Source organism: Micromonospora cremea (genome assembly GCF_900143515.1).
GTDB classification, from domain to species: domain Bacteria; phylum Actinomycetota; class Actinomycetes; order Mycobacteriales; family Micromonosporaceae; genus Micromonospora; species Micromonospora cremea.
Genome location: NZ_FSQT01000002.1, coordinates 56,567 through 287,252 on the forward strand (window position 1 = coordinate 56,567; position 230,686 = coordinate 287,252).

A 230,686-nucleotide genomic window follows, 5' to 3' on the forward strand; every position below is an offset into this window, starting at 1 on the left:
CCCGAGCCGGCCTTCGCGCCGGGTCTGACCGCCCAGGTCGAGTTGACCGTCACCGACGCGGACACCGCCCAGGCGGTCGGTTCCGGGGACGTACCGGTGCTCGGCACACCCCGGGTGCTCGCGCTGGCCGAGGCGGCCACCGTCGCGGCGACCGCGACCACGATGCCGTCCGGGTCGACCACCGTGGGGACCCGGGTCGAGCTGGAGCACCTGGCGCCGACCGTGGTCGGCCGGACGGTCCGGGCCAAGGCCCTGCTGGCGGCCGTCGACGGTCGCCGGCTGTCGTTCGAGGTCACCGTGACCGACGGCGACGAGACGGTGGCCCGGGGTCGGGTGGACCGCATCCTGGTGGACCGGCAACGCTTCGTCGACCGCGCCGGGCGGACGTCATGACCGGCGGATTCGTCGAGGTCGCCGACCGGGTGCACGTGCTGCGCGAGCCGCTGCTGCGGGTCAACGTCACCCTGGTCGTCGGCGACGACCAGGCGCTGCTGGTGGACACCCTCTCCTCGGCGGCCCAGGCCACCCAGCTGGCCGCCGCCGTCCGGGCGGTCACCGACCGTCCGCTGACGCTGGTCAACACCCACCACCACTACGACCACTGCTTCGGCAACGCCGTCCTGGCCGGCGACCCGCCCCGCCCGGTGTACGCGCACGCGCTGGCCGCCGCGGCCCTGCGCGAGGAGCCGGAGCGGCTGCGCCGGGAGGCGTACGACGAGGTGCGCGAGGAGCACCCGGCGCTCGCCGCCGAGCTGGCCGACACGCCGCTGCTCGCCCCGACGCACACCGTGCACACCGAGACGGCACTCGACCTGGGCGGCCGGCGGGTGCTGCTGCGTCACCCCGGGCGGGGGCACACCGACGCCGATCTGGTGGTGCACGTACCCGACGCGGACGTGCTGGTCGCCGGGGACCTGGTGGAGCAGAGCGGCCCGCCCGCCTTCGAGGACTCGTACCCCCTGCAGTGGCCGGACGCGGTCGCCGACCTGCTCCGGCTGACCGCCGTGGGCACGGTGGTGGTGCCGGGCCACGGCGACCCGGTGGACGTGGAGTTCGTCCGCGCCCAGCACGCCGAGCTGGCGAAGCTGGCCTGGCTGATCCGCGCCGGGCACACCGGCGGGGCGCCGCCGGAACGGGTCGCCGCCGAGGCGCCCTTCGGCGCCCGCGCCGCCCTTATCGCCGCCCGCCGCGGCTACAAAGAACTCGACGGCACCCCCTGAACCCCTGCCCTCTCCCCCTGCCCCCTCCCTCACCTCGCCGATCTTGCACTTGCTGCCCGGGCAGAAGGCGCAAAGCGGGCGAAGCGTCGACCGAAAGCGCAAGATCGACGCGGGAGGGTGCGGGAGGGTGGTCAGTCTTTGAAGCGGCGCTGGACGTCGGCGCGGGTGGGCATGGCGGTGGCGCCGCCCGGTGACTCGCAGACCAGGCCGGCCACCCGCAGCGCGAACGCCACCCGCCCGACCCAGCCCGCCGGGTCGGCCGGCTCGCCGTCGAGGAGCAGGTCGGCGATCAACGCGGCCATCACCGAGTCGCCGGCGCCGGTGGCGTCGACCGCGTTGACCCGGGGGGCCGGCACCCGGACCGGGTCGGCGTCGGCGGCGGCCAGCACCGCGCCGGCCGCGCCGAGCGTCACCACGACCGTCGCGGCGCCCAGCTCGCGCAGGTACGCGGCCACCCCCTCGACCGGCTCACCCGGGTAGAGCACCTCGGCGTCGGCGGTGCTCAGCTTGACCAGGTGCGCGCCGGCTGCGAACTCGGCCACCACCTCGCGCAGCCCCGCCAGCGCGCCCGGCCCGCCCAGGAGCCGGGGGCGCACGTTCGGGTCGAAGACCCGCAGGCCGGTGGCGAGCGCCCAGGCACGCCGGGCGGCCGCCAGCGTGCGGGGTTGGAGCAGCACGACGGAACCGCAGTAGAGCACGTCGGCCCCCTCCAGCAGCGCCAGCTCCAGATCGTCGGCGGCGAGCAGGCCGTAGGAGGGCGGCTCGCCGTAGAAGCGGAAGTCGGGTTCCGGGCCGGCGAAGGTGACCACCGCGAGGGTGGTCGGCGCCGGCACCGTGACCGCGCCGGCCAGCCCCACATCGGCCGCGGTCAGGAAGGCGCGAATCCGCCCGGCCAGCACGTCGTCGCCGAGTGAACCGACGAACTGCGCCGCGCCGCCGAGCCGGGCCACGCCGACGGCGACGTTGAGCGGCCCGCCGCCGATCGCCTGCCGGTAGACCCGCTCGCCGTCCCGCTCGGTGTCGAGCAGATCGACGAGCGCCTCGCCGAGCACCACCGCGTATCCCATGCCGGTCCCTTCGTCGTCGCCAGCCGCCCACCGCCCACCTCGGCAATCGGCGTGGCACCAGGCTGGCACAACGCACGGCCCGGTGGGCCCCGAAGAGCACGGGTCCGACCGACCGGACACGGGCGAGAGGGCCGGCGCGCTACCCCGCCCGGTGGATCGGCCCGCCGAGTGCCGTCAGGGGACGACCGGTCCCGCCCCAGCGGCCCGCGACGATCTGCGCGGCCACGCTCACCGCGGTCTCCTCCGGGGTACGCCCACCGAGATCCAGCCCGATCGGCGAGGCGAGCCGGGCGAGCTGCTCCGCGCTCAGCCCCGCCTCGCGCAGCAGCTTCTGCCGCTCGTCGTGGGTGCGCCGCGACCCCATCGCGCCGACGTACGCCAGCCGGTGGCGCAGCGCCAACGCCAGCAGCGGCACGTCGAACTTCGGGTCGTGGGTCAGCACGCAGACCACCGTCCGCCCGTCGACACGGCCGGCGTCCAGCTCCGCCCCCAGGTAGCGGTGCGGCCACTGCACCACCACCTCGTCCGCCTCGGGGAAACGCCGAGCGGTGGCGAAGACCGGGCGGGCGTCGCAGACGGTCACCCGGTAGCCGAGGAACGCGCCGATCCGGGCCACCGCGGCGGCGAAGTCGATCGCCCCGAAGACGATCATCCGGGGCGGGGTGGCGTACGCGGCCACGAAGAGGCTCAGGCCGCTGCCCCGGCGCTGCCCGTGGTAGCCGTACCGGAGCACGCCGCTGTGCCCGGCGGCGAGCAGCCCGAGGGCGTCGGCCGTTGCGGCGGCGTCCAGCCGGTCAGCGCCGAGCGAGCCGGTCACCCGCTGCCCGGTCAGCACCAGCCGCCGGCCCAGTCGTCCCGCCGGGTCGACCGGCACCGCGCCGGGCGGATCGCCGGCGTCGGCCGCCACGCAGGTGACCACCGCCACCGGCTGGCCGGCCCGGCGCGCCGCGTCGACCGCGTCCAACTCCACGAGACGGTCGCCGTCGATCCGCTCCACGAACACGTCGAGCACCCCGCCGCAGGTCAGGCCCGCGGTGTACGCGGCGTCGTCGCTGACTCCGTAGCGGGTCAGCTCGGGGGCGCCGGTGTCGAGCACGCGGCGGGCCCGTTCGTAGAGGTCGGCCTCGACGCAGCCGCCGGAGACGCTGCCGGTCACCGCGCCGTCGGCCGTGACCAGCATGCTGGCGCCCGGCGGCTGTGGCGCGGACCGCCACGTGGCCACGACGGTGGCCAGGGCGACCGCCTCGCCGGCGCGGCAGCGGCGGTGCACCTCGTCGAACACGTCCGGCACGCGCTGCCCCGTTACGTCGTGAAAGGAGGAAAACATTCTTATGTGAAGGATATGGTCGATTTCGTCATGAGGGGGTGTGAGTCGGTGAAGTCCTACCAGGCACTACGAACGGCGCCGACCCCGGACCACGCGGTGGTCCGGGGTCCCGGCGAGGTGGCGGTCCACCTGCAGGTCAACGGCGAAAGCCGGACGACAGCCATCGAGCCGCGGGTCAGCCTGCTCGACGCCCTCCGCGACCGGCTCGAGCTGACCGGCACCAAGAAGGGCTGCAACCAGGGCGCCTGCGGCGCGTGCACCGTGTGGGTGGACGGGCGCCGGGTGCTGTCCTGCCTGACCCTGGCGATCACCTGCGAGAACCGCGAGGTGACCACGATCGAGGGACTGTCCGACGGGGACACGCTGCACCCCATGCAGCAGGCGTTCCTGGACTGCGACGCGTTGCAGTGCGGCTACTGCACCCCCGGGCAGATCATGTCCGCGGTGGCGCTGCTCGCCGAGGGGCACGCCGGCGACGACACCGAGATCCGGGAGTGGATGAGCGGCAACATCTGCCGCTGCGCCGCGTACCCGCACATCCGCGCGGCCGTCCGCCGCGTCCGCGACCAGGGGGAGCCGGGCGATGCGTCCCGTTAGCTACTCCCGCGCCACCGACGTCGCCACCGCGATCGGCGCGGTGAGCGCCGACCCGGAGAGCACCTTCCTGGCCGGTGGCACCACCCAGGTCGACCTGCTGCGCATCTACGTCGAACAGCCGCAGCGCCTGGTCGACATCAACGACCTGCCGCTGAACCGGATCGAGGAGCTGCCCGGCGGCGGGTTGCGACTCGGTGGGCTGGCCCGGATGAGCGACGTGGCCGGGGAGCCGGAGCTGGTCCGGCGCTACCCGATGGTCGCCGAGGCGCTGCTGCTCGGCGCCTCCCCGCAGCTGCGCAACATGGCCACCATCGCCGGCAACCTCATGCAGCGGGTGCGGTGCAGCTACTTCCGGGACGTCGCGGCCGGCTGCAACAAACGGGCACCGGGCACCGGATGCAGCGCGCTCGACGGAATCAACCGGGGGCACGCGGTGCTCGGCACCAGCGACTGCTGCATCGCCACCCACCCCTCGGACCTCGGCGTGGCCCTGGTCGCACTCGACGCGGTGGTTCAGACCGAAGGCCCGGCCGGGCAGCGGAGCATCCCGATCGACGACTTCTTCCTGCTCCCCGGGCAGACGCCGGAACGGGAGCACCCGCTGACGCACGGCGAACTGGTGACCGGCATCGACCTGCCTCCGACGCCGGCCGCGGCCACCTCCCGCTACATCAAGATCCGCGACCGCGAGTCGTACGAGTTCGCGCTCGCCTCCGTCGCGGTGGCCATGTCGGTTGCCGGCGGTCGGATCACCGAGATCCGGCTGGCCCTGGGCGGGGTGGCCACCAAACCGTGGCGGGCCCGGCAGGCCGAGCGGCTGCTCGACGGCGCACCAGCGACCACCGAGTCGTTCACCCGCGCCGCCGAGGCGGAGCTGGCGCCAGCGGTGCCGCACGGAATGAACGCCTTCAAGGTCGAGCTGGCCCGGCGAACCATGGTCCGGGCCCTGGAGAGCATGGCGCAGCGGGAGGGAACGACATGAGCCCGGCGATCGGCGCGACCCTCAACCGGGTGGACGGCCGATTCAAGGTACGCGGCGAGTCGCGTTATTCGGCCGAGGTCCCGGTGCCCAACCTGGCGCACGCGGTGGTGGTGAACGCGAAGATCGCCAGCGGCCGGATCATCGCGATCGACACCAGCCAGGCCGAGCGGGCCGACGGTGTGCTCGCCGTGCTCACCCACCGCAACCTGGCCCGGGTCGCCACCGTGCCGAAGCTGCTCCCGTCGCTGGCCGGGCTGGCCGCACCGGGGCAGACCTTCTTCCCGATGCAGGACGAGACGATCCACTACGCCGGCCAGCCGGTCGCCATCGTGGTCGCCGACACCATCGAACGCGCCGACCACGCCGGCACCCTCATCCGCTTCGAGTACGCCGCCACGCCCGCCACCACCCTGCTGGACCAGGCCCGGGACCAGGCGTACGTGCCCGAGCGGATCTTTGGCGGGCTGCTGCCCGGGCACGCGTCCCGGGGTGACGTGGCCAAGGCGCTAACCGACGCGGACGTGTGCGTGGACGCCACCTACCGCTTCGCGCCCAACCACCACAACCCGATCGAGCCGTCGGCCAGCACCGCGGTCTGGGAGGACCTCGACCGGCTGACCGTCTACGACTCGACCCAGGGGCCGAACTCCGTCCAGTTCACCCTTGCCGAGCTGCTCGGCCTGCCACCCATCTCGATCCGGGTGGTCAGCCATGCCGTGGGCGGCAGCTTCGGTTCCAAGGCGATGGTCTGGCACCACCCGGCGTTGGCCGCGCTGTCCGCCCGGCACGTGGGCCGGCCGGTGCGACTGGTACTCACCCGGGAGCAGATGTTCACCTCCTGCGGGCACCGCGAGGAGCAGGAGCAGCGGATCACTCTCGCCGCGCGGGCGGACGGCCGGATCACCGCGCTACGCCACCACAAGCTCTCGCTCACCTCTCCGTTCGACGACTGGGCGGAGCCGTCGTTGCAGAGCCCGTCGGTGGCCTACACCAGCCCGAACTATGAGGGGATCTACCACCTGGTCCGGGGGAACACCATCACACCGACCTTCACCCGGGCCCCCGGCGAGGCGACCGGGATGTTCGCGCTGGAGTGCGCGATGGACGAGCTGGCCGAGCGGATCGGCGTTGATCCGCTGGAGCTGCGACTGCGCAACTACTCGGCGACCGACCCGGAGAGCGGCAAACCGTGGTCGAGCAGCGGGTTGACGGAGTGCTACCAGCGGGCCGCCGAGCTGTTCGGCTGGCACGACCGCCCGCTGCCCCGATCCCGGCGGGAGGGGAACTGGTTGATCGGCACCGGCATGGCCAGCGCTCTCTACCCGGTGACCCAGCCGGTGAACCCGCAGCGGGCCCGGGCTCGGCTCTACAACGACGGCACCGCGGTGGTCGAGGCCGGCGTCTCGGAGTTCGGCACGGGGGTCTTCACCGCGATGACCCAGGTCGCCGCGGACGGGCTGGGCATTCCGGTGGAGCGGGTGCGGTTCGTGGGCGGCAGCAGCGACCTGCCGAACGTCACCGCCGCGGTGGGTTCCGCCGGCACCAGCGCGGTGGGCTCAGCCGTACACCTGGCGACGACCCAGCTACGCGACGAGCTGATCCGACGGGCGGTGGCCGACGACCACTCGCCGCTGCGCGGCGCGGACCCGGCCGCCGTGCAGGTCCGCGACGGCAAGATGGTGCTGCGCGACCGGCCCGACGTCGGCGAGACGTACGCCGACCTGATGCATCGCACCTTCGTGCCGGACGTGGAGGTGCTCGGCACCTGGAACCCGCCGCCGCAGGACGCCGGGTACGGGGTGCACACCTTCGGCGCGCAGATGGCCGAGGTGGCGGTGGACGCCGACCTCGGCGTGGTCCGGGTACGCCGGATGGTCGGCGTGTTCGCGCCGGGCCGGGTGCTCAACCGCAAGACCGCGCACAGCCAGCTCATGGGCGGGATGCTCTGGGGGCTGGGCCAGGCGCTGCTGGAGGCCACCCGGATGGACCCACGGCTTGGCCGCTGGGCCAACGCCAGCCTCGGCGACTACCTGGTGCCGGTCAACGCGGACGCGCCGGACGTGGTGGTGGACACCATCGAGGTGCGCGACGAGGCGGTGAACCCGCTCGGCATGAAGGGCGTCGGGGAGATCGGTGTGGTGGGCGTGGCGGCCGCGATCGCCAACGCCGTGTACGACGCCACCGGGCGCCGGCAGTACGAGCTGCCGATCACCCTGGAGAAGCTCCTCTGAGGATCGCCCGCCAGGCGATCTGAGGCATCGAGGATGGCCTATTGCGTTGCGGCCGGGCGGCATGGTGGGATGACGCGTACCGGGCGGTGCGAGGGCTGCCGCGCCGCCGGTTGCCGGGTTCGTTGACGCGAGGGCGCCGGTCCACGACAGGGACCGTTGACGGCGCGTGTCCACCGGCCGATTCCCGCCGGGGCACGCACCGTGATCATCGCTTCCGCTCGTTGGAGCGGGGCGACCAGGCCACATCCCACCCGATTGCGGCGGGGCGGCTCAGGCGGCGCGCCTCGCGAGTCAGGAGAACCCGTGAACCGTTCCCGTACGGCCGCGTTGCTCACCGCGGCCGTGACCCTCACCCTGGGCGCCGTCGCCCTGGCGTCCAGCCCGGAGCCGGCCGCCGCGCACGGCGCGGCGATGACCCCCGGCAGCCGCACTTTCCTGTGCTGGCAGGACGGACTGAGCCAGACCGGCGAGATCAGGCCGAACAACCCCGCGTGCTCCGCCGCCGTGGCGCAGAGTGGCGCGAACTCGCTCTACAACTGGTTCAGCGTGCTGCGCTCCGACGCCGGCGGCCGGACGGTCGGCTTCATCCCGGACGGGCAGTTGTGCAGCGGCGGCAACCCCGGCTACCGGGGCTACGACCTGCCCCGTACCGACTGGCCGCTGACCCACCTGACCGCCGGGGCGCGGCTGGACTTCCGGTACAGCAACTGGGCACACCACCCGGGCACGTTCTACTTCTACGTCACCAAGAACAGTTGGAGCCCGACCCGGGCGCTGGCGTGGGGAGACCTGGAGGAGCAGCCGTTCCTGACGGTGACCAACCCACCGCAGCGTGGCGGGGTCGGCACCAACGAGGGGCACTACTACTTCAGCGGCAACCTGCCGTCGGGCAAGAGTGGCAGACACATCATCTACTCCCGCTGGGAGCGCTCGGACTCGCAGGAGAACTTCTTCGGCTGCTCCGACGTGACCTTCGACGGCGGCAACGGCGAGGTGACCGGTGTGGGTCCGGGCGGCATCCCGCCGCCGAACCCGACGACTCCCCCGCCCAACCCGACGACTCCCCCGCCGAACCCGGACCCGACCACCCCGCCTCCGCACGGCGGTGACTGCATGGCCGTCTACAAGGTCGTCAGCGCGTGGCAGGGCGGCTTCCATGGCGAAGTCATGATCATGAACCACGGCAGTACGCCGTTCAACGGCTGGAACGCCACCCAGACCTCGTCCGGCTCGTCGGTGACGGCCACCAACGTCGCACACAACGGCACGGTCGCACCGGAGGGCACCACGACCTTCGGCTTCCTGGCCAGCACGACGGGCACCAACGCACTCCCCACGGTCACCTGAGCCCGCCGCTGACCCAGCGGACCCGGGCCGCTGGCGCGGACCGGGAACCCGGGTGTCAAGAAGGGCCCCCTGCCACGCGAAATGCGATAACAGGGGGCCCTCCTTACCCGGTCAGCGGACCATGGAGCCGACTACCGGCTTGGTGAGCAGGGCGGACTGGTTGCGCTGGATGCCCGGGTCGAGGGTCTTGGCCACGAAGATGGCGTGCCAGATGCAGAAGATCAGCACGGTCCACACCTTGCGGGAGTGGTCGGCCTCCTCCCGCTTGTGCTCGTCGAGCAACCGCAGCGCGTACGACAAGTCGAGCAGGTCGCCGGCGCCCGAGGTGCTCAGCACGTGTCGGGCCCACTCGTACATCTCGCCGCGCAGCCAGACCCGGGTGGGGGTCGGGAAGCCCAGCTTCTTGCGGTTGACGATGGCCGGCGGGACGACGCCCTGCAACGCCTGGCGCATCGCGTACTTCGTGGCGTCGGAGCGCGGCGGCAGCTTGAGGTCGACCGGGATCTTCGCCGCGACGTCGAACACCGCGCGGTCGAGGAACGGCACCCGCACCTCCAGCGAGTGGGCCATCGAGATCCGGTCGGCCTTGACCAGGATGTCCCCGCGCAGCCAGGTGTAGAGGTCGACGTACTGCATCTTGGTGACGTCGTCCAGTTCCGTGCACTCCGCGTAGATCGGGGCGGTCACGTCGGTGTAGCGCACCGAGGGGTCGTAACGGCGCAGCAGGTGCTGCTTCTCCTCCTCGGTGAACATCCGGGCGTTGCCGTAGTAGCGCTCCTCGATCGGGGTGGTGCCGCGCTCCAGGAAGCTCTTGCCCTTGACCCCCTGCGGGATCGCCTTGGAGACCGCGCGCAGCCCCTTCTGCACCCCGCCGGGCAGGCCGTTCACGCCGCTGAGCGACAGTGGCTCCCGGTAGATGGTGTAGCCGCCGAAGAACTCGTCGGCCCCCTCACCGGAGAGCACCACCGTGACGTGCTCGGCGGCCTTCTTCGCCACGAAGTAGAGCGGCACCAGCGCCGGGTCGGCCACCGGGTCGTCCAGGTGCCAGACGATCTTCGGCAGCGCGTCGATCATGTCCTGCGGACCGATCTTGGTGGGGATCGTGGTGACGTCCAGGTGCCGGGCCGAATCCTGGGCGACGTCGATCTCCGAGTATCCCGGCACGTCGAAGCCGACGGTGAAGGTGAGGATGTTCGGGTTGAACTCCCGGGCCAGCGCGACCACCGCGGTGGAGTCGATGCCGCTGGACAGGAACGAGCCGACCGGCACGTCGGAGCGCATGTGCATGCGCACGCTCTCCCGCAACGTCTCCCGGATCTCGTGGTACAGCTTCTGCTCGTCGTCGACCGCCGCCGGCCGGAACACCGGCCGATACCACCGGCGTACGTCGATCCGCCCGCCCGGGGTCCAGGTCAGGTACTCCCCGGAGCCGATCCGGTTGATGCCCTTGTGCAGGGTGCCGGGCTCGGGGACGTACTGCAGGGTCAGGTAGTGGCTGAGGTTGGCCGTGTCGACGCCCGCGTCGCCCTGGTAGCTGCTGTGCGCGAACGGCAGCAGCGCCTTCTTCTCCGAGGCCAGGTAGAGCCCGTCGGCGGTCTCCAGGTAGTGCATTGGCTTGATGCCGAAGTAGTCGCGGGCACCGAACGCGCGCCGCTCCTGCCGGTCCCAGATGACGAAGGCGAACATGCCGCGCAACCGGGTGAGCACCTGCTCGCCCCAGAAGTGGTAGCCGGCGACGATCACCTCGCCGTCACCGGCGGTGGCGAACTGGGCGCCGAAGTCCCGGATCAGCTCGTCGCGCAGCTCGATGTAGTTGTAGATCTCACCGTTGAAGGTGAGCAGGTAACGGCCGTTCGCGTAGGGCAGCGGCTCGTGGCTCGACGCGACGTCGATGATGGCGAGCCGCTTGTGGGCGAACACTCCGTCCGCGTACCGGCCGGAGGCGTCGCCGACCACCTCGACCCCTGTCTCGTCGGGGCCGCGGTGGTGCAGGCATTCCAACGCTCCGGCGATGTGGTCGCGGTGCGCGGCGGCGTTGCCGTTCGCGCTGAAGAAGGCCAGGAGTCCGCACATGGTGGTCATCTTCCCACGCGCGCCGTGGGCCCGTCGCAGCCGTCCGTCGATCCGGAGCGCTCCCGGCCGGCGCCAGCGTGAACCGGGCGCGCGGTACCGTCGGGACCAGCAATGACACGGAGGGAGCGGCGCAATGACCGAGGGACGCACCGACGGTACGCCGACGGACGGTACGGAATCGCACGATCCGGACTTCCCGGAGGCGTTCCTGTCCTTCATGCGGCAGGGCTGGCGGGACAGCGCGCTTCCGGTGGCGCCCCGGCCGGAGGCCCCCGACTACGCCAAGCGGCGGGCCGCGCTCTCGGCGGCCTTCCCCGGCGAGACGCTGGTGATCCCGACCGGCCCCGAGAAGGTCCGGGCCAACGACACCGCCTACCCGTTCCGGCCGGGCAGTGACTTCGCCTACCTGACCGGCGACCACGACCCGGACAGCGTGCTGGTGCTTCGCCCGAACGGCTCCGGGCACGACGCCACGCTGTACATGCGGCCCCGCTCGTCGCGGGAGACCGACGAGTTCTTCCGCAGCCGGCACGGCGAGCTGTGGGTGGGCCGGCGGCACACGCTCAGCGAGAAGTCCACCGAGCTGGGCCTGCCCACCGCCGACCTGACCGGCCTGGAGGCGACGCTGGCCGACCTGTCGCCGGGGCGGACCCGGGTGCTGCGCGGGTTCGACGCCGAGGTGGACGCGGCGGTCCGCCCGTACGACGGGGTCCGCGCCGAGGGGCAGCCGCCCCGCGACCGGGAGCTGGCGATCGCCATCTCGGAGCAGAAGCTCGTCAAGGACGAGTGGGAGATCGGCCAGCTCCGGGACGCGATCGACGCCACGGTGCGGGGCTTCGAGGACGTGGCCCGGATCCTGCCGGCCGACCGCGCCGTCTCCGAGCGCCTGCTGGAGGGGATCTTCGCGCTGCGGGCCCGGCACGACGGCAACGACGTCGGGTACGGCTCGATCGTCGGCGCCGGCGAGCACGCCACGATCCTGCACTGGGTGCACAACCACGGCGCCACCCGGCCGGGTGAGCTGCTGCTGATGGACATGGGTGTCGAGGGCCGCAACCTGTACACCGCCGACGTGACCCGGGTGCTGCCGGTGAGCGGCCGGTTCACCGCCCTGCAACGCCAGGTCTACGACATCGTGTACGCCTCGCAGCAGGCTGGCATCGAGGCCATCCGGCCCGGGGTGAAGTTCAAGGACGTCCACCTGACCTGCATGCGGGTGCTCGCTGAGGGCCTGGCGGAGCTGGGCCTGCTGCCGGTGAGCGTGGACGAGGCGATGGACGAGAAGTCCTCGGTCTACCGGCGGTGGACGCTGCACGGCTTCGGCCACATGCTCGGCATCGACGTGCACGACTGCTCGAACGCCCGCAAGGAGACGTACCGCGACGGCACGCTGGGCGAGGGCTACGTGCTCACCGTCGAGCCGGGGCTGTACTTCCAGCCGGAGGATGAGCTGGTCCCCGCCGAGCTGCGCGGCGTCGGCGTACGGATCGAGGACGACGTGCTGGTCACCGCGACCGGCGCGGTGAACCTGTCGGCCGGCCTGCCGCGCACCGCCGACGAGGTGGAGACCTGGCTGGCCGAGCAGCGCGAGGCGGGTCCGCGGCTGCCGGGCTGACCCCACACGTACGACCACGGGCGGGCCCCGCCGCCGACGTCTGCGACGCATCTCGTCGTTACGACGCCGGCGGTGGGGCCCGTCGACGTCGTGGCCTGATCTCGCTCGTCCACGATCCGGTCGGGGGTGAACCCGAACTGCTCCACGCCGGACGTGCCCGGCCGGCGGTCGTTCGGCCCGAGTGGGACCCGAGGCGGGCTTTCGGGTGTCCCGCCATCCGGAGAGTGCCGCGGGCGGATCGTGCCCGGCCATCACCGTTGAAGCTCTGCGCCATCGTCGCGCCCTTTCCGCCACCGGCCCCCGGCTGGCGGCGTCCGGGGGCTTTCCGCCATCGGCCGCGTTCTCAGCACCGCTCATGCCGAGCGGGCTGACCGTTCCCACTCTGCGTCATGCACGCCGAATGCGGGGTTTCTTCGGATACGCCCGCATAGTGAGGAACTCTCCCATACGGTGTTGTTCAGCAGCTACAACCGATTTGTAGCGAAGGCCGCCTCGCCACGGCGAAGCGACCTTGTCTGGGTACAAGGAGAGGGCAGAGAACTCCGATGTCCAACCACCTTCGCAAGAACGATGACGCGACTGGCGAGAACAACTCGCCGTTCCGCCGGCGCCGGCTCTGGCTCGTCACGGGCGTTGCGGGCCTCGCCGGAGCGGTCGGCCTCACGGGCGTGGCGTACGCCACCACCGGGGTGACCGGCCCGCACCGACTAACCGACGTCAAGTGGTCGACCTCCCAGCTGGTCAGCGACGACGGCAAGGACGAGGCCAAGGACGACAAGGGCAAGGACGAGCACAAGGACGACAAGGGCAGGGACAAGGACGACCGCGATGAGGTGCGGGAGGTGGAGTGCGACGACGATGACCTCGTCGAGGCCCTCGAGCTGGCCAACCGTGATGACGGCGGGACGCTGAAGCTGGCCAAGGACTGCACCTACGAACTCGACGAGCACGACAAGAAGTCCGAGGCGGGCCTGCCGACGATCAAGCAGGAAGTCACCATCGAGGGCAACGGCGCGACGATCAAGCGCGAAGCCGAGGAGGGTTTCCGGATCTTCCGCGTCGCCGACGGGGGTGACCTGACCCTGAAGGACGTCACGGTCCGCAACGGTGCGGCCGGCGAAGACCGCAAGGACGACAAGGACAAGGACAAGCACGACAAGGACAAGCAGCCGCCGAAGCAGTGGGTACCCGGCAACCAGTCCGGGACTGGCGGCGGCGAACCTGCCCCGGCGCCCGCCCCGGCGAAGCCGGCAGCCGACACCGCGGCGAAGCCCGCAGCCGCCACCGCGGCGAAGCCGGCAGCCGACACCGCGGCGAAGCCGGCAGCCGACACCGCGGCGAAGCCCGCGACCGCCACCGAAGCGAAGCCCGCGACCGCCACCGAAGCGAAGCCGGCAACCGCCACCGAAGCGAAGCCGGCAACCGCCCCGGCGCCGAAGCCGGCAACCGCCCCGGCGCCGAAGCCGGCCGAGAACGGCTGGCGCGGCGAGGAGTCCGGCAAGGACAAGGACAAGGACAAGGACAAGCACGACGAGGACCGCAAGGACGACAAGGAGCACGAGGGCGACGGCGGTGGCCTGCTGGTCGAACGCGGCGGCGAGGCCCGCCTGGTGAACGCCAAGTTCGTCCTCAACAGCGCCGAGAACAACGGCGGCGCGGTCGCCAACTTCGGCCGGGTCACGGCCGAGGGCAGCACCTTCGACAACAACCACGCCGGAGAGGACGGCGGTGCCATCTTCAACGCCGGAATCCTCGACGTCACGGGCTCGCACGACGGCAAGGGCCCGGAGTCCCGCATCAGCAACAACACCGCGGGCAAGGACGGCGGCGGCATCGCCAACGGCCACAGCGACAAGAAGAAGGACGACCACGACAAGAAGAAGGACGAGCACGGCAACGCGAACCTCACCAGCGGCGGCCGCCACGACGACGACCGCCACGACGACCGCGACGACGACAAGGCCGGCACCGTCACGATCGAGAAGACCCTCATCGAGGGCAACACCGCCAAGAAGAACGGCGGCGGCCTGTCCAGCAACGATGGCTTCGTCGAGGTCAGCTGGACGTTCATCAAGAACAACACCGCTGGCGAGAACGGTGGCGGCATCGCCGCCGTCGACACCGTCCTGAAGGTCAAGAACAGCAACGTCGAGAAGAACAAGGCCCACAAGGACGGCGGCGGCATCTACAACGTCAGCAGTGACGAGGACAAGAAGCGCAACTCCGTCCTGTGGAACGGCAAGGACGAGGACAGGGACGAGGAGGACCGAGCCTCCGCCACCGTCACCGACAGTGAGGTCCTCGAGAACAGCGCGGGCCGCTTCGGTGGCGGCATCTTCAACGGCAAGCCGTTCGAGGACAAGGACAAGGACTGGCACAACGGCGGCAGCATGGCCGGCCCGGCCGCCTGGGAGGCTTCTTCCTGGTCGAAGGACAAGGACCACGAGGACCACGAGGACCGCAAGGACCTCGGCGCCAGCCTGGCCCTGCGCGACACCAAGATCAAGGAGAACTTCGCCGGCAAGAACGGCGGCGGCATCTACAACAACGAAGGCAAGGTGACCCTGACCAACACCAAGGTCACTAAGAACAAGGCCGACAACGGCAACGACCACGACAACGGCCACGACAAGGGCCACGACAAGGGCAACGACAGGGACAAGGACCACAAGGGGATCGCCGGCGGCATCTTCAACAACGATGGCAAGGTCAAGCTCGACGACGACTCCACCATCACCGACAACGACCCCACCAACTGCGCCAACACCGTCGAAGACTGCTTCAACTGAGCATTGCGACAGCGAAACAGCGACGGAAAAGGTCGGCCCCCTGCCACCGGAGGTGGCAGGGGGCCGACCCGTGCGAGCTAGCGCTGCACGAACACCGCCACGCTCCGCGCCGGCACGGTGAAGGTGCCGGTCGTCGCGTCGAACGACGCGGTGCGCAGCACCGGATCCGCCGACGTGCGCAGCACCGGGTGCAGTGACACGTCCGCACCACGCAGACCGGTCAGTGTCTGCTTCGCCGCCGCCGGCGTGCTGTTGAACACGACGGTGATCGACTTCCACGTCCCGCCCAGCCCGCGGTTGTCCAGGGTCATCGTCAGCACGCCCGGCGTCTCCTGCGCACCGGACAGCGGGAACGCCACCCGCTGCTGCACCTGCTCGGCGGTGCTCAGCCCGAACACCGGCGAGGACGCGCGGATGCGCAGCAGCTCGGCGTACCGGGCATCGGTGGTGTTGATCGCCGCGCAGTCCGGCACCAGCGCGGGGTCGGCCAGCAGCGGCTTCGCGTACGGCCATTTGTCCTCGTTGTCCTGCGCCGGCGGCAGGCCGGCGCCGAACCCGTTGCCACGCTCGCAGCCCCAACGGATCTGGTTGAACCAGTCACCGGAGTTGTACGAGTTGCGGTCCAGCGACTTCGACCGCAGCCGCTCGGTGCCGGCGGTGACGAACCCGGTGCCCTGACCCAGCAGCACCGTGCCCAGCGCCAGCACGTGCATCCGAGCGCGGTCCATTGCGGCGGTGGCCTGCGGCAGCTTGTACGCCAGCGCGTCGTACAGAATCTCGTTGTCGTGCGCGTCGACGTAGGTGACCGCCTCCCCGGGCGCGGCGGTGTAGCCGGCCGGCGAGCCGTTGTAGTCCACCTGCGCGCCGGTGACCTGCCGCCCGGCGGAGTCGGTGAACCGGTATCCGCGCAGGTTGCCGGTGAGCCCCACCTTGATCAGGTCGTGGGCGTGCAGCAGCCGGGCCTTCTGCTCGGCCGGCGACCCGTTGACCGGATCACCGTTCGGGTCGGTGTAGAGCCCGGAGGCGAAGCCCTGCGCCCGAGGGTTGGCGTCGAACGGCCCGCCGCCGCGCACCGCGTCGCGCAGCCGGTCGTTGAAGGTGCCGATGCCGGTGCCGGCCATGTTGGCCTGGGTGGCCTGCACGAACCGGGCGTCGTTGGCGACCTCGCCGAAGTTCCAGCCCTCGCCGTAGAGCAGGATCGACCTGCCGTCCACCCCGTCGCGGGCCACGGTCAGCCGGTCCAGCGCCTGGCGCACGGCCAGGATGTTCGCCTTCGGGTGGTGACCCATCAGGTCGAACCGGAAACCGTCCACCTTGTACTGCCGGGCCCAGGTGACCAGGGAGTCGACCACCAGCTTGCCCATCATGGCGTGCTCCGGGGCGGTGTTGGCGCAGCAGGTGGAGTTGGCCACCGTGCCGTCCGCCAGCAGCCGCTGGTAGTAGCCGGGCACCACCTGGTCGAGCACCGACTTCGCGTCGGCGCCGGCCGCCGAGGTGTGGTTGTAGACCACGTCCATGACCACCCGCAGGCCGGCGTCGTTCACCCCGGCAACCATCCGCCGGAACTCGGTGGTCCGCGCCGCCCCGGCCGGGTCGACCGCGTAGCCACCCTCCGGCACGGTGTAGTGCAGCGGGTCGTAACCCCAGTTGTAGCCGTCGGCCTCGGCGACCGCCGCCACGCACTTCTGCTGCTCCTCGGAATCCGGTGGCAGCGCCGCCAGGTCACAGGACGGCTGGCGCTGGTCGGCCCGCTTCTCGGGGATGGTCGCGAAGTCGAACGCCGGCAGCAGGTGCAGGTGCGTGACGCCGGCGTCGCCGAGCGCCCTGAGGTGGGTCATACCGGCGGTCTTCGGATCGGTGAAGGCGAGGAACGTGCCCCGCCGCTCGGCCGGCACGGTGTCGTCGGCGATGGAGAAGTCCCGCACCGACAGCTCGGAGACCTGCGCCTTCGCCGCCGGCACCGGGGCCGGCTTGCGCAGCGTCCGCCAGCCCGCCGGGGCCAGCGCCGGATCGTTCAGGTCGACCAGCTGGCTGTGCGTGGAGTCCGCCGCCAGGGCCACCGAGTACGGGTCGGTCACCGAGGCGGTGACCATCCGCTGCGCCGCCGGCTGCCACGCCTGCACCTGGTACCGGTAGTACTTCCCGGTCCAGGCGTGGCTACCGCGTGCCGACCAGACGCCGGTGCGGTCGTCGCGGCGCATCGGCACCGTCGTCGGCTGCGCGGTGGGCGAGTCGAAGAGTTGCAGCGCCACCGTCCGGGCGGTCGGCGCCCACAGCGCCAGGCTCGGCGTACGGCCGGCGAAGGCCGGCCCCAGGGTGACCTGGGTGGCGCGGGAGTACACGTCGTCGAGCACGCCGGGGATCTGCACGCCGGTGGCGGCCAGCAGGGCCCCCTCGGCGTCGCGCTCGGTGACGAGCAACTGCCCGCGCAGCGCCGCCGGCACCTTGGCCAGGTCACCCCGGTCCAGGCTGAAGCCGCGGTACGACCACAGGTGCGGGAACGCGGCGCGCTGGGCCTCGGTGAGCCCGTTGCGCTGCGCCCGCAGCGGCAGCGTGGTGTACGTCCCGGTCAGCTCCCCGTCGGCCACACCCACGCCGCCCGCCGGGGCGGTGACCAGCGCGTACGTCCTGCCGTCGGTCGGCCCGGTCTGCCACGCCACGGTGGACCGGTCGATCCAGTGCGCCTTCTGCTTGGTGATGTCGATGTCCCGGCCGGCGCCGGTCGCGGTGGAGGGCAGCAGCCGGCCCGGTGTGGCGGCGAGCAACCACACCTCCCGGCCCGCGCTGGCGAAATCGAGCCGCTGATCGTCGGGCAGGTCCTTGGTGTCGCCCTGGTGGATGATGTAGTTCAGCCCGGTCGCCCCGGCCGCCAGCGGCACCCGGAACACCGCCCCGAACGCGTCGATGGAGGTCGGCTCGAACGGGGCGGACCACTCGGTCGGGTTGGCGGCGCCGTCCCACAGGTGCAGGCCCCAGCCGGCGTAATTGCCGTCGGCCCTCCGGTAGTGGATCACCGCGGTGCCGTCCTCGACCGGCGGGTCCGGTTCACCGGTGGCCGCCTGCCGGGTCGGATAGACGGCCGGATCACCCTGCTTGAGCCAGACCTCGCCGGTCCGCGTGACGTCGATGCTGCGGTCCGCGCCGACATCCTTGGTGCCGTTCCTGTCGACGACCAGGAAGCTCACCGACGTCGCGCCGGGCTTGAGCTTGACCCAGGCGAACCGGCCGTAGGAATCCTCCCCCGCGAACGGCTGCCCCTTCGGCCACTCGGTGACGTACGCCGGGTCGATGTCACCCCAGGCGTACAACCCCCAGTCGTCGTACCCGCCGGCGGGACGTTGGTAGTGCACCACCGCCCACTCCCGGGACCCGCCCCGCTCCGGCGTGCCCACGATCGCGGTGGACCGGGCGGTCGCGGTGCGGCCCCGCCCGTCGCGGACCACCGCCTTGTACTCCACCGGCGTCCCACCGGCCAGCCCGGTCAGGTCGTGCTGCACGGTGTACGGCGCGTGGTCGGCGCTGCCCAGCAGCGTCCACCGACCGCCGGCGACGCGGGCCGCCACGGTGACGGTGGCCAGCGGGTCACCGCTCACCTGCGCAGTGACCGCGGCCCGGGTGGCCGCCGGCGCGTCCGGCGCGGGGGCGGTGATGGTGATGGTCGGATTGCCGGCGGGCTGCGCGACGGGCGTGCCGCCCCGGTGCACCACCGCCGACAGCGGCGGCACCGTCAGGGTCAGCTTGCCGTCGGCACCAGCGGTGGCGGTGCTGGTCGAACCGTAGATGCCGGTGAAGGTGGCGCCGACCGACCAGGTGGCCACGCTGACAGTCTGCGCGGTGTCGGCGTTGTTCACCGCCACCACGTACTCCGTGCGGTCGGCGGCGGCGATCCGGGAGGCGGCGAAGACGCCCGGGCCGTCGGCGGCGTACCGGGTGACCTGCACGCCGTCGCGCAGCGCCGGATGCGCCTGGCGCAGCCTGCCCAGCTCGGCGATGGTCCGGTACAGCGGGTGGGTGGGGTCGAACTGGTCACTGGCGTGGGTGCGGTCCGTGCCGAGCAGGTCGTCGTCGAGGTAGTCGGCGACCTTCGAGGCGAACATGTCCTGCCGGGCGTCCTTGTCCCCGCCGGGGCCGGTGAAGCCCTGCTCGTCGCCGGAATAGATCACCGGCTGGCCCCGGGTGAGGAACATCAGCTGGTGCGCGAGCTGGTCGCGGCGCAGGTGGGTGGCCGGGTCGGCGCCCCCGCCAGCGATGAACGAGCCGATCCGGCCCATGTCGTGGTTGCCGAGGAAGGTGGTGAGCCGGCCCGCGTCGGTGTCCCGGGCGGCGTAGAGGTCGTCGCGGGCGTACACGTCGGCGAGCGCCTTCGCCGAGCCGGCGCCGGCGGTGTAGCCCCGCGCGGCCTCCTGGAACGCGAAGTCGAGGGTGGCTGGCAGGCCACCCTGCCGGACGTAGCTGGAGCTGACCTCCGGATCGGCGCTGTACACCTCGCCGAACATGAAGAAGTCCTTCTTGCCCGCCTTCTCGGCGGCCCGCTCGATGCCCTGGCTGAACTGCGGCCAGAAGTCCATGTTGACGTGCTTGACGGTGTCCAGCCGGAAGCCGTCGACGCCGATCGCGCCGATCCAGTCCCCGTACGCCTTGGTCAGGCCCTGGACCACCTCGGGGCGCTCGGTCCAGAGGTCGTCGAGACCGAAGAAGTCGCCGTACTCGCTGTTCTCGCCGGCGAAGGTGGAGTCACCCCGGTTGTGGTACATGGTGGCGTCGTTCAGCCAGGCCGGGACCTTGACCGTGGCGTCCTTCGGCTCGGCGAACGTCGGGGTGTACGGGAACGACGCCTGGTTCACCCGGGGGAAGGCGCGGGTGCCGTCGGCGTAGTTGCGGTCCTCGAACGCCCGCCCCTGCGCGTCGGTGTACGGCGAGGTCGCCTTGTCCACGTAGGCGTACTTGTCCTCGGCGTACTTGATGACGTCGGCGGTGTGGTTGACGATCACATCGAGGTAGATCTTGATGCCGCGCTGGTGGGCGAGCTTGACCAGCCGCTTCATCTCCTCGTTGGTGCCGAAGTGCGGGTCGACCTGGGTGAAGTCGGTGATCCAGTAGCCGTGGTAGCCGGCCGAGATGTCGTCGCCGGCGCCCTGCACCGGCCGGTTCTTGAAGATCGGGGCGAGCCAGATGGCCGTGGTGCCCATCCCCTGGATGTAGTCCAGCTTGTCGATGACGCCCTTCAGGTCGCCGCCGTGGTAGAAGCCCTTGTCGGTCGGGTCGAGCCCGGTACGCAGCCGGTCACCGGCGAGGTCGCCCCGGTCGTTACGGGGATCGCCGTTGGCGAACCGGTCCGGCAGGACGAAGTAGAACTGCTCGGCGCGGGCGCTGTCGCTGCCCGCCTTCAGCAGCGCCTCGGCGGTGGGCTCGTCGCGCCACTGGGCCGCGCCGGCGACAGCGAGGGGGTCGGCGCCGGACGGCCGGGGGTCCGCAGCGGCGGGACGCACCGCGACCGGACTGCCGACAAGGGTGAGGGTGAGCAGGGAGACGAGGGCGAGCAGGGCGGTACGCGGTGTCGGCGGGGGTTTCATCGACGGCCTTCCTCTGGTCGTGATTGGCCGCACGCTAACCCTTGCCGAAACAATCTGCAATACCTTGCAAACAAAGTCGTAACAGAGCAACCGCCTTGCGAAAGCATCGCGCACCAACCGTGCGTCCACCGACGACCGTCCAAGTCAGAACCCAGTGCAGCGCACCCCGTCGACCGTGCACCCTTGCGGCGTGGTCAACGCCCGCTCCAGATGGAACCGCAACGTCGCCGACCCGCCGGCCGGCACGTCCACCCCACTGGCGTACGTGAAGCCGCCGCCGGTCTGCCGCACCGTCCCCTGTGGCACGCCCTCCACCCAGGCGGTCACGAACCGCCCACCGCCGAAGTCCAACCGCACCGTCCAGCCCCGGTCCTCGACGGCCCGGTTGACGATCAGCACCTCGCCGATGAAACCCCCGTCGAAGCTCTGCACGACCCGGTACCGCCCACTCACCACGGGAACGCTCTGCATTGGCCCTGTCGCCGGCCTGCTCGTCGCCGGCCCGCCCGTCCGGCCGGCCGTCGACGGCCGCGACCCGGCCGACGCGCTCGGCGACAGTCCACTCGCGCGCGGGGACAGCCCCGGCCGCAACGGCGGCGCCGACGATCCCGGGGGCGTCGGCGTCGAGACGGTGGGCGGGACCGGACCCTGCGGCAGCGACAGCGCCGGTGGCAGCGCCGATGCCTCATCCGACGCCGGACTACATCCCCGATACGCGCCCAGCGCCATGAAGAGCAGGACCACCATCACCACGACGCCGGCGAACACCACGATCCAGGGCGACGACGCGACAGCGGCCGGACCACGGGACCGACGCATGCCGGACATGAACCTCCCTCAGCCGGCCGTCCGGGCAGCGTAGCCACCGGCGGCCAGACCCGGAAGCTCCGGCGGCGGCACCGCACGGCCCGCCGAACCGGGCACCAGGTCAACCGAGCTGGCAGTCGACTCCGTTGACCGTGCACCGGTCCGGCCACTCCCCCGATACGTCCCGGCCGAGCCGCAGCCGCAGCCGCAGCGTCCAGGTGTCACCCGAGGCCAGCGAACGGGTGCCACGCAGCACGAAATCGCCGTCCCCGCCCGCCCACACCGAAACCCCCGAGTCGCCGCTGACCCGCAGCCCCCGCACATCGTCGCCGAACGCCAGCTCCACCCGCCAGTCCAGCGCCCCACCCGACGCGTTCGTGACCGACAGCACCGCCTCGGTCCCGTCCCACCCATCCGTTCCGCCCTGGTACCGGGCCGTGACCGTCCCGTCCGCCGGACCCAGCGGCACCACCGGCGCCGCCGGGGCGCTCGTCCGGCCCGGAGCCGGCGAGCTGGTGCTGACCCGCGGCGACGGCATCCGGCTGCTGCTCGACGGCCGCGGCGACGGCGTGCGCCGCTCCGCCCCGGTCGGAGTCGCCGTCGCCGTGGCCGACGCGGCGGCCGGCACGGTCGGCAGGAACACCGGCGGCGCAGCCTGCGACGTGGCCTCCCGCTCCCGGGTACGGAACGACAGCAGCGCGACCACCAACAACACCACCAGCGCGCAGACGCCGAGCAGCACCACGATCCACGGCACCGACGCCAGCACCCGGGCCGCCCGCGCACCCTCCGCACCGTCCGGCCGCACCGCCATCAGGTCCCCCCTCGTCCCCCGCCAACGCGCCAGCGTAGCCAGCACCGGCCAGACCGGAAACCGGGCGGGCACGGATCCGGCCGACCAGCCGGCCCGGAGCGGAAAACGGCTCGGTCGCGCCGGTTGATCAGGCCGTCCGGACAACCGTGCAGATGACCGGCCCCTCACCGGTGGTGCGCAGCAGGTAGCTGTACCGCTCCCCCGGCACCGCGTGCCCCCGACTGTCCAGGAACTCCCACTCCACCGCCACCATCGTCAGCAGCGCGGACATCGGCCGCACATCCTCGATCCGGGCGTGCGCCGCCACCAGCTCCCGGTCCTGGTAGTCGGGTGCGGCGCCCACGAAGGACAGCGCCACCGCCGCCGGCGAGTTGAACGAGAAGCTGTAGGTGTCGGCCACCACCAACCCGGGCAGGGCGTAGCAGCTGGCGATGGCCGGCAGGTCGCCGGAAGTCAACGCCGCGCCGTACCGGTCGAAGAAGTCGGTCAGCGCGTCGAGATCGGTGGAGGCGTTCACCGCCCAGCAATTGCCGGTCAGCGGGCAGGTCAAACCTCAGCGCGGAGGAACCTGGACCTCAATCTCCGCACCCAGCCGGGCGTCGGCGGCCAACCCCAGGTCGTCCCCACTCCAGAACCGCCCCGGGTCGTACCAGTTCGGACGCCGGCCAGCCGGCAGCAGCCCCATCGCCTCGTAGGTCACCGCCACCACCTCGGCGCAGTACGCCGTCTCCAACGCCCGGTCCCGGGCCGCCGGCGACCCACCCGTCGACGGGGCCGGAGTCGACGGCGGCACGGGCCGACCGGGTCGCGGCAGCGCCGGCACCCGACCACGCACCCACCGCCAGGCCAACTGCGCGGTGGACGGAAACGGCGTGCCGTCCAGCCGCGCGATCGTCCGCAACACCGCCCGTTCCATCTCCCCGTCCGCCGGTGGATCGAGCTGCCGTAGCCAGGCCCGCTGGCCGTACCGGTTGGCCCAGACGCCGACCGCGTCACGCAGGTCGTGCAGCTGCACACCGCGCTGGTGGGTGCCGGACCACAGATCCGGCAGCGACCTGCCCAGCTCCGCGTGCCACATCAGCGGCGGCATGTCGTCCAGCACCACCGCCATACCCACATGGTTGACCGGACTGTTGGTGGTGAACTGGATCGCCCGGTCCGGCACGCTGCGACCCCGGAACACCCACACGTCGCCGGTGCGGGTCAACTCGACGGCCTCGTCCAGGCTGATGCTCATGAGGGTCTAGCCTAGGCCGATGCGGCAACGAATGCGGTGGTGGAAGGTCCTCGGGCTGGCCGGCCTCGCCGGGGTCGCGGCCTCCGGTGTGGTCATCGCGCGGGCCGAACGACGTCGGCGCGCGTACACGCCGGAGGAGATCCGGCAGCGGCTGCTCGAACGGCACGCCCAGGCGAGCGACGCCGGGAAACCCGCCGACCCGGCCTGACACCCGCCTCGACGCTCCCCGTGGACGGTCAACGGGCAGCTGAGCAGATCCATGATCGATATCATCCGGTCATGACGACGCCCGTCGCTCAGCGACCCTTTGTCCTGTCCTCCCCCGCCGCGCCGGTCGAGCGGCACGGCAGCGTCGACCTGCACCTGCCCGCCGTCGCCGGTCTCGCACCCGCCGTCGTGGTGGTACACGGCGCCCCGCTGCCGCCGGATGTTCCCGACCCCCGCGACTGGCTGCTCTACCGCGGCTACGGCGCGCTGCTCGCCGAGAGCGGTCTGGTCGCCGCGCTGATCAGCTACCAGGTCGCCGAACTGTCGGCGCTACCCGCCACGGCCGACGACATCGCCGGGATGGTCGAGCAGGTCCGCGCCGAACCCCGGGTCGACCCCGACCGGGTGGTGCTCTGGTTCTTCTCCGGCGGGGGCCTGCTGTCGGCCGACTGGTTGCGCGCGGCGCCGCCGTGGCTACGCGGGATCGCGCTGACCTACCCGCTGCTCACCCCGCTTCCCGGCTGGCAGGTCGACGCAAGGTTCCTGCCCGTCGACGCCCTCGGCTCCGGTGCGGGCGTCCCGCTGGTGCTGACCAGGGCGGGGCGGGACATACCGCCGATCCTCGCCGGCATCGAGGAGTTCCTCGCGGCGGCGACGACCCATGACCGGCCGGTACGGGTCATCGAGGTGCCCGACGGGCAGCACTCCTTCGACATCCTCGACCACACGCCGCAGTCCGAGGCGGCCGTCCTGGCCGCCCGAGACGCGGTCCTGGATCTCCTCGACGCCACCTGATCCACACGCCAACGCGGTTGCGTGCCCCACGCCGATGGTCAAGATCGGCGCAACTTCCGGGAAAGTGCTGCCTCCCGAGGCGTCGAGGCCACGGTTTCCCAGAAGGTGCGCAGATCTTGCATGCGGCACCCCAGAGCAACCTCGGCTCGGCCGCTGAGGGGTTGATCGACTCCGTATTGCCGACATCGGGGCATCCCTGCCGAGGACCCGCCGACATCGCCGACACCGAGTCGATCAACTTGACGAGGCGGGTCCCGGACGAGATCGCCATTCAACGTGATACCTCAGAGTCATATTGATCTGCGCAACTTCGGGGAAAGGTGTGGCCTCGGCGCGTCGGGAGGCAGCATTTCCCGGAAACTGCGCGGATCTTGACGTCGGTGGGTTCAGGATCCGGCGGCCTGAATGTCCGGTTCGGGATCGGTGCCGTTGGGCGCGGTGTCCGTTGCTGGGGTCGGTGTGGCGTGGTCGGGGCCACCCGTGGGGTGGAATCGGGGGCCGCCCGGGGTGGTTATACCTGGCAGATCACCGTGGCCCCCGGCCCGGTGCGGTAGCGGTCGGGAACACCGGCCAGGGCGCCGCGGTTAGATCCCCGGTAGCCGCCGGCCGTGGGACACCGGCCAGGGCGCCGTGGTTACATCCCCCGTAGCCGCCGGCCGTGGAACACCCGGTTGGCCGCGACGGTTACATCCCCCGGACACCCGTGCAGGCCCCTGGTGCCGCCGGGCAGATCCCCTCCGAACTTCTTTCCTCCTTGTTTTTCCCGTGCGACGCACGTCCCCGTTTTTGTGTGTGTCGTGCGTACCCCTGATGCAGAGGAGCACGCCGTTATGCGTACCGATCTGATTCGTAAGACTGCTCTGACCGCTGCTGGGCTCGCGTTCACCGGTGGTGCTATCGCCGGGCCGGTGACCGCCGCGTACGCCGCGTCGGACGCCAAGCCGGCCACGCAGACCCAGTCGGAGCGTAAGCCGTCGGGTGAGCGTCAGCTGGGTGTGCGGTACGAGGCGCAGCCGAACTTCTACTACTGCGGTCCGGCCGCGACGCGTAACGCCCTGTCGGTGCAGGGTAAGGACATCAGCGTGGACGCGATGGCCAAGGAGATGGGCACCACCGAGGCCGGCACCGACTCGATCAACGACATCACCCCGGTGCTGAACAAGGAGACCGGCAAGAAGCACGCCTACCACTCGGTGGAGATCTCCAGCCAGAGTGCTGACGGTAAGCAGACCGACAAGCTGCGCGGCGACATCGTGCGCACCGTGGATGACGGTCGGGCCGTGGTGGCGAACATCGCCGGCACCACCACCGACACCGACGGCGCCGCGCACTCCTTCGAGGGCGGGCACTACATCAGCGTCGTGGGCTACCGCGACAACGGCAACGTCGTGAAGATCGCCGACTCGGCCGATCCGAACACCGCCTCCTACGAGGTCACCGTCGAGCACCTCGCCGACTGGATCGCCACCCGCGGCTACGCCACCAGCTGACCCCCAACACCAAACCGACAAGGGCCGGACCCCCACCAGGGGTCCGGCCCTTTCGTCACGTCCGGGTCAGTCTTATTCGCTGCCCGCGCGGACCGGCTCGGCGTCCGGGGTCGGTTCGGCCGTCTCGAACCGGTGGGCACGTCGGCGCAGCCACCACGTGCTGGCGAGGCCGGCGAGCACCGCGAGGACCAGCCCGGCCCAGGAGATGTCCTTGAGCCAGTGCTCGGCCGCGCGGCCCACGGTGAACAGCAGGTAGGTGGTGCCGAACGCCCAGACCAGCCCGCCGGCCGCGTTGGCCAGCAGGAACCGCCGGTACGGCACGTGCAGTGCCCCGGCGAGCGGGCCGGCCAGGATCCGCAGTAGTGCCACGAACCGGCCGAAGAAGACTGCCCAGACGCCGTACCGGGCGAAGCTCTGCTCGGCGCGGGCGAGCTGCGCCGGGCCGAGATGTCGGGGGAAGCGCCGGCCCAGCCGGGCCAGCAGTGGGCGGCCACCCCGGCGGCCCACCGCGTACCCGACGGAGTCGCCGATGATCGCGCCGGTGGCAGCGGCGGTGGCGACCCACTCCGGTTCCACCACGCCGGTGGCGGCGAGCAGGGCGGAGCTGACCAGAACGATCTCGCCGGGCAGTGGGACGCCCATGCTCTCCACGCCGATCACACCGGCGACGAGCAGGTAGACCGCGATCGGCGGCAGCGACACGAGCCAGTGCTGAACGTCGAACACCGTCGACCCCTTCCTCGTCCGGCCTCGAACCCTACCTGCGGCTGGCCGGCCGGATCTGCCCCTGCGGCGTGACTCCCGGTCACGTGGCTGGCCGTACGTTCGCTGGCGCGTCCTAGGAGGCTGGGGATGGGGCGCGGCCCGGACCCGTCGGGTTGCGTAACTAGCAAGACGGACGTACGGTTTTGTTGAGAGCGGAATCACCGGTAAGTGTCACCTAACCTCGGCGGCACCTCGGCCGGTGCGACACACTGCTCAGGACTACTCACGGTCGCTGGTGTGAAGGAGTACGACGTGGCGAGCCTCGACACCTTCGGTGCGAAGACCCAGCTACGCGTCGGAGACGCGAGCTACGAGATTTTCAAGATCGACAAGGTGGACGGCCACGACCGGCTGCCGTACAGCCTGAAGATCCTGCTGGAGAACCTGCTGCGGACCGAGGACGGCGCGAACATCACCGCCGACCACATCCGCCAGCTCGGCGGGTGGGACTCCACCGCCGCCCCGAGCGTGGAAATCCAGTTCACCCCCGCGCGGGTGCTGATGCAGGACTTCACCGGCGTGCCCTGCGTGGTCGACCTGGCCACCATGCGCGAGGCGGTGCGCGACCTGGGCGGCGACGCCACCAAGGTCAACCCCCTCGCCCCGGCCGAGCTGGTCATCGACCACTCCGTCATCGCCGACCTGTTCGGCCGCGCGGACGCCTTCGAGCGCAACGTCGAGCTGGAGTACGAGCGCAACAAGGAGCGCTACCAGTTCCTGCGCTGGGGCCAGACCGCGTTCAACGAGTTCAAGGTCGTCCCGCCGGGCACCGGCATCGTGCACCAGGTCAACATCGAGTACCTGGCCCGCACCATCATGGAGCGCAACGGCCAGGCGTACCCCGACACGGTGGTCGGCACCGACTCGCACACCACGATGGTCAACGGCCTGGGCGTGCTGGGCTGGGGCGTCGGCGGCATCGAGGCCGAGGCCGCGATGCTCGGCCAGCCGGTCAGCATGCTGATCCCCCGCGTGGTGGGCTTCAAGCTGCACGGCGAGATGCCGGCCGGCACCACCGCCACCGACCTGGTGCTGACCATCACCGAGATGCTGCGCAAGCACGGCGTGGTCGGCAAGTTCGTCGAGTTCTACGGCCCCGGCGTGAGCGCGGTGCCGCTGGCCAACCGGGCCACCATCGGCAACATGTCCCCGGAGTACGGCTCCACCGTGGCGATCTTCCCGATCGACGCCGAGACGGTCCGCTACCTGAAGCTGACCGGCCGGGACGACGCGCAGGTCGCGCTCGTCGAGGCGTACGCCAAGGAGCAGGGCCTCTGGCACGACCCGGACGCGGAGCCGGAGTACTCCGAGCGCCTGGAGCTCGACCTGAGCACCATCGAGCCGTCGCTGGCCGGCCCGAAGCGCCCGCAGGACCGGGTGCCGCTGGGCAGTGCCAAGACGCTGTTCCGCTCGGCGCTGACCGACTACGTCGCCGACGACTCCGCCGGCGAGCGCGACCTCAAGCCGGGCGTGCCCCGCGAGGAACTGCCGCGCGGTGCCAACGGCCCGGCCGACGAGGCCAGCGCCGAGTCGTTCCCGGCCAGCGACCCGCCGGCCAACGAGTTCAGCGACCCGGCCGACGAGCCGCGCGACCTGGAGACGGCGGCGGTCGGCTCCGGCGGTCGGGCCACCGACCCGATCCGGGTCACCGGCGCCGACGGCGTCGAGTACGAGCTGGACCACGGTGCCGTGGTGATCGCCGCGATCACCTCCTGCACCAACACCTCCAACCCGCAGGTGATGATCGGCGCCGCGCTGCTGGCTCGCAACGCGGTGGAGAAGGGCCTGACCCGCAAGCCGTGGGTCAAGACCACGCTGGCGCCCGGCTCCAAGGTCGTCATGGACTACTACGAGCGCGCCGGCCTCACCCCGTACCTGGACAAGCTCGGCTTCAACCTGGTCGGCTACGGCTGCACCACCTGCATCGGCAACTCCGGCCCGCTGCCGGAGGAGGTGTCCGCCGCGGTCAACGAGAAGGACCTCGCCGTCGTCTCGGTACTGTCCGGCAACCGGAACTTCGAGGGCCGGATCAACCCGGACGTCAAGATGAACTACCTGGCGTCCCCGCCGCTGGTGGTCGCGTACGCGCTGGCCGGCACGATGGACATCGACCTGGCCAACGAGCCGATCGGCGAGGACAACGAGGGCAACCCCGTCTTCCTGCGCGAGATCTGGCCGAACAGCGCCGAGATCCAGGACGTCATCGCCCAGGCGATCGGCGCCACCGGGTTCAGCGCCGCGTACGCCGACGTCTTCGCCGGCGACGAGCGGTGGCAGTCGCTGCCCACCCCGACCGGCGACACTTTCGCCTGGGCGGACGACTCCACCTACGTGCGCAAGCCCCCGTACTTCGAGGGCATGCAGCAGGAGCCGAGCCCGGTGACCGACATCGCCGACGCCCGGGTGCTGGCCAAGCTGGGTGATTCGGTGACCACCGACCACATCTCGCCGGCCGGCTCGATCAAGGCCGACTCCCCGGCCGGTCAGTACCTGGCCGAGCACGGCGTGCCGCGGCACGAGTTCAACTCATACGGCTCGCGCCGGGGCAACCACGAGGTGATGATCCGGGGCACCTTCGCCAACATCCGGCTGCGCAACCAGCTGGTCCCCGGGGTGGAGGGCGGCTTCACCGTCAACCACCTCACCGGCGAGCAGTCCTCGATCTACGACGCCTCCATGGCCTACCAGGAGGCCGGCATCCCGCTGGTCATCCTGGCCGGCAAGGAGTACGGCTCGGGCTCGTCGCGGGACTGGGCGGCCAAGGGCACCATGCTGCTGGGCGTCCGGGCGGTCATCGCCGAGTCCTACGAGCGGATCCACCGCTCCAACCTGATCGGCATGGGCGTGCTGCCGCTGCAGTTCCCGGTGGACACCACCGCCGAGTCGCTCGGCCTCACCGGCACCGAGACGTTCACCTTCACCGGGGTGACCGCGCTCAACGATGGCGAGACCCCGCGCACGGTGAAGGTCACCACCGACACCGGCGTCGAGTTCGACGCGGTGGTCCGGATCGACACCCCGGGCGAGGCGGACTACTACCGGCACGGCGGCATCCTGCAGTACGTGCTGCGCCGCATGATCGCCAACTGACGCACCGACGTCACCAGGGCCCCTGATCGCCGCGAGCGGTCAGGGGCCCTGCCGCGTTCGGAGCCCCACGCCAGCGCGACGGGCTACGGGGCGAGCTCCACGGCCCGGCTCAACAGGGCGCGTCGCTCCGCGGCGGAGCCCACCGCCTCGGCGGCCCGCCGGAACAGGGTGGCGGCGCGCAGCCGGTCGCCCTGCCGAGCCACCAGGTCGGCCTCGACAGCAACGGCGTGCGGGTAGCCGTCCAGCCCGCCCCCGGCGCGGGCCGCGTCGAGCAACGCCAACCCGGCGGCCGGACCGTACGCGTAGCCGTGCGCGACCGCGCGGTTGAGCGCCACCACCGGCGAGGGTCGGATGCCGCTCAACGCGTCGTAGGCCCGTGCGATCGCCGGCCAGTCGGTGGCCTCGGCGGACGCGGCGGTGGCGTGGCAGGCGGCGATCCGGGCCTGCCACGCGTACGGCCCGTCGTGGCGTGCCCGGGCCAGTGCGGCGAGCCCCTCCGCGATCGCGCTGTTGTCCCACCGGCGGCGGTCCTGCCGGTCGAGCGTGAGCAGCGCACCGGCAGCGTCGCGACGGGCGTCCCGGCGGGAGTGCTGGAACAGGAACAGCGCCAGCATTGCGGCGACCTCGGACTGCTCCGGCATCAGCCGGTCGAGCAGCCGGGCCAGCCGGACCGCCTCGTCGGCGAAGGCCGGTTCGCCGTCGGCGACGTAGCCCCGGGTGAAAAGCAGGTACAGCACGGCGAGCACGCCGGGCAGCCGCTCGGTCAGCGCCGGCCCGCTCGGCACCCCGTACGGGATGCCCGCCTGCGCGATGCGGGTCCGGGCCCGGGTCAGCCGTCGGGTCATCGTCGACTCGCTGACCAGGAGGAGCCGGGCGATGGCGGCGGTGGGCACACCGCAGACGGTGCGCAGCGTCAACGCCACCCGGGCCTCGATCGCGAGCGCCGGGTGGCAGCACGTGAAGATCAGTCGCAGCCGGTCGTCCACCACGTCCTCCCCCACGCCGAGGCTGGGCTCCGCGTCGGCCGGCGTGAGCACCGCCAGGTCGTGCAGCTTGCGGCGCTCCACGGCGGCCCGGCGCAGCACGTCGATCGCCCGGTTGCGGGCCACCGTCATCAGCCAGCCGCCCGGGTTCGCCGGCACGCCGTCGCCGGGCCAGCGCTCCAGGGCGACGGTCAACGCCTCCTGGGCGCAGTCCTCGGCCAGCGCCCAGTCCCCGGTCACCCGGATCAGGGTCGCGACGATCCGTGCGTACGCCTCGGCGCCGGCGGCCGCGACGGCCTCCGCCGCCGCAGCCGCCGGTGTGCCGGTCACCCGGTCGGCGCTCGCGTGCCACGCACCGTCCGGTGTTTCGGTACGGGTCACCCGGTCAGGCGGGCAGGCCCGCGAACGGGCGCAGTTCCAGCCGTCCGTGCCGGGCCATCGGGTGGGCCCGCGCCACCTCGATCGCCTCGTCGAGGTCGGCGCAGTCGAGCAGGTCGAATCCCACGATCACCTCCGTGGTCTCGGCGAACGGCCCGTCGGAGACGAGCAGCTCCCCGCCGCGCACGCGAACGGTGGTGGCCGCGGTGGTGGGCGCCAACGCGTCGCCCTCGAGGCGGCGGCCACGGGCGTCGTTCTCGGCCACCCACGCGTGGATGTCGGGTACGTCGGTCGGGTCGGTGTCCGGCTCGGTGTCGGTGCAGACGAACATCATGTACTTCATCTGGGCGCTCCCTGGTGTGTCCGGGTATCGCCAGCATGACGATCGGCCGCGGCCGTTCCGGACACCGGGTGCCGGAAAATCTCCCCGCGTCGGTCAGTTCGCGCTGGCGGCGCGGCGGCGGGCCTCCCGGGTCTTCATGGCGTGCTCCATCAGCGTGACGAGCACCTCCTTGCTGGACTCGCGCTGGCGGGCGTCGCAGAGCAGCACCGGCACGCCCGGGTCGAGGTTCAGCGCGGACTGCACCTCGTCGAGCCGGTACTGCCGGGCCCCCTCGAAGCAGTTGACCGCGACCACGAACGGGGTGCCCCGGCCCTCGAAGTAGTCGATCGACGGGAAGCAGTCGGCCAGCCGGCGGGTGTCCGCCAGCACCACCGCGCCGATCGCGCCCAGCGCCAGCTCGTCCCAGACGAACCAGAACCGGTCCTGCCCCGGCGTGCCGAACAGGTAGAGCACCAGGTCGTCACTGATGGTGATCCGGCCGAAGTCCATCGCCACGGTGGTGGTGGTCTTCTCCTCCACCCCGGACAGGTCGTCGATGCCGACCCCGGACTCGGTCAGCACCTCCTCGGTGCGCAACGGCCGGGTCTCGCTCACCGCGCCGACCATGGTGGTCTTGCCCACGCCGAAGCCACCGGCGACCAGGATCTTGATCGCGGTGGGCAGTGGGGTCGCTCCCGCCGGCCGGTCAGAGTGCCCGTAGTCCATTGATTACCGCCTCGAAGATGCTGTTGTCGGGAAGACCGGCCGTGGTCTGTGGCCCGCGGACCTGTACCAGGCTGCGGGCCGCCAGGTCGCCGAGGAGCACCCGGATGGTGCCCACCGGCAGGTCGAGATGGGCGGCGATCTCGGCGACGGACTGTATTCGTTGGCACAGTCCGACGATCGCCAGGTGCTCCGGACCGAGGCCGACCTCCGGTGTGACGTCGGCTCGGGTCGCGGTGACCAGGGAGATCAGGTCGAACGTGCCGGTGACCGGGCGGGCCCGCCCGCGCGTCATCGCGTACGGGCGGACCACCGGGCCCGCATGGTCATCCACCCACTGCTGGTCCGCGGCTTCTCCCTGCACCGTCATGGCCGCTACTTCTCGCCGGCCGGCTGGTCGGCGCCGCGGGATGGGGAGGCGACGTACTTGCCGACGCGGGTGACGAGCATCGCCATCTCGTACGCGATCAGGCCGACATCGGCGTCCTCGCTGGCCAGCACCGCCAGGCAGGCGTTGCGCCCGGCCGCGGTGACGAACAGGAACGACGACTGCATCTCGATGATGGTCTGCTGCACCTGCCCGCCACCGAAGCGCTTGCCGGCGCCCCGGGCCAGGCTCTGGATGCCGGCAGCCATCGCCGCGAGGTGCTCGCCGTCGTCCCGGCTCAGCCCCTGCGAGGAGGCCATCAACAGCCCGTCGGTGGAGAGCGCGACCGCATGCTCGGCCTGCTTCACCCGACCAACAAGATCATCCAGCAACCACGTCAGGTCGGCACTCGAAGCCGTCTTCTGGGCCACTCGTCGTCCTCTTCTCCCCCGGCTGTTTTCGCCGTACTCGTCTGGGGCTGACCATCACGCCGCGCGGAAACCCGCATCACCGGCGCCCGGTCAGGTAGTGCGCGGGTCCTCGTCGGTCGGGTCGGGCGTCGCCGCCGGCGGGGCGCCGGACGTGCCGCCGATCAGTCGTGCCGCGTCGGTCCGACCTCGCCGCGTGCCGCTCTGGTAGGAACTCATCATCCGGCGCACCTGCTCCGGCGGGCGCGCCACGTCCTCCTCGTCGGTCTCCGTCGCCGCAGGGTCGTCGCGCAGCTCGGGCACGATGCTCGCCTGTCGGACCCGCACCGGCAGGCCCGAGTCCGTCCGGTCCGTCTCGGCCCGGGCGGGCAGCGGCCCGCCGTCCGCGCTCGGCTCGCCGACGCCGGCGCTGTCCGTTGGTCCGACGCGGTCGACCGAGGGCAGGCCGGTGGGCATCGTCGGGCCGTCCAGGGCCGGCTGACCGAGGGCGCGCCGGGCCCTGCTGGGCAGCTCCGACGACCCGGCGGCCGGCGTCGTCCGCTGGCGGGTGGGCAGGGAGGAGGCGTCCACATCGGTCCCATCGGTCTGCGCCGTCAGACTGGTGGCATCGGTCGACACCGGCATGCCGGCCGGGACCGGCGCCGGGGCGGCCGGGGTCACCGGGTCCGGTACGTCGGGCGCCGTCGTACCCGCTGCTGCCGGTGGTGCGGCCAGCGCGAGGGTGGCCGGGCGACCGCCGTCGGCGGCGCCCACGGGGCCGACGGTCGGCGACGCGGCCAGCGGAATGGCCGGTGACCCGGCCCGCATCGCGCCGGAGTCCTCCGGGGACGCGCCGTTCTCGGTGACCAGCTCCAGCGGGATCAGCACGACAGCGGTGGTGCCGCCGTACGCCGACTCCTTGAGCCGCACCCGCACGCCGTGCCGCTCGGTCAGCCGGCTCACCACGTAGAGGCCGAGGCGGGCGGCGTTGGCGAGGTTCAGCTCGGACCGGTCCACGATCCGGTGGTTCGCCGCGGTTAGGTCCTCCTCGCTCATGCCGAGGCCCCGGTCCTCGATCTCGATGGCGAAACCGTTGGCGACCAGTTGGCCACGAACCTCCACCGTGGTGTGCGGCGGGGAGAACGACAGGCCGTTCTCGATCAGCTCGGCGAGCAGGTGGATGATGTCGCCGACCGCGCGGCCCGCCAGCGAGACCGGCCCGAGCGGCAGCACGTTGACCCGCGTGTAGTCCTCCACCTCGGCCACCGCGCCGCGCACCACGTCGACCATCGGCACGTTGCGCCGCCAGGCGCGGCCCGGGGTGGAGCCGGAGAGCACGATCAGGTTTTCCGCGTTGCGCCGCATCCGGGTGGCCAGGTGGTCGACCCGGAACAGGTCCTCCAGCTCCTCCGCGTCCTGTTCGCGCCGCTCCATCGCGTCCAGCAGGGTGAGCTGGCGGTGCACCAGCGCCTGGGTACGTCGGGCCAGGCTGAGGAAGACCTCGCGGACGTTGCGGCGCAGGTCGGCCTGCTCGACGGCGGTGCGCAGGGCGGTCTCCTGGACCGCGTTGAACGCCTTGCCGACCTGGCCGATCTCGTCGGTGCCGAACTCCAGGGGTGGCGCCTCGGTGGCCACGTCGACCTCCTCGCCGCGACCGAGCCGCTCGACCACGCTGGGCAGCCGCTCGTTGGCCAGGCGGAAGGCGGCGCTACGCAGCCGTTCCAGCTGCCGTACCAGGGCGCGGGCGGTGGTGATGGACACGACGATCGAGGCGATGACGGCGAGCAGACCGAGGCCGGTGGCCAGCGCCAACCGGACGACGACGCCGATGGCGACCGGGGTCGCCCGGTCGACCACGCCGTCGCCACCGGCCAGCACGACCTCACTGATCTCGGTCAGCGCCGGAGCGGTGGTGTCGGTCCACTCCGTCGCGTTCACGGCCGGCCGGCCGGCACCACCGGCGTGCATGACCTGGGTCTCCAGGGCGGTCAGCTGGTTGAAGGTGGCGCCCGTCGACATCGTCTCGTAGCGGCGCTGGTCGGTGGCGGGGAGCCGGACCAGTGCCGAGGTGGCGACGAACTGTCGGGCGCCGACGATCCGGGTGAACTCCGCCCGCTCGGCCGTAGTGATGCGCCCGGCGGCCAGCACGCCGGCCAGCAGCGCGTCCTCCTGGGACAGCAGCTCCCGGGACCGGTTGAGGCCGATCAGCGCGGCGGTGTCCTCGGCGACCTGCTCGTCGTCGAGGTTGCCGAGCGCGTCGTAGACCCGGTAGATCGACTCGATCACCCCGGTGAAGGTCGCGAAGGTCTCGGCCCGGTCGATGCTCCGGCCGTCGACCGCCGTACGGGTCTTGTCCAGGTCGTTCAGCCCGGTGATGAGAGCCTTGATCCGCTGGTGGAGGGTGTCGCTGCCCAGCGCGCTGACCTGCCAGTTCTCGGTGGACTTCGTAAACTTCGCCGCCAGCTGGTCGGTGCGCTGCCGCGTCTGGGCCAGCGTGGCGCGCTGCTCGTCGTCGGGTCGACCGAGGTAGGTCAGCGACGTCCGACGCTCCAACTGCAACTGCAACAGCAGCGGCTCGGTGGGATCGAAGACCTTCGTGTCCAGGGTCTGCACGCCGAGCAGGTTGACCCCGTCCCGGACGGTGACCCAGGCCGTGAAGCCCCAGAGCGCCACGAGTGAGACGAGCAGAGCAACGACCTTGGTACGCAGATTCGTACTGCGGGAACCCATTACACCGTCCCTGGCGCGACCTGTGTGATTGATCAGCAGAAGTGCGGAGTGAACGCATCGACCCCGGCGCACGCTAGCAGCGTCCGGGGTCGCGCTCAAGCGCCGCTGATCATGGGACAGCCGTACGTGGCCGGAGTGGCGCCCTGTCCATGTCGTTGACCAGGTCGGATCTGGTCAGGGCCAACTGCCGGACCGCGAGAATGGCCGCACGGACGATCAGCACGGGTGTGTAGAGATCTTTGTCATGCCACAATGGAGGATGGTCGTGGTCATCGTCTGTCTCGGTCAGGTGACGCAACCCGCGACCGATCGCCTCTCGTACGCCCGGCCCGGCTGGTCGATGGACCCCCAGCAGGACGTGCAGGGCGTACGCGGTCTCCTCCACGGTGCCGGTCCAGCGTCCCCACGTCCCGTCCGTCCGTTGGGTGGCGACCACCCAGTCAACGGCGCGGTCCACCGCCGATCCGGCGATCCCGGCCGGGGCGTACCGGTCGAGGGCTGCCACGACGCACGAGGTGGCGTAGTAGGGCGAAGCGTGCCAGCGGTCCACCCAGGAGCCGTCGGGCTGCTGCTCGTCGCCCAGCCACCCGGCCAGCGCCGCCGCACGGCCGCCGTAGCGGCTCGCGGCCGCCGACGTGTGACGGGCGTGCCAGCCGAGCGCCTCCAGCACGTGCGCGTTCGTGGTGACCGACCGCCCGTCCTCCCCCCGCCAGGTGCAGAAGTGGCTGCCGAGGTCGAAGTGGAGCAGGCTCGCCGGATCCACCGGGTGACCGAGGCGGGCGAGAGCGTAGAGAGCGACCGAGGTGGTGTCCGCGTCGGCCGGTAGTCCTGGCCCGGTCGGCGTGCCCTGCGGCCCGAGCGCGGCGGTCAACTCGGCGATGAGCTTCGGCACGGGCCGGATCGGCACCCCCGCTCGGGCCAGGCTGCTCAGCGCCCAGGCCCGCTCGAACACCGTGATCGGCGTACAGCAGGGCACCGGTCCGTCGAGGAGGCCGACAGCCGCCCTCAGGTAGGCCAGCGCCTCCGGGTCCGTGCCGGGGGTCGCCGGGTCGCCGATCCAGGCGGCGGTGGCCGCCGGCGAGGCACCCACGGCCCCGGCGATCGGGGACACGCCGTCGTGCCGACGCGCGACCGGTCCGAGCACCTCGAAGGCGTGCAGCAGCTTCTGCGGCACCGGACGTCCGGCGCCCACCAGCGCGTGTACCGCGTCGAGCCGCCGTCGGTCCACGCCGGGCAGGGCGCGGACCCCGTCGACGATGCCCCGACCGGGGCGTGCGGCAAAGAAGGTGAGGTGGTCGTTGATCCGCTGCACCAGGGCCGCCACGATGAGGTCGGACGCCGGTGTGTCCGGGAGCGGCGTGCCCCTTCCGAGCCAGTCGGCGAGCACGCCCAGCCCGCGGCTCGCCGCGGCGGCCAGCTCGGGCCGAGAGGATCCCTGGGTGCCCCGCAGTGTGCCGAGCAGCGCCTCCACCGCGCTCACCGTCGGCACCACCGCGTAGCCGCCGGCGCCACCCCACCCGCCATCGGAACGCTGTTCGTCCAGCAGGTACCGCAGCCGCCGGTCGTGCCCGGTGAGCCACGGCGCGTCCGCGACGACCCGGCCGGTCTCGTACACCGACGGGGTGACCCGGCCCGCCGGCTCGAGCACCATGGCGGCGAGCAACTCCCGGGCCGATGCGGCCATGTCGGACTCGTTGCCGGCATCGGCGGCGGCCGGTGAGGTGGTCACAGCACGCCCCAGAAGTCGGTCGACCGGTAGAAGCCGGTGCTGAAGCCGATCTGGCGGGCGAGGTAGTCGGCCTGCACCGGGCAGCTTGCGCGCAGCGGGTCGAGCAGCTCGCGGGCGTACGCCACCAGGCCGGTGATCTGGCGCTCGATGTCGGCCCGCTCCGGCACCAACATCAGCGCGTTGAGGTCCCCCCACCGCTGGTCGCGTTCGTAGGTCGCGAGGTCGTTGACGAGTCGGAGGATCCGCTGCACCTGGTCACTGGCCGCGACGAGCGCGTCGAGGTGGGCCAGCGTCGCGGGATCGCCGGAGTGGATCCAGTGCACGACGTTGACCACTGTGCAGGCCAGGTTCGCCGCGTTGGCCAGGTACTCGTCCAGGGTGGGCAGCACGCCGGTGCTGGCGGTCTGCTTCCAGTCCCACTCCCGCGCCATGGCGTCGAGCATCGTCCGCAACTCGTTCCGCCATACCGCCCCGTGGGTCGCGTACGCCGGCACGGCGGCCAGTTCGTCGTGCAATTCGGCGAGAAAGCGGCCGAGAGAGTCGTCCTCCGCCGGTTTCCCGCCCTCGGCCACGGCGAGGCAGCCCGCCGTCAACCGGTCGATCTCGTCACGGGTACGCGCCTCGTGGTCGACGAGCCAGTCGACCGCGAAGCCCCACAGCACGGCCCGGTTCGTGACGCGCAACTGGGCGAGGTCACACCAGGGCGCCCCGAATGCGATCGCCATCGCGACGTTGCCGAACAGCGCCGGGTCGAACGGTCGCGCCGGGAAGAGATCGGGGTACGCCGCAGCGCGTTCGGCCAGGTCACGTTGGCCCTTCGCGGCGAGGGCGCAGATCCGGCCCTGCTCCGCGGCCAGCGCCATCTGGTCGCTACCGGTATCCGGCAGCGACGCGAGCTCAGCGGTCATGCGGAGACACTCCGTACCGGCTGCAGGGTCACCTCGACACGCTGGAGGGGCCGCAGCGCGGCCGCCACCTTGATACCGGGCAGAGCCTGCCGCTCCAGGCGGAACCGGAACCGGCTCAGGAGGGTGGCCACGATCAGCATGGCCTCCAGATAGAACAGGTGCATGCCGATGCACTGGTGTGGGCCGCCGCCGAACGGGAAATGCGCGTACCGGTGCCGGTTGCGGACCTGCTCGGGGTCGAAGCGGTCGGGGTCGAAGACCTCGGGCCGGTCCCAGAACGCGGACATCCGGTGGGTGATCAGCGGGCTGACCACGAGAGTGGCGCCGGCCTCGATGCGTACGCCGCCGATCACGTCGGCTTCCAGGGCGCGGCGCGGGAAGAGCCAGCCGATCGGATAGAGCCGCAGCAGTTCGTCGAGCACCTGTCGGGTGTAACGCAGCTCGCGCAGGTGCTCGCGCCGGACCGGAGCGTCGCCGACCACCCGGTCGATCTCCTCGTACAGTCGCTCGGCGATCTGTTCGTCCTGCGCGATGTGCGGCCAGAGCCAGGTCAGCACGCTGATCGTGGTCTCGGTGGTGGTGGCGACCATGGAGACGGTGTCGTCACGGACCTGCCGCTCGTCGAGCCGACCGCCAGCCTCCGTGCGGCCCCGCCACAGCGTGGCGATGATGTCGTCGCCATCGGTCTCGGCCGTTCCCCGGGCGGCGCGGACGATCGGGAGCACAGTGTCGTCGATGAGTTGAACTGCCTGACGGAACGCGCGGTCGCCGGGCATCGGCATGGCCAACGGCGCCCACGGCACCAACAGCCGCGGCATCACCGACCAGGCGATCGCGTCCTGCGCCTCCATGATGCGCATCGCCTGCGGCACCGAGATCTTGTCGGCGAAGAAGACCCGCATGATCGCCGAGCAGACGATCCGAGCCTGCACGGTGCCCATGTCGACGGGCTGGCCGGCGCGGGCCGGCTCATCCAGTTCGTCGACCACTTCCTCGATCGCCTCGGCCAGCCGGTCCACCAGCGAGTCGACCCGCCGAGCGGTGAACAGCGGCTGGAGCACGTGGCGGCTGTTCTTCCAGTAATCGCCGTCACTGAGAATGCCGTCGCCGAACAACCGCTTCAGCGGGCGCCACTGGAGACCGTCGCCGGCACGGACGTAGTTGTCGGACTTCTCGCGCAGTACCCGCTGCAGGTGCTCCGGTCGGGTGATCAGGTAGGGCCGGAACGCACCGAGGCTGAGCTTCACCACCTCGCCCTGCGACCGCTCGCCCAACTCGACCAGGGTGCGGGCCGGATCGCGGAACAGATTGGGCACCACATGACGCAGCGGGACCGAGCCCGCCCGTCGCGGCTGAACCGGCACTGTCGGAGGTGCTGCCACGGGAACTGTCACTCCCTTGTGGATACTCGGTGTCGCGGAACGACTATGCGGAGTTAGGTATTCGTGGAGCATGCCACCGCTCGGTCGCCTTCCTCTAGGCGCAGTACGTGAAATTTTCACGCGCAAGGATCGCGCCCCCGCAGGATTCGGTCGGCGGGAAGTGCGCAGACCACAGATCCCGCAGGTAGCGGTGGTCGCGACCACCAGCCGGCATCCGAGGCGCTCGATAGTGACGAATATCACTCGCTACCTGTGGTGCGGGCCCGCCCAGGGACGCGCCGACTCGGCCCGGAACCCCGTCACTCGTCACCCGCACCATGCGCGCCGACCCGGCGGAACGACCGAATCCGGGCGACACCCGGCACCCTGTGCCAGGCTCTTGTCATGGACGACAAGACCATCCTGAACCGGATCTCCGAACTGGTCGACGAGGAACACAAGCTGCGTGCGGCGGCTCAGGCCCACGAGTCGGGCACCGAGGGCGAGGCCAGCCAGCGGCTGCGCGACCTGGAGGAGTCCCTCGACCAGTGCTGGGACCTGCTGCGCCGTCGGCGGGCGGCCCGGCAGACCCACGGCGACCCGGATTCCCAGGGCGAACGCCCCAAGCCCGAGGTGGAGCGCTACCTGCAATGACCGACGCGGGGGTCGGGCGGCCGGTGGGGCCGCCCGACCGGCCCGGTCAGCGAACGCCCGCCTCGCGCAGCAGCTCCCCGGTCAGCGCGCCGGGATCGGCCCGCTCGGCGGCCAGCCCCCGGGCCACGAACCAGGTGCCGACCACCCGCACGTCGCGGGCCAGGAACTCGGGCCCCTGCGGGTTCGCCACCACGTCGACCACCTGCGGCAGGTCGATCACGACCAGCCGACCGTTGTGCACGAGCAGGTTGTACGGCGACAGGTCGCCGTGCGCGTAGCCGGCCCGGGCCAGCACCCGTAGCGCCTCCACCAGTTGGCCCCACAGGTCACGCAGTTCGGCCGGGTCGGGCCGCAGCTGGGCCAGCCGGGGCGCGGCCAGCCCCGACTCGGCGTCGCCGACGAACTCCAGCATCAACTCGGTGCCCCGCAGCTGCACCGGATACGGCACGGCGATCCGGTCGTGGCCGGCGCCGATCTCCCAGAGCCGGGTCAGGGCGGCGAACTCGGCCGCGGCCCACTGCCCGGCGATCATCTGCCGGCCGAACGCCGTCCGGCCGGCCATCGCGCGGTTCTCGCGGGACCGGCGTACCCGCCGGCCCTCCAGGTAGCCGGCGTCCCGGTGGAACAGCCGGTGCTCAGGATCCCGGTAGCGCTTGACCGCCAGCAGGCAGGACCGGTCCGTGTCGGGCACCGCCCGGCGGACCAGGTGCACGTCCGCCTCCTTGCCGGTCTTCAGCACACCCAGCTCAGTGTCCTTGGCGGCCAGCTCGGTGACCAGCCAGTCCGGGTACGGCTGCGGGCCGTGCACGGCGTCGTCCCAGGACGACCAGCGGTCGCCGGTGTCCGGGTCAGGTTCGCCGTCGGGGTCGGCGGGCGGCTCGGTGGGCCGCCCGCGCTTCAGAAACTGCGGTTCGTCGTCGTCGAAGCGACTTTTGCCGCGGGTCCGGCGCTCCAGCGCCGGAAGGTCGTGATCGCGCACTGTGGTGAGGTTCCCTTGGTCGAGGCTGATGAAGGCAGCTGGAAGCGACCTGCGAAGACGGCCATGACCGACCCCCTCTCCTCGACCGGGTGTACGCCCGGGTGCACGATGCGCCGACCATGTTCGCCGTCGCCCGGCAGCCGGTCAACCGAATTACCGAAACGCCGCCACGGGCGGCCCGAGCCCGAGCGGCGGCACGCGCGCGGGGCGCCCCTCAGCCGCCGAGCACGGTGGCGACCGCGGCGATCAGCCCGTCCACCGATCGGCTCGGCGCGAACCGGGTGTCCGACCAGGTACGCCCCCGGTGCAGCCAGACGCTGGGCAGCCCAACCGCGGCAGCGCCGCCGATGTCCGCCTCCGGGCTGTCGCCGACGACCCAGGCGCCGCGCAGCGGCATCCGGACCCGCTGCGCGGCGAGCGCGAAGATCCGCGGGTTCGGCTTGCTGACCCCGGCCTCCTCGGAGATCACCCAGTCGGCCACGTAGCGGTCCAGGCCGGTCTGGCGGATCTTCGCTTCCTCCACGCGTACCGTGCCGTTGCAGACGACCACCGGCACCCAGCCGGCGTCGTCGGCGATCCGCAGGGCGCAGGCGGTCAGCGGATCGAGCCGGGTCTGCGCCACCACCCCGTCGTGCAGCTCCTCCACCAGGTCGATCGAGGGGATGCGCAGCTCGTAGCGGTCCCGGATGGCGTCCGCCAGGTCCCAGCGGTCGGTCAACCCGTCGGCGTCGATCGAGATCAGCCAGTCGATGTCGGTGGGGGGCGCGCCGATGCCGTCCAGGAAGCGCTCACCCCAGCGGCGGAACGGCCCGGCCCGATCCAGCAGGGTGTTGTCCAGGTCCAGCAGGAGCAGTGGCACTCGGGCACCCTACGGGACCGACGTGTCCGCCAACAGGTCCGGCGGGTGCCGACCTGACGGGGGGCTCAGCCGGACATCGACGCCCGCTGGCCGCCCTGGTCCGGCAGCCGATCGGCGAGCATCGAGTGGGCCGCCCGGGTGGCGGCGAGCGCGGCCGGGTCCAAGGTCGCCACCAGCACCGCCGTGCCCTCGTCGGCGCCCCGGGCCAGCACCCGCCCCTGCGGGTCGTAGATCGCCGCGCCACCGTTGAAGCACCACGGGTCGGCGCCCCCGACGGCGTTGGCGAAGACCACGAACATGGTGTTGTCCAGGGCACGGGCGGCGTAGTACAGGTCCCGGCGGTGCTCGGAGCCGGCCAGGTAGCCGCTGGGGCAGAGGTAACCGTGCGCGCCGTCGAGAGCGGCGGCGCGGCCGTGCTCGGGGAAGCAGCCGTCGTAGCAGATGCCCAGCCCGAGCCGCCAGTCCTCGACGAGCAGCGTGGCACCCCGCCCACCGGGGCTGAACAGGTCGCGTTCGCCGCCCCACAGCTGCTGCTTGTCGTACCCGATGCGGACCGCGCCGGCCCGGTCGACCACCAGCGCGGCGATGGTCCGCCGGCCGTCCGGGTGCCGGGCCGCGGCGCCGACCACCACGGTGACGCCGGCCTCGCGCGCTGCCGCGCGCAGCGGATCGAGCCGGGGGTCGGCGACCGCCCCGGCCGGGTCGGCCGTCACGTCGGTGCCCGCCGGGTCCGCGGCGAGGGTCGGCGGGTGGTACGCGCAGAGGTACAGCTCCGGCAGGACGGCTACCCGTGCGCCCTGCCCACCGGCCCGGCGGACCAGGTCGGCGGCGGCGACCGCGTTGCCGGCGACGTCGCCGGGTGTCGGCGTCGCCTGGACGGTGGCCACGGTCAGGGGTGCGGCGGGGGTGCGGGGCGGGGTCACGGGGCGATGGTAGCGGTGCCGGCTCGGGCGATATACCAAGCCGTACGTACGGTTTGCGTGACGCGGGGTGACCTGCGACGATCGACGCGTGCCCAGAGTAAGCCAGGACCAGCTCGACGCGCGCCGGCAGGAGATCCTCGCCGCCGCGCGGTCTTGTTTCGCCCGGCACGGTTACGAGGGGGCGACCGTACGCCGCCTCGAGGAGGCCACCCGACTCTCCCGGGGTGCCATCTTCCACCACTTCCGGGACAAGGACTCGCTCTTCCTCGCCGTCGCCGAGGACGACGCCGCGGCGATGGTCGAGACGGTGGCCCGCAACGGTCTGGTGCAGGTTATGCGCGACCTGCTGGCCGGCGCCGTCTCCCCCGACACCACCGGCTGGCTCGGCAGCCAGCTGGAGGTCTCCCGCCGGCTGCGCACCGACCCGGCGTTCGCCCGGCGCTGGGCGGAGCGGTCCGCGGCGATCGCCGAGGCAACCCGGGACCGGCTGGCCCGTCAGCGTGACGCCGGGGTGCTGCGCGAGGACGTGTCGATCGACGTGCTGGCCCAGTTCCTGGAGCTGGCGTACGACGGCCTGGTGCTGCACCTGGCGATGGGTCGACCGGCCGGCGACCTGGGTCCCGTGCTCGACCTGGTCGAGGAGGCGGTCCGCCGCCGCTGAGCGGTCCCACCGCCGCTGAACGTCCTACCCGGACACCGGGCTGCCGACCGTGGCGGCGCTGCTCCACAATGAGGCCGCCGACACCTCCGGCGACAGGGAGCAGCCGATGATCGTCTACGCCGCGTCGGGCGACACCTGGGGCATCCCCGGCCCGACCTTCCTCCGGCTCTACCTCGTGGCGACCGCCGTGACGGTGGCGCTCGCGGTGTTCTACCGCGTCCGCCTCGCTGCCGGATCGGTGGACGCCCCGACCGGTCCGCTCGGCCCGCAGCAGGTCGCGTACCTCAACGGTGGCCCCCGGCTCGCCGTGCACGCCGCTCTCGGCGGGTTGCGCGGCAGCGGCGCGATCGGCGTGGGCCCGGACCGCCGCCTGCTCACCACCGGCCCGACGCCGTCCGGGCTGACACCACTGGACCAGGCCATCCACTGGGCCGCCCACCAGCGGGCCCGGACCGCGGACCTGCCGCAGGACCGGCGTGTCCGCGAGGCGCTCGACCAGCTCCAGGCCGGTCTCGAGCAGCGCGGCCTGCTGCGGAGCAAGGCGCAGTACGACACCGCCCGCCGCTGGGCGGGGTTCGTGTTCGTCCTGCTGGGTCTCGGCGTGTTCCGGCTGGTCTCCGGCCTGTTCAACGACCGCCCGGTGGGTTACCTGATGCTCGTCCTGATCCCGGTCCTCGTCGCCGCCCTGCTGCTACGCCTGGTGCCCCAGCGCACCCGCGCCGGTCGGGCCGCGTTGCGCGACGTGCGCCGCCAGCACACCCACCTGGCCCCCGCCTCGTCCCCCGCCTTCGCCACCTATGGCGCGGCGGGCGCGGCGATGGGCGTGGCGTTGTACGGCACCGTGTCGCTGTGGGCCCTCGACCCGAGCTTCGCCGAGCAGGCCGAGATCCAGCGCCAGGCGGCGCCCGGCAGCGGCTGGTCGGGCTCCAGCGGCGGTGCGTCGGGCGACGGCGGGGGCAGCTCGTGCAGTGGCGGAAGCTCGTGCGGTGGTGGCGGTGGATGCGGCGGCGGCGGAGGGTGCGGCGGATGACCGGCCCGTACGGCGTGGGCATCGGCTGGCGCCCGGAGATCGCCGGCTTCGTGGCCGACTTGCCCGGCCTGCGCTTCGTCGAGGTGGTGGCCGAGTCGGTGCCGGCGACCGGGCCGCTCCCGCCGGGCCTGACGCAGTTGCGCGAACGCGCGGTGACCGTCGTACCGCACGGGGTGCGGCTCTCCCTCGGCGGCGCCGAGCCGGTCGACCCGGCCCGGGTCGCCCACCTGGCCGCGGTGGCGCAGCGGGTCGACGCCCCGCTGGTCAGCGAGCACATCGCCTTCGTCCGGGCCGGCGGCCTGGAGGCCGGGCACCTGCTGCCGCTGCCGCGCAGCCGGGAGGCGGTCGACGCGGTCTGCGCCAACGTCGCCCGGGCACAGGCCGACCTGCCGGTGCCCATCGCGCTGGAACCGATCGCCGCCCTGGTCGACTGGCCCGACGACGAGCTGGACGAGGCGGACTTCCTCACCGAGATCCTGGACCGGACCGGGGCACTGCTGCTGCTGGACGTGGCGAACGTGCACGCCAACGCCCGCAACCGGGGCACCGACCCGCTCGCGCTACTGGACCGGCTGCCCCTGGACCGGGTCGGATACGTGCACGTGGCCGGGGGCGCGGAGCACGGCGGCTTCTACCACGACACGCACACCGACCCGGTGCCACCGGCGGTGCTGGAGCTGGTCGGCGCGCTCTGCGCCCGGCGGCGACCGCCGGCGCTGCTGCTCGAGCGCGACGGCGACTACCCGCCGGCGGACCAGCTCCGCGCCGAGCTGGACGCCCTGGCCGCTGCCGCGAGCTTCCCGACCGTGACATGACCGGCGCGTCGAGGCCCACCGGCGACGGACCGCTCGACGCCGGCGACCGGACCACCGGCGGGCTCGCCCAACGGCAGGCGGAGCTGGTCGCTGCGCTGGTCGCCGGAGGGCCGCCGCCGGCCGGGTTCGCACCGGCGCCGTTGGCCGCCACCCGGGCGGCGCTGCTGCGCAAGCGGGCCGGCGAGGTGGCCCGGCACTGGCCTCTGCTCGCCGCCGGTCTCGGCGCCGGCTGGCCGTCGACCTTCGCCGGCTGGGCCGCCAACCGCCCCACCGTCGGGTCGCTGCGCGACGGCTGGGACCTGGCCCGGGCACTCCGCGAACGGGGCGCGCTGCCCCCGGCCGGCGCGGAGGAGCTGGCCGCCCGGGAGGCGGGCCTGCGCTACGACGGGCGCGGGGCGCCGCGGCCGCGTCGGCTGCCGGCGGTGGCCCGCGCCGGCGGCGCCGTCGCGGTGCAGATCGCCGGCCGGGTATGCCTGCTGCGCCCCGCCCCGCGTCCACCGGCGGCGCAGCCCGCTGGTGGCGACGGCGTACCGGATGCGGCAGGATCGGCGGCATGGATCTCGGACTGACCGACCGGGTGTACGTCCTCACCGGCGCCTCCCGTGGCCTGGGTTACGCGACGGCGCAGTGCCTGGTCGCCGACGGAGCCCGGGTGGTGCTCGCGGCCCGGGACGCCGACGCGGTGGCCGCCGCCGCCGAACGGCTGGGCGGGCCGGAGCGGGCGGTCGGCCTGGCCGCGGACCTCGCCGACCCGCAGACCCCCGGGCAGCTCATCAAGACGGCCCGCGAGCACTTCGGTCGACTCGACGGCGCACTGATCTCGGTCGGCGGCCCGCCCGCGGGCAACGCCGCGTCGATCAGCGACGAGCAGTGGCGAGACTCCTTCGAGACGGTCTTCCTGGGCACCGTGCGCGCGGTACGCACGATCGCCGGCGCGCTGCCCGAGGGCGGCGCGATCGGGCTGGTGCTCTCCACCTCGGCCCGCGGCCCGGTGCCCGGCCTCGGCATCTCCAACGGCCTGCGGCCCGGTCTGGTCGGTGTCGCCAAGGACATCGCCGACGACTACGGCCCGCGCGGCGTGCGGGTGGTCGGCCTGCTGCCCGGCCGGATCCTGACCGACCGCAACCGGCAGCTGTTCGCCGCCACCGGTGACCCGGAGCGGGCCCGCGTCGAGGCGGAGGCCGCCATCCCGCTGCGGCGTATCGGCGACCCGGCCGAGTTCGGTCGCGTGGCCGCGTTCGTGCTCTCCCCCGCCGCGAGCTACCTGACCGGCCTCACCGTGCCGGTCGACGGTGGCGCGCTGCGCGGGCTGTGACACCCGATCCGGTCCGGCGAGCCAGCAATCCGACCGGGCACCCCCGACCGACCCTGGCGGAGCTGGCCGCCGCCGCGGACCGGACCATCCCCGACGTTCTCGCGCCGGGGTTGGCGGTGCTCTTCGTCGGCATCAATCCCGGCCTCTGGTCGGCCGCCACCGGCTGGCACTTCGCCCGACCCGGCAACCGGTTCTGGCCCGCGCTGCACCGGGGAGGATTCACCCCTCGCCTGCTGCACCCGAGCGAGCAGGACGAGCTGCCCGCCCTCGGCCTCGGCATCACCAACATGGCCGCCCGGGCCAGCGCCCGCGCCGACGAGCTGACCACCGAGGAGCTTCTCGACGGGGCCCGACTGCTCACCGCCACGGTCGCCCGGTACCGGCCGCGCTGGGTGGCGGTGGTGGGTGTGACGGCGTACCGGATCGGGTTCGGCCGGCCGAAGGCCACCTTCGGGCCGCAGCCGGAGTCGCTGGCCGGGGCGCGGCTGTGGGTACTGCCCAACCCGAGCGGGCTGAACGCGCACTTCACGCCGGCGACCCTGGGCGCCGCGTTCGCCGAGTTGCGCCTGGCGACCGGCCTGCCGGACCGCCGCCCGGGCTGACCCGGTGCGCCGCCCGGTTGGTCAGTTCGCCACAGCGGGCGGCAGCGCCTCGTCGGCGACGTAGGTGCCCAACGGCATGATCACCGGCTCGGGCCCGGTCGCGTCGACGTACGGGGTGGGCGAGTCGGCGACCGCGAACTGGGTCCGGTACAGCTCGGCGTAGAGCCCGCCGACCGCGACCAGCTCCTCGTGCCGCCCACGCTCGACGATCCGTCCGCCGTCCAGGACCAGGATCTGGTCGGCGTCGCGGACGGTGGAGAGCCGGTGCGCGATCACCAGTGCGGTCCGCCCGGCCAGCGCCACCGACAGCGCCCGCTGCACCGCCGCCTCGCTCTCCGAATCCAGGTGCGCCGTCGCCTCGTCGAGGATCACGATCGACGGGGCCTTGAGCAGCAGCCGGGCGATCGCGATGCGCTGCTTCTCGCCGCCGGAGAACCGGTAGCCGCGCTCCCCCACGGTGGTGTCCAGCCCATCGGGCAGCGACCGGACCAGGTCGGCGACCTGGGCGCCGGCCAGCGCGGCCCAGATCTCGTCGTCGGTGGCGTCCGGCTTGGCGTAGCGCAGGTTCTCGGCGATCGTCTCGTGGAACAGGTGCGAATCCTGGGTGACGACACCGATCTCGTCGCGCAGGGAGGCGAGCGTCGCGTCGCGCACGTCGACCCCGCCGACCAGCACCTGCCCGTCGGTGACGTCGTAGATCCGGGAAATCAGCATGGACAGCGTCGACTTGCCGGCGCCGGATGGGCCGACCAGGGCGATCATCTGCCCCGGCTCGACGCTGAACGAGACACCCTTGAGCACCGGCTCGTTGACGGTGCGGTCGAGCGTGGCGACCTCCTCCAGCGAGGCGAGGGAGATCTCGGCGGCGCTCGGGTAGCGGAACCGCACGTCACGGAAGTCGACCCGGCCGGTGCCCCGGGGCACCGGCACCGCGTCGGGCTTCTCCACGATGCCCGGCTTCAGGTCGAGTACCTCGAAGACCCGGTCGAAGGAGACCAGCGCGCTCATCACGTCCACCCGGACGTTGGAGAGCGCGGTGAGCGGGCCGTACAGGCGGGTGAGCAGCAGCGCGAGGGTCACCACGGTGCCCGCGCTGACACCGCCGGTCACCGCGAGCCAGCCGCCGAGCCCGTAGGTGAGCGCCTGGGCCAGCGAGGCGACCAGCAGCATCGCCACGAAGAACGTCCGCGAGTACATGGCGGACTGGATGCCGATGTCGCGCACCCGCTCGGCCCGGCCGGCGAACCGGCGGGCCTCGATCTCGGGCTGGCCGAAGAGCTTCACCAGCAGCGCGCCGGCCACCCCGAACCGCTCGGTCATGGTCGCGTTCATCTTGGCGTCGAGGTTGTATGCCTCGCGGGTGATGTCGGCCAGCCTCCGGCCGACCCGGCGGGCCGGAATGATGAAGATCGGCAGCAGCACCAGCGAGAGCGCGGTGATCTGCCAGGAGAGGGTGAACATCACCGCGGCGGTGAGCACCAGCTGGATGACGTTGCTGACCACCCCGGACAGGGTGGAGGTGAACGCCCGCTGGGCGCCGAGCACGTCGTTGTTGAGCCGGCTGACCAGGGCGCCGGTCTGGGTGCGGGTGAAGAACTGCAACGGCATCCGCTGCACGTGGTCGTAGACCCGGGTGCGCAGGTTGAGGATGATGCCCTCGCCGATCCGGGCGGAATACCAGCGCTGGGCCAGCGAGAGCAGCGCGTCGGCGACCGCCAGCGCGGCGATGAACAAGGCCAGCTTGACCACCAGCCGGCCGGCCTCGGTGCCGCCCCGGTTGATCGCGTTGATCACGTCGCCGGCGAGCACCGGAGTGGCCACGCCGATGATGGCGGCCAGCACCACGGTGGCCAGGAAGACCACGATGTCGCGCCGGTAGGGCTGGGCGAAGGCGACGATCCGCCGGGCCACCCCGTGCTTCAGCCGGTGGGTGGAGACCTCGTCCCGGTTACGCATCGACCGGAGCATGCTCCATCCCGCCATGCCACCGCCGGACATCGGGTTGGACACCACTCACCTCCGGGTCGTCGGGCGGACCGTATCGTCAGGTCAATTCTCCCGACGACTGTGACAACCTCGGTCGTAACCCGGATCTTCCCGTACGGTCCTTACTATTCTCCCTGGCCGGCGAGGTCGCGCAGCCGGCGGGTCTGTGCCTCCCGCTCGGCGCGCTGCTGGTCGGCGTGCGACCGCCCGGCCGCCCCGGCGAGCAACGCCTTGATCTCCACCACCGCGTCGCGGGCGCCGGCGAGCAGGCCGGCGGTCAGGTCGCGGACCGCGCCGTCCAGCTCAGTGGGCGGCACGACCAGGGTGGCCAGCCCGATGCGGTCCGCCTCGGCGGCGTCCAGCCGACGCCCGGTCGCGCAGATCTCCAGCGCACGGGCATAGCCGACCAGCTCGACGAGCCGCTTGGTGCCGGCCAGGTCGGGCACCAGACCGAGGGTCACCTCGGCCATCGACAGCTTCGCGTCGGTGGCCAGGACCCGCAGGTCACAGGCGAGCGCGAGCTGAAACCCGGCACCGATCGCGTGACCGTGCACGGCCGCGACAGAGATGACATCCGGCCGGTGCAGCCACGTGAAGCCGGCCTGGAACTCGGCGATCCGGTCCGCGCATTCCTGCTCGGGCAGCGTGGCCAGCTCGGCGAAGGACCCCGGTCCGGAAGCGCCGGCCACGGAGAGGTCGAGACCGGCGGAGAACGCACGCCCCTCGCCCCGGACCACCACCACCCGCACGTCACCGGGCAGGTCGCGGGAGAAGTCGCTCATCGCCCGCCACATCGCGGGAGTCTGAGCGTTGAGCACGTCGGGCCGGCACAACGTCACCGTGGCAACCGGCCCGTCGCAGGTCAGCCGAACCCCGGTCGCCTCGGCGGTCACCGGGCGGCCCGGGGAGCGGCGGTGATGGACGACGCTGGGGGGCGGGTCACGCCTTCTTGCGGCGCCGGGCACCGCCGCGCTGGCGCAGCTGCACCCCGGACTCGGTGAGCACTCGGTGGATGAACCCGTAGGAACGGCCGGTCGAGGCCGCCAGCGCGCGGATGCTCTCCCCCGAGGTGTACCGCTTTACCAGGTCCTTGGCGAGCGTCTGACGCTCGGCTCCGATGATCCGGCGACCCTTCTCAGTGCTGGTGGCTGTGCCAGTGGCTGCCATGCTGTGTCCTCACGTCCCAGACTGTGCGGTTCGGATACGGTCCCACCTATTAGACCGTCTCGAACGATCATGCGCCAGATATCAACTCTTCGCCAACCGACACGCTATGCAATGTCAGCTTCCCGATAGAGTGATCCTGGCGATCGGTCCCGCCGCACCGGCCGGGCGTACCACCATCGCCGTCCGGCGATGTCCGTCGACGACCCGTACCCTGCGGTCGTGATCGACCTGTTGGGCAGCGCGGCCGGGGCGGCCGTCGTCTTCGCCGCCACTGACATCGACGACATCGTCATCCTGACGCTGTTCTTCGTCACCGCCCGCCGCACCGGCCGACCGCGGGTCCGGCAGATCGTGGCCGGGCAGTACCTCGGCATCGGGGCCCTGGCGCTGGCCAGCGTGGTGGTCGCCGCCGGCCTGCTGGTGGTGCCCGACCCGTGGACCGGGCTGCTCGGGCTGCTGCCGATCGCGCTCGGGGTCCGCGCCCTCGTCCAGCACGACGGTGACGAGGAACCGGTCGTGGTGGCCTCCACGCTCGGGGTGGCCGGGGTGACGATCGCGAACGGCGCCGACAACGTGGCCGTCTACGTACCCGTGTTCCGGGCCCTCGGCCCCGCCGACAGCGCGGTCTTCCTGCTGGTCTTCGTGCTGCTCATCGCGCTGTGGTGCGCCGCCGCGGCCTGGCTGGGCGGGCACCCCCGGATCGTCCGGCTGGTCGAGCGCGCCGGCCACTGGCTGGTGCCGGCGATCTTCGTCGGCATCGGGCTGGTGATCCTGGTCAGCTCCGGCGTGCTCGGCCGGCTGATCGACCTGCTCGGCTGAGGGAGGCCCGGGTGTAAGGAAGGGCCCCTTCTTATCGCGAGGCGATGAGAAGGGGCCCTTCCTGACGTGCGGCGGCCGGGAGCGGTCAGGCCAGCTCGACCAACTCGAGCAGGTCGTCGCTCCAGGCGTCCTCGTCGCCGTCCGGCAGCAGGATGGCGCGGTCCGGCTTGAGCGCCAGCACCGCGCCCGGGTCGTGGGTGACCAGCACGATCGCGCCCGGGTAGTTGGCGATCGCGTCGAGCACCTGCTCCCGGCTGACCGGGTCGAGGTTGTTCGTCGGCTCGTCGAGCAGCAGCACGTTGGCGCCGGAACAAACCAGGGTGGACAGGGCCAGCCGGGTCTTCTCGCCGCCGGAGAGCACCCCGGCCGGCTTGTTCACGTCGTCGCCGGAGAAGAGGAACGCGCCGAGAATCTTGCGCAGGTCGGTGTCGGACTGCTCGACGGCGGCGGCGCGCATGTTCTCCAGCACCGTCCGCTCCACGTCCAGCGTCTCGTGCTCCTGGGCGTAGTAGCCCAGCCGCAGCCCGTGCCCGGCGTGCACCTCACCGGTGTCCGGCGTCAGCAGGCCGCCGAGCATCCGCAGCAGCGTCGTCTTGCCGGCGCCGTTGAGCCCCAGGATGGCCACCCGGGAGCCACGGTCCACCGCCACGTTGACGTCGGTGAAGATCTCCAGCGAGCCGTACGACTTGGACAGGCCGGTCGCGGTGAGCGGGGTCTTGCCGCAGGGCGCCGGGTTGGGGAAGCGCACCTTGGCCACCCGGTCGGCGACCCGCACCTCCTCCAGGCCGGAGATCAGCTTTTCCGCCCGGCGGGCCATGTTCTGCGCGGCGACGGTCTTGGTGGCCTTGGCCCGCATCTTGTCGGCCTGCGCCATCAGGGCGCCGGCCTTCTTCTCCGCGTTGGCCCGCTCCCGGCGGCGGCGGCGCTCGTCGGTCTCGCGCGCCTCCAGGTACGCCTTCCAGCCCAGGTTGTACACGTCGACCACGGACCGGGTGGCGTCGAGGAACCAGACCTTGTTGACCACCGACTCCAGCAGCGCGCCGTCGTGGGAGATCACGATCAGGCCGCCCTTGTGGTTCGCGAGGAAGCCACGCAGCCAGGTGATCGAGTCCGCGTCGAGGTGGTTGGTGGGCTCGTCGAGCAGCAGGATGCCGCCACCGTTCTCGCCGGCGTCCCGGAACAGGATCCGGGCCAGCTCGATGCGCCGTCGCTGACCGCCGGAGAGGGTGCCGATGGTCTGCGCCAGCGCGCGGTCCGGCAGGCCGAGGTTGGCGCAGATCCGCGCGGCCTCGGCCTCGGCGGCGTACCCACCCAGGGCGGCGAACTGGTCCTCCAGCGCGCCGTAACGGCGGACCAGCTTCTCGTTGGCGTCCTCGGCGAGCTGGGCCTCGATCTCCTGCATCTGGGACATCAGCACGTCCAGGCCGCGCGCGGAGAGCACCCGGTCGCGCCCGGTGACCTCCAGGTCGCCGGTGCGTGGGTCCTGCGGCAGGTAGCCGATGGCGCTGCGCTGGTCGATCTGCCCGGCGTACGGCTGCCCCTCGCCGGCGAGCACCTTCAGGGTGGTGGTCTTGCCGGCGCCGTTGCGACCGACCAGGCCGATCCGATCACCGGGCTGCACTCGCAGGGTGGTGTCGGACAGCAGGATCCGGGAGCCGGCACGCAGCTCCAGGCCGGTGGCAGTGATCATTTCTTCGGGCTCGCTCTCGGGGTCTCAAAGGCTGACTCGGGGCACGCGAAACGGCCGGCGGGCTCGGTGGCCCGACGGCGCGGGGCGGTTCAGCCTTCGCAGCGCAGCACCCAACCAGTGTACCGGGCGCTCCTGGGCGCCCCTCCCGGATTACCGGCCAAGATCATCGGGTACCGGAACGGTTGTCCGGACCCGGTCCGGCACTCAGGCGACACAGCGACATCCAGACGACAGTGACGGACATACGGCGATCGGGGTCACCATGGAACTCAACGAGCGGGCCGAGCTCGACACCTCGCAGGTCAACGACCTGGGCCGCGGCGGCGGGTCAGGCGGCGGCATCGGCATCCCGCTGCCCGGTGGCGGTGGTCGGGGCGGGCTGATCGGCATCGTGGTGGCCGTGCTGGTCGCCCTGCTCGGCGGCGGGTTCGGCCTGAACGCGATGACCAACGGCGACGACGGCGGCGGGCAGGCCGGCGGCACCGACCTGGAGCAGCAGTGCTCCCGGGACAACGCCCAGCGCTTCGACGACGTGCGCTGCCGCAACCTGCTCTACGTCAACAGCATTCAGGGCTACTGGCAGCAGGAGTACCCGAACCTGGGCAACGGGCGGTACGAGTCCACCGACACGAACTACTTCCAGTCCGCGGTGAACACCGGCTGCGGCCAGGCCGACTCCGGCGTCGGCCCGTTCTACTGCCCGGCCGACCGGCAGGTGTACATCGACCTGAGCTTCTACAACGAGCTGGCCTCCCGGTTCGGCGCCAAGGGCGAGTTCGCCGCGCCGTACGTGCTCGCCCACGAGTACGGCCACCACATCCAGAACCTGCTCGGCACCAACGAGCGGGCCGGCCAGGGCGAGCAGAGCGGCCCCCGGTCCGCCTCCGTACGGCTCGAGCTGCAGGCCGACTGCTATGCCGGCGCCTGGGCGAAGCACGCGACCGAGAGCAAGGACAAGTCCGGCCAGGAGCCGCTGTTCACCTCGGTCACCCCGAGCGACATCAGCGAGGCGGTGGAGACCGCCGAGGCCATCGGTGACGACACCATCCAGCAGCGCTCCGGCGGGCGGATCAACCCCGACCAGTTCACCCACGGCACCTCCGAGCAGCGGCAGCGCTGGTTCCGGCAGGGCTACGACCGCGGCGACCCGAAGGTCTGCGACACCTTCGGCACCGACCAGCTCTGAGGCAGCACCGACGAGGGCGTCCCGACGGCCGGCATCGACCGTCGGGGCGCCCGTGGCGTGCTCGGACCGCCGACGGTGCCGCTACGCGGGCCGCCCCGGCAACACCCGTCAGGCGCCGGCGCGGTGCCCCTGCAAGGGTTTCCCCGCGGCACTCGTCAGTCGGCGGGGGCGGGATCGCGGACCAGGACGCGGACCGCCCGGGCGGCGGTCACCGCGGCGACCAGCACAGCGTGTCGCGGCTCGGGCACGTCGAGCAGCCGGTCGGCCCGCAGGGCGGCGAGCGGGGCGAGACGCCGGTCGGCGAGGATGCCGTCCACCGTGCGCCGGTCACCTCCGGTCACCACAGCGTCGAGCGTGCCGGCCTGCGGCAGCAGCAGGCGTACCGCCAGCTCGACCGCCTCGCCGAGGGCGGCTTTCGCCTGGTTGTCACGCCGACGGGCGAAGCGGTGCTGGGACCAGCCACCCGCGGCGGTACGGCCCTGCACGTAACGGCTGTCCACCTTGGAGACCACCAGGTCCTCCCCCGCGGCCACGCCGACCGCCACCGCGCTCTTGCGCGCCAGCAGCAGGCCGATGCGGCGTGGCGCGACGGCGGCGGCGAGGAATCCGGGCAGGTCGCCGTCCGCGGGCAGGGCGTCGGCGGCACCGGGCGGGGCGGCCAGGTCGTCGGCGGCACCGGGTGGGGCGTGCAACTCCGCGGTGGCGCCGTCGGGGCCGGTGAGCAGCAGTCCGTAGTCCTCGGTGGTCACGGCCGGCTGGCCGTGCCGCTCGGCGAAGCCCTCGACCCAGCGGCCGAGACGGGCGGGATCGACCTCCACCCAGCGGCCACCACCGGCAGCGGGTCGGCTCGACATCCCCCAAACCTACGACACCACCCCCACCCAACCCGCGACCGCCCACCCACGCCCGGCCCCACCCCGGCCCCACCCCGGGCCCACCCCGGCTCCACCCGGTGATCATGAAGTTAGCGTCATCGGTGTCGGCGTGTCGTGACGACGCTAACCTCATGATCACCGGGGGTGGCGGGGGCGGGCGGTGGGGCGCGCGGGGTCAGGTGGCCAGGAGGGTGGTCAGGGCCAGGGCGGCGATGATGGCGCTGGAGGTTAGGGCGGTGGCCCGCCGACCCCGAGGGCCGGTGAGGACCCGGCCGACCAACGTGCCGCCGCCGGCGATGAGCAGCTGCCAGCTGGCCGAGGCCACGAACGCACCGAGCACGAACAGCACCGCCGACGATCGGGTGGGATCGGCGGCGTCACCCCGACCGAGCACCAACGCGGCGAAGTAGACCACCGTCGCCGGATTGAGCAGCGTCAGCGCGAGAATGCCGACGAACGCCCGCAGCGGGGTGTCCAGCCCGCGACGGGTCCGGGCAGCGGTGACCGGGGCGGGCCGCAGCGCACGCCAGGCGCCATGTGCGGCGAGCGCGAGCAGCACCGCGGCGGCCGCCACCCGCAGCGGACCGGCCACCGGTGCGACCACGCCGGCCACCGCCGCGCCGGCGAGGGCGGCGACGGCCGCGTACAGGCCGTCGGCGGTGGCGACGCCGAGCGCGCCGGCCGCCCCGACCCGGAACGAGGTACGGGCGGTGAGCCCCAGGATGAGCACCGCGATCGCGCCGACCGGGATGGCGACGCCGTAGCCGGCGACAAGACCGGCGAGGAACGCCCCGGTCACGGCCGTCGGTGCCGGATCGAGGCGCGACCGCGGAGCGCGCGCTGTCGACGCTCGGCAATGGCCGCGCCGACAGGAAGCTGCATCCGGTACGCCTCGATCATGCGCTCATCCTGCGTGGCCACTCCACCCCACGCCACCGCATTTCCGCCGCAACCACCGCAGCACCGCACCACCGCACCACCACACCACCGCACCACCGCACCACCGCACCACCGCACCACCGCACCACCGCACCACCGCACCACCGCACCACCGCACCACCGCACCACCGCACCCGGGTCATGATCGTGCTCGATCCTGGATCGAGTGGCCTCCAAGCGGCAGTTGGGCACTAAACCCAGGATCGAGCACGATCATGGCCGACTCGGGCCGGCGGTAGCAGGCAGCAGGCAGCGCAGCGCAGGACGTGGTTGTGCTGGAACGGGTCGAGCGCGGCACCCGTGACGGGTGCCGCGCTCGATGCTGTCGACCGGGGTCGACTCAGACGTTGAAGCCGAGGGAACGGAGCTGGTCCCGACCCTCGTCGGTGATCTTGTCTGGCCCCCACGGCGGGAGCCACACCCAGTTGATCCGGATGTCGTTGACCAGGCCGCCGCCGGGGCCGGTGGTCAGCGCCTGCCGGGCCTGGTCCTCGATCACGTCGGTCAGCGGGCAGGCCGCCGAGGTGAGCGTCATGTCCAGGGTCGCGACGTTCTCGTCGTCGACGTGCACCCCGTACACCAGGCCCAGGTCGACCACGTTGATGCCGAGTTCCGGGTCGACGACGTCCTTCATCGCCTCCTCGATATCGGCGATCATGGCCTTGCTGGCGCCGGCCGCCGGGGTGGCGGCGTCGCCGGCACCCGGCGTCACGGCACCGTCGGTCGTCGCGGCCTCGTCGGTCGTCGCGGCGTCGGTCTGCGGCGTCGCGGTGGCGTCACCGGCCTCCGGTGTCGCTGCGGTAGCGGTGTTCTCGCTCATGCCTTCACCTCCGGGCTCACGCCCACACCGGCGCGTGCCGCGGCGTCCTTGAACGCCATCCACGGCAGCAGCGCGCACTTGACTCGAGCGGGGTAGCGGGCCACGCCCACGAAAGCCACCCCGTCACCGAGAACGTCCTCGTCCGGCGTGACCTGGCCACGGCCGGACATCAACTCGACGAACGCCTCGTGTACCGCGAACGCCTCCCCCGCGCCCCGACCGCGCAGCAGCTCGTGCAGCACGCTCGCCGACGCCTGGCTGATCGAGCAGCCCATCCCGTCGTACGAGATGTCGTGCAGCACGGCGCCGTCGGTGGCCACCCGGACGGTGACCTCGTCGCCGCAGGTCGGGTTGACGTGGTGCGCCTCCGCGACCCGGTCGGCCGAGTCGTCGGCGTCGCGCAGGCCACGCCCGTGCGGGTGCTTGTAGTGATCCAGGATGATCTCCTGGTAGAGCTGGTCGAGTTGCATCAGTCGAACACCTTCCGCACCTGCTCCAGACCGGCCACCAGAGCGTCGATCTCCTCGGTGGTGGTGTAGAGGTAGAACGAGGCCCGGGTCATCGCCGGGACACCGAACCGGCTGCACACCGGCTTCGCACAGTGGTGGCCCACCCGCACCTGCACGCCGAGCGAGTCGAGCACCTGACCCACGTCGTGCGGGTGTACGTCACCCAGCGCGAACGAGATGGTGCCGCCCCGGCCCACCGGCACGGTCGGGCCGAAGATCCGCAGGTCGCGCACCGAGCCGAGGGCCTCCAGCGCGTACGCCGTCAGCTCCTTCTCGTGCCACTGGATGGCCGGCATCCCGATCCCGGTGAGGTAGTCCACCGCCGCGCCGAGCGCGATCGCCTCGGCGATCGGCGGGGTGCCGGCCTCGAACCGGGCCGGCGGAGCGGCGAACGTCGACCGGGCCATGGTGACCGTCTCGATCATCGAGCCGCCGCCGAAGACCGGCGGCATGGCCGCCAGCAGCTCGCCCCGGCCCCAGAGCACACCGATGCCGGTCGGGCCGCACATCTTGTGACCGGTGAAGACGATGTAGTCGGCGTCCAGGTCGACCACGTCGACGGGCAGGTGCGGCACCGACTGTGAGCAGTCCAGCAGCAGCAGCGCGCCCACCTCACGGACCCGCGCGGTGATCCGGGAGGTGGCGTTGATCGTGCCGAGGATGTTCGACATGTGCACCAGCGAGACGATCTTCGTCCGCTCGTTGACCAGGTCGTCCAGGCCGGACTCGTCGAGCCGGCCGCTATCGGTGACCGGGAACCAGCGCAGGGTCGCGCCGGTCCGCTCGCAGAGCAGCTGCCACGGGACGATGTTCGAGTGGTGCTCCATCTCGGAGATCACCACCTCGTCGCCCGGACCCAGCCGGAACCGCGGGTCAGCGTCGGGGCGCAACGAGGCGTTGGAGAAGGCGTACGCCACGATGTTGATCGCCTCGGTGGAGTTCTTGGTGAACACCACCTCGTCGGGGCTCGACGCGTTGAGGAACGCGGCGACCTTGGCCCGCGCCCCCTCGTACGCCTCGGTGGCCTCGGTGCCCAGGGTGTGCACCGAGCGCGACACGTTGGCGTTGTGCCGCGCGTAGTGCTCCCCGAGCACGTCGAGCACCTGCCGGGGCTTGTGCGAGGTGTTGGCGCTGTCGAGGTAGACCAGCGGGTGCCCGTTGATCTCCCGGTTCAGGATCGGGAAGTCGGCGCGCACCCGGGCTACGTCGAAACGCGGCACGTCGTCGTACTGCGGCATCCCGGGCGGGATCGCGATGCTGGTCATCTCGGCAGCGCCTCTCCCGCTCAGGCCCGGGCCGTGCCGGCCCCGGCGGCGTACCGCTCGTAGCCCTCGGCCTCGAGCTTGTCGGCCAGCTCCGGGCCGCCCTGCTCGACGATCCGGCCCGCCACGAAGACGTGCACGAAGTCCGGCTTGATGTAGCGCAGGATCCGGGTGTAGTGGGTGATCAGCAGCACGCCGGTGTCGCCGTTGTCGCGGACCCGGTTGACGCCCTCGCTGACGACCCGCAGCGCGTCCACGTCGAGGCCGGAGTCGGTCTCGTCGAGGATCGCGATCTTCGGCTTGAGCAGCTCCAGCTGGACGATCTCGTGCCGCTTCTTCTCACCGCCGGAGAAGCCCTCGTTGACGTTGCGCTGGGCGAACGCCGGGTCCATCTGGAGCCGCTCCATCGCCCCGCGCAGCTCGCCGCCCCAGGTGCGCAGCTTGGGTGCCTCGCCGTCGATGGCGGTCTTCGCGGTGCGCAGGAAGTTCGCCACCGAGACGCCGGGCACCTCGACCGGGTACTGCATGGCCAGGAAGAGGCCGGCGCGGGCCCGCTCGTCGACGGTCATGGCGAGCACGTCCTCGCCGTCGAGGGTCACCGAGCCGCCGGTGATCTCGTACTTGGGGTGGCCGGCGATCGAGTACGCCAGGGTGGACTTGCCGGAGCCGTTCGGGCCCATGATCGCGTGGGTCTCACCGGAGCGGACGGTCAGGTCGACGCCCGACAGGATCGGCTTGAGCTCACCCTCGGGCAGCTTGACCGACACCTTCAGGTCGCGAATCTCCAGGGTGCTCATTATCGGGTCACTCCATTACTCGGCGTCAGGCTGAGGTAGATGTCGCCGTCGCGGACTTCGACGGGGTAGACGGGTACGGGTTCGGTGGCCGGCAACCCGGAGGGCTGCCCGGTGCGCAGGTCGAAGCGCGAGCCGTGCAGCCAGCACTCGAGCGTGCAGCCGTCGACCTCACCCTCGGAGAGGGCGACCGAGGCGTGCGAGCACTCGTCGTAGGCGGCGTAGAACTGGCCGTCCTCGCCGTGCACCAGCGCGATCGGGGTGCCGTCGACGTCCGCGCTGATCGCGGTGCCCTTCGGCACGTCCTCGGTGGAGCAGATCCGGATCATCAGGCGCCGGCCTTGGTCAGCCGGGCCTCGATCGCGTCGCCGAGGCGCTCGCGCAGCGACTCCACCGGGATCTTGTTGATCAGCTCGGCGAAGAAGCCGCGGACCACCAGGCGGCGGGCCTCGCCCTCCGGGATGCCCCGGGCCATCAGGTAGAACAGCTGCTCGTCGTCGAAGCGGCCGGTCGCGCTGGCGTGGCCGGCGCCGGCGATCTCGCCGGTCTCGATCTCCAGATTGGGTACGGAGTCCGCCCGCGCGCCGTCGGTGAGCAGCAGGTTCCGGTTGATCTCGTACGTGTCGGTGCCGGTCGCCTCGGCCCGGATCAGCACGTCGCCCACCCAGACGGTGTGCGCGTCCTCGCCCTGCAGGGCGCCCCGGTAACCGACGTAGCTGCGGCAGTCCGGCACGCTGTGGTCCACCAGCTGCCGGTGCTCGAGATGCTGGCCGGAGTCGGCGAAGTAGACGCCGTACAGCTCGGCCTCGCCGCCGCGGCCGGTGTACTCCACCGAGGTGTACTGCCGGACCAGGTCACCGCCGAGGCTGACCTGGACGTGCGTCACCCGGGCGTCCCGGCCCAGCTTGATCTTGAGGTGCTGCGCCTGCACCGCGTCGTCGGCCCAGTCCGCGACGGTAACCAGGGTCAGCTTCGCCCCGTCGGCCACGGACACCTCGACGTTGTCGGCCAGGGTCGCCGAGCCCACGTGCTCCAGCACCAGCGTCATCTCGGCGAACCGGCCCACCTCGACGAAGGTGTGCCCGAAGGCCAGGCCCTCGGCGCTGTCACCGACCACCCGCAGGCTCACCGGCGCACCCACCACGACGTCGCTGGCCACCCTGAGCAGCAGCGCCTCACCGGCGCCGCCGTAGGCGAGCGCGCTGACCCGGTCGACCGGGGTGAGCACGCTGCCCACGCGCGGGTCGTCGGTGCCGATCCGCTCGACGGCCACGCCTTCGGGCAGGTCGCCGTACTCGTGCCGGACCGTGCCGGTGGCGGCCTGTGGCTCACCGGCGAGGCCGCGCAGCCGCTTGAGCGGGGTGAAACGCCACTCCTCCTCCAGGCCGGTGAGGGCCGGGAAGTCGGCGACGTCGTACGAGCGCAGCGCCTGCGACTTGGTGCTGGGCGGCGCGGAAGCCTGGGTAGTCATTTCTTCCTTGGTCTGTTCTACGACGACGGTGTCTGGTGCTCGGTCGGCGGGGCGGGCGGCGTCAGCCGACCGCGCCCTCCATCTGGAGTTCGATCAGCCGGTTCAGCTCCAGGGCGTACTCCATCGGGAGCTCCTTGGCGATCGGCTCGATGAAGCCGCGCACGATCATGGCCATCGCCTCGTCCTCGCTCAGGCCCCGGCTCATCAGGTAGAAGAGCTGGTCGTCACTGATCTTGGAGACGGTCGCCTCGTGCCCCATCGACACGTCGTCCTCGCGGATGTCGACGTACGGGTAGGTGTCCGAGCGGGAGATCGTGTCGACCAGCAGCGCGTCGCACTTGACCGTGCTCCGGCTGTGGTGCGAACCCTCCAGCACCTGCACCAGACCCCGGTACGAGGTGCGGCCGCCGCCCCGGGCGATCGACTTCGACACGATGGTCGAGGAGGTGTGCGGCGCGGCGTGCACCATCTTGGCACCGGCGTCCTGGTGCTGGCCCTCGCCGGCCATGGCCACCGAGAGCACCTCGCCCTTGGCGTGCTCGCCGGTCATGTAGACCGCCGGGTACTTCATGGTCACCTTGGAGCCGATGTTGCCGTCGACCCACTCCATGGTCGCGCCCTCGTGGCACACGGCGCGCTTGGTGACCAGGTTGTAGACGTTGTTCGACCAGTTCTGGATGGTCGTGTAGCGGCAGCGCGCGTTCTTCTTGACGATGATCTCCACGACCGCGCTGTGCAGCGAGTCGGAGGAGTAGAGCGGCGCGGTGCAGCCCTCGACGTAGTGCACGTACGCACCCTCGTCGACGATGATCAGCGTCCGCTCGAACTGGCCCATGTTCTCCGTGTTGATCCGGAAGTAGGCCTGCAGCGGGATCTCCACGTGCACACCCTTCGGCACGTAGATGAACGAGCCACCGGACCACACGGAGGTGTTCAGCGCGGCGAACTTGTTGTCGCCGACCGGGATCACCGTGCCGAAGTACTCCTTGAAGACATCCTCGTGCTCACGCAGCGCGGTGTCGGTGTCCAGGAAGAGGACGCCCTGCTCCTCAAGGTCCTCACGGATCTTGTGGTAGACGACCTCGGACTCGTACTGCGCCGCGACGCCGGCGACCAACCGCTGCTTCTCCGCCTCCGGGATGCCCAGCCGGTCGTAGGTGTTCTTGATGTCCTCGGGCAGGTCCTCCCAGCTGGTGGCCTGCTTCTCGGTGGACCGCACGAAGTACTTGATGTTGTCGAAGTCGATCCCGGTGAGGTCGGCGCCCCAGGCCGGCATCGGCTTGCGGCCGAACAGCCGAAGGCCCTTCAGGCGCAGGTCGAGCATCCAGGCCGGCTCGTTCTTCTTCGCCGAGATGTCCCGCACCACCGCCTCGTTGATGCCGCGCTGGGCGACCGCCCCGGCGGCGTCCGGGTCGGACCAGCCGTACTCGTAGCGACCCAGGGCGGCGAGCTGCTCTTCCTGGGTCAGGGGCTGGACGATCTGCTCGGTCATCTATCTGTCCTCACAGTGGTGACGGGAATACCGGATTGGGCGCGGCCCGGCTGGGTCGGAATGTGCGTGGTGCACACCCCGTCGCCGTGCGCGATGGTGGCCAGGCGCTGCACGTGGGTGCCGACCAGACGGGAGATCACCGCGGTCTCGGCCTCGCACAGCTGGGGAAACTCGGCGGCCACGTGCGCCACCGGGCAGTGGTGCTGGCAGAGCTGACCGCCGGAGGCGATCGTGGTCGCGTTGGCAGCGTAACCCTCTGCGGTGAGCGCTCCGGCGAGTGCCTCCGCCCGCGCGAGCGGGTCGTCGCCGGCGTCCTCCATGGCGGCCCGACAGCGGGACTCGAGGGCGGCCACCTGCTCGGTGGCGAACGCCTCGACCGCGTCCGAGCCGCCGCTGCGGGCGATCCAGCGCAACGCGGCGGTGGCCATGTTGTCGTAGTGATGGGTGCCACAGCGGACCCGGCCCGCCTCGGTCAGCAGGAAGACCTTGGCCGGGCGCCCCCGCCCGCGGCTGCCCTGCACGGTCTGCTCGCGGGCGAAGACGTCACCCTCGGCGAGCATCGCGTCCAGGTGCCGCCGGATCGCGGCGGGGCTGAGTCCGAGCGCCACGCCGAGCTGCGCGGCGGTGGTGGCACCCCGCTCCAGCAGCAGCTGGGTGACCCGGTCCCGGGTGGAGACCTCGGTCGGCGCGGCGCCGCCGAGCGCGGCTGACGTGGTCACGACCGGCGCGGACGGGCTCGCACCGACAGCCGGATCGGCCGTCGGCTGCTGCCCGGAGAGCGCCGCCACGTTTTTCACAACGCCAACGTTACGTAATTACCCCGAGGGCCGCAAACCCGGGCCCCGGTGATCCGAACCACCGACCCGGCGGAGTCGGACGAACCTCGATCACTACGGTGCGTAGGATTTGCGCCGTGAACCGATACGTCCGTCCGGTCTCCGGCACCCTGCTGCGCCGCCTCGCGCTCACCTCGATCATCGCGAACGTGGGCATCGTCGTCACCGGCGGGGCCGTCCGGTTGACCGCCTCGGGCCTCGGCTGCCCGACCTGGCCCCGGTGCACCGACGCGTCGTACGTCACCACGTCGGAGATGGGCCCGCACGGGGTGATCGAGTTCGGCAACCGGATGCTGACCTTCGCGGTGGGCCTGATCGCGCTGGCCACCGTGCTGGCCGTGCTTGCGCACCGGCCACGCCGGCCGGGGCTGCTGGCGCTGGCCGTCGCGGTCTTCCTGGGCATCCCCGCCCAGGCGGTGATCGGTGGCTTCACCGTGCTCACCAACCTCAACCCGTGGGTGGTCGGGCTGCACTTCCTCGCCTCGATGGCGGTGATCGCCGCCGCGTACGCCCTCTGGCGGCGGATCGCCGAGCCGGACGGGCCGACGGTGGCCGTGGTGCCGGCACCGCTGCGCGCCCTCGCCCGCGTCACCACGGGCGTCGGCGTCGCGGTGCTGGTCATCGGCACCTGGGTCACCGGCAGCGGCCCCCACGCCGGCGACCACGGCGCGGCCCGCAACGGACTGGACCCGGAGACGATCTCCCAGGTGCACGCCGACGGCGTCTTCCTCCTGGTCGGCCTCTCGGTGGCGTTGATCTTCGCGTTCCGCGCGGCCGACGCACGGCGGGCGACCCGGGCCGCCGTCGTCCTGCTCGCGGTGGAGCTGGGTCAGGGCGTCATCGGCTTCGTGCAGTACTTCACCCACGTGCCGGCTGTCCTGGTCGGCGCGCACATGCTCGGCTCCTGCCTGGTGCTGCTGGCCACCCTCTCGGTGCAGTGGTCCACCCGCGAACGCCGCCCGGTCGCACCCGCACCCCGGGCCGTCACCCCCGCCGACGCCGAAGCCGTCCCGGCCACCGCCTGACACCGCACGGGCGACGCCCCAAGCCCACGCCCCACGCCCCAGGCCCCAGGCCCCAGGCCCCAGGCCTCAGGCCCCAGGCCTCAGGCCCACCACGCGATCCCGCCGCCCTGGGCCCCATCATTCGCGCTCTGCTCTGCTTCAACGACTGCAACACCCGCCGACCGGATACCGGACGCCGGGTGTTGCGTGGAGTGAAGCAGAGCAAAGGATGGCGACCACCCTCGGCCGGTCACGTCCGTCCGGCCCGAGATCCACGCGACATCAGGGAAAGTGCGGCGTCGTGGCGCTCTGAGGCAGCACCTGCACTGATATCGCGCGGATCTTGAGAGGCGCTGGACGCCATGAGGAGGGGTCAGCCGAGGCGGGCCAGGTGGGTGGCGATCGCGTCGGCGAGGCGGTCGGGGGCAGCCTCGGCGTGACCGAGGAACAGCGAGGGCTCGGTCAGCTCCAACTCGACTAGGACCGGGTCGCCGTCCGGGCCGGGGATCAGGTCGACCCGGGCGTAGAGCAGCTGCCGCGTGCCGCCGGGCACCGTGGCCAGCGTCCGTTCCGCCACATCCAGCTGGTCCGGGCGGGCGGTTCGGGCGGTGATCTCCTCGGCCTTGTAGAGCCCGTCCGGGCCGAAGTCCGGCCCGGTCAGCATCGGGCCCTTGCGGATCGCGTGGCTGAACGAGAGCCCGTCCGGGCCGGCCAGGAAGAGCAGCGCCGTCTCGCCCTCGGTGTCGACCGCCGTCAGGTACGGCTGGACCATCGCCACCCGACGGGCGTCGGTGAGCCGGCGTACGTGTGCCCCGGCGAGGTCCCGGTGCTCCGGGTCGGCCAGGTCGTACCGGCCGGTGTCCTGGCTGCCCGCGCTGACCGCCGGCTTGATCACGTACTCGCCGGTGTCGGCCGGCGGCTGCCAGCTCTCCCCCGGCTCGACCCAGGACGTCGGCACGGTCGGCACACCGGCCGCGCTCAGCTCGGCGAGGTACCGCTTGTCGGTGTTCCAGCGCACCACCTCGGCCGGGTTGACCAGCGCCGGTACCGAGGAGGCCCAGGCGACGAACTCGTCGCGGCGCAGCGCGTAGTCCCACGGCGAGCGGAGCACGACGAGGTCGTAGGAGGACCAGTCGACGTCGGGGTCGTCCCAGACGACCGCGTCGGCGGCGATCCCCCGGGCGGCGAGCGGGGCGAGGACCAGCCGGTCGTCCGGGTCGAGGTCGATGATTTCGGTGCAGGTCACGAGAGCGACCCGGGGTTCCCCCCGGGTCGGCTGGTGGTGGTTGGTCAATTCAGGTGTCTATCTCAGCGGGCCATCGTGCGCCGGGCCATCGACCGCCAGAGGTCGTTGCTCGGGCGCATCTGGTCCATCAGTTCACGCTCCCAGGCGTTCTCGACGGTGACTCCCGCCTTGGCGCACGCTTCCCGCGCGGTGACGGTGTCGTCGGCGAACTGGTCGCCCCACTCACCGTCGGAACCCACGAGGACGATTCGCGCGCCACGCTTGCCGACGTACTCGATGACCGCCTTCGCTCCGCCGTGTCCGGCGGCGAACGCCCTGAGACCCGCGACCAGGCCGTGGGGCGCCTGCTCGGCGGAGGTCTGCTCGGCCGTCAGCGTCGTATCGGAACCATCTGCCATGACGCGAAGCCTAAGCAGAGTTGCACTTGGTTGGGCGAGAACCATGAAGCTTTTGTGATGCCAATTACCTACAGGTTTAAGGAAGGCCAAAGGTTGACTGTCCGGTTTTATCCGGACTTTCCGCTCCAAAACACGTGGGTAATTCGGGACCCACTCACCGCAGGTTGAGCCGATCCGGCTCATGCCGAAAGTTACGCTGATGTGACGTTAAACCCGGACAACTCATCCATGACCGTGATTAGTCAAAGGATGCCACCCCGCCTACGGGCGGAACCCGCGTCGTGCAGGGGGTCAGATCAGCGCGTCGACCGCGACGGCCACGAAGACGATGGTCAGGTACATCGTCGACCAGTGGAACAGCCGCATCGGCTTGACCGCCTCGCCGCGCTTCGCCCGCCCGCAGAGCCGGTGCGCCTCGACCAGGAAGACGGCACCCACCACCAGGGTCGGTACCCCGTAGATCGCGCTGAGCCCCAGCGGCCAGACCGCGAGCGAGGTGAGCACGGTGAGCCAGGCGAAGATCAGGATCTCGGCGTTCACCCGGCGGGTGGAGGCCACCACCGGCAGCATCGGGATCCCGGCCCGGGCGTAGTCGTCCTTGTACTTCATGGCGAGGGGGTAGAAGTGCGGCATCTGCCAGAAGAAGACCACCGCGAACAGGCCCCAGGCGGCCGGCGCCAGCGAGCCGGTCACCGCCGCCCACCCGATCAGCACCGGCGCGGCCCCGCAGGCCCCGCCCCAGAAGGTGTTCGTCGGGGTGGAGCGCTTGAGCCACAGGGTGTAGACGAGGTCGTAGTAGGCGATCGCGGCGAGGGTCAGCCCAGCGGCCAGCAGGTTGGTGAACGCCGCCATCAGGACGACCGAGACCGCCGCCAGCACCAGACCGAAGACCAGCGCGCTCCGCGGCGACACGGTGTGCGCCGGCAGCGGCCGACGCTTGGTACGCCGCATCAACTGGTCGATGTCCCGGTCGATGTAGCAGTTGAGCACGCTGGCCGCGCCCGCGGCGAGTGAGCCGCCGACCAGCACCACGGCCATCAGCCACAGCGACGGCAGACCACCGTCGGCGAGCATCATCGCCGGGACGGTGGTGACCAGCAGCAGCTCCACGATCCGCGGCTTGGTGAGCGCCACGTACGCCGAGAGGACCGCTCGCACGTCCCGCCGCGCCACCGGACCCTCGACCGCCCGCGCCGGGGGCCGCCCGGCAGGGTTGCTCGCGGGGCGCTCGGTGATCATGCTCACGGATTGCCACCTTCCGGCATCGGCACGGGGAGATCGGATCTGCAGGACCCGCTCGGGGTCCGCATACCGACCCACACACTACGCGTTGTCGTTTTGGCTGCCCGGCCGACCCGACAACGGTGCGGGCCGTCACACCACCGGGTTGAACGACGCGACGCGCCGTCACGTACCGCACACCATGCAGAGATCCCCGGGCGGACGTTTATGCCCGCTCGATAGGGTCACCAGTGAGGGTTCCGCCCATCTGCCTAGGAGCACAACCATCGTGGCTGCCAACCGACCCGAGCACTCCGCACTCAACTGGTCCGACCTCGACCGCCGGGCCGTCGACACCGTCCGCGTGCTGGCCATGGATGCCGTGGAGAAATCCGGCAACGGCCACCCGGGCACCGCGATGAGCCTGGCGCCCGCGGCCTACCTGCTCTTCAACCGGGTCATGCGGCACAACCCGGCCGACCCGAACTGGCCCGGCCGGGACCGGTTCGTGCTCTCCGCCGGGCACTCCAGCCTGACCCTCTACATCCAGTTGTTCCTCTCCGGCTATCCGATGAGCCTTACCGACCTGCAGTCGCTGCGGCAGTGGGGCTCGCTCACCCCGGGTCACCCCGAGCACGGGCACACCCCGGGCGTGGAGACCACCACCGGTCCGCTCGGCCAGGGTCTGGGCAACGCGGTCGGCATGGCCATGGCGGCCCGCCGTGAGCGCGGCCTGTTCGACCCGGAGACCGATCCCGGCGCGTCCGTCTTCGACCACGACATCTGGTGCATCGTCTCCGACGGTGACATCGAGGAGGGCATCAGCCACGAGGCCAGCGCCCTCGCCGGGCACCAGCAGCTGGGCAACCTCACGGTGATCTACGACGACAACGAGATCTCGATCGAGGACGACACCCGGATCGCCAAGAGCGAGGACGTGGCCGCCCGCTACGAGGCGTACGGCTGGCACGTGCAGACCGTCGACTGGCGCCGCGGCGACGCCGACCAGGGCGACTACCACGAGGACGCCGAGGCGCTCTACCAGGCGCTGCTGGCCGCCAAGGCGGAGACCGGGCGTCCCTCCTTCATCGCGCTGCGCACGATCATCGGCTGGCCCGCGCCCAACAAGCAGAACACCGGCAAGATCCACGGTTCGGCGCTCGGCGCCGACGAGGTGAAGGCCACCAAGCGGATCCTCGGCTTCGACCCGGACAAGAGCTTCGACGTCGACGAGGAGGTGCTCACCCACGCCCGCACGGTGATGGGCCGGGGCTCCGCCGCGCAGCAGGAGTGGACCACCGCGTTTGACGCCTGGAAGGCGGCCAACCCGGAGCGCACTGCGCTCTACGAGCGGATGGCCGGCCGGGTGCTGCCCGAGGGCTGGGCCGACGCGCTGCCCACGTTCCCCGCCGACGCCAAGGGCCTGGCCACCCGGGCCGCCTCCGGCAAGGTGCTGGAGGCGCTCGCGCCGGTGCTGCCGGACCTGTGGGGCGGCTCGGCCGACCTGGCCGAGAGCAACAACACCACCATGAAGGGCGAGCCGTCCTTCATTCCGGCCGGGCACGCCACCAAGGACTTCCCGGGCCACGAGTACGGCCGCACGCTGCACTTCGGCATCCGCGAGCACGCCATGGGGGCGATCCTCAACGGCATCGCCCTGCACGGCGGCACCCGCCCGTACGGCGGAACCTTCCTGGTGTTCAGCGACTACATGCGCCCGTCGGTGCGGCTGGCCGCGCTGATGAAGCTGCCGGTGACGTACGTCTGGACCCACGACTCGATCGGCCTGGGCGAGGACGGCCCGACGCACCAGCCGGTGGAGCAGCTGACCGCGCTACGCGCCATCCCGGGCCTGGACGTGGTCCGCCCGGCCGACGCCAACGAGACCGCGTGGGCGTGGCGCCAGGCGCTGGAGCACACCGACCGGCCGACCGCGCTGGCGCTGAGCCGCCAGGCGCTGCCGACCCTGGACCGCGACGTCCTGGGCGCCGCGGACGGGGTGGCCAAGGGCGGTTACGTGCTGGCCGAGGCGTCCAGCGGCAAGCCGCAGGTCATCATCATCGGCACCGGCTCGGAGGTGCAGCTCTGCCTGACCGCCCGGGAGCGCCTGGAGGCCGACGGCACGCCCACCCGGGTGGTTTCGATGCCCTGCCAGGAGTGGTTCTACGAGCAGGACGAGGCGTACCGGGAGTCGGTGCTCCCGCGCGGGGTAAAGGCACGGGTGAGCGTGGAGGCGGGCATCGCGATGTCCTGGCGCGGCGTGGTCGGCGACCTCGGCGAGAGCGTCAGCCTGGAGCACTACGGGGCGAGCGCCCCGCACACCGTGCTCTTCGAGCAGTTCGGGTTCACCCCCGACCGGATCATGGCGGCGGCACACGCCTCGCTGGCCCGGGTGGGCGACATCACCGGTTTCACGACCGGCAACTGAGGGGAGCGTGGACGGCATGACGGACAGGCTGAGTGAGCTCACCGCCGCGGGTGTGGCGGTGTGGCTGGACGATCTTTCCCGGGTACGACTGAGCTCTGGTGGGCTGGACCAGCTCCGCCGGGAGAAGCACGTGGCCGGGGTGACCACCAACCCGACGATCTTCGCGAAGGCGCTGAGCGACGCCGACGAGTACAACTGGCAACTGCGCGACCTCGCCATGCGGGGGGTGGACGTCGAAGAGGCGGTGCGCATGCTCACCACGTACGACGTGCGGTGGGCCTGCGACGTGATGCGCCCCTCGTTCGACTCCAGCGCCTGCGTCGACGGCCGGGTCTCCATCGAGGTGGACCCGCGGCTGGCGCACGAGAGCGACCGGACGGTCGCCGAGGCCAAGGCGCTGTGGTGGCTGGTTGACCGGCCCAACCTTTTCATCAAGATCCCGGCCACCGAGGCGGGCCTGCCGGCGATCACCGCCACGCTGGCCGAGGGGATCAGCGTCAACGTGACCCTGATCTTCGGGCTGGACCGCTACTCAGCGGTGATGGAGGCGTTCCTGGCCGGCCTGGAGCAGGCCAAGGCGAACGGGCACGACCTGTCCACCATCGGGTCGGTGGCGTCCTTCTTCGTCTCCCGCGTCGACTCCGAGGTCGACAAGCGGCTCGAGAAGATCGGCTCCGAGCCGGCGAAGGCGCTGAAGGGCAAGGCGGCCATCGCCAACGCCCAGCTGGCGTACGAGCGCTACGGCGAGGTGTTCTCCTCCGACCGCTGGCAGGTGCTCGCCGACGCCGGCGCGCACCCCCAGCGGCCGCTGTGGGCCTCCACCTCGACGAAGAACCCGGACTACCGGGACGTCATCTACGTCGAGGAGCTGATCGCCCCCGGCACGGTCAACACCATGCCGGAAGCGGTCATCCACGCGTACGCCGACCACGGTGAGACCCGCGGCGACACCATCGCCGGCACCTACGACGCGGCCCGCAAGGTCTTCGCCGACCTGGAGTCGGTCGGGGTGGACATGGCCGACGTGATCGCGACCCTGGAGCGCGAGGGCGTGGAGAAGTTCGCGACCAGCTGGCAGGAGCTGATCGACGGCGTCCGCAAGTCGCTGGAGGCGGCAGCCTCCGGCAAGGGTTCCCCGAACGAGGCCGCCAAGGGCAACGCGAAGGCCGCCCAGCAGGCTGGTGGTAACGCATGAGCGAGCCGAGCGAGCGAAACAGCAAGCTCAGCGTCCGGGAGTCTCGTGCCGCCGCCGCGCGAAGCGGGGTGGCGGCATGAGCGACCTGTTGGGCGGGCCGGTGGAGGCAGCCGCCGGGCTCGCCGTGTACGGCGCGGACGCCGTCGACAAGTCCGCACCGGCCTCAACCCGGGACGCGCTGGTCAGGGCCGAGGTCCCGGGCCGGCTGGCAGCCAAGGACGCGAGCCTGTGGGGGCCGGACGCCGAGGCCGAGGCGAAGATCCGGCTCGGCTGGGTGGACACCCACCGGCGTAGCCGGGAGCTGCTGGTGCAGCTGGCCGAGTTGACCGCGGAGCTGGGTGACCTGGATCACGTGGTGCTCGCCGGCATGGGCGGCTCGTCGCTGGCCCCGGAGGTGATCGCCCGCACCATGGGCCGGCCGCTGACGGTGCTGGACACGACCGACCCGGGCCAGGTCCGGGCGGCGCTGGGTGACCGGCTGGAGCGCACCGTGGTGGTGGTGGCCAGCAAGTCCGGTTCGACGGTGGAGACCGACAGCCACCGACGGGCCTACTGGCAGGCGTTCCTGGACGCCGGGATGACCGAGGCGGAGGCCGGTCGGCACTTCGTCATCGTCACTGACCCCGGCTCGCCGCTGGAGGCCACCGCCACCGAGATGGGCGCGTTCACCGTGCTGGCCGACCCGAACGTGGGCGGCCGGTACTCGGCGCTGACCGCGTTCGGGCTGGTGCCCTCGGCGCTGGCCGGGGTCGAGGTGGCGGAGCTGATCGACCAGGCCGACGAGCTGGTCGCCTCGCTCGCCGGGGATCGGGACAATCCGGCGCTCGCGCTGGGCGCCGCGCTGGGCGCCGCCGCCACGTTGGCCCGGGACAAGGTCGCACTGGTCTCCGACGGCACCGGCATCGAGGGGTTCGGCGACTGGGCCGAGCAGTTGATCGCCGAGTCGACCGGCAAGGCCGGGGTGGGCATCCTGCCGGTGGTGGTGGAGTCCCCGCGGAGCCCCGGCGCCACCGGCCCGGACGTGTTGACCGTCAGCTACGGCGGCGCACTGGCGCCCGGCGACACGCCGGGCGGCGGCGCCAGCCCGGACGTGGCGGTCAACGGTCCACTCGGCGCGCAGTTCCTGGCCTGGGAGTACGCCACCGCGGTGGCCGGGGTGGTGCTCGGCATCGACCCGTTCAACCAGCCGAACGTCACTGAGTCCAAGGAGAACACCAACAAGATCCTGGCCTCGGGCCTGCCGGCGGAGACGCCGTCGTTCACCGAGGGCGCGATCGAGGTGTACGCGCCGCAGGGCGCCCCCGGTGACCTGACCGGCGTGCTGCGCTGGCTGCTCGACGCGCTGGGCGACGACGGCTACGTGGCGGTGATGGCGTACCTGGACCGCTTCGCCGACGCGGACACGGCCCGGCTACGTACGCTGCTGGCCGAAGCTGGCGGCCGGCCGGTCACCTTCGGTTGGGGGCCACGGTTCCTGCACTCCACCGGCCAGTACCACAAGGGCGGCCCGCAGGTGGGCAGCTTCCTCCAGGTGACCGGCGCGGTCGCCGAGGACCTGCCGGTGCCGGGCAAGCCGTACACCTTCGGCGAGTTGCAGGCGGCGCAGGCTGCCGGCGACCGGCAGGCGCTGGCCGGCCGGGAGCGGCCGCTCCTGCGGCTGCACCTGACTGACCGGGCCGCCGGCGTCGCCCAACTACTTGACGCGGCCGGTGAGCTGCGGGCGTGAGGATGGACGACGTGACACAAGCGGAGCGAAAAAGCGGCGTGAACCCGCTGCGCGACCCGCAGGACCGCCGGTTGCCCCGGATCCCCGAGCCGTGCGCTCTGGTGATCTTCGGGGTGACCGGCGACCTGGCCCGCAAGAAGCTGCTCCCCGCGGTCTACGACCTGGCCAACCGGGGGCTGCTCCCGCCCGGTTTCGTGGTGCTCGGCTTCGCCCGCCGCGACTGGGGTGACGGCGACTTCGAGACGCTGGCCTGCGAGGCGGCGCGCAAGCACGCGCGTACCCCGTGGCGGGACGAGGTCTGGGCGCGGCTGGCCGGCAACATCAAGTTCGTCGGCGGGTCGTTCGACGACGACGCCGCCTTCGACCAGCTCGCCACGACGCTGGACGAGCTGCGGCAGAGCCACGGCATCACCGGCAACGCGGCGTTCTACTTCTCCATCCCCCCGGCCGCGTTCCCCGTCGTGCTCAAGCAGCTGGCCCGCACCGGGATGGCCGACAACGAGAAGTCCGGCGGCTGGCGCCGGGTGGTGGTGGAGAAGCCGTTCGGCAACGACCTGCCCTCGGCGAAGGCGCTCAACGACCTGGTCGATGACGTCTTCACCCGCCAGGACGTCTTCCGGATCGACCACTACCTGGGCAAGGAGACGGTCCAGAACATCCTCGCCCTGCGGTTCGCCAACAACCTGTTCGAGCCGCTGTGGAACTCCAAGTACGTCGACTCGGTGCAGATCACCATGGCCGAGGACGTCGGCATCGGCAGCCGCGCGGGCTTCTACGACACCGTCGGCACCGCCCGCGACGTGCTCCAGAACCACCTGCTCCAGCTCCTGGCCCTGGTGGCGATGGAGGAGCCGACCAGCTTCGACGCCGACGAGATCCGGACCGAGAAGCTGAAGGTGCTCAAGGCGATCACCCTGCCCAAGGACGTGGCCCGGGACACCGTACGCGGCCAGTACCTGCCGGGGTGGGTCGGCGGCGAGCGCGCGGTCGGCTACCTGGAGGAGCAGGGCGTACCTGCCGACTCCACCACCGAGACGTACGTGGCGGTGCGGCTGGGCATCCAGAACCGCCGCTGGGCCGAGGTGCCGTTCTACATCCGGGCTGGCAAGCGGCTGCCCCGGCGGGTCACCGAGGTCGCCATCATCTTCAAGAAGGCGCCGCACCTGCCGTTCAACGACGCCGACATGGAGTCGCTGGGCAACAACCAGCTGGTCATCCGGGTGCAGCCGGACGAGGGCGTGGTGCTCAAGTTCGGCTCGAAGGTGCCGGGCACCACGATGGAGGTCCGCGACATCGCGATGGACTTCCAGTACGGCGAGGCGTTCACCGAGTCCAGCCCGGAGGCGTACGAGCGGTTGGTGCTGGACGTGCTGATCGGCGACCGCACGCTCTTCCCGGACGCGGCGGAGGTCGAGCAGAGCTGGCAGGTGATCGACCCGCTGGAGCATGCCTGGGCGGGCACCACGCCGGAGCCGTACCGCGCCGGCGAGTGGGGGCCGCGGGCAGCCGACGAGATGCTGGCCCGCGAGGGCCGCGCGTGGCGGCGCGCGTGAGCGAGCGAACCAGCGAGCGCAGCGAGCGAACCAGGAGGCTCCAGTGATCGGGCTGTGGGACACCACCGGCAACGAGGTGGTCAAGGCGCTCGCCGCCGAGCGGCGCAGCGCCGGCGGGGTGGCCAGCGGCATGGCGCTCACCCTCATCGTGGTGGTGGACGAGAAGCGGGTCCGGGAGGCGGAGGCGGCGGCGACGATCGCGGCGGCCGCCCACCCGTGCCGGCTGCTGGTGGTGGTCCGCTCCGAGATCGAGCGGGACCGCAACCGGCTGGACGCGGAGATCGTGGTCGGTGGCCGGCTCGGCCCGTGCGAGGCGGTGGTCACCCGGATGTACGGGCGGCTGTCCCTGCACGCCGAGTCGGTCGTGATGCCGCTGCTGGTCCCGGACGTGCCGGTGGTCACCTGGTGGCACGGCGAGCCGCCGGCCGAGATCGCCACCGACTTCCTCGGCGTGGTCGCGGACCGGCGGATCACCGACACGGCGCAGGCCGTCGACCCGGTGGAGGCGCTGCGGCAGCGGGCCCGGGACTACGCCCCGGGCGACACCGACCTGGCGTGGACCCGGATCACCCCGTGGCGGACCCTGGTCGCCGGGGCGTTCGACACCACCGAGGCGCGGGTCACCGAGGCGACCATCGTCGCGCCGCCCAGTGACCCGACGGCGGCGCTGATGGCCGGTTGGCTGTGCAGCCGGCTCGACATCCCCCCACGCCGGGTGGACAGCAACGAGTTCCCGCGGATGCGTGAGGTGCAGCTGACCTGCGCCAACGGCGACAATCTGACGTTGACCCGCGAGGACAGCGTGGCGGTGTTCCGGCGGACCGGCCAGGACGACCGGGCCCTGCCGCTGGTGCGTCGGCCGCTCGGTGACGAGCTGGCCGAGGAGCTGCGCCGGCTGGACGCCGACCAGGTGTACGCGGAGGCGTTGGGCGCGACCGCCGGGCTGCGCGGGCTGGAGCAGCGTCCCCCGCAGCGGGTGCACGTCTGGAAGGATCCGGCCACCGCTCAGCGCGCCGAGGCCGGGGTCACGGCGCACGCCGGCACGAGCGGCGAGCGCTGATACCGCCGGCCGGGGCACCACTTCGGGGCAGGGTCGGGTGATCCCGGGTTCTCGCCCCGGGACCTCCGGGGCACCCCGCCCCGCCACATCCGGGCACCGGGCCCGGGCACGACGCGACAGCGACCGTTCCGCGGTCGGGAAACGAAGGCACAACCGATGAGTGAGGCGACTGTCGCCGTCCACGCCGACGCCGACCTGCTGGCGCAGGCCGTGGCGGCCCGGCTGCTGGTGAAGCTGCTCGACGCCCAGGCCGACCGGGGCGAGGCCTCGGTGGTGCTCACCGGTGGGCGGATCGCCGCGGCCGTGTACCGGGCGGTGGCACACCTGCCGGCCCGCGACGCGGTGGACTGGTCCCGGGTCGACGTGTGGTGGGGCGACGAGCGGTTCCTGCCCGCCGGCGACCCGGAGCGCAACGAGACCCAGGCCCGGTCCGCGCTGCTGGACGTGGTGCCGCTGAACCCGGACCGGGTGCACCCGATGCCCGCCTCCGACGGTCCGGCCGGAAACGACCCCGAGGCGGCTGCCGCCGCGTACGCCGAGGAACTGGCGCGCGCCGCCCGCCCCGGGCACGCCGCGCTGCCGCACTTCGACGTGCTGATGCTGGGCGTCGGGGAGGACGGGCACGTCGCCTCGGTCTTTCCCGAGCACCCGGTGCACTACGAGAGCCGGCCGGTGAGTGCGGTGCGGGGCAGCCCCAAGCCGCCGCCGGTGCGGACCACGCTCACCCTGCCGGCGATCAACACGGCCGAGGAGGTCTGGCTGGTGGCTGGCGGCGCGGACAAGGCGCGGGCGGTCGGCATGGCGCTGGCCGGGGCCGGGCCGGTGCAGTTGCCGGCCGCCGGGGTGCACGGCGTGGACCGTACCCGCTGGCTGCTGGACCGCGCGGCGGCAGCCGACGTACCGGCCCGGCTGCGCAGCCTGCGCTGAGCGCCCCGCGCTGAAGCGGCGCAACCCGCGAAAAAAGGGGCCCCTCGTCAACGCACGGCGTTGACGAGGGGCCCTTCTAACATTCGCCCCGGCGGCGGCGCAGCGCGGCGAGAGCCTCGGCGAGCAGCGCCTCCCCCTCCTCGGCGGTACGCCGCTCCTTCACGTACGCCAGATGGCTCTTGTACGGCTCGGCGCGGGCCCTCCCGGGCGGGTTCTGCGCGTCCTGCCCGGCGGGCAGGCCGCAGCGGGGACAGTCCCACAGCGGCGGCGCCACGGCGTCCGCGGCGATCCGGATGCTGGTCCGGTGGTCGTTACGGCACCAGTAGGTGACGTCCTGTCGGGGGGCTGGAGGGTGTCGCTCGTCCGGACGGACGGGTGCGGACCCGATCCGGGCGCCGCGGATGACGTTGCCACTCGGCACGGCTGCTCGCTCCTGTCGTCGGAGGGACCCGCCGTCTTCGGGGGTGGGCGGCGGGCGACGCGGTGCAGCGGAGAAAAGCCTGCGCGCGGCCCGTCTGGTGACGGACCGCGCGCAGATTGTACGACTTACGGGCCTGCTCAGGCGCCGCTGTTCATCTGGAGGCGGAGCCAGAGCCCCAGCCCGACGATCGCGGCGAACCAGACGACACTCACCAGAACGGTGTAGCGGTCCAGATTCTTCTCCGCCACCGAGGAGCCGGCGAGGCTGGAGCTGACGCCACCGCCGAACATGCTCGACAGACCGCCGCCCTTGCCGCGGTGCAGCAGGATCAGCAGGGTGAGCAGGACGCTCGTGATGATCAGCAACACGATCAACGTGTATGCGAACCAGATCGGCATGGCTGGGGTCAGTCCTCTCGTAGCGATCCTCGCCCGATCTGATCGGGCACGGCGGCACCGACCGGCGGACGGGCGGGGTCAAGGATACCGAGCGATCAGCGGGCGATGTGCTCCGGGAACCGGCAGATCTGCGCGAATTCCTCCGCGTCCAGGCTGGCGCCCCCCACCAGGCCCCCGTCCACGTCCGCTTGGGCCATGATCGTGGCGACGTTGGACGCCTTGACCGAGCCGCCGTAGAGGACCCGGACCTGGTCGGCGGTGTCCTGGCCGAAGCGCGCCGCCAGCCGCTGGCGGACCGCCCCGCAGACCTCCTGGGCATCGTCCGGCGTCGCGGTCTTGCCGGTACCGATCGCCCAGACCGGCTCGTACGCGACGACCACCTGCCGTACCTGCTCGGGGGTGAGCCCCGCGAGGCCCCCGTCGAGCTGGTCGGCGCAGTGCGCCACGTGCATGCCCTGCTCCCGGACGTCCAGCCCCTCCCCCACGCAGAGGATCGGGGTCAGACCGTGCGTCAGCGCCGCCTTCACCTTGGCGTTGACCAGCGCGTCGTCCTCGTGGTGGTAGGCCCGCCGCTCGGAGTGCCCCACCACCACGTACGAGCAGCCGAGCTTGGCCAGCATCGGGCCCGAGATCTCGCCGGTGTACGCGCCCGAGGCGTGCGGCGAGAGGTCCTGCCCGCCGTAACCGATCAGCAGCTTGTCCCCGTCCACCGCCGTCTGCACGGTGCGCAGGTCGGTGAAGGGCGGCAGGACGACCGTCTCCACCTCGGTGAGCTGCTTCTCGGTGAGGCTCGCGGCCAGCTTCTGCACCAGCAGGTTGGCCTCGAGGTGGTTGAGGTTCATCTTCCAGTTGCCGGCCATCAGTGGCCGGCGGGCGCTGCTCGCCATTCAGTTCTCCAAGGCCGCGATGCCGGGGAGGGTCTTGCCCTCGAGGTATTCCAAAGAGGCGCCGCCGCCGGTGGAGATGTGACCGAAACTGGATTCATCCAGCCCGAGGGCACGGACCGCCGCTGCGGAGTCGCCGCCACCGACGACGCTGAACGCGTCGGCCTTGGTGATCGCCTCGGCGATCCCCCGGGTGCCGGCCGCGAACGCCGCCATCTCGAACACGCCCATCGGGCCGTTCCAGAAGACCGTCTTCGCCTGGGACAGCGCGGCGGCGAAGCCGGCCACCGTCTCCGGGCCGATGTCCAGACCGAGCCGGTGGCTCGGAATGCCGTCGACACGGACCGTGTCGTGCGCGGCGTCCGGCGCGAACGCGTCCGCCACCACCACGTCGACCGGGAGCATGATCTTGCCCCCGGACCGCTCCATCAGGTTGCGGCAGGTCTCGACCATGTCCTTCTCCAGCAGCGAGGTGCCCACCTCGAGGCCCTGGGCCTTCAGGAAGGTGAAGCACATCCCGCCGCCGATGAGCAGCCGGTCGACCGTCGGCAGCAGGGCCTCGATCACCGCCAGCTTGTCGGAGACCTTGGACCCTCCGAGCACCACCACGTACGGCCGCGCGGGGTCGCTGGTGAGCGTGGAGAGCACCTCGACCTCGCGCAGCACCAGCCGGCCGGCCACGTGCGGCAGCCGGGCCGGCACGTCGTACACGCTGGCGTGCTTGCGGTGCACGGCGCCGAACGCGTCGTCGACGTACGCGTCGCCGAACGCGGCGAGCTGGTCGGCGAAGGCGCCCCGCTCGGCGTCGTCCTTGCTGGTCTCACCCGCGTTGAAGCGCAGGTTCTCCAGCAGGGCGACCTGGCCGTCGGCCAGGTCCGCGACGGTGGAGCGCGCGGAGTCGCCGACCGTGTCGGTGGCGAAGTGCACCGGCGCACCGAGCAGCTCACCGAGCCGCCCGGCGACCGGGCGGAGGCTGAACTGCGGGTCCGGCGTGCCCTTCGGGCGACCCAGGTGCGAGCAGACGACCACCTTGGCGCCGGCCTCGACCAGCGCACCCAGCGTCGGCAGCACCGCGCGGATCCGGCCGTCATCCGTGATGTCACCGGTCTGCTTGTCGAGCGGGACGTTCAGGTCGGCGCGCACCAGCACGCGCCGACCCGACACCCCCTCGGCGAGCAGATCGTCGAGGGTACGGATGCTCACAGCGACGAACCCACCAGCTTGACCAGGTCGACCAGGCGGTTGGAGTAGCCCCACTCGTTGTCGTACCAGCCGACGACCTTGACCTGGTTGCCGACGACCTTGGTCAGCGGCGCGTCGAAGATGCACGACGCCGGGTCGGTGACGATGTCGGTGGAGACGATCGGGTCCTCGTTGTAGACCAGGATGCCCTTGAGCGGGCCGTCCGCGGCGGCCTTCAGCGCGGCGTTGACCTCGTCGACGGTGGTCTCGCGACCCACGTTGACGGTGAGGTCGGTGACCGAGCCGGTCGGGATCGGCACCCGCAGGGCGTACCCGTCGAGCTTGCCCTTGAGCTCCGGCAGCACCAGGCCGATCGCCTTGGCGGCGCCGGTGGAGGTCGGAACGATGTTCAGCGCGGCGGCCCGGGCCCGGCGGAGGTCCTTGTGCGGGGCGTCCTGGAGGTTCTGGTCCTGGGTGTACGCGTGGATCGTCGTCATCAGGCCGTGCTGGATGCCGAACGTGTCGTGCAGGACCTTCGCCATCGGCGCGAGGCAGTTGGTGGTGCACGAAGCGTTGGAGATGATGGTGTGCTTCGCCGGGTCGTAGGTGTCGTGGTTGACGCCCATGACGACCGTGACGTCCTCGTTCTTCGCCGGGGCGGAGATGATGACCTTCTTGGCCCCGCCGTCGACGTGCGCCTTGGCCTTGGCGCCGTCGGTGAAGAAGCCGGTCGACTCGATGACGACGTCGGCGCCGACCTCACCCCACGGCAGCGACGCCGGGTCCTTCTCGGCGTACGCCTTGATGGTCCTGCCACCGACGGTGATCTCGTCGGCGGTGGCCTTGACCTCGTACGGCAGGCGACCCAGGATGCTGTCGTACTTGAGCAGGTGGGCGAGCGTGGCGTTGTCGGTCAGGTCGTTCACCGCCACGACCTCGATGTCGGCGTCGGACGCCAGCACTGCCCGGAAGAAGTTACGGCCGATCCGGCCGAAGCCGTTGATGCCAACCCGGATGGTCACAGGTCCCATCTCCTCGCGTTCTGGTCCGCCGGCTTCAGACAACGGGCCGGCGGAGTGGTGTGCGCCGACCGTTGGAGCCGGCCGTTGACGGTTCATCTCGGCACCCCGCCGCGGTCTGAGGACCTGACCGCCCGAGGCGGTGGGCACGACGAGGAGTGCCTGTGTCGGCCCCCTTGCCGTACGCAGCGACCTTATCCGAGCGTGCGCGGCCACGCTGCGCCGGGTCGTGTTCCCGGGCGCACCGTGCGGCCCCACCGTCCTATCAGACCACGAGCATGTCGGGCGTGACGGCTGCTTCGGTATCCGGGATGCCGAGGTCCCGGGCCCGCTTGTCGGCCAGCGCCAGCAACCGGCGGATCCGCCCGGCGATGGCGTCCTTGGTCAGCGGAGGCTCAGCCAGCGCGCCCAGCTCCTCCAGCGACGCCTGCCGGTGCTCCAGGCGCAGCCGACCAGCGTCGGTCAGGTGGTTGGGCGCCTCGTCGGCGAGGATCTCCAGCGCCCGGGTCACCCGGGCGGCGGCGGCCACCGCGGCGCGCGCCGAGCGGCGCAGGTTGGCGTCGTCGAAGTTGGCCAGCCGGTTGGCGGTGGCCCGCACCTCGCGTCGGACCCGACGCTCCTCCCAGGCCAGCACGCTGGAGTGCGCGCCGATCCGGGTGAGCAGCGCGGCGATGGCGTCACCGTCCTTGACCACCACCCGGTCCACCCCGCGCACCTCGCGGTTCTTGGCGGTGATGCCGATCCGACGGGCCGCGCCGACCAGCGCCAGCGCCGACTCCGGCCCGGGACAGGTGATCTCCAGGGCGCTGGACCGGCCGGGCTCGGTGAGCGAGCCGTGCGCCATGAACGCGCCCCGCCAGGCGGAGACCGCGCAGCAGACGTTCGCCGCCACCACATGCGGGGGCAGCCCGCGCACCGGCCGGCCGCGTACGTCCAGCAGGCCGGTCTGCCGGGCCAGGGCCTCGCCGTCCTTGACCACCCGGACGATGAAGTGGCTGCCCTTGCGCAGGCCGCCGGAGGCCAGCACGTGGATTTCGCTGGGGTACCCGTAGACCTCAGCGATCTCCCGGCGCAGCCGGCGGGCGACCGCCCCGGTGTCCAGCTCCGCCTCCACCACCACACGACCGGAGACGATGTGCAGCCCCCCGGCGAAGCGCAGCAGCGCCGCCATCTCCGCCCGCCGACAGCAGGGCTTGGGCACGTCGACCCGACTCAGCTCGTCCTTGACCGCAGCCGTCATCGCCATTGTGCGTCCCCTCACGGACCGGTTCCGGCGTGTCGCCGGAGATTACGTACGTGTCTAACGATCGGCACCCAGGACAGGCACCAGCGCGGCGCCCAGGGCAGCCGGATCATGGCGGGGAGTGCCGTCGATGACGGCGACGGGGGCGAGGACCAGGCGGGCACCCAGCGATTCTGCCGCACGTTCGACCGGTTCGGGGTCACCCACCGCCTTGGCGTCAGCCAGCACAAGATCCACCTTGAGCTCGGGAAGGTACCAGTGCAGCGCCGCGAGGTGGTCGGCGACGGAGAGCCCGAGGGTCTCCTTTTCCGCGGCGAGGTTCAGGGTGACCAGTCGCCGGGCCGGGCTGGACACGATCGCGTCGGCCAGCTGCGGCACCAGCAGGTGCGGCAGCACGCTGGTGTACCAGCTGCCCGGCCCGAAGATCAGCCAGTCCGCCGCGCCGATCGCGGCCAGCGCCTCCGCGCAGGCCGCCGGGGCGGTCGGGCTGAGCCGCAGCGACTCGACCCGCCCGGTGGTGACCGCCACCTGATGCTGGCCGCGCACGGTGCGCACCTCGTCCGGGGCGGCCGGGTCGGCACCCCGCACCCGGGCCTCGATGCCCACCGGTTCGCGGGACATGGGCAGCACCCGGCCGACCGCGCCGAGCATCGCGCCGGCGTGCTCCAACGCGGCGACGGGGTCACCGAGCAGCTCCATCAGGCCGCAGAGCACCAGGTTCCCGACCGCGTGCCCGGCCAGCCCGTCGGCCCCGGCCGCCGCCTTGCCGGCACCGCCGTCCGGCCCGCCCGTCGCCCGGGCCGCGGACCCCGGTGCGTCCGCCGGCGCGGCGGCGAAGCGGTGCTGGAACAGCCCGGCGCTACGGCGCGTGGCGGGATGGTCGCCGGCCAGCGCGACCAGCGCCTGCCGCAGGTCACCGGGGGGCAGGCCACCCCGCTCGGCGCGCAGCCGGCCGCTGGAGCCGCCGTCGTCGCCCACCGTGACCACCGCGGTGATGTCCAGGTCCAGTTCGGGAGCGCAGTGGCGCAGCGCGCGCAGCGAGGCGGAGAGGCCGTGCCCGCCGCCGAACGCCACCACCCGGCGGGCCGTCATTCCCGCCCCAGGTCGCGGTGCTGGGGGTTGGCCGCCAACCCGGACTGGCGCAACCGGCCGGCCAGTTCCTCGGCGATGGCCACGCTGCGGTGCTTGCCGCCGGTGCAGCCCACGGCGACCGTCAGGTACCGCTTGCCCTCCCGCTCGAAGCCGGCGGTGGTGGCGTTGACCAGGTCGGCGTACGAGGCGACGAAGGCGTCGGCGCCCTCCTGGCCCAGCACGTACGCGCTGACCGCCTCCTCCCGCCCGGTGTGCTCGCGCAGCTCGGGCACCCAGTACGGGTTGGGCAGGAACCGGGCGTCCAGCACGAAGTCGGCATCCGGCGGCAGGCCGTACTTGAAGCCGAACGACAGCACGGTGACCCGCAGCCGGCGGGCATCCTCGCCGCCGAACAGCTCCTCGATGCGCCGGCGGAGCTGGTTGACGTTCAGGTGGCTGGTGTCGATGATCACATCGGCCTGGTCGCGGGCCTCCTCGAGCAGCCCACGCTCCACGGCGATGCCGTCGGCCAGCCGCCCGTCGCCCTGCAACGGGTGCGAACGCCGGACGCTCTCGAACCGCCGGATCAGCACCTCGTCGTCGGCGTCGACGAAGACCACCCGGGGTGAGAAGCCGCGCTCCTTGAGCTCGCGGATCGCCCCGACCAGGTCCGTGGAGAAGGCGCGCGAGCGCACGTCCAGCACCATCGCGGTACGCCGGGCCGCGCCGCCGGCCTTGAACGCCAGCTCGGCCATGTCGAGCATCAGCGCCTGCGGCAGGTTGTCCACCACGTAGTACCCGACGTTCTCCAACGCCCGCGCCACCGTGCTGCGGCCGCCGCCGGAGAGCCCGGTGACCACCACGAGCGTGGTCTCCGACTCGGCCGTCGGCTCGCCGTCGACGGCCGCCGGGACGTCGATCCGGTCGCTGGCTCTGTGCGCCTCGCTCACCCGTACCCCCAAGCCGTGGCGCCGCGGCCGCCCTCGGCCGCGATTGGTCAATCAGCGACTCTATCCCGCCGCCCGGCCGAGGTCGGGCACCCGTCGCCGGTCGGCCCGCCCCGGGCCTGACCAACCGGTCCCGGCGCGGCCGAACGCGCCGCCCGCGCTCCGGCCTCGGGTGCGCCGGGCGTGCCCTGTCGGGGTGGGCTCGTAGACTCCGCGAATGGCTTCCCCCACCGACCTGCGTACCGAGGGCGCGCTGCCGGTGCTGCGCCGGGTGTTCGGCTACGACGCCTTCCGCGGCTTCCAGCAGGAGGTGATCGACCACGTGGTGGCCGGCGGTGACGCCCTGGTGCTGATGCCCACCGGTGGCGGAAAGTCGCTGTGCTACCAGATCCCGGCCCTGGTCCGCGAGGGCGTCGCGGTCGTCGTGTCCCCGCTGATCGCCCTGATGCAGGACCAGGTGGACGCGCTCACCGCGGTCGGCGTCCGGGCCGGCTTCCTCAACTCGACCCAGACGCTCGACGCCCGGCGCCGGGTCGAGGCGGCCTTCCTCGCCGGCGAGCTGGATCTGCTCTACCTGGCCCCGGAGGCGCTCGGCGTGCGGTCCACCCTCGGCCTGCTCGACCGGGGCCGGATCGGGCTGTTCGCCATCGACGAGGCGCACTGCGTGTCCCAGTGGGGGCACGACTTCCGCCCCGACTACCTGGCGCTGTCGATGCTGCATGAGCGGTGGCCGGACGTTCCCCGGATCGCGCTGACCGCCACCGCGACCAGCGCCACCCGCACCGAGATCGCCAGCCGGCTCAAGCTCGACGACGCCCGGCACTTCGTGGCCAGCTTCGACCGGCCCAACATCCAGTACCGGATCGTGCCCAAGCGCGAGCCGCGCAAGCAGTTGCTGGCCCTGCTGCGCGATGAGCACCCCGGCGACGCCGGGATCGTCTACTGCCTGTCCCGCGCCTCGGTGGACAAGACGGCCGAGTTCCTCACCGCCAACGGGATCGCCGCGCTGCCGTACCACGCCGGCCTGGACGCGGCCACCCGCGCCGCCAACCAGCAGCGCTTCCTGCGCGAAGACGGCCTGGTCATGGTGGCGACCATCGCCTTCGGCATGGGGATCGACAAGCCCGACGTCCGGTTCGTCGCGCACCTCGACCTGCCCAAGTCGGTCGAGGGCTACTACCAGGAGACGGGCCGCGCCGGCCGGGACGGCCTGCCGTCCACGGCATGGCTGGCGTACGGGCTCCAGGACGTGGTCCAACAGCGCAAGATGATCGAGACGTCCGACGGCGACCTCGCCCACCGCCGCAACCTCGCCGCGCACCTGGACGCGATGCTCGCGCTCTGCGAGACGGTGCGCTGCCGGCGCGTCCAGCTGCTCGAATACTTCGGCGAGCCGGCGACGGCTGCCTGCGGCAACTGCGACACCTGCCTCACCCCGCCGGAGTCCTGGGACGGCACCGTCGCCGCGCAGAAGTTGCTCTCCACCGTCTTCCGCCTCGACCGCGAGCGCAACCAGCGGTTCGGCGCCGGGCACTGCATCGACATCCTGCTCGGCAAGCAGACCGACAAGATCAGCCAGTACGGTCACGACTCGCTCACCGTCTTCGGCGTCGGCGCCGACCTGAGCGAGGCCGAGTGGCGGGGTGTGGTCCGGCAGTTGCTCGCCGAGGGGCTGCTCGCCGTGGAGGGCGACTACGGCACGCTGGCGCTGACCGAGGCGAGCGCCGAGGTGCTGGGGCGCCGCCGCACCGTGACGATGCGCCGTGAGCCGGAGAAGCCGGCGTCGAGCCGGTCGGCGAAGCCGCGCGGCGCGGCCACCGTGGTCGCGGAGCTGGACCCGGCCGCCACGGCGGTCTTCGAGCGACTGCGCGGCTGGCGGGCGGCCACCGCCAAGGAGCAGGGCGTCCCGGCGTACGTGATCTTCCACGACGCCACGCTGCGGCAGATCGCGAGCGACGCGCCCGGCTCGCTGGCTGAGCTGTCCCGGGTCAGCGGGGTCGGCGAGAATAAGCTCGCCAAGTACGGCGAGCAGATCCTGACGGTCCTCGCCGCCGACACCGCCCCGGCATGACCGACCGGCGTGGTCGCACCGCCGACCGTGTGTTGGGCATGACGAAAGGGCCGGGCCCCTGGTTGGGGGTCCGGCCCTTGTCGTTTGGTGCTGGTGTCAGCTGGTGGCGTAGCCGCGGGTGGCGATCCAGTCGGCGAGGTGCTCGACGGTGACCTCGTAGGAGGCGGTGTTCGGATCGGCCGAGTCGGCGATCTTCACGACGTTGCCGTTGTCGCGGTAACCCACGACGCTGATGTAGTGCCCGCCCTCGAAGGAGTGCACAGCGCCGTCGGTGTCGCTGGTGGTGCCGGCGATGTTCGCCACCACGGCCCGACCGTCATCCACGGTGCGCACGATGTCCGCGCGCAGCGCGTGGGTCTGCTTGCCGTCAGCGTTCGGGCTGGAGATCTCCACGCTGTGGTAGGCGTCCTTACCGGTTTCCTTGTTCAGCACCGGGGTGATGTCGTTGATCGAGTTGGTGCCGGCCTCGGTGGTGCCCATCTCCTTGGCCATGGCGTCCACGCTGATGTCCTTGCCCTGCACGGACAGGGCGTTACGGGTCGCGGCCGGACCGCAGTAGTAGAAGTTCGGCTGCGCCTCGTAACGCACACCCAGCTGACGCTCACCCGCGGGCTTACGCTCGGTCTGGGTCTGGGTGGTGGGCTTGGCGTCCGACGCGGCGTACGCGGCGGTCACCGGACCAGCGATAACGCCACCGGTGAACGCGAGCCCAGCAGCGGTCAGCGCGGTCTTACGAATCAGATCGGTACGCATGATGGCGTGCTCCTCTGCATCGGGGGTACGCGCGACACACACAACAACGGGGGGTGTGCGCCGCACGCGAAAAACAGGGGGGAAAGTCTGAAAGGGATCTGCCCGGCGGCTCAAGGGGGCCTGCTCGGGGTGTCCAGCCGGATGTAACCGTGGCGGCCCGGCCGGTGTTCCCAACCGGCTGCCGGATGCTCGGCGGCTGCGGCTACGGGGGGATGTAACCGCAGTGGCCTGGCCGGTGTTCCCGGCGGCTGCCGCACCGGGCCGGGGGAGGCCGCGGTGATCTGCCAGGTATAACCACCCCGGCCGGCCCCCGATTCCACGGTCAGAGTGCCCCCGACCATGGGACGACGACCCCGAAATCGGACACCCCGGCACTCACGAACCGGACATTCAAGCCCTCCGGACCCTGAACCCACCGGGTTAGCCGCGCCCGCCATCCCTGGCCGACGTCGGCTGAGAGTCCGCGGTGGGTCCGTCACGGGCCGACACCCGCACCGAAGAGCGGTATACCTCTGAGTCATATCTATGACTCAGAGGTATACCGCTTCATGCCAACTGTCCCGCCGGCTCGGGACGCGGTCCTGAACCTCCCGGGCGCCGCCTGATCCACACGCCCGCGTCCGTTCGCGTGCGCCCGGTGCGCGGTGTGTGCCGTCCGCGGCCGCAGGTAAAGATCTGCGCGACTTTAGGGGAAGGTGCCTGGGGCGCGTCGGCCAAGCGGCAACTTCCCGCTGGGCGCGGACCTTGGGCTGAGCACGATCATCGACGCAACGGACGTCCCGCGGCGAACGGCGGGCGTTGCGCGCTCTGAGGCCCGGATCAGGGCGTGCCGGGATCAGGGCGTGGTTGTACCGGATGGCGAGGGTACGGCCGGCGGGCTCACGAACTCGGCGTGGCCTCGGCGCCCTCGTCGGCCCTCGTCGTGCCCTTGCTGAGGGCGGCCAGGATCGACTCGGCGGTGCGCCGGCCCACCCCGGGCACCTCGGTGATCTCCTCGACGGTGGCGGCGGAGAGCCGCTTGAGCGAGCCGAAGTGCCGCAGCAGGGCCTTGCGCCGCACCTCGCCCAAGCCGGGCACGTGGTCCAGCGCCGACTCGGTCATCCGCTTGGAGCGGCGCTGCCGGTGGAAGGTGATGGCGAACCGGTGCGCCTCGTCGCGTACCCGTTGCAGCAGGTAGAGCCCTTCCGAGGTGCGCGGCAGGATGACCGGGAATTCGTCGTCGGGGAGCCAGACCTCCTCCAGCCGCTTGGCCAGCCCGCACAGCGCCACGTCGTCGATACCGAGCTCGGCGAGGGCCTGGGCGGCCGCCGCGACCTGCGGCGCGCCGCCGTCGACGACCACCAGCTGCGGTGGGTACGCGAACTTGCGCGGCCGGCCGGTGGTCGGATCGACCAGGATGCCGACCTGCGGCTCGTCGGGGTCACCAAGACCACCCGGGGCGGCCGGATCGTCGGCCGGCTCGACCCCCACCTCGCCCGTCTCGGCCCGCGCGTCTAGGTAGCGGGCGAAGCGACGGCGCAGCACCTCGGACATCGCGGAGAGGTCGTCGGTCGCGCCCCGGACGATGAAACGCCGGTACTCGCTCTTGCGGGGCAACCCGTCCTCGAAGACCACCATGCTGGCCACCACGTCGGTGCCCTGGATCTGGGAGATGTCGAAGCACTCGATGCGCAGTGGCGAGGTGCGCATGCCCAGCGCCTCGCTGATCTCGTCCAGCGCCTTGCCCCGGGTGGTCAGGTCACCGGACCGCTTGAGCTTGTGCCGGGCCAGCGCGTCCTTGGCGTTGCGCTCCACCGTCTCCATCAGCGAGCGCTTGTCGCCACGCTGCGGCACCCGCAGCGACACCCGGCTGCCACGGTGGGTGGAGAGCCAGTCGGCCAGCGCGTCGGCGTCCGCCGGTAGCTCGGGCACCAGCAGCTCGCGGGGCACGTCGGCCTCACCGTGCTCGCCGCCGTACACCTGGGTGCAGAAGTGGTGCACCAGGTCGCCGGTGGTCAGCTCCTCAGTTTTCTCCACCACCCAACCGCGCTGGCCGCGGACCCGGCCGTCGCGGACGTGGAAGACCTGCACGGCCGCCTCGAGCGGGTCGTCGGCGAACGCGACCACGTCGGCGTCGGTGCCGTCGCCCAACACCACGGTCTGCTTCTCCATCGCCCTGCGCAGCGCGGCCACGTCGTCGCGCAGCCGGGCGGCCCGCTCGAACTCCAGCTGCTCGCTCGCCTCGGTCATCTCGCGTTCGATCTTGCGGACCATGGTGTCGGTGCGCCCGGCCATGAAGTCGCAGAAGCCGTCGACGATGGCCCGGTGCTCGTCGGCGGAGACGCTGCCGACGCAGGGCGCCGAGCACTTGCCGATGTAGCCGAGGAGGCAGGGCCGACCGACCTGGCCAGCCCGCTTGAACACCCCGGCGGAGCACGTCCGGGCCGGGAACACCCGCAGCAGCAGGTCGAGGGTCTCCCGGATCGCCCAGGCGTGCGAGTACGGCCCGAAGTAGCGCACGCCCTTGCGCTTCGCGCCGCGCATCACCTGGAGCCGCGGGTACTCCTCATCGAGGGTGACGGCCAGATAGGGGTACGACTTGTCGTCGCGGTAGCGGACATTGAACCGGGGGTCGTACTGCTTGATCTCGGTGAACTCCTGCTGGAGCGCCTCGACCTCGGTGCCGACGGTGATCCAGTCCACCGACTCGGCGGTGGTGACCATCTGCCGGGTGCGTTCGTGCAGGTTCCAGATGTCGCCGAAGTAGGAGTTGAGCCGGCTGCGCAGGTTCCTCGCCTTGCCGACGTAGATCACCCGGCCGGTGCCGTCGCGGAAGCGGTAGACCCCCGGGGACTCCGGGATGGTGCCGGGTGCGGGACGGTAGGTCGAGGGGTCAGCCACGCCAGCAAGCCTAGTCCGCGGCACCGACACGCCGCCGGAAGCACTAGATCGACTCGGGCTCCCGGGAAGTCGGGCCGGCGACGGGTGCCGGACACGCCGGCGTCCGGAAGGCGAGTCGATCTAGCGTCGGTATCCGGGTGGGGCGCGGCTGTCAGGCCAGGGAGATCTGGTCGCCGGTGACCTTGATGCCCTTCGCCGGCAGCGGCTTGGTGGCCGGACCGGCCTTCACCGAGCCGTCCTCGATCGAGTACTTGCTGCCGTGGCAGGTGCAGTTGATGGTGCCGCCGTCGACGTTCGTCACCGGGCAGTTCTGGTGCGTACAGATCGGGCTGAAGCCCTTGAACTGTCCGGCGGTGGGCTGGGTGATGACCACGCCCTCGGCGGCGAGGACCTTGCCGCCGCCGACCGGGATGTCCGCGGTGGTGGCCAACGACTGGGCGCCCTGCCGGTCGCCGCCGCCGGCGTCGCCGGTGCTGGGCACCGCCGGGCCGCCGCTGGTGGGGGCGGCGCCGTCGCCACTGCCGGAGTCGTCACTGCCGCAGGCGGCCAGCACGACGGCCGCGCCGACCGCCCCGACACCGGTGAGCAGGGTCCGACGGGTCTGTGTACCCGGACCGGTCAGCGCCTGATCGTCACTCATGCCTCGCCTCTTTCTTGGCCGCTGCGCCGGTCAAGAGCCGGCCACACCTCTCCACACGGGCAACTGTGCCGGATGGTTCACGGCGGCACCCGTCCGACCCGGGAAATGGGACGGGGCGGGCCGGACCGCGTCTCGCGCGCCGCAGTCGGCGCGCGAGACGGGTCTGACCCGCCCCGCAGGCATCGGGGTCAGCGCGCGCCGGCCGCCGCCACCTTACGGCTCGCCCGCGTCTTGGTGACCCCGTTGGCCTTGGCGGCCCGGGTGGTGGCGGCCGCCGCGCCCTTGGCCTCGCCGTCGAGCTTGAGCACCTGGCGCAGGAACTGACCGGTGTGACTCTCGGACACCTCGGCGACCTCCTCAGGGGTGCCGGTGGCGAGCACCATGCCGCCCCGGTGGCCGCCCTCCGGGCCCATGTCGATCAGCCAGTCGGCCGTCTTGATCACGTCGAGGTTGTGCTCGATGGTGATCACCGTGTTGCCCTTGTCGACCAGCCCCTCCAGCACCATCAGCAGCTTGCGGATGTCCTCGAAGTGCAGGCCGGTGGTCGGCTCGTCGAGCACGTAGACCGTCCGCCCCGTGGAGCGCTTCTGCAGCTCGGAGGCGAGCTTGACCCGCTGAGCCTCACCACCGGAGAGGGTCGGCGCGGGCTGGCCGAGGCGGACGTAGCCGAGGCCGACGTCGACCAGCGTCTTGAGGTGACGGTGGATGGCCGGGATGGCCGAGAAGAACTCGGCGGCCTCCTCGATCGGCATCTCCAGCACGTCCGAGACGGTCTTGCCCTTGTAGTGCACCTCAAGGGTCTCCCGGTTGTACCGGGCGCCCTTGCAGACCTCGCACGGGACGTACACGTCGGGCAGGAAGTTCATCTCGATCTTGATGGTGCCGTCGCCGGAGCACGCCTCGCAGCGCCCGCCCTTGACGTTGAACGAGAACCTGCCCGGACCGTACCCGCGCACCTTGGCTTCGGTGGTCTCGGCGAAGAGCTTGCGGACGTGGTCCCAGACCCCGGTGTAGGTGGCCGGGTTGGAGCGCGGCGTCCGGCCGATCGGCGACTGGTCCACGCCGACGACCTTGTCCACGTGCTCCAGGCCGCCGACCCGGGTGTGCCGGCCGGGCACCAGCCGGGCGCCGTTGATCTGATTGGCCAGCACCGCGTACAGGATGTCGTTGACCAGCGTCGACTTGCCCGAGCCACTGACCCCGGTGACCGCGATCAGCTGACCCAGCGGGAAGGAGACGGTCAGGTTGCGCAGGTTGTGCTCGCGCGCGCCGTGCACCACCAGCTCCCGGTCCTTGGTCTGCGGGCGGCGCTTCTGCGGCGTCGGGATCGACCGGCGGCCGGACAGGTACGCCCCGGTGACCGACTCCGGGTTCTCCAGCAGCGCCGGCACCGAGCCGCTGTGCACGATCTTGCCGCCGTGCTCACCGGCGCCGGGCCCGATGTCGACGATCCAGTCGGCGGTGCGGATGGTGTCCTCGTCGTGCTCCACCACGATCAGCGTGTTGCCCAGGCCCCGCAGCCGGATCAGGGTCTCGATCAGCCGGTGGTTGTCGCGCTGGTGCAGCCCGATCGACGGCTCGTCGAGCACGTACAGCACGCCCACCAGCCCGGAGCCAATCTGGGTGGCCAGCCGGATGCGCTGCGCCTCGCCGCCGGAGAGGGTGCCGGCGGGCCGGTCCAGGGAGAGGTAGTCCAGGCCGACGTCGAGCAGGAACCGCAGCCGGGCGTTGATCTCCTTGAGCACCCGCTCGGCGATCATCTTCTGCCGGTCGGTGAGCTCGATGCCCGCGAGCAGGTCGGCGCACTCCCCCACGGACAGGTTGCAGACCTCGGCGATGCTCTTGCCGGCCAGCGTGACCGCGAGCACCTCGGGCTTGAGCCGGGCGCCGCCGCACGCCGCGCACGGCACGTCGCGCATGTAGCCCTCGTACTTGTCGCGGGACCACTCGGACTCGGTGTCGGAGTGCCGGCGCTCGATCCACTGCACCACACCCTCGAAGCCGGTGTAGTAGGAGCGCTCGCGGCCGTACTTGTTGCGGTAGCGCACGTGCACCTGGTCGTCGGAGCCGTGCAGGATCGTCTTCTGCGCCCGCGCCGGCAGCGCCCGCCACGGGGTGTCGACGTCGAAGTGCTGAGCCTCGCCGAGCGCCTCCAGCAGGCGCAGGAAGTATTCCAGGTTGTGGCCGGTGGACCAGGGCTGGATGGCGCCCTCGCGCAGGGTGCGCTCCGGGTCGGGCACCAGCAGCTCCGGGTCGACCTCCTTCTTGGTGCCCAGGCCGGTGCACTCCGGGCAGGCGCCGTACGGCGCGTTGAAGGAGAAGACCCGGGGCTCGAGGTCCTCGATGGCGAGCGGGTGGTCGTTGGGGCAGGCCAGGTGCTCGGAGTAGCGACGCTCCCGCTCCGGGTCGTCCTCCGGGAGGTCGACGAAGTCGAGCAGCACCAGGCCGCTGGACAGGCCCAGGGCGGCCTCGACCGAGTCGGTCAGTCGCTGCTTGGCGCTCGGCTTGACGGTGAGCCGGTCGATCACCACCTCGATGGTGTGCTTCTCCTGCTTCTTGAGCTTCGGCGGCTCGGTCAGCGGGTGGACCACGCCGTCGACCCGGGCCCGGGCGTAGCCCTTGGCCTGCAGCTCGGAGAAGAGGTCGACGTACTCGCCCTTGCGGCCGCGGATGACCGGGGCGAGCACCATGAACTTGGTGCCCTCGGCCATGGCGAGGACCCGGTCGACGATCTGCTGGGGGCTCTGGCGGGAGATCCGCTCGCCGCAGACCGGGCAGTGCGGCTCGCCGATGCGGGCGAAGAGCAGCCGCAGGTAGTCGTAGACCTCGGTGATGGTGCCGACGGTCGAACGCGGGTTGCGCGAGGTCGACTTCTGGTCGATCGAGACGGCCGGGCTCAACCCCTCGATGAAGTCGACGTCGGGCTTGTCCATCTGGCCGAGGAACTGCCGCGCGTACGACGAGAGCGACTCGACGTAGCGCCGCTGCCCCTCGGCGAAGATCGTGTCGAAGGCCAGGCTCGACTTGCCCGACCCGGACAGCCCGGTGAACACGATGAGTGCGTCCCGGGGCAGGTCGAGACTGACGTCACGCAGGTTGTGCTCGCGCGCGCCACGGATGATCAGTCGGTCGGCCACGGTCCGTGTACTCCCGGGTGAAGACGAAGCGAAGGATGTGTCCCGCTCTGGGATGATCTGAGCGGTCGTGCGGGCGCGGAAAACACGCCTCGGCAACTCTAGCCCCGAGGTATGACACTTTCCCCCGCCCGCACATTCCCCCAGCTCAGCCCGGTCGGCCGGGCCGGTCGGAAGCCCCCGGTCAGTAGCCTCCGGGCGTCGGTGGCCGGGTCGCACGGCGCCGGGCGGAACGCCACCCGCCACGCCGCTCCGCGGCCAGCCGCGCCTCGCGCCGCCGGCTCTCCTGGGCCACCTCCCCCTGCAGCCGCCGCCAGCTCTCCCAGCGGCGGGTGGAGAGCTCACCGGTGCGCAGCGCGTCGCGGACCGCGCAGGCGGGCTCGCCGTCGTGCCCGCAGTCGGCGTACCGACAGCCCTCGGCCAGCCCGGCGATGTCGGCGAACGCACGGTCGAGCCCGACCACGCCGTCCAGCAGGCCGACCGCCCGCACGCCGGGCGTGTCGATCACCGCGCCGCCGCCGGGGATCGGCACCAGCGCCCGCCAGGTGGTGGTGTGCCGGCCCTTGCCGTCGACCCGCCGGATCGCCTGGGTCGGCATCATCACCGCGCCGGCCAGCGCGTTGACCAGGCTCGACTTGCCGGCGCCGGACGGCCCGAGCAGGCCGAGCGTGCGGCCGGGCGCCACCTCGGCGCGCAGCGGTTCCAGGCCGAGGCCGCGCTCGGCGCTGACCGGCAGCACCGGCACACCGGGGGCGACCGCGGCCAGCTGGCGGGCCAGCGCGTCCGGGTCGGCCGCGAGGTCGGCCTTGGTCAGCACGACCAGCGGCCGGGCCCCGGACTCGTGGGCCAGGGAGAGCAGCCGCTCGATCCGGCCGACGTCGGGCTCCGGGTGCACCGGCTCCACCACAGCGGCGGCGTCGAGGTTGGCGGCCAGCACCTGGCCGCTGGCGTCCTTGCCCGCGGTACGGCGGATCAGCGCGGCCCGCCGGGGCAGCACCGCCTCCACCGTGGTGCGGCGGTCCGGCCAGTGCGTGAGCAGCACCCAGTCGCCCGCACAGGGCAGCGTGGAGGGGTCCCGAACGGCGACGGCCAGCACCGCCCCACCCAGGCTGGCCCGGACCGGGCCGGCCGCGGTGAGCACCGTGCAGACCCCCCGGTCCACCCGGGCCACCCGCCCCGGGTGGTGGTCGCCTCGTCGCGCGGCGTACGCCGCCCGCTCGGCGTCCCAGCCGAGGGCGGTCAGATCGATCGTCATGGCATCCTCATCGGTGTCGAAGCTGGTGATGGCGGAACACGTGCCACGTCCGGCATGATCACCACCTCCGTCCGACGTCCCGGTGCCGCGCATGCCGCTGACGGTAGGTTGCGCGCCGACGCGCCGAAAGCGATTTCCCCGGCGACGCCGCGACGGCGGACCGCTAGGGTCGACGCGTGACCACCGATCCGCTGCTGCTGATGGGCGAGGTGGACGACGCCACCCGTCGACTCCTGCGTACCGCGGCCTCCTTCGACAACGCCGACCTGGCGGCCGCGTCCCTGCTTCCGGGCTGGGCGCGCGGCCACGTGCTGGCGCACCTGGCGCGCAACGCCGACGGCTTCGTCAACCTGCTCACCGCGGCCCGCACCGGCGAGCCGCTGCCGATGTACGCCTCGCCAGAGGCCCGCACGGCGGACATCGAGGCCGGCGCCGGCCGGCCACCGGCCGAGCATCTGGACGACCTGCGGCGTACCGCGGACCGGTTCACCGAGGCGGTCGCGGCCATGCCGGTCGAGGCGTGGGCGGCGACGGTGCAGACCCGCCGGGGCCCGTGGCCCGCGGCGCTGCTCGTCTGGGGCCGGTTGCGCGAGATGGAGGTGCACCACCTCGACCTGGCCGCCGACTACCGGCCCGCCGACTGGTCGGAGGCGTTCGCCCACCGGCTGCTGCGCGAGGTGGCCGCGCACCACGGCGACCGGCCGGACCCGCCGTCGATGGTGTTGCGCTTCGACGGCAGCCGACACGAGCTGGTGATCGGGGAGCGCGCGGGCGCACCGGTCATCGCCGGTCCGGCCGCCGACCTCGCCGCCTGGCTGATCGGCCGTGACGGCGGTGGCTCGCTCGCCATCACTCCCGACGGCCCCCTGCCTACTCCACCGGAATGGATATAGACACCTCATGACATACAGCGGAGACGTCACCCCCGGCGACGCGCCAGCGGTGCGGGAGCTGAGCGGGCTCACCATCAGCAAGCTGTCGGTGGGCCCGATGGACAACAACGCCTACCTGTTGCGCTGCACGGCCACCGGCGAGCAGGTGCTGATCGACGCCGCCAACGAGGCGCCCCGCCTGCTGGACCTGATCGGCGACGGCGGGCTGACCGCCGTGGTGACCACCCACCAGCACATGGACCACTGGGTGGCGCTGGAGGAGGTCATCGCCAAGACCGGCGCCCGCCCGCTGGTGCACGCCGACGACGCGGCCGGGTTGCCGATCGAGGCGGAGCGGCTCGCGGACGGCGACACCGTGCCGGTCGGCGACTGCGCGCTGGAGGTCATCCACATCAAGGGGCACACCCCGGGTTCGATCGCGCTGCTCTACCGCGACCCGGCCGGCACCCCGCACCTCTTCACCGGTGACAGTCTCTTTCCCGGCGGGGTAGGTAACACCGACAAGGATCCGGAGCGCTTCGCCGCGCTGATCGACGACGTCGAGCGCAAGCTGTTCGACCGGCTGCCGGACGAGACCTGGTTCTATCCCGGTCACGGCAAGGACAGCACGCTCGGCGCGGAGCGCCCCGCCCTGCCCCAGTGGCGCGCGCGGGGCTGGTGAGCCGAGCGGGGCCGGCCCCCCGGCCGGCCCCGCACCACCCACCCGCGCGTGCGGGCGCACCCCCGCGCCGGCCGTCGGGCCGACCCGGTCAGGGCGTCGGCGTCCCGGTGACCGCCCGCAGCCGGCGCCGGGTGCCCAGCAGGACCACGGCGGCGAGCACCACCCCGACCCCCATGGTGACCAGCAGCGGGCTGGATCCTCCCGGCAGCAGCCCGGCCAGCGAGCGGGACGCGGTGCCCAGCGCCAGGTAGAGACCGGCCCAGGCCGTCGCGCCGAGCGCCGCGAAGCCGAGGAACCGCCGGTACGACATCCGCAGCCCGCCGGCGGCCAGCGGCAGCAGCGCGTTGAACACCGGCAGGAACGGCGCGACCACCACCATCCGGCCCCCACCGCGACGCAGGATTCCCTCCGCGGCCGCCCAGCGTTCCTCGCCGATCCAGTCGCCGATCCGACTGCGCCGCAGCCGATCCCCGTACCGGCGGCCGACGAGGAAGCTCAACGACCAACCGGCCAGGCAGCCGACCAGCACCGCGGTGAAGGTGGCGAGCCCGGTGGCCGGGCGGCCCACCCCGACGGCGGCGAGGATCGCCACGTCACCGGGGATCAGGACGCCCAGCAGCGGTACGGCGTCGAAGAGCATGACCAGCCCGAGCGTGCCCATCAGCAGCAGGATGGGGAGTTCTCCGACCTGAGCCAGCCATTGCGTCATGCCTCGTACGCTATGGCTCCCGCACCACCGTGGACATCAGGTCGCATCCCCCACCGACCCCTGGTATCCGTATCGGGGTCGCCCCTGAGGCCGCCCCCGGCCTCAGGCGGGTCGCAGCACCTGCACGCGGCGTAGCGACGAGTCGACCGAGGGTTCGGTGGTGGGCACCGGATAGTCGGCCAGCACCGTCAGACGGTCCGTCGGCAGGTGCCCCCGGCCGGGGTCGCCGACGAGCACCTCGGCGCCGCCGGCGGCGGCCCGTTGGAGGAACGGCAGCATCCGGTCGGCCATCGTGCGGCTGTAGAAGACGTCCCCGGCGACGACCAGGTCCGCCCCCACGTCGGCGCTGTCGAGCAGGTCGTCCCCGGTGGCGTCGACGGCCACCCGGTTGGCCCGCGCGTTGAGGACGACGGAGGCCACGGCGTACGGGTCGATGTCGTTGGCGACCACCTGTGCGGCGCCGGCCAGCGCGGCGGCGATGGCCACCAGCCCCGACCCGGCGGCGAGGTCGAGCACCCGCCGGCCGGCGACCAGATCCGGGTGGTCGAGCAGGTGGCGGGCCAGGGCCTGGCCTCCGGCCCAGGCGGAGGCCCAGTACGGCGGCGGCAGGGCGTGCCCGACGGCCGCCTCCATCCGGGCCCACCAGACGATCGCGTCCTCGGCCAGGTGCAGCCGCACCTCCGGGACGAAGGGAGTGGGCACCAGCCGGAGCCGGTCCAGCCCCCCGCCGGGCGCGTCGATCTCGCGCTCCAGCTCGGACAGCGCGGTGGCTGCGGCTCCCCTCATCGGCGCAAGCATGCCGCAGTGGAGGATGATCGGGGCACGTTTCACGTGCCGGCGCGCAGAGTTCACCCGACTTCGCTCCAACACCTACGGCACTTCGGCCGGCGGATTGGCGTTTCTCCCGTTACTGTCGGACAGGTACGGGCGATCATCGGCCACAGGCCGAGGGTCAGCCGCTTTGAACAGGGAGAGATGCATGGCAACCGGCACGGTTAAGTGGTTCAACTCGGAAAAGGGCTTTGGCTTCATCGAGCAGGACGGTGGAGGGCCGGACGTGTTCGTCCACTACTCCGCCATCGCCTCGAGCGGCTACCGGGAGCTCAACGAGGGCCAGAAGGTCGAGTTCGAGGTGACCCAGGGGCAGAAGGGTCCGCAGGCGGACAACGTCCGCCCGATGTAGCTCCGTGCCGGTAGCGGCGGCCGGTCTCCGGCCGCCGCTGCAGCGCACTCAAGACGCCGCCGGGGCGGCGGGCAGGTCCCGCCGCCGCCGGAGCGGCCCGATCAACAGAATCATCGGGGTGAGCGCCAACCAGGCGGTCATCACCCCGATCGCTGTCCCGACGCCGTAGCGCGCGCCGAGGGCACCGGCCAGCACGGCCGCCAGCGGGATGGTGCCGTAGTTGAGCAGCTGCATGCTCACGGTCACCCGGCCGAGCAGGTGGTGCGGGGTGTACGTCTGCCGGAAGCTGCCCTTGACCACGTTGCCGATCGCCACTCCGAGGCCGATCAGGATCCCGCCGAGGGCCGGCCAGATCAGCCCCACGCCGGGCGTGGCCAGCGGGATGAGCAGCGCGGGTGGCCCGGTGAGGGCCGCCCCGAGCAGCATGGCCCGCGCGGTGCCGCAATGCCGGGCCAGCGTGGTGGCCAGCAGCGCGCCGACGATCCCGCCGGCGCTCATCACCGCGACCAAAACGCCCACCAGGCCGGGCGCGAGCCGCAGCTCGCGGACCAGGAACACCACCAGGACGGCCTGGTAGCCGATCAGCCCGATGTTGCTGGCGGCGCCGAAGCCCGTGAGCACCCGCAGGTACGGGTCACGGACGACGAAGCGCAGCCCCTCGGCGATGTCCCGACGCAGCGACCGGGACCGGTCCGTCCGGGGGGTACGCGGTTCGACGGTGCGGATCCGCAGCAGGCAGGCCGCGGAGAGCAGGAACGTGAGCGCGTCCAGCAGCAGCGCGGCGACCGCCCCGGTGACCTGGGCGATCAGGCCCGCGAGGCCGGGCCCGACGATGTAGCTCGCGGTCTGGGTGGCCTGCAACTTCGCGTTGCCCTCCGGCAGCTGCTCGGCGCGGAGCAGCACCGGCAGGTACACCTGGTCGGCGGTCTCGAAGAAGACCCGCGCGGTGCCGGCGCCGAGCGCGACCAGCAGCAGGTGCCAGACGGTGAGCCGGTCCAGTGCGGCGGCCAGCGGCACGCTGAGGAAGGCCACCGCGCAGAGCAGGTCGCAGGCGACCATCACCGGCCGGCGCGGCAGCCGGTCGACCCATGCGCCGGCCGGAAGGCCGATCAGCAGCCACGGCAGCCAGGCCGCGGCGGTGAGCACCGCCACCTGGAAGGTGCCGGCGTCGAGCACGGCCACCGCCACCAGCGGCAGCGCGACCGTGGTGACGTTGCTGCCGACGCTGCTGACCGCCTGGCCGGCCCAGAGCAGCCGGAAGTCCCGGTGCCGCAGCAGCCCGCCGGCCGGCCGGACCGGGCTCGGGTCGGTGTGTGTGGCCGTGGTCACGGCCGGGCCGGGACGCCGTGGACGAACACGAAGACCGGCTGGCGCTCGCGCCCGTCGTCGGGCACCTCCCGGTCGCCCCAGCGGGCCAGCAGGTCGATGATCTCTTGACCCAGCTCGGCCAGCTCGTCCGGCGTGAGGTGCAGCCAGCGGTCGGTGGAGAACGGCCCGTCGTCCCAGGCGGCCTGCGCCGCCTCGTCGGCGGCGTGCCAGGCACGGGCCAGGGCGACGTGCCGGTCCAGGTTGAGCGAGGTGGCGGCGTCCGCGACCGCCCGGGCCGCGGGGTCGGCGTCGAAGTCGGTGTTGGACCAGCGCACCCCCCGGGTGACCAGCCGCCACCACCGCTCGCGCCGGTCGCGGGCCAGCTCGGGGGCCTCGGTGACCAGCTCACCGGAGGCGAGCACCTTGAGGTGGTGGCTGACGTTCGCGGGGGCCTGGTCGGTGCGCTCGGCGAGCATGCCGACGGTCGAGGGCCCGTGCACCTTGAGCACGTCCATCAATCGGCGGCGCAGCGGGTGGGCCATGGCGGCCAGCACCCGCGAGTCGGTGACCTGGCGTACGTCGGGGCTCTCCATGCCACCCAGCCTGTCATCCGCAACGACAGTTACGCAACATCTATTGCGTAACTGTCGTTGCGGATCAGGGGCGGCCAGGCCGGCGGCTCACGCGACCAGCCGGCGAGCCAACTCGTCGGCGACCTGCTTGGCCAGGGTGGGCGGGATGGCGGCAGCGATCTTCTCCGGGGTCAGCCCGGCCAGCACGCCCTGGATGATCGCCGGCTCGTCGGTGAAGTCCCGGCCCGACAACGCCGTCAGCGCGGTCTGCAGGGCGCTCACCTGCGCACCGAGTGACCTCAGCGTCGGGTGCGCCGACACGAAGTTCGGCACGGTCGCGTCCTCACCCATCGCCATCCGGGTGTAGATCTGCCCGACCGGGTTGCGGCCGTCGAGCACGGTCAGGTTCCTGTGGATGGTGGCCAGCCAGGCGTGTTCTTCGGGGGTCATGTCGTTGTCCTCCAGGAGTCCGATGGAGCTGAGATAGCGGCGGAACAACGGCCGCTGATCGCGACCGGCCTTGATGGCGTCACGGAAGAAGCTGAAGTGGGTGTGCCAGCGGTGCGAACTGTCGCCGCTGCTGCGCTTGCCGAGCCGGTCCCACCGCCGCACGGCGGTTCCGTCGGGGCTGTAGATGATCTCCCGGATGTCCCGGGTGTCGGCCGCGTTCGCGACGCACTGCCCCACGCACCAGAGCGAGAAGCTGCGCAGGGTGTGCGTCCGGCCGCCGGAGCGGACCTCGAAGCCGCCGACGTCCAACGCGGCCGCGTCCAGGGTCAGACCGGCCCGGTCCCGGGGTGACTCCACCACGGAGTAGTCGTTGGTGACCACCCGGTCGGATCCGCAGTGGTAGCCGCCCCGGTGCGCCGGATCGCCGACGATGCCGACCTCCGCCGGCTCCAGATCATCGGGCCCGGGTGCGTTGTCGAGGTGGGTCAGCACCAGGGTACGCACGGCCAACAGGTTCGCCGGGGCCCGGGTCATGGGGTCCCCCTTTCCGATGGGCGGGGGGCCGGGCACGACGTCACACCGCGTACGCGGTGCGGGGTTACGGACGAGCCCGGCCTACTGGTGCACAGCGCCGGGCGTTGACCCAACGATAGCCCGTCCCAACGGCTAACCCCCAGCTCAGAGGGGATCTGTTCACCGTCGAGATCGTCAGGAGCCAGAGTGGACGATCGGTAACCACAGCGCCGAGGGGTACGTGGGATCGTGCAGAACCTGCCGCCACCCTGCACGCAGAGTCACAGCCGTACCGAGGGGTTCACCGGTGCCGGGGTTGCGCGCCCAGCGGGGATGGGCGCCACCGGCGACCTGCACCCGCAGCCGGTGCCCGGCGGCGAACCGGTACGCCGTCGGCCAGAGCGGCACCGGGACCCGGTGCACTCCGGACGGATCAGCCGGGAACCGCCCGGGCGCGACCCGGACCAGCCCGTCGCACACGTTCCACGAGCGACCACGGCGGTCCACATCGCACAGTCGGACGAAGACGTCCAGGTACGCCAGTTCACTGCGGACGTGGATCGCGGCGTGCACCGGACCGATCACCTCGATCGGCCGGCTCAGCGGGACGCTGGTGTACGTCAGCACGTCCGGGCGGGCCTCGACGCTCCGGTTGTTCACCGGGCCGGCCCGCTGCGCCACCAGCAGTGGCCCGCCCAGCGACGGGGTGGGGTCGGCCGGGTCGTACCGGAACTCGTCCGCCGGCGAGGGGACCGGCGGGCGCACCGCCAGCTCGCCACCCGGATGCAGGTGCCAGGCGGTGTCGACCGCCGGCGGCGGCCAGTCCGGCAGGTCCCGCCAGCCACCGCCGGCGCCGCCCACGTACAGGCGCACCGGCGCGGACCCGGACCGCCCGGCACGGCGGGCTCGTTCGCCCGCCCGGGCCGGCCCGGTCAGGTGCTCGTCGAGCCAGGCCAACCCCTCCCGCAGGGCGGCCACGAACAGGCCGGGGCTGCCGTGCGTCCAGGGGCCGATCACCAGGCGCGGACGGGCACCGGCGGCGCGCAGGGTGGCGTGGTCGTCGAGCTGGGCGGGCAGGAAGATGTCGTGCCAGCCGGTGACCATGATCACCGGTGCCCGCACCCGGGCCACCCGGTCGGCGAAGACCCGGGTCCGCCAGTACGCGGCGTCCGGGGTGTGGTGGCGCAGCCACTCCTGGAAGAACGGGATCGTCACCCCGGTGGCCACCCGGTCCGCTCCGGTCAACGGCAGGTGCTCCAGCGCGGCGGCCAGCCGGGGCTGCCCGCGCTTGAGCTCCCGCTGCCGGGCCAGCCACGGCACCGTCTGCGCGTGCAGCAGTTCCGCCCAGGTCAGCACGCTGTCCAGGGCGAACGACTCCCCCGCGTACGTCGAATCCCGGGTGGCCGAGGCGGTCACCACCGCGACCATCGCGCGCAGGTCGTCGCCGGCGTCGGCGGCCAGCGCCCACTGCGCGAAGCCCTGGTAGCTGACCCCGAACATGCCGAGCGCGCCGGACCACCACGGCTGGCGGCGCAGCCAGTCCAGGGTGTCCATCCCGTCGTCGCGCTCGTGCACCAGCGGAGCGAACGTCCCACCGGAGCCGCCGGTGCCCCGGCAGGACTGGATCACGGCGTGCCGCCCGCGGGCGGCGAGCAGTCGTCCGAGCAGCCGCAGCGGCCCGCCGCGCCCGTACGGGGTGCGGATCAGAACGGTGGGCGCGTCCCGGACGCCCGGGGCGTAATGGTCGGTGCGCAGCACCACGCCGTCGCGGACCCGGAGCGGGATGTCGCGGGTGACCCGCACCGGGCCGGGGCGGGTCGCGGGAAGCCGCAGCGCGGCGCCGGCGAGGCGGGCGACGAGCCGGTCCGGCACCGGTCAGCCCGTCGCGCCGCGGCTCGACTCGGGCCGGGCGGCGCGGACCTCGTCACGGTGCGCCCGCAGCGAATCGCTCATCCGCGCCATGAATCGGTGCACCACCTCCAGCTCGTCCTCGCCGAACTCGGCCATCACCGAGTCGGTGCGGGCGCCCAGCGGCTGGAAGAACTCCATGGCCAGGGCGGCCCCCCGGTCGGCGTAGTGCAGCAGCACCTTGCGCCGGTCGACGGTGTCCCGGTCCCGGCGGATGTGGCCGGCTCGTTCCAGCCGGTCGATCAGGGCGGTGACCGAGCCGGAGGAGATGTTGAGCTGCTCACCGAGGCGGCCGGGGGTGATCGGGTCACCGAGGATCTCGGCGTCCATCACCGCGAGCAGCGCGTTCAGGTCGGTCGGGTTGAGCCCGTGCAGGTTGGCGAAGGCGTGGCCGACCTGTTGGGCGTCCGCCGCGTACCGCCGCAGGTTGTTGGTGATCTCCGCGACCAGCTTCTCCCGGCGCGTGTCGCGCCGCCGGTACATGCCGTGAGTCACCACCGCGCGCCACTTCTTCCCGTCGTCGATCCCTCGGGTTGCAGCATAGAACAGCCCTCGATAATCTCGTCTATCAAGATACTCTCCGATCGAGAGGCTCCGAGGTCACCTGATGTCCGCCTTCACCAGAGTCGCCCGCGGCCGGTTGGCCGCCTGGCTCACCGTGGCCGCCGCGATCGTCGTCGGCGCGGCCGTCTTCGGGTTGCCCCGGCCGGACAACCCGGCGCCGGTCTCCGCCACCGGCCTGTCCGTGCAGTGGCAGTCGACCCAGGTGCAGCGGTTGCAGGACCAGCTGCCGTCCAGCGAGGTCCAGCCGGCCATCGTGGTGGTCAGCCGCGGTGACGGCGGCGCGCTGAGCGAGGCCGACCGGGCGGCCGTCGCCACCCGCTCCGGCGACCTGGGCCGGTTCGCGGTGGGCGGGCGGGTCAGCCCGGACCAGGTCTCCCCGGACGGCACGGTGGCGCTCGTCGTCGTGCCGGTCAGCACCGCCGGCGGACAGGACGAGGTCACCGAGACGGTCGCCCTGCTGCGCGCCGCGCTGGCCAACCTGCCCGAGGGGCTCACCGTCGAGGTGACCGGGGCGCCCGCCTTCACCGCCGACCTCTCCTCGGTCTTCGAGGGCGCCGACGTCACCCTGCTCGCGGTGACCGCCGCCGTGGTCGCGCTGCTGCTGCTGATCACCTACCGCAGCCCGTTCCTGTGGATCGTGCCGCTGGTCGTGGTCGCGGCGACCGAGCAGCTCACCCTGCGCGCGGTGGACACGATCGTGCCGGCCGTCGGCATCAACCTCCAGCAGGGCCAGGTCACCGGCATCGCCAGCGTGCTGGTCTTCGGCGCCACCACCGACTACGCGCTGCTGCTGATCGCCCGCTACCGGGAGGAGTTGCGCCGCGAAAAGGACCGGTTCGCGGCGATGCGGGCCGCGCTGCGGCGAACGGCCGAGCCCATCCTGGCCAGCGGCGGCACCGTGGTGCTCGGCGTGCTCACCCTGCTGCTCAGTGAGCAGGAGACCAACCGGGCGCTGGCCGTGGCCTGCGCCACCGGGGTGCTCTTCGCGATGCTCTCGGCGCTGCTCGTCCTCCCCGCCGTGCTGGTGCTCTTCGGCCGCGGCCTGTTCTGGCCGTTCGTCCCCCGGGTCGGTGGCCCGGTGCGCGAGGGCCGGCTCTGGGGCCGGCTCGGCGCCGTCGTGGAACGCCGCCCGGTGCCGGTCGCGGTGCTGGCCACGCTGCTGCTCGCCGGCCTGGCGCTGGGCGGGCTCGGGATCCGCACCGGCCTGTCCGAGACCGAGCAGTTCCGGGCCGAGCCGGAGGCGGTGACTGGCGCGCAGACCCTGGCCCGGACGTTCCCCGCCGGCACCACCCAGCCGGTGGCCGTGCTCACCACCCCGACGGCGGTGCGGGCGGTCACCGACGTCGCCGCCGCCGTTCCCGGGGTCGCCTCGGCCCGCCCCGGCGATGCCGGCCAGGACGTCGCCCAGGTCGACGTGGTGCTGGCCGCCGAACCCGGCACCACCGCCTCCGACCGCACGATCGAGGCGCTGCGCGACGCGGTCGCCGCGGTCCCCGGCTCCGCGCCTCCCGCGGTTGCGGGCGCCGACGCGCCGTCCGGGGCGATCGTCGGGGGCAGCGTGGCCGCCACGTACGACTCCGAGGAGGCCAACGACAAAGACCTGCGCCTGATCCTGCCGATCATCCTGCTGCTGGTCGGCGCGGTGCTCGTGCTGCTGCTGCGTGGCCTGCTCGCACCGGTGCTGCTCGTGCTCACCGTGATCGCGTCGTTCTTCGCCAGCCTCGGCGCGGCCTGGCGGCTCTTCGACCACGTGCTGGGCTTTCCGGCACTGGACAGCGGTGTGCTGCTGCTCGCCTTCGTGTTCCTGGTGGCGCTCGGCGTGGACTACAACATCTTCCTGGTCACCCGGGCCCGGGAGGACGCCCGCAGCGCGGGCACGCGCGACGGGATGCTCTCCGCGCTGCGGGTCACCGGCGGGGTGATCACGAGCGCCGGGGTGCTGCTCGCCGCGGTCTTCGCGGTCCTCGGCGTGCTGCCGCTGATCACGCTGACCCAGATCGGCATCATCGTCTGCATCGGCGTCCTGCTGGACACCCTGCTGGTCCGCACGGTCCTGGTGCCGGCGCTGGCGTTCGTGCTCGGCGACCGCTTCTGGTGGCCCGGCCGGATCGCGAGCGAGGGCCCGGCGGACACCCCGGTGCCGCCCGAGCCGGTCGCCGCCCGCAACTGACCGGTCGGCCCGCTCAGTACCCCAGACAGACGCACTCGGTCATCAGCGCGCGCACGTTGCGCACGTAGGACGGGTTGGGGATCGTCAGCGGCTCGCCCTCCTGCGCCACCGCCCCGTGCCCGAAGTTGTACGCGGCGATCACCGCGTTGAGCAGGCAGGAGTTCAGCTCGGAGCTGCACAGGCCGGCCTCGAGCCGGAAGTCGGACTCGAAGTACATCTCGCCGATGTACCGGGTCAGCCAGGCCAGGTAGTTCGCGCCCAGGTACGCGTTGTCCTGGTAGTCGTCGATGTCGTAGCTCTGCTCGAACCGCTGGTTCATCCAGGTCGCGGTGTCCGGCATCACCTGCATCAGCCCGACGCCGCCGTCGCAGGCGTAGATGTTGGACTGCCAGCCGCTCTCCTGCCAGGCGGTGGCCTTGACCAGGTTGAGCGGGATTTTGATGCTCGGCGCGGAGGTCGGCCAGTAGATGCGGGCGGCCGCGTCGGCCAGTGCCGCCTTCGCCTCGGCCCGGGTCGCCTGGGTGCCCTTGTAGCTGGGCTTGCAGGAGGTCGGTGCCGGCTTCGGCGGTGCCGGCGGGACCTTGGTCTCGGTGGGCGGCTTCGCCACCGGGCGCGGCTTCGTCGCCGGACCGGACGTGCGGGTCGGCTTCTTCGTCGGCTTGGGGGTGGGGGACGCGCTGCGGCTCGGCGCGGCACCCATCGACTCCACCCCGCTCACCGACGGGCCCGGCTCCGCGGCGGCCTCGTCGACCGGGGCGTCGGTCGGCGCCTCGGTGACCGCGACCGGCGCGGCCTCGCCCTGCGGGCGCTCCCCCCGGTCGGCGCAGCCGACCACCGTGCCCGCCAACAGGAGCCCGGCGAGCACCACGGCGCCCACCCGACCGGTCCGTCCACGCATGCCGTTACTCCCCCGTGTGACCGTCGCCGCACATTAGCAAGGTTCGACCGGGCGGCGAGGCCCCTGCGACGGCGGCCGGACCGGGTCCTCCGGCTGCTCCCGCTCCCCCATCGCCCGGTCCCTGGTGGCCCAGGCGACCATGAACACCACCGTCCAGAGCACCCCGAGCAGCACCGCCGCCGCGGTCCCGCTCGCCGTGTCCAACCCGAGGTAGAGCCGCGCGCCGCCGACCCCGAGCACCCCTGCGGCGGCGGCCGTCCAGGCGGCCACCGCCACCGGCCAGCGGGCGCTGCGGGACACCAGCCAGGCCAGGGTGCAGAAGCTCGCCGCGACCACCGCGTTCTGGGTCGGGAACGGGACCGCCTCGCCGCCGCCCGGGCCGGCTCCCGGCGACCCGGTCAGCTCGGCCACCACGGCCAGGACCAGCAGCGGCACGAACGCGCCCACCGTGCCCACCACGCTGAGCAGGTCCGCCCGCCAGGGCCGGTTCCGCCACGCCAGCACCGCTGCCACCACCGCCACCAGAACGATCAGCACCCACCCGCGCACCACGGACACCACGGCCAGGGTGGCGTCGGCGGCGTCCGGGGTCCGCCGGGCGGCGAACCAGCCGCCGATCGCCCCGTCCAGCGCGGCCAGCCCGCTGTTGCGCACCACCACGGCGAGCAGGCCGGCGATGGCGAGCCCGGCGGCGAAGAGCAGCAGCAGCCCCGCGGCGAGGTTGAGCAGCAGCGTCCAGGCCGGCCCGATCCGCATGGCCACCAGGAAGAACAGCACCCCGTAGCGGGCGCTGAGCCAGCGCACCGGCGGCAGCGCGCCGGCCCGGGAGAGCAGCGCCCGGGCCGGATCGGGGTTACGGCCCAGCCACCGCCCGGCGAGCACCACCCCCAACAGGCCGGCCAGCAGCACCAGCGCCGCGCCGGTGGCCCGGCCGAGCAACCGGGAGACCGTGTCGTACGACTCACCGGCGACGTGACCGAGCAGCACCGAACCGCCCACCCAGGTCACCACGCCGGCCAGGTTCCACGGCGCGAACCGCCGGTACGGCATGCCGGCCGCGCCGGCCAGCCGGGGCACCAGGGTGCGGGCGAAGGCCACCCAACGGGCGGCGAACACGCCCCGCCCGCCGAGCCGGGCGAGCATGGCGTCGGCCCGGGCCCACCGCTCGGGCCCGACCCGGTGGCCCAGCCCGGCACGCAGCCGCGAGCCGTACCGCCGGCCGGCGCGGAACGCCAGCGCGTCACCGAGGACCGCGGCGGCGATCATCGCGAGCAACGCCGGGCCCAGCCGCAAGGTACCGTTGTAGGTGAGGAAGCCGACGAGCAGCAGGGTAGCCTCACCCGGCACGAGCAGGCCGAAGATCACCGCGGTCTCGCCCGCCACGATCAGCGCGGCGACCAGGTAGATCCACAGGGTGGGCAAACCCTGCACCATGGTCAGCAGATCGTGCACTCAGGCCCCCGGGACACGGGAGCCAGCATGCCAGCCGGGGGAACGACCCGGACAGCAGTTTCACCAGAGATCAGGGGCACCTGGGGGTGACCCCGACGCAGCCTGCGCGAGCGCAGGCGGAAGGATAGAGGGTATGCAGCTTCGCACCGACCTCCGCAACGTCGCCATCATCGCTCACGTCGACCACGGCAAGACCACCCTGGTCGACGCCATGTTGCGGCAGGCCGGCGCGTACGGCGCCCGCGGTGAGACGACCGAGCGGGTGATGGACTCGGGGGACTTGGAACGGGAGAAGGGCATCACCATCCTGGCCAAGAACACCGGTGTGCGCTACCTGCCGGCGGATGGCTCCGACCCGGTCACCATCAACATCATCGACACCCCCGGCCACGCCGACTTCGGTGGTGAGGTGGAGCGCGGCCTGACCATGGTCGACGGAGTGGTGCTGCTGGTCGACGCCAGCGAGGGCCCGCTCCCGCAGACCCGCTTCGTGCTGCGCAAGGCGCTCCGCGCACGGCTGCCGATCATCCTGGTGATCAACAAGGTGGACCGCCCCGACGCCCGGATCAAGGAGGTCGTGGACGACACCTACGAGCTCTTCCTCGACCTGGACGCCGACGAGGAGCAGATCGACTTCCCGATCGTCTACGCCTGCGCCCGCGACGGCATCGCCTCGCTGACCCAGCCCGCGGACGGCTCCGTGCCGGACGACAGCACCTCGCTGGAGCCGCTGTTCCGCACCCTGCTGGACACCATCCCGCCGCCCGCGTACGAGGACGGCGCGCCGCTGCAGGCGCACGTCACCAACCTCGACGCCTCGCCGTTCCTCGGCCGGCTGGCGCTGTGCCGGGTCCGCCAGGGCACGATCACCAAGGGTCAGACGGTGGCCTGGTGCCGCACCGACGGCAGCACCCAGCGGGTCCGCATCTCCGAGATGCTGATGACCGAGGGCCTGGAGCGCAAGCCGGCCGAGTCAGCCGGTCCGGGCGACATCATCGCGGTCGCCGGCATCTCCGAGATCATGATCGGTGAGACGCTGGCCGACGCGGAGAACCCCGTGCCGCTGCCGCTGATCACCGTCGACGAGCCGGCCATCTCGATGACCATCGGCACCAACACCTCGCCGCTGGTCGGCCGGGTCAAGGGCTCCAAGGTCACCGCGCGGATGGTCAAGGACCGGCTCGACAAGGAGCTGGTCGGCAACGTGTCCCTGCGGGTGCTGCCGACCGAACGGCCGGACGCCTGGGAGGTGCAGGGCCGCGGCGAGCTGGCGCTGGCCATCCTGGTCGAGCAGATGCGCCGGGAGAGCTACGAGCTGACCGTCGGCAAGCCGCAGGTCGTCACCCGCGAGATCGACGGCAAGACCTGCGAGCCGGTCGAGCGGCTGACCATCGACGCGCCGGAGGAGTACCTCGGCGCGATCACCCAGCTCCTCGCGACCCGCAAGGGCCGCATGGAGCAGCTGGTCAACCACGGCACCGGCTGGATCCGGATGGAGTGGCTGGTCCCGGCCCGCGGCCTGATCGGCTTCCGCACCGAGTTCCTGACCGACACCCGGGGCACCGGCATCCTGCACCACGTCTTCGAGTCCTACGAGCCGTGGTTCGGCGAGCTGCGTACCCGTAACAACGGCTCCCTGGTCGCCGACCGGTCCGGCGCGGTCACCGCCTTCGCGATGATCAACCTGCAGGAGCGCGGCCAGCTCTTCGTCGATCCGACCACCGAGGTGTACGAGGGCATGATCGTCGGCGAGAACTCCCGCTCCGACGACATGGACGTCAACATCACCAAGGAGAAGAAGCTCACCAACATGCGGGCGTCGACCTCCGACGAGACCGAGAAGCTGATCCCGCCGCGCAAGCTGTCGCTGGAGCAGGCGCTCGAGTTCTGCCGCGAGGACGAGTGCGTCGAGGTCACCCCGACCGCGGTGCGCATCCGCAAGGTCGTACTCGACCAGCAGCTGCGTGGGCGGGCCGCCGCCCGCCGCAAGCACGCCGGCTGATCCCACCAGCACCCGGCACCGGGCGCGTCGACCGCTTGCGGTCGGCGCGCCCGTCCGCTCTCCGGCGGGGTACGCGGGCCTGCCCGGTCCGCCCGCCGGTGATCCGCTACGGTCACCGGCATGACCTGGGATGATCTCGACGCCCACCTGGACCGGGTGCCCGGCACCGTCTCGGCGTACGTGGGCCGTCTCGACGCGCCGCCGACCTGGACCCGCCATGCCGACGCCACCCACTACGCCGCCAGCACCATGAAGGCGGCGGTCCTCGCCGCGCTGCACCGCGCCGCCGAGGCCGGCACGCTGGAGCTGGACGCCCCGGTCCCGGTGGTCAACCAGTTCGACTCGGCCCAGCCCGGCGCGCCCCGGTTCTCCTGCGCGCAGCACTACGACAACGACGACGCGGTCTGGGACCGGGTGGGCGGCACGGCGCCGCTGCGCTGGCTCGCCGACCGGATGATCGTGCGGTCCAGCAACCTGGCCACCAACCTGGTCCTCGGCCACGTCGGACTGCCCGCGGTGGCCCAGGTGTGGGCGCTGGCCGGAGCCCGGCACAGCGTCACGGGCCGCGGCATCGAGGACTTCGCCGCCCGCGAGGCCGGCATCACCAACCTGGTCACCGCCCACGACCTGGCCGCCCTGCTCGGCGCGCTGGCCACCGGGTCCGCCAGCCCCGGCCAGCTCGCCTCGCCGGCCGGCTGTGCCGCCATGCTGGACGTGCTGCTCGCCCAGGAGCACCGCGAGGACCTGGCCGCCGGCCTGCCCGAGGGCACCCGGATCGCGCACAAGAACGGTTGGGTACGCGGCGTGCGTCACGGCGCCGGAGTGGTCCTGCCCGACGACGCCCCGCCCTACGTGATCGCCGTCTGCACCACCACCGACCTGGCCGACGGCGGCGCCAGCGGGGACGAGGACGAGGACGACGCCTGCCGGCTGATCGCCCACGTCTCGGCGCAGGTCTGGGCCGCCCGCCACCAGCTCTGACCGGGCTCCGACGCCGGGCCGGCGCCCTCACTCCAGCAGGTGCTCCCGCAGCGCCGTGAGGGTCTCGTCGGTCAGCCCGAGCCCGTCGCGCAGGTAGCCGTCGAACGAGCCGTGCACCCGACGCACCTCCTGGTAGCCGGCGTCGAGGTACTCGGGGCGGACCTCCAGCACCGGAAGCACCGCGTCGACGTCCAGCTCGGGCTGGCGGCGGCGCATCGCCTCGACGATCACCGCGCGCAGGCTGTCGGTGAGGGCGTTGTTGCGCAGGTACTCGGCGCGGATCGCGGCCTCGTCCACGCCGAGCACGGTCAGCAGGATGACGGTGAGCCAACCGGTCCGATCCTTGCCGGCGGAGCAGTGGTAGACCAGCGGCAGGTTCTCCGGTGCGGCGGCCAACCGGACGGCCTCGGCGAACCCGACCCGCGCCGACTCGCCCGTGACGAACCACCGGTAGATCTCCGCCATCGCCCCCGCCGTGCCCTGCCGGGCCAGCTCGGCGTACGCGTCCAGGTCGTGGCCGAGCAGCACCGCCGAGACGTACGTGAAGACCGGGTGCTCCGGGTCGTGCACCGGCAGGTGCACCACCCGCGGCTCGCCCACCAGCCGGTCCGTCGGGGCCACCGCGATCTCCGAGCCGTCGCGCAGGTCGACCACGCAGGCCAGGCCGAGTTTCGTGAGCACCGGCAGGTCCTCGTCGGTGAGCCGGCCCAGCGCCGGAGTCCGGATCAGCCGCGCGGGGCGCACCCGCCGGCCGCCGGCACCGACGAGGCCGCCCAGGTCACGCGCGTTCGGCGCGCCCACCATCTCCCAGTCCCGCCCGGTCATCCGGTCTCCCCTCCCGCCGCGCGCACCGTATAGGGTGCCCCACTTGACATCCTCCGCCGCCTTCAAGGGCGGGGGTTCCCTCGGTCACCCGAGGGGGTTCCTGTCTCACTGGGCCGCGCCTTCGCCGCTTGCGCGGGTCGGGTCTTATCGTCCCTCCACAGGCGTTTTACCTCTCCGCCAGCCCGGCGGCGAGGATGTTGCGGGCGGCGTTGACGTCCCGGTCGTGCGCGGCGTCGCAGCCGGGGCACGTCCAGGCGCGGACGCCGAGAGCGATGGCGGTGTTGATCCGACCGCACGCCGAGCAGGTCTTCGTGCTCGGCGTGCCAGCGGTCGACGGCGATCACGGTCCGCCCGTACCAGGCGGCCTTGTACTCGATCATGCTGCACAGTTGTGTCCACGCCGCGTCGGAAATGGCGCGGGCCAGGCTGTGGTTGCGCAGCATGTTGCGCACGCTGAGGTCTTCGATCACGACCGTTTGGTTCTCGCGGACGAGTCGAGTCGACAGCTTGTGCAGGTGATCGCGCCGCCGGTCGGCGATGCGGGAGTGGATCCGGGCCACCGCAAGCCGGGCTTTGGCCCGATTCGCGGAGTCCTTGGCCTTACGGGACAGCGTGCGTTGGGCTTTGGCCAGCTTGCGCCGGTCGGCGCGCTCGTGCCGCGGGTTGGTGATCTTCTCGCCGGTGGACAAGGTGAGCAGACTGGTGATACCCGCATCTATCCCCACCGCCGATTCCAGCGACGGCAAGGACTTGACGGTGGAGTCCTTCATCAGCAGGGACACGAACCAGCGGTCGGCCGCGTCGCGGGACACCGTGACCGTGGACGGCTGCGCGTTTGCCGGCAGAGGCCGAGACCACACGATGGACAGCGGCGCGTCCATCTTCGCCAGGGTCAGCTGGCCGTCGCGCCAGCGGAACGCCGAGCGGGTGTACTCCGCCGACGCCCGGGACGTGCGCTTGGTCTTAAACCGCGGGTAGCGCGAGCGCTTGTCCCAGAACGCCGCGAACCCGGCTTGCAGGTGCCGCAGCGTCTGCTGCAAGGGCACGGAGCTGACCTCGTTGAGGTAGGCCAGCTCGTCCGTGCGTTTCCATTCGGTGAGCCACGCCGAGGATTGCACGTAGGTGCTGCGTTGCCGGTCGACGGCCCATGCGCGGGTGCGCGCGTCGAGGGCTAGGTTGTATACCTTGCGGACGCAGCCGAATGTGCGGTTGAGCTGTTCGGCTTGCACGGGGGTCGGATAGAAGCGGTACTTGTACGCTCGCTTCACCACCTCACCCATGCCTCACATCTCAGTAGTTGACTATGTAAGACGACTATCGAAGGGAGGGAGCGGCGTTTCCTCCCTTCGCCTGAAGGCTGAGGTGTCCACGCCGCGATCCTGATGACGATCTCGGCGGTACGCACCCACCGGGTTTCCGCCCCCTTACACACCCCGTTCGTCACCGCGCTGCGTCGTACCACCACGGTGGACACTCTGGTCGTCGAGCTCGTCGACACCGACGGCCGGTCCGGCTTCGGCGAGGCGCCACAGGTCTGGCAAGTCACCGGCGCGTCGGTCGGCGGCGCCCAGGCGTGCGTGCGGGAGCTGCTCGGGCCGCTGCTCACCGGGCGTGACCCGGACGACCTGGTGGCCCGCTGCGCCGAGGTGCAGCGGGCGGTGGTCGGCAACGAGGCGGCGAAGGCCGCGGTCGACGTCGCCCTGCACGACCTGGCCGCCCGGCGGTTGGGCGTACCCCTGGTGCGGTTGCTCGGCGGCACCACGCTGCGGGTGCCCACGGACGTCACGCTGGCCGCGGGCGACGCGGCGGACCTGGCGGCGGCCGCGCGGCAGCGGCAGGCCGACGGCTTCGGCGTGCTCAAGCTCAAGGTCGGCACCGACGCGGCCGGCGACCTGGACCGGGTCCGGGCGGTTCGCTCGGCCGTCGGTGCCGGGGTTCGCATCCGGCTCGACGCCAACCAGGGCTGGACGCCCCGGGAGGCGGTGCGGATCATTCGCGGCATCGAGGACGCCGGGCTCGACGTGGAGCTGGTGGAGCAGCCGGTGGCCCGCTGGGACCTGGACGGGCTGGCGTGGGTCAGCGACCGGGTGTCCGTGCCGATCCTGGCCGACGAGGCGGTCTTCGGGGTCCGTGACCTGGTGGAGGTGATCCGTCGACGGGCCGCCGACCTGGTCAACGTCAAGCTGGCCAAGTGCGGCGGGCTGCAACCGGCGCGCACCCTGCTGGAGCTGGCCGCAGCGCACGGGCTCGGCACGGTGGTCGGGTCGATGATGGAGACCCAGGTCGGCATCGGGGCGGCGGCGAGCCTGGTCGGCGCGTACGGCACCACCGCCGTCGCCGACCTGGACGCCGCCTGGTGGCTGGCCTGGACACCGGTGCGCGGCGGGCTCCACTACGAGGGGGCCACCGTGGTGCTGCCGGACGCTCCCGGCCTGGGCATCTCGGGCCTGGCTGAAGTAAAGATGCAGCCCCGCAGTTGATGATCGTTGGTTTCTTTCATAGGGTTCGAGGGACAGCGGACACGAGCTGGGGGTTGACGTGGAGCTGGAGCCGGGCCGCGAGGCCGTCGTCCGGGTCGCGGTGGCGACGCTGTGGACCTCCCCCGAGGCGGTCCGCCCGGTGGATCAACCGGCGCTGACCGCGCGCGCCGACATCCCGACCTGGATCTCCGGACTGGACACCGACCAACAGGTCGGCGACTGCGTGCTGAGCCAGCTGCTGCTGGGCGAGCGGGTGCTCGTCAGCGAGCTGCGCCCGGACGGCTGGGCGCGGGTGGTCGCCGTCGAGCAACCGGCCGCCAAGCTGGACCCGCGCGGCTACCCGGGCTGGTTGCCCGCCGACCAGCTGGCCCCCGTCGACCCGGCCGTCACCGGCCGCCCCCTGGTGGTGGACGCCACGGTCACCGGGCTGCGCGCCACACCGAACGGGCCGGTGGTGCTGCCCGGCGTGGTCGTCGGCACCCGACTCGTGCCGGCCGGCCCGGCGCGCGACGGCTGGCAGCCGGTGCACGTCCCCGGCCAGGCCGCGCCGCTCTGGCTGCCCGACGGTCAGCTCAGCTCCGCGCCGGCCGAGCCGCCCAACGCCGCCGACGCGCTCGTGGTGGCGCAGCGGCTGCTGCACGTGGTCTACGTCTGGGGTGGGCTCTCCGCGTACGGCATCGACTGCTCGGGGCTGGTGCACCTGGCCTGGCGTCGCTTCGGGGTGCTGCTGCCCCGCGACGCCGACGACCAGGCTCAGGCGACCACCCCACTGCCGCTGGGTGACGAGCGCCCCGGCGACCTCTATTTCTTCGCCCGCCCCGGCCGGAAGATCCACCACATCGGCATCGTCACCGCCGTCCCCGGCGACCACGAGAACCGGCGGATGCTGCACGCCTGCTACCGACGGCGGCGGGTGGTGGAGGAGCCGCTGCCGGCCGAGCGGACCGCCACCCTGGTCGGCGCGCACCGGGTCTGACCGGCCGGACGCGTCCCGGTACCCCGGCCGGGCGCGTCCCCGCACCCGGCCGGCGGCGGGTCAGCGTCGAGCCTCGGCCAGCTCGCGGCGTCGGTCCCGGGCGGACTTCATCAGGCTGGCGACCGTGGCGATCAGCAGGGTGCCGAGGATGACCAGCAGCGAGAGCCAGATCGGGATGTGCGGTGCCCACCCCACGTGCTCGCCGCCGTTGATGAACGGCAGGTTGTTGTCGGCCAGCGCCTCCAGCACCAGCTTGACGCCGATGAAGCCGAGCACCACGGCCAGCCCGTAGCTCAGGTAGATCAGCCGGTCCAGCAGGCCGCCGAGCAGGAAGTAGAGCTGCCGCAGGCCCATCAACGCGAAGACGTTCGCGGTGAAGACCAGGTACGGCTCCTGGGTGATGCCGAAGATCGCCGGGATCGAGTCCAGAGCGAAGATCAGGTCGGTGGTGCCGATCGCGATCATCACGATCAGCATCGGGGTGAACAGCCGCCGGCCGTTCTCGTGGGTGGTCAGCTTCGCGTCGTCGTAGTTCTTCGAGATCGGCAGCGCCTTGCGGCTCCACCGGATCAGCAGGTTCTCCGAGAACTCGTCCTCGTCCGGCTCACCCTGCCGGGCCAGGTTGACCGCCGTGTAGATCAGGAAGGCGCCGAAGATGTAGAAGACCCAGGAGAACTGCGAGATCAGCGCGGCGCCGGCGGCGATGAATCCACCACGCATCACCAGTGCCAGCACTATGCCGACCAGCAGCACCTTCTGCTGGTACTGCCGGGGCACCCCGAAGCGGGCCATGATGATCACGAAGACGAAGAGATTGTCCACCGAGAGGCTGTACTCGGTGAGCCAGCCGGTGTAGAACTGCCCGGCCGCGCTCGCCCCGGAGGTCAGCCAGAGACCGGCGCCGAAGATCAGGGCAAGGCCGACGTAGAAGGCGACCCAGAGGCTCGACTCGCGCACACTCGGCTCGTGCGGGCGCCGACCGATGATCAACAGGTCGACGAGCAGGACCGCAGTCAGTGCGACGAGCGTTACCGCCCACACCAATCCGGACACGTCCAACGTTCATTCCTCCGGCAGACACGCGGCGTCGGGCACACCGTACGCCCCCGGAAGGGCCGGTGTGCCGCTGACGCTCACTCTGGTGACTGTCGGAGGTCTCTTCCGCCACCTCCCGCGAGCGGGACGGCGACCGACGGGGCCGGGTCGGGGGCCGCCGACGTTCCGGCGATCGACCGTGCTGACGACTCCGTCGCGAGGGAATACTCCCCTCCTCGGTGACCATTCTCCCCCACCACGCCGTGTGATCGCACCCTGGGCAACCGGTGTCGCCGCCCACCCGCCAGCCGGGAATACCATCCGACACAGCCCCTCGGGGTGTCCTAGGAGGCTAGTGCGTGCCCGGTGCGACGAGCGGGTCGGCGAGCGACCAGCCGGCGGCGAGCAGGGCGTCGCAGGCCGCCACCGCACGAACCAGCCGATCGGCGTGCGGTCCGGCCAGCTCCACCACCGGCACCCCGCATCCGGCCAGCTCGGTGCGGAACCGCTCGGTCATCCAGCCCCGCAGGTGTTCGCCGTCGCGCAGCCCGTCGTCGGTGAACGGCACGTCCCGGTGGTCGGTCAGCAGATACAGTGCCGGCCGGCGTGCCGCAGCCAGGACCTCCGGGGACGCGCTGCCGAGGTAGCGTTCCTCCCAGATGGCGGTGGCCCGCGCGTCCGTGTCGCAGAACAGCAGCGGCCCGGACGATCGGGCCGCCGCGTCCTCGGCCGCCTGCTGCTCACGGACCACGGTGCGGAAGTCGTCCCGGTCCCAGCTGACGTCGAAGACGCTCGCCCCGGGCGAACGTTCGCGGAGCCGGGCCAGCTTGCGGGCGGTCAACTCCCGGCCGTACTCCGGCACCCAGCCGGTGCGGTAGTGCGCCGCCAGCGCCGCGGCCATCGTGGTGGTGCCCGTCGATTCGGCGCCGACCACCACCACTCGCCGAACGAACCAGGCGCGCACCGGTGGGGTCAGCCACTGCCAGTGACCCGCCGGGTCCGCGCGCACCGCGGTGCCGGAGACCGGCACGGTCCGCCGGTCCGGATCCACCGACACGGGTACGGCGTCGAAGCGCCGGGCCAGCTCCGCGCCGTACGCCTCGGAGGTGAAGACCGCGTCCACCGCCTCCGGCCCGACCGCCGCACGGAACACCGCGCAGTGCGCGTCCCAGACCGCCGGGTCGGCGTAGTCCACCGGGTGGTCGTCGTACCGGCCGACGAACTGGACCCACGGGGTGTGCGCGTGCGCCTCCCGCAGCCAGTCCAGCCGTGCCTCGAGCGGGATGGACTCGCGACGTGCGGGCGCCACCACGACGGTGACCGTGGCGCAGCGGGCGGCGGCCGCCGCGATCAGCGCGTGGTGCCCGGCGTGCGGCGGATAGAACTTCCCCACCACCATCCCGTGCCCGAACTCCGCAGTCGACGCCCGCCTCGGCGTCGGCGCCGACGGGTGGCCCGCTGCCCGCCCGGTCACGCGGTGACCGCGGCCGGCCCGGACGGGACCGGAGTCGGCCCGGCGGCCCGGCGCAGGTCGGCCCGCCAGGCGCGCAACCCCAGCACGCAGAGGGCGAGGAAGACCAGGTACAGGACGGCGGTCAGGTGCAGCCCCTTGTACGCGTAGAGCGGGATGTAGATCAGGTCGGCGGCGATCCAGAGCCACCAGCTCTCCACCCGCTTGCGGGTCTGCCCGTACGTGGCCAGCAGGGACAGCGCCGTGGTCAGCGCGTCCGGCAGCGGCACCGTGGAGTCGGTGGCCCGGTCCAGCAGCGCCCAGAGCGCCCCGGTGAGCAGCACCCCGACGACGGCCAGCGCCAGCCACTCCCGTCGCCCGGTCCGGCTCACCGTGAGCCGGGTCCGCCGCTCGCCACCGAACAGCCAGTGCCACCAGCCGTAGCAGCCCAGCGCGACGTAGACGATCTGGAGCCCGGCGTCGGCGTACAGGCCGGCGGTCCAGAACAGCAGCATGAGCAGCAGCACGTTGGCGATGCCGATCGGCCAGTTCGCGATCCGCTGCCGGGCCACCAACCAGACGTTCAGCACGCCGGTGGCGAACCCCAGCAGCTCCGCCCAGGTGGTGCCGGTGCCGGCCACCTGGAACGCGGTGCCGGTGAGCCAGTCGATCATCACGGGGCCACCCTAGGGTCTGTCACCGGCACCTGAACAGACCCCGCGGCACCGCCCGGTCGACCCGCCGTGGGAGGCTCTCGGACATGGTGCTTGAGGTCGCGCTGATCGACGTACTGCCCGGACACGAGGACGCGTTCGCCGCCGCGTACGCCCAGGGCCACCCGGTCCTCGCCGGGACGCCCGGCTGCCGGTCCGTGCGGATGACCCGGGGGATCGAGTCCCCGAGCCGGTTCGTGCTGCTGGTCGAGTGGGACTCGGTCGAGGCGCACGAGGAGAACTTCCGGGCCACCGAACGGTTCACGCAGTGGCGCGACCTGATCGGGCCGCACTTCGCCGGGCCGCCCGTGGTCGAGCACTTTCTCGACGTACCGGCCTGAGCCGAGCTGTCGTACCCCGCGGTTAGCGTGCCCACCGCACGCGCCGGCCGCCGGTCCCGACGGGCTCGGGGGCGCCGGGCCCGGTGGCCGCGCCGTGCCCTCATTCGCCCACGCGGCGAGCCAGCGCGGTGACCATCTCCTCCGGTGACAGGGCGGCGGCCAGCAGCGCCTCGGTCATCCGCTCGTACCGGTCGACGTCGAGCGCCGTGGCCAGGCGGACGTCGGTGGTCAACGCCTCCAGCATCACCGTGCGCGGATCCGCCGGGTCGGGAAAGGCATAGCAGGAGTACGGGGTGAGCGGGTGCAGCCCGTCGCCGGCCACCCCGCCCGGCACCAGCCGCACCGTCACGTGGGCCAGCCCGCTGACGGCGGCCAGGTGCCGCAGCTGCTCACGCCAGACCGGGACCGGCAGGTCACCCGGGTCGCAGGCCGCCTCGGCCAGCACCGCCGTGTAGCGCGGCGGGTCCGCCCGGCGCAGCACCTCCTGCCGCAGCGCCCGGGCCCGCACCTCGGCCTCCACGTCGACCTCCGGTGCGAGCAGGGCGCCGGCGGCGACCCGCAACCGGGCGTACGCCGGCGTCTGGAGCAGCCCCGGCACGACCGCCGGCTGGTACTCGACGATCTGGGCGGCACCCGCCTCCAGCTCGGCGGAGGTGCGCTGCCGCTCGCTCATCTCGCCGAGCGTCTTCCACCAGCCGCGACTCGTGGCCGCGTCCCGGGCGATCACGATCAGCGCGTCCCGGGCCGGCGCCGGCACCTCGTAGACGTCGAGCAGGTCCAGGACGTCGGCGAGGTCCGGACGGCTCTGGCCCAGCTCGATACGGGACAGCTTCGACGTCGAGGCCCAGCCCAGCCGGTCGCAGACCTGTTCCAGGGTCAGCGCCTCGCGCCGGCGCAACTGGCGCAGCTCGGCGCCGAGCCGCACACGTCGAATGACAGGACTTGTTGGCAACGGCATCCCCGCCTCCCCATCGAGGGAGAGTACGCAGGACGATCACCCAGTGCAATAACACGCTCGCGCACCGCAACCGCCGGATCATTCCGGTGGACCGGTCGGACCGGCCCGTACCTGCGTTTCCGCCCTGCCGACGGCGGGCGCCGTCCGGCCGAGTTCCGTGTCGGCCCGGCTCGTGCCGCCGCGCGGTCAGGGGCGGTAGGTGCCGAAGCTCCAGACATAGCCGGCCAGGTCGCGGGCGGCGTAGTCGCGGGAGCCGTAGTCGGTGTCGAACGGCTCGCGGATGATCTCGGCGCCGGCCGCGCGGGCCCGGGCGCAGTGGGCGTCGACGTCCGGCACGGCCACGTAGACCGACCAGTCGTCGTCGGCCGGGCGGGGCACCGCACCGGATCGACCACCCAGCATGATCATGCCGGTGTCGAGGACGAGCTCGGCGTGCGCGATCGTGCCGTCCGGCGCCTCGTGCGACGCGTGCACCTGGAAGCCGAAGGCCGAGCAGAGCCAGTCCATGGCGGAGCGGGGATCGGGGTACCGGAGGATCGGGTAGACGGTTCGCATGCCCCACAGTCTGCGCTCCGGGGCCCGGGTCGGGATTGGACGAATGTGACCTCGCCCGGCCAGGCTGCGCGGTGTCAGCCGACCGCCGGCGACCGGGCGGCGAACAGCGCGGCCGGGGTGGCCCCGGCGAACTGGTGGAAGTCCCGGATCAGGTGGGACTGGTCGTAGTAGCCGCAGCGCGCCGCCACCTCGGCCCAGTCGGCGGCCGGGCCCGCACCGGCCGCCGGCTGCGTGGCGCCGGCCGGCGGCCCGAGCGTGGCGGCGACGTCGGTCAGCGTGGCGTACGCCTGCTGGAAGCGCAGCAGCCGGGCGGCTGTCTTCGGGGGCAGGCCGACCTCCTGCCGGAACCGGGACGCCAGGTGCCGGCGGCTCCACCCCAGCTCGTCGGCGAGCGTCCCGATCCCGCCCCGCCCGCCGCTGGCGACCAGCCACCGCCACGCCCAGTCGAGCCGGGCGTCCACCGGCGGCCCGGCTGCCAGCCGGGCGGCGAGCGCCGCGTCGAGCAGCGCGAAACGCTCCGGCCAGTCGCCGGCGTCGGCCAGCCGGCATCGCAGCCGACCCAGCCAGCCGCCCGGGAGCTGCCCGACGCCCACCGCCCGGTTGGTCAGCTCGCCCAACGGCAGACCGAGGATGCGGCGGGCGGTCAGCGGCGCGAGCAGCAGCTCGACGCCCTCCCCCACGCCCACCGTGCGGGTGGTGCACCAGCCGTCGAAGGTGCCGGCCACGAACGAGTCGACCCGTTCGACGCCCCGCTCGGCGCTGCGCGGGTCGGTCACGTCCAGTGGGGCACCCCAGCCCAGGATCAGCACCACGAAGGCGCCGGCCGTCTCCCGACGGACCAGCGGCAGGTCCGCCCGCTCCCGGTAGCCGACGTACCGGTCGACGAACGGGCGCAGCCGGACCTCGGGCAGCCCGAGGACCACCTCGTCGAGCGGTGCCGACGCCGTCAACCCCGACCGCCCTCCCCCGCGCCCCGGCCGGTCACGCCCGAGCGGCCGCGCGGGTCGTGACCGCCGGAGCGGTCGTCACTTCACGCCGGCGGCGTCCATGCCGCGCAGCTCCTTCTTCAGGTCGGCGACCTCGTCGCGGATCCGGGCCGCCAGCTCGAACTGCAGCTCGCGTGCGGCGGCCAGCATCTGGTCGTTGAGCTCCTGGATGAGCTGGGCGAGGTCGGCGCGGGCCATCCCCTCGCGAGAGGGGGTGGTGGCGGTGGCCCGACTCCGGCTGCGGGTCTCCTTGACCGGCGCCTTGCCCCGGGAGAGCTGGCGCACCGCGCCCCCGACCCGGGTGTTCTCGGTGTCCTCCGCCTCGCGGTAGATGTCGTCCAGGATGTCGTGGATCTTCTTGCGCAGTGGCTCCGGGCTGATCCCGTGCGCCTCGTTGTGCGCGATCTGCTTGGCCCGGCGCCGATCGGTCTCGTCGATCGCGGCCGCCATCGACGGGGTGATCTTGTCGGCGTACATGTGCACCTGGCCGGAGACGTTACGGGCGGCCCGGCCGATGGTCTGGATCAGTGACCGACCGCTGCGCAGGAAGCCCTCCTTGTCGGCGTCGAGGATCGCCACCAGCGACACCTCGGGCAGGTCCAGACCCTCACGGAGCAGGTTGATGCCGACCAGCACGTCGTACTCGCCCTTGCGCAGCTCGCGCAGCAGCTCCACCCGGCGCAGCGTGTCGACCTCCGAGTGCAGGTAGCGCACCCGGATGCCGTTTTCCAGCAGGTAGTCCGACAGGTCCTCGGCCATCTTCTTGGTCAGCGTGGTGACCAGCACCCGCTCGTCCCGCTCGGTGCGCAGCTTGATCTCGTGCATCAGGTCGTCGATCTGGCCCTTGGTCGGCTTGATCACGACCTCCGGGTCGATCAGCCCGGTGGGGCGGATGACCTGCTCGACGAACTCGCCCTGGGCCTGCTCCAGCTCCCACGGGCCCGGGGTCGCCGAGAGGTAGACCGTCTGGCCGACCCGCTCCAGGAACTCGTCGAAGCGCAGCGGCCGGTTGTCGGCCGCGCTGGGCAGCCGGAAACCGTGGTCGATGAGCATCCGCTTACGCGAGGCGTCGCCCTCGTACATGCTGCCGATCTGCGGGATCGTCACGTGCGACTCGTCGATGACGGTGAGGAAGTCGTCCGGGAAGTAGTCGAGCAGGCAGTGCGGCGGGCTGCCGGGCAGCCGCCCGTCCATGTGCATCGAGTAGTTCTCGATGCCGGAGCAGAAGCCCACCTGCCGCATCATCTCGATGTCGTAGGTGGTGCGCATCCGCAGCCGCTGCGCTTCCAGCAGCTTGCCCTGCCGCTCCAGCTCGGCCAGCCGCTCGGCCAGCTCCACCTCGATGTCGCGGATGGCCCGCTCCATCCGCTCGGGGCCGGCGGCGTAGTGCGTGGCCGGGAAGATCACCAGCTGGTCGACCTCGCGGACCACGTCACCGGTCAACGGGTTGAGGTAGTAGAGCTTCTCCACCTCGTCGCCGAACATCTCGACGCGGACGGCCAGCTCCTCGTACGCCGGAATGATCTCCAGCGTGTCGCCGCGGACCCGGAAGGTGCCCCGCTGGAAGGCCATGTCGTTGCGGGTGTACTGGATGTCGACCAGCCGGCGCAGCAGCTTGTCGCGGTCGAGCTCCTGACCCACCTCGACCCGGACCGCCCGGTCGAGGTACTCCTCCGGGGTGCCCAGGCCGTAGATCGCCGACACGGTCGCCACCACGATCACGTCGCGGCGGGTGAGCAGCGACATCGTCGCCGAGTGCCGCAGCCGCTCGACCTCCTCGTTGATCGAGGAGTCCTTCTCGATGTAGGTGTCGGTCTGCGGGATGTACGCCTCGGGCTGGTAGTAGTCGTAGTACGAGACGAAGTATTCGACCGCGTTGTGCGGCAGCAGCTCGCTGAACTCCTTGGCCAGCTGCGCGCAGAGCGTCTTGTTGGGGGCGAGCACCAGGGTCGGGCGCTGGAGCCGCTCGATCAGCCACGCGGTGGTGGCGCTCTTGCCGGTGCCGGTCGCGCCGAGCAGCACCGTGTTGCGGTCGCCACGCCGAACACGACGCTCAAGATCGTCGATGGCGGCGGGCTGGTCGCCGGCCGGCTGGAAATCACTGACGACCTGGAAGCGGCTGTCGAGCCGGGGAATGTCAAGCGCCATGACCTCAACGGTACGCCGGAGGTCCGACAGGAACGGCCGTCACGACGGGCACGTGATTAGCTTCAATATTCCCATTGTGTGGCGCATGTCACCGACGCTAGGCTCTCGCTGTAGGCCGCTCGCGGCGGCCGACCGGGCCGGTGGCCCAGGCCGTCATCACGGCCGGCCGCCCCCGGCACAGCGGTCGCAGCACCCGGCGCGTCCGGCGTGCGCACCCGTGTGGTCGCGCTCGAAGCGCAGACCGGCCGCCGCGAGCGCCCCTGCTCGTTCCGGTGATGCCACCATCCCCGCTCGTCACCCCGGCACCGTCCGGCCCGTTTCACATCCGTGGACACCTCTCCTGACCCGACGCGCGACACCGGCGGCACCTCCCTGCCCGCCGGCGCCGCCGCCGACCCGCCTGCCGACACCACCGGCCCGTCCCGCGCCGGCCGCCGTCGCCGGACGATGCTCCTGCTGCTGGGCCTGACCGCGGTCACGTCCGCGACCGCGCTGGTCATCGGGCTGTTGAGCTGGGCGCCCGACCCGCCCGAGCAGGCCCGGCCGCTGACCGTCGCGGAGGGCGATCGGCTGGCCGCGATGCGGGTCACCAACCTGCGGGACCTGCGCGCCGGGGTCCGCGTGACGGTCGGCACCGGCGCCGCCCGTACCGAACTCGTGGGCTGGGTGGACTGGTCGCGACCGCTGCTCTACCTCGACGTCGGTGGGCCGGGCGCGGGCGCCGAGCGGGGCCTGTTGCAGAGCGCCGGGCCGTTGCTGGTGATCCGGCCGGACCCGTCGGCGGTGCCCGCTCCCGCCGCCCCGCCACTGGTGCCGCCGGCGGACCGCTGGCGGCTGCACCACCCGGCGCCCGGCGCGGGCCTGGCGCCGGTGCTCGACCTGCTCCTCGGCCTCGCCGCCGACCGCCCGGACCCGGCTCAGGCGCTGCGGGACGGTGGTGCCCGCTGGGTGGCCCGGGACACCGTCGCCAGCGGCCCGGTGGACGTCCTCCAGGCGCCGTTGCCGGGCGGCACACGCGCCAGCGGCGACCCGGCGCCGGGCAGCGCGACGTCCGGCGGTGACGCGGACGAGCAGCCCCGCTACTGGCTCGACCAGGACGGCCGGTTGCACAAGCTGGTCGCCCGGCTGCCCGGCGTCGGCCCGGTCACGGTGCTCCTCAACCGGGCGGACCGGCCGACGCTGCGGCCGGTCGACGCGCTCGGTGGCCGGCCCGGACTGCCCCGCGCGCTGACCGACGCCGAGCGGGACCGGCTCAGCCGCCTGCCGGCCCGGCTGCGCGCGCAGGGCGGGGCCGCGCTGACGCTGACCGCGCCGGTGGGCACGGACACCAACCTTCGGGGCGCCGGCTGGGTGAGCTGGACCGCGCGCACCGCGTACCTGGCGGTGGCCGATCTGGGCGTACCGGATCGCCGGACCCTGCTGCGCCGGGACACCGCCGGCCTGGCCCGGGCGGACGTACCGGCCGCGGCCGGCGGCGGTGGCACCGCGGAGACGCCGGGTCGGCCGCCGCTGCCGCCCCCCGCCGCCGCGTGGCGGTTCACCCGGTCCGGTACGGACGACCTCAACCTGCTGGTCGGCGCGGCGATGGCCGCCGCCGGGTCGGCCGGGCAGCGGGGCGCGGCCGTGCGGGTACGCGAGGACGTCGCCGCCGGGCGGACCGTGGACGTCGTCGAGCTGCGCACGGTGGACGCCCTGCTGCGCTACTGGATCGACCGGAACGGGTCGCTGCGCCGGCTGGAGCTGCGCACCGCCCCCGGCGCGTGGGCGCAGCTCGACCTCAACCCCGCCTCGGTGCCCCGGCTGGCTCCGGCGCCCCGCTCGGCGGCCACCACCTGACCCACCGTGGCACTCAGGGCCGCCAGCCGGACTGCGCGGCCCACTGCTCGGCCCGCTGGTACTCCTCGTCGAACCACGGGTCGCGGGCCGTACCGGAGCCGCCGACGACCGGCGCCGAGTCGACCAAATCCCGCTTGAGCAGGAGGTACGCGGCCCGCTGGTCCGGGTCGGCGCGCAGGTGGTCGCGCATCAGCAGCGCGTACCGCCAGCCCGGCGATCCGGCCGCCCGCACGTGCAGGCGCACCGGGCGGGCCGGGTCCGCGCTGCCGTGCAGCCGCTTCTGCCACCGGCCGCTGCCGGCCGGACGCGGATCGTCCCACCACTGCCCCGGCACCCGCGGGAACCCGGCGTTCGCCAACCGGTCGGCCAGCGTCCCATCGGCGTCGGCGAGACTGGGCACGGCCACCTGCACGTCCATGACGTCCTCGGCGGCGGCGCCGGGCACCGCGGTCGCGCCGACGTGGTCGATCCGCAGGTCGGCCGGGGCGAGCGCGTGCCGGATCCGGGCGGCCAGCCGTGCGTACTGCTCGGGCCAGGTCGGGTCGGCCTCGATAAGGTCGCCCCGGCCCGGCGGAACCACCCGCCGCTCACGCAGGTTGCGCTCGTAGGGCAGCAGCCGCTGTTGCCAGAGCGTGTCGACCTCGGCGTGCAGCTCCGCGAGGCTTCCGTCGTTGGTCAGCACCACGTCCGCCACCGCGCGGCGGCGGGCGTCGTCGGCCTGCGCGGCGATCCGCCGCTCGGCCTCCGCACGGTCCATCCCCCGGTCGCGCGCCAGCCGTTCCAGTCGGGTCGGCACGGCCGTCTGCACCACGACCACCAGGTGGTACGTGGGCGCAAGGCCCACCTCCACCAGCAGCGGTACGTCGTTGACGACGATCGCGTCGGGTGCCGCCGCGGCGACCAGCTCGGCGGTGCGGGCCCGGACCCGCGGGTGGGTGATCGCCTCCAGCCGCCGGCGGGCGGTCTCGTCGGCGAACACCACCGCGCCGAGTGCGGCGCGGTCCAGTGCGCCCTCGGCGTCCAGCACCCGCTCGGAGAAGGCGGCGACGATCTCGGCCAGCCCCTCGGTGCCCGGCGCGACGACCTCCCGGGCCACCCGGTCGGCGTCGATGAGCACCGCGCCCCGCTCTACCAGCCGCGCGGCCACCGCGCTCTTGCCCGACCCGATCCCACCGGTCAATCCCACCCTCAGCACCGGACCAGTCAACCGGATCGCGAGCCGCGCCGCCAAACCGGTCCGCGGCGTTGGTGGTGCCGGTGAGATCGTGCTCGATCCTGGATGTAGTGGTCACCTGGCCCCCGGAGGCCCCTCTTTCCAGGATCGAGCACGATCTTGCGGGTCCGGCGAGCCGGCGGCGGCGCGGGGCCTGGCGGCATGGCGGCCTGCCGGGGGTACGGCGAGGGCCCCGCCCCCACGATCCGAAGATCGCGGGGACGGGGCCCGTCGTCGTTCAGCGGGTCACTTACCGCCGGCGAGCTTCTCCCGCAGAGCGGCGAGCGCCTCGTCGGTGGCCAGGGTGCCGGCCGGCTCCTCGGCCTGCCGGCTCGGGGCCGGGCTGGTCGAGGAGGTCGTGCCACCACCGGCGGCCGGGACGGCCGGAGTCGGGTTGGCAGCGGCCTCGGCGTCGGCGGCCCGGGAGGTCTGCACCTGCTTGGTGTGGGCCTCCCAGCGCAGACGGGCCTCGGCGTACTGGTTCTCCCAGGTCTCGCGCTGCTTGTCGTACCCCTCGAGCCACTCGCCCGTCTCCGGGTCGAAGCCCTCCGGGTAGATGTAGTTGCCCTCGGCGTCGTACGTCGCGGCCATGCCGTAGAGGGTCGGGTCGAAGTGCTCCTCGCCCTCGACGAAGCCCTCGTTGGCCTGCTTGAGCGACAGCGAGATCCGGCGGCGCTCCAGGTCGATGTCGATGACCTTGACCATGACCTCGGAGCCGACCTGGACGACCTGCTCCGGGATCTCCACGTGGCGCTCGGCCAGCTCGGAGATGTGGACCAGGCCCTCGATGCCGTCGTCCACCCGGACGAACGCACCGAACGGCACCAGCTTGGTGACCTTACCCGGCACGATCTGCTGGATCGCGTGGGTGCGGGCGAACTGCCGCCACGGGTCCTCCTGCGTCGCCTTCAGCGACAGCGAGACCCGCTCGCGGTCCAGGTCGACGTCCAAGACCTCGACCTCGACCTCCTGGCCCACCTCGACGACCTCGGACGGGTGGTCGATGTGCTTCCAGGACAGCTCGGAGACGTGCACCAGACCGTCGACGCCGCCGAGGTCCACGAACGCGCCGAAGTTGACGATCGAGGACACGACGCCCTTGCGGACCTGGCCCTTCTGCAGCTTGTTGAGGAACTCGGTGCGCACCTCGGACTGCGTCTGCTCCAGCCAGGCCCGGCGGGACAGAACCACGTTGTTGCGGTTCTTGTCCAGCTCGATGATCTTGGCCTCGAGCTCCCGCCCGACGTACGGCTGCAGGTCGCGCACGCGCCGCATCTCGACCAGGGACGCGGGCAGGAAGCCACGCAGCCCGATGTCGAGGATGAGGCCACCCTTGACCACCTCGATGACCGAGCCGCGGACGACACCGTCCTCGTCCTTGATCTTCTCGATCGTGCCCCAGGCCCGCTCGTACTGCGCCCGCTTCTTGGAGAGGATCAGACGACCCTCCTTGTCCTCCTTCTGGAGGACCAGGGCCTCGATGTGGTCACCAACCGTCACAACCTCGGCGGGGTCCACGTCGTGCTTGATCGACAACTCCCGAGAGGGGATGACACCCTCGGTCTTGTAGCCGATGTCGAGCAGGACCTCGTCCCGATCGACCTTGACGACGGTGCCTTCGACAATGTCGCCGTCGTTGAAGTACTTGATGGTCTCGTCGATCGCGGCGAGGAAAGCCTCCTCGGAACCGAGATCGTCGTGGGTGACCCGGGTGGCGCTCGAGGGGGCCTCGATGCTGCTCGTCATGTGGGCGGTTGCTCCGGTCGGATGGGTTGTCACAGCAGGCTGGTGTCGCGGTGACCTGTTCGCGCCAGCGGATCCGTCGCCGGGCACACCGAACGATCGCCTAGTGAGATCATGATGTGGCTCCGTCGACCGCGCACCTGCTCCCTGCCGAGGCAACGCGATCCGCGAGCGCATCGTCTAGCCTACCGTGCGCATTACCACAGCGTGCAAGCCCTCCCGGCTTCTCGCCGTGTGATGACCTGCGAAAGCCGAACAATCGCCCGGAAACCGCCCCTGCTGTCTCGTCGGTCACACCAGCCACAACGGCACCAAGCGGGCGGGGTACCCGGCCGGCGACGGGACCGTGCCGGCGGGTCGGCCGGCCCACCACCCTGGACGGCCGCGCCGGGGCCTAGCGTGAGCGGGTGGATGACGACAGCCGGGTGACCCGGCGCCGGGTGGGTGACGCCGAGGCCCGGCGGGCCAACCGCGGCTGGTGGGACACCGACGCCGACGACTACCAGGCCGAGCACGGCGCGTTCCTCGGCGACGTGGACTTCGTCTGGTGCCCCGAGGGACTGCGCGAGGCCGACGCCCGACTGCTCGGTGACCTGCCCGGACGCCGGGTGCTGGAGGTGGGCTGCGGCGCCGCGGCCGCCGCCCGCTGGCTGGCCACCCAGGGCGCCCGGCCGGTCGCCTTCGACCTGTCCGCCGGCATGCTGCGGCACGCCGCGGAGGCCGCCGACCGCACCGGGGTACGCGTACCGCTGGTGCAGGCCGACGCGCTCGCCCTGCCGTTCGCCGACCGGTCGTTCGACCTCGCCTGCACCGCCTTCGGCGCGATCCCGTTCGTGGACGACTCGGCGGCCCTGCTCGCCGAGGTGTACCGGGTGCTGCGCCCCGGCGGCCGGTGGGTCTTCTCGGTGACCCACCCGATGCGGTGGATCTTCCTCGACGACCCGGGCGAGAGCGGGCTGACCGCCGTGCACTCGTACTTCGACCGCTCCCCCTACGTGGAGCAGGACGAATCCGGCGTGGCCACCTACGTTGAGCAGCACCGGACCCTCGGCGACCGGATCCGGGAGCTGGTCGGGGCCGGGTTCCGGCTACTGGACCTGGTGGAGCCCGAGTGGCCGGCGGGGCACGAGGGCATCTGGGGACAGTGGAGCCCGCTGCGCGGGCGACTCTTCCCCGGCACCGCCATCTTCGTCACCGAGAAGCCCGCCGACTGAGCGTCGCAGTCGCGGTGCAGCCTGCGCCGCATCGATCGGCGGTAGTCTCGCCCCATGAGCGCGGAGCCCATCGCGACACCACCTGGCCCCTGGTGTCCGGACCCGATGCGGCAGCAGCGTGCCGACTACACGCTCGCGGACCTGCGCACCCTGCCGGACGACGCCCCCCGCGTCGAACTCGTCGACGGGGTCATCCAGGTGACACCCTCCCCCACCCTGGGCCATCAGGACATCTCCCTTCTGCTGAGCCGCTGGCTGCTGCAGCACGCGCCCGGCGACCTGCGGGTCACTCAGGCCGTTGGTGTCGGGCTCAGCTCCAACACCAGCCGACAGCCGGATGTCCTGTTGCGCCGCGCCGACGTGCCATCCGACCGGTCCATGCTTCGGCCGTCGGATGTCGTACTCGCCGTGGAGATCGTTTCGCCCGGCACCCGACGGGTCGACCGGTTTGCCACGCGCGGCGAGTACGCCGCCGCCGGCATCCCGTTCTACTGGCGGATCGAGCAGGACCCGGTGCACGTCTACGCGTACCGGATCGGCGACCGGGTGGGGCCTGGCGGGGAGCGGCAGTACGAACAGGTCACCGACGGGGCAAACGTGATCGAGTTGACCGAGCCCTTTGAGATCAAGCTGCCGATCGCCGAGATCACGCCGTAGCCCGCCCGGGCCGGCCGGTCGTTTCGCCCCGGCGGTGCCGGGTAGCCGGAACGTATGGCCGAGCAGAGGGATTTCCGTGAAGGCGACCACGTCTCCTGGGCCAGTCACAGCGGCCGGGCGTACGGCGTGATCAAGGAGAAGCTGATTGATCGGACGCACGTACGCGGGCACGCGGTGAACGCGACCGAGGACGAGCCGCAGTACCGCATCCGCAACGACGACTCGGGCCGGGACGTGGCCCACCGCCCGGAGGTGCTGCGCCATGAGCGGAGCTGACGACGGCCGGGACACCTACCGGGAGTTCACCGAGGCGGTCAACATGAAGCCCGGCGAGCTGTCGTCCTGGCTGGAGAGCGACGAGTCGAAGCAGGTCGGCTGGCACAAGGGCGGTAGCTCCGGCGGCGGCGAGTCGGTCGGGCACGAGTCCGGTCGAAAGATCATCGACCTGTTGCGCCGCAAGCGCGGCGACCTGTCGGAGGGCGACTACAAGCACATGCGCAAGGTGGTCGGCTACGTCCGCCGGCACATGGCCCAGCGCCCCTCCGGCAACGTCCGGGACACCAAGTGGCGCTGGTCGCTCATGAACTGGGGCCACGACCCCCTCAAGGGTCCACTTCCGCCCCCGGGCGGCCCGTCCCGGCGGGCCCTCGATCGGCACGGCACACCGCCGAAGGAGCGCCGGGGACCCGGACGCTGACCCACCACTCCGACGCCACCATGCTGGCAACAGCGCGGACCACGGAAGCGTCAGTGGTCGGCGCTGTTCCAGTCCCGACCCTCGCCGACCGACACCTCCAGCGGCACCGACAGCGGGTACGCCTCACCCATCTCCCGCCGGACCAGCGCCTCCAGCGCCTCGCGCTCACCCGGCGCGACCTCGAAGACCAACTCGTCGTGCACCTGCAACAGCATCCGGGAGCGCAGCCCGACCTCGCCCAGCGCCGTGTCGACGTGCAGCATCGCCAGCTTGATGATGTCGGCCGCCGAGCCCTGGATCGGGGCGTTGAGCGCCATCCGCTCGGCGATGTCGCGGCGCTGCCGGTTGTCACTGCCCAGATCCGGCAGGTAGCGACGCCGGCCCAGGATGGTCGAGGTGTAGCCGTCCTGGCGGGCCCGGGCAACCACCTGGTGCAGGTAGTCACGCACCCCGCCGAACCCGGCGAAGTAGTTCTCCATCAGCCCGCGTGCCTCTTCGGTGCCGATGCTGAGCTGCTGGGACAGCCCAAACGCGCTCAGCCCGTACGCCAGGCCGTAGTTCATCGCCTTGATCTTGCGGCGCTGGTCCGGGGTGACCTCGTCGACCGGCACTCCGAAGACCGACGAGGCGGTCACCGCGTGGAAGTCGGCGCCGGAGTTGAACGCCTCGATCAGCGCGTCGTCCGAGGACAGGTGCGCCATGATGCGCATCTCGATCTGGCTGTAGTCGGCGGTCAGCAGGCACTCGTAGCCCTCGCCCACCACGAACGCCCGGCGGATCCGCCGGCCCTCCTCAGTGCGGATCGGGATGTTCTGCAGGTTGGGCTCGGTGGAGGAGAGCCGCCCGGTGGCCGCCACCGTCTGGTTGAAGGTGGTGTGGATCCGGCCGTCGTCGGAGACCGACTTGAGCAGACCGTCGACGGTCGACTTGAGCTTGGCCACGTCCCGGTGGCGCAGCAGGTGGGCCAGCACCGGGTGCGGATTCTGCGCGTAGAGCCACTGCAGAGCGTCCGCGTCGGTGGTGTAACCGGTCTTGATCTTCTTGGTCTTGGGCAGGCCCAGCTCGGTGAAGAGGATCTCCTGCAACTGCTTGGGCGAGCCGAGGTTGAACTCCCGGCCCACCGCCTCGTACGCGCCCTGCGCGGCGGCCTTCACCTCGGCGGCGAAGTGCGCCTCCAGCTCCGACAGGTAGTGCGTGTCGGCGGCGATGCCGGTGCTCTCCATGGCGGCCAGCACCCGCATCAGCGGCAGCTCCACCCCGGCCATCAGCCGGGCGGACTGCTCACCGTCGCGGGACAGCTCGGCGTCGATCGCGTCGGCCAGGTCGAGGGTGGCGCGGGCCTGGAGCATGAGGTTCTGCTCGGCCACGCCCTCGTCGCCCAGCCCGTCGAGGGTGAGCTGGCCGGTCTCCGGCGCGTCCACCCGCAGCTCGCGGTGCAGGTAGCGCAGCGCCAGGTCGCTGAGGTCGTAGGACCGCTGGTCGGGGCGGGCCAGGTACGCGGCGATCTGGGTGTCCCGGACGATGCCGGCCAGCTCCCAGCCGTGCGCGCCGCAGGCCAGCACGGCCGGCTTGCTGTCGTGCAACACCTTGGGCCGCTGCGCGTCGGCCAGCCAGCCGGCCAGCGCACTCTCGTCGGCCGGGTCGAGCCCCGCCGGGTCGACCCAGGCCGCCGCGCCGCCGGCGGTGGCCAGCGCCAGGCCGGCGACGGAGGCGCTGTGCCGGCGGTTGGGGCCGGTGTCGAGCTTGACCGCCATCCCGACCGGGGTGCCGGTCGGGGCGTGCGCGGCCAGCCAGCCGGCCAGCGCGCCGGGCGCGGTGAGCACCTCGCCGGTGAGGTCGAAGCCGGACTCGGCCTCCGGCTCGACCGACTCCAGGTACTGGTAGAGCCGGTCGCGCAGGATGCGGAACTCCAGGGTGTCGAAGACCTGGTGCACCGCCTCCCGGTCCCACCCGGCCCACCGGGTGTCCTCCGGGCGCAGCGGCAGCTCCAGGTCGGAGACAAGGCAGTTGATCTCGTAGTTGCGGATCACGTCGGCGAGCCGCTCGCGCAGGCTGTCGCCGGCCTTGCCCTTGATCTCGTCCGCGCGGGCGATCACGCCATCCACCCCGCCGTACGTGGTGATCCACTTGGCCGCCGTCTTCGGGCCGACGCCCGGAACGCCGGGCAGGTTGTCGCTGGTCTCGCCGACCAGCGCGGCCAGGTCGCGGTAGCGCTCCGGACCGACGCCGTACTTCGCCTCGATCGCCGCCGGGTCCATCCGGGCCAGGTCGGAGACGCCCTTGCGCGGGTAGAGCACCGTTACCTGGTCGCCGACCAACTGGAAGGCGTCCCGGTCACCGGTGCTGATCAGCACCGTCATGCCCTGGTCACGGGCCTGGCAGGCAAGCGTGGCGATGACGTCGTCGGCCTCGTAGCCCTCCATCTCCACCACCGGGATCTGCAGCGCGGCCAGGACCTCCTTGACCAGGCTGACCTGGCCCTTGAAGTCGGTCGGGGTCTCGCTGCGGCCGGCCTTGTACTCCGCGTACTTCTCCGTGCGGAAGGAGCGGCGGGAAACGTCGAAGGCGACGACGATGTGCGTGGGCTGCTCGTCACGCAGCACGTTGATCAGCATCGAGGTGAAGCCGTAGACCGCGTTGGTGGGCTGGCCCGTCGTGGTGGAGAAGTTTTCCACCGGCAGGGCGAAGAACGCCCGGTATGCCAGGGAGTGTCCGTCGACGAGGAGCAGGCGCGGCGTCGTAGCTGTCACGGCAGCGACTCTAGTCCGTCGCACCGACATCCCCGGGCGGCGGCACCGCGCGTCCGACAGCGGAACGGACGGCCGGCCCAAAAGCCGACGGCCGGCCACCCCGCGAGGGATGGCCGGCCGCCGGTCGGGATGGCTCAGGCCACGCCGAGGTACGCCTCCTTGACCGACGGATCGTGCAGCAGGTCCTGACCGGACCCCTCCTTCACGATCTGACCGGTCTCCAGCACGTAGCCGCGGTGCGCCCGGGAGAGCGCCTGCTGGGCGTTCTGCTCCACCAGCAGGATCGTGGTGCCCTGCTGGTTGATCTCCGTGATGATGTCGAAGATCTGCCGGATCACCAACGGGGCCAGACCCATCGACGGCTCGTCGAGCAGCAGCAGCTTCGGCCGGCTCATCAGCGCCCGGCCGACCGCGAGCATCTGCTGCTCGCCGCCGGAGAGCGTGCCGCCGGCCTGCTTGCGCCGCTCGGCCAGCCGCGGGAAGAGGGTCAGCACCCGGTCCAGGTCGGCGGCGATGCCGGCGGAGTCCCGCCGGGTGTACGCCCCCATGTCCAGGTTCTCCATGACCGTCATGCCCGGGAAGATCTGCCGCCCCTCCGGCGACTGACACAGCCCCCGGACCACCCGCAGGTCGGCCCGGAGCTTGCTGATGTCCTCGCCATTGAACGTGATCTTTCCGGTGGCGAGCGACCGGGTCCCGGAGATGGCCCGCATGGTGGTGGTCTTACCGGCGCCGTTCGCGCCGATCAGGGCCACCACCTCGCCCTCGTTCACGGTGAGGCTGATGCCGTGCAGCGCCTCGATCCGGCCGTAGGCAACGGCGACGTTCTCGAGCTCAAGCAGCGTCATCGGCGGGCTCCCCCAGGTATGCGGCGATCACCTTCGGATCGCGGCTGACCTCCGCGGGCGCGCCCTCGGCGATCTTGCGGCCGAACTCCAGCACCACGATCCGGTCGGTGACCCCCATGACCAGCCGCATGTCGTGCTCGATGAGCAGGACGGTCAGGCCCATGTCACGGATCCTGCGGATCAGGTTGAGGAGATCCTCCTTCTCCGCCGGGTTGAAGCCGGCGGCCGGCTCGTCCAGGCAGATCAGCTTCGGCTCGGTGGCCAGCGCCCGGGCGATCTCCAATCGGCGCTGGTAGCCGTACGGCAGGTTGCGCGCCTCGTCGTTGGCCCGGTCGGCGATCCCGACGAACCGCAGCAGCTCGAGCGCCTTGGACTCGGCCGCCCGCTCCTCGAGGATGTGCCGGGACAGACCGAAGATCTTCGCGGCCGACAGGCGCACCTGCTGCCAGGTCCGGACGATCCCGGACTCGGCGGTGACCTGCGGCAGCTCCTCCGGCTTGGGCCGAACCCGGTAGAGCCGGAACAGCGCCCCGGGCACGCTCGTCTTGTGCCGGGAGTCCGTGCCGACCATGACGTTCTCCAGCGCCGTCATCTCCGGGAAGAGACGGATGTTCTGGAACGTCCGGGAGATGCCCAACTGGCTGATCTGGTGCGGCTTGCGGCCGGTCACCTTCTGGCCGCGGAACCGGACCGCCCCGGAGGTCGGCTTGTACACCCCGGTCATCACGTTGAAGCTGGTGGTCTTGCCGGCACCGTTCGGCCCGATGAGGCCGAGGATCTCGCCCTCGTAGATCTGGAAATTGATCTTGTCGAGGGCGACCACGCCGCCGAAGCGGAGCGTGACGTCGTCGACTTCGAGCAGTACCGACCGCGGTCCCGGCTGAGTCGGGATCTTCGGCGCCGCGGTGCTGGTGGTCTGGTCAGACATGAGCTGGTGCCTCCTCTGCCTCCGCCGCGCGGTCCTTCAACTCGCGGGCACGCCGCCGGCTCGGGACGAGGCCCTGCGGACGCAGGATCATCACGAGCACCATGGCCAGACCGAAGACCAGCCACCGGTAGTCGGCGAAGTCGCGGAACCGCTCCGGCAGGTACGCCAGCAGCACCGCGCCGAGCGAGACGCCGATCATGTTGCCGGAGCCACCGACCACCACCATGGCGACGAAGAGGATGGACAGGTTCGCGTTGAACTGGGTCGGGTCGATGAACGCGTTCCGGCTGCCGAACAGGAAGCCCGACAGGCCGCCGAGCGCCGCACCGATGGCGAACGCCCAGAGCTTGAACTTGAACGGGTACACACCCATCACCGCGGCGGCGTCCTCGTCCTCCCGAACGGCCAGCCACGCCCGGCCGACCCGGCTGTGCTCCAGCCGGCGAACCAGGAACACCATGATCAGCACGAAGGTGATCGCCAACCAGTACCAGGGCTTCGCGTCGATCAGGCCGAAGTACTTGTTGTCCGCTGCCGGCGCACCCTCTGGGCCGGGGATGGCCGAGATGCCCACCGGGCCGTTGGTCAGCCCGGTGGCGTTGCGGGCCACGATCCGGATGATCTCGCCGAAGCCCAGCGTCACGATGGCCAGGTAGTCACCGCGCAGCCGCAGCGTCGGCCAGCCCAGCAGCACCCCGGAGATCATCGTCAGCACGATCGCGATGAACAGGCAGATCGCCCAGGTCACCGCCCAGGTGGGCGGCAGGTTGAACTCCTGCTGGATCCACTTCACCACCGGCGAGTTCACCGAACCGAACAGCGCCACGCTGTACGCCCCGATGGCGAAGAAGCCGATGTAACCCAGGTCGAGCAGGCCGGCGAGGCCGACCACCACGTTCAGGCCGATCGCGACCAGCACGTAGATGGCGCAGACGAAGAGCACACCCGCCCAGTTGTTACCGCCGTCGATCGAGTCGGTACGCAACCAGGTCAGGCCCGGAATGCCGAGCAGCGGCAGGTAGTAGAGGAACGCCACGAAAGCGGCCAGCCCGAGGGCCTGCTGCCACTTCGTCAGCGCCCGCCAGCGGTCGCCGACACTGGTCAGCAGGCTCACCCGGCGGCGATCAGCGGAGCGAATCTTGTCGATCATGCGCGGGCCCTCCCGAGCGACTCGCCCAACAGACCGGTCGGCCGGAACATCAGCACCACGATCAGCACCACGAAGGCGATGACGTCCTCCCAGTTGGAGGCGAACAGCGTGGCGCCGTAGACCTCGACGATGCCGAGGAAGAGGCCACCCAGCAGCGCGCCGCGCAGGTTACCGATGCCGCCCAGGACCGCGGCGGTGAACGCCTTGAGGCCGAGCACGAAGCCGATGCTGTTCTGGGTGAAGCCGAACCGCATGCTCCACAACAGAGCGGCGGCACCGGCCATGATCCCACCGAGCACGAAGATCAGCATGATCACGCGCTCCTGGTTGACGCCCATCAGCGCGGCGGTCTCCGGGTTCTGGGCAACCGCCCGCACACCGCGGCCGTACCGGGTGCGGTTGATGAACCAGTCCAGCAGCGCCATCATCGCCACGGCCGCGACGAAGACGATCACCTGGATGTTCGTGATCGCCGTGTTGCCGATGGTGAACAGGGTCTCCTGCTGGATGATCGTCGGCATACCGACGATCTGCCGGGGCCGGCCGAACGCCGCCGGCAGCACTCCACCGAGCAGCTTGGGCAGCACCTGCCCGAAGAGCTCCACGAAGACCAGCGACAGACCGATCGCGGTGATCAGGAAGATCAGCGGCGGCGCGTTCTTACGCCGCAAAGGCCGGTACGCGATCCGCTCGAGCGCCAGAGCCGTACCGCCCGAGGCGGCCGCCGCGACGAGCAGGCCGAGCACCAGGAACAGGATCGCCTGGCCGACGGGCGGGTTATTTTCCACCCCGAGCTGGTTCCAGAGGATCAGCACCGCGAAGGTACCGACCATGAACACCTCGGAGTGGGCAAAGTTGATCAGACGAAGGACGCCATAGACGAGGGTGTAGCCGAGGGCGATCAGGGCGTAGATGGCGCCCTTGGACAGGCCATCGACCGTGTGCTGGCCGAGATGGCCGATCAGTTCATCGAAATGCACCGGGGGTCTCCTTGAATCGAGTGCGGCCGGGGTGAGACACCCCGGCCGCACTCCAGTGCCTGGGCGTCAGCTGAGCTTGAGCTCCTGCAGCGCCTCGATCGCGGTGCCCTTGATCTGGTAGGCCCAGATGACGACCTTCGTCGGGTCGACGTCACCCTTGGCATCGAACTTGATGTACTTCGACACGCCCTGCTTGTCGTACGCCTTGACGTACGCCAGGATCTCCGCCCGGGTCTTCTTGCCGTCCTTGAAGGCGTCCAGGTAGATCTTCGCGCCGTCGAAGCCCTCCGCACCGTAGGAGCCCGGCGGGATGCCGTACTCCTTCTGGTAGTCGGCGGAGAAGGTGCCACCGGCCTTGTCGGCCGGGAGGCACGGGCAGGTGATGATGGCGCCCTCGGCGCCACCGGAGGCACCGGCCGGGAAGGCCGGGTCGTAGAGACCGTCCGGGCCGACGAACTTGGCCTGGACACCGGCGGCGCGCATCTGCTTCACCAGCGGCGCGGCCTCACGGGTGTAACCGCCGTAGAAGACGGTGTCCGCCTGCGCAGACTTGATCTTGGAGATGGTGGCGTCGAACTGCGCCTGCCGCTCCTGGATCTTGTCCTTGTTCACCACCAGCGGGCCGAGCTGCTTGCCCAGCTCCTCGGTGATGCCCGCGCCGTACGCGCTGGCGTCATCGATCAGGAAGACCTTCTGCGCGTTCTGCGTCTTCAGGTAGCTCGCCACCGCGCCGGCCTGCGTGCCGTCGTTGCCGACGACCCGGAAGAAGGACGTGTTGCCCTTCTGGGTCAGGTCGGTACGGGTCGCCGACGGGCTGACCATCGCCAGGCCCGCGGCCTGGTAGATCGGCATCGTCGCGTCCGACTCACCGGAGAAGTGACCACCGATGACACCGAGGAACGAGTTGTCACCCGCGATCTGGTTCGCGAACGGGGTCGCCACCGCGGGGTCACCCTGGGTGTCGAACTCCTGCATGGTGACCTTGCAGTTCGGGTTCGCCTCGTTGAACTGCTTCAGGGCGAGCTTCGCGCCGTTCAGCGACGGGATCACCAGACCCGCGTTGTCACCCGTGAACGCGCCGAAGATCGCGATCTTGCCACCGCAGTCACCGGACGCGGTCCCACCCTCGTTGCCACCGGAATCCTGGCAACCAGCCGCGACCACCAGGGTCGCGGCGAGCGCAACGGTACCCAGCGCCCGTACATAGCTTCGCCTCACGGCTTCCTGACCTCCTCCAGATGCGGACGCGGCTGACCCGAAGCGACGGCGACAGCAGCAAACCCGCAATTCCACCCACCCCGCAGGGACTCCCCCTGCGTAACGGCTCGTGATGGCGGAGCGTACCGACACCGCACACCGTCCCGGAAGGCCTGAACGGGGGGTCTGCGAAACCGTTACGAAGACGTGCGCAATCCTGTCGATGTCCGTAACAGGTGAATCCGTCGGTCGGTCCTTAACCCCGCGCCCGGTCGAAGCCCACCCGCGCCGGCCCGGACGAGCACGCCCCGCACGAAAGGCCACCTGACCTGCGGAAACGACTCGGCCCACCCCAGCCGGGACCGGACCGCCGGCAGTCAGGAGCCGGGTGCACCCGCCCACCAGAGACCGGCCCGCGAGCCGTCGTCCGCCACCAACCACCACCGGTCACCCACCGCCACCAGCGCCACGTCCCGATCGGCCCCCGCCGGCACATCGAGCGGCATCGCGGCCTCCCGCCACGACCCACCCCGATCCGCCGAGACCCACACCGAGTGCCGCGCACCGTCGGCGACGGCGACGACCAGCCGGTCCCCGGCGACGACCAGCGACGTCACCCCCGGCACCCCCGACCCGGCCCGGCGCCCGAACGCCCCGGCGGCCACCCAGCCCGTCGCCTCCTGCCGCCACGCGCCGAACGTCGACCCGCGCAGCCCGACCGCCACCGGCACCCCGCCGACCAGCACCACGCGCTGCAACTCCTCGTACTCCGGACCGCCCGGCAGCACGGTGCGCCGCCACGACCGCCCGTCCGGCGACGACCACACCGCCGGATCGCGGTCGATCCGGCCCGCCGGCAGCAGGCCACCCACCGCCAGCCAGCCCGGCGGCGCCGCCACCGCGTCGAACGCCCAGGTCACCCCGACCGCATCGCTGGCCAGCTCCGGTGCGCCCTCCACCAGCGCGAACTCCGCCGCCGGCGGCGACGACACCCAGGAGGCGGCGCCCGCCGAGCGGTTGCCGACGATCAGCCAGCCCGGCGCTCCGGCCGCCAACCGGGAGACGTTCACCGCCGTCGGCCCGCCGTACGTCTCGAACGACGCCTGCACCTCGACCAGCGCGCCGTCCGGCAGCTGCCGCCAGGTGCTGATCCGCGGATAGCCGTGCGCCCCGCCGACCTTGGCGCCGATCACCGCCGCCTTCCCGTCGCGGCAGGCCACCGACGACAGCACGTTCTGCCGCCCGTAGAAGGAATCCGCACGCACCGGCACGACCGTCCAGGTCGCACCGTCCACGCTGGTCCAGGCCGCCGGACGGGTGCCGCCACTGGTGTCGGCGACACCACCGACCAGGAACCACCGGCCCGCGCAGGCCGCCCCGTCGCGCAGCAGCAGGCGGCCCGCGCCACCCGGCGGCGCCGGCAGCGTCAGCGGCTGCCACGCCGGCCGGAGCGCCGGCTCGGCGGCGGCCGTCGACCCGGCGCCGGTCGAGGCGCCGCCGGTCGGCTCGGCGGAACCGTCGCAGCCGGAGACCAGCAGCGCGAAGAGGCCGAACACCGCGATCACCCGTCGGACGGTCACGGGTCGATGCTATTCCCCGGAGGCGCCGCGCGGTGGCCCCCGATCCCGGGCGTGCCCCAAACCGAGACGTCCGCCGCCACCGAAAAACGGAGACGATCAGACGGTCGGCTGCGTCACTTCGCCGCCGGCGGTCTCGGCGAGGATCCGCTCGGCGACCTCCTTCATGGTCATCCGGTGGTCCATCGCCGTGCGCTGGATCCACTTGAACGCCTGCGGCTCGGTCATCCCGTACGTGGTCATCAGCGCGCCCTTGGCGCGTTCCACCGTCTTACGGATCTCCAGGCGGTCGGTCAGGCCCGCCACCTCCGCCTCCAGCGCGGCGACCTCCGAGTAACGCGACAGCGCGATCTCCACCGCCGGGACCAGGTCGCTCTTCTGGAAGGGCTTCACCAGGTACGCCATCGCGCCGGCCGCCCGCGCCCGTTCCACCAGGTCACGCTGGCTGAACGCGGTAAGGATGATCACCGGGGCGATCCGGGCGCCGGCGATGCGCTCGGCGGCGGCCAGCCCATCCATGATCGGCATTTTGATGTCGAGGATGACCAGGTCGGGCTTCAACTCCTCGGCGAGGCGGACGGCGGTCTCGCCGTCGCCGGCCTCCCCCACCACCTCGTAGCCCTCTTCGACCAGCATCTCGGCCAGGTCGAGCCGGATCAGCGCCTCGTCCTCGGCGATCAGCACCCGCCTGCGCTCGGCATCCGTCGGCGTCTCGGCCACCAGCCCTACCCCCACCATCGTTCCTGCACGGCTACCACCCATGCTCCCGCAGAAGCGTAGTCGGGTACAGTAAGCGGCACTCGCCGGGATGGTGGAACGGCATACACGGAAGTCTCAAACACTTCTGCCCGAAAGGGCTTGCGGGTTCGAATCCCGCTCCCGGCACTCTGTCATACACCTGTTCGACCATGTGGGCGTGCATCCACCGCAGATGCGGGCACGAGCCCGCGCCCTCCGCGCTCACGGACACGACATCCGCTCGGTAGCCCGCACGCTTTCCCTGCCGTACACCACGGTCTGGCACTGGTGCGTCGATCGACCCGAGCCAGCGACGTTCGGCCCAGCCCTACGGTGCTTCCGTTGCTCGCCAGATGTCGACACTCCGACCGACTCCGCCGCCTACGCCTACCTGCTCGGCGTCTATCTCGCCGGTGGACACCTGGTGACGACCGATCGGGTGCCGGTACTGCGCGTCTACTGTTCCGACGCGTGGCCCGACCTCATCGACGCCGTTGCCGCGGCGATGAAAGCAGTCCTCGCCAACAAGGTCCAGCACATCCAGAAGCAGGGCTGCGTCGCGGTGCAGAGCACCGACAGGCACTGGCCCTGCCTGCTCCCGCAGCACGGGCCGGGCAAGAAGCACGAGCGGCCGATCGTCCTCGCCGACTGGCAGCGGCCGATCATCGAGAGCGATCCCGGCCACTTCCTGCGCGGCCTGTTCCACTCGGACGGCTGTCGGTTGGCCAATCGAGTGACGGTGCGGGGCAAGGAGTATGTCTACCCGCGCTACATGTTCTCGAACAGGTCGACCGACATCATGTCGTTGTGCCAGTGGGCGCTGGACCTGCTCGGCATCTCTTGGCGAATGAACCTGTCGTGGTCGCTGTCGGTGGCGCGGCGTGACGCCGTCGCCGCGCTGGACCGGCACGTCAGCCCGAAGTCCTGACCTGCCCTCCGCGACCTGAGCTGAGCCGACCGGGCGGTCAGCCGAGGATGGCGAGCGCCTGGGCGAGGTCGGCGCGCAGGTCCTCGGGGTCCTCCAGCCCGACCGAGAGCCGCAGCAGCGCGGCGGCGGGCTTCGCGTCGCCCTCGACCGGCCGGTGGGTGAGCGAGGCGGGGTGCTGGATCAGGGTGTCCACGCCGCCGAGGGACACCGCGTGGGTGATCAGCCGGCAGGCCCCGGCGACGGCGGCCGCGGCGGGTGCGCCGCCGCGTACCTCGAAGGCCAGCAGGCTGCCGGGTCCGGCCATCTGCCGGCCGACCAGCGCCGCCGGGTCGTGCACCGACGGGTGGTGCACGCGGTGTACGGCCGGGTGGTCGGCGAGCCAGCCGGCGAGCTTCTCGGCGGTGGCCTGCTGGGCGCGGACGCGCAGCGGCAGGGTCTGCAGGCCGCGGTGCAGCAGGTAGCCGCCGAGCGGGTGCAGGATCGCGCCGGTGACCGCGCGGACCTGGCGCAGTCGGACGGCCCAGTCGGCGTCGCAGGCGACGACGCCCGCGAGGACGTCGCCGTGCCCGCCGATGCTCTTGGTGGCGCTGTGCAGCACGAGGGCGGCGCCGTGCCGGGCCGGCTGTTGCAGCACGGGGGTGGCGACGGTGTTGTCGACCAGCAGCGGGACGTCGCCGGCGGCGGTGGCGATGGCGGCGATGTCGACCAGGTCGAGGGTGGGGTTGGCCGGCGTCTCGACGATGACCAGCGCGGTGTCCGGGCGGATGGCGGCGGCGACCTCGTCGGGACGGGCCCAGCTGACGGTGGTACCGAGCAGGCCGGTGGCGAGCACGTGGTCGGTGCCGCCGTACAGCGGTCGGACGGCGACGATGTGGCGGTGGCCGTCCCGGGCGGCGGCGAGCAGGGTGGCGGTGAGCGCGGCCATGCCGCTGGCGAAGGCGACGGCCTGGGCGGTGCCTTCCAGCTCGGCGAGGGCGGTCTCGAAGCGGGCCACGGTCGGGTTCCACAGCCGTTGGTAGACGGCGCTGCCCTCGGCGGGAAGGAGGCCGCCGGTGGCGAGCTGCTCGTAGGCGTCCCCACCGGCGTCGACCGAGGGCAGCGGGTTGGTGGTGGACAGGTCGATCGGCGGTACGTGGACGCCGAGCGCCCGCAGGTCGTCGCGGCCGGCGTGTACGGCTGTCGTGTCCACCATCGTCATGCCGGTAGCGTCGAACATCCGCCGCGAACAGGGCAATGGCTTGGAAGATAATTCTGTCCCTGGCGCTGGCTTCGCTGAAGGATTCGGGCGAGGATGGCGCAATGCCCCCTGATCCGAACGATGTGCGGCCGTACCCGGCCCTGGACGAGGTGGACCGCGCGATCCTGACCGAGCTGGCCGCGGACGGCCGGTTGCCGAACAACGCCCTCGCCGAGCGGGTGGGGGTGGCGCCCTCCACCTGCCTGACCCGCACCCGCGCGCTGCGCGAGCGCGGCGCGATCCGTGGCTTCCACGCCGAGGTTGACCCGGCCGCGCTCGGCCTGCCGTTGCAGGCGCTGGTGTCGGTCCGGCTGACGGCGCACGAGCGGGCCGCGGTGGACGCGTTCCGGGCCCGGTCGGTGCGGCTGCCCGGGGTGGTGTCGGTGTTCCACGTCGCCGGCGCGGAGGACTACGTGCTGCACGTGCGGGCCGCGTCCGGGGACGCGCTGCGCGACTTCGTGCTGGACCACCTCGCCGTCGATCCGGTGGTGCAGCACACCCAGACCAGCCTGATCTTCGAACAGGCCCGCGGGATGGGCTGAGCAGCGCCGGGACTGCGAGCGGTCCGATCGAATGCCGGCCAAGCGGAACAAAAGCGTCCGGTGACGGGTTGGCCAAGCGTGTGATCACCGTACCGTTGTCTGTTCTTGATCTTGCTCCGGTCGCCAAGGGCACCACCGCCGGCGCGGCGCTGCAGGCCACCACCGAGCTGGCCCGGCGCACCGAGGAGCTGGGCTATCACCGTTTCTGGGTGGCCGAGCACCACAACATGCCGGCGATCGCCAGCTCCGCTCCCGCCGTGCTGCTCGCCCACCTGGCCGCGAACACCTCGACGATCCGGCTCGGGTCGGGCGGGGTGATGCTGCCCAACCACGCGCCGCTGGTGGTGGCCGAGCAGTTCGGCACCCTGGAGGCGTTGCACCCCGGCCGGATCGACCTGGGCATCGGCCGCGCGCCGGGCACCGACCAGGTGACCGCGCTGGCGCTGCGCCGCACCATGGAGGGGCTGTCGGCCGAGGGCTTCCCCCGTGAGCTGGCCGACCTGATGAACTACTTCAGCGGGGAGCGCCCCGGGCAGATCATCGCCACCCCGGGGCGGGGTGAGCAGCCGGCCGTGTGGCTTCTCGGCTCCAGCGGTTTCAGCGCCCAACTGGCCGGCCTGCTCGGCCTGCCGTTCTCCTTCGCGCACCACTTCAGCTCGGCGAACACCCTGCCGGCGCTGGCGCTGTACCGGCAGAATTTCCGGCCGTCGCAGTGGCTGGACAAGCCGTACGCGATGGTGGCGGTCAACGCGGTCTGCGCGGAGACCGACGAGCGGGCCGAGTGGCTGGCCGGACCGAGCGCGCTGTCGTTCCTGAAGCTGCGCTCCGGCCGGCCGGAGCCCCTCTCCACGCCCGAGGAGGCGGCGGCGTACCCGTACAACGAGATCGAGCGCGAGTTCGTGGAGCAGCGCCGCGACGGTCAGGCGATGGGTTCGCCGGAGACGGTGCGCCGGCAGTTGACCGATCTGGTGGAGCGGACCGCCGCGGACGAGCTGATGCTGACCACGCTGGTCTACGACGTGCAGGACCGGGTGCGCTCGTACGAGCTGATCGCCGAACAGGTGGCGGGCGGCCTGCACCGGGCGGCGTGAAACACGATCTTCACGTCACCGTCACCCTGGCGACCCGGACGGTGCCTAACGTAGGTTCCGGTGGTGGTACGGCATCCCCGGTCGGGACGGGTCGGGAATGCCGCGGTGTGGCGCACCGGGCCGGAGCTGAGCGGATTCCGCGGCTACGGCCCGGTGCCTGCCACCCACGTCGACCTTGAAGACCTCCAGCCCCGGGTCGAGGTCGCCCACACTCGACTCTTGCCCCGGCGAACGATGCCTGATCAACTCGTCCGGGTGAGCGCCCCACACATGGATCCCGACGAGTTCCGCCGCGCCGGCCACGCCGTCATCGACTGGATCGCCGACTACTGGGCCACGCTGGAGCAGCGTCCGGTGGCTCCGGCCGACCCGCCGGGCACGGTGGCCGCCGCCCTGCCGGCCTCCCCGCCCACCGCCTGCGAGCCGGTTGAGGCGGTCCTCGCCGACCTGGACGCGATCGTCGTACCGGGGCTCACCCACTGGCAGCACCCGGGCTTCTTCGGCTACTTCCCGGCCAACACGTCCGGTCCGAGCCTGCTCGGCGACCTGGTCAGCTCCGGGCTCGGCGTGCAGGGCATGCTCTGGGCCAGCAGCCCGGCCTGCACCGAGCTGGAGACCGTGATGATGGACTGGCTGGCCCAGTTGCTGGACCTGCCGCAGCGGTTCCGCTCGAGCGGCAGCGGCGGCGGAGTGATCCAGGACTCGGCCTCCTCGGCGACCCTGGTGGCCACCCTGGCCGCCCTGCACCGGGCCAGTGGAGGCCGCTGGCGCGACGCCGGCATCGACCGGCGCTACCGCGCGTACACCTCCGTGCACGGGCACTCCTCCATCGAGAAGGCCGTGCGGATCACCGGGCTGGGCAGCGACGGGGTCCGCCCGATCGAGGCGGACCCGGAGACCCTGGCGCTACGGCCGGCCGCGCTGCGCGCCGCGATCGAGGCCGACCTGGCCGCCGGGGAGATCCCCGCCATCGTGGTCGCCACCATCGGCACCACCTCCACCACCGCCATCGACCCGCTGCCGGAGATCGGGGCGATCTGCGCCGAGTACGGGATCTGGCTGCACGTGGACGCCGCGTACGCCGGCGCCGCCGCCGTCTGCCCGGAGTTGCGCTGGTCGCACGCCGGCCTGGAGTACGCCGATTCGTACTGCTTCGACCCGCACAAGTGGCTGCTCACCGGCTTCGACTGCGACGCGTTCTGGGTGGCCGACCGCGGCGAGCTGGTCGAGGCGCTGACCGTACTGCCGGAGTTCCTGCGCAACGCGGCCAGCGAGTCCGGTGCGGTGATCGACTATCGGGACTGGCAGGTGCCGCTGGGCCGCCGGTTCCGGGCCCTGAAGCTGTGGTTCGTGCTGCGCTGGTACGGCGCCGAGGGGCTGCGCGCCCACATCCGCTCCGGGGTGGCGCTGGCCGCCCGGTTCGCCGACCGGGTCCGCGCCGACGGCCGGTTCGAGCTGGCGGCGGCGCACCCGTTCTCGCTGGTCTGCTTCCGGCTGCACGCCGACGACGACACCAACGCCGAGTTGCTGGCCCGGGTGAACGGCACCGGGCGGGTGCACCTGACGCACACCCGGGTGGCCGGCCGGTACACGCTGCGGCTGGCGGTCGGCTCGCCACAGACCGCCGAACGGCACGTCGACGAGGCGTGGGAACTGCTGACCGCCGCCGCCGACAACCTGCTCCGCCCGTGAAAGGAAGGGCCCTCATCAACGCCCCGTGTAGAGGAAGGTTCCCTTCCTGACAGGTTGCTTCGCTCAGCGGGCGGCTGGCGTACCCGTGCCGGCGAGCTCGGCCGGGACGGCGCCGACGGCCGCCGGGGCGGGAGGAACGTCGGCGGCGGGGGCGCTCGCCGCGAGGGCGGGCACGGCGGTGGCGCGGGCTTGGCGGGTACGGCGCAGGGCCCGCACGGCCAGCACCAGCGCGGCCAGCCAGCCGGCGGCCAGCAGGGCGTAGACCGCGGGGCGGACCGGGCCGTCCAGCTCGGCGGAGCGGATCAGGGTGCGGGCGTTGGTCAGCACGATCACGCCACCGACCGCCGCGCCGAGCAGTTGGGCCGGCACGATGCGCACCAGCCAGGCGGCCAGCGGTGCGGCGATGAGCCCGCCGATGAGCAGCGCGGCGACGGTGGGCAGCAGGAACCCCTCGCTGCCCAGCCCGATCAGGAAGCCGACGCTGGCCGCGCCGGCCACCACGAACTCGGCGGTGTCCACCGAGCCGATCACCTTGCGCGGCTCCAGGCGGCCGGACACCAGCAGCGCCGGAGTGGCCACCGGGCCCCAACCGCCGCCACCGGTGGCGTCGACGAAGCCGGCGACCAGGCCGAGCGGGCTGAGGAAGCGCCCCCTCAGCCGCCCACCGGCCCGGTCGGTACGCAGCGGCCGGGCGAAGCGGACCAACAGGTACGCGCCGAGCGTGAACAGGATGCCGGCCATCCACGGCGCGGCCGACTCGGTGGAGATCGAGCTGAGCAGGGTGGCGCCGGCGAACGCGCCGATCGCGCCGGGCAGCGCGATGCGGGTCACCACCCGCCAGTCGACGTTGCCGAACCGCCAGTGCGCCACCCCGGCGGCGAGCGTGGTGCCGATCTCGGCCAGGTGCACCGAGGCCGACGCGGCGGCCGGGGCGACCCCGGCGACCAGCAGCAGGGTGGACGACGTCAGCCCGTACGCCATGCCGAGTGAGCCGTCGATCAGCTGCGCGGCGAGCCCGACCAGAGCGAGGAGCAGCAGCTTGCGCACGAGCGCCCCCTGACTTTTCGGCATCTCCTATCGACTTGGTCGACAATGCGGCACGGGGCGGGCCGGGTCAAGTGCCCGATCGGTGGATGGGACGCCGGCGGTCAGATCCAGGCGCGCGGATCGGCGGCCAGCTCGGTGACCCGGGCGGGCAGCGCGTTCGCGGCCACGTCGCCGACGCTGACCAGCTCCAGGATCTCGCGCTCGCTGGCTCGCAGCGCGATCCAGACCTCCTGCAGCGCGCGGGCCGGGCCGTGATAGCCGAGCGTCTCCGGACGCTGCCCGCGTACGTGCGCGAGCGGCCCGTCGATCACCCGGATCACCTCCGCGAGGGAGATCTCCTCGGCCGGACGGGCCAGCCAGTAGCCGCCCTCCGGACCCCGCTGGGCGTGCACGATGCCGCCCCGGCGCAGCTGGAGCAGGATGCTCTCCAGGAACTTCGGCGGAATCTCCTGGGCACGGGCGATCTGGTCGGCCGTGACCGGCCGGCCCCGCCCGGGGCCGCTGGCCTTTGCGGCGAGCTCGGCGGCCGCGCGAAGGGCGTAGTCGACCCGAGCGGAGAGACGCATGTCGGCAAGGTTAGCCCGCTGGTCAGCCGGCTGGACGGGCGGCCCTCGGCCGATCGGCCACGCATCGACGAAAAGCCGGCCTGCTCATGTCTCGTCCGGGAGGCATTCGAGGACGGGTGAAGTGCGTCATGATCCGCCGCACGGTGGGCCCCGAAAAGCTGTTCCGAGGCGTCCTTATGCTGGGCGGGGAGTACGGCTGTCGGACCTTTGCGCGGGCTCCATCAGCACATTGATGAACACCCGGGTCCGACTCGGGGGGAAGGCACACGATGACCGATATCGCGACCCGCACCTGGGATGGCATGACCATCCCGGTCGCCGGCACCTATCGTCTCGATCAGGCGCACAAGCGGATCGGTTTCCTGTCGCGGCACATGATGGTGAGCCCGGTGCGGGGTGAATTCGCCGAGGCGACCGCGCAGATCTTCGTGGCGGAGGACCCACTGCTCTCCTCGGTGACCGCCACCATCGAGACCGCGAGCATCACCACCGGCAGCATCGACCGGGACACGCACCTGAAGAGTGCCGATTTCCTCGACGTGGAGCGCTATCCCACGCTTGAATATCGAAGCACGGGTATCAGTCGGCAGGGCAGCGAGGACCCGATCTTCTACTGGGCCCGCTTGCGAAAGCATCGACTCGCCGGACGAGGCAGAAGTCACAATCTCCCACCGCAGTCGGACCCGGCACCCGGACGATTCGTGCTCACCGGCGAGTTGACGGTGAAGGGCATCACCCGGGTGGTCGACCTTCGGGTGAATTTCGGCGGCGCTCGGCGCGATCCGTACGGACAGAACATCTTCGGATTCAGCGCGACGGCGGAAATCAACCGCGAGGACTACGGCCTGCTCTGGAATGTCGCGCTGGAAAGTGGCGGAGTTCTGGTCGGAAAGACCGTCCAGATCGAGATCGCCGGCGAGGGCATCCACCAACCCTGATCCGCCCGGCGCTCATCGATGCGACTGCGCCCGGCGGGACGGCCGCCCCCGCCGGACGCAGCCTGTGCTCAGAGGTGCGTGCCTGGCGGGGATGACGGCAGCCTCAGGCGCCGACGCGGCGCAGCAGGCCCTCCTGCACGGCGCTGGCGATCTGCCGGCCGTCGGTGGTGAACATCCGGCCGGTGGCCAACCCCCGGGCGCCGGACGCCGACGGGCTCCAGCAGTCGTAGAGGAACCACTCGTCGGCCCGGAACGGCCGGTGGAACCAGAGCGCGTGATCGAGGCTCGCGCCGACCACCCCGCCCGGCCCCCACACCTCGCCGTGCACGGAGAGCACCGAGTCCAGCAGGGTGAGGTCCGAGGCGTAGGTGAGCGCGCAGGCGTGCAGCAGCGGATCGTCCGGCAGCTTGCCGTCGATGCGCATCCAGACCCGCTGGTGCGGGTCGGCGGGACGGTCGCCGGGACGGACCCAGCCCGGCTCGCCGACGTAGCGCACGTCGATCGGGCGCGGAATCTGACCCCAGATGCCCAGCCGCTCCGGGTAGCGGGACAGCCGGTCGGTCATCGTCGGCACGTCCTGCGGGGCGGGCACGTCCGGCGGGGCCGGCGCCTGGTGGTCCAGCCCCTCCTCGGCCCGATGGAACGACGCCGACATGAAGAAGATCGGCTTGTCGTGCTGGAGCGCGACCGCGCGGCGGACCGAGAAGGACCGGCCGTCGCGGATGTTCTCCACCTGGTACTCGATCGGTTCGACCGGGTCGCCGGGGCGGACGAAGTAGCCGTGCAGGGAGTGCACGAACCGCTCCGGGTCGACCGTGCGGCCGGCGGCGACCAGCGCCTGGCCGGCGACCTGGCCGCCGTACACCCGCTGCGGGCCGACCGGGGGGCTCATGCCCCGAAAGGTCATCTCCCCGGTCGGGTCGAGGTCCAGGACCTCCAACAGCTGGTCCACCGCGGCCTGGCCGACCGCGACCCGGCCGTCGCTCACTGCAGCGCCCGTGCCGACGCCGCGTCGACGAGCGACCCGAGCTGGTGGACGCGCAGCGTGTTGGTCGAGCCGGGGGTGCCGGGCGGGCTGCCTGCCACGATCACCACGTAGTCGCCCGGGTTGGCCCGGTTGAGCCCGAGCAGCGCCTGGTCGACCTGGCGGAACATGTCGTCGGTGTGCTCGACGAACGGCATCAGGAAGGTCTCCACGCCCCAGGTCAGGGCGAGCTGGCTGCGCACCTCGGGGACCGGGGTGAAGGCCAGCAACGGAAGATCGCAGTGCAGCCGGGACAGCCGCCGGACGGTGTCACCGGTCTGCGAGAAGGCGACGAGCGCCTTGGCGTTGATGGCCCGGGCGATCGACGAGGCGGCGACGGTGAGCGCGCCGCCGTGCGTACGGGGGTCGTGCTGCAACCGGGGCACCCCGATCGAGCCGGCCTCGGTGGTCGTCACGATCTTGGCCATGGTGCTGACGGTCAGCACCGGGTACTTGCCGACGCTGGTCTCGCCGGAGAGCATCACCGCGTCCGCGCCGTCGAGCACCGCGTTGGCCACGTCGGAGGCCTCCGCCCGGGTGGGGCGGGAATTCTCGATCATGGAGTCGAGCATCTGGGTGGCCACGATGACCGGCTTGGCGTTCTCCCGGCACAGCTGCACGGCCCGCTTCTGCACCAGCGGGACCTCATCCAGCGGCATCTCGACGCCGAGGTCGCCGCGGGCCACCATGACACCGTCGAAGGCCAGCACGATGGCCTCCAGGTGGTCCACCGCCTCCGGCTTCTCCACCTTGGCCAGCACCGGGCGGAACACGCCCTCCTCGGCCATGATGCCGTGCACGAGCTTGATGTCCTCGGCCGAGCGGACGAACGAGAGGGCGACCAGGTCGACCCCGAGCCCCAGGGAGAAGCGCAGGTCCTCGGCGTCCTTCTCCGACATGGCGGGCACGCTGACCGCCACGTTGGGCAGCGAGATGCCCTTGTTGTTGGAGACCGGCCCGCCCTCGGTGACCAGGCAGCGGATGTCGTTGCCGGTGACGTCGGTGACCTCGACGGCGACGCGGCCGTCGTCGATCAGCAGCCGGTCACCGGGCTTCACCTCCTGCGGCAGCTTGCGATAGGTGCAGGAGACCCGCTCCTTGGTGCCGATGATGTCGTCGCCGGTGATCACGACCGAGTCGCCGGTGCGCCACTCGTGCGGGCCGTCGGCGAACTTGCCGAGCCGGATCTTGGGACCCTGGAGGTCGGCGAGGATGGCCACCGGCTTGCCGGCCGCCTCGGACGCCTCCCGGACCAGTCGGTAGACCGCCTCGTGGTCAGCGTGGCTGCCGTGGCTGAAGTTCAGCCTCGCCACGTTCATGCCGGCCTCGACGAGACCCCGGATGCGCTCCGGGGACGAGGTGGCGGGACCAAGAGTGCAGACGATCTTCGCGCGGCGTGTCACGCCCATCAGGCTAGTCTCTCCTTCGAGTCGGACTCGGGGCCGACCCCTTGCAGGCAGCGGAACAATTGTCCAACGACGCGCGGTGCGCGTCGGGCCGGCGGGCGGAACCGCACCGGGAACGTTGTGGCGACGGGCAACGGCGACCGCGCGCCGGGAATCGTACGCCTCCGCTGGCACGCACCGTCCGGGTGCTCCCGGCGGCGGCTCACCCGGAGCCCTCCGACGGCGGCAGGGTGGGCACGGCGGTGAGCAGGTCACGGGGGTCGTAGCGCCGCTTGGCCCGGCGCAGCCGCGCCCAGTTCGCGCCGTAGGCCAGCCGGACGCGGTCGGTCTCCTGCGGGGCGAGCAGGTTCGGGTAGCCACCGGGCAGGGCGTGCGGGGCGAGCGCCGCCGAGATGCGCTCGGCCCAGTCCCGGTGCGGCCCGACCACTCCACCCGGCGCCCACACGGCGATCACCTCTGTCAACAGGTGATCGGCGCGCAGGCCGAACGCCGTGTCGGCGAGCCGTACCCGGCTGGCCGCGCCGTGGAAGTGGTGCAGGGCCAGCGCGGAGAACGGCGAGCTGACCTGCCGGGCGGCGTCGACCAGCGCGTCCACCGCGTCGTCGGTGAGCGCGGGCAACCAGTGGGTTCGCAGCAGGTAGTGGTTGCCGTCGACCATCCCGCCGTCGAACATCCGCAGCGCGTCCGCGTACGCCAGTGGGCCGACCTGGTCGACCAGCGGGTGCCCAGCGCCCGCAGCCGGTCCACCCACGGTCGCCCGGCGTCCAGGTCCGGGCCGCTGTAGAACGGGCAGACGAAGATCACCGGCTCGCCGGCGGGGCCGGGCAGGAAGCCGGCCATCACGGTCAGCTCGTCACGATAGCCGCCGATGCACCGGCCGGTCAGCTTTCGGTCTTGGCCAGCGGAAACTCCAACGACCCGGCCGGGCAGAGGAACGTCAGCACGTCCACCCGGTAGAGCCCGGCCTGCACCGCCGGGTCGGCCTCCAGCACGCTGCGTACGTCGTCGACGCTGCCGGTGCGGGCCAGCCCGAAGCCGATCGGCGGGTCCGGATTGCGGGCCGGCCCGTCCACCGAGCCGGCGACCAGGATGATGCCCCGTTGCTGCAACGCCTGCATGTGCTCGGTGTGCTCGGCCTGCAACCGCTGCACGGTCTCGTTGGACAGGGCCCGTCCGGCTGCGCCGGGATAGATCACGATGCACTCGTAGGTGTCGAGCGCGAAGTCGACCTGCGGCACTCCCGCCATGGGCGCTCCCTCCGCCGTCGCGCCGGGTACGCACCAGCCCGGCTGCCCGAGCCGACGTCGCCGGCACGCGCCCAGCGTCGCACGCCGACGGGGGTCATACCGCTCGCTCCGCCCAACTGCCCCCGGCTGGTCTCCGCGGGCCGGATGTCAGGAAGGGCACCTTGCTAACGCCTGGTGTTGTACAAGGGGCCCTTCCTGACGGTGAGCTTCAGGGGCCGAGGTGGGCGTAGCCGGCCCAGGTGTCGGGGCGGTCGGGCAGGGCGGCGCGGAGCCGGCGGACCGACCGGTGCAGGGCGACCGCCGCCCGGTCCGGTGCGATCCCGCCGGGCACCGCGAGGCCGGCGTACAGGTCGGCGCAGAGCCGTACGGTCAGCGCGTCCGAGATGGACCAGAGCGCGCCGATGACGTGCCGGAACCCGGCGAGCTGGAACGCGGTGCCGAGGGTGAGCGCCTCGTCGGGCAGGGCCGCCCCGCCGCGCACGGTCTCGCAGGCGGACAGGACCGCCAGCGCGCCCGGCCGGCCGGCGGGGCGCCACAGGTCGCGGACGTGCAGCGGGCCGCTGGCCAGCGCGAGGTGCCCCCAGGCCGGGGCGCGCAGGTCCTGCGTGCCGTGGCAGGACAGGTGGGCGACCGGCTGGTCGGGCAGCGCGGCGAGCACGGCCGCCGGGGTGGCCGCCGGGCCGAGGAGCGAGCGGACCCGCGGCAGGTGCTGGCGGACGATCTCCTCCTCCTGCGCGACGCCGGGCAGGTCGGCCAGGCCGGGGGTCTGCGGCATGCCGACGAGCAGCGCCGAATCGACCGGCTCGGCCCGGGCCGGCACGCCGCGCCGGGCGCGCGCCAGCGCCCGCAGCGACGCGGTGTACGACGGCACCACCCGGTCCAGCACCCCGTCGCCGCCGTCGAGCGGGCCGGCCGCGTGCACCGGCAGCAGGGTGAGCAGCCCGGTCGGGCACCACCACAGCCGTGGCCAGTCCACGCCGGCGGCCGGTACGGCGCCGGACGAGGCGGTCGGCGCCGAGGCGGGCGCGGCGGCGTCGAGCACGGGTGCGGCGACGACCCGCCACAGCCAGTCCAGCGCCTGGCCGACCTCGGTCCGGGCCGCCAGCCGGCGGCGCTGCGCCGCGGGCTCCGGGCCGACCGGCCCCGCCGCCCCGGTGAGCACCGCGATCGCGGTCAGGAAGCCCGCCGTCCGGGTGACCAGCTCGGCCAGGGTCAGCCCGGGCAGCGGGACCACGGTGACCTGGCCGTCGGCGACCACCAGCGCGTCGCAGCGCCGCGCGGCCACGTTGACCAACACCACCGGGCCACCGACCGCGGCCCGGGCCAGGGCGGCGAACGGTGGCGGGCGGAGGAAGTCGGCGAAACCGGGCCGGGCGCGGATCTCCGCGAGCAGCTCACGACGGCGCATGGCGAGGTCGTACCGCTGCTCGGCACGGCCGCCCGGACCGGCGGGCGCGAGCGCGGTGAATCCGTCGAGGGCGGCCTGGAGGTCGGCGAGCCGGTCCGCCAGCCGGGGCGACTGCGCGCGCAGTGCGGCCAGGTCGGCGCCCGCGTCGTGGGCCCGGGTCAGCAGGACGCCGCGGCCGTACTCGAGCAGCTCGACGGCGCGTTCCGGGCGGTCGACGGCGATGGCGACGGCCGCCGCGTCACTGGCCAACCCGGGGAACAGCCCGAGCAGACGGGCCTGGTCGTCGGTGTCCATGCCGTGCCAGGCCACCAGGTCGATCAGCTCGATCGCGGTGGCGTACCCGTCGAGCGCGGCCGGCAGGTCGCCGGCCGCGGCGGCGTGCTTCGCGTACCGACTCGCCGCCCTCGCCCGAAGCAGCGACGGCGCGGACTCCACCGCGGCGGCGGCGCGCAAGGCGGCGGTCGCCTCGGCCAGCGCGACGGGGGTGGCGACCGCCTCCAGGGCGGTGGCCAGGTTGCTCAGGCACATGGTGCGGGCGGGATGCTCGGCGGGCAGCGCGTCGACCGCCGCCCGGTTGGCCACCAGCATGGCGGCCGCGTCCGCCTCGTCGCGGAAGGCCCGGTAGCGCAGCAGCAGCGCGCTGCCGAGGTTGGTGTGGATCCGGTGCCGCTGCGCGCCGACCAACGGCTGGCTCTCGCCCAGCCACTGGAGGAGCCGGACCGCCTCGTTCAGCCCCGCCGGGTCGTCGTGCAGACGGTGCCGCAGCAGGTGGGCCAGGGCGAGGGTGGCGTGCGTCTGCACGTACTCGGTTGGCTCGGCTTCCCGTTCGGCCAGTTCGGCCGCCTCGCGCAGCGCGGTCACCGCGGCGTCGGCGTCCCGCGCGGCGCCGGCCCTGATCTGGTCGGCGGGCTGGCCGCCGGCGGGCAGCGCACCGTCCAGGGCAAGCTCCACCCGACGGTTCAACGCGGCGCCGTAGTTGTGCAGCGCCGGCAGCCGGTCCGGGTGCCCGGGCGGCGCGGTCCCGGTCGCCTGCGCCAGCACCTCAATCGCCTCGGTCAGGGTGGCCAGGTCCTGGGTCGAGGTGAACAGGGCCTGCAACACCAGGCCCAGGTTCGAGCGGTACGTGGGCAGCGCGGCGGCGTCCGGTGCGGCGGCGGCGACCGCGGCCCGCAGCGCCACGGCGGCCGCTTCCAGCAGCGCCGGCTCCCCCGCCAGGTCGGACAACTCGCGCAGGGTATTGCCCAGATTGTTGAGCACCTGATGGCGCAGCGGATCGGCGCGGGGCAGCAGTGACTCCGCCTCGGCCAGCGCGTCCCGGGCGGCCCGCAGTGCGCTCACCCCGCCCAGGTCGGCGTGCCCCCGGCCCAGCGCGTACCCGAGTTCGGCGAGCCAGCGGGCCCGGTCGGCCGGTTCCCCGGCGGCGTCGACGCCCTCGCGCAGCAGCCGCACCGCCTCGGTGATGTCGCCGATCCGACGCCGCCGCTCGTACCGGGTCACCAGCAGGCGGCCGACCGCGTGCCGCATCTCGTCCGGGTCCAGCCCACCGTGCGCCGACCGGGATCCGGCCGCCGCCCGGTACGCCTCGATCGCCGCGTCGAGGTCGGCCGGGACGCCGTCGGTCTCGTGCCGCTCCGCGAGCAGGGTCGCCAGGCTGGTCCGTGCCACGCCGGTCAGCTCCGGTTCGAGACCGCCGAACCCGGTCAACGCCGACCGGTACGCCTCGATCGCGGCATCCCGGTCGGCCGTCGCCCGGTCGCGCAGGAACCGTTCGGCGAGCGCCGTGCCGTGCAGCGCGGCGACCCGCGGGTCGCCAGCGGCTCGGGCGGCGGCGAACGAGTCGACCGCGTCGTCGAGGTCGGCTGGCCGACCCCGCAGACGCCACCGGTCGCGCAGCCGCTGCCCGAGGTTGGCCAGCGCCACGGCGCGCACCGAGGCGCCGCTGCCGGTGACTCGGGCCGCGTCCCGGAGCAGCATGATCGCTTCGTCCAGGTCCGCCGGCGCGCCGTCGATCTCGTACCGGTCGCCGAGCACGTTGCCGAGGTTGAACAGCCGGACCGCACGTTCCGGATCGCCGGCCGAGGTGGACTCCAGGCTCTCCCGGTGCGCCTCGATCGCGGAGGTCAGGGCGCTCCGCCGGCCGAGGTGCTGGAACTGCTCGCGGTGCACCCTGCCGAGGGCGGACAGGTAGTGCAGCCGCTCCGGCTCGCCGGCGGGCGTGCCGTCCACCGCCCGTCGCAGCAGAGCCGCCGCCCGGTCGACTCCCCGGTAGTCACGGTTGTTCTCCGCGGCGGCCATCAGCATGACGGCCTCGAGGAACAACGCGCCGGCCTCGCCGTCGGCCAGGCCGCTCGTACGCCCACCGGGAGCGGAGCCGGGGCCCCGGTCGGAACCGGTGGGGGCGGACGCCGGGCCACCGGGACCCCGTGGACCGGGGACCCGGCCGGAGTCCGGTGGTGGTCGGTGCGTGTGCAGCATGGCCAGCAGTGACGGCGGCACCCGTTCCGGGGCGAAGCGCAGCAGGAACTCGGTGAGCGCGACCGCCTGGCCGAGGTCGTCGGCGTCCTCGCCCGGCGGCAGCAGCTGATATCGGTACCAGTGCAAACAGGCGAGGAGGAAGAAACCCTCCGCGACCGGCTCCGGCAGCGGCCCGTGCGCGGGCGTGGCGGTCACGAACTCGATGACCGCCTCGGCGTCCCGGATCGCACCGGAGTCGAGCACCGCGCGGTGGTCCGTCGTGGCGCCGAAGCGGTCCAGCCGCTCCCGCAGCCGACCCACCGGGTCGGACCTGAACCGTCGCCACATCGTGCCTCCCCCGACCGGCCGCACCGACTGGGATCAGGCGTAGCAGATCGGACACGGCACGCGCCAGCGGCACGAGGGCCGCAAACCGGATCTGCCGGCAGCCACCGTGTCCGCGCCCACAGTCGGCGTGCCGGCGCGCCGGGGATAAGGCGTCGCGATTCGGGGGATCATCAGTTCGGTGGCGGGCTGCTCTCATCCCCGCCGCGACGACACGATTGGGGAACCGCGTATGGCGACCGACGTCAGCAAGCAACCCGCGAAGGCTTCCGGCAGCTACCGGATCGGCGGCGACCTCGCCGTCGACCGTCTCGGCTACGGGGCGATGCAGCTCACCGGGCCGGGCATCTGGGGTGACCCGAAGGACCCCGCCGAGGCGGTCCGGGTGCTGCGCCGGGCAATCGAGCTGGGCGTGACGTTCATCGACACCGCCGACTCGTACGGCCCGTTCGTCTCCGAGCTGTTGATCCGCGAGGCCCTGCACCCGTACGCCGACGACCTGGTCGTCGCGACGAAGGCTGGCCTCACCCGGGCCGGGCCGGGCGACTGGCGCCCGGTGGGCCGCCCGGAGTACCTGCGCCAGCAGTGTGAACTGAGCCTGCGCCACCTCGGCCTGGACACGATTCCGCTCTACCAGCTGCACCGGATCGACCCGCAGGTGCCGCTCGCCGACCAACTGGGCGAGCTGGCGCTGTTGCAGCAGGAGGGCAAGATCCGGCACATCGGGCTGTCCGAGGTGACCGTCTCGCAGATCGAGGAGTCCCGCGCGATCACCTCGATCGTCTCCGTGCAGAACCTGTACAACATCGCCAACCGCAGCGCCGAGGACGTGCTGGAGTACTGCGAGCGCAACGACCTCGCGTTCATCCCGTGGTTCCCGATCGCCACCGGTGAGCTGGCGCGCCCGGGCGGGCCGCTGGACACGATCGCCGCCGCGCACAGCGCGTCGCCCGCGCAGCTCGCGCTGGCCTGGCTGCTGCGCCGGTCGCCGGTGATGCTGCCGATCCCCGGCACGTCCTCGGTGGCGCACCTGGAGGAGAACGTGGCCGCCGCGGAGGTGCAGCTCACCGACGACGAGTTCGAGGCGCTGGCCAAGGCGGCCTGACCCCGTCCATCGCGCGGAGCGCGGGTGGTCCGGGCCCGGACCACCCGCGCGGGCCGATCAGAGGGCGAGGCAGTTGGGTCGCACCGGGCCGTCGACGAGGGCGCCACGCACGATGGTGTACGCGGTGCCGTCGAGCACCAGTCCGAGGTGCCCGACAACCCGCAGGGGGCAGTACGCCTGGATCAGCACGTTGGTCGCACCGTCGTTGACGGCGGCGTTGCCGGTCGGCCGGACCAGCTCGTCCTGCAGGGTGCGGATGGTCGTGTAGCGCACCGCGCCCGGGGTGTCGTCGCCGGCGTTGAGGTCGGCGAGGAACGCGGAGCCGATGGTCATCTGCTGGCAGGCCACGATGCCGGCGCAGCTGCCCAGACCCAGGAACGCCAGGATGTTCGCCACGTAGGTGCCGTACTGCGGCGAGCCCAGGCTGACGTACCGGCCGACGGTGGCGGTGCCGCCGAGCCGCTTGAGGTAGTAGCGGGCGACGAGGCCGCCCTCGGAGTGGGCGACCACGTCCACCGTTGCCGCGCCGGTGCTGGCGCGCACCTGGTTGACGTACCCGGCGAACGCGCGGGCGGAGGTGGGGATGTCCCCGAGGCCCAGCCCGGGCAGCTGGTAGATGAAGGTCCGGTAGCCGTCGCCGCGTAGCCGGGCGGCGATCGGCTCGTACGCGACGGCGACTCCACTGAGCCCGCCGACCACGATGACCGGGGCGGCCGCCGCGGCGACGGCCACCGGGGCGGCCGCGGGGGCGGCGGGGGCGGCCGGGGCGGCGGTCGCCGTGGCGGTGGACGCGAGCAGGGCGGCGGTGGCGAGGGACAGGACGAGGACGGTCTTTCGGAGCAGCATGGCTGCACCTCCGGGGGGGTGGCACCCGGCGAACCGGGCAGGTGGGTGGGGGTGTCCGGTCGACCGTGCGACGATGATGCGCGCAACAATTTGGAAACGTCAATGACTGGTTACGCGCCGGTAACCCGTTGTTCCGACGGGGGCGCAAACCGGCATATCGGTGTCCCTCCACATCGGACGCCGACCCGGCGGCACGCACCCCGCCCCGGGACGCCGGATGGCATGCTGTGGCCGTGGCCGCCGATGAACCTCCCGAGCGCCAGCTGCGGGTGATGCCGTGGTGGCTGGTCCTGGTCGGCCTGCTGGTCGCCGCCGCCCTCGGCTGGCTGGTGCTGGACCTGCTGCTCACCGAGGCCGACCGGGCCAGCCAGCCGGACACCCGCGCCACGCTGCGCATCGACGCGATCCGCACCGGCCTGACCGTGGTCGCCGGCACCGGCGGCGGCCTGGCGCTCCTGCTCGCCGCCCGCCGGCAGTGGATCGCCGAACGCGCGCAGCGGCACCAGGAGAGCGTCGCCGCCCGGGACCAGGCGCACCGCGACCGGGTGCAGGCGCACGCCGAGTCGGTGGCCGAGGCCGCACAGCGGCACCAGGAGCGGCAGTCCGGGGCGGCCGAGCACGACGCGGCCGAGCGCCGGTTGACCGAGCTGTACACCCGGGCGGTCGAGCTGCTCGGCAACGACAGCGCGGCGGTACGCCTCGGCGGGGTGCACGCGCTGGAGCGTCTCGGTCAGGACAATCCGGTCCAGCGCGCCACGATCGTGGCGGTGCTCTGCGCGTACCTGCGGATGCCGGCGCCGGACGACGAGCCGCGCGAGACGGAGGTCCGGCGCAGCGCGCAGCGGGTGCTCACCCGGCACCTGCGCGCCGCCGATCCGGCCTACTGGCCGGACGTCGCGCTGGACCTGGCCGGGGCCCGGTTGCTCGACTTCGACGCCGCCGGCTGCACGCTGATCGACGCGGACTTCACCGGGGCGGTGTTCACCGGCGCCACCAGCTTCGCCGGCACGACCGCCCGGGGGCGGCTCAGCCTCGGGGTGGTCTTCGGCGACGTGGTCTTCGACGATCTCGTCGCCGACGCGGAGGTCGTGCTGGACGACGCCCGCGTCGGCGGGGAGGCGAGCCTCGACCGGGTGGAGTTCGGCGGCGGGCTGTCCTGCCGGCGGGCGACCTTCGACGGCCCGGTGTCCTTCCGCCGGGCTAGCTTCGGTCAGCCGGCCAGCTTCGACGCGACCCGATTCGGCGAGGGGGCCACCTTCCGGGAGGCCACCTTCCTCGGCGGCCTGTCGATGGAGCACACCGAGTTCGCCGGGCACGCCGGTTTCCGCTCGGCCCGGTTCGCGGACATGGCGCTGTTCCGCTGGACGGTGTTCGGCCGGGACGCGATGTTCGAGCAGGCCCGGTTCGAGGGGGCGGCGAACTTCGGGCGGGCCCGGTTCCACGGTCCGGCCAGCTTCGACGGCGCGTGGCTCAGCCAGCCACCGCAGGTCGACCAGGCGCGAGCGACGGTCGACGGCGGTCACGCCTGGCCCGCCGGCACCACCGTCCAGCGACTCGACGACGAGTGGCTGCTGCTGGTCGACCGCTGACCGGCTGGGCGGGCCTCAGCGCGGAACGGACGGCGGGCGCAGCCCGTCCAGGGCGACGCCGAGCACCCGGTCGCGCTGCTCGGGTGACGGGAACTGGGCCATCGTGAGGCCGCTGATCAGCCGCACCACGTCGTCGAAGCCGATGTCGTCGCGGACCACGCCGGCCGCCTGGGCGCGGCTCATCAGCGGCTCACCGGCGGCGTAGATCTCCGTCCGGCAGCTCCGGAAGATCTCGGAGTCGTGCAGCAACTGCTCGGCGAGCGCCCGCTTGGTGGCGACGTACGCGACGAAGCGGTGCAACCAGGCGACGAGGGCGTCCCACGGAGGCAGCTCGGCCAGGTCCTCGGCGGAGCGGCTCAGGGCCCGCACCTCCTCGACGTAGACGGCCTCGAAGAGGTGCCGCCGGCTCGGGAAGTTGCGGTAGAGCGTGCCGATGCCCACCCCGGCCCGCCGGGCCACGTCCTCCAGGGAGGCGGCGGCGCCGTGCTCGGCGAACGCCTCGCGGGCGGCGGCGATGAGGGCGTCGTAGTTGCGCCGCGCATCGGCCCGCTTCGGCCGCCGGGCGAAGACCTCGGGCGCCTGCCCCGCGCTGGTCATGACGTGCGTCACCTCACCTTGGTTGCATCCGGAGGCAAGCCTCCGCTAGCTTAGTGGAGGCACCCCTCCGGAATCCCGGAGGCCTGCCTCCGGTTAGCTTACCTCGGGACTCGCCCGATCCGCCTGGCCACCCGATCGCCCGGGCCCGACAACCCGCCCCGCCTCCGCACGGCGGGTGACAAATCTCCTTCCGTACCGCAATCAGGGAGTTTTCTCTCGTGGCAGTGACCTCCCGACGCAGCTCGCGTCGGCTCACCTTCACCGTGCTCGCGGCCGGCGCCGGGTTCTTCGCGATGCTCCAGTCGCTGATCACCCCGGTGCTGCCGACCATCCAGCAGGACCTGCACACCTCGCAGAACACCGTGACCTGGGTACTGACCGCGTACCTGCTCTCCGCGTCGATCTTCACGCCGATCCTCGGCCGGGTCGGGGACATGGTCGGCAAGGAGCGGATGCTGGTCGTCTCGCTCGCCGCACTCGCCCTCGGCTGCCTGCTGGCCGCCATCGCGCCGAACATCGCCGTCCTCATCATCGCCCGGGTCGTGCAGGGCATCGGCGGCGCGGTCTTCCCGCTGTCGTTCGGCATCATCCGCGACGAGTTCCCCGCCGCGCGGGTCTCCGGCGCCGTCGCCGCCATCTCGGCGATCGTCGCCGCCGGCGGTGGCCTCGGCGTCGTGCTGGCCGGCCCGATCGTCACCACGCTCGACTACCGGTGGCTGTTCTGGATCCCGATGGTCGTGGTCGGGCTGACCGCCCTCGCCGCGTACCTCTTCGTGCCCGAGTCGCCGGTACGTACCCCCGGACGCATCGACTGGCGGGCCACCCTGCTGCTCTCCGGCTGGCTCGTCGCGCTGCTGCTGCCGATCAGCCAGGGCGTGGCCTGGGGCTGGACCTCCGGCCGAGTGCTCGGCCTGCTGGCGCTCGCCGTGGTGCTGCTGGTCGGCTGGCTGGTCGCCGAGGTGCGCTCCGCCAACCCGCTGATCGACATGCGGATGATGCGCCTGCCCGGCGTCTGGACCACCAACCTGGTCGCCCTGCTCTACGGCGCGTCGATGTTCTCCGTGTACGCGTTCCTCCCGCAGTTCGTGCAGACCCCCACCGCCGCCGGTTACGGATTCGGCGCCAGCATCAGCCAGGCAGGCCTGCTCATGCTCCCGATGCTGGTCGCGATGTTCGTCGCGGGCCTGGTCGCCGGCCGGCTCCAGTCCGTCTTCAGCGCCAAGGCACAGCTCGCCACCGGCGCCGCGTTCAACGTGGCCGCCTCCGCGATGCTGGCCGCCGCGCACGACACCCGCTGGGAGGTCGCGCTCGCCGGCGGCCTGGTCGGCCTCGGCATCGGTCTGGCCTTCGCCTCCATGGCGAACCTGATCGTGGGCAGCGTGCCCGCCAGCCAGACCGGCGTGGCCACCGGCATGAACGCCAACATCCGCACCATCGGCGGCGCGATCGGCGCCGCCGTGGTCAGCGGCGTGATCACCGCCCACCCGCAGGCCAACGGACTGCCCCGGGAGGCCGGCTTCACCACCGGATTTCTCGTCCTCACCGCGATCGCCCTGGCGGCCGCGCTCGCGGCCCTGGCCGTCCCGTCCGCCCGGCGGGCGTCGGCCGGTCGCCGGCCGTCCACCGCGACGATCGTCGAGTCGGAGCTAGCCGGCGAGTTCGCCACCATGCCGTCGACCCGCTGAACACCACCGGAGCCCGGGGCGGTCCGCCGTCCCGGGCTCCGGTGTTTCCGTCAGATCCGGGAGTACGCTGGCCGCTTCCGCCCGTTCCCGTCCACAGGATGAGCACATGCCCACGTCCGAGTTGCTGACCGCCGACCGCATCGACGAGATCGACGCCCTGGGATCCACGAGCCCGGACCCGGCCGCGCTGGTCGCCGAGCTGGTGGGTGCCGTCGACGAGGGGCGGGTCGCCGACCCCGACGACACCGGGTACGCGCTACTGGTCGCCGCGGACATCCTGGTGCAGGCGGGCGACCTGGCCGACGCGCTCGCGCTGACCACCCGCGCCATCGCCGAACAGCCGGAGGACGACGCATACGCCCGATCGATGCGCGGCGGCCTGCTGCTGCGCCTCGGTCGCGAGGACGAGGGGATGGCCGAGCTGACCGTCCTGCGCCCGCTGCTGGAGACCGACCCCGACGCCACGTACCTGATCGACGACCTGGCGGAGGCCGGCCACACCGAGACGGCGCTGGAATGGCTCACCGGGGCACTCGACGCGATCATGGAACGGACCCGCACCGAGCAGCACGAGTCCGAGGACGCGCAGGACGAGGCCGCCGCCATGATCTACGGGCTGGCCCAGCGGCGGCACGACCTCCGCGAGGAGATGGGCCTGCCGCACGACGACTACGACAACCTCGCCGACCGGCTGCTCGCCGCGAGCAACCACGCGCTCGACGCGCTGGACGACGGCCCGGCGACGCTGCTCTTCTGGCCGCGGGCGGAGTTCGACGCGCTGCTGGTGCGCTGGCCCGCGCTGATTGACAGCTACCCCGCCACCTGGGACGAGCACCGCGCCCAGATCGAACGCGCGCTCGCCGAAGCCTCCGGGCTGGGCGGCGCCGACCTGGGTGTCGTCGCCGGCTCCGTCGCCGGGTTGGCGGCCTTCGCCGAACGCGAGGGCAGCGACCCCACCGACGAGGAAACCCACGACGAGTACGCCGACTCGCTCACCGGGCCCGACCTCAGGTCCTGGCCACCCGGCCGCAACGACGCCTGCTGGTGCGGGTCGGGCGCCAAATACAAGAAGTGCTGCCTGCCGCGCTCGCGCGGCTGACCACTTCATCCGCCTGCGCGGGCCAGCCACGGACCTGTGATCAGTTTCCCAGCGCTCGGACCTTGGCGATCGTCTCCTGGACGTGCTGCTTGGCCGGGTCGCCGCCCTGCGACGCCTGAGCCAGGGCCTGGCGGTACGAATCGATCATGCCGATCAGCGGGCCGGCAGCCACGCCCTCCAACGCACCGGCGACGAGCGCCCGCGCCTCGGCCGCGTCCTGCGCTGCCGCCGCGGTCTTGGCCTTCGCCTCGTCCAGCTTCTGCGACGCCGCCGCCAACCTCGCGATGATCTGTGCTGCGCTCACGCACACCTCCCCCGTGGTCGACCATCGCCTCCACCACCGCACCGGCGGAGACCACATGGGAGCGTACGAGATCCGCGCACTCGGCACGACCGCCCCCCGGACACCACGATTTCAGCGAAGCCGAGTGGATCACGCCCGGAACAAGCCAGGCTAGGCCGGGCCGGGCTCAGCGCAGGCCGCGGACCAGCAGCAGGTAGCCGCAGTAGGCGACCGGGACCAGCAGGAAGCAGATCAGGAACCCGAGCGGCAGGTAGCGCGGCGGGGTGCCGGCGACCATCGCGGGCCGACCCCATTGGCCGAGCACCAGGTACCCCCCGAAGAACGCCAACGCGGGCAGCCCGGCGCAGATCCACGCGCCGAGGGTGAACCCGTCGACCAGGCCGACCCCGGAGGCGAGCACCAGGGCCAGCATGGCCACCCCGGCGGCGGCTCCACACCCGGCGTAGACGGCCACCGCGCGGGCCAGCGGTGACCAGGTGGGCAGCAGCGCCGGCCGCTGGGCCAGCAGCTCCGCCTGCTGCCCGTGCCGGTCCGCCTCGTCGGCCATCCGCCGGGCCAGCTCCAACTCCACCGCCGGATCGACCGCCGCCGCGCGCTGCGCCGGCACCCCGGCGCCCGCCGGGCTCACCGCCGTCGGCAGCGCCAGGCGCGCCTCCCCCGCCGGCAGCCCGGGGTACGCCCCGACATCCGCCCGCCCCGGCGCGCCGGCTGCGCCGGCGGGACCCCCGTCCCCCGGTCCGGGCACGACGGACGGACCGGACCCGGCAGCGGGGTCACCGCCCGACCCGGGCCCCTGCGGGCCGGGCCAGGCAGGGCCGGCGCTCGATCCCGGTGCCGTGCCCGACTGCGCGGGTGGCGGGACAGCGGCCGGCTGGTCGACGCCGATGGCGTGGCCGAGCTGGTCGAGGCGGTGCCCCTGGGCGGTCAGCCGCTGGTGCAGGTAGTCGACGGCGGCGTGCAGATCGCGGCGGCGCTCGGACTCGACCGCGGCGTCCCGCTCGCCGGCGCGGCGCTGCTCGGCGAGCTGGCGGGCCAACGCCGCGTACTCCTCGAAGGACACCGTCACCGCTCCTCGTCCGGCTCGTGCCCGTCGCGGGCGAACGGCACGATCAGCCGGGTGCGGTGGTCGTGCCGGTCGACCAGCAGCGCCCGGTCGGCGCGGGGCGTGTAGGCGAGGTCGTGCACCCCGAGGTGCAGGGCCAGATCGGCCCCGGGCACGTTGAGCGCGACAAGGCAGGCGACGTCGTCGCGGTTCTGCGTGCCGCCGAGGTCGTCGGCGAGCCGGCGCAGGCCGCGCCACCAGCCGAGCAGGTGCACCCCCTGAGCGGGGCCCCGCCGCAGCAGGGTGCGCAGGTCGTCCAGGCCGGAGCGAAAGGTGGCCGGGTCGGCCGCCCCGAGCACCGGTGCGGCGGCGTCCATTCCGAACACCACCAGGTATTCGCGCCCGGCGGGCTCGGCGGCCAGCGCGGCGATCCGGTCGCGCAGCCCGGCCGCGTCGACGCGGTGCACCGGGTGGCCGGCGGCTCGCAGCGCGGCTTCGGTCTCGTCGGCGACCGGGTCGGCGGCGGTGACCAGCGAGGCCAGCAGGAACCGGGCGTCGCCGGCGGCGTGTTGACGGGCCAGGCTCAGTGTCGCGGCGCGCAGCACGTCCGCACCGGCCGGCGCGGCGCCCACCACGGCGAGGTGCCGGCCCGGAGTGGCGTCCATCAGGAACAGCGCGGTGGTGCCGTGCACGTCGACCGTCCGGCCGACCAGGGCCATCGGGCGCCGGCCACCGGGGCGTAACCCGGCGAAGGTGGGATCGTCCTCGACCCGCGCCGCTTCGTACCCCTTGAAGACCGCCGGCGCCCGCGCGCCCGGCGGGCGGGCCTGCCACAGCTCGTGACGCAGCACGGCGAGGTCGGCGGCGGCGGCGTGCGCATCGGGAAAACGCAGCACCGTGTCGGCGCCGACCGCGCCGGCGGCGGTGTTGACCACGGCGGAGCCGATCGGCAGGGCCGCGGCGGAATCGTTGAGCGGGTCGAGCACCCCGCCACCACCGGGCAGCGCCACCCGCAGCGCGAACTGCCCGAAGATCGCCTCGGCCCGCCCATAGAGCGCCTCGATGCCGGTCATGCTCTGGCTGGCCAGCACCAGGTGTACGCCGTAGGAGCGACCCTTGCGGGCCAGCTCCTCCAGCAGGTCGACGGACTCCCGGGCCAGCGCGTCGTTGCCGGCGAGCAGCACGTGGAACTCGTCGACGACCGCCACGATGCGCGGCAGTGGATTGTCCCGGAGCAGGTCGGCGAGCTTGGTGACGCCGTGCCGCTTGAGCGCGGTGGCCCGGCGCTGTGCCTCCCGGCGCAGCTCGCGCAGCACGGCGAGCCCGTACTCCCGGTCGGATTCGATGCCGACCGCACGGGCGTGCGGCAGCCAGGACGGGTCACGCCCGGTGGGCACGAACTCGGTGAAGCTCACGCCCTCCTTGAAGTCGAGCAGGTAGAGCTGGAGCTCGGCCGGGGAGTAACGGGCGGCCAGCCCGTAGAGGACGTCGAGCAGGAAGACGGTCTTGCCGGCGCCGGTGCGCCCGCCGACCAGCCAGTGCGGGGTGGCGTCATCGAAGGCGACGGTCAGCGGGGCACGGCCGGCCCGGCCGATCACCGTCCGCAGACCGTTGCCGGCGGACTCGGCCCAGCGCCGCTCGGGCAGCAGCTCGGCGAAGCGCAGCGCGTCGGTGCGGCGGGCGGCGGCGCCAAGGTGCTCGGCGAGCGCCCGCACCGACGCCGGCGGGAGGTCACCGTCGAGCAGCACCGGCGCGGCGAGGCCGTCGCCGTCGGCGCTGAACGGGGCGTTGGGCGGGTCGCCGACCTGCGCGTACCGCTCGCTGAGCCGGACCGCGGTGGTGCCGGCCAGCGACGGGGAGGTCTCGCCCGGCAGCCGGGACGGGTGACCGGCGAGCAGCACGCAGACGGCGGCGGCCGGGCCGGCGTGGGTGAGCGCGGCGAGCCGGGCCAGCTCGCGCGGCGGCGGTGCGGCGGTGGCGACCACCACCAGCAGGTGTCGGGCGTCGGGGTCGGCGTGCTGCGCGGCGCGGGCGTGCCGTTCGGCGGCGTCCAGCAGCGCGGCCACCTCGGCCTCCCCGGTGGCCGGCGGGTCGAGCACCCCGGCGTCGAGCAGCGGGCGCAGCGGGCCGAAGGTGGCGCCCAGCGCGGCGGTGTCGATGCCGGCGACCCGGACCTGACCGGCCGGGGCGGTGGCGACCAGCCGCAGCACCAGCGCCCGCAGCAGCCCGGCGACCCGGGGGTCCCGGGCGTCGGTGTCCAGCGCCAAATGGTGGCCGCCGCCGAGCGGCAGCAGCACCGGAAAGCCGCCGTCGGGTGTGGACGCCTCGCCGATCCGGACCGCGGCCGGCGTGTCGGTGAGCGGGGTGGCGCCGGGGGTGGGGGTGGCCAGCGCACCGCCGACCTGGGCCAGTCGGGCCACCAGCTCGCCGGCGCCGACCGGCGCGGCGGGAGCCAGTGCCGCGCCCAGCGCGCCCCGGGCGGTGTCCAGGTGCGCCCGGGCCGCTCGGTGGGCGGTGACCGCCTGCCCGTACGCCGACGCGAGCCTGCCCACGCTCTGCCTCCCACGCCACGGCTGTCCGGTTCGCGGAAACCCTAACGGACGGCGGCGACACCGGGACAGTACCGGCGCGGCGCGACCGGCCTGAATCGCCGCGCGGCGGCCGACGGTCCGAGGTGGACCGCCGGCCGCCGTGCGACGACGTGCGGGTCAGCCGGTGACCGCGTTCAGCGCCGGCAGGTAGCCGTGGCGGTAGCCGTCGGAATCCGGGTGGTACGCCTCGATGACGCCGCTGACGTCGTGGATCCACGGGTCGCCGGCGCAGACGCCGTGCCCGGCGAAGTAGGGCCGGGTGTCGGCGAAGGTGGCGCCGGCGGCGTTGGCCCGTCCGGAGATGACCGTGGCGAGCACGTCGGCGGCCTCGTTGAGAATGGTGCGCTTGTAGGTGCTCATCGCCAGCCAACCGCACGACGTGGTCTCGAACAGCCTCGGGTAGCCCAGCACGATCAGCCGCGCGTTCGGCGCCCGGTTGCGGATGGCCGCGTAGGTGGCGTCGAGCCGGCCGGGCAGCGTCGAGGTGGCGAAGGCCTTGGCGCTGTTGACCGCGTTGGTGCAGGACGACGTGCTGCCGAACCGGCAACTGGTGATCACGTCGGCGAAGCCGGCGTCGTTGCCGCCGATGGTGATGGTGACCAGGGTGGTGGCGCTGCTGAGGGCGTTGACCTGGTCGTTGAGCACGTCAGCGGTGACCGCGCCACCGCAGGCCGGGAAGCTGAAGCTGGTCACGCCGTGGGCGGCGGCCCAGAGCGGGGCGTACGACTTCTGGCTGCGCAGGCAGGTGGACCAGTCGTACGGGCCGGCGCCGACGCCGGAGGAGTACGAGTCGCCGAGCGCGACGTAGTTGACGGCGGCGGCGTGCGCGGTGCCGGGGACGAGCACGGCGCCGAGGGCGGCGGTGAACGCGGCGACCAGCGCGGCCAGGGCGCGGGCCAGCGGGCGGTGGGGCATGACGGACCTCCACAGGACAGGGGTGGTGGGATCCTGCGACCGCGCGCGTGGCCAGGGGTGGAACGGTTGTTACCAGGCGGTAATAGTATCGAAATCTTTAGATCGATGGAATAGGCGGTCGACCCGCGCGCCGGGCCGGCGGCGTTCACAGTTGTCGATTAGGTTGGCGGGGCGAACACCCCGATGGAGGGAGTCCACCTCGTGCGACGAGTCCTCACGGCGGCCACCGCCGCCCTGACCCTCACCACCGCCGGCACCATGCTCACCGGCGGCCCAGGCCAGGCCGCCCCGACAGGCTGGGGCCGGCCCACCGTCACGCTCGCGCCGCAACCCGGTGCCCCCGGGCTGGGCGACAGCTACTTCCCCGACTACGGCAACGGCGGCTACGACGTCTCGCACTACGACGTCCGGCTGCGCTACGACCCGGCCACCGACCGGCTCACCGGCACCACCACGATCCTCGCCACCGCGACCGAGGATCTGTCCCGGTTCAACCTGGACTTCCTGCTCGACGTCGAGTCGGTGCGGGTCAACGGCTGGGCGGCGAGCAGCAGCACCGCCGGCGCGCACGAGCTGGTGGTCACCCCGGCCCGCACGGTGACCCGGGGCCAGCAGCTCACCATCGTCGTGCGCTACGCCGGCATCCCGTCGGAGACGCTGGTCGGCGGCTACACCGGCTGGACGCGCACCGACGACGGGGCGCTGGCGGTCAACGAGCCGGAGTCCGCGTGGTGGTGGTTCCCGAGCAACGACCACCCGCTGGACAAGGCGACCTTCGACATCTCCGTCTCGGTGCCCACCGGCGTCGAGGTGATCAGCAACGGCGTGCAGCCGAGGCCGCCACTGGCCGAGGCCGGCGACCGCACCCGGTGGAGTTGGCGGACCACCTCCCCCACCGCCACCTATCTGGCCTTCATGGCCATCGGCCAGTACGACATCGTCACCGACACCACGCCGAGCGGCCAGCCGGTGGTGAACGCGTACAGCACCTCGCTGGGCGCGCTCGGGCCGGCCGCGCGCGCCAGCATCGAGCGGACCGCCGAAATCGTCGACTGGGAGAGCGGCATCTTCGGCCCGTACCCCTTCGAGGCGCAGGGCGGCGTGGCCGGGCCGGTGGACGGCATCAGCTTCGCGCTAGAGACGCAGACCCGACCGGTGTACGGACCGGGCTTCTGGCGGCGCGGCGCCAACACGTACGTGGTGGCACACGAGAACGCCCACCAGTGGTTCGGCGACTCGGTCTCGGTGGCCGACTGGCGCCACATCTGGCTCAACGAGGGCTTCGCCTCGTACGCCGAGTGGCTCTGGTCGGAGGAGCAGGGCGAGGGCACCGCCCAGGAGGTCTTCGACTTCACCTACGCCAGCTACCCGGCCGACTCCGAGTTCTGGCAGGTGCTGCCCGGTGACCCGGGCGCCGACCGGGTCTTCGACAACGCGGTCTACGACCGGGGCGCGATGACGCTGCACCAGCTGCGGCTGGCGGTGGGCGACGACGCGTTCTTCGAGATCCTGCCGGCCTGGACAGCAGAGCGCCGGTACGGCAACGGCACCGTCGCGCAGTTCCAGGCCCTGGCCGAGCGGATCTCCGGGCTGGACCTGGACGAGCTGTTCACCACCTGGCTGTTCACCGCCGGCCGGCCCGACGTAGCCACCGCCGCGCGCAAGGCCGCCGCCCCACCGGTCGAGCCGGAGTCCTGGGCAAAGATCCAGGAGGCCCACGGACTGCTGGCGCACTGAGCCCCGACGTCGGCCGGGAGGCCAGCCGCCCGAGCGGCGAGCCTCCCGGCCGACCGGGTCATGTGGGGCGACAGCCCCGGCCCCGACCAGCCCGCACGGCGCCTGTCGAGCTGCCCCGGAAATGGGGCGCGGCTGAACCGGCACGAGCGGCTGTGCCGTCTGTTCGGCGTTCGGTACGGGAACGAACGATGAGCCGGTCCAGATCTGGGGCAGCTCGACAGGCACGAACGGTGCCGATCCGCCCGCCCAGCCTGGCCGCCCGGCAACGGACCAGACCCTGGCCCGATCCCGCAGCGGGTCAGGACGCCCGCGCCGACGAACCGTCCACCGGCACCGGCCGCACGCCCACCGCCTCGACGGCGCTCGCCTCGATGGCGCGGATGTGCCGGTAGGCGAACCAGAGCGGCGGGAACGCGCCGACCGCGAAGGAGAGGTCGACCAGCGTCCAGAACCAGGGGATGTCCCGGATCGGGCCGCAGATCAGCGCCAGCGGGACGATCCCCGCACAGGCGATCATGCCGACCTGCACCACCCAGACGTTGCGCACCGGGTCACGCAGCGGACCCCAGAACGCCACCGCCAGCACCAGGTGGGCGAAGGCCAGCCAGTCGGTGCCGTAGAGCAGGAACGGGTAGTCCTCGCCGGCCGTCACGAGCCCGGTGTGGACCCGCTCGATCCAGTCGACCAGCGCCGGCAGTTGGCCGGCGAGCGGGTCCAGGGCGCGCAGCAGCCAGCGCACCTCGATCTCCAGCGGGAAGGCGGTCACCCCGCTCAGGAAGAGCCCGATCAGTACGATCCACAGCCACCGGCGGGTCCGCCGTAGCCGCTCCTCGATGTCCATGATCGGAGCGTAGCGATGATCTTCGTATCGTTCGGCCCCGCAGGCCGGTCCCTCTGGGGTGACCGCTGTCTCAGCGGCAGGTGGGCGCGAGAGCCGGACCGGTCAGGTCGGCCGGAGACACCCCGGCCGCCTGTGGGCTGTCGCCCGCCGGCATCAGCACCGGCCGAAGCGTCAACTGGCCGCCGCCGACCGCCCCGGCGGGCTGGGCGATGGGGGCCGCGCTCCGCGCCACCCGCCGTACCGGCCACCTCAGCGGCGACCCGACCAGCGTGAGGATGAGCCCGCGACCGCGCTGCTGGTCCAGGGCGACCGCCGCCGCCACGGTGGCGATCGCCGCGACGGATCCGGCCAGGACGAGAGTCTGCCGGGGCCCGGCGTGTTCGGAGAGCCAGCCGAGCAGCGGCGCGCCGACCGCCGCGGAGACCGAGCCGGTGACCGCGAGTGCGGCGAGTACGCGACCCCGCATCGCGCCGTCGGTGTCGAGTTGGGCGCGGGTGCCGACGGTGGTGTCGATGACCACCGCGGCGGCGGCGATCGGCAGGATCACCGCCGCGAAGCTCCACGTTCCTGGAGCGAGACCGGCGACGATCTGCAGCGCGCTGGCCAGCAGGCCCGCAGTGACCAGGGTCCGGTAGCCCAGTTCACGCCGGCGGGCTGCGACGAGCGCACCCAGCACCGTCCCGACCGCGAACACGGTCGACAGCAGGCCGTAGCCGGACGCCCCGGCGTCGAGCGGTCCTTCGCTCATCGCCGCCATCGTCACCTGGTAGTTGCGTCCCAGGCTGCCCAGCACGAACGCCAGGGCGAGCGCGAGCAGCAGCACCGGCTGCCCGCGCAGGTAGGCGAACCCGGCGCGAACGCCGCCGCGGCTCCGGCCGCCGTCCGGCGGCGCCACCTGGTGACCGTGCAACGCCCCCTGGCGTACGCCGAAGAGCGCCACCACCACGGCGAGGAAGCTCGCCGCGTTGATGCCGAAGAGCAGCGCGGGGCCGACGGCGGCCACCACGACGGCACCGAGGCTCATGCCGAGGATGCGGCCGGCGGAGTTGGTGAGCGAGCCGAGCGCCAGCGCGTTGCCGAGCGTCTCCCGGTCCACCAGGGTGGAGGACCAACGACCCATCACCGGGCCCTCGATCGCCGAGACGGCGCCGGTGAGCAGGGAGATCGCGAAGATCAGCGGCAGGCCGCCGACACCGGTCAGGGCGACCGCCGCCAACCCCGCGGCGAGTGTCGCGTGGGCCACCTGGGCGGCGATCAGCAGAGGGCGGGCGGGGAGCCGGTCGGCCAGCACACCGCCCCAGAGGCTGAGCAGCAGCGTGGGCGCGGCCTGGAGCAGCACGGCGAAACCCATGGAGGTCGCCGAGCCGGTCTCCTTCAGCACGTACCAGTTGACTCCGAGGACCTGCATCCAGGTCCCGATGACGGAGACGAACCCGGCGAGCGCCCAGATCCGGTAGTTCCGGTGGCGCAGCGCAGCAAAGGTGGCACCTTTGGCCACGACGAACCCTCCCGTGCAATCGAGCATGATGATCACGCCCGATCGCGGCGCGGCCCGGCAGCGGACAAGTCTTGCGGCAATTAACCCGATCTGCCCACCTTCGTGACCGGGCTCACCGGTCCACGCCGACCGGCCGGCGCGGTAAACCCCCGCGCCGGCCAGATATTCCGGTCCGTCGGTTTACGCCCTGGCGTCAGCGCGCGGCGAGCGGCTGTGCGGCCGGGGCGACCGGGGCCGGCAGCGCGCCGGGACCACCGAGGTAACCGTGGATGGCGGCCGCGGCCGCACGCCCCTCGGCGATGGCCCAGACGATCAGCGAAGCGCCCCGGTGCATGTCGCCGGCGACGAACACCCCGTCGGTGCCGGCCTGCCAGTCGTCCCCCGCGTCGACGGCGCCCCGGGGGTTACGGGTGACCCCGAACTGGGCCAGCAGCGGCTGCTGCTCGGTGCCCTCGAAGCCGATCGCCAGCAGCACCAGGTCCGCCGGCAACTCCCGCTCCGACCCGGGCACCACGGTGACCACTCGCCGGCCGTCGCGCTTCTCCACGGTCACCTCGGCGATCCGCACCGCCCGCACCTGACCGGTGCCGTCGTTCACGAACTCCTGCACCGCCACGGCGAAGACCCGCTCGCCGCCCTCCTCGTGCGCCGGGTAGCTGCGCAGGATCCACGGCCACGTCGGCCACGGGTCCCGCGCCTCGTCGCGCTCCTGCGGCGGCTGCGGGTACAGGTCGAGCTGGTGCACGCCGGCCGCGCCCTGCCGGTGCGCGACACCGAGACAGTCGGCCGCGGTGTCACCACCGCCGATGATCACGACGTGCCTGCCGGCCGCGTCGATCGGGGTGCCGTCCGGCAGCACCGCGACCGACGGCCGGGCCTCGCCGGCGGTGGCCGCGGCGGCGACCACGCGGTTCGCGGCCACCAGATGTGCCATCGCCTGGTGTACGCCACGCAGCGCCCGGCCCGGGGTCTCCGGGGTGTCCCGGCCCTGCAACGCGCCGCAGGCCAGCAACACCGCGTCGTGCTCGGCGCGCAGCTGCTCGGCGGTGACGTCGACCCCGACGTTCACCCCGGTGCGGAAGCGCACCCCCTCGGCGGCGAGCTGGGCCAGCCGGGCGTCGATGTGCCGCTTCTCCAGCTTGAAGTCGGGGATGCCGTACCGGAGCAGGCCGCCGATCGCGTCGTCGCGCTCGTACACCGTCACCGCGTGACCGGCGCGGGCCAGCTGCTGGGCGGCGGCCAGGCCGGCGGGCCCGGAACCGACCACGGCGACCGACCGGCCGGACGGCGCCGGCACCGGACGGGGCGCGAACCCGCGCGCCGCCGCGACGTCGGCGATCTCCACCTCGACCTGCTTGATGGTCACCGGCTGGCCGCCGGCGATGCTCAGCACGCAGGCCGCCTCGCAGGGCGCCGGGCAGAGCCGGCCGGTGAACTCCGGGAAGTTGTTGGTGGCGTGCAGCGACTCCACCGCGGCGTCCCAGCTGCCGGTGCGGACCAGGTCGTTCCAGTCCGGGATCCGGTTGCCCAACGGGCAGCCGTCGTGACAGAACGGGATACCGCAGTCCATGCAGCGGGTGGCCTGCTCGCGGACCAGCTCCTCGCCGGCCGGTGGGTACACCTCACGCCAGTCGCTGATCCGCACCGGCACCGGGCGGCGGGCCGGCAGTCGCCGGTCGTAACGCAGGAAACCGTTCGGGTCAGGCACGAGCCACCTCCTGGGCGGCCACCCGCGGGGCGGGCGGCACCGGCGCGGCCGGCGGCGCGCTGAGCGCGCTCATCACCGCGTCGTCGACGTCGCGGCCGGCGGCTTCGGCGGCCCGCATGATCTCCAGCACCCGGCGGTAGTCGCGGGGCACCACCGCGGTGAACTCCGCCACCGCCTCCGGCCAGCGCTTGAGCAGCTCCTCGGCGACCGCCGACCCGGTCTCGGCCACGTGCCGCTGGACCAGCTCGTGCAGCAGCGCCTGCTCCTGCTCGCGCAGCGGCGCCAGGTCGACCAGCTCCGCGTTGACCCGGGCCCGGTCCAACCGGTGCACGAACGCCGTGCCGCCGGACATCCCGGCGGCGAAGTTGCGGCCGGTCGCGCCGAGCACCACCACCGTCCCACCGGTCATGTACTCGCAGCCGTGGTCCCCGACGCCCTCGACCACGGCGACCGCGCCCGAGTTGCGCACCGCGAAGCGCTCCCCCACCCGGCCGCGCAGGAACACCTCACCCGCGGTGGCCCCGTACAGGATGGTGTTGCCCGCGATGATCTGGTCCTCGGCCCGCGCCCCCGGTTCGGCGTCGGCGTCGAGGAACGGCGCGGCGGCGTCCGGACGGACGATGATCCGCCCACCGGAGAGGCCCTTGCCCACGTAGTCGTTGGCGTCGCCGTGCAGCCGCAGGGTCACCCCGCGCGGCAGGAAAGCGCCGAACGACTGCCCGGCGGTGCCGTGCAGCACGAACTCGATGGTGTCGTCGGGCAGGCCGGCGCCACCGAAACGGCGGGTCACCTCGCCACCGAGCATGGCGCCGATGCTGCGGTGCTCGTTGCGCACCGCCACCTCGACCCGCACCGGCGCGCCATCGGTCAGCGCCGGGCGCGCGAGCACGATCAGCTGGTTGTCTAGGGCGTGCTCCAGGCCGTGGTCCTGGGCGCGTACGCCACGTCGGGCAGCGCCGGCGGGCAGCTCCGGCAGGTGCAGGACGGGGGCCAGGTCGAGCCCGTGCGCCTTCCAGTGCGTCACCGCCGGGGCCACGTCGAGTAGCTCGGACTGGCCGATCGCCTCCTCGATCGAGCGGAAACCCAGCTCGGCCAGGTAGCCGCGGACCTCCTCGGCGAGGAACAGGAAGAAGTTCTCCACGAACTCCGGGGTGCCGGTGAACCGTTCCCGCAGCACCGGGTTCTGGGTGGCGATGCCGACCGGGCAGGTGTCCAGGTGACAAACCCGCATCATCACGCAGCCGGCGACGATCAGCGGCGCGGTGGCGAAGCCGAACTCCTCCGCGCCGAGCAGCGCCGCGACCAGAACGTCCCGGCCGGTCTTGAGCTGACCGTCGACCTGCACGGTGACCCGGTCGCGCAGCTTGTTCAGCAGCAGGGTCTGCTGGGCCTCGGCCAACCCCAGCTCCCAGGGGGTGCCGGCGTGCTTGAGCGAGTTCATCGGGGACGCCCCGGTGCCCCCGTCGTGGCCGGAGATCAGGATGACGTCCGCCTTGAGCTTGGCCACCCCGGCGGCGACGGTGCCGACGCCGACCTCGCTGACCAGCTTGACGTGCACCCGAGCGGCCGGGTTGACGCACTTCAGGTCGTGCACCAGCTGGGCGAGGTCCTCGATCGAGTAGATGTCGTGGTGCGGCGGCGGGGAGATCAGACCGACACCCGGGGTGGCGTGCCGGGTCCGGGCGATCCACGGCCAGACCTTGTTGCCAGGCAACTGCCCGCCCTCGCCGGGCTTGGCGCCCTGCGCCATCTTGATCTGAAGGTCGTCGGCGTTGACCAGGTACTCGCTGGTGACGCCGAAGCGGCCGCTCGCGATCTGCTTCACCGCGGAGCGGCGGGCCGGGTCGTGCAGCCGATCGACGTCCTCGCCGCCCTCGCCGGTGTTCGACTTGCCGCCCAGCCGGTTCATCGCGATGGCGAGCGTCTCGTGCGCCTCGGCGGAGATCGACCCGTACGACATGGCACCGGTGGCGAACCGTTTGACGATCTCGGTGGCCGGCTCGACCTCCTCGATCGGCACCGCCGGGCGGACGCCGGTACGCAGGGTGAACAGCCCGCGCAGCGAACCGGCCCGCGCGGCGAGTTCGTCGACCTTCGCGGTGTACTGCCGGAAGATGTCGTACTGCCGGCTGCGGGTGGCGTGCTGGAGCAGGAACACCGTCTCCGGGTTGAACAGGTGCAGCTCACCCTCGCGCCGCCACTGGTACTCGCCGCCGACCTCCAGCCGGTCGGAGGCGGGGGTGCCCGCCGGCGGCCAGGCCAACGCGTGCCGGGCGGCCACCTCGGCGTGGACGCCGGCCAGCCCCACCCCGCCGATCCGGCTGGGGGTGCCCCGGAAGTAGCGCTGGATCAGCCGGGTGTCCAGGCCGACCGCCTCGAAGACCTGCGCCCCGCAGTACGAGGAGACCGTCGAGATGCCCATCTTCGACATGATCTTCAGGACGCCCTTGCCGAGCGCCTTGGCGTAGTTGCGCACCGCGGCGGCCGGTTCCATGCCGACCAGCGCACCCGTGGAGATCATGTCCTCCACCGACTCGAAGGCCAGGTACGGGTTGACCGCTGCCGCGCCGTAGCCGATCAGCACCGCCGCGTGGTGCACCTCCCGGCAGTCGCCGGACTCCACGATGAGCGCCGCCTGGGTGCGGGTCTGCTCGCGGACCAGGTGCTGGTGCACGGCGGCGGTGAGCAGCAGCGACGGGATCGGCGCCAGGTCGGCGTTGGAATCCCGGTCGGAGAGCACCAGGATGCGCACGCCGTCCTCGATCGCCTCGGAGACGTGCCGGCAGATCTCGGTCAGCCGTGCCTTGATGCCGGCGGCGCCCTCCCGGATGCGGTACAGCCCGGAGACCCGGACCGCCTTGAAGCCGGGCAGGTCGCCGTCCTCGTCGATGGAGAGGATCTTCGCCAGCTCGTCGTTGTCGATCACCGGGTGCGGCAGCACGATCTGGCGGCAGCTCGCCGCGCCCGGGTCGAGAAGGTTGCCCTCCGGCCCGATCGTCGACACCAGACTGGTCACCAACTCCTCCCGGATCGCGTCCAGCGGAGGGTTGGTGACCTGGGCGAAGAGCTGGTGGAAGTAGTCGTAGAGCAGCCGCGGTCGGGTGGACAGCGGCGAGATCGGGGTGTCCGTGCCCATCGAGCCGAGCGGCTCGGCGCCGGTGCGGGCCATCGGCGCGAGCAGGATCTTCAGCTCCTCCTGCGTGTAGCCGAAGGTCTGTTGGCGGCGGCGGACCGAGTCGTGCGTGTAGACGGTGTGCTCGCGCGCGGGCAGGTCGTCCAGCTCGATCAGCCCGGCGTGCAGCCACTCGCCGTACGGCTGCGCGGCGGCCAGCTCGGACTTGATCTCCTCGTCGTGCACGATCCGGCCGGCGACGGTGTCGACCAGGAACATCTTCCCGGGCTGGAGCCGCCCCTTGGCGACCACCCGGGCCGGGTCGAGGTCGAGCACGCCCGCCTCGGAGCCGAGCACCACCAACCCGTCGTCCGTGCGCCACCAGCGCCCCGGGCGCAGCCCGTTGCGGTCCAGCACCGCGCCGACGATCTCGCCGTCGGTGAAGGCCACCGACGCCGGCCCGTCCCACGGCTCCATCAGGCTGGCGTGGAAGCGGTAGAAGGCGCGCTTGTCCGGCTGCATGCCGGGGTCGTTCTCCCACGCCTCGGGGATCATCATGAGCACCGCGTGCGGCAGGCTCCGCCCGGCCAGGTGCAGCAGCTCCAGGACCTCGTCGAAGTTCGCCGAGTCGGAGGCGCCGGGAGTGCAGACCGGAAAGACCCGCCGGATGTTGCCCGGCACGTTCGGCGAGCGCAGCAGCGCCTCGCGGGCCTGCATCCAGTTGCGGTTGCCGCGGATCGTGTTGATCTCGCCGTTGTGCGCGATGAACCGGTACGGGTGCGCCAGCGGCCAGGACGGGAACGTGTTGGTGGAGAACCGGGAGTGCACCAGCGCGATCGCGCTGTCCACCCGCTCGTCACGCAGGTCGGGGTAGTACGCCGGCAACTGGTCGGGGGTGAGCATCCCCTTGTAGACCATGGTCCGGCTGGACAGCGACGGGAAGTACGCCGGCACGCCCCGCTCGGCGGTCTCCCGCTCGGCCTGCTTGCGCAGGCAGAACGCCACCCGGTCCAGCTCGATGCCGCGCAGCGCGGAACCGGCCGGCCCGGCGGGCGAGTCGGTGAGCCGGCGGGCGGCCAGGAAGAGCTGCCGGACCCGGGGCATCGCCGCCAGAGCGGTCTCGCCCAGCCCGGTCGGGTCGATCGGCACGTCCCGCCAGCCGAGCAGGTAGGCCCCCTCGACGAGCGCGTACTTCTCGACCACCCGGCGGGCGCGGGCCTCCGCGGCGTCGTCGTCGGGGAGGAAGACCAGGCCGGTGGCGTACTCGCCGGCCGGTGGCAGCGCGACGTCGGCCACCGCGCGAAAGAACGCGTCCGGGACCTGGATCATGATGCCCGCGCCGTCGCCGGTGTTGGGCTCGGCGCCCCGGGCGCCCCGATGGTCCAGCCGGCAGAGTGCGCCGAGGCCGTTGGCGACGACCGCGTGCGAACGCCGGCCGTGCAGGTCCGCCACGAAGGCCACTCCGCAGGCGTCGTGCTCCAGCGCCGGGTCGTACAGGCCCTGGGCGGACGGGCGGGGGCCAGGCGTCGGGGACGCCTGCGGGCTGTGCGGGTACGGAAAGGCCACCGGGCCTCCTGTCGTCACTCAGGTTGGAGCAGGGTGGGGACGACGTCGGCCCGTGGGTCTATTGAGTCTACGTTAGGGCGGGGCGCGCAAGGCCACTCAAGATTGATCACACCGTCCAGAGTCTGGGACGTGTAGTCTCGCGCGGTGGATCCGCTGCACAAGGACATCTTCGACCGGTTGGAACGCTTCTACGACGCGGTGCCCCGCGACGTCGCCGGTGTGGAGGAGCATGGCGGGCTGGTGTTGTTCGTCCGCGATGGTGCCGGCTGGCCGTTCTACGCCCGCCCCCGGCTCGACGCGACCGAGCCGCCGTCGCTGGCCGACATCACCTCGGTCCGTGAACGGCAGCGGGAGCTGGGTCTGCCGGAGGCCTTCGAGTGGGTGCACGAGACGACCCCGGAGCTGCTGGCGGTGGCCCGCTCGGCGGGGCTGAGCGTGCCGGAGGCGCCGCTGATGGTGCTCGACCCGGCCGCGCTGCCCGACCCCGGGACGCTGTCCGACGTACCGGTGCGGGTGCTGACGGCGGACTCCCCGGGCTTCGCCGCCGACGTGGCCGCCCGGCGGGCGGTGGCGGCGGTGTCGTTCGCCGCCGCTGGCACCGCGCGCGGCGACGCCGGCCCGGCCGAGCGGGACGCCGCGGTCACCGAGCTGGAGTTGGCCTCGCTGGACGAGGAACGGACCAGGGTCGCCGACGGCCGGCGAATCTCCGCGCTGGCCGGTACACCGGTCGAGGGTGCGCTGGCCAGCGGCATGGCGATGCGGGTGGGCGACGTCGCCGAGATCGCCGGGGTGGCCACCCTGCCGGCCGCCCGGCGGCGCGGGCTGGGCGCCGCGCTGACCGCCGCCATCGCCAAGGAACTGCTCGCCGCGGGCACCGACCTGGTCTTCCTCTCCGCCGGCAGCGAGGAGATCGCCCGGGTCTACCTGCGGGTCGGCTTCCGTAGGATCGGCACCGCCTGCATCGCCGAGCCCGCTGCGCTCATCCCCTGACGCCTCCCCCGGCCATTCGGCCGGGTCGACGCCCCTCGGATCAGGCGGGTGGACGCCACTGGGCGGCGGAGGCTGCGGCGCTGGAGAGCAGCCGCGAGTTGATCGTGCCGAGTGCGGCGTCCCGCGCGCGCAGCGCCAGCCGGCCCCGGGTCTGTAGCACCGCCGACATCCGCCGGGTCTGCCGCACCACGGTCGCCGCCCGGGGACGGCGCACCCGGTCGTACGACTGCACGGCGTCGGGTAGTCGTGCCTCGCGCAGCAGGGAGGCGAGCGTGGCGGCGTCCTCGAACGCGAGGCAGGCGCCCTGCCCGAGGTGCGGCGGCATGGCGTGCGCCGCGTCGCCGAGCAGCACCACGCCGCCCGGCCCGACCGGGAAGCCGTACGCGCGGGGCAGCGGTCGCAGCTCGCGGACCTCCTGCTGGACCAGGTCCGCCGGGTCGGTGGCGTCGAGCAGCGCGCCGATCGGCTCCGGCCAGCCGGCGTACCAGCGGCGCAGCAGGGCGAGCTGGGTCTCAGGCGGCTCCGGGCGGGGCGCGCCGGCGGCGGTGGCCACCCAGTAGATGCCGCCCCGGGTGGAGCCGCCCGACGAGCCGCGCTCGCCCAGCGAGGCGGCCACGAACCGGTAGCCCGCGCCGAGAACCTCACCGGCGAGCGGCTGGTCGGCGGGCAGCCGGGGCGCTCGGTACCAGGGGATGACGGCCCGCCAGGTGGCGCAGCCGGAGCTGACCACCCCGGATTCGGGGGCGAGTTGGCGGCGGATTCCGCTGTCCGTGCCGTCGGCGGCGATCACCAGGTCGGCCTCGATGGTGTGCCGTCCGTCGCCGACCGCCGGGCGCTCGCCCGGCTCGACCCGGACGTGGCGCACGGTCACCCCGGTGCGGAGCTCCACCCGGTCGCCGAGCCCGGCGATCAGCGCGTCGTGCAGGTCTTCGCGGTGCACCACCACCGGCATCCGGTCGGCGGGGATGGGCCGGGGCTGAACGAGCCAGTGCCCGTCCGGGCGCCGGACCCCGCCGTCGGGCAACGGCGTGGCGATCGCGGCGAGGCCGGCGCCGAGGCCGAGTGCCTGCAACGCGCGGACACCGTTGGGCCAGAGCACCACGGCGGTCGGCTCGGGGCGGACCCGCTCGGCGCGTTCCAGCAGGGTGACCTGCCAGCCGGAGCGGGCCAGCGCGCCGGAGACGGCGAGGCCACCGACCCCGGCGCCGACGACCACCGCGCTTCGCATCGGTGCCGCCCCCGCTCAGCTGTCCCGGTCGGCGGGGCGCGCGCCTGCGGCGTCGGCCCGGTCGTCGCGGGGTTCCGGCGTACCGTCCGCCGCCTGATCGTCGGCCGACGGGTCATCGCCGGGTACCGCCCCGTCGAGCGGCTCAGCGCCGACGGGCCGATCGTCGTCCTCGGTGGCTGGCTCGGGCGGCACGACGCCGCTGTCCTGCCAGGCCTGGTACTGCTCCTTGCTGACCACCCGGTAACCCTCTGGCGCGGAGGCCCGCGCAGGGGTCTCCCGCTCGGAGAGGTCGACCTGGGACAGGTCCGACGTGGTGGGCGGGGTCGGCGTCTGCGCCGCGCCGAGCGGGATCAGGTACTCCCGCGGGCCGCGGACCCGCACGAAGTAGACCAACGCGCCGAGGAAGACCAGGGCGGCGGTCCACACGTTGAGCCGGACGCCGAGGATCTGGTTCGCCTCGTCGGTGCGCATCAGCTCGATCCAGAACCGGCCCACGGTGTAACCCATCACGTAGAGCGCGAACGCCCGGCCCCGGCCCAGCTTCAGTCGCCGGTCGAGGACGAGGACCAGCGCGACCACGCCGAGGTTCCACAGCGCCTCGTAGAGGAAGGTCGGCTGGTACAGGCCCGGTTCGAGGATCGGTTGGCCGGCGTCGTCGCGCAGCGCGTGCCCCGGGTTGTCCGGGTCCATCCGGTGGATCTTCAGGCCCCAGGGCAGGGTGGTCTGTGCGCCGAACAGCTCATTGTTGAACCAGTTGCCGAGCCGGCCGACCGCCTGGGCCAGCGGCAGCCCGGGGGCCAGCGCGTCGGCCACCACGCCGAACGGGATGCCGAGCTGCCGGGCCGCGATCCAGGCGCCGAGCGCGCCACCGGCGACCGCCCCCCAGATGCCGAGGCCGCCCTCCCAGATGGCGAACGCCTTCATCGGGTCACCGCCGGCGCCGAAGTACTTCTCGGGGGAGGTGATCACGTGGTAGATCCGGGCGCCGATGATGCCCGTGGGCACCGCCCAGACGGCGATGTCGAGCACCGCGCCGGGTGCGACGCCGCGCTGACGCAGGCGACGCTCGGTCACCCAGCAGGCCAGCACGATGCCGAGGATGATGCACAGTGCGTACGCCCTGATCGGCACCGGCCCGAGCTGCCACACGGCGGTGCTGGGACTGGGCAGGGCCGCCTGGGGGGACAGCGAGGCGAGGGTCACGGGTGCACACGCTACCGCTGTGCACCCCCGAAGCGGCACCCCGGGCCGCTGCGCGCGCTTCCCGGTGACTTCTGGTTTGCACCGCCGTACGCTCTTTGTCCATGAGCGCGCTCACCTGGGCGGTCGCCGCGGTCGTCACTGACGACGCCGGCCGGGTGCTGCTCTGCCGGCAGGGCCGGGGCGAACGCCGGTACGCGCTGCCCGGCGGGCGGCTGCGCCCGGCGGAGAGCCCGGTCCAGGCGGCGCTGCGGGACATTCGCGCGGAGACCGGCTGGGAGATCGAGCTGGTCGACCTGGTCGGCGTCTACCACCTGACCAGCCCCTCGGCGAGCACGCCGGCCGGGCGCGCCGGGCCGCTGCCGGACGTCCTGGTGCACGTGTTCCGGGCCCGCGCGGCCGAGGTCCGACCGGTCGCCGATCCGCCGCCGGGTTGCCGGCTGTCCTGGCACGCCCCCGCCGCGCTGCCCGAGGCGGTCACCCCACTCACCCGGGCCGCCGTCACCGATGCGGCCGCCGGCCGCTCCGGCGTGCTGCGCGACGCCCGCTGGGCGCCGGACACCGTCGACCCCGCACCCCGCCCGGTAGCCGGTCAGGCCGAAGGAGACGGCCAGCGAGAAACCGGCCACGACGGGCCAGCGCCTGGCCGCGGTGACCAGCCACGGCCCGGCCACGGCGGGCGGCCGGGCGTGGGGCAGCCACCAGAGCAACGTGGCGAAACGACCACGGACCCGTCACTCCGACCCTGACCGCACCGGAGCCGTCCGGCTGGCGACCCCCTGGAACCAGCGGGCCGGGCCGGGAACCAGCGGGTGGGCACGGGGAACAACGGGCGAGCCGGGGACGGGCGGGCGGGCCTGGGGCCAGCGGGCGGGCCGGGACCAGCATCGACGAACGGTGCAGCACTCGGGGCCACGTGACGCAGCCTCGCGGGATTGCCACCGCCCGGCGGGCATCCTCGGCCCGACGAGCATCATCGGCCCGGCGGGCATCATCGGCCCGGCGGGTCTGCCGTCGGGCATCGGCCCGCCCGGCGGGCATCGCTCAAAGTGGTAAGGATGCCCGGCGCAGCGCCACGCCGAATCGCCGAGCCACGCGCCCGGCGCGATAACCGGCCGCCGACCGGTGGGCCGCCGGACTGGTGGACCGCCAGACCGGGTGGACCGCCAGACCGGGTGGACCGCCAGACCGGGTGGACCGCCAGACATCCAGACCGGTGGACCGGCAACTGGCGATCCGGCCAGACCTGGGGCAGCCGCAGGGCCGCAGCAGCCGTGGCCGCAGCGGCAAGGGGTTGTCCGGCCGGCCCAGAGGTCGGCCGGACAACCGACCAGCGATCAGCGGGTGGGTGTGCGGACGCCCTCGGCGAGTTCGGCGCTCAGGGTGCGCAGGGCGGTCAGCCCGTCGGCCTCGGTGGGCGCGTCGAGCAGGCAGCGGACCAGCGCGCTGCCGACGATGACCCCGTCGGCGTAGCCGGCGACGGTGCCGGCCTGCGCACCGGTACCCACGCCCAGACCGACACCGACCGGCAGGTCGGTGACCTCGCGGACCCGGGAGACCAGCTTCGGGGCGGCGTCGGAGGTACGCGCCCGGGCCCCGGTCACGCCCATCACAGCGGTGGCGTAGACGAAGCCCCGGCAGTGCGCCACGGTCATCGCCAGCCGGGCGTCGGTGGACGACGGCGACACCAGGAAGGTGCGGTCCACCCCGTGAGCGTCCGAGGCGGCCAACCACTCGTCCGCCTCGTCGGGGATGAGGTCCGGGGTGATCAGGCCGGTCCCGCCGGCGGCGGCGAGATCGCGGGCGAACGCGTCCACGCCGTAACGCTCGATCGGGTTCCAGTAGGTCATCGTGACCACCGGGGCGCCGGTGGCGGCGACGGCCTCGATGATGCGCAGCGTGTCCGCGGTGCGTACCCCGCCGGCCAGCGCGATGTCACTGGCCTTCTGGATGACCGGCCCGTCCATCACCGGGTCGGAGTACGGGATCTCCACCTCGATGACGTCGACGCCGGCCTCGACCATCGCGGTCATCGCCGCGATGCTCCCCTCGACGGTCGGAAACCCGGCCGGCATGCAGCCGACCAGCAGCGCCCGCCCGTCGGCTCGTGCCTTGTCGAAGGCCACCCCGATCCGGCTCATCTCACCGCTCCTTGTCGAGGATGCCGAAGTAGTCACCGGCGGTGTGCACGTCCTTGTCGCCCCGCCCGGAGAGGTTGACCACGATGGTGGGCTCCCGGCCCAGCTCGGCGGCGAGCTTCGGGGCCAGCGCGACGGTGCCGGCGAGCGCGTGTGCGCTCTCGATCGCCGGGATGATCCCCTCGGTACGGCAGAGCAGCTCGAACGCGGCCATCGCCTCGTCGTCCGTGACCGGCTGGTAGCTGGCCCGGCCGGTGTCGTGCAGCCAGGCGTGCTCGGGCCCGACGCCCGGGTAGTCCAGCCCGGCGGAGATCGAATGCGACTCCAGCGTCTGCCCGTCGGCGTCCTGCAGCACATAGGTGCGGGTGCCGTGCAGCACGCCGGCCGAGCCGCCGGTGATGCTGGCCGCGTGGCGGCCGGTGGCCACCCCGTCGCCACCGGCCTCGAAGCCGTACAGCCGCACGTCCGGGTCGCCCACGAAGGCGTGGAAGATGCCCAGGGCGTTGGAGCCGCCGCCGACGCAGGCGGTGACCGCGTCCGGCAGCGCACCGGTGAGGTCCAGGCACTGCTGACGGGCCTCGTCGCCGATACCCCGGACGAAGTCGCGGACCATCGCCGGGAACGGGTGCGGCCCGGCGGCGGTGCCGATCAGGTAGTGCGTCTCGTCGACGTTGGCCACCCAGTCGCGCATCGCCTCGTTCATCGCGTCCTTGAGGGTGCGCGAGCCGGTGGTGACCGGGACGACGGTGGCGCCGAGCATCCGCATCCGGGCCACGTTGAGCGCCTGCCGCTCGGTGTCGACCTGGCCCATGTAGACCACGCACTCCAGGTCGAACAGGGCGGCGGCGGTCGCGGTGGCCACGCCGTGCTGGCCGGCGCCGGTCTCCGCGATCACCCGGGTTTTGCCCATCCGCTTGGTGAGCAGCGCCTGGCCGAGCACGTTGCGCACCTTGTGCGCCCCGGTGTGGTTGAGGTCCTCGCGCTTGAGCAGCACCCGCGCGCCGACCTTCGCGGAGAACCGCCGGGCCTCGTAGAGCAACGACGGGGTACCGGCGTAGTCGCGCAGCAGCGCGCCGAACTCGGCCCGGAAGGACTCGTCCGCCATCGCCGTGCGCCACGCCCCGTCGAGCTCGTCCAGCGCGGCCACCAGGGCCTCGGGCACGAATCGACCGCCGAAGCGGCCGAAGTGGCCGGCGGAGTCGGGCTGCGTACCGGCCACCGGGGCCAGCGCGTCGGCGCTCATCGGAAATCCTCTCGGTGGGGCGTCGGACGGCGCGAGGTCAGCGCACCGGCCGGGGCGTTGCCGGGTGGTTGCCGGCGTTGACCAGCTCGGCCACCGCCTCCCGCGGGCTCTTCTGCGTGACCAGGCCCTCGCCGACGAGGACCGCGTCGGCGCCCGCGGAGGCGTACCGGATCAGGTCGTGCGGGCCGCGGACGCCAGATTCGGCGATCTTGACGACGCTGCTGGGCAGGCCCGGCGCGATCCGCTCGAACACCGACCGGTCGACCTCCAGGGTACGCAGGTCACGGGCGTTGACCCCGATCACCTGCGCACCGGCCTCCAGGGCCCGGTCGGCCTCCTCCTCGTCGTGCACCTCGACCAGCGCCGTCATTCCCAGCGACTCGATCCGCTCCAGCAGGCCCATCAGCACGTTCTGTTCGAGCGCGGCGACGATCAGCAGGACCAGGTCGGCGCCGTGCGCGCGCGCCTCGTGCACCTGGTAGCTGGAGACGACGAAGTCCTTGCGCAGCACCGGAACGGTGACCGCGGCCCGGACGGCGGCCAGGTCGTCCAGCGAGCCGCCGAACCAGCGCCCCTCGGTGAGCACGCTGATCGCCCGCGCCCCGCCGGAGGCGTAGTCGACGGCGAGGTCGGCCGGATCGGCGATCTCGGCCAGGCGGCCCTTGGACGGCGAGGACCGCTTCACCTCGGCGATCACCGCGACGCCGGGCTTGCGCAGCGCCGCGTACGCGTCCAGCGGTGGTGGCGCCGCCGCTGCCAGCTCACGGATCCGCTCCAGCGGAACCTGTTCCTGGCGCCGGGCGACGTCCTCGCGCACGCCAGCCAGGATCTCGTCGAGCACGCTTACGGACGCCGCCTGACCGGCTTCGTCCCCCTCCGCGTGCGCATGCTCATCAGTCACCATCGGACTCCCCTCTCCGGGTGTCATGGGCCGATGCTAGGGGCAGCCGGCCGGAGCCGGGAGCCGGGGGTATGGCGCTGCTCACGAAAAGGGCTGCGGCATAATGGCCGACTTGCCGTGAACGGGATGTCACGCACTGCCACCTCCGGCATCGACCAGCACGGTACGACGAGAGCCCGGCGGCCCGGTTGAGCGGGCCGATCCACCGATCATGCCACCCCATGCGGGGGCGCAGTGAAGCCTGTCGATGCTGTGAGCAAGCTCAAGGCCGAACGGCCGGTGCCTGGTCGCGGCCGGGGCGGGACAGTTGACCGGGCGGTCACCCCGGCGAAACGTCAGCCGGCCAGCATCGTCCTCGGGCAGACTCGATGGCGCGCCTGCCCGACCGTCGCCAACTCCTCGTGCGAGGTGACCATGAGCATTTCCGAGCCGACCCCGAGCATCGGGCTGACCACCCTCTCGCGGACGGTGGCGTCGCTCGCCGTGACGGTGGTGCACACACTCGAGCGGGCCGTGGTCGGCGAAGGGCGGATGCGGACCGCGCGCGGCAACGCCTGGGAGGCGGTCTGCGCCGACCGGGCCCGCGCCGACCGGCGCGCCGAACTGGACCGCCTGGTGGCCGAGTTGACCGCCGCCCGCGCCGCCGCCCGCCGCCAGCAGCGGGAGCGTCAACCGGTCGGCTGAACACCCGCCGGCCGCAGTGGCCGTCGAGTCAGCCGGCCGTCGAGTCAGCCGGCCGTCAGGTCAACCGGCCGTCGGGTCCTCGCCCCGGTCCAGCGCGTCCCACGCCTCGGTGGTCCGCCGCCCGGCCATCGGTCCGGCCGGTCCGGCCGGTCCGGCCTCCGGCGGCGCGCTCTGCGGGCTGGTCCGCGCCGGTCGCTCGTACCGGGCGCCCATCGCCGGCCAGCCGCCGCCACGCAGCGCGGTCCACCCGCCGCCCGCCGCGGCCAGCAGGCCGCCGAGCAGGCAGAGCGCCGGCCACTGCCGGCTCACCACGCCGTCGAGGTCGGTGACCAGCCCGTACCCGCCGCCCGCCGCCACCGCCAGACCGAACACGCCGAGCAGGACGCCCAGCACCCGCCGCAGCAGACCGCGAGTGGCCAGCACCGCGCCGCCGCCGGCCAGCGTGACCAGGGCCAGCGCCGGCAGCCACGGCAGCAGGGCGGCACCGGTGCGGGCGTCGCGCATCGGCGGCAGCGGCGCCGGGCGCACGGTCAGCTCGACCGACCAGCTCCGGGTCGACGCCCAGAGCGCCAGGCCCGCGCCGGCGAGGCAGAGCAGCACGGCGTACGTCAGCTGACGCCGGCCCGCCGCGGGCCGGTCGTGTGGTTGCGTCGGGCCGGTCACCGGGCCGGCCGCAACGTCTCGGCGGCCGCGATCGCGGCCAGCACGGCGGCGGCCTTGTTGCGGGTCTCCTGGTCCTCGGCGGCCGGGTCCGAGTCGGCGACCACCCCCGCGCCGGCCTGCACGTAGGCCCGGCCGTCGCGGATCAGCGCGGTCCGGATGGCGATCGCCATGTCCAGGTCGCCGCCGAAGCCGAAGTAGCCGACCGTGCCGCCGTAGAGGCCGCGGCGGACCGGTTCCAGCTCCTCGATGATCTCCATGGCCCGCACCTTCGGCGCACCGGAGAGGGTGCCGGCCGGGAACGTCGCGGCGAGCGCGTCGAACGCGGTGCGATCGTCACGCAGCGTGCCGGTCACGGTGGAGACGATGTGCATCACGTGGCTGTACCGCTCGATGGTGGCGAACTCGGGCACCTCCACGCTGCCCGGCTGGCAGACCCGGCCCAGGTCGTTGCGGCCCAGGTCGACCAGCATCACGTGCTCGGCCCGTTCCTTCGGGTCGGCGAGCAGTTCGGCGGCGAGCCCGGCGTCGGCGGCCGGTGTGCCGCCGCGCGGCCGGGTGCCGGCGATCGGGTGCAGCAGGGCCCGGCGACGCCCGTCCGCACCGCCGGAGACCTTCAGGTGCGCCTCCGGGGACGAGCCGACGATGTCGAAACCGTCGAAGCGCAGCAGGTACATGTACGGGCTGGGGTTGCTGGTGCGCAGCACCCGGTAGACGTCCAGCGGGTCGGCGTGCGTCGACCGCTCGAAGCGCTGGGAGAGGACGATCTGGAAGCACTCGCCGGCCCGGATCGCCTCCTTGGCCGCCTCCACCGCCTTCGGGTAGCCCCCGTCGGGCGTACGGCAGAGCACCTCACCAGCCGGCGGACGCTCGACGGTGGAGATCATCGGCGGGATGGGCCGGGACAGCGCGGTCGTCATCGCGTCCAGCCGGCCCACCGCGTGGTGGTACGCGGCGGTGACCTCCGCGGCGCGGTCCGGGGCGTCCAGCGGCGGCAGCACCGCGTTGGCGACCAAAAGGGCCGAACCGTCGTAGTGGTCGAGCACCACCAGGTCCGTGGCGAGCATCATGCCCAGCTCCGGCACGCCCAGGTCGTCCTCGGTCAGCTCGGGCAGCCGCTCGAAGCGCCGGACGAGGTCGTAGCCGAGGTAGCCGACCATGCCCCCGGTCAACGGCGGCAGCCCGCTGGACGGGTCCCCGGTCGGGCCGGCCAGCGCCGCGACGGTCTCCCGCAGCACCCGCACCGGGTCGCCGTCGGTGGGCAGCCCGGCCGGCGGTTGGCCGAGCCAGGTCGCCACGCCGTCCCGCTCGACCAGCGTGGCGCTGCTGCGTACCCCGATGAACGAGTACCGCGACCAGGCCATGCCGGCCGAGCCGACGCCCTGCTCGGCCGACTCGAGCAGGAACGTGCCGGGCCCGCCGGCCAGCTTGCGGTAGACCCCGACCGGGGTCTCCGCGTCGGCCAGCAGCCGCCGGGTGACCGGCACGACCCGCCAGTGGGCGGCCAGCTCGGTGAAGGTGGCCAGGTCGGGGCTCACCGCGCCGTCGGTCATGGGCGGGCCTCCGGACCGGTGACGGGCAGCTCGGTGTAGAAGCACGTCCGGTGACCGGTGTGACAGGCGGCGCCGACCTGGTCCACGCTGACCAGCAGCGCGTCCCCGTCGCAGTCCAGCGCGACCGAGCGGACGTACTGGTGGTGCCCGGAGGTGGCGCCCTTGACCCAGTACTCGCGCCGGCTGCGCGACCAGTAGGTGGCCCGGCCGGTGGTGAGGGTGCGGTGCAGCGCCTCGTCGTCCATCCAGGCGACCATCAGCACCTCGCCGGAGTCGTGCGCGCGGACCACGGCGGCGACCAGGCCGTCGGCGGTGCGGCGCAGGCGGGCCGCGATGGCCGGGTCGAGCTGGGACGGGCGGGCCGGCACGGGCGCCGTCGGGCCGGTCGGATCGCTGGGAACGCCGGTCACCGGCGCGTCAGGTACGGGCACAGTGACCCATTGTCCCGCACGCGGCGCGGGTACCGGCGACGGCTCCCGCCGGGGCCGCGGCGGCTGGCTGGCGGGCCGGGCCAGCTGAGCGACGTAGCGGTCCAGCCGGCCGTCGGTCAGGGCGTCGGCCAGGTCGCTGCCGGCCGCGTCGGCGATCTCCTCGGCGTACGGGCGGATCAACGGCAGCGTTCCGGCGACCAGCCGCACGGCGGCCGCCCAGAGCTGCCCGGTGGAGCCCGGGCGCAGCCCGAGGCAGAGCAGCATGTCCTCCCGGTAGCGCGGCGGGGCGACCGGCAGCTCCAGGGCCGCCGCGAAGGCCGCCCGGCGGGAGATCACCCGCACCGACGGGTTGGCCGGGCGCAGCACCGACGGGCAGAGCCGGGCCAGGTCGGCCACCGCGAGCCGGATCCCGAGGTGGTCGTCGGCGGCCCGGGCGGCGGCGGCCTTACCCAGCGTGGCGATCAGCTCCTCCAGCCGGGGCGGTTCGGCGGGCTGGCAGAGCACCGGCAGGTCGATGCGGGGCCGCCAGTGCGGGTCGGCCCAGAGCCGCCGCGCCGGTGCGGTGACCGGCAGCCCGAAGGCCCAGTCGGCCGGCTCGCCGAGCCGGTGCACCCAGGAGCGGACGTCCCGTGCGGCTACCGAGACGTGGGTGAGCCGGCCGGCGGACTCGGCCAGGTACGCCCGGCGGGCCTCGTACGGGGCGCCGCCGACCAGCACGTCGAGGTCGACGTCGCTGTGCGCGGTGGCGGCCCGTCGGGCGTGACTGCCGCGCAGCAGGATGCCGACGACAGGCCGCTCGGCCGCCTGCCGCAACCGCGCGGCCCAGTCCTCGAGAAACCCGCTATCCGGTAACGGAGCGTGACTCACGGCGCCATCGTGCCGTACGCCCCATCGGTGCGCAATGCCCGTTGGCGGACCTGGTGTCCGGTCCGGAGGCTACTGCCCGTTCTCATGCTCGGCGCGGCGATGGGCGGGGGGCGAACGTTGCGCCGGCGCCGGTATCTCATCTAGCGTTGAGTTCAACAGCTGATGAGTTTTGCCGGAGGTGGCGTGATGGGCGACGCGATAGTGGTCCGCGACCTGCTCGTGGACCGGGGCGGGCGGCGGGTGCTGGACGGCATCAGCTGCACAGTCCCGCGCGGTGCCGTGACCGGGCTGCTCGGCCCCAGCGGGAGCGGCAAGACGACGTTCATGCGCGCGGTCGTCGGGGTGCAGGTGGTCACCGGAGGGACGGTCACCGTGCTGGGCCAGCCGGCCGGCTCGCCCGCGCTGCGGCACCAGGTGGGCTACCTCACGCAGGCGCCGAGCGTCTACGCCGACCTGACCGTGCGGGAGAACGCCCGGTACTTCGCGGCCCTGCACGGGCGGGGCCGCGCCGAGGCCGACCAGGCGATCAGCGACGTCGGGCTGGCCGGAGCGGCCGGCCAGCTGGTCGGCACCCTGTCCGGCGGCCAGCGCAGCCGGGCATCGCTGGCCTGCGCCCTCGTCGGCGAGCCGGAGCTGGTCATCCTGGACGAGCCGACCGTCGGTCAGGACCCGGTGCTGCGGGCCGACCTGTGGGCCCGGTTCCACGCGATGGCCGCCGCCGGCACCACCCTGCTGGTGTCCAGCCACGTGATGGACGAGGCGGCTCGCTGCGACCGGCTGCTGCTGATCCGGGAGGGACGGCTGATCGCCGACGACAGCCCGGCCGCGATCCGCGCCGCCGCTGGCGTGGACGACCTCGACGAGGCGTTCCTGCGGCTGATCCGGGCCGGTGAGCCAGGCCCCGCCGGCCCGGCCGAGGCGACGCGGTCGCGGACTGGAGGCATGTCGTGAACCCGCGGATCCTGGCGGCCACCACGGGCCGCATCCTGCGCCAGCTCCGGCACGACCGGCGCACCATCGCGCTGCTCGTGGTGGTGCCGTCCGCCCTGCTCACCCTGGTCTACTTCATGTACGCCGACCAGCCGACCCCACCCGGTCAGCCGTCGGCGTTCGACCGGATCGCGCTGGTGATGCTCGGCATCTTCCCGTTCGTCATCATGTTCCTGGTGACCAGCATCGCCATGCTCCGCGAGCGCACCTCCGGCACCCTGGAGCGGCTGCTCACCACCCCGCTGGGCAAGCTCGACCTGCTCTTCGGTTACGGCATCGCGTTCGGGCTGGCCGCCGCCGTGCAGGCCGCGGTCGCCGCCGGTGTGGCGTACTGGGTCTTCGACCTGGACACCGCTGGCAGCAGCGGCCTGGTGATCGGGATCGCCGTGATCGACGCGGTGCTCGGCGTCGCCCTCGGGCTGTTCTGCAGCGCCTTCGCCCGCACCGAGTTCCAGGCAGTACAGTTCCTGCCGGTCGTGGTGGTCCCCCAGCTGCTGCTCTGCGGGCTGTTCGTGGCCCGCGACCAGATGGCCGGCTGGCTCCAGGCGCTGAGCGACGCCTTCCCCCTGTCGTACGCCATCGAGGCGTTGCAGGAGGTCGGCGCCAACGCCGAGCCGACCGGCACGATGTGGCGGGACGTGGTGGTGGTGCTCGGCGCGGTGGTGCTGGCACTGGTGCTCGCGGCGGCCACCCTGCGCCGGCGGAGCGGCTGACCGACGGACGAACGAAGGGCGGCGATGGCGCGGCGGACCGGCCGGCGACCCGGCAACCAGGGCACCCGGGAGGCGATCCTCGACGCGGCACGGGCGGCGTTCGCCGAGCGTGGCTTCGACGCCGCCTCGATCCGCGCCATCGCCGGCACCGCCGGGGTGGACCCGGCGCTGGTGCACCACTACTTCGGCAGCAAGGACCAGCTCTTCCTGGCCGCGATGAACTTCCCCGTCGACCCGGGTGAGGTGGTGCCGAGGGTGCTCGCGGGCGGCCAGGACGGCATCGGCGAGCGGCTGGTCCGCACCTTCCTCGGCGTCTGGGACTCACCGTTCGGCAGCGCCGGGGTGGCGCTGCTGCGCTCCGCGGTGAGCAACGAGTGGACGGCGCGGCTGCTGCGCGAGTTCATCACCACGCAGGTGCTGCGCCGGGTGCTCGACCAGCTCGACGTCGACCCGGCCGAGCTGCCACTGCGCGGCTCGCTGGTCGCCAGCCAGCTGATCGGGTTGGGCATGATGCGGCACGTGATCCGACTGGAGCCGGTGGCGTCCGCCGACCCGGAGACGCTGGTCGCGGCCATCGGCCCGACCGTGCAGCGCTACCTGACCGGGCCGCTGTCCACGTAGCGCCCGCGAACCGCCGTGAATTGGCGAGCGGTCAGCCCGGCGGGCGGGCCTCGGCACGGCGGCGCAGCGGCGGAAGCAGCCGGACCAGGTCGTCCGGGTCGGCCGCCGGGCACGGAAAGGCGAGCCGGACCCGCCGCCGGGCGCCGGGGCGACCGAGGGCGACCACCAGCCCGTAGCGGTCGATGCGCACCACCCGGGGCGGCCCGTCCGGGGTCTGCTCGGTCAACCCGAGCTGCCGACGCAGGTACTCGGTCAGCTGGCCGGCGTCGCGCTCCGTGAGGTCGGCCAGCAGTCGCGCCTCGACCGGATGCACCGGGTCCGGCTCGGCCTCGGCGTACTCCGCCGGGTCGATGCGCCGCACGGCGCCGGCGCGCTCCCAGCGGACCTCGACCACCTCGAAGCGGAACAGCCGGAACCGGACGCCCAGGTCGAGCAGATCGCCGGTCGGCTCCACCGCGGCGAAATCGACCGCCGCGCGGCGGGCCTCGGCGCCGTGCAGCTCCGCGGCCCAGCCGGAGACCCAGGCCCGCCCGAGCCCGGGGGCGCCGGCCGCGGGTGGCAGGTCGAGCACGTCGAGCACCACCGCGACGTCGGTGCCCCCGGCGGCCGGCCGCAGCGCGGCGGCCAGGTGGCTGGCCACCGGGACCAGCAGCAGCACCCGGCCGTCCGGGTCGGTCACATGCCGGGCGTGGTGCGGGCCCGGCCGGTGGGCCAGATGCACGAGACCGGGCAGCCGGCCGGCGACGAGGGTACGAACGATCTCGGCGGGGCTGGGCCGCATGGCGCGACCTCCTTTGAGGTTAGGCTTACCTAACCCGGAGCGTAGAGCACTCGGCCGGTGGCGTCCAGCCATCCCGGTGCAGGTGGACGCCGGTCCGTTACCGGGTCTGCTCCAGCCAGGAGGCGTAGAGCAGGCCGTAGGTCGAGCCGGCGTCGCGGACCAGCTCGTCGTGCGGACCACGCTGCACGATCCGCCCCCGATCGACCACGATCACCTCGTCGGCGGCCTGCGCCGTGGAGAGCCGGTGGGCGATGGCCAGGGTGGTGCGACCTCGGGTCACCGCGTCCAGGGTGCGTTGCAGGCGTACCTCGGTCGCCGGGTCCACCGCGCTGGTCGCCTCGTCCAGCACCAGCAGGTCCGGGTCGGCCACGTACGCCCGGGCCAGCGCGACCAGCTGCCGCTCCCCGACGCTGAGCGCCTCACCGCGCTCGCCGACCGGAGTGTCCAGGCCGGCCGGCAGGCCGTCCAGCCAGTCCGCCAGGCCCAGCTCGGTGAAGGCGGCGCCGAGCTGCTCGTCGGTCAGCTCCGGCCGGGCGAACCGGACGTTGTCCCCCACCGTCGCGTCGAAGAGGAACCCGTCCTGCGGGACCATCACCACACGGGAGCGCAGCGAGTCGAACCGGACCTCAGCCAGCGGCACCCCGGACAGCAGCACGGCACCCGCCGACGGGTCCATCAACCGGGTGAGCAGCTTGGCGAAGGTGGTCTTGCCGCTGCCCGTCTCCCCGACCACCGCCACCCGGCTCTTCGCCGGGATCTCCAGGTCGATGTCGTGCAGCACGGGAGGACCGCCAGGGTAGGCGAACCGCACCCCGGCGAAGCGGATGTCCAGCGGCCCGCCCGGCAGCTCCCGCCCCTGCTCCCCCGGATCGGCCACGTCCGGAGCGACGTCCAGCACGTCGAGCACCCGGCGCCAGCCCGCGATCGCGTTCTGCGCCTCGTTGAGCACCTCGGTGGCGATCTGCACCGGCTGGATGAAGAGCGTCACCAGGAAGAGGAACGCGGTCAGCTGGCCGATCGACAGGGTGCCGTCCACCCCAAGCGTCACCCCGAGCACCACCACGCCGGCCAGCGCCACCCCGGCGGCGAGCTCGCCGACCGAGCTGCCCACGATGCTGATCCGGATCGCCCGCTGCTGCGCCATGCGCTGGCTGTCGATGGCCTCGTCCAGCCGCCGCGCGGTGCGCCCCGCGATGCCGTACGCCCGGATCACCGGCGCGCCCACCACGCTCTCGCCGATCGCGCCGAGCAGCGTGCCGGTGCGCTGACGCACCGTCGCGTACGCCGCGCCGAGGCGGCGTTGCAGCTGCCGGATGATGAACACCGCCGGCAGGAACGCCACCAGCACCACCAGGGTCAACTGCCAGGAGTACGCCAGCATGACGATCGTGGTGACCACCAGCTGGCCGAGGTTGACCAGCAGGATCACCCCGCCCCACTGGAGGAACTGGGTGATCTGGTCGACGTCGCTGGTCACCCGCGAGACCAGCGAGCCGCGCCGCTCCGACTGCTGGTGCAGCATCGACAGGTCGTGCACGTGCCGGAACGCCCTCGTCCGCACGTTGGCCAGCGCCGTCTCGCTGACGGTGAACAACCGGCGCATCATCAGGTAGCCGCAGAGCGTGGTGACCGTGAGGATCGCGGCGGTGATCGCCACCACCGACCAGACCACGTCCAGGTTCAGCCCACCGATGATGCCGCGGTCGATGCCCTGCTGCACGGCGACCGGCACGGCCACCCGGCCGACCATGTAGACCAGCGCCAGGGCCAGGGTGCCCGCCAGCCCGGTCCGCAGCTCCGGAGAGAGCGACAACCCTCGCCGCAGGGTCTGCCAGGTCGTCTCGGCCCTCTCGTCCCGCTCATCGGTCTTCGCGCTCACCGGGCTGGCCTTTCGTTCGCGACTGCGGGGCTCCGCTGCGCTGCACTCCTCGCGCTCACCGGTCCACCTCGATTTCCAGGCCCGAGGGCAGCGGCGCGACCTCGTCCTCGTACGGACGCTCCTGCGCGCGGTCGACCTCCGCCTGCTCGTAGGCGGTGACCAGGTCGACGTATCCGGGCACGGTGGCCAACAGCTCGCTGTGCGTGCCCCGGGCGATCACCTTCCCCTGCTCGACGTAGATGACCTCGTCGGCGAGCGCGATGGTGGCCCGGCGGTACGCCACCACCAGGATCGACGCGGCCGGCACCCCCGGCGCACCCGCCGAGGAGCGCAGACCGGCCAGGATGGCCGCCTCCACCCGGGGGTCGACCGCGCTCGTCGCGTCGTCGAGCACCAGCAGGCGCGGCCGGCCGGCCAGCGCGCGGGCCAGGGTGAGCCGCTGCCGCTGCCCACCGGAGAGCGAGGTGCCCCGCTCGCCGACCATCGTGTCGAGACCGTCGGGCAGCGCCGCGACGAACCCGTCCGCCTCGGCGAGCCGCAGCGCCGCCCAGACGTCCTCGTCGTCAATGCCCGGCCGGTCGAGGGCGATGTTGGCGCGGACCGTGTCGTCGAAGACGAACGGCACCTGGGCGACCAGGGCGACCGTGCCGGCGAGCGACGCGGCGGTCAGCTCGCGCATGTCCACCCCGTCCAGCTGGACGGTGCCGGCGTCCGGGTCGACCAGGCGCACGGCCAGCGAGGCGATGGTGGACTTTCCGGCGCCGGTCGACCCCACCAGGGCCACCGTCCGCCCGGCGGGCACCGTGAAGCCGACCTCGCCGAGCACCTGCGCGCCGGGCTGGTGCGCCTCGGCCGGCGGATAGGAGAAGTGCACGTCGGTGAAGGTGAGGGTGGCCGGGCCGGCGGTGGCCGGGTCGAGCACCCGCTGCCCGTACGGCATCTCGCCGGTCGCGTCGAGCACCCGGCGGACCCGGTCCCAGCCGGCGACGCTGCGCGGCAGTTCGGCCAGCACCCAGCCGATGGCCCGCACCGGAAAGGCCAGCACGGTGAAGAGGAAGGCCACGCTGACCAGTTCGGTGACGCTGATCGCGCCCTGGCGCAGCCGGAACGCCCCGACGACCAGCACGGCCAGGGTGCCGAGGCTGGGCAGCGTCTCCAGCAGCGGGTCGAAGACGCCGCGCAGCCGGCCGACCGCGATCAGCGCGTCGCGCAGCTCGCCGGCCCGGCCGGCGAACCGGGCGGTCTCCTGTGCCTCACGGCCCATCGTCTTGACGACCAGCGCGCCGTCGAAGCTCTCGTGGGCGATGCCGCTGACCTCGGCACGCAGCCGCTGCGCCCGGGCCTGCCGGGGCGCCATGCGACGGGAGTAGACGACGTTGAGCGCGAACAGCGCGGGGAAGACCGCAAGTCCGACCAGTGCCAGCGCCCAGTCGGTGGCGAACAGCGAGACGATCGCGCCGACCAGCATCACGAGGGTTCCGACCGCGAAGGGCAGCGGCGCGATCGGGTACCAGGCCGCCTCGACGTCCGAGTTGGCGTTGGAGAGCAGGGTGCCGGTGGCGTTGCGGTGGTGCCAGGACAGCGGCAGGTCCAGGTAGCGGCGGGTGACCCGGCGACGGTAGGCGGCCTGGAGGCGGTACTGCATGTAGCCGGCACCGAGCCGGCGGCCGAAGATGCCCACCACCCGCAGGACGCTGATGCCGAACAGGGCGATCGCGGCCAGCGCGAGGCTGCCGGTGGCCACCTCGCCCCGCGCGATGGCCGGCACCACCACATCGCCGACGACCCCGCCGACCACGTACGCGCTGACGATGACCATCGAGCCGAACAGCACGCTGCCGACCACCGCCACCGCGAAGATCCGTGGCTGCTCCCGGATCGCCTGCCGGAGGACCCCCAGCCCCCGGCCGAGCACATCCCGACTTGTCTTGCTCGCCACGCTCTCCCCCGCCGTAAGCCACCATTATCCTCCTCATCCTTACCGGTCCGGACCAGCCCCGCCGACCCGGACCCATATGTCGACCATCACGTACCGGAGGGCGACGAGACCGGCCATGCCGGGCGGGCATCCACCGGCGGGCGTCGAAGGGCCCGCGGGCCTACGATCGGGCCATGCCGCGGTACGCCCGAGCCGAGCGCGAGGCGCTGGCCGATCTCCTGCTGGCCCTCGGGCCGAACGCGCCAACGATCAACGAGGGCTGGGCGACCCGTGACCTCGCCGCGCATCTGGTGCTGCGGGAGCGCCGCCCGGACGCGGCCAGCGGGATCATGCTGGCGCCGCTGCGCGGGTACGCCGAACGGGTCCGTCGCCACCTTGCCGCCCGGCCCTACCCCGACCTGGTGGCGCAGGTGCGCCGGCCGCCGGTGTGGAGCCCGGTCAGCAACCCGGTGACCGACGAACTGGTCAACACGCTGGAGTTCTTCATCCACCACGAGGACGTGCGGCGGGCCGGGTCCGGCTGGCTGCCGCGCGAGCTGCCACCCGACCTGCAGGCCGCGCTCTGGAGGCGGGCCGCCCCGCTGGCCCGACTGGCCCTGCGTCGCTTTCCGGCGGACCTCTACGTACAGGCGCCGGGGTACGGCCAGATCTCCGTCGGCCGCGGCGGCGAGCGGCTGCGGGTGGTCGGCGCCCCGGCCGAGCTGGCCCTGTTCCTCTCCGGCCGGCAACGGGTGGCCCGCGTTCAGCTGGACGGCCCGGCGGCGTCCACGCGACTGCTCCGCAACGCCAGCCTGGGAATGTGACCGTCTGCACTTAAACGGTCACGGACTCGCCGTGAAGAGCGTCGCTCCCAGCGACGCAGAACGATCCCTGCTCCCGTACGCTTCACCGCGCCGTTCCGCGCCGGGGCGGCACGAGTGGGGGCGCACTATGCGAACTTTCGCGATCTCGGCGCTGCGGGAGCCCCCGTTTCCCGCGGGGCGCCATGAGGCCACGGATCGGGTGGCGGGCGAGAGCGTCGAGTGGGCGCGCGCGTTCGGGCTGATCGATTCCAGCCATCGGGTCCACCGGCTGCAGCGGGCGGACGCCGCCGGGCTGGCCGGGCGGGCCTGCCCCGACGGGTCGGCGGACGGGCTGCGGCTGCTCACCGACCTGATCTCCTGGCTCTTCGTGATGGACGACGCCTGCGACGAGGACGGCCTCGGCGCCGACCCGGCTCGGCTGGCGCCGGCGATCGGCACCCTCCTCGACGTGCTGGACCGGTGCGGTGACCCGGCCGTCGTTCCGCCCGCCGCGGGGCCGCTGGGCGACGCGCTGCACGACCTGTGCCGCCGGACCCGGCTGCACGACCGCCCGGCGCTGCTGCTGCGGTTCGTCAGCCAGATACGGGAGTATCTGCTGGCGCTGCTCTGGGAGGCGGCCAACCGGGAGCGCCGGCGGGTGCCCGAGGTGGCGGACTACGTCCAACTGCGCCGACACATCGGCGGCGCGCGCCCCTGCCTGACCCTGACCGAGTTGGCGTCCGGGGAGCCGCCCGAGGCGGGCCGGCACGCCGACCCGGCGCTGGCGGCCCTGGACCTGCTGGCGGTGGACCTGGTCTGCTGGTGCAACGACCTCTTCTCCTACGGCAAGGAGAGCCGGGCCGACCCGGACGCGCACAACCTGGTGACGGTGATCGCCCAGGAGATCGACGCGGACGAGCCGGGCGCGCTGCGGGCGGCGGCCGACCGGTTCAACCAGGGGCTGGCGGCATACCTGAGCGCGGAGGACGCGCTGCTGGCCAGCGGGGACGACAGGTTGCGCCCGGCGCTCGCCGCCCGGCGCAACTGGATCCGGGCAACCTACGACTGGTCACTGGTGGCCGCCCGTTACGCCTGATCCGGCCGTACCGGTTGGCGGGACGGGGCCCCGGACGATCACCAGGGCTAGCCGATGCCCGGTGACAGGCAATACCCTTCGGTAACCACTATGACGTGACGACCGTCACGCCACCACCCCCGAAGGCGGCTACAGCGATGGCTCTCGATGTCCCGTACCGCTCCATCCCGGACATGTTCCTCAAGCGCGTGGCGGCCACCCCCGACCGGCACGCGTTCGCTTCCCCGGCCCCTGACGATTCGGGCCCCGTCTGGCTGACCTGGGACCAGGTCGGCCAGCGCGCCAAGGCGGTCGCCGCCGGCCTGCACGGCTTGGGCGTCGGCCAGGAGGATCCGGTCGCGATCCTCGCCAACACCCGCCTGGACTGGGTGATCGCCGACCTCGGCATCATGTGCGCCGGCGGGGCGACCACCACCGTCTATCCGACCACCGAGCCGGCGGACGCCACCTTCATCATCGCCGACTCCGGTTCGAAGGTGCTGTTCGCGGAGAACCCGGCCCAGGCCGCCAAGATCGCCGGCGCCGACCTGCCCGTGTTGACCCACGTGGTGCTCCTCGACGGCGCCGCCGACGCGACCGCCACGGTCCCCCAGCTCACTCTCGCCGAGCTGGAGGAGCGGGGCACCCGCGCGCTGGCCGCCGAGCCGGATCTGATCGACATGCTCGTGGCCGGCATCGGTCCGGACCACCTGGCCACCCTGATCTACACCTCCGGCACCACCGGCCGACCCAAGGGCGTCGAGCTGCTGCACGGCGGCTGGTGCTGGGAGGCCGTGGCGCAGGCCGAGGTCGGGCTGCTCCGCGACGACGACCTGCAGTACCTGTGGCTGCCGCTGGCCCACTCGTTCGGCAAGACGCTGCTCTGCGGCGCCATCCACGTCGGCCTGCCCACCTACGTCGACGGGCGGGTGGACAAGCTGGTCGACCTGCTCTCGGTGATCCGGCCGACGCTGATGTGCGGCGCTCCCCGGGTGTTCGAGAAGGTCTACAACAAGGCCGTGACCACCGCACAGGGCGCCGGTGGCGCGAAGGCGAAGATCTTCGCCTGGGGCGTCCGGGTCGGCAAGGAGAAGGTCGCCCTGGAGCAGGCCGGCAAGCCGGTGCCGGCCGGGCTGAAGCTGCGCTACGGGGTGGCCGAGAAGCTCGTGTTCAGCAAGCTCCAGGCCCGCCTGGGCGGCCGGATGCGGGTGCTGGTCTCCGGCGCCGCTCCGCTCAGCCCGGAGATCGCCACCTTCTTCGCCGCCGCCAACCTGCCGATCTCCGAGGGCTACGGCCTGACCGAGACGAGCGCCGGCAACTTCGTCAACCCGCCCTCGGGGCTGCGCATCGGCACCGTGGGCAAGGCGATGGGCGACCTGGAGTGCCGGATCGACACCGACGGGGAGATCCTGGTCCGCGGCCGGCCGGTGATGCGCGGCTACCACAACCTGCCGGAGGAGACCGCCGCCGCGTTCACCGAGGACGGCTTCTTCCGCACCGGCGACATCGGCAGTCTCGACGAACAGGGCTACCTGCGGATCACCGACCGGAAGAAGGACCTGGTCAAGACCTCGGGCGGCAAGTACATCGCGCCGTCGCACATCGAGGGGATGTTCAAGGCGATCTGCCCCTACACCTCGCAGGCGGTCGTCGTCGGGCAGGCCCGCAACTTCTGCACGATGCTGGTCACGCTGGACCCGGACGCGATCCGGGGATGGGTGGCCGGCGGCCCGCTGGAGGGCCGCGACTACTCGGCCATCGTCGCCTCGCCAGAGGCCAAGGCGATGGTCGAGGAGTACGTCGCCCAGCTGAACGCCAAGCTCAACCGCTGGGAGACGATCAAGAAGGTGGCGATCCTGCCGCGCGACCTGACGATCGAGGACGGCGAGATCACCCCGTCGTTGAAGATCAAGCGGCGCGGTGTGGAGAGCAACTTCGCCGCCGAGATCGACAAGATGTACGCGGGCACCCTCGCCGAGCTCTGAGCCGAGCCCCTGCGTCGACCGCCGGCGGCCCCGCACCCTTCAAGGGTTCGGGGCCGCCGGCGTTGAGATGCTCGAGCCGGGGGCGCCCGGCCGGATGCCGCGCGACCACCGGAGCCCTCCGCCGCTGCCCACTTCGGCAGCCTGTCAGCCCGCCCGTGCGGGCAGGCTCGATCGGCGACCTCGGCGGCCCGGTGGTGCCGCCGCCCAGCAAGGTCAGGTGCTCCGGTCGGTGGTCGCCCGCCGCGCGTGCTCCGGTCAGTGGCCGTCCGGCGCCGGGCTCGCGCCGTGTTCGGCGAGGAAGGAGTCGCGCAGCTCGCGGCGGGCGGCGCCGAACAGCCGCACCTCGGCGACCACCATTCCGACACAGACGGCCGCCAGCAGACCCAGCGCGGCCAGCGCCGGCAGCCGGTCGGCCACCGGCAACAGCACCACCAGCAGCAGCACCGTCGTCGCGCGGGGCCAGTTGACCGAGCCCATGTTGCGCAGCCGAAAGCCGATGTGGCCGAGCAGGTAGAGGATCACGCCGCCGTAGAGAGCCAGCAGACCCAGCCCGTGCAGCGGGTCGGTCAGCTTGTGCTCGGTGCCGTCCCCCACGTACGCCAGCACCTTCTTGAACCCGAGGGCCAGCAGGATGATGCCGGCCACCATCGGCAGGTGCAGGTAGGTGTAGGAGTCGCGGCCCAGCGCGGCGCGGGCGGCGCCCGCGGCCCGGTGGAGCACCCGCTCGGCGGCGATCGACACCACATCGAAGTACGCCCACCAGAGCGCGGCCGTGACCGCGATGGCCAGCACCGAGGCGACGATGATCGGCCAGGAGATGGGCAGTGCGGTGACCCCCACGCCGATGGCCACCAGCGACTCGCCGAGCGCGATGATGATGATCAGGCCGTGCCGTTCGGTCCAGTGCGCGGCGGAGAAGATTCGCCAGCCCCGCGCGCCGATCGCCATGATCCCGCCGTAGTCGACGGCCAGCGCGAGCACCCAGAGAGCCGTGCGGATGGTGTCGACCTGCTGCGGCGAGTCGGTCAGCCGCTGCGGCACCAGCGCGGCGGAGAAGAGCAGCAGCGCCCCGGCGAGCATCGGCAGGGCGGCGCGCAGCAGTTGGCGACGCAGCCCCGCGTCACCGCGCGCGGCGAAGAAGTAGAGGACCAGGTGCAGCACCCGGACGACCAGGTAGCAGGCGGCGAAGACCACCGGGCCGGAGAGCCCGCCGGGCAGGTCGTCGAAGGCCTCCGGGATGGTCACCGCGACCACGAACATGGTGGCCATGACGGCGAACAGCACCACCCGCACCAGACCCTCGTCGGCCCGCACGGTGTTGCTGAGCCAGGCGTAGCAGCACCAGCACCACCAGAGCAGGGCCAGCAGCAGCAGGCCCCGCAGCAGGCCGCGCCCGGTGAGGTCGTCCGCCATCAGCGCGGTCACCTGGGTGAGCGCGTAGACGAAGACCAGGTCGAAGAAGAGTTCCAGCGGGGTCACCGTGGACCCCTCGGTCATCGCCCGCATCCGCGGCGTCCGCCGCGTCGTACCGCTATTCGCCACGGCGCACAGTCTCGCAGTCGGGCCGGCCCGGCGGGGCCCCTGCGACGGTGCGCCGCTGATCCGCCCGCCGCGGGTGCGCCGGGCGACGGGCTCAGGCGATGACGGCGGGCTCCCGCCACCGCTGCCGGCCGGTCCGGTCCAGGTCGTAGCGGACCGCGGCGATCCGCCCGACGGCCTCCACCAGGTCGGCGGCGGGCAGGGTGAACGGCAGACGCAGGAAGCGCTCCAGGGTGCCGTCCAGGCCGAACCGGGGCCCGGGCGCCAGCCGGACACCCACCTCCTCGGCGGCCCGGGCCAGCGCGCTGGAGACCGGGCCGTCCAGCTCCGCCCAGAGCGTGACGCCGCCGCGCGGCACGGTGACCCGCCAGTCCGGCAGCCGGTGCGCCAGCGCGCCGAGCAGCGCGTCGCGCTGGGCGGCGAGCTGGGTGCGTCGGTCCGCGACGATGGCCTTCGCGTCGGCGAGCAGGTGCACGGCGACCAGTTGGTCCAGCACCGGGCTCGCCATGTCCACACCGACCCGGACGGCGGCCAGCCGCTGCACCTGCGGCGCGGAGGCACGCACCCAGCCGATCCGCAGGCCACCCCAGTACGGCTTGCTCATCCCACCGATGCTGATCACCCGGCTGTGTCGGTCGAAGGTGGCCGTCGGCGGGGGCAGCTCGGTGCCGTCCAGCGGCAGGTCCACGAAGGACTCGTCGATGACCAGGTCGGTGCCGACGGCGTGGGCGGCGGCCACCACCCGCTCGCGCAGCGACGCCGGCATCAGGTGCCCGGTCGGGTTCTGGAACTCCGGGATCAGGTAGGCCAGCTTGGGCCGGGTCTGCCGGAGGCTGCCCAGCAGCAGGTCGGACTCCCAGCCGCCGGCGTCGGCGGCCAGGCCGTGAGTGGTGATGCGAGCGCGCCGGCCGGCCAGCGCGGCGAGCGCGTTGGGGTAGGTCGGGGACTCGACCAGCACGCTGCCACCCGGGGCCAGGGCGAGTCGCAGCACCAGGTCCAGCGCGTGCTGTGTGCCGCTGGTGACCATGATCTGGTCGGCCGAGGTGGGCAGCCCCCGGGCGGTGTACCCGTCGGCCACCGCCTCGCGCAGCTCGATGATGCCGGTCGGGTGGTAGCCGGCCCCGCCCAGGTAGCGGGGCAGGTCCTCGGCGGCAGCGCGGGCGGCGGCCAGCAGTTGCGGCGGGGCGGCCAGTGCGGCGACGCCGAGGTCGATCATCTCCCGGTCGTCGAGCGGGGTCCACAACCCGGTGCTGGCCACCCGGTGGTTGCCGGGCAGCATGGTCCAGCTGCCGGCGCCGCGGCGGCTGGCCAGGTGCCCGGTCTCGCGCAACTGCCGGTACGCGGCGGTGACCGTGGTCCGGCTGATCCGCAGCGCCTCGGCCAGCTCCCGTTCCGCCGGCAGGCGGACGCCCAGCGGCAGCCGGCCGTCGGCGAGCAGCCCGCGTACCGCGCCGGCCAGGGCGGCGTAGTCGGGGCTGCGGCGACGACCCGGCAGGGCGTGCCACTGCCCGAGCAGGCGGGCCAATTGGACGCCGCGCACCTGACCTGTCATGGCCACTCCTCGGATATTGGCTTCTTCCTCCGGGAGGATTGGCACCTAGGGTGGCATGCATGGCACTGATTGGCAATCTGCGGCACCGGCCGGTGCAACGGCTGACCCAGCTCTACGCCGGGCTGACCCTGTACGGGATCAGCATGGCGCTGATGGTTCGCTCCGACCTGGGCCTCGACCCGTGGGACGTGTTCCACCAGGGGTTGTCCGAGCTGACCGAGCTCTCCATCGGCATGGTCACCATCGGGGTCGGCGCGCTGGTGCTGCTGCTCTGGATCCCGCTGCGACAACGTCCCGGGCTCGGCACGGTCAGCAACGTGGTGGTGATCGGCCTGGTGGTGGACGCCACACTGGCCCTGCTGCCGGCCGGTGGCCCACTCGGCGTCCGGATCGGGCTGCTGATCAGCGGGATCGTCGCCAACGGCGCCGCCACCGGTCTGTATCTCGGCGCTCGGCTGGGCCCCGGCCCCCGCGACGGGCTGATGACCGGTTTCGTGGCCCGCCGACCCCGCTGGTCGATCCGGCTGGTGCGCACGGTCATCGAGGTCGTCGTGCTGGCGCTGGGCTGGCTGCTCGGCGGCACCGTCGGCCTGGGCACCGTCGCGTACGCGCTGGCCATCGGTCCGCTGGCGCAGCTCTTCATTCCGCTGTTCGCGATACCGGAAGCGCCCACCACCGGGCCCGACGCACAGGCCGGCGTGCCCGACCCCTCGGCCACCGCGCCCGCACCGGGTGCCGTCGCGCCGGTGACCCCGGCCGGCTGAGCGTTCACCGACGGTCACGGACCGGCACGCGGCGGTGGTGGATGCGGGCCGGATGGCGGGTGGGTGTTCCCTTCCGCGACGCTCGCCGTCATCATCTCTGCATGGGGGAGAACGGTTGGCGCTGGACCGACGCCTGGATCTTCGTGTCGCTGGTGATCGCGAGCGGGGCCGGGCGGCACCGTCGGTCCGCGACCAGCCGTCGGCCGGAGGGCGTCCGCCTGACCGACGTGCTCTCCACCGCCGACCACCTCAACCACGCGATCCCGCAGCGGCACGAGGTGGAGGCCGCGGTCCGTCGGCTGGTCGGCGCCGGGCTGGTCAGCGTCGCCGACGGCTGGTTCCGGATCACCGCCGAGGGCGAGCAGCTGTGGCGCTCCCGGCCGCGCGCCGGCGTGGCGACCATGGTGGACACCGTGCAGGGCGTGCTGAGCCGCCGGCCCGCGCCGGGCAGCGCCGAGTGGAGCCTGGACGAGGCCGACCACGCGGCGGCTGTCCAGGAGTACGCGGTCCGCTCGATTCCCTCACCCCGGCGTTCACCGGAGGGTCACTCCGGCGGCCACTGATCGGCCGCGCCGGGCCGGTTGGCCCGGCGGAACTCAGCGCACCGGGTGGCCGCTGCGGCGCAGTGCGTCCTTGACCTCGGCCACGGTCAGCTCGCCGAAGTGGAAGACGCTGGCGGCGAGCACCGCGTCCGCGCCGGCCCCGATGGCGGGCGCGAAGTGGGCCACCTCGCCGGCGCCGCCGCTGGCCACGACCGGCACGTCCACCACCGCCCGCACCGCGCCGATCAGCTCCAGGTCGAAGCCCGCCTTGGTGCCGTCGGCGTCCATCGAGTTGAGCAGGATCTCCCCCGCGCCCAGCTCGGCCCCCCGCTGCGCCCAGTGCACCGCGTCGATCCCGGTGCCGCGCCGACCGCCGTGCGTGGTGACCTCGAAGCCGCTGGGCGTGCTGCCGGCCGGGGCCCGGCGCACGTCGAGGGAGAGCACCAGCACCTGCCGGCCGAACCGGTCGGCGATCTCGGTGATCAGCTCCGGCCGGGCGATGGCGGCGGTGTTCACACCCACCTTGTCCGCGCCGGCGCGCAGCAGTGTGTCCACGTCGGCGACCTGCCGGACGCCGCCGCCGACGGTCAACGGGATGAACACCGACTCGGCGGTGCGGCGCACCACGTCGAGCATGGTGCCGCGGTCGCTGGAGGACGCGGTGACGTCGAGGAAGGTCAACTCGTCCGCGCCGGCCCGGTCGTAGGCGGCGGCCAGCTCCACCGGATCACCGGCGTCACGCAGGTCGAGGAAGTTGACCCCCTTGACCACCCGCCCGGCGTCCACGTCCAGACAGGGGATCACCCGCACCGCCACCGTCATGCCGCCAGCCTATCCCTCCGTGACACGACGGTGGCCGGCCTGTGTGGCCGGCCACCGTGGGTGCCGTGCGCCCTCGCGGGTCAGGAAGGGGCCCTTCCTGTACCGCAGGCGTTAACAGGGGGCCCTTGCTTACACCCGGACGAGCATCTTGCCCAGGTTGTCGCCACGCAGCAGGCCGAGGAACGCCGCCGGGGCGTTCTCGATGCCGTCCACGACCGTCTCGTCGTAGGAGAGCCGGCCCTCGCGCAGCCAGCCGGCGACGTCGCGGACGAACGCCTCGCGCACGTTGCCGTGGTCGCCGACCAGGAAGCCACGCAGGGTGAGCCGCTTGCCGATGACCAGCGCCAGGTTGCGTGGCGCGGCCGGCGGCTCGGTGTCGTTGTACTGCGCGATCATGCCGCAGATGGCGGCCCGGCCGTGCAGGTTCATCGCCGAAATCGCCGCCTCCAGGTGATCGCCGCCGACGTTGTCGAAGTAGACGTCGACGCCGTCCGGGGCGGCCGCCTTCAGCGAGTCGCGGACCGACCCGTCGTGGTAGTCGAAGGCGGCGTCGAAGCCCAATGCCCGCAGCCGCTCGACCTTGGCCGGCGAGCCGGCGCTGCCGACCACCCGGCCGGCGCCCTTGAGCTTGGCGATCTGGCCGACCAGGCTGCCGACCGCGCCGGCCGCGGCGGAGACGAAGACCGTCTCGCCGGGCTTCATCGCGGCCACCTCCAGCAGCCCGGCGTACGCGGTCAGGCCCGTCATGCCCAGCACGCTGAGGTACGCGCTGACCGGGGCCAGGCTCGGGTCGACCTTGCGGGCGGCGGTGGCGTCGAGCAGCGCGTACTCACGCCAGCCCAGCCCGTGCAGCACGGTGTCGCCGACAGCGACGTCCGCTGCCTCGCTGGCCACCACCTCGCCGATCGCGCCGCCGTCGAGCGGGGCGTCGAGCGCGAACGGCGCCACGTACGACTTGACGTCGTTCATCCGACCGCGCATGTACGGGTCGACCGACAGGTACTGGTTGCAGACCACGATCTGGCCCGGGCCGGGCGTCGGGACGTCGGTCTCGACGAGCCGGAAGTTCTCCTCGGTGGGCCAGCCCTGGGGGCGGCTGGCCAGGTGGATCTCACGGTTGCTGGTCACGGGGTGGTCGTCCTCTCGTCCGCGGTCGGGGCCTGGGTCCGCGACGTCACGCGGCCAGGGACTCGCGGACGGTCAGCGCGACGTCGATGTTGCCGCGGGTGGCGTTGGAGTACGGGCAGACCTGGTGGGCCTGCTCGACCAGCTGCTCGGCGGCGTCCCGGGGAACGGCGGGCAGGTCGACGACGAGCTGCACGGTGAGCCCGAACCCGCCGCTGCCGTTCGGGCCGATGCCCACCTCGGCGGCGACGACCGAGCCGGTCACGTCGGCCTTGGCCCGGCGGGCGACCAGCCGCAGCGCGCCGTGGAAGCAGGCCGCGTAGCCGGCGGCGAAGAGCTGCTCGGGGTTCGCGGCGCCGCCGGCGCCACCCATCTCCTTCGGCACGGCGAGGTCGAGCGTGAACGTGCCGTCGGAGGTCTCGACGTGGCCGTCCCGGCCGTCGCCGCTGGCCGTGGCGGATGCGGTGTAGAGCACCTGCATGATGGTCACTGCTCCTTCTGTCGGTGGATGGTGTCGGTGACCCGGGTGAGGGTGTCGCGCAGCGCGACCAGCTCGGCGATGTCGAGCCCGGTGGCCCGGGCGATCTGCAGCGGGATCTCGTCCACCTGTTGCCGCAGCGCCCGGCCCTGCTCGGTGAGGCTCACCTCGACCCGCCGCTCGTCGCGCGCGGACCGCTGCCGCACCACCAGGCCCGCCCCCTCGAGCCGCTTGAGCAGTGGCGAGAGCGTGCCGGAGTCCAGCCGCAGCTCGGCGCCGAGCTCGGAGACCGTGGGGGCGTCGTCGGGGCGCTCCCAGAGCACCAGCAGCACCAGGTACTGCGGGTAGGTCAGCCCGAACCGGTCGAGGATCGGCCGGTAGACGTCGGTCAGGGCGCGCGACGCGGCGTAGAGCGCGAAGCACACCTGCCGGCGCAGCACCAGGTCATCGGTCACCGCTGAACCGTAGCCCACAATTAAATTGTGCACAACCAATCAGGTCGGGAATCGGCCATGACGGCGGTCACCGCCGGACCGCGCACACCGCCAGCAACGCCGAGACCCCGCCTCAGCGGTCGGCGAGGTACGCCTCCAGCTCCACCTCGACCAGGTGCTCCGGATCCAGCAGGCCGGCCACCACCACCAGCGTGGCCGCCGGCCGGACCGCGCCGAAGACCGCGTTGTGCGCCCGGCCCACCTCGTCGGCGTGCAGCCGATCGGTCACGTACATCCGGGTCCGGACCACGTCGCCCGGCTCCGCACCCACCTCGGCGAGCGCGGCCAGCCCGATCCGCAGCGCCTGCGCGGTCTGCGCGGCCGGGTCCCCGACGTGCACCACCCGGCCGTCCACGGTGGCCGTGCAGCCGGCCGTCCACGCCAGATCGCCGGCCCGGACCACGCGGGAGTAGCCGTACCGCTGCTCCCACGGGCCGCCCGACCCGAGCCGCGTGACCGTCACGCCTCGGCCAGCGTCCGCAGCGCCTCGGCCACCGTGAAGGCGCCCGCGTAGAGCGCCTTGCCGGCGATCACACCCTCAACCCCGAGCGGCTCCAGGGTGGCCAGCGCCCGCAGGTCGTCCAGCGTGGACACGCCGCCGGAGGCGATCACCGGGGCGTCGGTGTGGGCGCACACCTCACGCAGCAGGTCCAGGTTCGGCCCGCGCATGGTGCCGTCCTTGGTGATGTCGGTGACCACGTACCGGCTGGCACCCGCCTTGTCCAGCCGCTCCAGCACCTCGTACAGGTCACCGCCGTCACGGGTCCAGCCACGCGCGGAGAGGGTACGGCCGCGCACGTCCAGCCCGATGGCGACCCGGTCGCCGTACTCCCCGACCACCCGGTCGCACCAGACCGGGTCCTCCAGAGCCGCGGTGCCGATGTTCACCCGGGCCGCCCCGGTGCCCAGCGCCGCGCGCAGCGACTCGTCGTCGCGGATGCCGCCGGAGAGCTCCACCTTCACGTCGAGCTGACGCACCACCTCGGCGAGCAGGTGCGCGTTGGTGCCCCGGCCGAAAGCCGCGTCGAGGTCGACCAGGTGGATCCACTCGGCGCCGTCCTGCTGCCAGGCCAGTGCGGCGTCCAGCGGATCGCCGTAGATGCTCTCGCTACCGACGGCGCCCTGCACGAGCCGGACGGCCCGGCCGTCGGCGACATCCACGGCGGGTAACAGGGTGAGGCTCACGTCTTCTCCTCGATCAGGTACGACGGTCCAGGGCGATCACCACGATCGCCGGCAGTACGAGCAGCAACAGCACGATCAGCGCGATACGCAACGCCAGATTGTCGACGAACGTCCAGATCAGGATCAGCGCCGCCCCGGTGAGCAGCGCGATCGCGGCGCGCTCGCCCCGGTTGTGCCGGGCCAGCCGACCCGACCGGCCCCGCCGCAACTGCGGCGTCAACCGGCGGACCACCGCCCGGCGGCGCTGACGTCGGACCACCCGGCGCTGCCGGACCGCCCGCTCCCGGGCCTGCTCCGCCTCGCGTTCCGCCCGGCGCCGCGCCCGCTCCCTGCTCACCGCGACCCCCGCCGGGCGGGCGCCGGATGGCGACGACGCTCAGCCACCGCTGGGCAAAGCGGCAAGCCAGTTGCGCAGCAGCGCGGCACCGGTGTCGGCGGACTTCTCCGGATGGAACTGGGCCGCCGAGAGCGGACCGCGCTCCACCGCGGCGACGAAGTCGGTGTCATGGTGGGCCGTGGTCACCGTGGCGTCGGCGGCGGCCAGCGCCGCCGGGTCGCCCATCGCGTACGAGTGGACGAAGTAGAACCTGCTCTGCGCCGGCATGCCGGCGAAGAGCACCGAATCCCGGGGCGCCCGGACCGTGTTCCAGCCCATGTGCGGCAGCCGGGTGGCGGCCAGTCGGGTCACCCCGCCGGGCAGCAGACCGAGCCCCTTGGTCACCACACCGTGCTCGTCCCCGTGCTCGAAGAGCACCTGCATGCCCACGCAGATGCCGAGCACCGGCCGGTTGGCGGCAACCCGCTCGGCGATCACCGGGCCGGCGCCGAGCGCCTCGATCCCGGCCATGCACGCCGCGAAGGCGCCCACCCCCGGCACCACCAGACCGTCGGCGGCGGCCGCGGCGGCGAGGTCGTCGGTCACCCGTACGTCCGCGCCGGCGGCGGCCAGCGCCCGCTCCGCGGAACGCAGGTTGCCCGAGCCGTAGTCGAGAACCACGACGCCGGTCATGAGCCCGACTCCGGAAGCAGCCAGAGCACCCCGCCGACGGTGGCCAACACGGCCAGGAGCGCGGTGACCACCACCGCGCTCCTCGGCGCGCCCTGCCGGTACAGCGACCAGACCCCGCCCACCAGCACCCCGGCCAGGATCAGCAACAGCGTCGGCAGCGCCGCACCCATCAGAGGGCTCCCTTCGTGCTCGGAATCGCGCCCGCCGCTTTCGGGTCGACCGCGGTGGCCTCGCGCAGCGCCCGGGAGACGGCCTTGAACTGCGCCTCCACCACGTGGTGCGCGTCCGGGTTACCGCCCGGCCGGGCCGCCCGCAGCACGTCGACGTGCAGGGTGATCCGGGCCGCCTGGCCGAAGGACTCCCAGATGTGCCGGGTCATGCTGGTCGGGTACACCGGCCCGATGTACGGCGCCAGCGTCGGCTCGTCGTGCACCACGTACGGCCGGCCGGACAGGTCCACGGCGGCCCGGACCAGCACCTCGTCCATCGGGACGGTCGCCGAGCCGTACCGCCGGATGCCGGCCTTGTCGCCCAGCGCCTGGTCGAACGCGGCGCCCAGCGCGAGCGCGGTGTCCTCCATGGTGTGGTGCGCGTCGATCTCCAGGTCGCCGACGGTGCGCACGGTCAGGTCGTAGCCGCCGTGCCGGGCGATTTGGTGCAGCATGTGGTCGTAGAAACCGACCCCGGTGCTGATCTCGGCCGTGCCGGTGCCGTCGAGGTCGATCTCGACGAGGACCTTGGTCTCCTTGGTGATCCGCTCCACCCGGGCGGTCCGGCTCATGAGATTGTCTCCATCGCAGAAAGGAACGCGTCGGTCTCGGCGGGGGTGCCGGCGGTGACCCGTAGCCAGCCGGGCAGGCCGACGTCGCGGACGAGCACCCCGTGCGCCAGCAGTGCGCGCCAGGCGATGGCCTGGTCGCCGCCCACCTCGAAGAGCACGAAGTTGGCGTCGCTGTCGGCCACCCGCAGCCCGCGACCACGCAGCGTCGCCACGATCCGGTCCCGCTGCGCCATGATCGCGCTAACCGTACCGAGCAGGGCGTCGCGGTGGGCCAGTGCCGCGCGGGCGGCGGCCTGGGTCAGCGCGGAGAGGTGGTACGGCAGCCGGACCAGTTGCACCGCCTGCACCACCGCCGCGTCGGCCGCCAGGTAGCCCAGTCGCCCGCCGGCGAAGCCGAACGCCTTGCTCATCGTCCGGGTCACCACCAGCCGCGGGTGCCCGGGCAGCACCGCGAGGGCGCTGACCGTGCCGGGCCGGGCGAACTCGGCGTACGCCTCGTCGACCACCACCATGCCGGGCGCGGCGTCGAGGACCGCGGCGACCACCGTCGGGTCCAGCGCGGTGCCGGTCGGGTTGTTCGGCGAGCAGAGGAAGACCACGTCGGGCCGGTGCTCGCGGACCTGGGCCACCGCCTCGTCGGCGGTCAGCCCGAAGTCGACGCCGCGCCGCGCCGGCACCCACCGGGTGCCGGTGCCGAGCGCCAGCAGCGGGTGCATCGAGTACGCCGGCACGAAGCCGAGCGCGCTGCGACCCGGGCCACCGAACGCCTGGAGCAGCTGCTGCTGCACCTCGTTGGAGCCGTTGGCCGCCCACACCTGCTCGACGGTGAGCCCGTGCCCGAGATATCCGGCCAGGTCGGCGCGGAGCGCCACCGCGTCCCGGTCCGGGTAGCGGTTCAGCTCGCGCAGCTCGGCCGCAAGCGCCTTGCCGATCGCGTCGGCCACCGGCTCCGGCACCGGGTAGGAGTTCTCGTTCGTGTTCAACCGCACCGGCACGTCCAGCTGCGGCGCGCCGTACGGCGACAGCCCGCGCAGGTCGTCGCGGATCGGCAGGTCGTCGAGCGAGGTCACGCCGGCCCTCCCGGGAAGCGGGCCCGGACGGCCTGGCCGTGTGCGGGCAGGTCCTCCACGGTGGCCAGGGTGACCACGTGCGGGGCCACCTCGCGCAGCGCGGCATGGGAGTACTCGATCAGGTGCACGCCGCGCAGGAAGGACTGCACGGACAGCCCGGAGGAGTGCCGGGCGCAGCCGCCGGTGGGCAGCACGTGGTTGGAGCCGGCGCAGTAGTCGCCGAGCGACACCGGCGACCAGGCGCCCACGAAGATCGCTCCGGCGTTGCGCACCCGCAGCGCCCACTCGCGGGCGTCGACGGTCTGGATCTCCAGGTGCTCGGCCGCGTACGCGTCGACCACCCGCAGCCCGGCCTCGAGGTCGTCGACCAGGACCACGCCGCTCTGCTCGCCGGTCAGGGCGGTGGTCACCCGCTCGGTGTGCTTGGTCGCCGGCACCTGTCGGGCCAGCTCCCGCTCGACCGCCTCGACCAGCGCCACCGACGGGGTGACCAGCACGCTCGCGGCGAGCGGGTCGTGCTCGGCCTGGCTGATCAGGTCGGCGGCCACGTGCGCCGGGTCGGCGGTGTCGTCGGCCAGGATGGCGATCTCGGTCGGCCCGGCCTCGGCGTCGATGCCGACGACGCCCCGCAGCAGCCGCTTGGCGGCGGTCACCCAGATGTTGCCCGGGCCGGTGACCAGGTCGACCGGCTCGCAGCGCGCGTCCCCCGCCGGGTCCACCGCCGCCCCGTACGCCAGCATCGCCACCGCCTGGGCTCCGCCCACGGCGTAGACCTCGTCGACGCCGAGCAGCGCGCACGCGGCGAGGACCCGGGGGTCGGGCAGGCCGTCGTTGTCCTTCTGCGGCGGGCTGACCACCACCAGCGAGCGCACCCCGGCCGCCTGGGCCGGCACCACGTTCATCACCACGGTGGACGGGTACATGGCCAGCCCACCGGGGACGTAGAGGCCGACCCGGTCGACCGGCAGCCACCGCTCGGTGACCGTGCCGCCGGGCACCACCTGGGTGGTGTGCTCGGTACGCCGCTGGTCGGCGTGCACCCGGCGGGCGCGGGCGATCGACTCCAGCAGCGCCGCGCGCACGTCCGGGTCGAGCACCCCCTCGGCCTCGGCGATCGCCTCGACCGGCACCCGCAACACCTCCGGGGAGACGCCGTCGAACCGGTCGCTGGCCTCCCGGATCGCCGGGTACCCATGCTCCCGGACCGCCTCCACGAGCGGCCGGATCCGCTCGACGGCGACCGACACGTCGAGCTGGGCACGGGGCAGCAGGCGGCGCGGGTCACCGAGACCATTGCGCAGGTCGATCCGATTCAGCACCCTTGCGAGTCTAGGCGGCCAGGCCGGAGCGCACCCGAACCGCCCGTCCGCCGGGACGGTGAGCCAGGCCACGCCGAGGGGGGCGAGATTGGCTAGGCTCCACCTGTGACCGCACGGCTGCCGGTGTTCCCGCTCGCAACGGTGCTCTTTCCCGGGTTGGTGCTGCCGCTGCACATCTTCGAGGAGCGCTACCGCGCCCTGGTGCGGCACCTGGTCGACCTGCCCGAGGGCGCCTCGCGCGAGTTCGGGGTGGTCGCCATCCAGGCCGGCTGGGAGGTCGCGCCGGCCGGTCCCGGCGCCCGGCCCACGCCCGCCGCCGGCGAGGTCACCCTGCACGAGGTGGGCTGCACCGCCGAGCTGCGCCAGGTGACCGAGCTGGCCGACGGGGGCTTCGACATCGTCACGGTCGGCCGGCGCCGGTTCCGGATCGCCGAGGTCGACGAGAGTTCCGCGCCGTACCTGACCGCGGAGGTCGAGTGGCTGCCCGAGCCGGCCGGGCCCGACGAGGTGGCCGACCTGCTGGCCGCCCGGGTGATCGCGGTGTTCCGGCAGTACCTCGGCCTGGTCCGGTCCGACCCGGAGGAGATCTCCGAGCAGCTCCCGGAGGACCCGACCGTGCTCTCCCACCTGGTGGCGGCGACCGCGGCGCTGACCGTCGACGACCGGCAGCGGCTGCTGGCGATCGACGACACCGCCGCCCGGCTCCGCGCCGAGCTGCGGCTGCTCAACCGCGAGGCGGCTCTGCTGCGCCAGGTGCGGGCGGTTCCGGTGCCGCTGGCGGAGCTGGCCTCCCCGCCGACACCCAACTGAGCGCGGTCGGGTCGGGCTCCGGCTCCGGGCGCAGCGACGGCCAGCGCGACCATCCGGCGAGCAGGGTGTACGTGACCGCGGCGCCGAACGCCGGCAGCAGCAGGTTGCCGTGCGGCACCGGCAGCACACCGAGCAGCCAGTCGACGCCACCGGCCCGCAGGTCGGCCGGTTTGGTGAAGGCCTGGCCGGCCGGGGCGCTGTCCAGCAGCCGGTCGAAGGTGGCCAGGCCGACCCGCCGCCCCACCTGCCAGGCCACCGGCGCGGCGGCCAGCGCGCCCAGCACGGCGGCGAGCAGCCCGACGGGGCCGCGTCGCCGGCGCAGCACGAACCACAGGACGAGCGCCGCGAGCACCCCGAAGGCGAGCCCGAGCAGGCTGAACCAGCCGTCCGCGGCGATCGGCTGCTCCGGCTGCGGCTCGGCGTAGATCGCGCCCTCGGCGGTCTTGAGCACCGGGGTGTCGGGCGCGAGCGCGGCCCAGAGCAGCCCGAGCGGCGCACCCAGCACGGCCAGCGCGAGCACGACTCCGGCCACCGTCGCCCCGGTCCGCGCCGGCCTGCGCGGCCGATCGGCCGGGAGCGGGCCGGAGTCCGCGGCCATCTCGGGCGGCCCTCCGCCCGGACGCTGGTCCGCGACCGGGTCGGCGGGTGCCGGTGCTGCGGACGGCTCGTCGCCGGGCGGCGTGGGCCGGTCGGATTCGGGGCTGTCGGGGTTCACCCGATGATCCTCTCAGCTCGCCGCCCGGGCCGTGCACGGTCATCCGCGCTCCCGCCCGATGACGTGACCGCACCGCCTCCGGTCACCGGGCGAACGGCTCCACCATGACCGAGGCAGCGCGCAGCCACGCCTGCCGGGTCTCCGGCTGGAGCTGGTGATACTCGATCGACGACCCGGTCTCGAGCGCCGGGTCGTAGGGCACCACGGCCACCGCGCGGGTACGCGTGGCGAAGTGCCGCTCCAGGTCGTCCTGGAGCGCGGAGCGGCCCGGCGTGGGGCAGGAGATGAGGGTGATCGCGTTGTCGGCGAGCTCTCCCATGCCCTCCTCGTGCAGCAGGTCGAGCATCCAGTCGGCGCTGAACGCCGCGTCCTCGCGCGGCACGGTGGTCACCACCAGTTGGTCGGCGGCCTGCATCACCGTGCGCCAGTTGGCGCTCTCCACGTTGTTGCCGGTGTCCACACAGACCACGTCGTGGGTACGTCGCAGCAGCTCCAGCACCCGCCGGACGGTGAACTGGTCCAGCCGTTGGGCGAAGCGTGGGCTCTCCTCGCCGGCGAGCACGTCGTACGAGCCGTCGGAGGCGTGCCGCAGGAAGTCGTCCAGCCGCTCCAGCAGGGTCGAGCCCTCCAGGATCTCGATCTGGGCCAGCTCGCCGATCAGGTGGCGGATGGTCCGGGCGTGCCGGGCGCTGCCGGCGCGCAGCCCGAGGGTGCCGCGCAGCTCGTTGTCGTCCCAGGCCAGCACGCCCCGCCCGCGAACGCTGCCGACCGTGGCCGCGGCGAGCACGGTGGCGGTGGTCTTGTGCACCCCGCCCTTGGGGTTGGCGAACGCGAACACCCGCGGCGTGCCGAGGTCGCGGCGGAGCACCCCGGTGGCCCGCTCCAACTCCTGGTCGACGCCCTGCGGACGCCACTCGACGCGCGGCGGGAAGCCGCGCTCGGCGATGGCCGAGCTGACCGGCGGAGCGGGCGGCGGCGTGACCGGCGGGACGGCCGGCGGCGTCACCCGAGGAGCGGCCGGCGGCGCGACCCGAGCAGCCGGCGGCGGCGTGACCCGCGGAGCGGCCGGCGGCGGCGCGACCCGAGAAGCGGCCGGCGGCGGCGCGACCCGAGAAGCGGCCGGCGGCGGGTAGCCGGTCTCCGGCTGGTAACCCGTCTCCAGCAGCGCGTACCGGGACTCGGCCGGCGGGCTGCCGTGCCGGTAGCCGTTGTCCAGCAGCGAGTAGCGCGACTCGACCGGCTCGGCCCGGCGGGACGGCCGTTCCGGCTCGGGCTCGGCCCGGTACGCCGGCTCCGCCCGATGGTCCGGCTCGGCACGGTACGCCGGCTCCGCGCGGTAATCCGGCTCGGCGCGGTAGACCGGCTCGGCCCGGTACGCCGGCTCGCCCCGGTAACCCGGTTCACCCCGGTAGTCCGGCTCCGGCCGGTACGCCGGCTCGGCCCGGTAGGCGGGGTCGACCCGGTAGCTCGCCTCGGCCCGGTAACCCGGGTCCGCGCCGTACGACAGTTCGGCCGGATGCCCGATGGCCGACGCCCGCCCGGCGTTGCCGTTGGGGGCCGCGCGCCGCGGCAGCGGATCCGGCGGTGGTTCGTCGGCTCGCCGGTCGGGTTCGGCCTGCTCGGGCGCGCGGGCGCCGTGCCGGGCGCGGTCCAGCAGCGCCCGCCACCTCGGCGCTGGTTCGGCCGGCCGGCCCCAGCCGGTCTCACTGCCCTCCACGGCCCGCCCTCCCAGCGCCATCGATCTCCGTCTGACAGGCTACGAAGGAAACCCTATTCGGACCACACCACGGCACGCACACCACCCGGCACGGATCACGACGGGGAGGGCACCGGCGGCCCGGTGCCGATGGCGTCCGGGGAGGTGGTGACGCTCGGCGTGGCCACCTCGGTGGGCTCGGTCGCCGACGGCTCCGGTAATGGGATCGTCACGACCGGTGCGGGTTCCGACGATTCGCCCATCGATGCCGAGGGCACCGGCGCGACCGGCGTCGACTCCACCGGCACCTCCGGGGTCGGCTCCGCGCTCGGGCCGGTGTCGGCCGGCGGGCGGACCACGTCGTGCTGCTCGGGCAGTGGCGGCGTGAAGACCGTCCGTTCCAGCCGGTACACCTCGGGGGCGGGGTCGACCGCCCGCACGTCCGCCCGGGTCGCCACGCCGCGCAGCGCCACCGGCGCCGCCCGCACCACCGCCGCGTACACGCAGGCGCAGCCGGCGCGGTACGCGGCCGCCTCGGCCACCGCCACGTCCGCACCGCTGGCGTACCGCTCGCGCAGCTCCCGCTCGTCCACACCGTCGCCGCTCACCGCGGCGGCCCTCGCCCGGTAGTCCGCGGCTTCGGTTTCCTTGCGGACGGCGACCTGCGCCATCCCGGCGACCACGTCGTCCGGCACCCGCAGCGCGGGAATCTTGACGATCTCGGTCTGCCGGCCGGGCAGCGGCACCCGCCCGAACACCGTCGATACCGATACGTCGCCGAGCACCGCCGACAGTCGCTGTGGCGGCACGTACGCGTCCAGCGTGACCAGGGCGTAGGTCTCCTGCCCGGTGACCGGGGCCGCCGTGGGCAGCGCGGCCAGGTCGGCCGCGGCGGACCGCAGGTACCCGGGGACGGAGTCGCCGTCGACCACACCGACCCGGGTCACCTCGCCCACCGTCCGGTCGCCGACCGGAGCGTCGTCGGCGGCCCAGACCGCGGTGCCCAGCACCGCCGCCGAGGAGAGCAGCGCGGCCCAGGTGAACACCCCGGACCGCGCCGACCGGTCGCCCAGCCGGGCCACGGCCCGGGTCAGCGGCGGCAGCAGCCGTTGGTCCAACTGCCGCAGCAGGTCGCCGGCGCGCACGGGCGGGATCCCCTCGTCGGATCGGTGTCGGGCGGTCGCCGCTCAGTCACGCAGGATCTCAAGCGCGCGTTCCAGGTCGTCAGGGTAGTCGCTGACGAACCGGACCTCGTCCCCCGTTCGGGGGTGCAGGAAGCTCAACTCGCGGGCGTGCAGCCACTGTCGGGCCAGCCCGAGCCGGGCCGACAGGGTGGGGTCGGCGCCGTAGGTGAGGTCGCCCACACAGGGGTGCCGCAGGGTCGAGAAGTGCACCCGGATCTGGTGGGTTCGGCCGGTCTCCAGACGAACGTCGACCAGGCTGGCCGCCGGGAACGCCTCCAGCGTGTCGTAGTGGGTGATGCTCGGTTTGCCGCCGGAGACCACGGCCCAGCGGTAGTCGTGGGTGGGGTGCCGGTCGATCGGCGCGTCGACGGTGCCCCGCAGCGGATCCAGGTGCCCCTGCACCACCGCGTGGTAGCCCTTGTCCACCTCGCGGTACTTGAAGGCCCGCTTCAGCGCGGTGTACGCCTGCTCGCTCTTGGCCACCACCATGATCCCGGTGGTGCCCACGTCGAGCCGGTGCACCACGCCCTGCCGCTCGGCGGCGCCGCTGGTGGAGATGCGGTGCCCGATCGCGGCGAGGGCGCCGATCACCGTCGGGCCGGTCCAGCCCGGGCTCGGGTGCGCGGCCACGCCGACCGGCTTGTCCACCACCACGATGTCGTCGTCGGCGTACACGACTCGCAGGCCCGGCACCGCCTGCGGCACCACGGTCGGCGGGGCGACCGCGGCGGGAAGCGTGACGTCCAGCCAGGAGCCGGCCTTGACCTTGTGCGAGTTGGGCCGCGCGGCGCCGTCGACCAGCGCGTCACCGGCATCGATCAGGGCCGCGGCGGCGGTGCGGGAGAGCCCGAACAGCCGGGCCACCGCCTGGTCCAGCCGCATCCCGTCGAGCCCGTCCGGCACGGGCAGTGAGCGGTGGTCGCCGCCAGCGGCGAACGCGGAGGTCACGCCCGCTCCCGCTGGTCGGCGCCCTGGGGGGCGCTCGCGTCGGCCGGGTCGCCGTCGCGGCCGACCCGCCGCCCGTCACGCTGGCGGCCGGTCAGCTCCAGCAGCACGGCCAGCAGCACGCCGCAGACCAGCGAGCTGTCGGCCAGGTTGAACACCGGCCAGACCTGGCCGTACGGGTCGAAGAGGCTGATCATGTCGACCACGTGGCCGTGGAAGGGCGAGGGCGCCCGGAAGATCCGGTCGACGAGGTTGCCCAGCGCGCCGCCGAGCACCAGGCCGAGGGAGATGGCCCAGGGCAGCGAACGCAGCCGCAGCGCCATCCAGACGATCCAGCCGACCACCCCGATGGTGATCAGCGGGAAGACCCAGGTGTGGTCGGCGCCGATGCTCCACGCCGCACCGCTGTTGCGGGTGAGACTCAGGTAGACCAGCCCACCGAGCAGCCGGGCCGGCTCCCGGTCGGTCAGCGTGGCCAGCGCGAGGTGCTTGGTGAGCAGGTCGGCCAGCAGGGCCACCAGGGCGACCCCGGCGAGGATCGCGACGGCCCTCGGCCGGGGTTTGTCGCCGCCCGGGTCGGTGCGGCCGGGTTCGGCGGACGGTGCTGCGGTCATGCGCTCCCCATCGACAGTCTCGGCGGTGATCGCTCACCGTCTCATCGCCGCCGGGGAGCGGACCTCAGCGCCGCTCCTCCAGCTGCTTGCACGTCACGCACAGGGTGGCCGACGGGAAGGCGGCGAGGCGCTCGACCGGAATCGGGTTGCCGCACCGCTCGCACCAGCCGTAACCACCCTCGTCGAGGCGCTCCAGGGCGCGCTCGACCTGCGTGATCCTTTCCAGGATGCTGTTGGCGAGAGAGATCTCCTGCTCCCGCTCGAGCGTCTTGGTGCCGGTGTCGGCCTGGTCGTCCCCGGCCGAGTCGGTCAGCCGATCGCGCTGCAGCTCGGTGATCTCACTCAGCGTCTGATCGTACTCGGCGCGAAGCTCGTCCCGCCGCGCCGCCAACGCCGCCCGGATCTTCTCGGTCTCCGCCGCGCTGCGGGTGGCCTTGGCCACCGGCTTGCGGCCGGCGGTCCTGGTGTCGGCTGGCTTCGCCATGGGTCGCTCCCTCGGCCGCGGCACCACGTGGTCCGCGGCGCCTGGTCAGGGGGCGCCGACCAGGGCGTCCCCTATGTACGAAAAGGGGCGCGCGGCGACGATGGCCGCGCACTCCGGAGGTTGGCAAGAATACGGAACGTACAGGCGTCCGACAACGTGCCGCACCGTCGCACCGCTTAACAGCCCCGAGCCCTGCCTAACTGGGACAAAAGGAACGCTAGCAGATCAAAGGTCCGCCTCATCCCCGTACTCACCAAACCACCGGGCCAGCCGACCCCGCCGGCTGACCGCCCGCAGCCGACGCTCGGCGGCGTCGCGCACCCCGCCGGTGGCCACGATCAACAGGCTGTCGCCGGTCTTCAGCCGGGTGTCCGGACCGGGCACGAAGCCCACCCCGTCCCGCAGCACCAGAGTGACCGAGGCGCCCAGCGGCAGCCGCAACTCGTCGACGTGCACGCCGGCCAACCGCGAGCCCGGCGGCACCTCCAGCTGGAGCAGGTCGGCCCGCATCCGCTCCAGTGGGGCGGTCTCGACGTGGATCTCGGTGGCCTCGGCTGGCGCGGCGATCCGCAGCCGGCGGGAGAGCGGCCCGAGCGTCCCGGTCTGCACCAGCGTGAAGATCACCACCAGCACGAAGACCGCGTCGAAGAGGCGCTCCGCGCCGGGCACACGCTCGGAGAGCGGAATGGTGGCCAGCACGATCGGCACCGCCCCGCGCAACCCCGCCCAGGACAGGAACGCCTGCTCGCGCAGGCCGACCCGGAACGGCAGCGCCGACACGACCACCGACAGCGGCCGGGCCAGGAGCACCAGCGCCAGCCCGGCGACCACCGCCGGCAGCACCGCCGCGTCCAGCCGGCCCGGCGAGGCCAGCAGCCCGAGCAGCACGAACAGACCGATCTGGGCGAGCCAGGCCAGCCCGTCGGCGAAGCCGAGGATCGCCTGCCGGTGCGGCAGCCGGGCGTTGCCCAGCAGCACCCCGGCGACGTAGACGGCGAGGAACCCCGAGGCGTGCAGCACCGCCCCCGCGGCGTACGCCAGCACGGTGATCCCCACCGCGGCGATCGGGTACAGCCCGGCCGAGGGCAGCGCCGCCCGGCGCAGCGCCCAGGTGCCGGCGACGCCGGCGCCCACGCCCACCGCGGCCCCGACACCCAGCTCGTACGTGACCAGGGCGGCCTCGTACCACCACGGGTGCGCCCAGCCCTGGTGGGACAGGAGCACCACCAGCAGCACCACCGGGGCGTCGTTCATGCCCGACTCGGCCTCGATCGCGGCCACCAGGCGGGGTGGCAGGCGCAGCCGGCGCAGGGTCGCGAAGACGGCGGCCGCGTCGGTGGAGGACAGCACCGCGCCGTAGAGCAGCGCCAGCCGCCAGTCCAGCCCCAGCAGCAGGTGCAGGGCGACGCCGACCAGCACGATGCTGACCACCACACCCACTGTGGACAGCGCGACGGCCAGACCGAGCACCGGCCGCAACGTGCTCCACCGGGCGGTCAGACCACCCTCCGCGATGATCACGATCAGGGCGCAGAAGCCGAGGGTCCGGGTCAGGTCGACATCGTCGAAGCGGATGCCCAGCCCGGACTCGCCGATCGCCACGCCGAGCGCCAGGTAGACCAGGAGGCTGGGCACCCCGAGTCGGGTGGAGAGCCGGACCGCGCCGACCGCCACCAGCAGCACCGCCGCGCCGAGCAGCAGCGCGATATCCAGCCCGGGCGTCACGGTTGCCGAGGGCCTGTGTCGACGTCCTCGGTCGAGCCGGCACAGGCCCTGGCCCGGGCGTTCCTCACCCGGCGGATCCGTCGCGCAGCCGGCGCAGCACCTCGGACAGCGCCGGGTCGGGACGGTCGACGAGGAAGAGCTTGTCCCGGCTGGCCGCGCCGGTACGCAGCGACACCGCAGCGGGCCGGACACCCAGCGCGCCGGCCAACGCCCGGCGGGCGGCCTCGGTGGCCCGACCGTCCACGGCCGGGGCGTGCACCGCGATCACCAGGGCCGGGCCGTGCGGGCCGTCGAACCGGCCACCGACCCGGTCCCGGGAGGCGCCGGGCTTCACCCGTACCGCCACGGTGAGCGTGTCCTGCGCGGGCACCGGTGCCGCTTCAGATCGGCCGGGCGTCGGCGAGCAGGGCGGTGGCCGGCGCGCAGTGCGCGCACGGGGTGAAGCCGAGCTCGACGGCCTCGGCGACCGGCAGCGTCTCCGACGCCCGGCCGACGAGGTGCCGGCAGCTGGCGAGGTGGTAGCGGGGTCGACCGTCCACCACCTGGACGGGGTCGGGCAGCCGGGCCACCCGGGCCGCCTCGGCGGGGGTGACCGGCTGCGCGGCCGGCTCCTCGTCCGCCACGGCATCGGTCGCTGGCGCACCAACGCCGGACGCCTCGTCGGCCGGCGTCGCGAAGGGCGACGCCTGACTGGCGGACGAGGCGCGGGCGGAAGCGTGATCGGCCGGGGTCTCGAACGGCGATCCCTGGTCGGCCGACGGCTCGGGTGGTTGCCGCCACCCGGTGCCGCCGGTACCGACCGTCGTGGGCACGTGCTGGACCGGCACTTCCGGCTCGACCAGCGGCGGCCCGTACGCGACACCCGGTCCGGCCTGGCTGGCCGTGCGGGGCGCTCCGGGGCTCCGCCGGCCGGTCCGGCCGGGCTCCGCCGTGGCGCGGGTGGCGGCTGCCTGGCGGGCGCCCACCACCAACGCCACGGCGGCCAGCAGACTGGCCGCGATGGAGATGATCAACATGATGCTGGAGCCACCGGCCAGGCCGAGCACCAGTAGCACCACTGCGACGAGGATGAGCAGGAGACTCGCGACTATCACGGCTCACCCCCGCCGCGTCGTACCGTCCAGGCGGTGCCGGCGACTGTCACCATCTGCGGACAGCGATCGCCGGCCGGTGCTCAGCGTCCGGCTTCGAGGGCGCCGGAGCGCCCGCCGCCGTACGAACCGGCGAGACCCGCGGCGGCCAGCCCGTTGCCACCGGCGACCCGGCCTGCCTCGGAGCGGGTCATCTCGGCTTCGAGGCCCTGGCCGCGACCGTCGAGGTCACGCAGCTGGCTCTCCAGGTACGCCTTGAGCCGGGTGCGGTACTCGCGCTCGAACTGCTTGAGCTCCTCGATGTGCTTCTGCAGCGCCGTGCGCTTGGCGTCCAGGCCGCCCATGGCCTCCTGGTGCCGCTGGCGGGCGTCCCGCTCCAGGGCGTCGGCCTTCGCGCGAGCCTCGCGGGTCACCTCCTCGGCCTTGCTGCGGGCCTCGGACAGGAGCTGGTCGGCCTCGCGGCGCGCGTCGGACACGTGGTCGTCGGCGGTGCGCTGGGCCATCATCAGCACTCGCAGGGCCTGCTGCTCGCCGTCACCGGTGACCGCACCCGGGCCGCCGGTCGCGCGGACCTGCTCCAGCTCGGACTGCATGGCGCGGGCGGCCTGCTCGGCCGCCGCCTTGTCGCGCTGCACCCGGTCCAGCTGTGCCTTGACGTCGTTGAGCTCCGCCGCGAGTCGGGCGTCGCCGCCGGGGCCGGCGGGGGCACCGCCACGGCCGCCGCGCTCCACCTGGGCGCGCAGCTCGTTGTTCTCCTCGATGAGACGGGCGAGCTCGCGCTCAACCTCGTCCAGGAAGGCGTCGACCTCCTCCTCGTCATACCCCCGCTTGCCGATCGGCGGCTTTTTGAAGGCGACGTTGTGTACGTCGGCCGGGGTCAGCGGCATCGAAACTCCTCGGGTCAGTTGCGGCCGCGAAAGCGCGTCGGTCATCAGGCAGATGCCCTGATCGACGGCCCTAACACGAACTCCATCAGCACGAACAGGATAACCAGGAGCACAAGGGAGGCCAGGTCGATGCTCACGGTACCAATTCGCAGCGGAGGGATCACACGCCTCAACGCGTTGAGAGGGGGATCAGTGACGCTCCACACGGATTCCAGTCCAGCCGATGCTCCACGCCCCGGCTGCCACCGGCGGCCGTACTGCAGGACGGCGCTCAGCACAAACCGGGACAGAAGAAGGAGCAGGAAGACATAAAGGATCAGGTACAACACTTGCAGCAAGATCGACAACACGGTCAGCGACGTCCCTCGGGTCGGGCGATCAACTCAGACTGAAAAATCCGCCCTCAGCGATCTTGGCCTTGTCCTCCGCGGTGACCTGGACATTGGCCGGTGAGAGCAGGAACACCCGATTGGTCACGCGCTCGATCGTACCGCGCAGCCCGAACGCCAGACCGGCGGCGAAGTCAACCAGACGGCGGGCATCGGCCTCATCCATCTCGGTGAGGTTGATGATCACCGGGACCCCGTCGCGGAAGTGCTCACCGATGGTGCGCGCCTCCCGGTACGTCGTCGGGTGCAGCGTGGTGATCTGGTAACGCTGCTCCTCCTCGGGCACCGCCCGTTCCCGTGCCGTGACCTGCGGCGCGAGAGCCAGGTTGTCCCGGGTGTGGTAGGTCAGCGCGCCGGAGGTCTCGCCGGCCGAGGACCGGGTGATCGACCGGACGCTGGACCGCTCGACGCGCTCCGGACGCTCGCCGTCGCCCCGGTCGGACTCGCCGACCCGCCCGTTGGAGCGCTCGGAGAGCCGAGTCCGCTCGCTGCCCCGTGGCCGGGGAGCCGGTGGCTCCTCGGCGTCCTCGTCGTCGTCGTCGGCGAACTCCTCGGCGTACCGGCTCTGCCGGTAACGCGAGTCGCGGTAGCCACCCTTGTCGTAGCCACCGTCGTCGTAGGCCCGCTCATCGTCCTCTTCGACCAGACCGAGCCAGACCCCCGCCTTGCGCAGTGCACCCATCCCGCGCCCTTCCGTCCGCCGTGCGGCACGCGCCCCCGTGCCATGTCGCCCGTCGCGAGTGGACAATCATGCCCATCGGACCGGAACGGCAATCCCCTGACGCGCGATTCGCGTCGCGCGTCACGACCCCCGACTAGGAGACGCCGTTCCTGAAACAACACTGATGTAATTTGCTTCTATCGCGGTCAGGCTACCGCAGCGTGGGGCGCATTCCGAGTAACGCGCTACCGACGCGGACATGTGTCGCGCCGTATTGGATCGCGATTTCCAGGTCGCCGCTCATTCCGGCGGACAACGCGACCGCTCCCGGATGGACCAAGCGAAACGCCTCGGCCACCTCGGCCAGCCGGGCGAAGGCGCGCTCCGGCGCCCAACCCAGTGGCGCCACCGCCATCAGCCCGGCCAGCCGCAGCATCGGCGAGTCGGCCACCGCCTCGGCCACCGGCTCCAACCCGACCCCGGGGTCGGCCGAGCCCGGCAACGCGCCACCCCGGGCCGGGTCGCCGTCGATGCTCACCTGGACCAGAGCGTCCAGCGGCCGCTCCCGGTCGGCCGACGCGGTGGCCAGCGCCCGGGCCAGCCGGACACTGTCGACGGAGTGCACCACGTCGGCGTACCGGACCACCGAGCGGGCCTTGTTGCGCTGCAACTGGCCGATGAAGTGCCACCGCGGGCTCACCCCGGCCGCGCTGACCTCGGCGGCCTTGCCGGCCGCCTCCTGGTCGCGGTTCTCCCCCACGTCGGTCACCCCGAGCCCGGCCAGCGCCAACACGTCGCTGGCCGGGTAGGTCTTGGTCACCGCGATCATCGTGACCTCGGCACGATCCCGGCCGGCGACGGCGCAGGCGTCGGCGATCCGGGCCCGAACCTGGGCCAGGCCGGCCGCGAGTTCGGCGCGCCGGTCCGGTCGTACCGTGGCTGAGCTGTCGGTCATCGGCGGTGCTCAGGACCCGTTCTTGAGGAAGTCGGGCACGTCCACGTCGTCGAAGAGCACCCGGCGCGGCGACTGGGTCGGCGCGGGCATGGTGGCCGGCGCCGGGACCGGGGCGCTCTGCGCCGCCGGCTGGTTGGTGTTGGTCTTGCGGGTCGGCTCGGCCGCCTTGTACGCCGGCGCGCCCCCGTCGAAGCCCGCCGCGATGACCGTCACCCGCACCTCGTCGCCGAGCGCGTCGTCGATCACGGCGCCGAAGATGATGTTGGCGTCCGGGTGGGCCGCGTCGGTGACCAGCTGGGCCGCGTCGTTGATCTCGAACAGGCCCAGGTCGGAGCCGCCGGCGATGGAGAGCAGCACGCCGCGCGCGCCGTCCATGCTCTGCTCCAGCAGCGGGCTGGAGATGGCCGCCTCGGCCGCCTCGACCGCGCGGTTCTCGCCGCGGGCGCTGCCGATGCCCATCAGCGCGCTGCCGGCACCGCTCATCACGCTCTTGACGTCGGCGAAGTCCAGGTTGATCAGACCCGGGGTGGTGATCAGGTCGGTGATGCCCTGCACACCGGAGAGCAGCACCTGGTCGGCGGTGCGGAACGCGTCCATCATGCTGATGCCACGGTCGCCCAGCGCCAGCAGCCGGTCGTTCGGGATGACGATCAGGGTGTCGCACTGGTTGCGCAGTTCGTCTATTCCGGACTCGGCCTGCACCTGGCGGCGCTTGCCCTCGAAGGAGAACGGCCGGGTCACCACGCCGATGGTCAGCGCGCCGAGCTTGCGGGCGATGTTCGCCACCACGGGCGCGCCACCGGTGCCGGTGCCGCCGCCCTCACCGCAGGTCACGAAGACCATGTCGGCGCCCTTGAGCACCTCCTCGATCTCGTCCCGGTGGTCCTCGGCGGCGTTCTTGCCGACATCCGGGTTGGCGCCGGCGCCCAGCCCACGGGTCAGCTCCCGGCCGACGTCGAGCTTGACGTCGGCGTCACTCATCAGCAGCGCCTGGGCATCCGTGTTGATCGCGATGAACTCGACGCCCTTGAGCCCAACCTCGATCATCCGGTTGACGGCGTTGACGCCGCCTCCCCCGATGCCGACGACCTTGATGACCGCCAGGTAGTTGTGCGGAGGTGTCATCTCCGGTCCTTCCCTTCGAGATTGGCTTCGGCCGACCGGGTACGGCGTGGCCAGACCGGCGGCCGACGAGAGCTGTCACCAGCGAGGATCAGAGCTGAACCCTCACCCTCTACTAGAGGCTTACAGTTATGTCAACCACTGATCCTCTTCGGGGCAACGTAAGCGCCGCCGCGCGATGAGCCAAGGACCCGCCCGGCGTGTCGCCGCCCGGAGCGCAACGAGTCACCTTTCCGCACCTCGCGACGCGCCCTCCGGTCAGCGAAAGGTCACCACATCCGGCGCGCTCACGTCGATCCGGTCGGTGTCCTCGCCGAGCAGCGCGGTGGACACCCGGGCCTTGTCCGTGCTCCGGGTCGCGTCGCCCCAGACCACCGTCCGGTCACCGCGCAACCGCAGGCTGATCCGGGCCAACCCCTCCACGCTCACGTCCACCAGCTCGGCACGCAGTTGCGGGGTCAGCGCGACGAGCACCTCGAGCGCGGCCCGGGTGCCCGGATCGTCGACGGCCGGCCGAGCCACCTTCACCACCGGCAGCTCGTCGGGGCGTCGGGCGACCGTCCGGAACGCCACCCCGGTCCGGTCGATCAGGGCGAACGCCTCCCCCTGCGGCACCGCCGCCACCGGAGTCCGCTCGGTCACCCGGACCACCAGCGCGCCGGGCCAGTCCCGGGACACCGTGGCCCGCTCCACCGGCGCCAACGCACCGACCCGCCGGGCGGCGGCGGCCAGGTCCACCCGGGCCAACGGCACCCCGTCCGGCACCCCGACCGCGTCGCGCACCTGCACCGGGGTGACCAGGCCGGCGCCCTCCACCCGCACCTCGCGGACCCCGAACAGCCCGGTGCCGAGGACCGTCCAGGCGACCAGCCCGACCAGCGCCAGCACCCCGGCGGCCACCGCCCACGGCAGCGCCGCGCGCATCCGGCGCTGGCGCGCCCGGGCCATGAACCGGCGGGTCGACGGCGGCACCGCGTCGCGGCCGGCCCGGACCAGCTGCCAGCGCCGGACCGGACCACGCCGCGGGGCGCCGCCCTCGGCGGCGCTGGTCCGCCCTCGGGCCGGGCCGGGGCTCATCCGGCCGTGGGCGCCGCGCCGTCCGGTGCGGCGGTGCCACCGAGGGCCGCTCCGTCGCCACCGGCGGTGGCCCCGCCGGGCACCGGACCGCCGACCGCCGGGGCGGTCGCCACCGGGTCGACGGTCGCGGTCGGCGCGGAACCGGCGCGCGCGAGCAGGCCGGACAGCAGCTCGTCACCCATCAGCGAGATCGGCGGGGCGCCCATGGTCACCACCACGTCCCCCGGGCGGGCCCGCCGGACCACCTCGACCGGCGCCTCCTCCCACGAGTCGACGAAGACCTTCCGGTCGGCGGGCAGCGCCACCGCCTCGATCAGCGCCGCCGAGCCCTCACCGGGCTGGCGCAGCTCGCCCGGCCCGAAGACCTCAAGCAGCACCAGTTCGTCGGCGATGGCCAGCGCCTCGGCGATCTCCGCCTGGGAGTCGCGGGTGCGGTACAGCCGGTACGGCTGGAAGACCACGATCACCCGCCCCTCCCCGGCCACCTCGCGCAGCGTCTGCAACGCCAGCGTCATCGAGGTCGGGTGGTAGGCGTACTCGTCGTAGACCAGCACGCCGTCCGCGACACCCTTGCGCTCGAAGCGCCGCCGCACGCCGGGGAAGACCGCCAGCGCGGCCTCCGCCGCCGGCAGCGGCAGATCCAGCAGATACGCGGCCAGCACCGCGGAGGCGCTGTTCAGCCCCATGTGCCGCCCCGGCACCGGCAGCCGGAACTCGCCCAGCGACCGGCCGTCGATCGCGGCCAGGTAGCGCACCCCGCGAGCGGACGAGACGATCTCGGTCAGCCGCAGGTCGGCGTCGGCTGCCTCGCCGTACGTGTGCACCTGCCGCCCCTCGGCGCGCAGGGTCTCCGCCAGCCGCCGCCCGCCCGGGTCGTCGGCGCAGGTGATGATGAACCCGTCCGGGTCGGTGAGCCGGGCGAACTCGACGAACGCGGCCTCCAGCGTCGCGTAGTCGCCGTAGGTGTTGAGGTGGTCCGCCTCGACGTTGGTGATGATCGAGACGTACGGGCGGTAGATGAGGAACGAGCGATCGCTCTCGTCCGCCTCGACCACGAAGTACTCACCGGTGCCGTGGTGGGCGCCCGAGCCGACCTCGGAGATCTCCCCGCCGATCACGAAGGACGGGTCCACCCCGGCCTGCTGGAGCACCATGGTCACCATCGACGTGGTGGTGGTCTTGCCGTGGGTGCCCGCGACGGCCACCGCCCGGCGGCCGGTCATCGCCGCGGCGAGCGCCTCGGAGCGGTGCAGTACCCGCAGTCCGCGCCGGCGCGCCTCGACCATCTCCAGGTGGTCCTGCGGAATGGCCGATGAGTAGACGACGGTGTCCACGCCATCGAGGTTGGTCGCCTCGTGGCTCATGTGGATCGTCCCGCCCAGCGCCCGCAGGCCGGCCAGCGACGGCCACTCGCGCAGCTCGCTGCCGGAGACCGGGATGCCCCGGGTGAGGAAGAGCCGGGCCAGCCCGCTCATGCCAACCCCGCCCACCCCGATCAGGTGGATGGTGCCCAGGTCCTCGGCGGTGCGCGTGCCGGCCGGGGTGAACTGCGCGGTCATCGGGCCACCGCCTCGATGACGAACGAGCGCAGCGCCTCGTCACCGTCGCGCCGCCCGTACGCGGACGCCGCGGCGCCCATCGCGTACAGCCGCTGCGGGTCACGGATCAGCGGGATCACGGTGCGCTCCAGCCAGTCGGGGGTCAGCTCCGCGTCGTCGACCAGCAGCCCGCCGCCGGCCTCCACCACGGGCAGCGCGTTGCGCTTCTGCTCCTGGTTGCTGTGCGGGTACGGCACGTAGATCGTGGGCAACCCGATGGCCGCCACCTCGGCGCAGGTCATCGCCCCGCCCCGGCCCAGCATCAGGTCGGCGGCGGCGTAGCCCAGCTCCATCTCCGACAGGTACGGCAGCGTCACGTACGGCACCGGCAGGTCGCTGGGGATCGGCACCGGCTCGTTGCGGGCGCCCATCACGTGCAGCACCTGCACGCCGTTGCGGGCCAGTTCCTTGGCCGCCCCGGAGACCGCCAGGTTGATCGAGCGGGCGCCCGACGAGCCGCCGGCGACGAAGAGCACCGGCAGGTCCGGGCGGAGCCCGAAGTGGGCGCGGGCGGCGTTGCGCAGCGCGTACCGGTCCAGCGCGGCGATGCTGCGGCGCAGCGGCACTCCGACCACGGTGGCGTCGCGCAGCGACTCGGCCTGGCTCGGCTGGTGCGGGAACCCGACGGCGACGTTCTTGGTGAACTTCATGCCCAGCCGGTTGGCCACCCCCGGTGGCACGTTCACCTCGTGGATCACCA

Annotated in this window: 205 protein-coding genes, 1 tRNA gene and 1 pseudogene (2 of these 207 cut by a window edge); 67 read left to right on the top strand and 140 right to left on the bottom strand. The window is 72.8% G+C overall.

The window, feature by feature from the left end; all coding sequences use genetic code 11:
* Positions 1-393: the 3' portion of a thioesterase family protein gene (locus BUS84_RS13640; protein WP_074312701.1), read on the top strand. The gene continues 12 nt to the left of window position 1, outside the view; 393 of the gene's 405 nt are visible here — the last part of the coding sequence; its start codon lies off the left edge, out of view; its stop codon occupies positions 391-393.
* Positions 390-1,220 carry an MBL fold metallo-hydrolase gene (locus tag BUS84_RS13645; RefSeq protein ID WP_074312703.1) on the top strand — a complete coding sequence of 277 codons (831 nt, stop codon included), beginning with the start codon at positions 390-392 and terminating at the stop codon, positions 1,218-1,220. Before BUS84_RS13640 ends, BUS84_RS13645 begins: the two co-directional genes overlap by 4 nt.
* A 131-nt stretch (positions 1,221-1,351) precedes the next feature.
* On the opposite strand, the gene BUS84_RS13650 is transcribed toward BUS84_RS13645, so the two are convergent.
* Together BUS84_RS13650 and BUS84_RS13655 are read right to left on the bottom strand one after the other, a co-directional pair.
* Positions 1,352-2,287, bottom strand: coding sequence for a PfkB family carbohydrate kinase (locus BUS84_RS13650; RefSeq protein ID WP_074312705.1), 936 nt, complete (start codon positions 2,285-2,287; stop codon positions 1,352-1,354).
* Positions 2,288-2,426: 139 nt separating this feature from the next.
* The gene (locus BUS84_RS13655; RefSeq protein WP_208869668.1) at positions 2,427-3,614 is read right to left on the bottom strand and encodes an XdhC family protein; all 1,188 of its coding nucleotides are present in this window, start codon (positions 3,612-3,614) and stop codon (positions 2,427-2,429) included.
* A 96-nt stretch (positions 3,615-3,710) separates the two neighbouring features.
* Between BUS84_RS13655 and BUS84_RS13660 the strand changes: the two genes are divergently transcribed.
* The 4 genes from BUS84_RS13660 to BUS84_RS13675 all read left to right on the top strand — a co-directional run bounded on the left by BUS84_RS13660 (position 3,711) and on the right by BUS84_RS13675 (position 8,771).
* A complete protein-coding gene (locus BUS84_RS13660; RefSeq protein WP_425293485.1) occupies positions 3,711-4,211 on the top strand; it encodes a (2Fe-2S)-binding protein in 501 nt (166 codons plus the stop codon).
* Entirely contained in the window at positions 4,198-5,193 is a 996-nt protein-coding gene (locus tag BUS84_RS13665; RefSeq protein ID WP_074312711.1) for an FAD binding domain-containing protein, read from the top strand. Before BUS84_RS13660 ends, BUS84_RS13665 begins: the two co-directional genes overlap by 14 nt.
* The gene (locus BUS84_RS13670; RefSeq protein WP_074312713.1) at positions 5,190-7,424 is read left to right on the top strand and encodes a xanthine dehydrogenase family protein molybdopterin-binding subunit; all 2,235 of its coding nucleotides are present in this window, start codon (positions 5,190-5,192) and stop codon (positions 7,422-7,424) included. Before BUS84_RS13665 ends, BUS84_RS13670 begins: the two co-directional genes overlap by 4 nt.
* A gap of 303 nt (positions 7,425-7,727) precedes the next feature.
* The gene (locus tag BUS84_RS13675; protein WP_074312715.1) at positions 7,728-8,771 is read left to right on the top strand and encodes a lytic polysaccharide monooxygenase; all 1,044 of its coding nucleotides are present in this window, start codon (positions 7,728-7,730) and stop codon (positions 8,769-8,771) included.
* A 111-nt stretch (positions 8,772-8,882) separates the two neighbouring features.
* Here BUS84_RS13675 and asnB read toward each other — a convergent pair whose 3' ends face one another.
* Positions 8,883-10,844, bottom strand: a complete 1,962-nt coding sequence (asnB, locus tag BUS84_RS13680) for an asparagine synthase (glutamine-hydrolyzing) (RefSeq protein WP_074318776.1) — start codon at positions 10,842-10,844, stop codon at positions 8,883-8,885.
* 133 nt (positions 10,845-10,977) lie between these two features.
* On the opposite strand from asnB, the gene BUS84_RS13685 reads away from it, so the two are divergent.
* Together BUS84_RS13685 and BUS84_RS13690 are read left to right on the top strand one after the other, a co-directional pair.
* Positions 10,978-12,459, top strand: a complete 1,482-nt coding sequence (locus BUS84_RS13685; protein WP_074312717.1) for an aminopeptidase P family protein — start codon at positions 10,978-10,980, stop codon at positions 12,457-12,459.
* 545 nt (positions 12,460-13,004) lie between these two features.
* The gene (locus BUS84_RS13690) at positions 13,005-15,248 is read left to right on the top strand and encodes a hypothetical protein (protein WP_074312719.1); all 2,244 of its coding nucleotides are present in this window, start codon (positions 13,005-13,007) and stop codon (positions 15,246-15,248) included.
* A gap of 77 nt (positions 15,249-15,325) precedes the next feature.
* Here the strand turns inward: BUS84_RS13690 and pulA are convergent, their stop codons facing one another.
* Both pulA and BUS84_RS39890 read right to left on the bottom strand, forming a co-directional pair.
* A complete protein-coding gene (pulA, locus tag BUS84_RS13695; protein WP_074312721.1) occupies positions 15,326-20,821 on the bottom strand; it encodes a pullulanase-type alpha-1,6-glucosidase in 5,496 nt (1,831 codons plus the stop codon).
* Positions 20,822-20,965: 144 nt separating this feature from the next.
* The gene (locus tag BUS84_RS39890) at positions 20,966-21,253 is read right to left on the bottom strand and encodes a cellulose binding domain-containing protein (protein WP_244298570.1); all 288 of its coding nucleotides are present in this window, start codon (positions 21,251-21,253) and stop codon (positions 20,966-20,968) included.
* On the opposite strand from BUS84_RS39890, the gene BUS84_RS39895 reads away from it, so the two are divergent.
* A complete protein-coding gene (locus BUS84_RS39895) occupies positions 21,228-21,683 on the top strand; it encodes a hypothetical protein (RefSeq protein ID WP_244298571.1) in 456 nt (151 codons plus the stop codon). The two genes, BUS84_RS39890 and BUS84_RS39895, sit on opposite strands and share 26 nt — an antisense overlap.
* 66 nt (positions 21,684-21,749) lie before the next feature.
* Here the strand turns inward: BUS84_RS39895 and BUS84_RS37530 are convergent, their stop codons facing one another.
* The 3 genes from BUS84_RS37530 to BUS84_RS13720 form a co-directional block, all read right to left on the bottom strand.
* Complete coding sequence (locus tag BUS84_RS37530; protein WP_143728422.1) at positions 21,750-22,442, bottom strand: hypothetical protein; 693 nt, start codon at positions 22,440-22,442, stop codon at positions 21,750-21,752.
* 127 nt (positions 22,443-22,569) lie between these two features.
* Positions 22,570-22,959 carry a hypothetical protein gene (locus tag BUS84_RS13715; RefSeq protein WP_074312725.1) on the bottom strand — a complete coding sequence of 130 codons (390 nt, stop codon included), beginning with the start codon at positions 22,957-22,959 and terminating at the stop codon, positions 22,570-22,572.
* A gap of 36 nt (positions 22,960-22,995) precedes the next feature.
* A complete protein-coding gene (locus BUS84_RS13720; protein ID WP_074312726.1) occupies positions 22,996-23,679 on the bottom strand; it encodes a hypothetical protein in 684 nt (227 codons plus the stop codon).
* A 19-nt stretch (positions 23,680-23,698) separates the two neighbouring features.
* Between BUS84_RS13720 and BUS84_RS13725 the strand changes: the two genes are divergently transcribed.
* The 3 genes from BUS84_RS13725 to BUS84_RS13735 all read left to right on the top strand — a co-directional run bounded on the left by BUS84_RS13725 (position 23,699) and on the right by BUS84_RS13735 (position 26,171).
* Entirely contained in the window at positions 23,699-23,887 is a 189-nt protein-coding gene (locus BUS84_RS13725) for a hypothetical protein (RefSeq protein WP_074312727.1), read from the top strand.
* A 71-nt stretch (positions 23,888-23,958) separates the two neighbouring features.
* On the top strand, positions 23,959-24,681 hold the full coding sequence (locus BUS84_RS13730; protein WP_074312728.1) for a dienelactone hydrolase family protein: 723 nt from the start codon (positions 23,959-23,961) through the stop codon (positions 24,679-24,681).
* Positions 24,682-25,511: 830 nt separating this feature from the next.
* Positions 25,512-26,171: a C39 family peptidase gene (locus BUS84_RS13735; RefSeq protein ID WP_074312729.1), complete on the top strand. Its 660-nt coding sequence runs from the start codon at positions 25,512-25,514 to the stop codon at positions 26,169-26,171.
* Between the two features lie 72 nt (positions 26,172-26,243).
* On the opposite strand, the gene BUS84_RS13740 is transcribed toward BUS84_RS13735, so the two are convergent.
* The gene (locus BUS84_RS13740) at positions 26,244-26,897 is read right to left on the bottom strand and encodes a DedA family protein (RefSeq protein WP_074312730.1); all 654 of its coding nucleotides are present in this window, start codon (positions 26,895-26,897) and stop codon (positions 26,244-26,246) included.
* Between the two features lie 276 nt (positions 26,898-27,173).
* Here BUS84_RS13740 and BUS84_RS13745 point away from each other — a divergent pair, with 276 nt between their 5' ends.
* Positions 27,174-30,026, top strand: a complete 2,853-nt coding sequence (locus BUS84_RS13745) for an aconitate hydratase (RefSeq protein ID WP_074312731.1) — start codon at positions 27,174-27,176, stop codon at positions 30,024-30,026.
* An 83-nt stretch (positions 30,027-30,109) separates the two neighbouring features.
* On the opposite strand, the gene BUS84_RS13750 is transcribed toward BUS84_RS13745, so the two are convergent.
* The 9 genes from BUS84_RS13750 to BUS84_RS13790 all read right to left on the bottom strand — a co-directional run bounded on the left by BUS84_RS13750 (position 30,110) and on the right by BUS84_RS13790 (position 39,955).
* Entirely contained in the window at positions 30,110-31,339 is a 1,230-nt protein-coding gene (locus BUS84_RS13750; protein ID WP_074318778.1) for an RNA polymerase sigma factor, read from the bottom strand.
* A 55-nt stretch (positions 31,340-31,394) separates the two neighbouring features.
* Entirely contained in the window at positions 31,395-31,730 is a 336-nt protein-coding gene (locus tag BUS84_RS13755; protein ID WP_074312732.1) for a YciI family protein, read from the bottom strand.
* Positions 31,731-31,823: 93 nt separating this feature from the next.
* On the bottom strand, positions 31,824-32,435 hold the full coding sequence (locus tag BUS84_RS13760) for a GTP-binding protein (protein ID WP_074312733.1): 612 nt from the start codon (positions 32,433-32,435) through the stop codon (positions 31,824-31,826).
* Positions 32,416-32,802, bottom strand: a complete 387-nt coding sequence (locus BUS84_RS13765) for a DUF742 domain-containing protein (RefSeq protein WP_074312734.1) — start codon at positions 32,800-32,802, stop codon at positions 32,416-32,418. The genes BUS84_RS13760 and BUS84_RS13765 overlap by 20 nt, the downstream gene beginning before the upstream one ends.
* Positions 32,803-32,807: 5 nt before the next feature.
* A complete protein-coding gene (locus BUS84_RS13770) occupies positions 32,808-33,230 on the bottom strand; it encodes a roadblock/LC7 domain-containing protein (protein ID WP_074312735.1) in 423 nt (140 codons plus the stop codon).
* Between the two features lie 90 nt (positions 33,231-33,320).
* Positions 33,321-35,936 (bottom strand): sensor histidine kinase, encoded by a 2,616-nt coding sequence (locus BUS84_RS13775; RefSeq protein ID WP_074312737.1) that lies wholly within the window; start codon positions 35,934-35,936, stop codon positions 33,321-33,323.
* A gap of 109 nt (positions 35,937-36,045) precedes the next feature.
* Positions 36,046-37,665, bottom strand: coding sequence for a prenyltransferase/squalene oxidase repeat-containing protein (locus tag BUS84_RS13780; protein WP_244298572.1), 1,620 nt, complete (start codon positions 37,663-37,665; stop codon positions 36,046-36,048).
* Positions 37,662-38,573 (bottom strand): terpene synthase family protein, encoded by a 912-nt coding sequence (locus BUS84_RS13785; RefSeq protein WP_208869669.1) that lies wholly within the window; start codon positions 38,571-38,573, stop codon positions 37,662-37,664. Before BUS84_RS13785 ends, BUS84_RS13780 begins: the two co-directional genes overlap by 4 nt.
* The gene (locus BUS84_RS13790) at positions 38,570-39,955 is read right to left on the bottom strand and encodes a cytochrome P450 (RefSeq protein ID WP_425293453.1); all 1,386 of its coding nucleotides are present in this window, start codon (positions 39,953-39,955) and stop codon (positions 38,570-38,572) included. The genes BUS84_RS13785 and BUS84_RS13790 overlap by 4 nt, the downstream gene beginning before the upstream one ends.
* A gap of 384 nt (positions 39,956-40,339) precedes the next feature.
* On the opposite strand from BUS84_RS13790, the gene BUS84_RS13795 reads away from it, so the two are divergent.
* Entirely contained in the window at positions 40,340-40,588 is a 249-nt protein-coding gene (locus BUS84_RS13795) for a DUF2630 family protein (protein WP_074312741.1), read from the top strand.
* 46 nt (positions 40,589-40,634) lie between these two features.
* Here the strand turns inward: BUS84_RS13795 and BUS84_RS13800 are convergent, their stop codons facing one another.
* From BUS84_RS13800 to BUS84_RS13810, 3 genes are all read right to left on the bottom strand, one after another.
* Positions 40,635-41,567 carry a serine protein kinase RIO gene (locus BUS84_RS13800; protein ID WP_074312743.1) on the bottom strand — a complete coding sequence of 311 codons (933 nt, stop codon included), beginning with the start codon at positions 41,565-41,567 and terminating at the stop codon, positions 40,635-40,637.
* Positions 41,568-41,781: 214 nt separating this feature from the next.
* Positions 41,782-42,426, bottom strand: a complete 645-nt coding sequence (locus tag BUS84_RS13805) for an HAD family hydrolase (protein ID WP_074312745.1) — start codon at positions 42,424-42,426, stop codon at positions 41,782-41,784.
* A gap of 65 nt (positions 42,427-42,491) precedes the next feature.
* Entirely contained in the window at positions 42,492-43,349 is an 858-nt protein-coding gene (locus BUS84_RS13810) for a carbon-nitrogen hydrolase family protein (RefSeq protein ID WP_074312747.1), read from the bottom strand.
* 88 nt (positions 43,350-43,437) lie between these two features.
* Between BUS84_RS13810 and BUS84_RS13815 the strand changes: the two genes are divergently transcribed.
* The 6 genes from BUS84_RS13815 (at position 43,438) to mug (ending at position 47,772) form a co-directional block, all read left to right on the top strand.
* On the top strand, positions 43,438-44,010 hold the full coding sequence (locus tag BUS84_RS13815) for a TetR/AcrR family transcriptional regulator (RefSeq protein ID WP_074312749.1): 573 nt from the start codon (positions 43,438-43,440) through the stop codon (positions 44,008-44,010).
* A 106-nt stretch (positions 44,011-44,116) separates the two neighbouring features.
* The gene (locus BUS84_RS13820; RefSeq protein WP_074318782.1) at positions 44,117-45,040 is read left to right on the top strand and encodes a TIGR04222 domain-containing membrane protein; all 924 of its coding nucleotides are present in this window, start codon (positions 44,117-44,119) and stop codon (positions 45,038-45,040) included.
* Positions 45,037-45,855, top strand: coding sequence for an MbnB/TglH/ChrH family RiPP precursor modification enzyme (locus BUS84_RS13825; protein WP_074318781.1), 819 nt, complete (start codon positions 45,037-45,039; stop codon positions 45,853-45,855). Before BUS84_RS13820 ends, BUS84_RS13825 begins: the two co-directional genes overlap by 4 nt.
* Positions 45,852-46,424: an SCO6045 C-terminal-like domain-containing protein gene (locus tag BUS84_RS13830; protein ID WP_244298574.1), complete on the top strand. Its 573-nt coding sequence runs from the start codon at positions 45,852-45,854 to the stop codon at positions 46,422-46,424. Before BUS84_RS13825 ends, BUS84_RS13830 begins: the two co-directional genes overlap by 4 nt.
* Positions 46,409-47,170, top strand: coding sequence for an SDR family oxidoreductase (locus tag BUS84_RS13835; RefSeq protein ID WP_074312750.1), 762 nt, complete (start codon positions 46,409-46,411; stop codon positions 47,168-47,170). Before BUS84_RS13830 ends, BUS84_RS13835 begins: the two co-directional genes overlap by 16 nt.
* The gene (gene mug / locus BUS84_RS13840) at positions 47,167-47,772 is read left to right on the top strand and encodes a G/U mismatch-specific DNA glycosylase (RefSeq protein ID WP_074312751.1); all 606 of its coding nucleotides are present in this window, start codon (positions 47,167-47,169) and stop codon (positions 47,770-47,772) included. Before BUS84_RS13835 ends, mug begins: the two co-directional genes overlap by 4 nt.
* Positions 47,773-47,793: 21 nt before the next feature.
* Here mug and BUS84_RS13845 read toward each other — a convergent pair whose 3' ends face one another.
* The 3 genes from BUS84_RS13845 to BUS84_RS13855 all read right to left on the bottom strand — a co-directional run bounded on the left by BUS84_RS13845 (position 47,794) and on the right by BUS84_RS13855 (position 50,925).
* The gene (locus BUS84_RS13845; RefSeq protein WP_074318783.1) at positions 47,794-49,770 is read right to left on the bottom strand and encodes an ABC transporter ATP-binding protein; all 1,977 of its coding nucleotides are present in this window, start codon (positions 49,768-49,770) and stop codon (positions 47,794-47,796) included.
* A gap of 113 nt (positions 49,771-49,883) precedes the next feature.
* On the bottom strand, positions 49,884-50,651 hold the full coding sequence (locus tag BUS84_RS13850; protein ID WP_074312752.1) for an enoyl-CoA hydratase/isomerase family protein: 768 nt from the start codon (positions 50,649-50,651) through the stop codon (positions 49,884-49,886).
* A 46-nt stretch (positions 50,652-50,697) separates the two neighbouring features.
* Complete coding sequence (locus BUS84_RS13855) at positions 50,698-50,925, bottom strand: helix-turn-helix domain-containing protein (protein ID WP_074312753.1); 228 nt, start codon at positions 50,923-50,925, stop codon at positions 50,698-50,700.
* A gap of 219 nt (positions 50,926-51,144) precedes the next feature.
* Here BUS84_RS13855 and BUS84_RS13860 point away from each other — a divergent pair, with 219 nt between their 5' ends.
* Positions 51,145-51,744, top strand: a complete 600-nt coding sequence (locus tag BUS84_RS13860; RefSeq protein WP_074318784.1) for a cadmium resistance transporter — start codon at positions 51,145-51,147, stop codon at positions 51,742-51,744.
* 85 nt (positions 51,745-51,829) lie between these two features.
* Here BUS84_RS13860 and BUS84_RS13865 read toward each other — a convergent pair whose 3' ends face one another.
* Positions 51,830-53,434, bottom strand: coding sequence for an ABC-F family ATP-binding cassette domain-containing protein (locus BUS84_RS13865; protein WP_074312754.1), 1,605 nt, complete (start codon positions 53,432-53,434; stop codon positions 51,830-51,832).
* Positions 53,435-53,696: 262 nt separating this feature from the next.
* Here BUS84_RS13865 and ypfJ point away from each other — a divergent pair, with 262 nt between their 5' ends.
* Positions 53,697-54,620, top strand: a complete 924-nt coding sequence (gene ypfJ / locus BUS84_RS13870; protein ID WP_074312755.1) for a KPN_02809 family neutral zinc metallopeptidase — start codon at positions 53,697-53,699, stop codon at positions 54,618-54,620.
* A 155-nt stretch (positions 54,621-54,775) separates the two neighbouring features.
* On the opposite strand, the gene BUS84_RS13875 is transcribed toward ypfJ, so the two are convergent.
* The 10 genes from BUS84_RS13875 to BUS84_RS13920 all read right to left on the bottom strand — a co-directional run bounded on the left by BUS84_RS13875 (position 54,776) and on the right by BUS84_RS13920 (position 63,579).
* On the bottom strand, positions 54,776-55,474 hold the full coding sequence (locus BUS84_RS13875) for an acVLRF1 family peptidyl-tRNA hydrolase (protein WP_074312756.1): 699 nt from the start codon (positions 55,472-55,474) through the stop codon (positions 54,776-54,778).
* Positions 55,475-55,670: 196 nt separating this feature from the next.
* Positions 55,671-56,294, bottom strand: coding sequence for a LysE family transporter (locus BUS84_RS13880; protein ID WP_074312757.1), 624 nt, complete (start codon positions 56,292-56,294; stop codon positions 55,671-55,673).
* 480 nt (positions 56,295-56,774) lie between these two features.
* A complete protein-coding gene (locus tag BUS84_RS13885; RefSeq protein WP_074312758.1) occupies positions 56,775-57,254 on the bottom strand; it encodes a metal-sulfur cluster assembly factor in 480 nt (159 codons plus the stop codon).
* Entirely contained in the window at positions 57,251-57,724 is a 474-nt protein-coding gene (gene sufU / locus BUS84_RS13890; protein ID WP_074312761.1) for a Fe-S cluster assembly sulfur transfer protein SufU, read from the bottom strand. The genes BUS84_RS13885 and sufU overlap by 4 nt, the downstream gene beginning before the upstream one ends.
* A complete protein-coding gene (locus tag BUS84_RS13895) occupies positions 57,724-59,028 on the bottom strand; it encodes a cysteine desulfurase (RefSeq protein ID WP_074312763.1) in 1,305 nt (434 codons plus the stop codon). Before BUS84_RS13895 ends, sufU begins: the two co-directional genes overlap by 1 nt.
* 20 nt (positions 59,029-59,048) lie before the next feature.
* Entirely contained in the window at positions 59,049-59,822 is a 774-nt protein-coding gene (gene sufC / locus BUS84_RS13900; RefSeq protein WP_074312765.1) for a Fe-S cluster assembly ATPase SufC, read from the bottom strand.
* Positions 59,822-60,148 carry a non-heme iron oxygenase ferredoxin subunit gene (locus BUS84_RS13905; RefSeq protein ID WP_074312767.1) on the bottom strand — a complete coding sequence of 109 codons (327 nt, stop codon included), beginning with the start codon at positions 60,146-60,148 and terminating at the stop codon, positions 59,822-59,824. The genes sufC and BUS84_RS13905 overlap by 1 nt, the downstream gene beginning before the upstream one ends.
* Positions 60,148-61,290, bottom strand: coding sequence for a Fe-S cluster assembly protein SufD (sufD, locus tag BUS84_RS13910; protein WP_074312769.1), 1,143 nt, complete (start codon positions 61,288-61,290; stop codon positions 60,148-60,150). Before sufD ends, BUS84_RS13905 begins: the two co-directional genes overlap by 1 nt.
* Positions 61,291-61,351: 61 nt before the next feature.
* Complete coding sequence (gene sufB, locus BUS84_RS13915) at positions 61,352-62,782, bottom strand: Fe-S cluster assembly protein SufB (RefSeq protein WP_074312771.1); 1,431 nt, start codon at positions 62,780-62,782, stop codon at positions 61,352-61,354.
* A complete protein-coding gene (locus tag BUS84_RS13920; protein WP_425293454.1) occupies positions 62,779-63,579 on the bottom strand; it encodes a helix-turn-helix transcriptional regulator in 801 nt (266 codons plus the stop codon). The genes sufB and BUS84_RS13920 overlap by 4 nt, the downstream gene beginning before the upstream one ends.
* A 98-nt stretch (positions 63,580-63,677) precedes the next feature.
* On the opposite strand from BUS84_RS13920, the gene BUS84_RS13925 reads away from it, so the two are divergent.
* A complete protein-coding gene (locus BUS84_RS13925; RefSeq protein ID WP_074312773.1) occupies positions 63,678-64,643 on the top strand; it encodes a COX15/CtaA family protein in 966 nt (321 codons plus the stop codon).
* A 352-nt stretch (positions 64,644-64,995) separates the two neighbouring features.
* Here the strand turns inward: BUS84_RS13925 and BUS84_RS13930 are convergent, their stop codons facing one another.
* The 3 genes from BUS84_RS13930 to BUS84_RS13940 form a co-directional block, all read right to left on the bottom strand.
* A complete protein-coding gene (locus BUS84_RS13930) occupies positions 64,996-65,916 on the bottom strand; it encodes an ATP-grasp domain-containing protein (protein ID WP_074312775.1) in 921 nt (306 codons plus the stop codon).
* Between the two features lie 14 nt (positions 65,917-65,930).
* Complete coding sequence (locus tag BUS84_RS13935) at positions 65,931-66,266, bottom strand: hypothetical protein (protein ID WP_074312777.1); 336 nt, start codon at positions 66,264-66,266, stop codon at positions 65,931-65,933.
* Between the two features lie 291 nt (positions 66,267-66,557).
* Positions 66,558-67,511 carry a heme o synthase gene (locus BUS84_RS13940; protein ID WP_074312779.1) on the bottom strand — a complete coding sequence of 318 codons (954 nt, stop codon included), beginning with the start codon at positions 67,509-67,511 and terminating at the stop codon, positions 66,558-66,560.
* A 265-nt stretch (positions 67,512-67,776) separates the two neighbouring features.
* On the opposite strand from BUS84_RS13940, the gene tkt reads away from it, so the two are divergent.
* From tkt to pgl, 6 genes are all read left to right on the top strand, one after another.
* On the top strand, positions 67,777-69,915 hold the full coding sequence (gene tkt / locus BUS84_RS13945; protein ID WP_074312781.1) for a transketolase: 2,139 nt from the start codon (positions 67,777-67,779) through the stop codon (positions 69,913-69,915).
* A gap of 16 nt (positions 69,916-69,931) precedes the next feature.
* Positions 69,932-71,110 (top strand): transaldolase, encoded by a 1,179-nt coding sequence (tal, locus tag BUS84_RS13950; protein WP_074318786.1) that lies wholly within the window; start codon positions 69,932-69,934, stop codon positions 71,108-71,110.
* A 76-nt stretch (positions 71,111-71,186) separates the two neighbouring features.
* Entirely contained in the window at positions 71,187-72,836 is a 1,650-nt protein-coding gene (locus BUS84_RS13955) for a glucose-6-phosphate isomerase (protein ID WP_074312783.1), read from the top strand.
* Between the two features lie 2 nt (positions 72,837-72,838).
* Entirely contained in the window at positions 72,839-74,389 is a 1,551-nt protein-coding gene (zwf, locus tag BUS84_RS13960; protein WP_074312785.1) for a glucose-6-phosphate dehydrogenase, read from the top strand.
* 43 nt (positions 74,390-74,432) lie between these two features.
* Positions 74,433-75,449 carry a glucose-6-phosphate dehydrogenase assembly protein OpcA gene (locus BUS84_RS13965; protein WP_074312787.1) on the top strand — a complete coding sequence of 339 codons (1,017 nt, stop codon included), beginning with the start codon at positions 74,433-74,435 and terminating at the stop codon, positions 75,447-75,449.
* A gap of 156 nt (positions 75,450-75,605) precedes the next feature.
* Positions 75,606-76,376, top strand: coding sequence for a 6-phosphogluconolactonase (gene pgl / locus BUS84_RS13970; RefSeq protein WP_074312789.1), 771 nt, complete (start codon positions 75,606-75,608; stop codon positions 76,374-76,376).
* Positions 76,377-76,452: 76 nt separating this feature from the next.
* Here the strand turns inward: pgl and BUS84_RS13975 are convergent, their stop codons facing one another.
* The 8 genes from BUS84_RS13975 to rapZ form a co-directional block, all read right to left on the bottom strand.
* A complete protein-coding gene (locus tag BUS84_RS13975; RefSeq protein WP_074312791.1) occupies positions 76,453-76,797 on the bottom strand; it encodes an RNA polymerase-binding protein RbpA in 345 nt (114 codons plus the stop codon).
* Between the two features lie 137 nt (positions 76,798-76,934).
* Positions 76,935-77,195, bottom strand: coding sequence for a preprotein translocase subunit SecG (gene secG / locus BUS84_RS13980; RefSeq protein ID WP_074312793.1), 261 nt, complete (start codon positions 77,193-77,195; stop codon positions 76,935-76,937).
* 95 nt (positions 77,196-77,290) lie between these two features.
* On the bottom strand, positions 77,291-78,082 hold the full coding sequence (gene tpiA, locus BUS84_RS13985) for a triose-phosphate isomerase (RefSeq protein WP_074312795.1): 792 nt from the start codon (positions 78,080-78,082) through the stop codon (positions 77,291-77,293).
* Positions 78,083-79,282 carry a phosphoglycerate kinase gene (locus tag BUS84_RS13990; protein ID WP_074312797.1) on the bottom strand — a complete coding sequence of 400 codons (1,200 nt, stop codon included), beginning with the start codon at positions 79,280-79,282 and terminating at the stop codon, positions 78,083-78,085.
* A complete protein-coding gene (gene gap, locus BUS84_RS13995) occupies positions 79,279-80,283 on the bottom strand; it encodes a type I glyceraldehyde-3-phosphate dehydrogenase (protein WP_074312799.1) in 1,005 nt (334 codons plus the stop codon). Before gap ends, BUS84_RS13990 begins: the two co-directional genes overlap by 4 nt.
* A gap of 262 nt (positions 80,284-80,545) precedes the next feature.
* A complete protein-coding gene (whiA, locus tag BUS84_RS14000; protein ID WP_074312802.1) occupies positions 80,546-81,526 on the bottom strand; it encodes a DNA-binding protein WhiA in 981 nt (326 codons plus the stop codon).
* A 54-nt stretch (positions 81,527-81,580) separates the two neighbouring features.
* Positions 81,581-82,615, bottom strand: a complete 1,035-nt coding sequence (locus BUS84_RS14005; RefSeq protein WP_074312804.1) for a gluconeogenesis factor YvcK family protein — start codon at positions 82,613-82,615, stop codon at positions 81,581-81,583.
* Positions 82,612-83,514, bottom strand: coding sequence for an RNase adapter RapZ (rapZ, locus tag BUS84_RS14010; RefSeq protein ID WP_074318787.1), 903 nt, complete (start codon positions 83,512-83,514; stop codon positions 82,612-82,614). Before rapZ ends, BUS84_RS14005 begins: the two co-directional genes overlap by 4 nt.
* A gap of 244 nt (positions 83,515-83,758) precedes the next feature.
* Between rapZ and recQ the strand changes: the two genes are divergently transcribed.
* Positions 83,759-85,612, top strand: coding sequence for a DNA helicase RecQ (gene recQ, locus BUS84_RS14015; protein ID WP_074312805.1), 1,854 nt, complete (start codon positions 83,759-83,761; stop codon positions 85,610-85,612).
* A gap of 96 nt (positions 85,613-85,708) precedes the next feature.
* On the opposite strand, the gene BUS84_RS14020 is transcribed toward recQ, so the two are convergent.
* From BUS84_RS14020 to rsgA, 5 genes are all read right to left on the bottom strand, one after another.
* Positions 85,709-86,365: a C39 family peptidase gene (locus BUS84_RS14020; protein ID WP_074312806.1), complete on the bottom strand. Its 657-nt coding sequence runs from the start codon at positions 86,363-86,365 to the stop codon at positions 85,709-85,711.
* An 879-nt stretch (positions 86,366-87,244) separates the two neighbouring features.
* Entirely contained in the window at positions 87,245-89,245 is a 2,001-nt protein-coding gene (gene uvrC / locus BUS84_RS14025; protein WP_074312807.1) for an excinuclease ABC subunit UvrC, read from the bottom strand.
* A 151-nt stretch (positions 89,246-89,396) separates the two neighbouring features.
* Positions 89,397-89,885, bottom strand: a complete 489-nt coding sequence (locus tag BUS84_RS14030; protein WP_074312808.1) for a Rieske (2Fe-2S) protein — start codon at positions 89,883-89,885, stop codon at positions 89,397-89,399.
* Positions 89,886-90,073: 188 nt separating this feature from the next.
* A complete protein-coding gene (uvrA, locus tag BUS84_RS14035; RefSeq protein WP_074312809.1) occupies positions 90,074-93,022 on the bottom strand; it encodes an excinuclease ABC subunit UvrA in 2,949 nt (982 codons plus the stop codon).
* Positions 93,023-93,203: 181 nt separating this feature from the next.
* Entirely contained in the window at positions 93,204-94,274 is a 1,071-nt protein-coding gene (gene rsgA, locus BUS84_RS14040; RefSeq protein ID WP_074318788.1) for a ribosome small subunit-dependent GTPase A, read from the bottom strand.
* Between the two features lie 176 nt (positions 94,275-94,450).
* On the opposite strand from rsgA, the gene BUS84_RS14045 reads away from it, so the two are divergent.
* Complete coding sequence (locus BUS84_RS14045; RefSeq protein ID WP_074312810.1) at positions 94,451-95,167, top strand: maleylpyruvate isomerase family mycothiol-dependent enzyme; 717 nt, start codon at positions 94,451-94,453, stop codon at positions 95,165-95,167.
* 7 nt (positions 95,168-95,174) lie between these two features.
* Complete coding sequence (locus BUS84_RS14050; protein WP_074312811.1) at positions 95,175-95,828, top strand: MBL fold metallo-hydrolase; 654 nt, start codon at positions 95,175-95,177, stop codon at positions 95,826-95,828.
* Positions 95,829-95,916: 88 nt separating this feature from the next.
* Here the strand turns inward: BUS84_RS14050 and BUS84_RS14055 are convergent, their stop codons facing one another.
* Both BUS84_RS14055 and BUS84_RS14060 read right to left on the bottom strand, forming a co-directional pair.
* The gene (locus BUS84_RS14055) at positions 95,917-96,537 is read right to left on the bottom strand and encodes a DedA family protein (protein WP_074312812.1); all 621 of its coding nucleotides are present in this window, start codon (positions 96,535-96,537) and stop codon (positions 95,917-95,919) included.
* Between the two features lie 102 nt (positions 96,538-96,639).
* A complete protein-coding gene (locus BUS84_RS14060; protein WP_074312814.1) occupies positions 96,640-97,335 on the bottom strand; it encodes a class I SAM-dependent methyltransferase in 696 nt (231 codons plus the stop codon).
* 181 nt (positions 97,336-97,516) lie between these two features.
* On the opposite strand from BUS84_RS14060, the gene BUS84_RS14065 reads away from it, so the two are divergent.
* Positions 97,517-97,720 (top strand): cold-shock protein, encoded by a 204-nt coding sequence (locus tag BUS84_RS14065; protein WP_007462771.1) that lies wholly within the window; start codon positions 97,517-97,519, stop codon positions 97,718-97,720.
* Positions 97,721-97,768: 48 nt separating this feature from the next.
* Here BUS84_RS14065 and BUS84_RS14070 read toward each other — a convergent pair whose 3' ends face one another.
* From BUS84_RS14070 to BUS84_RS14090, 5 genes are all read right to left on the bottom strand, one after another.
* Positions 97,769-99,049 carry an MFS transporter gene (locus BUS84_RS14070; protein WP_074312816.1) on the bottom strand — a complete coding sequence of 427 codons (1,281 nt, stop codon included), beginning with the start codon at positions 99,047-99,049 and terminating at the stop codon, positions 97,769-97,771.
* Positions 99,046-99,621, bottom strand: a complete 576-nt coding sequence (locus tag BUS84_RS14075) for an ArsR/SmtB family transcription factor (RefSeq protein WP_074312818.1) — start codon at positions 99,619-99,621, stop codon at positions 99,046-99,048. Before BUS84_RS14075 ends, BUS84_RS14070 begins: the two co-directional genes overlap by 4 nt.
* Before the next feature lie 87 nt (positions 99,622-99,708).
* On the bottom strand, positions 99,709-100,584 hold the full coding sequence (locus BUS84_RS14080; protein ID WP_074312820.1) for a hypothetical protein: 876 nt from the start codon (positions 100,582-100,584) through the stop codon (positions 99,709-99,711).
* A gap of 174 nt (positions 100,585-100,758) precedes the next feature.
* Complete coding sequence (locus BUS84_RS14085; protein ID WP_074312821.1) at positions 100,759-102,435, bottom strand: CocE/NonD family hydrolase; 1,677 nt, start codon at positions 102,433-102,435, stop codon at positions 100,759-100,761.
* A 3-nt stretch (positions 102,436-102,438) separates the two neighbouring features.
* Positions 102,439-102,954, bottom strand: coding sequence for a MarR family winged helix-turn-helix transcriptional regulator (locus tag BUS84_RS14090; RefSeq protein WP_074312822.1), 516 nt, complete (start codon positions 102,952-102,954; stop codon positions 102,439-102,441).
* Between the two features lie 124 nt (positions 102,955-103,078).
* Between BUS84_RS14090 and BUS84_RS14095 the strand changes: the two genes are divergently transcribed.
* Positions 103,079-105,205: an MMPL family transporter gene (locus BUS84_RS14095; protein ID WP_074312823.1), complete on the top strand. Its 2,127-nt coding sequence runs from the start codon at positions 103,079-103,081 to the stop codon at positions 105,203-105,205.
* Positions 105,206-105,218: 13 nt separating this feature from the next.
* Here BUS84_RS14095 and BUS84_RS14100 read toward each other — a convergent pair whose 3' ends face one another.
* Together BUS84_RS14100 and BUS84_RS14105 are read right to left on the bottom strand one after the other, a co-directional pair.
* A complete protein-coding gene (locus BUS84_RS14100) occupies positions 105,219-106,103 on the bottom strand; it encodes a transglycosylase SLT domain-containing protein (RefSeq protein WP_074312825.1) in 885 nt (294 codons plus the stop codon).
* 33 nt (positions 106,104-106,136) lie between these two features.
* A complete protein-coding gene (locus BUS84_RS14105; protein WP_074312827.1) occupies positions 106,137-107,555 on the bottom strand; it encodes a DedA family protein in 1,419 nt (472 codons plus the stop codon).
* A gap of 133 nt (positions 107,556-107,688) precedes the next feature.
* Between BUS84_RS14105 and typA the strand changes: the two genes are divergently transcribed.
* Both typA and BUS84_RS14115 read left to right on the top strand, forming a co-directional pair.
* Positions 107,689-109,557, top strand: coding sequence for a translational GTPase TypA (gene typA, locus BUS84_RS14110; RefSeq protein WP_074312829.1), 1,869 nt, complete (start codon positions 107,689-107,691; stop codon positions 109,555-109,557).
* Positions 109,558-109,677: 120 nt separating this feature from the next.
* Positions 109,678-110,538 (top strand): serine hydrolase, encoded by an 861-nt coding sequence (locus BUS84_RS14115; protein WP_074312831.1) that lies wholly within the window; start codon positions 109,678-109,680, stop codon positions 110,536-110,538.
* Between the two features lie 27 nt (positions 110,539-110,565).
* Here BUS84_RS14115 and BUS84_RS14120 read toward each other — a convergent pair whose 3' ends face one another.
* A complete protein-coding gene (locus BUS84_RS14120; RefSeq protein ID WP_074312833.1) occupies positions 110,566-111,363 on the bottom strand; it encodes a tyrosine-protein phosphatase in 798 nt (265 codons plus the stop codon).
* 62 nt (positions 111,364-111,425) lie between these two features.
* Entirely contained in the window at positions 111,426-112,643 is a 1,218-nt protein-coding gene (locus tag BUS84_RS14125) for an RNA-guided endonuclease InsQ/TnpB family protein (RefSeq protein WP_208869670.1), read from the bottom strand.
* Between the two features lie 102 nt (positions 112,644-112,745).
* On the opposite strand from BUS84_RS14125, the gene BUS84_RS14130 reads away from it, so the two are divergent.
* Together BUS84_RS14130 and BUS84_RS14135 are read left to right on the top strand one after the other, a co-directional pair.
* The gene (locus BUS84_RS14130; protein ID WP_074312835.1) at positions 112,746-113,843 is read left to right on the top strand and encodes a mandelate racemase/muconate lactonizing enzyme family protein; all 1,098 of its coding nucleotides are present in this window, start codon (positions 112,746-112,748) and stop codon (positions 113,841-113,843) included.
* 58 nt (positions 113,844-113,901) lie between these two features.
* A complete protein-coding gene (locus BUS84_RS14135; protein ID WP_074312837.1) occupies positions 113,902-114,819 on the top strand; it encodes a C40 family peptidase in 918 nt (305 codons plus the stop codon).
* Between the two features lie 60 nt (positions 114,820-114,879).
* Here BUS84_RS14135 and BUS84_RS14140 read toward each other — a convergent pair whose 3' ends face one another.
* The 3 genes from BUS84_RS14140 to pnuC all read right to left on the bottom strand — a co-directional run bounded on the left by BUS84_RS14140 (position 114,880) and on the right by pnuC (position 117,978).
* On the bottom strand, positions 114,880-115,878 hold the full coding sequence (locus BUS84_RS14140; RefSeq protein ID WP_074312839.1) for a TerC family protein: 999 nt from the start codon (positions 115,876-115,878) through the stop codon (positions 114,880-114,882).
* A gap of 328 nt (positions 115,879-116,206) precedes the next feature.
* Positions 116,207-117,328 carry an AAA family ATPase gene (locus BUS84_RS14145; RefSeq protein ID WP_244298575.1) on the bottom strand — a complete coding sequence of 374 codons (1,122 nt, stop codon included), beginning with the start codon at positions 117,326-117,328 and terminating at the stop codon, positions 116,207-116,209.
* On the bottom strand, positions 117,325-117,978 hold the full coding sequence (gene pnuC / locus BUS84_RS14150) for a nicotinamide riboside transporter PnuC (protein WP_074312843.1): 654 nt from the start codon (positions 117,976-117,978) through the stop codon (positions 117,325-117,327). Before pnuC ends, BUS84_RS14145 begins: the two co-directional genes overlap by 4 nt.
* Before the next feature lie 86 nt (positions 117,979-118,064).
* Here pnuC and BUS84_RS14155 point away from each other — a divergent pair, with 86 nt between their 5' ends.
* A complete protein-coding gene (locus BUS84_RS14155) occupies positions 118,065-118,358 on the top strand; it encodes an antibiotic biosynthesis monooxygenase family protein (RefSeq protein WP_074312845.1) in 294 nt (97 codons plus the stop codon).
* A 100-nt stretch (positions 118,359-118,458) separates the two neighbouring features.
* Here BUS84_RS14155 and BUS84_RS14160 read toward each other — a convergent pair whose 3' ends face one another.
* The 4 genes from BUS84_RS14160 to uvrB form a co-directional block, all read right to left on the bottom strand.
* Positions 118,459-119,316 (bottom strand): helix-turn-helix domain-containing protein, encoded by an 858-nt coding sequence (locus BUS84_RS14160; RefSeq protein WP_074312847.1) that lies wholly within the window; start codon positions 119,314-119,316, stop codon positions 118,459-118,461.
* Between the two features lie 186 nt (positions 119,317-119,502).
* Positions 119,503-119,871: a VOC family protein gene (locus tag BUS84_RS14165; RefSeq protein WP_074312849.1), complete on the bottom strand. Its 369-nt coding sequence runs from the start codon at positions 119,869-119,871 to the stop codon at positions 119,503-119,505.
* Positions 119,872-119,945: 74 nt separating this feature from the next.
* The gene (locus tag BUS84_RS14170) at positions 119,946-120,821 is read right to left on the bottom strand and encodes a helix-turn-helix domain-containing protein (protein WP_074312851.1); all 876 of its coding nucleotides are present in this window, start codon (positions 120,819-120,821) and stop codon (positions 119,946-119,948) included.
* Between the two features lie 75 nt (positions 120,822-120,896).
* Entirely contained in the window at positions 120,897-123,005 is a 2,109-nt protein-coding gene (uvrB, locus tag BUS84_RS14175; protein ID WP_074312853.1) for an excinuclease ABC subunit UvrB, read from the bottom strand.
* A 327-nt stretch (positions 123,006-123,332) separates the two neighbouring features.
* On the opposite strand from uvrB, the gene BUS84_RS14180 reads away from it, so the two are divergent.
* On the top strand, positions 123,333-124,841 hold the full coding sequence (locus tag BUS84_RS14180; RefSeq protein WP_143728424.1) for a hypothetical protein: 1,509 nt from the start codon (positions 123,333-123,335) through the stop codon (positions 124,839-124,841).
* A gap of 13 nt (positions 124,842-124,854) precedes the next feature.
* Here BUS84_RS14180 and coaE read toward each other — a convergent pair whose 3' ends face one another.
* Positions 124,855-126,036 carry a dephospho-CoA kinase gene (coaE, locus tag BUS84_RS14185; protein WP_074318789.1) on the bottom strand — a complete coding sequence of 394 codons (1,182 nt, stop codon included), beginning with the start codon at positions 126,034-126,036 and terminating at the stop codon, positions 124,855-124,857.
* A gap of 264 nt (positions 126,037-126,300) precedes the next feature.
* Positions 126,301-127,800: a 30S ribosomal protein S1 gene (gene rpsA / locus BUS84_RS14190; protein WP_074312855.1), complete on the bottom strand. Its 1,500-nt coding sequence runs from the start codon at positions 127,798-127,800 to the stop codon at positions 126,301-126,303.
* 404 nt (positions 127,801-128,204) lie between these two features.
* Here rpsA and BUS84_RS14195 point away from each other — a divergent pair, with 404 nt between their 5' ends.
* From BUS84_RS14195 to BUS84_RS14210, 4 genes are read left to right on the top strand one after another with little or no spacing between them, the layout of a single operon-like run.
* Positions 128,205-129,011, top strand: coding sequence for a class I SAM-dependent methyltransferase (locus tag BUS84_RS14195; RefSeq protein WP_074312857.1), 807 nt, complete (start codon positions 128,205-128,207; stop codon positions 129,009-129,011).
* A 54-nt stretch (positions 129,012-129,065) separates the two neighbouring features.
* A complete protein-coding gene (locus BUS84_RS14200) occupies positions 129,066-129,668 on the top strand; it encodes a Uma2 family endonuclease (protein WP_244298576.1) in 603 nt (200 codons plus the stop codon).
* Positions 129,669-129,722: 54 nt separating this feature from the next.
* Positions 129,723-129,944, top strand: a complete 222-nt coding sequence (locus tag BUS84_RS14205; RefSeq protein WP_074312861.1) for a hypervirulence associated TUDOR domain-containing protein — start codon at positions 129,723-129,725, stop codon at positions 129,942-129,944.
* The gene (locus tag BUS84_RS14210) at positions 129,931-130,365 is read left to right on the top strand and encodes a DUF3140 domain-containing protein (protein ID WP_074312863.1); all 435 of its coding nucleotides are present in this window, start codon (positions 129,931-129,933) and stop codon (positions 130,363-130,365) included. Before BUS84_RS14205 ends, BUS84_RS14210 begins: the two co-directional genes overlap by 14 nt.
* Before the next feature lie 50 nt (positions 130,366-130,415).
* Here the strand turns inward: BUS84_RS14210 and polA are convergent, their stop codons facing one another.
* From polA to BUS84_RS14250, 8 genes are all read right to left on the bottom strand, one after another.
* Entirely contained in the window at positions 130,416-133,115 is a 2,700-nt protein-coding gene (polA, locus tag BUS84_RS14215; protein WP_074312865.1) for a DNA polymerase I, read from the bottom strand.
* Between the two features lie 134 nt (positions 133,116-133,249).
* Positions 133,250-133,963, bottom strand: coding sequence for an ABC transporter ATP-binding protein (locus BUS84_RS14220; protein WP_074312872.1), 714 nt, complete (start codon positions 133,961-133,963; stop codon positions 133,250-133,252).
* Positions 133,950-134,891, bottom strand: coding sequence for an ABC transporter ATP-binding protein (locus BUS84_RS14225; protein WP_074312875.1), 942 nt, complete (start codon positions 134,889-134,891; stop codon positions 133,950-133,952). Before BUS84_RS14225 ends, BUS84_RS14220 begins: the two co-directional genes overlap by 14 nt.
* The gene (locus tag BUS84_RS14230) at positions 134,884-136,041 is read right to left on the bottom strand and encodes a branched-chain amino acid ABC transporter permease (RefSeq protein ID WP_074312877.1); all 1,158 of its coding nucleotides are present in this window, start codon (positions 136,039-136,041) and stop codon (positions 134,884-134,886) included. Before BUS84_RS14230 ends, BUS84_RS14225 begins: the two co-directional genes overlap by 8 nt.
* Positions 136,038-137,021 (bottom strand): branched-chain amino acid ABC transporter permease, encoded by a 984-nt coding sequence (locus BUS84_RS14235; RefSeq protein WP_074312879.1) that lies wholly within the window; start codon positions 137,019-137,021, stop codon positions 136,038-136,040. Before BUS84_RS14235 ends, BUS84_RS14230 begins: the two co-directional genes overlap by 4 nt.
* A gap of 66 nt (positions 137,022-137,087) precedes the next feature.
* Positions 137,088-138,239, bottom strand: coding sequence for a branched-chain amino acid ABC transporter substrate-binding protein (locus BUS84_RS14240; RefSeq protein ID WP_074312881.1), 1,152 nt, complete (start codon positions 138,237-138,239; stop codon positions 137,088-137,090).
* Between the two features lie 356 nt (positions 138,240-138,595).
* Entirely contained in the window at positions 138,596-139,798 is a 1,203-nt protein-coding gene (locus tag BUS84_RS14245; protein ID WP_074312883.1) for a hypothetical protein, read from the bottom strand.
* Positions 139,799-139,894: 96 nt separating this feature from the next.
* On the bottom strand, positions 139,895-140,515 hold the full coding sequence (locus tag BUS84_RS14250; RefSeq protein ID WP_074312885.1) for an ANTAR domain-containing response regulator: 621 nt from the start codon (positions 140,513-140,515) through the stop codon (positions 139,895-139,897).
* 82 nt (positions 140,516-140,597) lie between these two features.
* Here BUS84_RS14250 and BUS84_RS14255 point away from each other — a divergent pair.
* Together BUS84_RS14255 and BUS84_RS14260 are read left to right on the top strand one after the other, a co-directional pair.
* A tRNA-Leu gene (locus BUS84_RS14255) sits at positions 140,598-140,680 on the top strand.
* 31 nt (positions 140,681-140,711) lie between these two features.
* A complete protein-coding gene (locus BUS84_RS14260; protein WP_084757770.1) occupies positions 140,712-141,461 on the top strand; it encodes a transcriptional regulator in 750 nt (249 codons plus the stop codon).
* Positions 141,462-141,498: 37 nt separating this feature from the next.
* Here BUS84_RS14260 and BUS84_RS14265 read toward each other — a convergent pair whose 3' ends face one another.
* A complete protein-coding gene (locus tag BUS84_RS14265; protein ID WP_074312892.1) occupies positions 141,499-142,677 on the bottom strand; it encodes a trans-sulfuration enzyme family protein in 1,179 nt (392 codons plus the stop codon).
* 83 nt (positions 142,678-142,760) lie between these two features.
* On the opposite strand from BUS84_RS14265, the gene BUS84_RS14270 reads away from it, so the two are divergent.
* From BUS84_RS14270 to BUS84_RS14280, 3 genes are all read left to right on the top strand, one after another.
* Positions 142,761-143,240, top strand: coding sequence for an Lrp/AsnC family transcriptional regulator (locus tag BUS84_RS14270; RefSeq protein ID WP_074312894.1), 480 nt, complete (start codon positions 142,761-142,763; stop codon positions 143,238-143,240).
* Between the two features lie 68 nt (positions 143,241-143,308).
* Positions 143,309-144,331 (top strand): LLM class flavin-dependent oxidoreductase, encoded by a 1,023-nt coding sequence (locus tag BUS84_RS14275; RefSeq protein ID WP_084757476.1) that lies wholly within the window; start codon positions 143,309-143,311, stop codon positions 144,329-144,331.
* A gap of 255 nt (positions 144,332-144,586) precedes the next feature.
* Complete coding sequence (locus BUS84_RS14280) at positions 144,587-146,023, top strand: pyridoxal-dependent decarboxylase (protein ID WP_244298577.1); 1,437 nt, start codon at positions 144,587-144,589, stop codon at positions 146,021-146,023.
* Between the two features lie 63 nt (positions 146,024-146,086).
* Here BUS84_RS14280 and BUS84_RS14285 read toward each other — a convergent pair whose 3' ends face one another.
* A complete protein-coding gene (locus BUS84_RS14285) occupies positions 146,087-147,070 on the bottom strand; it encodes a sulfite exporter TauE/SafE family protein (protein WP_074312900.1) in 984 nt (327 codons plus the stop codon).
* Positions 147,071-147,171: 101 nt separating this feature from the next.
* Complete coding sequence (locus BUS84_RS14290; protein ID WP_074312902.1) at positions 147,172-147,636, bottom strand: RrF2 family transcriptional regulator; 465 nt, start codon at positions 147,634-147,636, stop codon at positions 147,172-147,174.
* A 269-nt stretch (positions 147,637-147,905) separates the two neighbouring features.
* Here BUS84_RS14290 and BUS84_RS14295 point away from each other — a divergent pair, with 269 nt between their 5' ends.
* Positions 147,906-148,574 (top strand): YceI family protein, encoded by a 669-nt coding sequence (locus BUS84_RS14295; RefSeq protein ID WP_074312904.1) that lies wholly within the window; start codon positions 147,906-147,908, stop codon positions 148,572-148,574.
* A 103-nt stretch (positions 148,575-148,677) separates the two neighbouring features.
* On the opposite strand, the gene BUS84_RS14300 is transcribed toward BUS84_RS14295, so the two are convergent.
* From BUS84_RS14300 to BUS84_RS14320, 5 genes are all read right to left on the bottom strand, one after another.
* Positions 148,678-149,562 carry an acyl-CoA thioesterase gene (locus BUS84_RS14300; RefSeq protein ID WP_074312906.1) on the bottom strand — a complete coding sequence of 295 codons (885 nt, stop codon included), beginning with the start codon at positions 149,560-149,562 and terminating at the stop codon, positions 148,678-148,680.
* Positions 149,559-151,007 carry a pyruvate kinase gene (pyk, locus tag BUS84_RS14305; protein WP_074312908.1) on the bottom strand — a complete coding sequence of 483 codons (1,449 nt, stop codon included), beginning with the start codon at positions 151,005-151,007 and terminating at the stop codon, positions 149,559-149,561. Before pyk ends, BUS84_RS14300 begins: the two co-directional genes overlap by 4 nt.
* Positions 151,008-151,206: 199 nt before the next feature.
* On the bottom strand, positions 151,207-151,755 hold the full coding sequence (locus tag BUS84_RS14310) for a BBE domain-containing protein (RefSeq protein WP_074312910.1): 549 nt from the start codon (positions 151,753-151,755) through the stop codon (positions 151,207-151,209).
* A 130-nt stretch (positions 151,756-151,885) separates the two neighbouring features.
* Positions 151,886-152,251, bottom strand: coding sequence for a YciI family protein (locus tag BUS84_RS14315; RefSeq protein ID WP_074312912.1), 366 nt, complete (start codon positions 152,249-152,251; stop codon positions 151,886-151,888).
* Between the two features lie 208 nt (positions 152,252-152,459).
* On the bottom strand, positions 152,460-156,461 hold the full coding sequence (locus tag BUS84_RS14320; protein ID WP_074312914.1) for a CHAT domain-containing tetratricopeptide repeat protein: 4,002 nt from the start codon (positions 156,459-156,461) through the stop codon (positions 152,460-152,462).
* A 229-nt stretch (positions 156,462-156,690) separates the two neighbouring features.
* Here BUS84_RS14320 and BUS84_RS14325 point away from each other — a divergent pair, with 229 nt between their 5' ends.
* The gene (locus BUS84_RS14325) at positions 156,691-157,563 is read left to right on the top strand and encodes an aldo/keto reductase (protein ID WP_074312916.1); all 873 of its coding nucleotides are present in this window, start codon (positions 156,691-156,693) and stop codon (positions 157,561-157,563) included.
* 57 nt (positions 157,564-157,620) lie between these two features.
* On the opposite strand, the gene BUS84_RS14330 is transcribed toward BUS84_RS14325, so the two are convergent.
* On the bottom strand, positions 157,621-158,409 hold the full coding sequence (locus BUS84_RS14330) for a lipase family alpha/beta hydrolase (protein WP_074312918.1): 789 nt from the start codon (positions 158,407-158,409) through the stop codon (positions 157,621-157,623).
* 233 nt (positions 158,410-158,642) lie between these two features.
* On the opposite strand from BUS84_RS14330, the gene BUS84_RS14335 reads away from it, so the two are divergent.
* Entirely contained in the window at positions 158,643-159,998 is a 1,356-nt protein-coding gene (locus BUS84_RS14335) for a pentapeptide repeat-containing protein (protein ID WP_143728425.1), read from the top strand.
* 15 nt (positions 159,999-160,013) lie between these two features.
* Here the strand turns inward: BUS84_RS14335 and BUS84_RS14340 are convergent, their stop codons facing one another.
* Positions 160,014-160,595, bottom strand: a complete 582-nt coding sequence (locus tag BUS84_RS14340) for a TetR/AcrR family transcriptional regulator (protein WP_208869671.1) — start codon at positions 160,593-160,595, stop codon at positions 160,014-160,016.
* A 218-nt stretch (positions 160,596-160,813) separates the two neighbouring features.
* On the opposite strand from BUS84_RS14340, the gene BUS84_RS14345 reads away from it, so the two are divergent.
* Together BUS84_RS14345 and BUS84_RS14350 are read left to right on the top strand one after the other, a co-directional pair.
* Complete coding sequence (locus BUS84_RS14345; protein ID WP_074312924.1) at positions 160,814-162,280, top strand: MFS transporter; 1,467 nt, start codon at positions 160,814-160,816, stop codon at positions 162,278-162,280.
* A gap of 106 nt (positions 162,281-162,386) precedes the next feature.
* Positions 162,387-163,379 (top strand): SEC-C domain-containing protein, encoded by a 993-nt coding sequence (locus tag BUS84_RS14350; RefSeq protein ID WP_074312926.1) that lies wholly within the window; start codon positions 162,387-162,389, stop codon positions 163,377-163,379.
* A 40-nt stretch (positions 163,380-163,419) separates the two neighbouring features.
* Here BUS84_RS14350 and BUS84_RS14355 read toward each other — a convergent pair whose 3' ends face one another.
* The 4 genes from BUS84_RS14355 to BUS84_RS14370 all read right to left on the bottom strand — a co-directional run bounded on the left by BUS84_RS14355 (position 163,420) and on the right by BUS84_RS14370 (position 168,231).
* Complete coding sequence (locus BUS84_RS14355) at positions 163,420-163,683, bottom strand: DUF6244 family protein (protein ID WP_074312928.1); 264 nt, start codon at positions 163,681-163,683, stop codon at positions 163,420-163,422.
* Between the two features lie 166 nt (positions 163,684-163,849).
* Complete coding sequence (locus tag BUS84_RS39900) at positions 163,850-164,749, bottom strand: hypothetical protein (protein ID WP_143728426.1); 900 nt, start codon at positions 164,747-164,749, stop codon at positions 163,850-163,852.
* Positions 164,746-167,277 (bottom strand): FtsK/SpoIIIE domain-containing protein, encoded by a 2,532-nt coding sequence (locus BUS84_RS14365; protein WP_074312930.1) that lies wholly within the window; start codon positions 167,275-167,277, stop codon positions 164,746-164,748. The genes BUS84_RS39900 and BUS84_RS14365 overlap by 4 nt, the downstream gene beginning before the upstream one ends.
* A 156-nt stretch (positions 167,278-167,433) precedes the next feature.
* The gene (locus tag BUS84_RS14370; RefSeq protein ID WP_074312932.1) at positions 167,434-168,231 is read right to left on the bottom strand and encodes an SGNH/GDSL hydrolase family protein; all 798 of its coding nucleotides are present in this window, start codon (positions 168,229-168,231) and stop codon (positions 167,434-167,436) included.
* A 201-nt stretch (positions 168,232-168,432) separates the two neighbouring features.
* On the opposite strand from BUS84_RS14370, the gene BUS84_RS14375 reads away from it, so the two are divergent.
* Positions 168,433-169,968 carry a M1 family metallopeptidase gene (locus tag BUS84_RS14375; RefSeq protein WP_074318791.1) on the top strand — a complete coding sequence of 512 codons (1,536 nt, stop codon included), beginning with the start codon at positions 168,433-168,435 and terminating at the stop codon, positions 169,966-169,968.
* Positions 169,969-170,266: 298 nt separating this feature from the next.
* Here BUS84_RS14375 and BUS84_RS14380 read toward each other — a convergent pair whose 3' ends face one another.
* The 4 genes from BUS84_RS14380 to gltB all read right to left on the bottom strand — a co-directional run bounded on the left by BUS84_RS14380 (position 170,267) and on the right by gltB (position 178,693).
* Positions 170,267-170,809: a hypothetical protein gene (locus BUS84_RS14380; RefSeq protein ID WP_074312935.1), complete on the bottom strand. Its 543-nt coding sequence runs from the start codon at positions 170,807-170,809 to the stop codon at positions 170,267-170,269.
* 70 nt (positions 170,810-170,879) lie between these two features.
* Entirely contained in the window at positions 170,880-172,307 is a 1,428-nt protein-coding gene (locus BUS84_RS14385; RefSeq protein WP_074318792.1) for an MFS transporter, read from the bottom strand.
* Positions 172,308-172,500: 193 nt separating this feature from the next.
* Positions 172,501-174,015, bottom strand: a complete 1,515-nt coding sequence (locus BUS84_RS14390) for a glutamate synthase subunit beta (protein ID WP_074312937.1) — start codon at positions 174,013-174,015, stop codon at positions 172,501-172,503.
* Positions 174,008-178,693 carry a glutamate synthase large subunit gene (gene gltB, locus BUS84_RS14395; RefSeq protein WP_074312939.1) on the bottom strand — a complete coding sequence of 1,562 codons (4,686 nt, stop codon included), beginning with the start codon at positions 178,691-178,693 and terminating at the stop codon, positions 174,008-174,010. The genes BUS84_RS14390 and gltB overlap by 8 nt, the downstream gene beginning before the upstream one ends.
* A gap of 153 nt (positions 178,694-178,846) precedes the next feature.
* On the opposite strand from gltB, the gene BUS84_RS14400 reads away from it, so the two are divergent.
* Entirely contained in the window at positions 178,847-179,683 is an 837-nt protein-coding gene (locus BUS84_RS14400; RefSeq protein WP_084757772.1) for a GNAT family N-acetyltransferase, read from the top strand.
* Positions 179,684-179,723: 40 nt separating this feature from the next.
* Here the strand turns inward: BUS84_RS14400 and BUS84_RS14405 are convergent, their stop codons facing one another.
* Together BUS84_RS14405 and lgt are read right to left on the bottom strand one after the other, a co-directional pair.
* Entirely contained in the window at positions 179,724-180,911 is a 1,188-nt protein-coding gene (locus tag BUS84_RS14405) for an FAD-dependent oxidoreductase (RefSeq protein WP_074312943.1), read from the bottom strand.
* Between the two features lie 15 nt (positions 180,912-180,926).
* On the bottom strand, positions 180,927-182,114 hold the full coding sequence (gene lgt / locus BUS84_RS14410; RefSeq protein ID WP_074312945.1) for a prolipoprotein diacylglyceryl transferase: 1,188 nt from the start codon (positions 182,112-182,114) through the stop codon (positions 180,927-180,929).
* A 101-nt stretch (positions 182,115-182,215) separates the two neighbouring features.
* Here lgt and BUS84_RS14415 point away from each other — a divergent pair, with 101 nt between their 5' ends.
* Entirely contained in the window at positions 182,216-182,860 is a 645-nt protein-coding gene (locus BUS84_RS14415; RefSeq protein WP_074312947.1) for an NUDIX hydrolase, read from the top strand.
* A gap of 588 nt (positions 182,861-183,448) precedes the next feature.
* Here the strand turns inward: BUS84_RS14415 and trpA are convergent.
* The 3 genes from trpA to trpC are packed head-to-tail and all read right to left on the bottom strand — an operon-like array spanning position 183,449 to position 186,333.
* Positions 183,449-184,252 carry a tryptophan synthase subunit alpha gene (gene trpA / locus BUS84_RS14420; RefSeq protein ID WP_074312949.1) on the bottom strand — a complete coding sequence of 268 codons (804 nt, stop codon included), beginning with the start codon at positions 184,250-184,252 and terminating at the stop codon, positions 183,449-183,451.
* 1 nt (position 184,253) lies between these two features.
* Positions 184,254-185,492 carry a tryptophan synthase subunit beta gene (gene trpB / locus BUS84_RS14425; protein WP_074312951.1) on the bottom strand — a complete coding sequence of 413 codons (1,239 nt, stop codon included), beginning with the start codon at positions 185,490-185,492 and terminating at the stop codon, positions 184,254-184,256.
* Positions 185,493-185,529: 37 nt separating this feature from the next.
* Positions 185,530-186,333: an indole-3-glycerol phosphate synthase TrpC gene (gene trpC / locus BUS84_RS14430; RefSeq protein ID WP_201749232.1), complete on the bottom strand. Its 804-nt coding sequence runs from the start codon at positions 186,331-186,333 to the stop codon at positions 185,530-185,532.
* Positions 186,334-186,807: 474 nt separating this feature from the next.
* Between trpC and BUS84_RS14435 the strand changes: the two genes are divergently transcribed.
* Positions 186,808-187,077, top strand: a complete 270-nt coding sequence (locus BUS84_RS14435) for a hypothetical protein (RefSeq protein ID WP_074318794.1) — start codon at positions 186,808-186,810, stop codon at positions 187,075-187,077.
* 60 nt (positions 187,078-187,137) lie between these two features.
* On the opposite strand, the gene BUS84_RS14440 is transcribed toward BUS84_RS14435, so the two are convergent.
* From BUS84_RS14440 to BUS84_RS40910, 4 genes and pseudogenes are all read right to left on the bottom strand, one after another.
* Complete coding sequence (locus tag BUS84_RS14440; RefSeq protein WP_074312953.1) at positions 187,138-187,740, bottom strand: Trp biosynthesis-associated membrane protein; 603 nt, start codon at positions 187,738-187,740, stop codon at positions 187,138-187,140.
* The gene (locus BUS84_RS14445; protein ID WP_074312955.1) at positions 187,737-189,290 is read right to left on the bottom strand and encodes an anthranilate synthase component I; all 1,554 of its coding nucleotides are present in this window, start codon (positions 189,288-189,290) and stop codon (positions 187,737-187,739) included. Before BUS84_RS14445 ends, BUS84_RS14440 begins: the two co-directional genes overlap by 4 nt.
* Complete coding sequence (gene hisI / locus BUS84_RS39905; protein WP_074318795.1) at positions 189,287-189,721, bottom strand: phosphoribosyl-AMP cyclohydrolase; 435 nt, start codon at positions 189,719-189,721, stop codon at positions 189,287-189,289. The genes BUS84_RS14445 and hisI overlap by 4 nt, the downstream gene beginning before the upstream one ends.
* Before the next feature lie 186 nt (positions 189,722-189,907).
* Positions 189,908-190,588 (bottom strand): annotated as a pseudogene (locus tag BUS84_RS40910) (phosphoribosyl-AMP cyclohydrolase); the annotation flags it as partial.
* A gap of 186 nt (positions 190,589-190,774) precedes the next feature.
* Between BUS84_RS40910 and BUS84_RS14455 the strand changes: the two are divergent.
* The 3 genes from BUS84_RS14455 to BUS84_RS14465 are packed head-to-tail and all read left to right on the top strand — an operon-like array spanning position 190,775 to position 192,912.
* Positions 190,775-191,539 (top strand): ABC transporter ATP-binding protein, encoded by a 765-nt coding sequence (locus BUS84_RS14455; RefSeq protein ID WP_074312957.1) that lies wholly within the window; start codon positions 190,775-190,777, stop codon positions 191,537-191,539.
* Entirely contained in the window at positions 191,536-192,291 is a 756-nt protein-coding gene (locus tag BUS84_RS14460) for an ABC transporter permease (RefSeq protein ID WP_074312959.1), read from the top strand. Before BUS84_RS14455 ends, BUS84_RS14460 begins: the two co-directional genes overlap by 4 nt.
* Before the next feature lie 24 nt (positions 192,292-192,315).
* A complete protein-coding gene (locus BUS84_RS14465; RefSeq protein ID WP_074312961.1) occupies positions 192,316-192,912 on the top strand; it encodes a TetR/AcrR family transcriptional regulator in 597 nt (198 codons plus the stop codon).
* Between the two features lie 31 nt (positions 192,913-192,943).
* Here the strand turns inward: BUS84_RS14465 and BUS84_RS14470 are convergent, their stop codons facing one another.
* The 3 genes from BUS84_RS14470 to BUS84_RS14480 all read right to left on the bottom strand — a co-directional run bounded on the left by BUS84_RS14470 (position 192,944) and on the right by BUS84_RS14480 (position 197,511).
* Positions 192,944-193,693 (bottom strand): DUF2470 domain-containing protein, encoded by a 750-nt coding sequence (locus BUS84_RS14470; RefSeq protein WP_074312963.1) that lies wholly within the window; start codon positions 193,691-193,693, stop codon positions 192,944-192,946.
* 97 nt (positions 193,694-193,790) lie between these two features.
* Positions 193,791-195,572 (bottom strand): ABC transporter ATP-binding protein, encoded by a 1,782-nt coding sequence (locus tag BUS84_RS14475; RefSeq protein WP_074312965.1) that lies wholly within the window; start codon positions 195,570-195,572, stop codon positions 193,791-193,793.
* A gap of 55 nt (positions 195,573-195,627) precedes the next feature.
* On the bottom strand, positions 195,628-197,511 hold the full coding sequence (locus BUS84_RS14480; RefSeq protein ID WP_074312967.1) for an ABC transporter ATP-binding protein: 1,884 nt from the start codon (positions 197,509-197,511) through the stop codon (positions 195,628-195,630).
* A 173-nt stretch (positions 197,512-197,684) separates the two neighbouring features.
* Between BUS84_RS14480 and BUS84_RS14485 the strand changes: the two genes are divergently transcribed.
* The 3 genes from BUS84_RS14485 to BUS84_RS14495 all read left to right on the top strand — a co-directional run bounded on the left by BUS84_RS14485 (position 197,685) and on the right by BUS84_RS14495 (position 201,353).
* Positions 197,685-198,314: a TIGR03085 family metal-binding protein gene (locus BUS84_RS14485; RefSeq protein WP_074312969.1), complete on the top strand. Its 630-nt coding sequence runs from the start codon at positions 197,685-197,687 to the stop codon at positions 198,312-198,314.
* Between the two features lie 127 nt (positions 198,315-198,441).
* Positions 198,442-199,389, top strand: coding sequence for a terpene synthase family protein (locus tag BUS84_RS14490; protein WP_074312971.1), 948 nt, complete (start codon positions 198,442-198,444; stop codon positions 199,387-199,389).
* 137 nt (positions 199,390-199,526) lie between these two features.
* Entirely contained in the window at positions 199,527-201,353 is a 1,827-nt protein-coding gene (locus BUS84_RS14495) for an AMP-dependent synthetase/ligase (RefSeq protein WP_074312973.1), read from the top strand.
* Between the two features lie 255 nt (positions 201,354-201,608).
* On the opposite strand, the gene BUS84_RS14500 is transcribed toward BUS84_RS14495, so the two are convergent.
* Positions 201,609-202,850, bottom strand: coding sequence for a low temperature requirement protein A (locus tag BUS84_RS14500; protein WP_084757773.1), 1,242 nt, complete (start codon positions 202,848-202,850; stop codon positions 201,609-201,611).
* 136 nt (positions 202,851-202,986) lie between these two features.
* Positions 202,987-204,444, bottom strand: coding sequence for a MocR-like transcription factor YczR (yczR, locus tag BUS84_RS14505; protein ID WP_074312977.1), 1,458 nt, complete (start codon positions 204,442-204,444; stop codon positions 202,987-202,989).
* Positions 204,445-204,503: 59 nt separating this feature from the next.
* Here yczR and yczE point away from each other — a divergent pair, with 59 nt between their 5' ends.
* Positions 204,504-205,208 (top strand): membrane protein YczE, encoded by a 705-nt coding sequence (gene yczE, locus BUS84_RS14510; protein ID WP_074312979.1) that lies wholly within the window; start codon positions 204,504-204,506, stop codon positions 205,206-205,208.
* Between the two features lie 101 nt (positions 205,209-205,309).
* Positions 205,310-205,771: a hypothetical protein gene (locus tag BUS84_RS14515; RefSeq protein WP_074312981.1), complete on the top strand. Its 462-nt coding sequence runs from the start codon at positions 205,310-205,312 to the stop codon at positions 205,769-205,771.
* A gap of 33 nt (positions 205,772-205,804) precedes the next feature.
* Here BUS84_RS14515 and hisF read toward each other — a convergent pair whose 3' ends face one another.
* From hisF to hisD, 12 genes are all read right to left on the bottom strand, one after another.
* Positions 205,805-206,572 carry an imidazole glycerol phosphate synthase subunit HisF gene (gene hisF, locus BUS84_RS14520; RefSeq protein WP_074312983.1) on the bottom strand — a complete coding sequence of 256 codons (768 nt, stop codon included), beginning with the start codon at positions 206,570-206,572 and terminating at the stop codon, positions 205,805-205,807.
* A gap of 129 nt (positions 206,573-206,701) precedes the next feature.
* Entirely contained in the window at positions 206,702-207,700 is a 999-nt protein-coding gene (locus tag BUS84_RS14525) for an NADP-dependent oxidoreductase (protein ID WP_074312985.1), read from the bottom strand.
* Positions 207,701-207,746: 46 nt separating this feature from the next.
* The gene (locus BUS84_RS14530) at positions 207,747-208,178 is read right to left on the bottom strand and encodes an organic hydroperoxide resistance protein (protein ID WP_074318797.1); all 432 of its coding nucleotides are present in this window, start codon (positions 208,176-208,178) and stop codon (positions 207,747-207,749) included.
* A gap of 5 nt (positions 208,179-208,183) precedes the next feature.
* Complete coding sequence (locus BUS84_RS14535) at positions 208,184-208,630, bottom strand: MarR family winged helix-turn-helix transcriptional regulator (RefSeq protein ID WP_074318796.1); 447 nt, start codon at positions 208,628-208,630, stop codon at positions 208,184-208,186.
* Positions 208,631-208,742: 112 nt separating this feature from the next.
* Entirely contained in the window at positions 208,743-209,132 is a 390-nt protein-coding gene (locus tag BUS84_RS14540; protein ID WP_074312987.1) for a RidA family protein, read from the bottom strand.
* A complete protein-coding gene (gene priA, locus BUS84_RS14545) occupies positions 209,129-209,854 on the bottom strand; it encodes a bifunctional 1-(5-phosphoribosyl)-5-((5-phosphoribosylamino)methylideneamino)imidazole-4-carboxamide isomerase/phosphoribosylanthranilate isomerase PriA (protein WP_074312989.1) in 726 nt (241 codons plus the stop codon). Before priA ends, BUS84_RS14540 begins: the two co-directional genes overlap by 4 nt.
* A 13-nt stretch (positions 209,855-209,867) precedes the next feature.
* A complete protein-coding gene (locus BUS84_RS14550) occupies positions 209,868-210,191 on the bottom strand; it encodes a hypothetical protein (RefSeq protein ID WP_074312991.1) in 324 nt (107 codons plus the stop codon).
* A 39-nt stretch (positions 210,192-210,230) separates the two neighbouring features.
* Positions 210,231-210,863 (bottom strand): imidazole glycerol phosphate synthase subunit HisH, encoded by a 633-nt coding sequence (gene hisH, locus BUS84_RS14555; protein WP_074312993.1) that lies wholly within the window; start codon positions 210,861-210,863, stop codon positions 210,231-210,233.
* Positions 210,860-211,033 (bottom strand): hypothetical protein, encoded by a 174-nt coding sequence (locus BUS84_RS38635; protein ID WP_167627066.1) that lies wholly within the window; start codon positions 211,031-211,033, stop codon positions 210,860-210,862. Before BUS84_RS38635 ends, hisH begins: the two co-directional genes overlap by 4 nt.
* A complete protein-coding gene (gene hisB / locus BUS84_RS14560; RefSeq protein ID WP_074312995.1) occupies positions 211,033-211,644 on the bottom strand; it encodes an imidazoleglycerol-phosphate dehydratase HisB in 612 nt (203 codons plus the stop codon). Before hisB ends, BUS84_RS38635 begins: the two co-directional genes overlap by 1 nt.
* Positions 211,641-212,714, bottom strand: a complete 1,074-nt coding sequence (locus tag BUS84_RS14565; RefSeq protein ID WP_074312997.1) for a histidinol-phosphate transaminase — start codon at positions 212,712-212,714, stop codon at positions 211,641-211,643. Before BUS84_RS14565 ends, hisB begins: the two co-directional genes overlap by 4 nt.
* The gene (gene hisD, locus BUS84_RS14570) at positions 212,711-214,033 is read right to left on the bottom strand and encodes a histidinol dehydrogenase (protein WP_074312999.1); all 1,323 of its coding nucleotides are present in this window, start codon (positions 214,031-214,033) and stop codon (positions 212,711-212,713) included. Before hisD ends, BUS84_RS14565 begins: the two co-directional genes overlap by 4 nt.
* A gap of 105 nt (positions 214,034-214,138) precedes the next feature.
* Between hisD and BUS84_RS14575 the strand changes: the two genes are divergently transcribed.
* The gene (locus BUS84_RS14575; RefSeq protein WP_074313001.1) at positions 214,139-214,843 is read left to right on the top strand and encodes an LON peptidase substrate-binding domain-containing protein; all 705 of its coding nucleotides are present in this window, start codon (positions 214,139-214,141) and stop codon (positions 214,841-214,843) included.
* Here BUS84_RS14575 and BUS84_RS14580 read toward each other — a convergent pair.
* The 17 genes from BUS84_RS14580 to murG all read right to left on the bottom strand — a co-directional run.
* Positions 214,758-215,558: a DUF2567 domain-containing protein gene (locus BUS84_RS14580; RefSeq protein ID WP_074313003.1), complete on the bottom strand. Its 801-nt coding sequence runs from the start codon at positions 215,556-215,558 to the stop codon at positions 214,758-214,760. The genes BUS84_RS14575 and BUS84_RS14580 overlap by 86 nt on opposite strands.
* 82 nt (positions 215,559-215,640) lie before the next feature.
* Entirely contained in the window at positions 215,641-217,296 is a 1,656-nt protein-coding gene (locus BUS84_RS14585; RefSeq protein ID WP_074313005.1) for a MinD/ParA family ATP-binding protein, read from the bottom strand.
* A gap of 74 nt (positions 217,297-217,370) precedes the next feature.
* Positions 217,371-218,399, bottom strand: coding sequence for a hypothetical protein (locus BUS84_RS14590; RefSeq protein ID WP_074313007.1), 1,029 nt, complete (start codon positions 218,397-218,399; stop codon positions 217,371-217,373).
* Between the two features lie 42 nt (positions 218,400-218,441).
* On the bottom strand, positions 218,442-219,386 hold the full coding sequence (locus BUS84_RS14595) for an RluA family pseudouridine synthase (protein ID WP_074313009.1): 945 nt from the start codon (positions 219,384-219,386) through the stop codon (positions 218,442-218,444).
* Positions 219,383-219,997: a signal peptidase II gene (lspA, locus tag BUS84_RS14600; RefSeq protein ID WP_074313011.1), complete on the bottom strand. Its 615-nt coding sequence runs from the start codon at positions 219,995-219,997 to the stop codon at positions 219,383-219,385. The genes BUS84_RS14595 and lspA overlap by 4 nt, the downstream gene beginning before the upstream one ends.
* 64 nt (positions 219,998-220,061) lie before the next feature.
* Positions 220,062-220,481: a TraR/DksA family transcriptional regulator gene (locus tag BUS84_RS14605; protein WP_074313014.1), complete on the bottom strand. Its 420-nt coding sequence runs from the start codon at positions 220,479-220,481 to the stop codon at positions 220,062-220,064.
* A 225-nt stretch (positions 220,482-220,706) separates the two neighbouring features.
* Complete coding sequence (locus BUS84_RS14610) at positions 220,707-222,206, bottom strand: potassium/proton antiporter (RefSeq protein ID WP_074313016.1); 1,500 nt, start codon at positions 222,204-222,206, stop codon at positions 220,707-220,709.
* A 64-nt stretch (positions 222,207-222,270) separates the two neighbouring features.
* The gene (locus BUS84_RS14615) at positions 222,271-222,576 is read right to left on the bottom strand and encodes a DUF167 domain-containing protein (RefSeq protein ID WP_074313018.1); all 306 of its coding nucleotides are present in this window, start codon (positions 222,574-222,576) and stop codon (positions 222,271-222,273) included.
* Between the two features lie 10 nt (positions 222,577-222,586).
* Complete coding sequence (locus BUS84_RS14620; protein WP_074313020.1) at positions 222,587-223,300, bottom strand: hypothetical protein; 714 nt, start codon at positions 223,298-223,300, stop codon at positions 222,587-222,589.
* An 80-nt stretch (positions 223,301-223,380) separates the two neighbouring features.
* Complete coding sequence (locus BUS84_RS14625) at positions 223,381-224,184, bottom strand: DivIVA domain-containing protein (RefSeq protein WP_074318798.1); 804 nt, start codon at positions 224,182-224,184, stop codon at positions 223,381-223,383.
* Between the two features lie 44 nt (positions 224,185-224,228).
* Positions 224,229-224,534 carry a YggT family protein gene (locus BUS84_RS14630; RefSeq protein ID WP_030334503.1) on the bottom strand — a complete coding sequence of 102 codons (306 nt, stop codon included), beginning with the start codon at positions 224,532-224,534 and terminating at the stop codon, positions 224,229-224,231.
* A 28-nt stretch (positions 224,535-224,562) separates the two neighbouring features.
* The gene (locus BUS84_RS14635; protein ID WP_074313022.1) at positions 224,563-225,255 is read right to left on the bottom strand and encodes a cell division protein SepF; all 693 of its coding nucleotides are present in this window, start codon (positions 225,253-225,255) and stop codon (positions 224,563-224,565) included.
* 190 nt (positions 225,256-225,445) lie between these two features.
* On the bottom strand, positions 225,446-226,189 hold the full coding sequence (locus tag BUS84_RS14640; RefSeq protein WP_074313024.1) for a YggS family pyridoxal phosphate-dependent enzyme: 744 nt from the start codon (positions 226,187-226,189) through the stop codon (positions 225,446-225,448).
* A 9-nt stretch (positions 226,190-226,198) separates the two neighbouring features.
* Positions 226,199-227,314 carry a cell division protein FtsZ gene (gene ftsZ, locus BUS84_RS14645; RefSeq protein ID WP_074313026.1) on the bottom strand — a complete coding sequence of 372 codons (1,116 nt, stop codon included), beginning with the start codon at positions 227,312-227,314 and terminating at the stop codon, positions 226,199-226,201.
* Positions 227,315-227,569: 255 nt separating this feature from the next.
* Positions 227,570-228,388: a cell division protein FtsQ/DivIB gene (locus BUS84_RS14650; protein ID WP_074313028.1), complete on the bottom strand. Its 819-nt coding sequence runs from the start codon at positions 228,386-228,388 to the stop codon at positions 227,570-227,572.
* A complete protein-coding gene (gene murC / locus BUS84_RS14655; protein ID WP_074313030.1) occupies positions 228,385-229,947 on the bottom strand; it encodes a UDP-N-acetylmuramate--L-alanine ligase in 1,563 nt (520 codons plus the stop codon). Before murC ends, BUS84_RS14650 begins: the two co-directional genes overlap by 4 nt.
* Positions 229,944-230,686, bottom strand: the 3' portion of a protein-coding gene (murG, locus tag BUS84_RS14660) for an undecaprenyldiphospho-muramoylpentapeptide beta-N-acetylglucosaminyltransferase (RefSeq protein WP_074313032.1). 364 nt of this gene lie beyond the right edge of the window; only the last 743 of its 1,107 coding nucleotides appear in the window; its start codon lies beyond the right edge, outside the window; the stop codon is at positions 229,944-229,946. Before murG ends, murC begins: the two co-directional genes overlap by 4 nt.

What these genes read in the sequence shown, in the direction of transcription:
- BUS84_RS13650 (WP_074312705.1), bottom strand. Translation starts at nt 2,287, where the DNA reads ATGGGATACGCGGTGGTGCTCGGCGAGGCGCTCGTCGATCTGCTCGAC.
- BUS84_RS38635 (WP_167627066.1), bottom strand. Translation starts at nt 211,033, where the DNA reads ATGGGTGCGGCGCTGCCGACGCTGTTGCTGATCCTGGCCGGGGTGCTG.
- BUS84_RS13760 (WP_074312733.1), bottom strand. Translation starts at nt 32,435, where the DNA reads ATGGACTACGGGCACTCTGACCGGCCGGCGGGAGCGACCCCACTGCCC.
- BUS84_RS13855 (WP_074312753.1), bottom strand. Translation starts at nt 50,925, where the DNA reads ATGGCAGCCACTGGCACAGCCACCAGCACTGAGAAGGGTCGCCGGATC.
- BUS84_RS14130 (WP_074312835.1), top strand. Translation starts at nt 112,746, where the DNA reads ATGACGATCTCGGCGGTACGCACCCACCGGGTTTCCGCCCCCTTACAC.
- BUS84_RS14005 (WP_074312804.1), bottom strand. Translation starts at nt 82,615, where the DNA reads ATGACGGCCCGCCGGGTGGTGGCGTTCGGCGGCGGGCACGGCCTCTCC.
- BUS84_RS14210 (WP_074312863.1), top strand. Translation starts at nt 129,931, where the DNA reads ATGAGCGGAGCTGACGACGGCCGGGACACCTACCGGGAGTTCACCGAG.
- ftsZ (WP_074313026.1), bottom strand. Translation starts at nt 227,314, where the DNA reads ATGACACCTCCGCACAACTACCTGGCGGTCATCAAGGTCGTCGGCATC.
- BUS84_RS13875 (WP_074312756.1), bottom strand. Translation starts at nt 55,474, where the DNA reads ATGTCGAGCCGACCCGCTGCCGGTGGTGGCCGCTGGGTGGAGGTCGAT.
- zwf (WP_074312785.1), top strand. Translation starts at nt 72,839, where the DNA reads ATGGACGACGTGACACAAGCGGAGCGAAAAAGCGGCGTGAACCCGCTG.
- BUS84_RS13730 (WP_074312728.1), top strand. Translation starts at nt 23,959, where the DNA reads ATGACGACGCCCGTCGCTCAGCGACCCTTTGTCCTGTCCTCCCCCGCC.
- BUS84_RS14120 (WP_074312833.1), bottom strand. Translation starts at nt 111,363, where the DNA reads ATGACCGGGCGGGACTGGGAGATGGTGGGCGCGCCGAACGCGCGTGAC.
- BUS84_RS13665 (WP_074312711.1), top strand. Translation starts at nt 4,198, where the DNA reads ATGCGTCCCGTTAGCTACTCCCGCGCCACCGACGTCGCCACCGCGATC.
- BUS84_RS13795 (WP_074312741.1), top strand. Translation starts at nt 40,340, where the DNA reads ATGGACGACAAGACCATCCTGAACCGGATCTCCGAACTGGTCGACGAG.
- BUS84_RS13830 (WP_244298574.1), top strand. Translation starts at nt 45,852, where the DNA reads ATGACCGGCGCGTCGAGGCCCACCGGCGACGGACCGCTCGACGCCGGC.
- sufD (WP_074312769.1), bottom strand. Translation starts at nt 61,290, where the DNA reads ATGACTACCCAGGCTTCCGCGCCGCCCAGCACCAAGTCGCAGGCGCTG.
- uvrB (WP_074312853.1), bottom strand. Translation starts at nt 123,005, where the DNA reads ATGGCGCTTGACATTCCCCGGCTCGACAGCCGCTTCCAGGTCGTCAGT.
- BUS84_RS14315 (WP_074312912.1), bottom strand. Translation starts at nt 152,251, where the DNA reads ATGGCGGGAGTGCCGCAGGTCGACTTCGCGCTCGACACCTACGAGTGC.
- sufU (WP_074312761.1), bottom strand. Translation starts at nt 57,724, where the DNA reads ATGCAACTCGACCAGCTCTACCAGGAGATCATCCTGGATCACTACAAG.
- BUS84_RS13685 (WP_074312717.1), top strand. Translation starts at nt 10,978, where the DNA reads ATGACCGAGGGACGCACCGACGGTACGCCGACGGACGGTACGGAATCG.
- murC (WP_074313030.1), bottom strand. Translation starts at nt 229,947, where the DNA reads ATGACCGCGCAGTTCACCCCGGCCGGCACGCGCACCGCCGAGGACCTG.
- BUS84_RS14470 (WP_074312963.1), bottom strand. Translation starts at nt 193,693, where the DNA reads ATGCGGCCCAGCCCCGCCGAGATCGTTCGTACCCTCGTCGCCGGCCGG.
- trpA (WP_074312949.1), bottom strand. Translation starts at nt 184,252, where the DNA reads ATGAGCCGGATCGGGGTGGCCTTCGACAAGGCACGAGCCGACGGGCGG.
- lspA (WP_074313011.1), bottom strand. Translation starts at nt 219,997, where the DNA reads ATGACCGCAGCACCGTCCGCCGAACCCGGCCGCACCGACCCGGGCGGC.
- BUS84_RS13935 (WP_074312777.1), bottom strand. Translation starts at nt 66,266, where the DNA reads ATGGCAGATGGTTCCGATACGACGCTGACGGCCGAGCAGACCTCCGCC.
- BUS84_RS14380 (WP_074312935.1), bottom strand. Translation starts at nt 170,809, where the DNA reads ATGGACATCGAGGAGCGGCTACGGCGGACCCGCCGGTGGCTGTGGATC.
- BUS84_RS14115 (WP_074312831.1), top strand. Translation starts at nt 109,678, where the DNA reads ATGACCTGGGATGATCTCGACGCCCACCTGGACCGGGTGCCCGGCACC.
- BUS84_RS14080 (WP_074312820.1), bottom strand. Translation starts at nt 100,584, where the DNA reads ATGACCCGGGCCCCGGCGAACCTGTTGGCCGTGCGTACCCTGGTGCTG.
- BUS84_RS13720 (WP_074312726.1), bottom strand. Translation starts at nt 23,679, where the DNA reads ATGAGCATCAGCCTGGACGAGGCCGTCGAGTTGACCCGCACCGGCGAC.
- BUS84_RS14445 (WP_074312955.1), bottom strand. Translation starts at nt 189,290, where the DNA reads ATGACCGACGGCGCGGTGAGCCCCGACCTGGCCACCTTCACCGAGCTG.
- BUS84_RS14125 (WP_208869670.1), bottom strand. Translation starts at nt 112,643, where the DNA reads ATGGGTGAGGTGGTGAAGCGAGCGTACAAGTACCGCTTCTATCCGACC.
- BUS84_RS13670 (WP_074312713.1), top strand. Translation starts at nt 5,190, where the DNA reads ATGAGCCCGGCGATCGGCGCGACCCTCAACCGGGTGGACGGCCGATTC.
- BUS84_RS14295 (WP_074312904.1), top strand. Translation starts at nt 147,906, where the DNA reads ATGACCGATATCGCGACCCGCACCTGGGATGGCATGACCATCCCGGTC.
- BUS84_RS14455 (WP_074312957.1), top strand. Translation starts at nt 190,775, where the DNA reads ATGGGCGACGCGATAGTGGTCCGCGACCTGCTCGTGGACCGGGGCGGG.
- BUS84_RS14050 (WP_074312811.1), top strand. Translation starts at nt 95,175, where the DNA reads ATGACATACAGCGGAGACGTCACCCCCGGCGACGCGCCAGCGGTGCGG.
- BUS84_RS14100 (WP_074312825.1), bottom strand. Translation starts at nt 106,103, where the DNA reads ATGCGTGGACGGACCGGTCGGGTGGGCGCCGTGGTGCTCGCCGGGCTC.
- BUS84_RS14340 (WP_208869671.1), bottom strand. Translation starts at nt 160,595, where the DNA reads ATGACCAGCGCGGGGCAGGCGCCCGAGGTCTTCGCCCGGCGGCCGAAG.
- tpiA (WP_074312795.1), bottom strand. Translation starts at nt 78,082, where the DNA reads ATGGCGAGCAGCGCCCGCCGGCCACTGATGGCCGGCAACTGGAAGATG.
- BUS84_RS14320 (WP_074312914.1), bottom strand. Translation starts at nt 156,461, where the DNA reads ATGTGGCGACGGTTCAGGTCCGACCCGGTGGGTCGGCTGCGGGAGCGG.
- BUS84_RS14055 (WP_074312812.1), bottom strand. Translation starts at nt 96,537, where the DNA reads ATGACGCAATGGCTGGCTCAGGTCGGAGAACTCCCCATCCTGCTGCTG.
- BUS84_RS14495 (WP_074312973.1), top strand. Translation starts at nt 199,527, where the DNA reads ATGGCTCTCGATGTCCCGTACCGCTCCATCCCGGACATGTTCCTCAAG.
- BUS84_RS14370 (WP_074312932.1), bottom strand. Translation starts at nt 168,231, where the DNA reads ATGCCCCACCGCCCGCTGGCCCGCGCCCTGGCCGCGCTGGTCGCCGCG.
- pyk (WP_074312908.1), bottom strand. Translation starts at nt 151,007, where the DNA reads ATGGGCGTGACACGCCGCGCGAAGATCGTCTGCACTCTTGGTCCCGCC.
- BUS84_RS13835 (WP_074312750.1), top strand. Translation starts at nt 46,409, where the DNA reads ATGGATCTCGGACTGACCGACCGGGTGTACGTCCTCACCGGCGCCTCC.
- BUS84_RS14625 (WP_074318798.1), bottom strand. Translation starts at nt 224,184, where the DNA reads ATGCCGCTGACCCCGGCCGACGTACACAACGTCGCCTTCAAAAAGCCG.
- BUS84_RS14060 (WP_074312814.1), bottom strand. Translation starts at nt 97,335, where the DNA reads ATGCTTGCGCCGATGAGGGGAGCCGCAGCCACCGCGCTGTCCGAGCTG.
- hisF (WP_074312983.1), bottom strand. Translation starts at nt 206,572, where the DNA reads ATGACGGTGGCGGTGCGGGTGATCCCCTGTCTGGACGTGGACGCCGGG.
- BUS84_RS14465 (WP_074312961.1), top strand. Translation starts at nt 192,316, where the DNA reads ATGGCGCGGCGGACCGGCCGGCGACCCGGCAACCAGGGCACCCGGGAG.
- BUS84_RS14435 (WP_074318794.1), top strand. Translation starts at nt 186,808, where the DNA reads ATGAGCATTTCCGAGCCGACCCCGAGCATCGGGCTGACCACCCTCTCG.
- whiA (WP_074312802.1), bottom strand. Translation starts at nt 81,526, where the DNA reads ATGGCGATGACGGCTGCGGTCAAGGACGAGCTGAGTCGGGTCGACGTG.
- BUS84_RS14225 (WP_074312875.1), bottom strand. Translation starts at nt 134,891, where the DNA reads ATGTCTGACCAGACCACCAGCACCGCGGCGCCGAAGATCCCGACTCAG.
- BUS84_RS14330 (WP_074312918.1), bottom strand. Translation starts at nt 158,409, where the DNA reads ATGCTGCTCCGAAAGACCGTCCTCGTCCTGTCCCTCGCCACCGCCGCC.
- BUS84_RS13725 (WP_074312727.1), top strand. Translation starts at nt 23,699, where the DNA reads ATGCGGCAACGAATGCGGTGGTGGAAGGTCCTCGGGCTGGCCGGCCTC.
- sufB (WP_074312771.1), bottom strand. Translation starts at nt 62,782, where the DNA reads ATGACCGAGCAGATCGTCCAGCCCCTGACCCAGGAAGAGCAGCTCGCC.
- recQ (WP_074312805.1), top strand. Translation starts at nt 83,759, where the DNA reads ATGGCTTCCCCCACCGACCTGCGTACCGAGGGCGCGCTGCCGGTGCTG.
- BUS84_RS13825 (WP_074318781.1), top strand. Translation starts at nt 45,037, where the DNA reads ATGACCGGCCCGTACGGCGTGGGCATCGGCTGGCGCCCGGAGATCGCC.
- BUS84_RS14350 (WP_074312926.1), top strand. Translation starts at nt 162,387, where the DNA reads ATGCCCACGTCCGAGTTGCTGACCGCCGACCGCATCGACGAGATCGAC.
- BUS84_RS14220 (WP_074312872.1), bottom strand. Translation starts at nt 133,963, where the DNA reads ATGACGCTGCTTGAGCTCGAGAACGTCGCCGTTGCCTACGGCCGGATC.
- BUS84_RS14290 (WP_074312902.1), bottom strand. Translation starts at nt 147,636, where the DNA reads ATGCGTCTCTCCGCTCGGGTCGACTACGCCCTTCGCGCGGCCGCCGAG.
- BUS84_RS37530 (WP_143728422.1), bottom strand. Translation starts at nt 22,442, where the DNA reads ATGGCGGTGCGGCCGGACGGTGCGGAGGGTGCGCGGGCGGCCCGGGTG.
- BUS84_RS13820 (WP_074318782.1), top strand. Translation starts at nt 44,117, where the DNA reads ATGATCGTCTACGCCGCGTCGGGCGACACCTGGGGCATCCCCGGCCCG.
- BUS84_RS14230 (WP_074312877.1), bottom strand. Translation starts at nt 136,041, where the DNA reads ATGATCGACAAGATTCGCTCCGCTGATCGCCGCCGGGTGAGCCTGCTG.
- BUS84_RS13785 (WP_208869669.1), bottom strand. Translation starts at nt 38,573, where the DNA reads ATGACCGCTGAGCTCGCGTCGCTGCCGGATACCGGTAGCGACCAGATG.
- BUS84_RS14155 (WP_074312845.1), top strand. Translation starts at nt 118,065, where the DNA reads ATGGTGCTTGAGGTCGCGCTGATCGACGTACTGCCCGGACACGAGGAC.
- BUS84_RS13690 (WP_074312719.1), top strand. Translation starts at nt 13,005, where the DNA reads ATGTCCAACCACCTTCGCAAGAACGATGACGCGACTGGCGAGAACAAC.
- BUS84_RS14075 (WP_074312818.1), bottom strand. Translation starts at nt 99,621, where the DNA reads ATGGAGAGCCCCGACGTACGCCAGGTCACCGACTCGCGGGTGCTGGCC.
- BUS84_RS13755 (WP_074312732.1), bottom strand. Translation starts at nt 31,730, where the DNA reads ATGAAGTACATGATGTTCGTCTGCACCGACACCGAGCCGGACACCGAC.
- BUS84_RS14095 (WP_074312823.1), top strand. Translation starts at nt 103,079, where the DNA reads ATGTCCGCCTTCACCAGAGTCGCCCGCGGCCGGTTGGCCGCCTGGCTC.
- tal (WP_074318786.1), top strand. Translation starts at nt 69,932, where the DNA reads ATGACGGACAGGCTGAGTGAGCTCACCGCCGCGGGTGTGGCGGTGTGG.
- BUS84_RS14485 (WP_074312969.1), top strand. Translation starts at nt 197,685, where the DNA reads ATGCCGCGGTACGCCCGAGCCGAGCGCGAGGCGCTGGCCGATCTCCTG.
- BUS84_RS14515 (WP_074312981.1), top strand. Translation starts at nt 205,310, where the DNA reads ATGGGGGAGAACGGTTGGCGCTGGACCGACGCCTGGATCTTCGTGTCG.
- BUS84_RS14490 (WP_074312971.1), top strand. Translation starts at nt 198,442, where the DNA reads ATGCGAACTTTCGCGATCTCGGCGCTGCGGGAGCCCCCGTTTCCCGCG.
- typA (WP_074312829.1), top strand. Translation starts at nt 107,689, where the DNA reads ATGCAGCTTCGCACCGACCTCCGCAACGTCGCCATCATCGCTCACGTC.
- sufC (WP_074312765.1), bottom strand. Translation starts at nt 59,822, where the DNA reads ATGAGCACCCTGGAGATTCGCGACCTGAAGGTGTCGGTCAAGCTGCCC.
- BUS84_RS14635 (WP_074313022.1), bottom strand. Translation starts at nt 225,255, where the DNA reads ATGGGTGCACTGCGCAAGGCGGGGGTCTGGCTCGGTCTGGTCGAAGAG.
- pulA (WP_074312721.1), bottom strand. Translation starts at nt 20,821, where the DNA reads ATGAAACCCCCGCCGACACCGCGTACCGCCCTGCTCGCCCTCGTCTCC.
- BUS84_RS14585 (WP_074313005.1), bottom strand. Translation starts at nt 217,296, where the DNA reads ATGGCGCTGGGAGGGCGGGCCGTGGAGGGCAGTGAGACCGGCTGGGGC.
- BUS84_RS14605 (WP_074313014.1), bottom strand. Translation starts at nt 220,481, where the DNA reads ATGGCGAAGCCAGCCGACACCAGGACCGCCGGCCGCAAGCCGGTGGCC.
- BUS84_RS13905 (WP_074312767.1), bottom strand. Translation starts at nt 60,148, where the DNA reads ATGATCCGGATCTGCTCCACCGAGGACGTGCCGAAGGGCACCGCGATC.
- secG (WP_074312793.1), bottom strand. Translation starts at nt 77,195, where the DNA reads ATGCCGATCTGGTTCGCATACACGTTGATCGTGTTGCTGATCATCACG.
- BUS84_RS14205 (WP_074312861.1), top strand. Translation starts at nt 129,723, where the DNA reads ATGGCCGAGCAGAGGGATTTCCGTGAAGGCGACCACGTCTCCTGGGCC.
- hisB (WP_074312995.1), bottom strand. Translation starts at nt 211,644, where the DNA reads ATGAGCCGGACCGCCCGGGTGGAGCGGATCACCAAGGAGACCAAGGTC.
- BUS84_RS14160 (WP_074312847.1), bottom strand. Translation starts at nt 119,316, where the DNA reads ATGCCGTTGCCAACAAGTCCTGTCATTCGACGTGTGCGGCTCGGCGCC.
- BUS84_RS14265 (WP_074312892.1), bottom strand. Translation starts at nt 142,677, where the DNA reads ATGTTCGACGCTACCGGCATGACGATGGTGGACACGACAGCCGTACAC.
- BUS84_RS14090 (WP_074312822.1), bottom strand. Translation starts at nt 102,954, where the DNA reads ATGTACCGGCGGCGCGACACGCGCCGGGAGAAGCTGGTCGCGGAGATC.
- pgl (WP_074312789.1), top strand. Translation starts at nt 75,606, where the DNA reads ATGAGTGAGGCGACTGTCGCCGTCCACGCCGACGCCGACCTGCTGGCG.
- rpsA (WP_074312855.1), bottom strand. Translation starts at nt 127,800, where the DNA reads ATGACGAGCAGCATCGAGGCCCCCTCGAGCGCCACCCGGGTCACCCAC.
- yczR (WP_074312977.1), bottom strand. Translation starts at nt 204,444, where the DNA reads ATGACAGGTCAGGTGCGCGGCGTCCAATTGGCCCGCCTGCTCGGGCAG.
- pnuC (WP_074312843.1), bottom strand. Translation starts at nt 117,978, where the DNA reads ATGATCGACTGGCTCACCGGCACCGCGTTCCAGGTGGCCGGCACCGGC.
- BUS84_RS14500 (WP_084757773.1), bottom strand. Translation starts at nt 202,850, where the DNA reads ATGACCGAGGGGTCCACGGTGACCCCGCTGGAACTCTTCTTCGACCTG.
- BUS84_RS14415 (WP_074312947.1), top strand. Translation starts at nt 182,216, where the DNA reads ATGAGCGCGCTCACCTGGGCGGTCGCCGCGGTCGTCACTGACGACGCC.
- BUS84_RS39895 (WP_244298571.1), top strand. Translation starts at nt 21,228, where the DNA reads ATGAAACCCCCGTCGAAGCTCTGCACGACCCGGTACCGCCCACTCACC.
- BUS84_RS14065 (WP_007462771.1), top strand. Translation starts at nt 97,517, where the DNA reads ATGGCAACCGGCACGGTTAAGTGGTTCAACTCGGAAAAGGGCTTTGGC.
- BUS84_RS13955 (WP_074312783.1), top strand. Translation starts at nt 71,187, where the DNA reads ATGAGCGACCTGTTGGGCGGGCCGGTGGAGGCAGCCGCCGGGCTCGCC.
- BUS84_RS13765 (WP_074312734.1), bottom strand. Translation starts at nt 32,802, where the DNA reads ATGACGGTGCAGGGAGAAGCCGCGGACCAGCAGTGGGTGGATGACCAT.
- BUS84_RS14650 (WP_074313028.1), bottom strand. Translation starts at nt 228,388, where the DNA reads ATGAGCCCCGGCCCGGCCCGAGGGCGGACCAGCGCCGCCGAGGGCGGC.
- trpB (WP_074312951.1), bottom strand. Translation starts at nt 185,492, where the DNA reads ATGAGCGCCGACGCGCTGGCCCCGGTGGCCGGTACGCAGCCCGACTCC.
- BUS84_RS13895 (WP_074312763.1), bottom strand. Translation starts at nt 59,028, where the DNA reads ATGACCAGCATCGCGATCCCGCCCGGGATGCCGCAGTACGACGACGTG.
- BUS84_RS14270 (WP_074312894.1), top strand. Translation starts at nt 142,761, where the DNA reads ATGCCCCCTGATCCGAACGATGTGCGGCCGTACCCGGCCCTGGACGAG.
- BUS84_RS13845 (WP_074318783.1), bottom strand. Translation starts at nt 49,770, where the DNA reads ATGTCCGGCGGTGGCATGGCGGGATGGAGCATGCTCCGGTCGATGCGT.
- BUS84_RS13655 (WP_208869668.1), bottom strand. Translation starts at nt 3,614, where the DNA reads ATGTTTTCCTCCTTTCACGACGTAACGGGGCAGCGCGTGCCGGACGTG.
- ypfJ (WP_074312755.1), top strand. Translation starts at nt 53,697, where the DNA reads ATGGAACTCAACGAGCGGGCCGAGCTCGACACCTCGCAGGTCAACGAC.
- BUS84_RS14530 (WP_074318797.1), bottom strand. Translation starts at nt 208,178, where the DNA reads ATGCAGGTGCTCTACACCGCATCCGCCACGGCCAGCGGCGACGGCCGG.
- hisH (WP_074312993.1), bottom strand. Translation starts at nt 210,863, where the DNA reads ATGACCGGCGTCGTGGTTCTCGACTACGGCTCGGGCAACCTGCGTTCC.
- BUS84_RS13885 (WP_074312758.1), bottom strand. Translation starts at nt 57,254, where the DNA reads ATGAGCGAGAACACCGCTACCGCAGCGACACCGGAGGCCGGTGACGCC.
- BUS84_RS14640 (WP_074313024.1), bottom strand. Translation starts at nt 226,189, where the DNA reads ATGACCGACAGCTCAGCCACGGTACGACCGGACCGGCGCGCCGAACTC.
- BUS84_RS14200 (WP_244298576.1), top strand. Translation starts at nt 129,066, where the DNA reads ATGAGCGCGGAGCCCATCGCGACACCACCTGGCCCCTGGTGTCCGGAC.
- rsgA (WP_074318788.1), bottom strand. Translation starts at nt 94,274, where the DNA reads ATGACGATCGATCTGACCGCCCTCGGCTGGGACGCCGAGCGGGCGGCG.
- BUS84_RS14030 (WP_074312808.1), bottom strand. Translation starts at nt 89,885, where the DNA reads ATGAGTGACGATCAGGCGCTGACCGGTCCGGGTACACAGACCCGTCGG.
- BUS84_RS13645 (WP_074312703.1), top strand. Translation starts at nt 390, where the DNA reads ATGACCGGCGGATTCGTCGAGGTCGCCGACCGGGTGCACGTGCTGCGC.
- BUS84_RS13735 (WP_074312729.1), top strand. Translation starts at nt 25,512, where the DNA reads ATGCGTACCGATCTGATTCGTAAGACTGCTCTGACCGCTGCTGGGCTC.
- BUS84_RS14325 (WP_074312916.1), top strand. Translation starts at nt 156,691, where the DNA reads ATGGCGACCGACGTCAGCAAGCAACCCGCGAAGGCTTCCGGCAGCTAC.
- BUS84_RS13775 (WP_074312737.1), bottom strand. Translation starts at nt 35,936, where the DNA reads ATGGGTTCCCGCAGTACGAATCTGCGTACCAAGGTCGTTGCTCTGCTC.
- BUS84_RS14165 (WP_074312849.1), bottom strand. Translation starts at nt 119,871, where the DNA reads ATGCGAACCGTCTACCCGATCCTCCGGTACCCCGATCCCCGCTCCGCC.
- BUS84_RS13865 (WP_074312754.1), bottom strand. Translation starts at nt 53,434, where the DNA reads ATGATCACTGCCACCGGCCTGGAGCTGCGTGCCGGCTCCCGGATCCTG.
- asnB (WP_074318776.1), bottom strand. Translation starts at nt 10,844, where the DNA reads ATGTGCGGACTCCTGGCCTTCTTCAGCGCGAACGGCAACGCCGCCGCG.
- BUS84_RS14405 (WP_074312943.1), bottom strand. Translation starts at nt 180,911, where the DNA reads ATGCGAAGCGCGGTGGTCGTCGGCGCCGGGGTCGGTGGCCTCGCCGTC.
- BUS84_RS14020 (WP_074312806.1), bottom strand. Translation starts at nt 86,365, where the DNA reads ATGCGTACCGATCTGATTCGTAAGACCGCGCTGACCGCTGCTGGGCTC.
- yczE (WP_074312979.1), top strand. Translation starts at nt 204,504, where the DNA reads ATGGCACTGATTGGCAATCTGCGGCACCGGCCGGTGCAACGGCTGACC.